This window comes from Pseudomonas resinovorans NBRC 106553, from assembly GCF_000412695.1.
GTDB lineage: Bacteria > Pseudomonadota > Gammaproteobacteria > Pseudomonadales > Pseudomonadaceae > Metapseudomonas > Metapseudomonas resinovorans_A.
In genome coordinates this window covers 3398343-3624758 of sequence record NC_021499.1, presented here as the reverse complement: position 1 = coordinate 3624758, position 226416 = coordinate 3398343, and the positions used below count along the sequence as shown (strand labels likewise).

Here is a 226416-nt window from a genome sequence, read left to right as displayed (position 1 = left end):
GCCAGGCGTATTCGCCGGAAAGGAACAGGTTCTCCACCCCGGCGTTGCCCTGGCCGCGCAGGCTGTAGGTCTTCATGTCTTCACGCTCGGCCTGGAAGGGCGAGGCGTACTTCTCGTCGATGTCGCGGACGTCGATGGCGGTGAGGCCCAGGGTGCCGGCTTCCGACACGTGCTCCAGGGTGCCCACCACCAGTTCCGTCTTGGCCTGGGCGCGGTTGTCGGACTTCAGCCACATCAGGTCGCCGCGCAGGCCATCTTTGCCGCCCAGGCGCAGCACGGCGGTCTTGTCGAAGGCCTTGCGCGCCGCCAGCCAGTAGGCGCCGCCACGGTTGAACTCGCCGTCGGCCAGGCCCTTGCCCAGGTTCAGCGCGTCGCCATTGATCAGGAAGCCGTCGCCGACCATGAGGTTCTGGCGGCCGAAAGACAGGTCCACGCCGTCTTCGCCGAGGACCTCGAAGGCCTGGCCGGAGCGCCAGCCGAGGTACGCGTCCTCGATCTTGGTGGTGCGCTCGGAACCATCGGTGAAGCCCGCCGCGTCGCCATCGCCCCAGGTGCCGGAGCTCAGCATGTTGAAGGCGCCATAGCTGGTGCCGGCACCCGCCAGGCCCTGGTCGAAGCTGATGCCGTACTTGGCGTAACCCTCGCGCCAGGACGACGAGCCTTCGCTCTTCGAACCTGCGGTGGCGTAGTTCTCCTGGCTGTGGAAGACGCCGAACACGGCTTCCAGGGTAGCGTTCAGGTGGGTGTCGTCGTCGGCGTACAGCTCGTAGGCGCCGACCTGGGTAGCGGCACCCACCAGCAGCGCCAGGGTGGAAAGTCGGAACAGGTTCGACCGGATCATGGCAAGGCTTCCTTCTTCTTGATATTGGCAGCGGAGCGTTTCGTCGACCGGATACTAAGGAGTTGAGGGCCGCTGGCCTTGTGCCTGCTTGCCAAGGGCTTGAGCCTGCCTGCCAGATTCGGCGAGGCAGCAGGTTGGCTTTTGTTGTGGGGGCGAATTCATTCGCCAACGGCGGCGTAGCTGCCCCCAATGCGGTAAGGGCGAACCTGCGGTTCGCTTGGCGATTGAAATCGCCCCCACAGGTGCGGCCACCGTCATCGGTAGCCCGGATGAAATCCGGGGACGATCCCGCCACCGCTCCCGGATTTCATCCGGGCTACGCCTTGTGTGTCGCAGGGAGGGGTAGGAGCGAATTCATTCGCGAATGGACGGCGTAGCCGTCCCCGGGTTGGGGAGGGCAGGTCTTCGACCTACATCGCGATTGAAATCGCTCCTACAGGGGCGTGATCGAAGTGGGTTCGCGGGCCAAAAAAAGACCGGCCCTAAGGCCGGTCATAAACTCACGCAGCGACTCGGTTCACTCGGCTTCCGGGCGTTTCAGCACCAGGGTCAGGATGTCGTAGCTGGCCACCAGCTCGCCGAGCTGGTTGGTGACTTCCACGTCCCAGGCCACCACGCCTTGCGGCTCGCCCTTCGGGCTCTTCTTGCCCTGGTCGATCTTGCGCTTGCAGGTCAGGCGCGCCTGGATGGTGTCGCCGATGCCCACCGGGGTGATGAAGCGCAGGGTGTCCAGGCCGTAGTTGGCCAGTACCGGGCCCACGCCGGGGGAGACGAACAGGCCGGCGGCGGCGGACAGCACGAAGTAGCCGTGGGCGATGCGCTTGCCGAACTGGGACTCCTTGGCCGCCAGCTCATCGAAGTGCATGTAGAAGTGGTCGCCCGACAGGCAGCCGAAGTTGACGATGTCGGCTTCGGTGACGGTGCGGCGGTGGGTCAGCAGGGATTCGCCGATCTGCAGCTCGTCGAAGTAGCGGCGGAACGGGTGAACCTCGGTCTCGATCACCTTGGCGCCGCGCACGTATTCGCCGGTCACGGCGGCCAGCATGGTGGGCGAACCCTGGACGGCGGCGCGCTGCAGGTAGTGCTTCACCGCGCGCAGGCCGCCCAGCTCTTCACCACCACCGGCGCGGCCGGGGCCGCCGTGCTTGAGTACCGGCAGCGGCGAGCCGTGGCCGGTGGACTCGGCGGCGGATTCGCGGTCGAGGATGTGCAGGCGGCCGTGCAGGGCGGCGGCTTGCGGCACCACGCGGGCGGCAATCATCGGGTCCTTGGTGACCAGGCTGGCCACCAGGCTGCCCTTGCCGCGGGCGGCCAGGGCGATGGCCTCGTCGATGTCGTCGTAGGCCATCAGGGTGCTCACCGGGCCGAAGGCCTCGATGTCGTGGGCGCCGCCTTCGGCGTGCGGGTCACGGGCGCGCAGTAGGGTCGGGGCGAAGAAGGCGCCTTCGTTCACGCCATCACCGCGCGGGGCGAAGCCGTCCTTCGCGCCGAACAGCAGGTCGCTGCTCTGCAGCAGGGCATCCAGGCGCTCGGCCACGTCGGTCTGTTGGGCGTGGGACGCCAGGGCGCCCATCTTCACGCCTTCCACCGCTGGGTCACCGACCACCACCTTGGACAGGCGCTCGCGCAGGCGCTCGGCCACGGCGTCGATGTGCTTGGCCGGGACGATGGCGCGGCGGATGGCGGTGCATTTCTGCCCGGCCTTCACCGTCATCTCGCGGGCCACTTCCTTGACGAAGAGGTCGAACTCCGGGTCGTCCGGGGTGATTTCCGGGGCGAGGATGGCGCAGTTCAGCGAGTCGGCTTCGGCGTTGAACGGGATGGAGTTGCGGATCAGGTTGGCGTTTACCCGCAGCTTGGCGGCGGTGTCGGCCGAACCGGTGAAGGTCACCACGTCCTGGCCCTGCAGGCGGTCCAGCAGGTCGCCGGTGCCGCCGATGATCAGCTGCAGGCTGCCTTCGGGCAGCAGGCCGGATTCATGCATCAGGCGCACGGCGGCTTCGGTCAGGTAGCTGGTGGCGGTGGCCGGTTTGACGATGCAGGGCATGCCGGCGAGGAAGCTCGGCGCGAACTTCTCCAGCATCCCCCAGATCGGGAAGTTGAAGGCGTTGATGTGCACGGCCAGGCCGCCGCGCGGCACCAGGATATGGCTGCCGGCGAACTTGCCCTGCTTGCCCAGCGGCATGGCCGGGCCTTCATGGACGATATTGCCGGAGGGCAGCTCGCGGGCGCCGACGCCGGCGTAGCTGAACAGGGTGCTGGCGCCGCCCTCGATGTCGATCCAGCTGTCGGCGCGGGTGGCGCCGCTGTGGCGGGACAGGGTGTAGAGCTGTTCCTTGTGCTCGGTCAGGTACAGCGCCAGGGCCTTGAGGCGCGCCGCGCGCTGTTGGAAATCCATCGCCATGAGGCTGGCGATGCCGCGCTTGCGGCCGAAGTCGACGGCTTCGGCGAAGTCCAGGGCTTCCTCGTGGGTGCGGGTGATGGTGCTGCCGTCTATGGCGCTGCGCAGGGCCTGGGCGCCTTGCTGGCCGATCCAGCGGCCGGCGATGAAGCTTTGCAGGGTAGTGGCTTGGGTCATCGGAATGTCTCTGCGAAAAAAGTGGGTGGAAGGGCCGCGCTCAATGGCGCGCGGCCCCGGCGGCGCCGATGCCGGTCATGGAACGGATGAATTGCGCCAGGTAGCGGCCGCGTTCGGCCTTGGCGCGCTCGGTGGCGTCGGTCACCGAGAACAGCCAGGCGCTGAAGAAGGCCAGGCTCATGGAGAAGAGCGCCGGGTTGGAGTAGGGGAAGATCGCCTTGTCGTGCTGCAGCACGTTGACCCAGACCGCCGGGCTCAGTACCAGCAGGGTGATGGCGCAGAGCAGGCCGGCCACGCTGCCGGCCACGGCGCCACGGGTGGTCAGGCCTTTCCAGAACATGGAGAGGAACAGCACCGGGAAGTTGACCGAGGCGGCGATGGCCAGCACCAGGCCGGAGAGGAAGGCGATGTTCTGCGACTCGAAGAGGATGCCGAGGATCACCGCCAGCACGCCGATGCACAGGGTGGCGATGCGCGACATGCGCAGTTCCTCGCGCTCGGTGGCCTTGCCCTTGCGCACCACGCAGGCATAGAGGTCGTGGGACACCGCCGAGGCGCCGGACAGCGCCAGGCCCGCCACCACCGCGAGGATGGTGGCGAAGGCCACGGCGGAGATGAAGCCGAGGAACAGGCTGCCGCCCACCGCGTGGGACAGGTGCACCGCCACCATGTTGCCGCCACCGATGATGGCGCCGGCCGCGTCGCGGAACTCGGGGTTGGTGCCGACCATGACGATGGAACCGAAGCCCACCACTATCAGCAGCAGGTAGAAGTAGCCGATGAAGCCGGTGGCATAGAACACCGATTTACGCGCTTCCTTGGCGTCGCTGACGGTGAAGAAGCGCATCAGGATGTGCGGCAGGCCGGCGGTGCCGAACATCATGCCGATGGCCAGGGAGATGGCGTCGATGGGATTGGACAGCAGCCCGCCCGGCGCCATGATCGCGGTGCCCTTGGCATGGACCGAGGTGGCGGCGGCGAACATCGCCTCGGTGCTGAAGCCGAAGTGCTTGAGCACCATGAAGGCCATGAAGCTGGTGCCGGACAGCAGCAGGATCGCCTTGATGATCTGCACCCAGGTGGTGGCCAGCATGCCGCCGAAGGTCACGTAGCAGACCATCAGCGCGCCCACCACCAGCACGGCCTGCAGGTAGGAGAGGCCGAACAGCAGTTCGATCAGCTTGCCGGCGCCGACCATCTGCGCCACCAGGTACATCAGCGCCACGGTCAGGGTGCCGAAGGCCGCGGTGATACGGATCGGGCTCTGCTCCAGGCGGTAGGACACCACGTCGGCGAAGGTGAACTTGCCGAGGTTGCGCAGGCGCTCGGCGATCAGGAACAGGATGATCGGCCAGCCGGCGAGCACGCCCAGGGCGTAGAGCAGGCCGTCGTAGCCGTTCATGAACATCATCGCCGAGATGCCGAGGAAGGAGGCCGCGCTGATCATGTCGCCGGCGATCGCCAGGCCGTTCTGGAAGCCGGTGAGGCCACCGCCGGCAGTGTAGAAATCGGCGGTGGAGTGGGTGCGCAGGGCTGCCCAGCGGGTGATCCCGAGGGTGAAGAGGACGAACGCCAGGAACATGTAGATGGCGGTCCAGTTCAGCGGGCGCGCGGCGGCGTCGGCGGCGAAGGCGTTTTGCGAGACCAGCAGGCCGGCGCCCAGCAGCAGAGAGGTGAGCGCTTTCATTGGCCGCACTCCTGCTTGAGCTTGTCGTTGAGCGGGTCGAGCACGCTGTTGGTGCGCGTGACATAGATGCCGGTCAGGGCAAAGGAGAACAGGATGACGCCCACGCCCACCAGCATGCCCACGCTGGTGACGCCACCACTGAGGGATTGGCCGAGCACGCCGGGGGCGAAGGCCACCAGCAGCACGAAGCCGTAGTAGATCACCAGCATCGCGGCGGTCAGGGACCAGGTCAGGCGCTGCTTGCGGCGGACCAGCTGGATGAAGTCCGGGTTCTCCCGGATTCTCTCGAGGTCTTGCGGTGTCATGGCTGCTCTCTCTTATTGTGTGATTGTCGAGGCGCCCGTTCGACGGCCGACGGCAAGGCTTGCTAGTAGCGAACGGGGTGAAGCGGGTGCTGCGTTATCTTTTTTGCTTGGTAGGAGCGAGGGGGACGCCGAGTTCTTTGCTCGCGAAAAGCATCGCGAGCAGAGCTCGCTCCTACGATGGTGCATCCGGATCAGAGTTGATCGAAGTCCAGGACTACCTTTTCGCTAATCGGGAAGGTCTGGCAGGACAGCACGTAGCCGGCCGCCACTTCGTAGTCTTCCAGGGCGAAGTTGCTGTCCATCTCCACTTCGCCTTCGATCACCTTGCACTTGCAGGTCGAGCACACGCCGGCCTTGCAGGAGTAGGGCAGTTCCAGGCCCTGGGCGTTGCCGGCGTCCAGTACGCTGGCGCTGTTGCGTGCCAGTTCGAAGGTCAGCTCGCGGCCATCGCTGATCAGGGTGACCTGGCTCATGGCGGCGTCGATGCTGCGGGCGGCTTCGCGGGCTTCACGCTTGGCGCTGCTGCCGGCGGCGGCGAACAGCTCGAAGTGGATGCGCTCGGCGGGCATGCCGTTGGCCTTCAGCTGGTCGCGCACGGTCTCGGTCATGGCCTGGGGGCCGCAGATGAACGCGGCGTCCAGGGCCTTGGTGTCGATCCAGCGGGAGAACAGCTGGCCGCACTTGTCGGCGTCGATACGGCCGTTGTACAGGTCCACGTCCTGCTGCTCGCGGCTGAACACGAAGATCAGGTTGAGGCGGTCGAGGTAGACGTTCTTCAGGTCTTCCAGCTGCTCGCGGAACAGCGCCGAGGCACTGGAACGGTTGCCGTAGAGCAGGGTGAAGCGGCTCTTGGGCTCGGCTTCCAGGGTGGTCTTGATGATCGACAGGATCGGCGTGATGCCGCTGCCAGCGGCCACCGCCAGGTAGTTGCCCTGGCGCGCGGCATCCAGGTCCACGTAGAAGTGGCCGGACGGCGGCATGACTTCCAGGGTCTGGCCGGCTTTCAGGCTGTCGTTGGCAAAGGCGGAGAAACGGCCGCCGGCCACGCGCTTGATCGCCACCCGCAGCTCGCCGTCGTTGACGCCGGTGCAGATGGAATAGGAACGGCGCACTTCCTCACCGTCCATCTGGGTGCGCATCACCAGGTGCTGGCCCTGGGTGAAGTGGAAGGTATCGGCCAGGTCCTGGGGAATGTCGAAGGCGATGGACACCGCATCACGGGTTTCCGGGCGCACTTCCTTGATTGTCAGGCTATGGAACTTGCTCATTGTTCTTCTCCGACGGCGGCGCCGTTCAGATGCACTTGAAGTAGTCGAAGGGTTCGCGGCAATCGATGCAGCGGTACAGCGCCTTGCAGGCTGTGGAGCCGAACTGGCTGAGCAACTCGGTGTGGGCACTGCCGCACTGCGGGCAGCACACATCACCGCTGTCGCCCATGAGGCTGCGCTTGCTGGTGCTGCCGGCCGGCGGGGCGATGCCGTAGGCGCGCAGGCGCTCGCGGCCGTCATTGCTGATCCAGTCGGTGGTCCAGGCCGGGTTCAGGCGGCGCTCCAGTTTCGGCGCGGCGAAGCCGGCACCTTCCAGGGCCTGCTCGATGTCCTGCTCGATCACCTCGGTGGCCGGGCAGCCGGAGTAGGTGGGGGTGACCACCACGTGCAGATGGCCGTCCTGCCAGTCGAGGCCCCGGACGATGCCGAGGTCGACCACGCTGACCACCGGCACTTCCGGGTCCATCACCGCGCCCAGCACCGACCAGGCGCGCGCCAGGTCATCCGGCGCGCCGGACCTGGCGCCGCGGTCGCTGGCGATCAACTCACCAGGACGCATCGGGGTAGCTCCGCTGGAGCGATTGCATTTCGGCCAGCAACAGCCCGAGGTGCTCGGTGTGCAGGCCCTTGCGGCCGGACAGGTAGAAGTAGCTGGCCGGTTCCGGCAGCGGCAGGGTGGCGCTGGCGAAGATGTCGGCGACCTTGGACTTCCAGGCGGCGGCGACTTCTTCCGGGTTCGGCGCGATACCTGCCTCGAACAGGCGCTGCTCCACGTCGTCGCCGTTCACCAGCTCGCCGGTGAAGCGCCAGACGTCGCGGATCGCCGCCAGCATGCGCCGGTGGCTCTCTTCGGTGCCGTCGCCCAGGCGCTCCACCCACTCGCCGGAGCGGCGCAGGTGGTAGGTGACTTCCTTCAGGGCCTTGGCGGCGATGCCGGCCACGCGCTCGTCGCTGGACTGGCTCAGGCCGTGCAGCACCTGGAAGTGCCAGGCGTCATAGAGGAACTGCTTGGTGATGGTCACGGCGTAGTCGCCGTTGGGCTGCTCCACCAGCAACAGGTTGCGGTAGGCGCGCTCGTCGCGGCGGAAGGCCAGGTGGTCGGCGTCACGGCCATCGGCCAGCAGCTCGGCGGCGTAGTCCAGCCAGTTGCGGGCCTGGCCCACCAGGTCGAGGCCGACGTTCATCAGCGCCAGTTCTTCTTCCAGCGCGGGGGCGTGGCCGCACCATTCGCACAGGCGCTGGCCCTGGATCAGGGCGCTGTCGCCGAGGCGCAGCAGGTATTGGATGAGGTCTTCACGTTGGCTCATGGCAGCGGCCTCACATGTGTCCGACTTCGGCCGGCAGCTCGTAGAAGCTGGCGTGGCGATAGACCTTGTCCTGGGACGGGTCGAACAGCGGCTCCTTCTCGTCCGGGGAGGAGGCGGTGATCAGCGCGGAGGGCACTACCCAAAGGCTCACGCCTTCGTTGCGGCGGGTGTACAGCTCGCGGGCGTTCTCGATGGCCATGCGCGCATCGGCGGCATGCACGCTGCCGACATGCTTGTGGTTCAGGCCGTGCTTGCTGCGCACGAAGACTTCGAAAAGGGTCCACTCGGACATGGTTGCAATCTCCTCACAATGGCCTGCTGGTCAGGCCATTTTCTTGTTGTTCAGGCGGCGTCGCGTTTCTGCTGTTGCTTGCGGGCATGGGCGACCGCGGCTTCGCGGACCCAGGCGCCGTCTTCGATGGCTTTGCGGCGGGTGGCGACGCGCTCGACGTTGCACGGGCCGTTGCCCTTGAGCACTTCGTAGAACTCGCTCCAGTCGATCGCGCCGAAGTCGTAGTGACCGCGCGCCTCGTTCCACTTCAGGTCCGGGTCCGGCGCGGTGCAGCCGAGCAGCTCCAGTTGCGGCACGGTCTGGTCGATGAAGCGCTGGCGCAGTTCGTCGTTGCCCTGGCGCTTGATCTTCCAGGCCATGGACTGGGCGCTGTTGGGGGAGTCGGCGTCGCTTGGGCCGAACATCATCAGCGACGGCCACCAGAGGCGGTTGATGGCGTCCTGGACCATGTCCTTCTGGGCCTGGGTGCCATGACGCATCATGTGCAGGAGGATTTCGTAGCCCTGGCGCTGGTGGAAGCTCTCTTCCTTGCAGATGCGGATCATCGCGCGGGAGTAGGGGCCGTAGGAGGTACGCTGCAGCACCACCTGGTTGACGATGGCGGCGCCATCCACCAGCCAGCCCACCGCGCCCATGTCGGCCCAGCTCAGGGTCGGGTAGTTGAAGATGCTCGAGTACTTCGCCTTGCCGCTGTGCAGCTTGGCGATCTCGGTGTCGCGGTCGGCGCCCAGGGTTTCCATGGCGCTGTAGAGGTACAGGCCGTGGCCGGCCTCGTCCTGGATCTTGGCCATCAGCTGCAGCTTGCGCTTGAGGGTCGGAGCGCGGGTCACCCAGTTGCCTTCGGGCAGCATGCCGACGATCTCGGAGTGGGCGTGCTGGGAAATCTGGCGGATCAGGGTCTGCCGGTAAGCGTCCGGCATCCAGTTCTTCGCCTCGATCTTGATTTCGGCGTCGATCTTTTCCTGGAAGGCGCGTTCTTCGGGGGACATCTCCTCCAGCGCCTTCACGCGCTTCACGCCGGTCTCAACCAATTGTGCGTACATGCCGTTCTCCAGCCATGCAGGGTTTTTGTGGGTGTGGCTTGGCCATGGCGCTATTTTTAAATGATACGGAATCAAATATCAAACACTAAAGAGAGTATCAAATATGATTTTTGTATCGCTTTGACGAGTGGCAAGGGCGCGTTGTGGGCATAAGCCACGGGTTGGCGGTTCGTCGCGCAACGGGTTCGTTGGGAGGTCAGGATGGCGCTGGATTGGCTGGATGTGGCGTGCCAGAGGGGTTTCGCCTGATTTGGGTGAAGGGTTTCGTGGGGTGAGGGGGAGGTGGGAGGTTCTGTATCGGGTTATCTGATACGGAAAATTTCGTGATGCTGGTTGTGTTGTGGTTTTTTGCGTGGGGATGGGTGCTGCGCCGCGCGGTGGAGTGGGGCAGCCAGCCCCTGAGCAACCCGCTGGATCTATTGAGGTAGGAGCGAATTCATTCGCGAAGGGTGGCGAAGCTGCCCCGATGGTGCTGGCAGGGCAGGTCTTCGACCTGCATCGCGATTGAAATCGCTCCTACAGGACCTGCACGGGGCGTGTCCGTGGATGTAGGAGCGAATTCATTCGCGAAAGGACGGCGCAGCCGTCCCGCCGATCACGCACTCACCAGCACCTCGAAGCCGCCATAGATCATGCGCTGGCCATCGAAGGGCATGGTATTCGGGTCGGGCTTCATCCGTGGGTCTTCCATGGCGCGTTTCATGCCCTGGTCGCGGGCCTGCTTCGAGGGCCAGGTGATCCAGGAGAACACCACGGTCTCGTTGGGGCGGCGCTGCACGGCCATGGGGAAGGAGGTCACCTTGCCATCGGGCACCTCGTCGCCCCAGCACTCGACGACGCTGAGGGCGCCGTACTCCTTGAAGACGCCGGCGGCCATTTCGGCCACCTTGCGGTAGGCCTCGCAGTTGGCGGTGGGGACGGGAACTACAAAGCCGTCTACATAGGTCATGATCGATCTCCTGTCTGGATTCCATTCTGTGGATGGGAAGCGGCCGGATGGTTCGGTCCGTCTGATCAAGAGTCGTTGCAGGTGCCGGAGATTCGACAGCCGCCCCCTGTGGCAAGTCCTGTGAACCGACCGGCGGTCGACGCTGTTAGAGTGCTCCGGTCATTCCGGACTGCGACGCATCAAGCGTAGGTGAAGGACCATGTCGATCACGTCATACGAGGGCGGTTGCCTGTGCGGCCATATCCGCTTTCTCGCCCGGGGCACGCCCGCCAATCCCCATGCCTGTTCCTGTGATTTCTGCCAACGGCACTCGGGGGCGCCGGTGTTGTGCTGGGTGGAGTTCCCGCGCGAGGCGCTGCAGTGGACCGGGGAGGGTGGGGCGCCGGCGTTGTTTCGTTCGTCGGACTATTCCAGCCGCGCCTTCTGCCCGCGCTGCGGCAGCACCCTGGGGGCAGTGGACGACGAACCGGTCGTCGCGCTGGTGACGGGGGTGTTCGATCGGCGTGAAGCGGAGGAGCTGCGCCCCTTGTCCCATTCATTCGAGGATGGTTGCCCGGCTTGGTGCGGGGTGGCTGGGGGCTGAAGCACCGTAGGGTGGACCACGCTTCACCGGTCCACCGTTCGAGGTTCGGCCGGGCGCCGATGGTGGATGTGAAAAGCGACATCCACCCTTGGCTGCGGCAGAGCTGGGCTGACCGGCGGTCGGAGGGAGGTGGCTCACGTCGGCACAGACCAGTTTCGTAGGATGGGTCGGGCGGCGTTCCGTTGAGCTTGCGATACCCATCAGTCTTGTCCGCATGGGTATCGCTCCGCTCAACCCATCCTACGGTCTGTGCCAGGGCGCGGCGCGAGTCACCCCTCGCTCTCCGGGCTACAGACTGCTCAATACGAATCGACCAGCCATTCCGAACCCGAAAAAAAGGGTTCATCGCGCTTTCCCGGGGAAGGCGGCCTTGATTTTCAGGAAGAAGTAGGCCGAGTCGCGGAAGCCATAGGCCATGCGCTTGATCACTTTGATGCGGTTGTTCACCCCTTCCAGCTGGCTGGTGTGCAAGGGGAAACGGGCGCTGGCGAGGATGCCGCGCGCGTAACGCTTGAGGTTCCTGGCAAAGCGTTGGAGCGGCGCCAAGCCGCTGTCCCGGGCGTGCCGCAGCCAGGTTCGCCAGCGCCGCCAGCCGTCCTGCACACTGGGGGCGTACCAGATTTCCTTTAATGCATCCTTGAGCACGTAGGCCGTGGCCAGTGGCTGGTTGGCCGCGAGCAATTCCTGCAACTGCACGGCCTGTCCGCCCTTGAGGTTTTCGCGATTGCGCAGCAGCAGCCAGCGGCTCTGCTTGACCACCTTGCGCGCCGGTTTGTCTTCGCGCAGGCGGTTGGCCTGGTCGACCCGGATCCGGTCGATCACGTCCCGGCCGTAGCGCGCCACCACGTGGAACAGGTCGTACACCACCTCGGCCTGCGGGCAATGCCGTTTCACCTCGAGGTCGAAGGCGGTGTTCATGTCCATGGCCACCGCCTCGATCTGCCGGCAGTGCTCGCCGAGCAATTCGAAGAACGGACGGATCGCCTCACGGCTGTTGCCATGCCCGACCCACAGCACCCGCGTGCGCTCGGCATCCATGATCACCGTGGCGTAACGATGCCCCTTGTGCAGGGCGAACTCGTCCATCACCAGCCGCCGCACCTCACCGGGCTCAAAGGTCCCCACGGCCGCCTCGAGGCGGCGCTTGTCGAGCGTCTTGAGGGTGTGCCAGTGCAGGCCAGTGAGGCGGCTGACATGGCTGATCGGCAACAGTTGCAGCAAGCCCTCGAGCCAGAGGCGCAGCCGCTGGGTCAAGCGGGAGGCCGGCTCCAGCCAGTCAATCCGCTCGGTCACCCGCCCACAATCCAGGCAATCGACGCGACGCACCGGCAGTTGGAGCAGCACGCGCTGATCCAGCAGGTCACGGTCACGCACCTGGCGGATTCGCCGCTCGTGGATCAGCGGGCAGTCTTGGTGACAGCGGCCACATTTGGGGAGGGAGCCGGCTTGAGGTTCGAGCTCAATCAGCAGGGTGTCGTGAGTGGCTTGGCGACAGGCGACGACCTCGTAGCCTGGCCAGAACTGGGCAAGATCAATAGGATTCACGGCGGCAGCAGGGAGTGGGGGTTGGTTCGTTTGGCGACTGCCAATCTACCCACTTCCCTGACTGTCAACTCGCTCTTCCCCCTGAATCCGCGAAGAACCAAAAAAAGCCCCGCATACGCGGGGCTTTTCTTCAGGCTCGGAGCTTACTTGCCGCGATTGTCGTGCACGTGGCAGGCCTTGCCTTCGGAGCGCTTCAGCGAGTAGCAGGGGCGCAGGACGATGCGCGAGCTGATGCCGATGTAGGTCTTGATGTACTTCGACAGCTCGTTGCACAGCGCCTGTTGCTGCGAGTCGCCGAGGTTCTCGTGCTCGTGCTTGAGCTCCACGTGGACTTCGATGCTGTCCAGGTTGCCGTTGCGGAACAGGTGGATCTCGTAGTTCTCCGACAGCTGGCGGACCTTGAGGACCTGCTCTTCGATCTGCGTCGGGAATACGTTCACGCCACGGATGATCAGCATGTCGTCGCTGCGGCCGGTGATCTTGTCCATGCGCCGCATCGGTCGCGCGGTGCCCGGCAGCAGGCGGGTCAGGTCGCGGGTGCGGTAGCGGATCATCGGCAGGGCTTCCTTGGACAGCGAGGTGAACACCAGCTCGCCCATCTGGCCGTCCGGCAGCACTTCGCCGGTCACCGGGTCGATGATCTCGGGGTAGAAGTGGTCTTCCCAGATGGTCGGGCCGTCCTTGGTATCAAAGCATTCCATGGCGACCCCGGGGCCCATGATTTCCGACAGGCCGTAGATGTCCAGGGCGGTGATGCCCAGGCGCTCCTCGATGGCGCGGCGCAGCTCGGCGGTCCAGGGCTCGGCGCCGAAGATGCCCAGGCGCAGGGCCAGCTTGTGCGGGTCGATGCCCTGGCGCTCGATCTCGTCGGCCAGGTTCAGCATGTAGGACGGGGTGACCATGATGATGTCCGGCTGGAAGTCGCGGATCAGCTGGACCTGCTTCTCGGTCTGGCCGCCGGACATCGGGATCACTGTGCAGCCCAGGCGCTCGGCGCCGTAGTGGGCGCCCAGGCCGCCGGTGAACAGGCCGTAGCCGTAGGAGATGTGCACCTTGTCGCCCTTGCGGCCGCCGGCTGCGCGGATCGAGCGCGCCACCACGTTGGCCCAGGTGTCGATGTCGTTCTGGGTGTAGCCGACCACGGTGGGCTTGCCGGTGGTGCCGCTGGAGGCGTGGATGCGCACGATCTCGCTCTGCGGCACGGCGAACATGCCGTAGGGGTAGTTGTCACGCAGGTCGTTCTTGCCGGTGAAGGGGAACTTGGCGAGGTCGTCCAGGGACTTGAGGTCGTCCGGGTGCATGCCGGCTTCGTCGAAGCGCTTGCGGTACAGCGGGACGTTCTCGTAGGCGTGCTTCAGGCTCCAGCGCAGGCGCTCCAGCTGGTGCTGGCGCAGTTGGTCGACACTGGCGGTTTCCATCGGGTCCAGCAAGGCGGTATTGGCAATCATGTTCATGGTTTCACTCAAATTGTTTTTATACGGAGGCCCGTGGGCCCCTGAGTGCCGGGGAAGAGGATACTCCTCCCCGGTTTTCTCGATCTCGGTTCTTGCGATTCAGAGCCGCTCGATGATCAGGGCGATGCCCTGACCCACGCCGATGCACATGGTGCAGAGGGCGTAGCGGCCCTGGCGTTCTTCCAGTTCGTGCAGGGCGGTGGTCACCAGGCGCGCGCCGCTCATGCCCAGCGGGTGGCCGAGGGCGATGGCGCCGCCGTTGGGGTTCACCCGGGCGTCGTCGTCGGCCAGGCCCAGCTCGCGCAGCACGGCCAGGCCCTGGGCGGCGAAGGCTTCGTTGAGTTCGATCACGTCCATGTCGGCCAGGGACAGGCCGGTCAGTTCCAGCACCTTGCGGGTCGCCGGTACCGGGCCGATGCCCATGATGCGCGGCTCGACGCCGGCGGTGGCCATGCCGACCACCCGGCCGCGGGCCTTCAGGCCGTGGCGCTTGGCGGCTTCCGGGCTGGCCAGGAGCAGGGCGCAGGCGCCGTCGTTGACGCCCGAGGCGTTGCCGGCGGTGACGCTGCCGCCCTGGCGGAACGGCGTGCCGAGCTTGGCCAGCTGTTCCAGGGTGGTGTCGCCGCGCGGGTGTTCATCCTGCTCGACCACCTTGGCCGGGCCCTTGCGCTGGGGGATCTCCACCGGGACGATTTCCTTCGCCAGGCGGCCGTTGGCCTGGGCCGCGGCGGCGCGCTGCTGGCTGCGCAGGGCGAAGGCGTCCTGGTCGGCGCGGGAGATGTTGAACTGCTCGGCGACGTTCTCGGCGGTTTCCGGCATGGAGTCGATGCCGTACTCGGCCCTCAGCAGCGGGTTGACGAAGCGCCAGCCGATGGTGGTGTCGAAGATTTCCGCCTGGCGGGAGAAGGCGCTGTCGGCCTTGCCCATGACGAAGGGCGCGCGGGACATGGATTCCACGCCGCCGGCCAGCATCAGGCCAGCCTCGCCGCAGCGCAGGGCGCGGGCGGCGTTGCCGATAGCGTCCAGGCCGGAGCCGCAAAGACGGTTCAGGGTGGTGCCGGGCACGGTTACCGGCAGGCCTGCCAGCAGGGACGACATGCGCGCGACGTTGCGGTTGTCTTCGCCGGCCTGGTTGGCGCAGCCGTAGATCACGTCGTCGATGGCGCTCCAGTCCAGTTCCGGGTGGCGGGCGATCAGGGCGCGCAGGGGCACGGCGCCGAGGTCGTCGGCGCGCACGCCGGACAGCGCACCGGCGTAGCGGCCGATGGGCGTACGCACGGCGTCGATAATCAGGGCGTCATTCATTCGGGGTCTCCTGCGCGAGTACCGAGCCGCGCACTTTGTAGGACTTGCCATGGAAGAGGGCGATCAGTTGCCCGTTCTGGTTTTCGATGCGCACGTCGTAGTTGCCGGTGCGGCCGCTGCGGCTCTGCTCGATGGCCTGGGCGGTGAGGGTGTCGCCCAGGCGCGCCGGCGCCACGTAGTCGATGCTGCAGCCGATGGCCACGGTGGCGTCGTTGTAGGAGTTGCAGGCGAAGGCGAAGGCCGAGTCGGCCAGGGCGAACAGGTAGCCGCCGTGGCAGGTGCCGTGGCCCTGCAGCATGTCTTCGCGCACGGTCATGCCGATCCGCGCGGCGCCGGGGGCCATCGAGAGCAGGCGCATGCCCATGGCCTGGCTGGCGGTGTCGCGCTCGAACAGCGCGGTGCCGCAGGCCTCGGCCAGGGACAGGGCTTCGTGGTTAGTCATGGAATTTTCTCCCTTCGGCGACGCGACGGCGCAGCAGCAGGGAAGGGCGGTAGCGCTCCTCGCCATAGGCGGCCTGGAGGTTCTCCAGGGTGCGCAGTATGGCCGGCAGGCCAATGGTGTCGGCCCAGGCCAGCGGACCTTGCGGGTAGTTCACCCCGGCGCGCATGGCGAGATCGATGTCGCCGACGGTGCCGACGCCCTGGAGCACGGCGTCACTGCCTTCGTTGGCCAGCATGGCCAGGGTGCGCAGCACCGCCAGGCCGGGGATGTCGGCAAGCGGGCTGACCTTGAGGCCGGCGCGTTGCAGCAGGGCCACGGCCTGGTCGCGGGCCGTCTGGCTGGTGCCGGCGGCGAAGCTGACACCCAGGCGGCTGGCTTTGGCGTAGTCCAGGGCGAGGTCGATCAGCACCAGGTTGCTGATGCCGTCTTCGTTGGCGCGTTGGCTGGCCAGGCGGCCGTCGGACAGGGCGATCACCGCCTCGCCGACCCGCAGCAGGCCCTGGCCGTCGCGGCGCACCAGTTGCACGCCGGCCTCGGCCAGGCGCTGGATCAGCGGTTCGGCCACGCCCAGCCCGCCTTCCACCACGCAGGTGTCGATGCTGGCGGCGCTGGTCAGTTCGGCCGCTTGCGGGCGCTCGGCGCCTTCGGCGTAGTCGTAGAAACCATGGCCGCTCTTGCGGCCGAGGCGGCCGGCGTCCACCAGCTCCTTCTGGATCAGCGAGGGCTGGAAGCGGAAGTCGCCGTAGTAGGCGTCGAACACCGAGCAGGTCACGGCGTAGTTGACGTCATGGCCGATCAGGTCGGTGAGTTCGAAGGCGCCCATGCGGAAACCGCCCGCGTCACGCATCAGTGCGTCGAGGGTGGCGCAGTCGGCGGCGCCTTCCTGCAGCAGGCGCAGGCTTTCGGCGTAGAAGGGGCGCGCCACGCGGTTGACGATGAAGCCGGGGGTGGAGCGGGTGTGTACCGGCTTCTTGCCCCAGGCCTTGGCGGTTTCGTACAGGCATTCGGCCAGGGCCGGATCGCTGGCCAGGCCCGAGACGACTTCCACCAGGGCCATCAGCGGCGCCGGGTTGAAGAAGTGCATGCCGAGCACCCGGCCCGGATGGGCGAGGCCCGCCGCCAGGCTGGTGATGGACAGGGACGAGGTGTTGCTGGCGAGGATGCAGTCGGCGCTGCACAGGCTTTCCAGCTGGCGCAGCAGGCCGCGCTTGACCTCCAGGTTCTCGACGATGGCCTCGATCACCAGGCTGGCATCGGCCAGGGCCTCGATGGCTTCCACCGGCTGCAGGCGAGCGACGGTGGCGGCGCGGGCTTCGGCGGCGAGCTTGCCTTTTTCCACCAGGCGGCCGAGTTGGCGATCGATACCATCGATGGCCTGGGCGGAGGCGCCGGGGCGGTTGTCATAGAGCTTGACCGGGTGGCCGGCCTGGGCGGCCACCTGGGCGATGCCGGCACCCATGGCGCCGGCACCGATCACGGCGATTGTTGCGGAGTTGTTCAGGGCGGGCATGGGATCAGCGTCCTTTGAAGGCCGGGGTGCGCTTTTCCATGAAGGCGCTGACGCCCTCGCGGTAGTCCTCGCTGCGGCCGGCGAGGCGCTGCAGGTCGCGTTCGAGGTCCAGCTGCTCGTCGAAGCTGTTGTTCAGGCTGGCGTTGAGGCTGCGCTTGATCAGGGCCAGGCCGTAGGTGGGCTGGGTGGCCAGGTGGCGGGCGAGCTTGAGGGCTTCCTCGCGCAGGGCGGCGTCGTCCACCACGCGGTAGATCAGGCCCCATTGTTCGGCCTGCTCGGCGCTCAGGCGCTCGCCCAGCAGGGCCAGTGCCTTGGCGCGGGCCGTGCCGATCAGGCGCGGCAGGGTCCAGGTGCCGCCGGAATCCGGGATCAGGCCGATCTTGCAGAAGGCCTGGATGAAGCTGGCGGAGCGGGCGGCCAGGACCAGGTCGCAGGCCAGCGGGATGTTGGCGCCGGCACCGGCGGCCACGCCGTTGACCGCGCAGATCACCGGCAGCGGCAGGTCGCGCAGGCTGCGGATCAGCGGGTTGTAGAACTTCTCGATGGATTCGCCCAGATCAGGGGCGTCGGCGCCGGGGGCGACGTTGCGGTCGGCCAGGTCCTGGCCCGCGCAGAAGCCACGGCCTTCGCCGGTCAGCAGCAGGACGCGCACTTCCGGGTTCTGGCGCACCTGCTTGAGGGCCTCGCGGACCTCGCCGTGCATCTTGGCGTTGAAGCTGTTCAGCTGCTCGGGGCGGTTCAGGCTGAGGGTGGCGACGCCAGCCTCGATGGAAAACAGGATGTGCTCGAAGTTCATGGCTCTGGGCGCTCTATGGAGTTCGAAGGAGTGGATGGGCCAGTGATCACTGGCCGATGAATTCGGGGCGGCGCTTTTCCTGGAAGGCGCGGATGCCTTCCTCGCGGTCGCGGGTGCCGGCCAGCAGGGTGAAGGCGTGGCGCTCGAAGCGCAGGCCGCTGGCAAGGTCCGTGTCCTCGGCTTTCAGCAGGGCTTCCTTGGCCAGGCGTACGGCCAGGGGCGCCTTCTGGGCGATCACGCGGGCGATGGCGATGGCGCGTTCGACGGTGAATTCCGGCTGGGTCACTTCGCTGATGAGGCCGGCGCGCTGGGCGTGGCGGGCGTCGATGGCTTCACCGGTGAGCACCATCTGCATGGCCAGGGACTTGCCTACCGCGCGCAGCAGGCGTTGGGTGCCGCCGGCGCCGGGCATGATTCCGAGATTGATTTCCGGCTGGCCGAAGCGGGCGTCTTCGCCGGCGATGAGGATGTCGGCGTGCATCGCCAGTTCGCAGCCGCCGCCGAGGCAGACGCCGTTCACCGCGGCGATCAGCGGCTTGCTGAAGCGCGTGATGCGCTGCCAGTGGGCCAGGCGCGGGTCGTTGAGGATGCCCACCAGGTCGCGCTCGGCCATTTCCTTGATATCGGCGCCGGCGGCGAAGGCCTTGCGGCTGCCGGTGATGACCACCACGCGGGTCTCGGCATCCTGCTCGGCGGCGTCCAGTTCGGCGGCCAGCTCGCCCAGCAATTCGGTATTGAGGGCGTTGAGCGCTTCCGGGCGCTGCAGGGTGATCAGGCGGACGCCCTGCTCGGGCGGCAGGACGGCAAGGGTACGAGGCATGTCGACTGTCCTCAGGTGCACGCGCGGCCTTGAGTCAGCCGCTCTTATTAGTGGGTTCGGGGCCATCCCCTTCCTGTGTCGGCCGCGCTGAGGGCGGGGCGACTTTGGCCGGAGTATAACCACAAAGCGATACAAAACAATAAGTGTAGATATGATTTATGTGTCTCATAAGCTCTGTTTTTGCTACCAAAGGACGAAGTGAGGGGCGTGGCGTTCAGCGTTAGTGCCCCGTAATTACTGGTTTGTGGCGTGTTCTATGCGGTGGGTCTAAGCCCCCATGACCGGTCGTCATCTGATACAGCAGCTGGTGCTTTTATGTTTCTCATTGATGTGATACAAAATTCGACATCAAGCGAATCGCTTTGCGCCACCTTGTGGCTCTACCTGCCCTGTTGAGGAGTTCTTCCATGTCGACCACCGCCCGCGCCGCCGCCCTCGAGTTGTTCGAGCACCATCGCGGCACCCTCGAACGCGCTGTCCAGGCGATCGCCGAGCGTGGCTACTGGTCGCCCTTCCCGGAAAGCCTCAAGCAGTACCCGGAAGAGGCCGTGAAGGGGGCCCAGGCCGCCTTCGAGGCGCTGCTCGGCAAGCATTTCGACCTGGCCGGGCCGCAAGCGGTGGGCCGCGCCGGCGCCGAGCGCTCCCCCTATGGTTTCGACCTGAACGTGAGCTACGACCAGTACGACGCCGACACGCTGCTGGCGCGCATGCAGGCGGCCCTGCCTGCCTGGCGTGACGCTGGCGCGAATGCACGGGTGGGGGCCTGCCTGGAGATCCTCCAGCGCCTCAATGCCCTGAGCCCGACCCTGGCCCATGCGGTGATGCACACCAGTGGCCAGGCCTACATGATGGCCTTCCAGGCCGGCGGCCCCCACGCCCAGGACCGTGGTCTGGAAGTGCTGGCCTACGCCTGGCGCGCCATGGCCGAGGTGCCGGAGTCGGCACTCTGGACCAAGCCCCAGGGCAAGCAGGACCCGCTGGTGCTGGACAAGCGCTGGCACGTCGTCCCGCGCGGCCTGTCCCTGGTGATCGCCTGCTCCACCTTCCCCACCTGGAACACCTACCCGGGCCTGTTCGCCAGCCTGGCCACCGGTAACCCGGTGCTGGTCAAGGCGCACCCCGGCGCGATCCTGCCGGTGGCCATGAGCGTCAAGGTGGCCCAGGACGTGCTGGCCGAGCTGGGCTTCGACCCGGCCCTGGTGAGCCTGGTGGTGGATACCCCGGAAGCCCCGGTGAGCCAGCAGCTGGCCCTGGACCCGCGCGTCAAGCTGGTGGACTTCACCGGTTCCAACGCCTTCGGCAACTGGCTGGAAGACAACGCCCGCCAGGCCCAGGTCTTCACCGAGAAGGCCGGCATCAACAGCGTGATCATCGACAGCGTGCGCGACCTCAAGGCCGTGGCGCGCAACCTGGCGTTCTCCCTCAGCCTCTATTCCGGGCAGATGTGCACCACCACCCAGGCCATCTACGTACCCCGCGGCGGCATTCGCAATGGCGATGAGCTGGTGAGCTTCGATGAGGTGGCCCAGGCCCTGGCCGGCGGCGTGAAGAGCTTCCTCGCCGACAACGAGCGCGCTTGCGCTGTGATCGGCGCCATCCAGTCCGAGGCCACCGTCCAGCGCATCCAGGCCTGCCGCGAGCTCGGCGAGGTGCTGCTGGACAGCGAAGCCCGCGAGCACCCGCAGTTCCCCGGCGCGCGCGTGCATACCCCGTTGCTGCTGAAGGTGGACGCCGCCGATCGTGACGCCTACTCCGAGGAGCGCTTCGGCCCCATCGCCTTCGTCATCGCCACCGACGACACCGAGCACAGCCTGCGCCTGGCCGGCGAGGTGATCGCCGAGAAGGGCGCCCTGACCCTGGGCGTCTATTCCACCGACGACGCCGTGCTGGACCGTGCCGAGCTGCTGTCCCAGGACGTGGCCGTGGCCCTGTCGATCAACTTCGACGGCGGCGTGTTCGTCAACCAGTCCGCGGCCTTCAGCGATTTCCACGCCAGCGGCGGCAACCCTGCGGCCAACGCTTCCATCACCGATGGTGCCTTCGTCGCCCGGCGCTTCGTCACCGTGCAGAGCCGCCGCCACGGCGCCGCCTGAGCCTTATAAGAAGAAGGAACCCCGCGATGACCTGCTACAGCCTCGACGGCCTGACCCCGGTGGTGCACCCCACCGCCTACGTACACCCCACTGCGGTGCTGATCGGTGACGTGATCATCGGCCCGGGTTGCTACGTCGGCCCGCTGGCTAGCCTGCGCGGCGACTTCGGCCGGATCGTCCTGGAGGAGGGCGCCAATATCCAGGACACCTGCGTGATGCACGGCTTCCCCGACAGCGACACGGTGGTGGAGCGCAATGGCCATATCGGCCATGGCGCCGTGCTCCATGGCTGCCACATCGGCGAAGACGTCCTGGTGGGGATGAACGCGGTGGTGATGGACGGCGCGCGGATCGGCGCGCGCTCCTTCGTTTCCGCCACCGCTTTCGTCAAGGCCGGCTTCAGCTGCGATCCGCAATCCCTGGTGATGGGTGCGCCGGCCCAGGTCAAGCGCCAGCTCAGCGACCAGGAAGTGGCCTGGAAGCAGGCCGGCACTCGCGAATACCAGCTGCTGGCCCAGCGCTGCCTGGAAAGCCTGGTGGCCTGCGAGCCCCTGGCCGAGGTGGAATCCGACCGGCGGCGTATCGCCGACCGTGGCCTGCGCCCCAAAGGCAGTTCGTCGCAATGAGTGCGGTCTTCGCACAGCGGGGTTGCGCCCCGATGGTCATGCCGATCCGCCTGCGGGTATATTCGGCATCCTTTTTGTTTCCCGTATGCCCATGACTTCGCTCGTGCCCCTGGACCAACTCGTCACCCGCTTCCAACAGCAGACGCCCATTCGCGCCAGCTCGCTGATCATCACCCTCTATGGTGATGCCATCGAGCCCCATGGCGGCACCGTCTGGCTGGGCAGTCTCATCCAGTTGCTCGAGCCCATGGGCATCAACGAACGGCTGATCCGCACGTCCATCTTCCGCCTCACCAAGGAAGGCTGGCTGAGCGCCGAGAAAGTCGGGCGTCGCAGCTACTACAGCCTGACCGGCACCGGTCGGCGGCGGTTCGAGAAGGCCTTCAAGCGGGTCTACAGCTCCAGCGTCCCGGCCTGGGACGGCTCCTGGTGCCTGGTGGTGCTTTCCCAGCTGCCCCAGGACAAGCGCAAACAAGTGCGCGAAGAGCTGGAATGGCAAGGTTTTGGTGCAATTTCGCCGACGGTGCTGGCCAACCCCCGATGCGAGCGCGCGGACGTGACCGCCACCCTGCAGGAACTGGATGCCCTGGAAGACAGCATCGTCTTCGAGACCGGTTCCCAGGACGTGCTGGCCTCCAAGGCGCTGCGCATGCAGGTTCGCGAGAGCTGGCACATCGACGAACTGGGCGAGCACTACAGCGAGTTCATCAAGCTGTTCCGGCCGCTCTGGCAGGCGCTGCGCGAGCAGGAGAACCTGCAGCCGGCCGACTGCTTCCTGGCCCGAACCTTGCTCATCCACGAATACCGCAAATTGCTGCTGCGTGATCCGCAACTGCCCGACGAGCTGCTGCCGGGGGATTGGGAAGGTCGCGCGGCGCGCCAGCTGTGTCGCAATATCTACCGACTCATCTATGCCAAGGCAGAGGAATGGCTCAACGCGGCGCTGGAAACCGCGGATGGTCCGTTGCCCGATGCCGGCGAGAATTTCTATCAGCGATTCGGTGGACTGAAGTAAGACAGCCCCACCCGTGGGGTAGTGATCACGGACGAGGTACCCCGGCCTGGCCGGATAACAAGAACAACGCCTAGCGTGAGGCTGAGAAAGCCATGACGACTGCACAAGCGATGAGAGCGGACCACTTCGACGAGTGGCTGCAAGGTATCAACCAGGTTTGCGGGCGCTTCGGCGCCAAGCTGCTGGGCTCGGAGTTCTCCGGGGCCATTCGCGAACACAAGGCCGGCGCCATCAAGCTGAGCTTCGTGGACGTGGCCCAGGCGCGCCTGTTCCGCACCCCGCGGGAGGTGGCGCAGAGCGACGGCAAGCACTTCTACCTGGCGTTCCAGCTGGCCGGCCGTGCCGGCATGGAGCAGGCCGGCAACAGCATCGAGCTGTGCCAGGGTGACATCACCCTGATCGACTCCACCCTGCCCAGCGACTTCGTCTATCACGAGAACTCCCGCCAGCTCTCGTTGATCGTGCCGCGTCATCTGGTGGAGCAGAGCCTGCGTTTTTCCGGCGTGCGCTGCGCCCAACGCATTCCGGCGAGCTCGCCGGTGGCGGTGCTGGCCAACCGGCTGATCCTCGATTCCACCCTCCAGGCCGGCCTCAGCATGCCCGAGAGCGAGGCGACCCTGGAGGCGCTGGTGAGCCTGCTGCGCCCGGCCCTGGGCGGCGCGGAAGCGGAGCTGGACGCCCATGAGCGGCTGTTCCGCAAGACCCTGCGCTTCATCGACGAGAATCTCTGCGCCGAGGAACTCTGCCCGGAGACTATCGCCCGCGAAGTGGGTGTATCGGTGCGCGGCCTCTACCGCATGTTCGCCAAGAAAGGCCTGGTGGTGGCCCAGTACATCAAGAACCGCCGCCTGGACTTCTGCGCCGAGAGCCTGCGCCACGCCACCGGCGAGCAGAAGCTCTCCGCCCTTGGCTACGCCTGGGGCTTCACCGATTCCAGCTACTTCTCCACCGCCTTCAAGGCGCGTTTCGGCGTCTCCCCCAGCGAGTACCGCAAGCAGTACAGCCAGGGCTGATTGCCCGGGGCAGGCCTGCGGCCTGCTTTCGCGAATGAATTCGCTCCTACGAGGGTGTAGGAGCGGTTTCAACCGCGAAGGGCGGCGCGGCCGCCCCTGAGGTTCCCCTGGCAGGCCGGCGGCCTGCATCGCGAATGAATTCGCTCCTGCTGGTCACCCGCCCGTCTTTCACACGTCCGGTCTGGCAGCCCTGCCAATACGACTGGCACAGATAAAAAAACCTCGATCCCCGTCAGCGCAGAGAATCCGGACATCGGCTCAGCTTCCTTTCGCGCCATCGCGACTGCATGAAGCGGCCCCGTGATTGATCGAGGTGATGAGATGCTGCACGTACGAAAGACCGGCATGGCGCTGTTGCTGACCCTGCTGACCAGCCAGGCCGCACTGGCGGCCGATTGCGCACCGGAACAGGTGCAGAAGGGCGAGGCGCTGTTCGCCACCGACTGCGGCGTGTGCCATTCGGCCAAGGCCGACGGCCCCACCATGATGGGCCCCAACCTGCACGGCCTGTACGGCCGCAAGTCCGGCAGCCTCGCCGGTTTCAGCTACTCCCAGGCGATGAAGACCAAGGGCGTTGAATGGCAGCTGGACAGCCTGGAGCAGTTCATCACCCAGCCCCAGTCCTTTGTCGCCGGCACCTACATGCCCTATGTCGGTATGGCCGACGCTGACGGCCGTCGCGCGGTCGGCTGCTTCCTGAGCGCACAGAAATAACGGCGCCGGGCGGCTGCCCGGCCAACGAATGAAGAGGACAGACAATGAGCAAGGTTGAAATCCTGCCGCAGGTGGCGGCATTCCTGGAGCGTCGCCACGGCTGCTTCATCGATGGCCAGTGGGTGCTGCCCGAAGGTCCGACCACCCCTGTACTGAACCCGGCCACCGGCGAAGCCATCGCCCAGGTGCCGGACGTGCCGCTGGAGTACCTGGACCGCGCGGTGCAGTCCGCCCACGCGGCCTTCAAGTCCCGCGTCTGGTCCGGCCTGCGCCCGGCCGACCGCGAGCGCATTCTGCTGCGCTTCGCCGCCCTGGTTGAAGAGAACGCCGAAGAACTGGCCCAGCTGGAAACCCTGAGCCAGGGCAAGTCCATCAACATGTCGCGCATGCTGGATGTCGGCGCCACCGTCGAGTTCATGCGCTACATGGCCGGTTGGGCCACCAAGATCGAAGGCACCACCATGGATGTGTCGATCCCGATCCCGCCGGGCTCGCGCTTCACCGCCTTCGCCCGCCGTGAGCCGGTAGGCGTGGTGGCCGGCATCGTGCCGTGGAACTTCCCGCTGATGATCACCACCTGGAAAGCCATGCCGGCGCTCGCCACCGGCTGCACCGTGGTCATCAAGCCTGCCAGCGAAACCCCGCTGACCGCCCTGCGCCTGGCCGAGCTGGCCTTCGAGGCGGGCATCCCGGCCGGCGTGTTCAACGTCGTCACCGGCGGCGGCAGCACCGTGGGCAACGCCCTCGCCTCCCACCCGCTGGTGAGCAAGGTGTCCTTCACCGGCTCCACCGCCGTGGGCAAGAGCGTCGGCGTGGCCTGCATGGAGAACATGACCCGCTTCGCCCTGGAGCTGGGCGGCAAGAACCCGATGATCCTGCTGGCAGACGCCGACGTGGAGAAGGCGGTGCAGGGCGCGCTGCTCGGCGGCCTGCTGAACAACGGCCAGGTCTGTGCCGCGGCCTCGCGCTTCTACGTGCACCAGTCCATCTACGAACAGTTCGTCGAGGGCCTGGCCGCTGCGGTGAAGGGCCTGCCCATCGGCCCGGGCATGGACCAGGAAGCGGCGATCAACCCGCTGGTGTCCTTCAAGCAGCAGCAGAACGTGCTCAAGCACATCGACCTGGCCCGCGAGGAAGGCGCCCGTGTGGTGGCCGGCGGCGAGCGCCTGGAAGGCAAGGGCTTCTTCGTCCAGCCCACCGTGCTGGCGGATGTGAACCACGAGATGACCGTGTCCCGCGAAGAGGTCTTCGGCCCGGTGCTCTCGGTGATCCCCTTCACCGATGAAGACGCCATGATCGAGCTGGCCAACGACAGCGTGTACGGCCTGGCGGCGAGCCTCTGGACCAACGACCTGAACAAGGCGATGAACCTGGTTCCGCGCATCGAAGCCGGCACCGTCTGGGTCAACGCCCACGTGCTGCTGGACCCGAACATGCCCTTCGGTGGCGTGAAGCAGTCCGGCATGGGCCGCGAGTTCGGCCGCGCAGTGATCGAGGCGTACACCGAGCTGAAGTCGGTCTGCATCTCCCACTGAGTTAGAACCCTCGATTTGCCGGCAGGCGCCTTCACGCCTGCCGGCTTTTTTTGGGGTCTGCTACAGGGCGCTTTTGCTTCTGTTATAGGGGCGAATTCATTCGCCAAGGGCGGCGAAGCTGCCCCCTTCGAGATCGCAGGGCAGACCTTCGGCCTGCTTGGCGAATGAATTCGCCCCTACGGGTAAAGCACTTCGGTGCAAGCTGAAAATGCCGCAAATTCCCCGATCTCCACCGTTCGCACCGCCCTGGTGCAGGAAAACCTTGCAGTTTCCGGCGCTGGGCTAAGCTTTCGGCAGTCCCCCGAATGAAGGACCGCCCGATGAGCGCACCTCTCCTCAGCTTCGACGAACTCAAGAAAGCCGTAGCCAGCGGCGAGATCGATACGGTGCTGGCCTGCATGGTGGACATGCAGGGACGATTGGTCGGCAAGCGCTTCCAGGCCGAGTTCTTCATCGACAGCGCCCATGAGGAAACCCATTGCTGCAACTACCTGCTGGCCGACGACATCGACATGGAGCCGGTGCCGGGCTACGCCGCGGCGAGCTGGAGCAAGGGCTACGGCGACTTCGTGCTCAAGCCGGACATGGCCACCCTGCGCCGGGTGCCCTGGCTGGACTGCACCGCCCTGGTATTGTGCGATGTGCTCGACCACCATCACCGCGAAGACCTGCCCCACAGCCCGCGGGCCATCCTCAAGAAGCAGGTGGCGCGGCTGGCCGAACGGGGTTACGCCGGCATGTTCGCCTCGGAGCTGGAGTTCTACCTCTTCGACGAAAGCTACGACGCCATCCACCGCCGTAACTACAGCCATCCGAAGACCGCCTCGCACTACATCGAGGACTACAGCATCCTCCAGACCACCCGCGAGGAGCCGGTGTTGCGCGCCATCCGCAAGCACCTGCAGGCCTGCGGGGTGCCGGTGGAGAACTCGAAAGGAGAGTGGGGCCCGGGCCAGGAAGAGATCAACGTCCGCTACGCCGACGCCCTGACCATGGCCGACCGCCACGCCATCATCAAGCACGCCTGCAAGGAAATCGCCCACCTGCAGGGCAAGTCCATCACCTTCATGGCCAAGTGGCGCTACGATCTGGCCGGTTCCAGCTGCCACATCCACAGCTCGCTCTGGGACAAGAAGGGCAAGAAGGCGCTGTTCTTCGACGGCAAGGACCCCTATGGCATGTCCAAGCTCATGCGCGCCTGGGTGGCCGGTCAGGTCAAGTACGCCAGTGAGGTCACCTATTTCCTCGCGCCCTACATCAACTCCTACAAGCGCTTCCAGGCCGGCACCTTCGCCCCGACCCGCGCGGTGTGGAGCCGTGACAACCGCACCGCGGGTTTCCGCCTCTGTGCCGAGGGCAGCAAGTCGGTGCGCATCGAGTGCCGCATCGGCGGCGCCGACCTCAATCCTTACCTGGCGTTCGCCGCGCTGATCGCCGCGGGCCTGGCGGGCATCGATGAGAAGCTCGAACTGGCTGCGCCCTTCGAGGGCGACGCCTACGCCAACGACCAGCTTCCGGAAGTGGACAAGACCCTGCGCGAGGCCACTGCCGCGCTCAAGGGCTCGGCCATGCTGCGCACCGCTTTCGGCGACGAGGTGGTCGACCACTACGTGCACACCGCCGAGTGGGAGCAGAAAGAGTACGACCGACGCATCACCGACTGGGAGCTGCAGCGCGGCTTCGAGCGTTACTGAAGGTTTAGCGGTCCGGCCAGCGGCGGGTTCGGGCACGTCCGCCGGCCGGTTTGTACGGGGTTGGGAGCAGTACGACAGGCTGTCGCAATGCTGGCGGGGAAGGTGCCCGAACCGCCGCATGGAGCAATCCATAGCCATTCCCAACAAAAAGGGCACCGATATGAATCCTGCAGGCCAGCACGGCTCCACGCATCAGGATGACGACGTCAAGCTGTTGCACAGCATGGGCTATGCCCAGGAGCTGTCACGGCGGATGGGCGGCTTCTCCAACTTCGCCATTTCCTTTTCCATCATCTGCATCCTCTCCGGCGGTATCAACTCGCTGGCCCAGGGCACCTCGGGAGCCGGCGGCGCCGCCATCGGCATCGGCTGGCCGCTGGGTTGCCTGGTGTCCCTGGTGTTCGCCGTGGCCATGGCGCAGATCGCCTCGGCCTATCCCACTGCCGGCGGGCTGTACCACTGGGGTTCGATCCTCGGCAACCGCTTCACCGGCTGGCTCACCGCCTGGTTCAACCTGCTGGGCCTGGTGACGGTGCTGGGGGCGATCAACGTCGGCACCTACTACTTCTTCTTCGGTGCCTTCGGGCCGATGCTGGGCATGGAGGACAGCATCACCACGCGCATCGTCTTCCTCAGTATCCTCACGGGTGGCCAGGCGCTCTGTAACCACTTCGGCATCGGACTCACGGCCAAACTGACGGACTTTTCCGGCTACCTGATCTTCGCCACGTCCATCGCGCTGACCATCGTCTGCCTGTTGGCCGCGCCGAGCTTCGAGTTCTCCCGACTGTGGACCTTCGGCAACTTCTCCGGCGCGGCCGGCGGCAATGTCTGGCCGGAAGTATCCGGCGGCTGGGTCTTCCTCCTCGGCCTGCTGCTGCCCATCTACACCATCACTGGCTACGACGCCTCGGCCCACACCTCGGAAGAGACCGTGCAGGCGGCCCACTCGGTGCCGCGCGGCATGGTCATGTCGGTGGTCTGGTCGATGCTGTTCGGCTGGCTGATGCTGAGCGCCTTCGTGCTGATGCTGCCGAGCATGCAGGAGGCCGCCGCCCAGGGCTGGAACGTGTTCTTCTGGGCCATGGACACCCAGGTCAATTCCACGGTCAAGCTGCTGCTCTACCTGGCCATCTTCATCTCGCAGATTCTCTGCGGCCTGGCCACGGTGACCTCGGTTTCGCGGATGATCTTCGCCTTCGCCCGTGACGGCGGCCTGCCGGCGTCCAAGGCGCTGGCCTCGGTCTCGCCGGCCCACCGCACCCCGGTGGCGGCCATCTGGACCGGTTCGATCCTGGCGGTGCTGTTCGTCTGGGGCTCGTCCCTGGTGTCCATTGGCGAGACCCCGGTCTACACCATCGTGGTGTCCTGCACCGTGATCTTCCTGTTCTTCTCCTTCGCCATCCCGATCTTCCTCGGGCTGTTCACCTACGGCACCTCCAAGTGGCCGCGCATGGGGCCGTGGAACCTGGGGCGTGGGATGTTTTCGCTGGTGGCGGTGCTCTCGGTGCTGTCCATGGCGCTGATCTTCGTCATCGGCATCCAGCCGCCCAACGACTGGGCGCTGTACATCACCATCGGCTTCCTGGTGATCACCGCGATCGTCTGGTTCGCCTTCGAGGCGCGGCGCTTCCAGGGGCCGCCCATCGGCGACATGATCGCCAAGCGCCAGGCCGAGATCGCCGCGGCGGAAGAGGCGCTGAACAAGTAGCCCCTGCCGGCGCCCCGTTCCCGTCGGGAGCGGGGCGCCGCGTCTTCACTGGGCGGCTTCGATACGGATGCCGTTCACCCGTACCTGGTCGCCCGGCTTGAAGCGTTGGCCAGGGGAGCGGAAGCGCTGAACCGAGCCGTCGTCGGTCTTCACCAGGTAGGCCGGCTCGGCCAGGCCGCTGGATTGCTGGGCGGCGCCACCACCGAAGTAACCGACCGCCGCACCGGCAACCGCGCCGATGGGGCCGCCGAGGGCACCGAGCATCATGCCGGTCATGCCGCCGCCGGCCTTGCCGACGGTGGTGTCAGGGACTTCGGAGATGACTTCCGCCGAGAAGGCGGCGGGGGAGGCGAGGAGGGCAAGGCACAGGGTGACGCTTGGCATTTTCATGGAGGTTCCCTTCGAGTGGGGTTTATGTCGAAGGGAGTGAGTCATTTTCTGTGCCAGGCATGCAGCCATTGCGAATCAATGGCTTAAGCGGCGAGATGTCATTCTGACTGTGGTTCTAATGACAGCAAGGGGTGTCTGAATGACACTCGTCATGGCGCGCATGGCCTACGGGCTGTAGGGTGCGCCGCGCGCACCGGACCGGTCAGAGTTCCGTAGGATGGGTAGAGCTCGCGAAACCCATCGACCCGGCGATGGGTATCGCTTCGCTCCACCCATCCTACAAGAGCTGTTATCTGTGGCTCGGTCAGAGCTTGATCAGCACGGATTTCAGCTCGGTGTAGTGCTCGATGGCCGCCGCGCCCATTTCGCGGCCGACGCCGGAGAGCTTGTAGCCGCCGAAGGGCAGGGCCGGGTCCAGCGCGCTGTGGCAGTTGACCCAGACCGAACCGGACTTGATGCGCGGAATCATCCGGTGCACCGCCGAGAGGTCGTTGGACCAGACGCTGGCGCCCAGGCCGTAGGGGTTGTCGTTGGCCAGGCGCACGGCCTCGTCGAGGTCGTCGAAGGGCATGGCCACCAGCACCGGGCCGAAGATTTCTTCCTGCACCAGGCGGTGCTTCTGGTCCACATCGACTATCACCGTCGGCTTGACGAAGTAGCCGGGGCCGAAGCCCTCGCCGCCGCAGGCGATGGTGGCGCCCAGTTCGCGGCCCAGGTTGATGTAGCCGGTCACGCGGTCCTGTTGCTTGGCGGAGATCAGCGGGCCCATCTGCACGCTCGGGTCCAGGCCGTTGCCCAGCTTCATGCCGTTGGCGATGCCGGCGATGTCGGCCACCACGTTGTCGAAATGCTTGCGGTGCACATAGAGGCGCGAGCCGGCGCAGCACACCTGGCCCTGGTTGAAGAAGATCGCGCTGGCGGCGCCGGCGGCGGCTTCGGCGAGGTTGGCGTCGGGCATGACGATGGTGGGCGACTTGCCGCCCAGTTCCAGGGTCACGCGGGTCATGTTGTCCATGGCCGCCTTGCCGATCTGCTTGCCCACTTCGGTGGAGCCGGTGAAGGTCAGCTTGTCCACGCCCGGATGGCGGGTGAGGGCGACGCCGGCGTTGAGGCCGGTGCCGGTGACCACGTTGAACACCCCGGCCGGGTAGCCGGCTTCCAGCACCAGCTCGGCCAGCTTGAGGGCGGTCAGCGGGGTTTCGTCGGCGGGCTTCAGCACCACGGTGCAGCCGGTGGCGAGCGCCGGGCCGAGCTTCCAGCAGGCCAGCAGCAGGGGGAAGTTCCAGGCGACGATGGCGCCCACCACGCCCACCGCTTCGCGGCGGATATAGCCGTGGAACTGGTCGTTGGGCATCAGCGGCAGGGACGGGTCGACCGTGGTGCCTTCGATCTTGGTGGCCCAGCCGGCCATGTAGCGGAGGAAGTCGATGGCCAGCTGCACGTCCATGACCTGGGCCACGGCGGCGCTCTTGCCGTTGTTCAGGCATTCCAGCTCGGCCAGTTCCTGGGCGTCGCGCTCCATCAGGTCGGCCAGGCGCCACAGCAGGTTCTGCCGCTCGCGCGGACGCATGCGGCTCCAGGGCGAATCGTCGAAGGCCTGGCGGGCGGCCTGCACGGCACGGTCGACGTCCTCGGCGCTGGCGGAGGGCACGTCACCCAGGACTTCGCCACTGGCGGGGTTGCGGAAGCTCATGGTGTTGCCGCTCGTGGCGTCCTGCCATTGCGCGCCGATCAACATCTTCAGCTTGCGGTTGAGGAAGGCTTGGGTCTGGGGCAGGACGGGCAGGTCGACGAACATGATGGGAGCCTCGTTTCATTGAAGTTGTACCCGGCTTTCGCAACCCCCATGCCAAGGCCGGAATAATCCTCTAACACGATGATATTCAAGGGTTTTCTCGGTGATATCGGCGGGGCGTTCCAACCCCGGCTGTTGCACTTTGAGACTGCCTGAGACAGGCCTGGAACAGTCCTGGCGTCTACCTTTACAGGGTGCTGCGCAATCGCCGTCTCAGGCTGGAACAGTCTGTCGCGAAATTAGACGCCGGAGCCCATGGCCAGCACCCCCGCCAGGCCCGATATTTTTTAGTAACGCGTTGTAATAAAAGGACTTTCACAGGCATGGCACACATTATGTATTTGCCGTGACAACTGCACCTGCTGCGCTGGTGCAAATCATAAGAACAACACCGTGGAGGTCTGACCTTGAAGACGACTCGACTCCGGCAGCACGCAGGCACCCTGGCAGTAGCCATGGCATCCCTGTTGTTCGCCCAGGCCCATGCAGCGGAGGAGGGCCCAGCCCTCCTCAAGTCCAAGTGCGTGGGTTGCCATATCCCCGAAGGCAACGATTCTTTCAGTCGCATCAGTCACCAGCGCAAGACCCCCGAGGGTTGGCTGATGAGCATCGCGCGCATGCAGGTGATGCACGGCCTGCAAATCAGCGATGACGACCGCCGCACCCTGGTCAAGTACCTGGCCGACAAGCAGGGCCTGGCCCCCAGCGAGACCGATGGCGTGCGCTACGCCATGGAGCGTCGCCTGAACACCGTCGAGCAATTCGACGACCAGTTGAGCCAGATGTGCGGCCGCTGCCACTCGGGCGCCCGTGTCGCCCTGCAGCGTCGTCCCGCCAAGGAGTGGGAACACCTGGTCAACTTCCACCTCGGCCAGTGGCCGTCCCTCGAATACCAGGCCCAGTCCCGCGATCGCGACTGGCTGGAACTCGCCCTCAAGGACGTGGTGCCCGACCTCGCCAAGCGCTTCCCCCTGGAGAACCAGGCCTGGGCCGACTGGCAGAAGGATCGGCCCAAGGCCGACGCACTGCCGGGGCAGTGGAGCTTCAGCGGCCACATGCTCACCAAGGGTGACGTGCGTGGCGTGATGACCGTAACCGCCGATGCCGGCGACACCTTCAAGCTCGACGTGAAAGGCCAGTACGCCGACGGCACGCCCTTCAGCGGCAGCGGTTCGGCCATCCTCTACAACGGCTATGAATGGCGCGGCAACGTGAAGGTCGGCGAGACCAACATGCGCCAGGTCTTCGCCGCCCTCAATGGCGAGATGAAAGGCCGCATGTTCGAGGCCGAGCACGACGAGCGCGGTCTCGACTTCAGTGCCGCCAAAGCCGGCGGCGCCAAGCTGCTGGCCGTGCAGCCGGCGCACATCAAGGCCGGCACCCAGGCCGAGCTGACCCTGGTGGGCAGCGGCCTGTCCGGCGCGCCGGACTTCGGCCCCGGGGTCGAGGTGGTCAAGGTCCTGGAAGCCACGCCGAATCTGGTGCGAGTGCAGGTCAAGGCCACCGCGGATGCGGCGCCGGGCGTGCGCGGCGTAGCCCTGGGCGAGCTCAAGGGCGTCGACCTGGCCGTCTACAAGGACATCGCCGAGGTGAAAGTGGTGCCCGAGTTCTCCATCGCCCGTGTCGGTGAGAACGGCGGCTCGACGCCCAAGGTGCAGGGCCGCTTCGAGGCCGAGGCCTGGGGCAAGGGCGCCGACGGCAAGCCGTACCGCATCGGCTACCTGCCGGCGAAATGGTCGGTGGAGCCCTTCGACGAGCGTGCCAAGGAAGACGAGGACGTGAAGTTCGCCGGCGTGATGAATGCCGACGGCGTCTTCGTCCCCGGCCTCGCCGGCCCGAACCCGGAACGCAAGATGATGACCAACAACGCCGGCAACCTGAAGGTGATCGCCGAGTTGGAGGAGGGCGGCCACAAGGGTGAAGGCCACCTGATCGTCACCGTGCAACGCTGGAACAACCCGCCGATTCCATAAGCGGCATCGGCTCGGGCGGGGCTGTCCCCGCCCGGATTCGCAACGACGATTGGGTACGAATTCCGGGAGGTCGCCATGGGCGCAATCTTGAATCTGGTCGAACGCAACCTGCACGAAGTGCGGGTGGATGCCGACCGCATGCTGTTCCACATCCCGAGCAGCTCGCTGTTCGCCACCGATGAAGTCACCGGCGGCATCATCGACGCCCTGCGCCAGCAGGGCTGCTCGTCCGAGGAGCTGGTGCAACGCCTGGGTGGGCGTTTCGCCGACCAGGACGTCAACGAAACCCTGCGCGAGCTGATCGCGCTGGAAGTGGTCAGCGACGGCTCGCCGCTGACGCCGGAGATCGGCATCAGCAAGGTGGAGCGCACGGCGCTCAACACCGTGGTGCTGAACGTCAACACCGGCTGCAACCTGAGCTGCACCTACTGCTACAAGGAAGACCTGGACAAGCCCTCGGCGGGCAAGAAGATGGGCGCGGAAACCGCCGAAGCCTCGGTGGAGATGCTGCTCAAGGAGTCGCCGGACGAGGAGCGCTACAGTGTGGTCTTCTTCGGCGGCGAGCCGCTGTCCAACCGCCCGCTGATCGAGCACATGGTGGACTACTGCGAGCGACGCTTCGCCGAGGCGGGCAAGCAGGTGGAGTTCATCATGACCACCAACGCCACCCTGCTCACCGAAGAGATCATCGACTACCTCAACGCCCACCGCTTCGGGCTGTCGGTGAGCATCGACGGGCCGAAGACGGTGCACGACCGCAACCGCATCACCGTGGGCGGCCAGGGCACCTACGACGTGGTCCGGCGCAAGGTGGACCTGCTGCTGTCGCGCTACCGCAGCCGCCCGGTGGGCGCGCGGGTGACCCTGACCCGTGGCGTCACCGACGTCGAGACCATCTGGAACCATCTGTTCAACGAGCTGGGGTTCGCCGAAGTCGGCTTCGCCCCGGTCACCTCCGGCGACATGGCCGACTACAACCTCACCAGCGAGGAGCTGGTGGAAGTCTTCGCCAACATGAAGGCCCTCGGCCGGCGTTACCTGGAGGCGGCGCTGGAGCACCGCAACATCGGTTTCTCCAACCTGCACCAGCTGATCACCGACATCCACGAAGGCCACAAGAAGGCGCTGCCCTGCGGTGCCGGCCTGAAGATGCTGGCGGTTGACCACAAGGGCGAGCTGAACCTCTGCCACCGCTTCACCGGCTCCAGCATGCCCACCTTCGGCAACGTGCACAGCGGGGTGAAACAGGTCGAGCTCAACGACTTCCTCTCCCAGCGCCTGGACCGTTCCGGCACCGGCTGCGACACCTGCCGCATCCGCAACCTCTGCTCCGGCGGCTGCTACCACGAGAGCTACGCCCGCTACGGCGACCCCACTCACCCGACCTATCACTACTGCGAGCTGATGCGCGACTGGGTGGACTTCGGTATCGAGGTCTACAGCCGCATCATGGCCGCCAACCCGGCCTTCATCAGCAGCTACATCACCCCGCGGAAGGCGCACTGACATGAAACATCTGAAGCCGCTCAACAACAAAGCGCAAATGCTCGAAAAAGCCGCAGCCGAAGATCGCATCGAGGAAGTCATGGCCATGAGCGCGGTGGCTGGTTGCACCGCCACCACCGACCCGGGCTGGGAAGTGGACGCCTTCGGCGGGGTGAGCTCCCTCTGCCAGCCGATGGAAGCGGACCTCTACGGCTGCTCCGACCCTTGCTGGTGGCCGGCCCAGGTGCCCGACATGATGAGCACCTACCAGGACTGGAACGCCCAGGCGACCAACTCCCAAGAGGATTGGCGCAACCTCGGCACCGTATTCCCGAAAGACAAATGACCGGCGACCAGAACAAGAGGGGAAGACCTATGAAACTCAAAGCCATCGCCAGCCTGGCGACCGCCGTCGCCGGCCTCGCCCTGGGCGCCCAGGCCTGGGCCGCGGATGAAGCGGGCCCGGCCCTGAAGGCCGGTCATGAATACATGATCGCCACCAACTACCCGAACAACCTGCACGTGGTCGACCTGGCCAGCGACAGCGTCTACAAGACCTGCAAGCTGCCCGACGCCTTCGGGCCCGGCACCGCAATGATGGCGCCGGACAACAAGACCGCCTTCCTGCTGAACAACCACTTCGGCGACCTGTATGGCGTGAACCTGGACGACTGCAAGACGGTGTTCCACGCCAAGCTGTCGCGCAATCCGGGGGAGAAGGTGCGCTCGATGTTCTCCTTCGCCCTGAGCCCGGACGGCAAGGAGCTCTACACCACGGTCAACCCGACCCAGATGATGAGCGACCACTACGAGGTCAAGCAGCCGCGCCTGGAAGTCTTCGACACCAGCGCCGGCCTGGACGCCAAGCCGGTGCGCAGCTTCCCGATGCCGCGCCAGGTCTACCTGATGCGCGCCGCGGATGATGGCTCGCTGTTCGTCGCCGGCCCGGACATCTACAAGATGGATGTGAAGACCGGCAAGTACGAGGTGGCGGTTCCCGGTCGCAACTGGCAGCGGCCGCTCTACAGTGCGCCGGATGTTCTCTACTTCTGGCCGCACCAGACGCCGTACCACGAGTTCTCCATGCTCTACACCACGGCCAAGTTCAAGGATGAGAAGCAGGACCTGGCCACCGCCGACTTCATCTATGGCTATGTCAGCATCGACCTGAAGACCGGCAAGAGCACCGTCCAGGACTTCGCGCCGCTGACCGAGCTGTACTTCACCGGCCTGCGCTCGCCGAAGGACCCGAACCAGATGTTCGGCGTGCTCAACCGCCTGGCCAAGTACGACATCAAGGAGCAGAAGCTGATCAAGGCGGCCAACCTGGATCACTCCTACTACTGCGTGGCCTTCAACACCAAGGGCAGCAAGCTGTACCTGGCCGGCACCTTCAACGACATCGCGGTGTTCGATCCCGATAGCCTGGAGAAGATCAAGAACATCAAGCTGCCGGGTGGCGACATGGCGATCACCACCACCCAGGTGTTCATCCGCTAAGGCCCGGTAGGCGCGAATGTTCCTTGTAGGGGCGAATTCATTCGCCAGGCAGACCAAAGGTCTGCTCATGGATGCCGATGGGGCAGCGGTGCTGCCCTTGGCGAATGAATTCACCCCCACAACCAGTACCCGCCGACCATCGGCCATCCATTGAGCGAACCCGGATTCGACCAATGGGTCACTAGACAGGAAAACAGGCTTTATTTACCTTTACGTTTACGTAAAGGTAAATAAAGCCGAACACGTACCGGCCTCCCTGCCCAAGGTGGAGGCCAGATGATCAGCGTCGATCCCAGTACAAAGACAAGAAGGGAAAGCCATGAATCACCAGAGCTACACCCGGGGGCGGCAGGACAAGGACCTGCTCGCCATGACCATCGGCACGGCGTTCGACGCCACGGTTGCCAAGTTCCCCGAGCGCGAGGCGCTGGTGGTCAGGCACCAGGGCCTGCGCTACAGCTGGAAGGAACTGGCCGAGGCGGTCAATGCCACGGCCCGCGCCTTGCTCGCCTTGGGGCTGGAGAGTGGCGACCGCCTCGGTATCTGGGCGCCCAACTGCGCCGAGTGGTGCATCACCCAGTTCGCCAGCGCCAAGATCGGCGCCATCCTGGTCAACATCAATCCGGCCTACCGCAGCAGCGAGCTGGAATACGCGCTCAAGCAATCCGGCTGCCGCTGGGTGATCTGCGCCGACGCCTTCAAGACCTCCGACTACCACGCCATGTTCCTCGGCCTGGTGCCCGAACTGGCGAGCGCCGCGCCGGGCAGCCTGAATTGCGAGCGCCTGCCGGAGTTGCGCGGCGTGGTCAGCCTGGCCGCCAACCCGCCAGCCGGCTTCCTCGCCTGGGCCGCCCTGCAGGAGCGGGCAGGGGAGGTGAACAGCAATGCCCTGGCCGAGCGCCAGGCCGGCCTGCAGTTCGACGACCCGATCAACATCCAGTACACCTCCGGCACCACCGGCTTCCCCAAGGGCGCCACCCTCAGCCACTACAACATCCTCAACAACGGCTACATGGTCGGCGAGAGCCTCGGCCTCACCGAGCAGGACCGCCTGGTGATCCCGGTGCCGCTCTACCACTGCTTCGGCATGGTGATGGGCAACCTCGGCTGCGTGACCCATGGCTCCACCATGATCTACCCCGGCGACGCCTTCGACCCGCTGACCACCCTGCGGGCCGTGGCCGAGGAAAAGGCCACCGCGCTCTATGGCGTGCCCACCATGTTCATCGCCGAGCTGGACCATCCGCAGCGGGGCGAGTTCGACCTCACCAGCCTGCGCACCGGGATCATGGCCGGCGCCACCTGCCCGATCGAAGTGATGCGCCGGGTGATCAAGGAAATGCACATGAGCGAGGTGCAGATCGCCTACGGCATGACCGAGACCAGCCCGGTGTCCTTGCAGACCGGTCCGGACGATGAGCTGGAACTGCGCGTGACCACCGTCGGCCGCACCCAGCCGCACCTGGAAAGCAAGATCGTCGACCCCGAGGGCCGGATCGTCCCCCGTGGGCAGATCGGCGAACTCTGCACCCGTGGCTACAGCGTGATGCTGGGCTACTGGGGCAACCCCCAGGCCACCGCCGACAGCATCGATCCGGGCCGCTGGATGCACACCGGCGACCTGGCCTCCATGGACGACAACGGCTACGTCTGCATCGTCGGCCGCAGCAAGGACATGATCATCCGTGGCGGCGAGAACGTTTACCCGCGCGAGCTGGAGGAGTTCTTCTTCACCCACCCGGCGGTGGCCGACGTGCAGGTGATCGGCATCCCGTGCAGCAAGTACGGCGAGGAGATAGTCGCCTGGATCAAGTTCCACCCCGGCCACACCGCCACCGAGGACGAGCTGCGCGCCTGGGCCAAGGAACGCATCGCCCACTTCAAGGTGCCGCGCTTCTTCCGCTTCGTGGACGCCTTCCCGATGACGGTGACCGGCAAGATCCAGAAATTCCGCATGCGCGAGATCAGCATCGAGGAGCTGACCCCGCCCAAGGGCGACAAGGTGACGGCGATTCGGTAGGGCTGGCAGAGGGGGGGATGGATTCCTGTAGGGGCGATTTCAATCGCCAAGGGCAGCGTAGCTGCCCTCTCGGGAGATAGCAGGGCAGGACTGCGTCCTGCTTGGCGAATGAATTCGCCCCCACAGGCAGAGCCCCTACAATGGCCGGTTCAGTGGAAGTCGTTACCCAAGGGAGATCATGACAGGTCCATCCGCCGAGAAAGGCACCATCTCCGTCCGCCTGGTCCTTGAGGCCCTGCTGGAACTGCGCCAGCGGGGCTTCGACGATTCCGGCTTGCTGCAACAGGCGGGCATTCCCCCCGAGCTGCTGGCCAAGCCCTACGGGCGGGTGTCGTCGCAGCACTTCGCCCAGCTCTGGCTGCTGATCGCGCAGACCATGGACGACGAGTTCTTCGGCATGAACCCGCGCCGGATGAAAGGTGGCAGCTTCGGCTACATGACCCGCGCGGCGGTGAAGGAGCCCACCGTGGGGGCGGCCCTGGAACTGTCGCTGCGTTTCCTCGACCTGGTGTTCGACGGCCTTTCGCCGCGCCTGGAAACCCGTGGCGGGCTGGCGGAAATCACCCTGGTCGAACCCGAGGGCCAGCAATGCCGGGCCTTCAGCTACTTCACCCTGTGGCTGATGATCCACGGGTTGCTGTGCTGGCTGGCCGGACGGCGGATTCCCATCCTCGGTGTCGACCTGCGCTGCGCGGTGCCGGACTACATCGAGGACTACCGGGTGATGTTCAGCACCAACCTGCGCTTTTCCCGGCCGCAGACCCGGCTGCTGCTCAATGCCGACTGCCTGGAACTGCCGGTGCGGCGCAGCACCCGCGACCTCAAGCGCTTCCTCGGCGGCATGCCGGCGAACATCCTGGTGCGCTACCGCGACCCGCAGAGCCTGGCGGCGCGCATCCGCGCCTACCTGCGCAGCATCAAGCCCGAACGCTGGCCGGACCTGGAGGCGCTCTCCAGCCACTTCTACATGGCGCCGTCCACCCTGCGCCGCAAGCTGTCCCTGGAAGGCCAGTCCTACCAGGGGCTGAAAGACCAGGTCCGGCGCGACCTGGCCATCGCCCGGCTGGACAACGGCGAAGGCAACTTCACCGAGCTGGCCTTCGAGCTGGGCTTCGCCGACACCAGCGCCTTCTACAAGGCCTTCAAGAAATGGACCGGTTCGACGCCGGGACAGTACCGAACTTTGATTCATCCCGACTCAAGTTGAGCGGGGTTTGCGCCGTTATATAGACAGGCGCGCAACGAACGCGCCCCTCTGCCGACCCGACGTACACAGGACCCTTTCCCATGCCCCTCAACCGACTTTCCATCCAGTGGAAGATCACCCTGTTGGCGGGCCTCTGCCTGCTGGCCATCGTTGCCGTGCTGATCGGCATCTCGCTCTACCGCATGGGCGCCGGCACCGCGCTGGTCAAGACCAACAGTGCGCAGATGCTCGAAGCCTCGGCCCGCGAGCGCATGGAGGGGGAGGGCAAGGTGCAGGCGCTGACCATCCAGCGCTACTTCCTGTCGGCCTACCAGGACGGTCTCAACTTCTCCCGCCAGGTGCTGCTGCAACGTCGCCAGGCGCAGACGCTGCAACTGGACAGCCAGACCCTGCGCGCGGACCTGCACCAGCAGGTGAAGGAAGCGCTGCAAGCCAATCCGCAGCTGCTCAGCCTCTACCTGGTGTTCGAGCCGAATGCCCTGGACGGCAGCGATGGGCTGTACGTGAATCGTGCCGAACTCGGCAGCAACGAGGTGGGACGCTTCTCCACCTACTGGGCCCAGCGCGGTGGCGAGCTGACCAGTCTGGCGCCGACCGAGGCGATGATCAGCGATGCCACCCCCATGCTCGACGGCAGCCCCTTCAACACCTGGTTCAACTGCCCGAAGCAGACCCGCAAGCCCTGCCTGCTGGACCCGTACTTCGATGACGCCTCGGGGCAGAAGACCCTGATCACCACGCTCACCTACCCGGTCATCGAGAACGGCCAGGTGATCGGCGTAGTGGGCATGGACATCAGCCTGAGCAACCTCCAGCAACTGGCCAGCGGCGGCAGCGCCGGCCTCTATGACGGCCAGGGCGCCATTAGCATCCTCAGCCCGGCGGGCCTGCTCGCCGGCCACAGCCCGGACGCCGGCCAGCTCGGCCAGGGCCTGGCCAAGGTGCAGCCGGCGGCGGCCAGCGAGCTGTTGCAGCTGCAACGCCAGGGCCAGGCCCATGAGCGCCAGGCCGATGGCAACCTGCAGGTGCTGGCGCCGCTGCAACCGATCCCGGAGTCCAAGCCCTGGGCGGTGCTGCTGGAAGTGCCGCTGCAGGTCCTGCTCAAGCCGGCCCTCGAACTGCAGCAGGACCTGGACGCGCGCAACGCCCAGGGCACCTGGCTGGAACTGCTGTTCGGGGTGGCCGCCGCCGTCGCCGGCCTGCTGCTGGTGTGGCTCACCGCCCGTGGCGTGACCCGGCCGATCCTCGGCGTGGCGAGCATGCTCAAGGACATCGCCAGCGGCGAAGGCGACCTGACCCGGCGCCTGGACTACGCCCGCCAGGACGAACTCGGCGAGCTGGCCGGCTGGTTCAACCGCTTCCTCGACAAGCTGCAACCGATCATCGCCGACGTGAAACGCTCGGTGCAGGACGCCCGGGGCACCGCCGACCAGTCCGCCGCCATCGCCAGCCAGACCAGCGCCGGCATGCAGCAGCAGTACCGCGAAGTCGACCAGGTGGCCACCGCCTCCCACGAGATGAGCGCCACCGCCCAGGACGTGGCCCGCAGCGCCGCCCAGGCCGCCGAAGCCGCCCGCGGCGCCGACCATGCCACCCGCGAGGGCCTTGGCGTGATCGGCCGCACCACCAGCGCCATCGAGCAACTGGCCAGCGAGATGAGCGCGGCCATGGAAGAAGTGCAGAACCTCTCCGTCAGCAGCGACCAGATCGGTTCGGTGCTGGAAGTGATCCGCGCCATCGCCGAACAGACCAACCTGCTGGCGCTCAACGCCGCCATCGAGGCGGCCCGTGCCGGTGAGGCCGGGCGTGGCTTCGCCGTGGTGGCCGACGAAGTGCGCAACCTGGCCAAGCGTACCCAGGACTCGGTGGAAGAAATCCGCCAGGTGATCGAGGGCCTGCAACACGGCACCCGCGAAGTGGTGGGCTCGATGCACAGCAGCCATCGCCAGGCCCAGGGCAGCGTGGAGCGGGTGGAGCAGGCGGTGGCCGCGCTGCAACGCATCGGCGATGCGGTGACGGTGATCACCGACATGAACCTGCAGATCGCCAGCGCCGCCGAGGAACAGAGCGCGGTGGCCGAGGAGATCAACCGCAACGTGGCGGCGATCCGCGATGTCACCGAGTCCCTCTCCGGCCAGGCCCAGGAATCCGCCCAGGTCAGCCAGGCCCTGAACCGCCTGGCCAACCACCAGCAGGGCCTGATGGACCAGTTCCGCGCCTAAGGCGCGGAACCTAGAAGTCCGTAGGATGGGTTGAGCTTGCGATACCCATCACTCGGATTCGATGGGTATCGCTTCGCTCAACCCATCCTACGTGGTCTCCCGCTAACCCCCTCCCTGTCAAATCCGCTCACTCAGGTTGATGTCTTTCGACATTGCCGCCTCCCGCCCTCGGCGCGACCATCCCGGTCATTCAACAAAAACAATCCGGGAGATCACCCGATGCGCGACTACTTCACCGCTGCCCGCGAGTTCGATTACGCCGCTGCCGCTGCCAGCACCCTGGCCGGCGATCTCGAGGCCCTCAACGCCTGTATCGAATGCTGCGACCGCCATGCCGGTTCGGGGCGTGTCGCGCTGGTTTGGGAGGGGCGCAATGGCGAGCGCGCCGACTGGACCTTCGAGCAGCTCAAGGAAGCCTCCGCGCGCTTCGCCAACCTGCTGCAGGCCCGCGGCGTGCGCCCCGGCGATTGCGTCTCGGGTATGTTGCCGCGCACCCCGGAGCTGCTCATCACCATCCTCGGCACCTGGCGTGCCGGCGCCATCTACCAGCCACTGTTCACCGCCTTCGGGCCCAAGGCCATCGAACATCGGGTGCAAGGCGCCGGTTCGAAGCTCGTGGTCACTGACCTCGCCAACCGTTCCAAGCTGGACGAGGTGGACGGCGCGCCGCAGGTCCTGACCGTCGGCGACGACTTCTGGGCCGAGCTGGAACGCCAGTCGGACAGCTTCGAGCCGGTGCTGCGCAAGGCCTCCGATCCCTTCCTGCTGATGTTCACCTCGGGCACCACGGGCCTGGCCAAACCGCTGACGGTGCCGTTGAAAGCCATAGTCGCCTTCGTCAGCTACATGCGCGACGCGGTGGACCTGCGCCCGGACGACCGCTTCTGGAACCTCGCCGACCCGGGCTGGGCCTATGGCCTCTACTACGCCGTCACCGGCCCGCTGGCCATGGGGCACGCCACCACCTTCTACGAGGGTGGTTTCACGGTGGAGAGCACCTGCCGGATCATCCGCGAGTACGGCATCACCAACCTGGCCGGTTCGCCCACTGCCTACCGCCTGCTGCTGGCCGCCCGCGACGAGGTGCAGGCCGCGCTCAAGGGCTGCCTGCGCGCCGTCAGCAGCGCCGGCGAACCGCTGACTCCCGAAGTGATCCGCTGGTTCGGCGAGGGCCTGGGCTGCACCATCCACGACCACTATGGACAGACCGAGCTGGGCATGGTGCTGTGCAACCACCACGCCCTGGAACACCCGGTGCGCCTGGGCGCCGCCGGCTTCGCCATGCCCGGACACCGGGTGGTGGTACTGGACGAGCAGCAGCGCGAACTGCCCGTCGGCCAACCGGGCATCCTCGCCCTGGACATGCCGCGTTCGCCGCTCTTCTGGTTCCCCGGCTACCAGGGCATGAACACCAAGGCGTTCGTCGGTGACTACTATCTCAGTGGAGACACCGTGGAGCTGAACGACGACGGCAGCATCAGCTTCGTCGGCCGCGCCGACGACGTGATCACCACCTCCGGCTACCGGGTCGGCCCCTTCGACGTGGAGAGCGCGCTAATCGAACACCCGGCGGTGATCGAGGCGGCGGTAATCGGCAAGCCCGATCCGGAGCGCACCGAACTGGTCAAGGCCTTCGTCGTCCTGCACGCCGGCCAAGAGCCCTGCGCCGAACTGGCCGAGGCGCTGCAGCAGTACGTGCGCAAGCGCCTCTCCGCCCATTCCTATCCGCGCGAAATCGAGTTCGTCGCGGAGCTACCCAAGACCCCGAGCGGCAAGATCCAGCGTTTCCTCCTGCGCAACCAGGAGATCGCCAAGGCCCAAGCGGCCGCCGCCCATTGATTCCGAGGAGTAACCAACGTGCGTATCGAGAATTCCGTTTTCCTGGTGACCGGCGGCAGTTCCGGCCTGGGCCTGGCCACCGCCCGTGAGCTGGTGGGGCAGGGCGGCAAGGTGGTGCTGGTGGACATCAACGCTGACGCCGGTGCGGCCCGCGCCGAGGAACTGGGCGCCAACGCCCGCTTCATCAAGGCCGACATCACCCGCGAGGAGGACGCCCGCGCCGCCGTGGCCCTGGCCAAGGACGCCTTCGGCGGCCTGCACGGACTGGTCAACTGCGCGGGCATCGCGCCGGCCGAGAAGGTCCTGGGTCGTAACGGCGTCCATGGCCTGGACAGCTTCCGCCGGGCGATCGAAGTGAACCTGATCGGCAGCTTCAACATGCTGCGCCTGGCCGCCGAGGTCATGGCCGCTGGCGAGCCGAACGGCGAGGGCGAGCGTGGCGTGATCATCAACACCGCCTCGGTGGCCGCCTTCGACGGCCAGATGGGCCAGGCCGCGTACGCCGCGTCCAAGGGCGGCGTGGCCGCCATGACCCTGCCGGTGGCCCGTGACCTGGCGCGCTCCGGCATCCGCGTGATGTGCATCGCCCCCGGTATCTTCGAGACGCCGATGATGGCCGGCATGCCCCAGGAGGTTCAGGACTCCCTGGGCGCCTCCGTGCCCTTCCCGCCGCGCCTGGGCCGCCCGGCCGAGTACGCCGCGCTGGTGCGGCATATCGTCGAGAACGTGATGCTCAACGGCGAAGTGATCCGCCTCGATGGCGCCATCCGCATGGCCGCTAAGTAGGTTGGGTCGGGCGGCGCTCCGCGAGCGTAGCGAAGCCCAACGTAAGGCCCCCGGATTTCATCCGGGCTACCGAATGAGGAACCCTGCAATGAATGTTTCCGATCCCATCGTCATCGTCAGCGCCGTCCGTACTCCCATGGGCGGCTTCCTCGGCGACTTCAAGGACATGACCGCCGCCCAACTGGGCGCCGCCGCCAACCGTGCCGCCCTGGAGCGTGCCGGGGTAGCGGGCGACGCCGTGGACGAGGTCATCATGGGCTGCGTGCTGCAGGCCGGCCAGGGCCAGGCCCCGGCGCGCCAGGCCGCCCTCGGCGCGGGCCTGCCCCAGGGCGTGGTCTGCTCCACGGTGAACAAGATGTGCGGCTCCGGCATGAAGGCCGTGATGCTCGGCCACGACCTGCTCGTTGCCGGCAGCGCCGGCCTGGTGCTGGCCGGCGGCATGGAGAGCATGTCCAACGCCCCCTACCTGCTGGAACGCGCCCGCACCGGCTACCGCATGGGCCATGGCAAGGTGCTCGACCACATGTTCCTCGACGGCCTGGAGGACGCCTACGACAAGGGCCGCCTGATGGGCACCTTCGCCGAGGATTGCGCGCAGAGCTACGGCTTCACCCGCGAGCAGCAGGATGCCTTCGCCATCGCCTCCCTGACCCGTGCGCAGAAGGCCATGGCCGACGGCCGCTTCGCCGCCGAGATCGTCGCGGTGGAAGCCAAGTCCGGTCGCGAGACGGTGACCGTCAGCCAGGACGAGCAGCCGCCGAAGGCGCGCCTGGACAAGATCCCCACCCTGAAGCCGGCGTTCCGCGAGGGCGGTACCGTCACCGCGGCCAACGCCAGTTCGATTTCCGATGGCGCCGCATCCCTGCTGCTGATGCGCCTCTCCGAGGCCGAGAAGCGCGGCCTGACCCCGCTGGCGCGGATCGCGGGGCATGCGTCCTTCGCCCAGGCACCGAATCTCTTCACCACCGCGCCGGTGGGCTCGATACAGCGCGTGCTGGCGCGCACCGGCTGGAACCTGAACGAGGTGGACCTGTTCGAGCTGAACGAAGCCTTCGCCGTGGTGCCCATGGTGGCCATGCGTGACCTCGACATCCCCCACGACAAGCTCAACGTGCACGGCGGCGCCTGCGCCCTGGGCCACCCCATCGGCGCCTCCGGCGCGCGGGTGCTGGTGACCCTGCTGAGCGCGCTGCGCCAGTACGATCTCAAACGCGGGGTCGCCTCGGTGTGCATCGGTGGCGGCGAAGCCACGGCCGTTGCCATCGAGCTGATCCGCTGAAGGAGGCGAGCATGATTCCCACAGAAGACGAGATCCAGATCCGCGACATGGCCCGGCAGTTCGCCCAGGAGCGGCTGAAGCCCTTCGCCGCCGACTGGGACCGCGAGCACCGCTTCCCGGCCGAGGCCATCCGCGAGATGGCCGAGCTGGGCTTCCTCGGCATGCTGGTGCCGGAGGAGTGGGGTGGCGCCGCCACCGGCCACCTGGCCTACGCCATGGCCCTGGAAGAGATCGCCGCCGGTGACGGCGCCTGCTCCACCATCATGAGCGTGCACAACTCGGTGGGCTGCATGCCCATCCTCAAGTACGGCAGCGAGGAGCAGAAGCAGCGCTTCCTGCGCCCCCTGGCCGAAGGCAGCATGATCGGCGCCTTCGCCCTCACCGAGCCCCAGGCCGGTTCCGATGCCAGCGACCTGCGCACCCGCGCCCGCCGCGACGGCGACCACTACGTGCTGAACGGCGCCAAGCAGTTCATCACCTCGGGCAACCAGGCGGGGATGGTGATCGTCTTCGCCATCACCGACCCGCAAGCCGGCAAGAAGGGCATCAGTGCCTTCATCGTCCCCACCGACACCCCCGGCTACCAGGTGGTGCGGGTGGAGGACAAGCTCGGCCAGCACGCCTCGGACACCTGCCAGATCCAGCTCGATGACGTGCGCATCCCGGCGTCCCTGCGCCTGGGCGAGGAGGGCGAGGGCTACCGCATCGCGCTGTCCAACCTGGAGGGCGGGCGCATCGGCATCGCCGCGCAGTCCGTCGGCATGGCCCGCGCGGCCTTCGAGGTGGCGCGGGACTACGCCCACGAGCGCAAGACCTTCGGCAAGCCGATCATCGAGCACCAGGCGGTGGCCTTCCGCCTGGCCGACATGGCCACCCAGATCGCCGTGGCCCGGCAGATGGTGCATCACGCCGCCAGCCTGCGGGAAGCCGGCATGCCCTGTCTGACCGAGGCCTCCATGGCCAAGCTGTTCGCCTCGGAAATGGCCGAAAAGGTCTGCTCGGCGGCCATCCAGACCCTGGGCGGCTACGGCTACCTCAAGGACTTCCCGGTGGAACGCATCTACCGCGACGTGCGCGTGTGCCAGATCTACGAAGGCACCTCGGACGTGCAGCGCATGGTGATCGCGCGCAGCCTCTGAGCCCCCCTGGGGCAGCTGTGCTGCCCTTGGCGAATGAATTCGCCCCTACACCGGCCCGCTCTCCCTGTAGGGGCGATTTCAATCGCCAAGCAGGCCACGGGCCTGCCAATTCTCCTGTAAGGAACCCCATATGACCTACCAGACCCTGCTGGTGGAGCAGGCCGGCGCCGTCGGCCTGGTCACCCTGAACCGCCCCGAGGCGCTGAACGCCATCAACACCCAGCTCATCGACGAGCTGAACCAGGCACTCGACGGCTTCGAGCGCGACCCCGCCATCGGCTGCGTGCTGGTCACCGGCTCGGCCAAGGCCTTCGCCGCCGGCGCCGATGTCAAGGAAATGGCCACGCTGTGCTTCCCCGGCACCTACCTCGACGACTTCCTCGGCCGCTGGGACCGGGTGGCGCAACGGCGCAAGCCGATCATCGCCGCGGTGGCCGGCCACGCCCTGGGCGGTGGTTTCGAGCTGGCGCTGATGTGCGACTTCATCATTGCCGCCGACAGTGCCCGCTTCGGCCTGCCGGAAGTGAAGCTGGGGGTGATTCCCGGTGCCGGCGGCGTGCAGCGCCTGACCCGTCTGGTGGGCCGCGCCAAGGCCATGGACATGCTGCTCTCCGGGCGCAGCATGGATGCCTTTGAGGCCGAACGCTGCGGCGTGGTGGCGCGGGTGGTGCCGGCGGACGAGCTGCTGGAAGAAGCCATGGACAGCGCCCAGCGCATCGCCGCGCAATCGCGCACGGCGGTGATGATGCTCAAGGAGTGCGTGAACCGGGTGGACGAAGGCTCCCTGGCGGAAGGCCTGCGCTTCGAGCGGCGGATGTTCCAGGCGGTGTTCGCCACCCCGGACCAGAAGGAAGGCATGGGCGCCTTCATCGACAAGCGCAAGGCGGAGTTCGGGAAAGCCTGAACCGCTGTTGGCCTCTGTAGGGTGCGCTGCGCGCACCGATCCCGACCTCAACACCGTGTCGATCCGATGTGGGTATTGCTCTTGTAGGGGCGAATTCATTCGCCAAGGGCAGCGCAGCTGCCCCCTGAGACATCCCAGGGCAGGCCTTCGGCCTGCTTGGCGAATGAATTCGCCCTCACAGGGTGTCCGTCCCAGCGACGATCAGGCCCTTTCCTTCTGCTCCTGGGCCGTGACCTGCTGGCAGATCTCGATGATCTGCTCGCGCATCCAGCGGTTGGCCGGGTCCTGGTCGGTGCTTTCGTGCCAGTACAGGTGGGTTTCCAGGGAGGGCACATCGTTCACCGGCAGGTTGACGTAGTGCAGGTCCTGGCGTCGGGCGAAGCGTTCCGGGACGGTGATGGCGAGGTCGGTGCCGTGCAACACGGTGGACGCCATCAGGTAGTGCTGCGAGCGCAGGATGACCTTGCGCTGGATGCCCATCTTGCCCAGGGACAGGTCCACGTAGCCCAGGCCACTGCGGCGGCTGGAAATGTGGATGTGGGACAGCGACAGGTACTCGTCCAGGGTGATCTTGTCCTTGGCCAGCGGGTGGCCGCGGCGCATGGCGCAGACGTAGCGGTCTTCCATCAGCTTGACGTGGCGCACCTGCGGGTCGGTGTTGAGCGGGGCGTCCACGGCGAAGTCCAGGCGGCCGGCGGCCAGTTCCTTGGTGGTTTCCCGGCGCTTGGCGAGGAAACTCTCGATCTGCACCGTGGGCGCCAGGCGGCGCAGGCGCTGGAACAGCGGCGGCAGGATCACCGTCTCGGTGAGGTCGGTCATGCTGATGCGGTAGGTCTTGTTCGCCTGGGCCGGGTTGAAGGTGCGGCTTTCCTGCACCGAGATGCGCAGCTGCTGCAGGGCGTTGCGCACCGGGCCGATGATGTTCTGCGCCATGGGCGTGGGCACCATGCCCTGGGCGGTACGGACGAACAGCGGGTCGTTGAAGGTTTCCCGCAGGCGGGCGAGGGCGTTGGATACGGCGGGCTGGGTGATGCCGACGATCTGGCCGGCACGGGTCAGGTTGGCCTCGGTGTAGATGGCGTCGAAGACGATGAAGAGGTTGAGGTCGACCTTGTTCAGATTCATGCCGGGCGTGCTCCTTGACGTTGTTTTTATCAGTGGATCATATATCGGTGATGAATGTTCATACATGGTGAAAATAGGCTGGGGAAATCTTACGCCCTGTTCTAGCATTCTTACCAGACCTCACCACCCGCCCCGTCAGAAGGTAGCCCCACATGGATTTCGCCTATTCCCCGAAGGTTCAGGAACTGCGTGAACGCGTCACCGCATTCATGGACGCTTACGTCTATCCGGCCGAACCGGTGTTCGAGCAGCAGGTTGCCGAGGGCGACCGCTGGCAGCCCACCGCGATCATGGAAGAGCTGAAAGCCAAGGCCAAGGCCGAGGGGCTGTGGAACCTGTTCCTGCCCGAGTCCGAACTGGGCGCCGGGCTGACCAACATGGAATACGCGCCCCTGGCCGAGATCATGGGCCGCTCCCTGCTGGGCCCGGAGCCGTTCAACTGCTCCGCGCCGGATACCGGCAACATGGAAGTGCTGGTGCGCTACGCCAACGAGGCGCAAAAGAAACAATGGCTGGAGCCGCTGCTGCGCGGCGAGATCCGCTCCGCCTTCGCCATGACCGAGCCGGGCGTGGCCTCGTCCGATGCCACCAATATGGAAGCCCGCGCCGTGCGCCAGGGCGACGAGTGGGTCATCAATGGCCGCAAGTGGTGGACCTCCGGCGCCTGCGACCCGCGTTGCAAGGTGATGATCTTCATGGGCCTGTCCAACCCGGATGCGCCGCGCCACCAGCAGCACTCGATGATCCTGGTGCCCACCGATACCCCCGGCGTGAAGATCCTCCGTCCGCTGCCGGTGTTCGGCTATGACGACGCGCCCCATGGCCACGCCGAAGTGCTCTTCGAGAACGTCCGCGTGCCCTACGAGAACGTGCTGCTGGGCGAGGGGCGTGGCTTCGAGATCGCCCAGGGTCGCCTCGGCCCGGGCCGCATCCACCACTGCATGCGCTCCATCGGCATGGCCGAGCGCGCCCTGGAACTGATGTGCAAGCGCGCCGTCAGCCGTACCGCCTTCGGCAAGCCGCTGGCGCGCCTGGGTGGCAACGTCGACAAGATCGCCGACTCGCGGATGGAGATCGACATGGCCCGCCTGTTGACCCTGAAGGCCGCCTACATGATGGACACCGTCGGCAACAAGGTGGCCAAGAGCGAGATCGCCCAGATCAAGGTCGTGGCACCCAACGTCGCCCTGCGGGTGATCGACCGCGCCATCCAGATGCATGGCGGTGCCGGTGTCTCCAACGACTTCCCGCTGGCCTACATGTACGCCATGCAGCGCACCCTGCGCCTGGCCGACGGCCCGGACGAAGTGCACCGCGCGGCCATCGGCAAGTTCGAGATCGGCAAGTACGTACCCAAGGAAATGCTGCGCAGCGGTCACTGACCGCCCGCCCATGAAAAAGGCCCGCACTGTGCGGGCCTTTTTCGTTTCCGTGTCCCGTAGGTCGGGTTGGGGTAGCCCGGATGCAATCCGGGAAGCGCGGCGCTTGGGGCGCCCCGGATTCCATCCGGGCTAGGGGCTCTCGTGGGGGCAGGACCACGCGGGCCTGTGGCCCGCTTCGCGAATGAACTCGCTCCTACGATTCGTCCGGCTCCGTGCTGCGGGCCTTCAGCCAGCCCATCCGCAGATGCAGTTGGGCGGCGAAGGCGCGGGCGGCCAGTTCCTCCTGGAAGGTCAGGCCGCGTTGCCCCAGGCGCACGCGCCAGTAGGTACGGCCCGCCTTCTCGAAGGGTTCGATACGCACATCAACCATGCTTCTCCACGTCTCCCGTGCTCTGGGCCGGGCGGTCGCGGGTCTTCAACAGGGAGAGGAGCACACCGCCGGCAAGGAGACCGAAGGTTACGCCAAGGGACAGCAGCGGGGGAATCTTGCCGATGAAGCCGTGCAGGAAAATCTTGCCGCCGATGAAGATCAATACCAGGGCCAGGGCGTACTTCAGGTAGACGAAGCGGTGCATCAGGGCCGCCAGGGCGAAGTACAGGGCACGCAGGCCGAGGATCGCGAAGATGTTCGAGGTGTAGACGATGAAGGGGTCCTGGGTGATGGCGAAGATCGCCGGGACGCTGTCCACCGCGAACACCAGGTCGGCCAGTTCGATCAGCACCAGGGCCAGGAACAGCGGGGTGGCGTAGAGCATGGCCTTGCTGTCGCCAGCCTTCTTCAGACGGACGAAGAAGTGCGAGCCGTGCAGGTCGTCGGTGACGCGCATATGGCGGCGGACGAACTTGAGCACAGGGTTGTTGGCCAGGTCCGGATGGGCTTCCTCCTTCGAGAACATCATCTTCACACCGGTGAACAGCAGGAAGGCGCCGAAGATGTAGAGGATCCAGTCGAATTCCTTCACCAGGGCGCTGCCCACGCCGATCATGATGGCGCGCAGCACCACCACGCCGAGGATGCCCCAGAACAGCACGCGGTGCTGGTAGCGGCGGGGGATGGCGAAGAAGCCGAAGATCATGGCCATGACGAACACGTTGTCCATGGACAACGACTGTTCCACCAGGAAGCCGGTGTAGAACTCGATGGCGCTCTGGGCGCCCAGCTCGAACCACACCCAGACACCGAACAGCACGCCAACGCCGAAGTAGCCGCCGTAGAGCAGCAGGCTTTCGCGCATCTCGATTTCGTGTTGGTCACGGTGGAGCACCCCGAGATCGAAGATCAGCAGGGCGAGGACTATTGCGAGGAAGACGAGCCACAACCAGGTGGCGGTGCCGAGAAAGTCGGCGGTGAGAAATGCAGATAGAGCTGCCATGAGCCCCTCCTTACTGTCGTTGATAAAACGTGACTCCGACATGGCGGCTGGCAAGCCGTCAGAGGGGCCCGGCGTCACAAGGAGAAGCCTATCCGTTGGTCGGGAAATGGAGAATGCGGCCGCTGTAACAAATCGTTGCCCCTGTAGGAAATAGCCTTGGCGCAGTTGAGAATATTCCGTATTTACAATTGTAAATACTTCTTATTGGATGTTATTTTCGCACCCGCTTGCGGACGCAGATCACCTCTGCGTAGCGCGCGGCGCCATGAGGGCGCCAGAAAACGAGAACAACAACGTCAGTGGTTAGCCAGCCATCAAGCAGACAGACCATCCAAGGGGTTCGAGAGTGCAACAGCGAAATGCGTTCAACGCGGTACAGACGGCTGGGGATGCCATGACCGCGCGGCTCAAGCGACATCCGTTGTCCGTGGCGATCCTGGGCGTGACCCTGGCATTGCAGGCCGGCGCGGTGCTGGCCGAAGAGCAGGAGAGCGGCAATGGAACGCTGGAACTGACGGCTACGGCCATCGTCGATAACCGCCTGGGCGAAACCACCGAAGGCACCGGGTCCTACACCACCGGCGCCACTCGCACCGCCACCCGGCTGTCGCTGTCGCCTCGCGAAACCCCGCAATCGGTCAGCGTCATCACCCGCCAGCAGATGGACGACCAGGGCCTCACCAGCCTCGGTGACGTGCTCTCGAGAACCCCGGGCATCACGGTCAACAAGCTCGACAGCAGCCGCGCCAGCTTCAAGGCCCGTGGCTTCGAGATCGACAACTTCCAGATCGACGGCATCCCCGCGGCCTTCCGCTTCGGCAACGGCATCGACCAGGCCGACATGGTGATCTACGACCGCGTGGAAGTCCTGCGCGGCGCCACCGGCCTGCTCAGCGGCTTCGGCAGCCCGGCGGCCACCGTCAACCTGGTGCGCAAGCGTCCGACCAAGGAACTCTCCGGCTATATCTCCGCCGGTGCCGGCAGCTGGGATACCTACCGCAGCGAATTCGACATCGGCGGTTCGCTGACCCCGGAAGGCAATGTGCGTGGCCGCTTCGTCACCGCCTACGAGGACGGCCAGTCCTTCATGGACCACCTCTCCGAAACCAAGCAGGTGTTCTACGGCATCCTGGAAACCGACATCACCGAGGACACCCTGCTGAGCGCCGGCCTGAGCCGCCAGACCAACCGTCCCGACGGTTCCTCCTGGGGCCCGTCGACCCCGCTGTTCGACAGCAACGGCAACAAGTTCCTTCTGTCCCGCTCGTTCAACCCGGGCACCAAGTGGAGCCAGTGGGACAACACCACCGACAACGCCTTCGTGACCCTGGAACAGCGCCTGGCCAACGACTGGACGGTGAAGGGCTCGATCAACCACACCAAGACCGATTCCCCCATCACCCTGGGTTCGGCCGCCAGCGGCAACCCGAACCCGGTGGATGGCAGCGGCATGTTCATCTGGCGCGGCAAGTACCGCTACGAAACCACCCAGAACGCCTACGACCTCTATGCCAGCGGCCCCTTCCAGATGCTCGGCCGCGAGCATGAACTGGTGGTGGGTGTGTCCCATCGCGATGTCGAGGCGGACGAAACCAACTGGCCGTTCTTCTTCGATCCGGTGCCGACCATCAATGGCTGGACCGGCGATTTCCCCGAGCCCGACTGGGGCGCTCCGCAATCCAAGGTGAAGACCGAGGTGAAGGAATCCGCGGCCTACCTGACCGGCCGCTTCAAGCCCACCGACGACCTGTCGATCATCCTCGGCAGCCGCGTCTCCAACTGGGACCTGGACAGCACCGGCACCAACGTCGCCAGCGGGCAGCGCGCCAAGCTCCAGGACATGCAGGAAAACGGCGTGGTGGTGCCCTACGCTGGCGTGGTCTACGACCTGAACGACACCTACTCGGTCTATGCCAGCTACACCAGCATCTTCAAGCCCCACGAGAGCGAGCAGGATGCCAGCGGCAAGGCCATCGAGCCGGAAGAGGGCGATGCCTACGAACTGGGCCTGAAGGGCGAGTTCTTCGACGGCCGCCTGAACGCCAGCGCGGCGCTGTTCGAGGTGCGCCAGGACAACCTGGCAGTGGACACCGGCATCATCGATCCGGTCACCAACAGGAGCGTGTTCCGCGCGGTACAGGGCGCCAAGACCAAGGGCTTCGAACTGGAAGTCGCCGGCGAGCTGATGCCGGACTGGCAGGTGCAGGGTGGCTACACCCATCGCATTACCCGCGATGGTGACGACAACAAGATCTCCACCACCGAGCCGGAAGACATGTTCCGCCTGTCCACCAGCTACCGCCTGCCGGGGCAGTTCAACAAGCTGACCGTCGGCGGCTCCTCCAGCTGGCAGAGCAAGATCTGGACCGACACCAATCCCCAGCGCTACACCCAGGGCAGCTACTGGGTGCTGGATGCCATGGCCAGGTACCAGGTCACCGAGCAGGTATCGGTCACCCTCAACGGCAACAACCTCACCGACGAGAAATACTTCAGCAACCTGGGCTTCTACAACGGTGGTTTCTACGGCGATCCGCGCAACTTCATGCTGACCACGCGCTTCGACTTCTGATGCGGCAAGGCCCCGCTCCGGAAGGGAGCGGGGCCTTGATGCCGTAGGATGGGTTGAGCGCAGCGAAACCCATCCTACAGGCTTCTCAATACACCCAGACTTCCACCCGCCGATTGCGGATGCGGCCTTCCTCGGCCGTGTTGGCCGCCACCGGCAGTTCATCGCCAAGCCCTGTGACCTCGCGCAGGCTCACCCCGCCCTTGGCCAGTTCCCGGCGCACGGCCATGGCCCGCAGCTTGGACAGCAACGCGGCGCGTTGCGGGTCCGCCTTGGGGTCGCCGAAGCCCACCAGCACCACCTTCTGCTCCAGCTTGTCGGACTGCTTCAGGTAGTCCAGCACGCGTTGCACATCGCGCAGGGCCTTGTTGTCGAGGTTGGCGCTGCCTTCCTGGAAGCGGAAATTCACCGACAGGCGCTGGGCGCCGGTGGCCAGGTTGCGGTAGCTCTGGGGCATGTCCCGCTGGGCCTCGACCGTGATCGCCTGCACCTGCTGGGCAACGAAGCCGCTCTGGGCGACCAGCGCCTGGCCACGAGGGCTCTGGGCGAAATGCACCAGGGCCTTGGCCCAGCGGTTCTGTTCGCCCGGCTTCATATAGAAGAACAGCCGCCGCGACAGGGGATAGTCCTCGGTGGCGATCAGTTCGGCGCTGGGCGGCATGGCCTGGGAGTCGCCGTCGGCGATGGTCAGGGCGCGCGCCTGGTTGATCGACCCCAGGCCGACGAAGCCGATGCCCTGCGGGTCGGCGCTGACCGAGGCGGAGAGCTTGTCGTTGGACTCGAACCTCTGGGCGCCGGCGGCCAGGCTCTTGCCCTGGCGGGCCAGAACGAGTTCCTTGAAGGTGTCGTAGGTGCCGGACTGGTCATCCCGGGCGTAGAGGTGGATGGCGCCACCCGTGCCGCCGAGCGCTTCCCAGGTGGTCACTTCGCCGGCGAACACCGCGGCGAGCTGAGCGGTGGTGAGGGAGCGCAGCGGGTTGTCCGGATGCAGGATGATGGCCAGGCCATCGATGGCGATCACCTGTTCGGCGTACTGGCTGCGCAGGTCGCCGAAGGTCGCCAGCTCCTGGACTTCGGCGTCCTTGATCGGCCGGGAGGAAGCGGCCAGGTCGGCGCTGCCGTCCTTGAGCGCGGCGAAGCCGGTGGAGGAACCATGGGCCGCCAGTTCCACGCGGATCTCCTTGCCCTGGGCATCACGGGCCCAGAGGTGCACTTCGTTCTCCCGGTCGCCCGGGGTCTGCGCGATGGCGCGCAGGCCTTCTTCTTCCAGCATGCCCTTGACCAGGGCCGGGCCCAGCTTCGCACCTATGGTGTTGGAGCCCTGGATGCGCAGGACGGTCTCGGGCTGGGCGGCGAACACCGACCAGGGGAGGGCATAGCAGACGAAACCGAGCAGCAACATGCTGAGGGCGTGACCCCACAGGTCCTTGTCGCTGACGGTCAGGGCGCGCGGCATGGGCAGACACCTTGTTCCGGGGAGAGGTAAGGAGCCGCGAGATTAAGTCAGCAGCGTGACGGGGAAATGACAGGGTCTGCCTTTCGGCTGTGGATGAGGTTTTCGATCTTATAAGGCTGTTCCTGCGGCTCCATCAGATTCGTCTGATAGTCCGGGCAAGGTCGAAGGGCTAGGGTAGCCCGCTTCTGAAGAGGGGGCACGCGCTGCCTGGGCCATAGACGCCCCAAGAGGCGCTGGCGGCCCTTACCCGAGCTGAGTTTAGGAGTGTTGAAATGAGTGGTTGGTTTGAACTGAAGAAATCGAGCAGCGGCACCTGGCGTGTACGTCTCAAGACAGCGGAAGCCACCCTGCTGGACAAGGGCCAGTTCGATGACCGCGCCGCCGCGGAGGCGAGCATCGCCCTGTTCCGCGAGAACTGCGTCCATCCAGAGCGCTACGTGCGCCGCATCGATTCGAGCGGCAAGAACTACTTCAAGCTGCGCTCGGCCAACAGGGACATCATCACCAAGAGTCACCTGTACGATTCCGAGCCGACGCTGGATAAGGCGATCGAGACCATCATGCGAGTGGGCACCACTCAGTTGATCAAGGAAGCCTGAGGCAGGCAAACCGATGAAAAAAGGCCCAGATGATGGGCCTTTTTTATGCGTCGCGATTGGCCGGGGAGGGTGTTGGCTCAGGCCAGTTCCAGCCAGATCGGCGCATGGTCGGAGGGCTTTTCCATCCCGCGCAGGTCGTAGTCGATCCCGGCGTCCTTGATCCGTGCCTGCAACGGGCTGCTGGCCAGGATCACGTCGATGCGCAGGCCGCGCTTGGGGGCGTCCTCGAAGCCGCGGCTGCGATAGTCGAACCAGCTGAAGCGGTCGTTAACCTCGGGGTTGAGCTGGCGGAAGCTGTCCACCAGGCCCCAGCTCTTGAGGCGGGCCAGCCACTCGCGCTCTTCCGGCAGGAAGCTGCACTTGCCGGTCTTCAGCCAGCGCTTGCGGTTCTCTTCGCCGATGCCGATGTCGCAGTCTTCCGGCGAGATGTTGATGTCGCCCATCACCACCAGCGGCTGGCTCGGCTGGAACTGCTGTTCGAGCAGTACCTGCAGGTCGGCGTAGAAGCGCTCCTTGGCGGGGAACTTCACCGGATGGTCGCGGCTTTCGCCCTGGGGGAAGTAGCCGTTCATCACCGTCACCGGGTTGCCCTGGGCATCGGCGAAGGTGCCGTAGATGAAGCGGCGCTGGGCGTCTTCGGCGTCGCCGGGGAAGCCCTTGCACAGGGACAGCGGTTCCTGGCGGGAGAGCAGGGCGACGCCGTAGTGGCCTTTCTGCCCGTGGTAATGCACGTGGTAGCCGAGTTGGCGGATCTCGGCCTCCGGGAACTGCTCGTCGGAGACCTTGGTTTCCTGCAGGCCGATCACGTCCGGCTGGTGCTTGGCGATCAGCGCTTCGAGCTGGTGCGGGCGAGCGCGCAGGCCATTGATATTGAAAGAAACGATCTTCATCGCGACGGCATCCTGGGAAAAAGGCGATGCTAGCCCATGGCGGCGGGGTGAGCCAGTCGCATGGCCGGGCCGGCGAACTGGTGCTAATTTCCAGCTTGGCCCGATAGTCCATAAGAAGAGGTGCTTTGAATGCCCGGCTACATCCCGACCGCACCGGTGGAGGTGCGCATGCTGGACCGCGGTTACGCCCGCGAGGCCCGTTCCCTGCTTTACCACGCCTACCGCCACGAACCGACTTTCGCTTACCTGTTCGAGGCCGAGCGCGCGGGCTACGACCAGCGGGTGCGGGCAACCGTGCGGGAGCTGGTGCAGCAGCATTTCCTGGAAGACCTGCCGGCCATCGGCCTGTTGATCGAGGAGCGCCTGGTGGGGATCGCCCTGATCGCGCCGCCGGTGCGCCGCCTGGGCATCACCGAAAGCTGGGGCTGGCGCCTGCGCATGCTGCTCACCACCGGCTTGCGCTGCACCCGCCGTTACCTCGACTACCACGACGCCGTGCTCGCCTGCCTGCCACCCGGCCCTTGCCATGTGCTGCCGCTGCTGGGCATTCACCCGGAGTTCCAGGGGCGCCACCTGGGCGAAAAGTTGCTGGAGTCCCTGCACAACTGGTGCGCCGAGGACGACAGTTCCCAGGGCGTGGTGCTGGATACCGGCAACGTGCGTTATCTGGACTTCTACAAACGCCAGGGCTACGCGGAGGTGGGGGAGGTCGCGCTGGGGCCCGTGGTGGAACACGTGTTCTTCCATCCCAACCCGCGACCCTTGATGCAAGCAAGCGGCTGAGTCGCGTTCTTGAGGGGGAAGAGCACTTGCCGTGTTAGCATCTCGCGCATGAATTTCTGCCATGGATTGCGCGGGCTGCTGTTGCTGGCCCTGCTTTGTACAAGCACCCTGGCGTTGGCCGAGGCCACGCTGGAGGTACGGATCAAACCCTCCAACCGCGCACTGCGGGCCAATATCGAGGCCCATATCGGTACGCTTGGCGACCGTGACGAGGAAGCCCTGCGGCGTTTCCGGCGTTCGGCCGAGAACCAGGCGCGGCGGGCGGCCGAGGCGCTGGGTTACTACCAGGCCGAAATCACCAGCCGCGTCGAAGGCGGCAACAAGCCTTCGCTGCACCTGCTGGTGGTACCCGGCGAACCGGTGCGCCTGCGCCATGTGGTGGTGCGAATCGACGGTGAGGCCAGCAAGCTCCGGGCGTTTCGCCTCCCCGAGGGCGGGGTGCTGATGGTACCCGGTGCCCAGCTCAATCACGGCGTCTACGACGACGCCAGACGGCTGATCCAGAACCAGGCACTGCGCTTCGGCTTCTTCGATGGCAAGTTCACCAGCCAGCGCCTGGATATCGACCCGCAAGCCGGATTCGCCGATATCTCGCTGATCTATGAAAGCGGCCCGCGCTACTACCTTGGCGACGTCACGTTCGAGGGCCGGACCCCCTTCGACCTGGACCTGTTGGAGCGCTTTGTGCCCTTCAAGCCCAATACGCCCTACGACTCGGGCGAGGTCGCCCGGCTCAGCCAGAACCTCCAGGCCAGTCGCTACTTCGAGGATGTGCGGGTCACCGCCGTCCCGGTGAAGGGCAAGGGCCTGACCATTCCAGTGACGGTCCAGCTGAGTCCCTCCAGGCCGCGTACCGTCGGCCTCGGTCTCGGCTACTCCACCGACGTCGGCCCGCGCGCCCGTGCCAACTGGACCCGTCACTGGATCAACTCCCGCGGACATCGCCTGGGTGCCGAGACCTCGGTGTCCGAGCCACGGCAGACCGTCGGCACCTGGTACGAGATTCCCCTGGACCCGCCGACCACCGACACCCTGCGCTTCACCACCGGTTACCAGCGCGAGCAACTGGTGGATGTCGACAGCCGCCTGTTCACCGTCGGCACCGAGTGGCAATCCAGGCTGCCCAGCGATTGGTTGCGGGTGGTTTCCCTGAACTGGGAGCAGGAACGCTTCGACTTCGGCGATGGCAGCGACGATGGCCGCAGCAACTTCCTCATTCCTGGCGTCCGCTACAGCGTCACCCGCAGCGACAACAACCTCGACCCCAGTGTCGGCTATTCGCTGCAGTTCGATGTGCGTGGCGCCAAGGAGGGCATCGTCTCGGACACCGACTTCACCTATGCCAGTGTCCTGGCCCGGGGCCTCTACACCTTGCCCGGCGGGCACCGGCTGCTGGCCCGGGTGCAGACCGGCGGCATCGCCACCACCGATTTCGACTCCATCCCGCCGTCGCTGCGTTTCTTCGCTGGTGGCGACCAGAGCGTGCGCGGCTACGAGTACCAGACCCTGTCGCCGAGGGACTCCGCCGGCAACCGGGTGGGGGGGCGCTACCTGCTGGTGGGCAGCCTCGAATACCAATACCCCATCACCGAACGGTGGCGCGTGGCGACCTTCGTCGATCGCGGCAACGCGGTGGATTCCCTGAGCGCCGCCATGAAGACCGGCGCCGGCATGGGGGTACGCTGGGTCTCGCCGGTGGGGCCGATCCGCCTCGACCTGGCCAAGGCCCTGGATGATCCGGGCGGCTGGCGCATTCACTTCTCCATGGGGCCGGAACTGTGAGGCGCGCGGTGAAGTTCAGCCTCGCGGGGCTGCTCGCCGTGCTGGTCGCGCTGGTGGCGAGCCTGGCCATTCTGCTGTTCACCGAGGCTGGTGGCCGCTGGCTGCTCGACAAAGTGCCCGGGATGCAGGTGGACGACTTCCAGGGCACCCTCGGTGGTCGCTGGAGCGCCACGCGCCTGACCTGGCAACAGGACGGCACCACGCTGAAGCTGGAGGCCCCGCTGCTGGAGTGGTCGCCGGCCTGCCTGATGCGGCGCACGCTCTGTATCAAGGAGCTGGCCAGCGACAGCATCTACCTGGACCTGCCGCCGTCCCCGCCCGATGCGGCGGTCAGCCCCCTCAGCCTGCCAGAGCTGCGCCTGCCCCTGGCCCTGGAAATCGGCCAGGTGCGCATCGGCCGCTTCCTGCTCGATGGCAACGACCAGTTCCAGCAGCTGGAACTGGTGGCCCACTGGCAGACCGATGGCCTGCGTCTGGATCGCCTGAGCCTGCGCCGCGACGAACTGGCCCTGGACCTGCAAGGCTCCTTGCTTCCGGAGGGCGGCTGGCCGCTTACCCTGGAGGGCAACCTGCAGTTGCCGGCGCCAGGGGAGGGGCCTTGGTCGTTGGCGCTGAAGGCGCAAGGCGATCTGCAGGGTGTGCTCAAGGTGCAGGCCGACAGCAAGGGCTACCTCAACGGTCGTCTGGAAGGGGACGTGCGCCCGCTGGCGGAGAATCTGCCGGCCAACGCCAGGCTGTGGGCCGATGGCTTCAAGGCCACCGCCGAGCTGCCGGACACCCTGACCCTCAACCAGGTGGACCTGACCGCCGGCGGCGACCTCAAGCAGGGCTTCGCCGTGCGGGGCAAGGCCAGCCTGCCGGGCCAGGGCGGCCCCGTGGCACTGGAGCTGCGCGGCCGGGTCGACACCAAGGGGGCGGACATCGAGCAGCTGCTGCTGACCGGCGACCCCAAACAAAGCCTGGCCGTGCAGGGGCGGGTGGATTGGCAGAAGCAACTGGCCGTGGACAGTCGCCTGCAATGGCGCGACTTCCCCTGGCAACGGCTGTTCCCCCAGGAGCAACCGCCGCCGGTGGAGCTGCAGCGGATGGACGCCGAGCTGCGCTACGGGGATTCGCGCTACGAAGGCAAGTTCGACGCCCGGCTCAAAGGGCCGGCCGGTGAATTCAGCCTGGCCAGTCCGGTGGCCGGCGACATGGCCAGCGTGACCCTGGCGGACCTGCGGCTGACGGCCGGGCAGGGCCGGGCCCAGGGCCGGGTGAAGATCGATTTCGCCGACGGCGTCGGCTGGGACGGTCAACTGGCCCTGAGCCAGCTCGATCCGTCCTTCTGGCTGGCCGAGTTGCCGGGCACCCTGGCCGGACGCCTGGAATCCAAGGGGACCTGGCGCGAGCAGCGCCTGGAACTGAACGCCAACCTCGACCTCAACGGTCGGCTACGCGGCCAGCCGGCGGTGCTCCAGGGCCGGGTGGCGGGAGCGGGCGAGCTTTGGTCGGTCAATGGGTTGCAGCTGCGTCTGGGGGACAACCGCGTGAGCGGCCAGGCGCAACTGGATCGGCGCCTCAGCGGCCGTCTCGATCTTGCCCTGAACCAACTCGGCCAACTCTGGCCCGGCCTGTTCGGCCAGGCCCAGGGGCGCCTCGACCTGGCCGGCAGCCTGCAGAACCCGCAAGGCAACCTGACCCTCAGTGGCCAGCGCCTGGGCCAGGGCGATCGGCGCATCGAGCGCCTGAGCCTGGACGCCCGGCTCGACGCCGGCCAGCGCGGCCGCTTGCAGTTGAGCGCCGAGGGCCTGGCCTCGGGCGACAGCAAGCTCGGCAACCTCAAGGTGGAAGGTTCCGGCGACCGCCAGCGGCAACAGTTGCAGCTGGACCTGGAAGGGCCGCCGCTGGACCTGCTGCTGGCCTTCGACGGCCGGCTCGACCGGGGCAACTGGCGCGGTCGCCTGGCCCGTGGCGAGCTCAAGGCCATCGGCCAGGACTGGCGCCTGGACGCCCCGGCGCGGCTGGAGCGGCTGGCCAACGGTCGGCTGGAACTCGGCGCCCACTGCTGGCGCTACGCCTCGGCCAGCCTCTGCGGCGGCGAGCAGCGCCTGATGCCCGACCCCAGGCTGGATATGCGCCTGCGTGACTTCCCCCTCGAGAGCCTGGCCCGTTGGCTGCCGGACGACCTGGTCTGGAAGGGTGAATTGAACGGCGACCTGCGCCTCGACCTGCCGGCCAGCGGCCCCAATGGCCGGATCACCCTGGACGCCGGCAGCGGTGTGGTGCGGGTGAAGAAGGAGGACGCGGAAGAATGGGTCGACTTCCCCTACCAGCGGCTGTTGCTGGACAGCACCCTGCGCCCGCAAAGCATCGACACCCAGCTGAGCTACCGCAGCGAAGGCCTCGGCTCGCTGCAAGTGGACGCGCGCATCGACCCGCGTCCGGCGCGCAAGCCGCTCTCCGGGCAGTTCCGCCTGGATGGTCTGGATCTCGCCGTGCTGCGCCCCTTCGTGCCGATGGTGGATCAGTTCGAAGGCCGCCTGCAGGGCTCCGGCACCCTCGGTGGCAACCTGATGGCGCCCTATGTGCTGGGCAATCTGCGCCTCAGCGACGGCCATATCAGCGGCGGCGAGTTGCCGGTGAGCTTCGAGGACCTGAACCTGGACGCGCGCATCGCCGGCGAGAGCCTGGTCCTGAACGGCCAGTGGCGCAGCGGCAATCGCGGGCAGGGGACGATCTCCGGTCACCTGGACTGGTCCGGGGCCACGGACCTCGACATGCGCGTGACAGGAAGACGGCTGCCCCTGGTGGTCGAGCCCTTCGCCAACATGGAAATGGAACCGGACCTGCGCCTGGGCCTGGCGGGCGAAAACCTCTCGGTGACCGGGCGGGTGGCGGTGCCCCGTGGGCGCATCGTCATCCGCCAGCTGCCGCCCCAGGCGGTCAGGGTGTCGCCGGATGCTCGCATCATCGGCGAGCAGGAAACCGAACAGCGGCGCCTGAACCTGAGCATGGATGTGGCCGTGGAGGTGGGGCAGGACCGCCTGCAGTTCTCCGGCTTCGGCCTGACGGCGGACGTCCGGGGCCATCTCCGGGTGGGCGACAACCTCACCACCCGTGGCGAACTGGTGCTGCGCAACGGCCGCTTCAACGCCTACGGCCAGCGCCTCGAACTGCGGCGGGCGCGCCTGCTGTTCGCAGGGGCGCTGGAGCAGCCCTTCATCGATGTGGAAGCGATACGCACCGTTGGCGTGGTCACCGCAGGCCTGCGCCTGAGCGGCCCCGCCGACGAGCCGACCACCGAAGTCTTCTCCAACCCGGCCATGGGCCAGGAGCAGGCGCTCTCCTACCTGATCCTCGGCCGCCTGAACAGCGGCGGGGATCGCAACGCCCTGGGCCAGGCCGCCCTTTCCCTGGGCCTGGCCGGCGGTGCACCGATCACCCGCGAACTGGGCCAGCGCCTCGGCCTGCAGGACCTGCAGCTGGATTCGGACGGCGCCACCGGGGAGGTCAACGATCGCCTGAGCATCCGCTACGGGCTGGGCATGGTGGACTCCACCAGCCTGGTGGCCGTGCGCTACCGCCTGACCCGGCGCCTTTACCTGGAGGCCGCCAGCGGCCTGGCCAGTTCGCTGGATCTTTTCTATCAGCGCGACTTCTGAGAGCCTGTCCACGATCAGCGGAGCAATGGCCCTGCGGCGTTAGAAACAGGCTCGGCCTGCTCATTTACAGCTCGTAAACTCCGCGTCCTCGCCTGTTTCTGCCTTGCATGGCTCTAGCTCGCTAGATCGTGAACAGGCTCTGAGGCGGCGCCGGCACTGACTCAAGGGTCAGGACTTTTGCCGCGCGTCGTGCTTAACTTGGCGTTCTCATGCAACCCCACAAGAAACAAGGACCATCGCAATGGCTCAAGTAACCCTCAAGGGCAACCCGATCAACGTCGACGGCCAACTGCCGCAGAAGGGCCAGCAAGCCCCGGCCTTCAGCCTGGTCGGCGGCGACCTCTCCGACGTGACCCTGGCCAGCCTGGCCGGCAAGCGCAAGGTGCTGAACATCTTCCCGAGCATCGACACTCCCACCTGCGCCACCTCCGTGCGCAAGTTCAACGTCGAAGCCAGCAAGCTGCCCAACACCGTGGTGCTGTGCATCTCCGCCGACCTGCCGTTCGCCCAGAAGCGCTTCTGCGGCGCCGAAGGCCTGGAGAACGTGGTCAACCTGTCCACCATGCGTGGTGCGAACTTCCTCAAGGACTACGGCGTGGCCATCGCCAGTGGCCCGCTGGCCGGCGTATCGGCCCGCGCCGTAGTGGTGCTGGACGAGAACGACAAGGTGCTGCACAGCGAGCTGGTGGGCGAGATCGCCGACGAGCCGAACTATGCGGCGGCCATCGCTGCCCTGTAAGGGGTGGTGCAATGAAGAAGGGAGGCCATTGGCCTCCCTTTTTGTGTTCTTCGGTTTGTTGTCCAGCTCATTGTCGAGTGGGCTGAAGGTTTCTATTTCGCCCTCCCGGGCGAGTCACTTCTGGCAGTCGTCGGGAACCAGGAAGGCTTGCCCCTGCATCCGGAACTCGGCGTCCCCGTTTGCCTGCGCCAAACTTCCCTCGCTACATCGTCGCTCCGGGGCACGGCGAGAAGGGCCATCCATGGCCCTGCGCGCCTCTCGCGGCATCCATGCCGCTCGGCCTCCTGAAGGGGCGCTTGGCGCGGGGTCATCTTCCCTGTTTCGTTTGGGCATCAGGACTGCTTCGCGCCTGCCGGCGCGTGTCACCCCTCGCCCGCTTGCGGGAGAGGGGCGGGGGGGAGGGCGGTACCGAACCCTTTCGGTGTGTTCCTGAGCACGTTGGCGTTGATGCTGTAGCCCTGGCTGATCGGGACTCTGGTTCCTATTCCTTCCGATGGGCGCGGGAGGTAGGAAAACTCGAGCTCGACTCCCTCGACCCCGCTCAGGTAGCGACCGGGTGTAGCGGCAGGCGTCAGGGTGGTTGAAGCCTCCTTGTGCAGGTCGCTCGGTAAGCCCTGGGTAAATAGCCGGTAAATTGGCTTTGCCTTCTGCTTTCAAGTGCTTATCGTTCACGCTCTCGCAGATTCCGACCTCAATCATGTCCCCGACTCTTTCGAACTCCCCGAATTCCCGTTCCCTCCGTAACTGGCTGGCCATCGCGGTCGCCTTGCTGGCGCTCGTGCTGCTGATCTGGTGGTTCTGGCCGGAATCCGCCGCCAAGCCCCAGCAGCAGGGCAGGGGCGGCGCTGGCCGACCTGGCTTCGGCGCCTTCGCCGGGCCGGTGCCGGTGCGCGTGGCCACCATCACCCAGGGAGATTTCCCGGTGTACCTCAAGGCGCTCGGCACGGTCACCGCGCTGAACACGGTGAACGTGCGCGGCCGGGTCGACGGCGAGCTGGTCAAGCTGCAGTTCGAGGAAGGCCAGCAGGTCAAGGCCGGCGACCTGCTGGCGGTGATCGACCCGCGTCCCTTCCAGGTGGCCCTGCAACAGGCCGAAGGCACCCTGGCGCAGAACCGCGCCCAGTTGAAGAACGCCGAGATCGACCTGGCGCGCTACCGCGGCTTGTATGCCGAGGACAGCATCGCCAAGCAGACCCTGGACACCCAGGAAGCCCTGGTGAACCAGTATCGCGGCACCCTCAAGACCGACGAGGCGGCGGTGGCCGAGGCCAAGCTGAATCTCGGCTTCACCCAGGTACGCGCGCCCATCGCCGGCCGTCTCGGCCTGCGCCAGGTGGACGTGGGCAACCTGGTCAGCAGCGGCGACACCACGCCGCTGGTGGTCATCACCCAGACCCAGCCCATCAGCGTCGCCTTCACCCTGCCCGAAGGCCAACTGCCGGCGGTGGTCGGTCCCTTCCGCGCAGGCCAGCCCCTGGTAGTGGAAGCCTGGGATCGCGACGACAAGCGCCTGCAAGCCCAGGGCGTGCTGCAAAGCCTGGACAACCAGATCGACACCGCCACCGGCACCCTCAAGCTGAAGGCGCGCTTCGCCAACGACGACGAGTCGCTGTTCCCCAACCAGTTCGTCAACGTGCGCCTGCGCGCCGAGCTGCTGCCCCAGGCCGTGCTGATCCCCTCGGCGGCCGTGCAGTTCGGCAGCCAGGGCACCTTCGCCTACGTGATGGACGGCGAGAAGAAGGTGAAGGTGCGCAAGCTCGAAACCGGCCCGGACGACGGCGAGCGCACCGTGGTCAAGAGTGGCCTGAAGCCCGGCGAGCGGGTGGTGCTGGAAGGCACCGACCGCCTGCGCGACGGCAGCGAGGTGGAAGTGGTGCACGACGCCGACGAGGTTCCCGTGCAGCCCACCGAGCAACTCCAGGGCACCAAGCCTGAAGGCCAGGGCGCGAAAGGCGGCGTATGAACCTCTCCCGTCTGTTCATTCTCAGGCCAGTCGCCACCACCCTGAGCATGCTGGCGATCCTGCTCGCCGGCCTGATCGCCTACCGCCTGCTGCCGGTTTCCGCGCTGCCCGAGGTGGACTACCCGACCATCCGCGTCCTCACCCTGTACCCGGGCGCCAGCCCGGAGGTGATGGCCAGTGCCGTCACCGCGCCCCTGGAGCGCCAGTTCGGACAGATGCCGGGCCTGACCCAGATGTCGTCCACCAGTTCCGGCGGCGCCTCGGTGATCACCCTGCGCTTCAGCCTGGAAGTGAAGCTGGACGTGGCCGAGCAGGAGGTCCAGGCGGCCATCAACGCGGCCAGCAACCTGCTGCCCAACGACCTGCCGGCGCCACCGGTGTACAACAAGGTCAACCCCGCCGACACCCCGGTGCTGACCCTGGCCATCAGCAGCAAGACCATGCCGCTGCCCAAGCTGCATAACCTGGTGGACACGCGCATGGCGCAGAAGCTGGCGCAGATCAATGGCGTCGGCATGGTCAGCATCGCCGGCGGCCAGCGCCAGGCCGTGCGCATTCGCGTCAACCCGGAGGCCCTGGCGGCCAACGGCCTGAGCCTGTCCGACGTGCGCAGCCTGGTGGGCGCTTCCAACGTCAACCAGCCCAAGGGCAACTTCGACGGCCCGACCCGCGTGTCCATGCTGGACGCCAACGACCAGCTGAAATCCGCCGAGGAATACGCCAACCTCATCCTCGCCTACAACAATGGCGCCGCCCTGCGCCTGAAGGACGTCGCCGAGATAGTCGACGGCGCCGAGAACGAACGCCTGGCCGCCTGGGCCAACCAGAACGAAGCGGTACTGGTGAATATCCAGCGCCAGCCCGGCGCCAACGTGATCGAGGTGGTGGACCGCATCCAGGCGATGTTGCCGGCGCTCAACGCCAACCTGCCGGCCGGTATCGAAGTGGTGGTGCTCACCGACCGCACCCAGACCATCCGCGCCGCCATCACCGATGTGCAGTACGAACTGTTCCTCGCCATCGCCCTGGTGGTGATGGTGACCTTCCTGTTCCTGCGCCGCCTGAGCGCCACCATCATTCCGTCCATCGCCGTGCCGCTGTCCCTGGTGGGCACCTTCGCGGTGATGTACCTGGCGGGCTTCTCCATCAACAACCTGACCCTGATGGCCCTGACCATCGCCACCGGCTTCGTGGTGGACGACGCCATCGTCATGCTGGAGAACATCGCCCGCCACCTGGAGGAGGGCGAGACGCCGCTGAATGCCGCGCTCAAGGGCGCCCGGCAGATCGGCTTCACCCTGATCTCGCTGACCTTCTCGCTGATCGCGGTGCTGATCCCGCTGCTGTTCATGGCCGATGTGGTGGGCCGGCTGTTCCGCGAGTTCGCCATCACCCTGGCGGTGGCCATCCTGATTTCCCTGGTGGTGTCCCTGACCCTGACGCCGATGATGTGCGCGCGCCTGCTCAAGCGGGAAAAGCCGGAAGAGCAGGGCGGTTTCTACAAGGCCAGCGGTGCCTTCATCGACGGCATGATCGCCCGCTACGGCCAGGGCCTGACCTGGGTACTCAAACACCAGGGCCTGACCCTGCTGGTGGCCGTGGGCACCCTGGCGCTCACCGTGGTGCTCTACCTCGCCGTACCCAAGGGCTTCTTCCCGGTACAGGACACCGGTGTCATCCAGGGCATCACCGAGGCGCCGCAATCGGTGTCCTTCCGCGCCATGAGCGAGCGCCAGCAGAAGGTCGCCGCGCTGATCCTCCAGGACCCGGCCGTGGCCAGCCTGACCTCCTACATAGGCGTGGACGGCGACAACGTCACCCTCAACAGCGGCCGCATGCTGATCAACCTCAAGCCCCACGGCGAGCGTGACGTCACCGCCAGCGAGGTGATCCAGCGCCTGCAGCCCGAGCTGGACAAGCAGACCGACATCCGCCTCTACCTGCAACCGGTGCAGGACCTGACCATCGAGGACCGGGTCAGCCGCACCCAGTTCCAGTTCAGCATGGAGTCCCCCGACGCCGACCTGCTCAACGGGTGGACCGGCAAGCTGGTGACCGCCCTGCGCCAGCGGCCGGAGCTGTCCGACGTGGCCAGCGACCTGCAGGACAAAGGCCTGCAGGTGTACCTGAACATCGACCGCGACATGGCCGGGCGCCTCGGCGTGGAGATTTCCACCATCACCGACGCCCTCTACGACGCCTTCGGCCAGCGGCAGATCTCCACCATCTTCACCCAGGCCAGCCAGTACCGCGTGGTGCTGGAGTCCGCCCCCGGCGAGCGTATCGGCCCGCAGGCGCTGGAGCAGATCCACGTCGCCACCAGCGCCGGCACCCAGGTGCGCCTCTCGGCCCTGGCCAAGGTGGAGGAGCGCCAGGCGCAACTGGCGATCAACCATATCGGCCAGTTCCCGGCGGTAACCCTGTCGTTCAACCTGGCCCCCGGCGTCGCCCTGGGCGAGGCGGTGGCGGTGATCGAGCGGGTGCAGCAGGAGATCGGCATGCCCGAGGGCATCCAGACCCGCTTCCAGGGTGCGGCGGCGGCCTTCGAGGCCTCGCTGTCGAGCACCCTGCTGCTGATCCTCGCCGCGGTGGTGACCATGTACATCGTGCTGGGCGTGCTCTACGAGAGCTACATCCACCCGATCACCATCCTCTCCACCTTGCCCTCGGCGGGCGTCGGCGCCTTGCTGGCGCTGCTGCTCACCGGCAACGACCTGGGCCTGATCGCCATCATCGGCATCATCCTGCTGATCGGCATCGTGAAGAAGAACGCGATCATGATGATCGACTTCGCCCTGGACGCCGAACGCAACCAGGGCATGAGCCCGGAGGCGGCCATCTACCAGGCCGCGCTGCTGCGCTTCCGGCCGATCCTGATGACTACCTTGGCGGCCCTGTTCGGCGCGGTGCCGCTGATGCTCGCCAGCGGTTCCGGTGCCGAGCTGCGCCAGCCCCTGGGCCTGGTGATGGTCGGCGGCTTGCTGCTGTCCCAGGTGCTGACCCTGTTCACCACCCCGGTGATCTACCTGGCCTTCGATCGCCTGTCGCGGCGCTTCACCGGCCGCAGTGCGGCGGGGGTGGCGGTATGAGCCACTGCCTCGCACCGACAGGCTCCCCTCTCCCGTTTACGGGAGAGGGGCTGGGGGAGAGGGGATAGACCATGAACCTCTCCGCCCCCTTCATCCACCGCCCGGTGGCCACCATGTTGCTGAGCCTGGCGATCCTGCTGATGGGCATCGTCAGCTTCGGCCTGCTGCCGGTGTCGCCGCTGCCGCAGATGGACTTCCCGGTGATCACCGTGCAGGCCAGCCTGCCCGGCGCCAGCCCGGAGATCATGGCCTCCAGCGTCACCACGCCGCTGGAGCGGTCCCTCGGCACCATCGCCGGCATCAACCAGATGACCAGCCGCACCAGCCAGGGCTCGACGCGGATCATCGTGCAGTTCGACCTGGACCGTGACATCAATGGCGCCGCCCGCGACGTGCAGGCGGCCATCAACGCCTCGCGCAACCTGTTGCCCAGCGGCATGCGCAGCATGCCCACCTACAAGAAGGTCAACCCGTCCCAGGCGCCGATCATGGTGCTGTCGCTGACCTCCGACGTGCTGGAGAAGGGCCAGCTCTACGACCTGGCCTCCACCATCCTGGCCCAGAGCCTGTCCCAGGTGCGCGGCGTGGGCGAGGTGCAGATCGGCGGCAGCTCGCTGCCGGCGGTGCGTGTTGAGCTGGAACCGCAATTGCTGACCCAGTACGGCCTGGCCCTGGACGACGTGCGCAACGCCATCTCGGCCGCCAACCAGCGCCGCCCCATGGGCGCCGTGGAAGACGCCGGCCGCCATTGGCAGGTGGGCGCCAACGACCAGCTGGAGAAGGCCGCCGACTACGCGCCGCTGATCATCCGCCACCAGGACGGCGCGTCCCTGCGCCTGGGCGATGTGGCCAAGGTCCGCGATGCGGTGGAAGACCGCTACAACAGCGGCTTCTTCAACGACGACTCGGCCGTGCTGCTGGTGATCAACCGCCAGGCCGGCGCCAACATCATCGAGACCATCGAAAGCATCAAGCAGCAACTGCCCGCTTTGCAGGCGGTGCTGCCGGCCAGCGTCAAGCTGGACCTGGCCATGGACCGCTCGCCGGTGATCCGCGCCACCCTGCACGAGGCCGAGCGCACCCTGCTGATCGCCGTGGCCCTGGTGATACTGGTGGTCTACCTGTTCCTCGGCAACCTGCGTGCCTCGCTGATCCCGGCGCTGGCGGTGCCGGTGTCCCTGGTGGGCACCTTCGCCGTGATGTACCTGATGGGCTTCTCCCTCAACGTGCTCTCGCTGATGGCGCTGATCCTCGCCGCCGGCCTGGTGGTGGACGACGCCATCGTGGTGCTGGAGAACATCTCGCGGCACATCAACAACGGCATGGCGCCCTTCAAGGCGGCCCTGCAGGGCACCCGCGAGGTGGGCTTCACCCTGCTGTCGATGAACCTCTCGCTGGTGGCGGTGTTCGTCTCCATCCTGTTCATGGGCGGCATCATCGACCGGTTGTTCCGCGAGTTCTCCCTGACCCTGGCGGTGGCCATCCTGGTGTCGCTGCTGGTGTCCCTGACCCTCACGCCCATGCTCTGCGCGCGCTGGCTGAAGCCCCATGTGCCGGACCAGGACAGCCGCCTGCAGCGCTGGAGCGAGGCGCTGCACACGCGCATGGTCGGCGCCTACGACCGCACCCTCGGCATCGCCCTGCGCCATCCGCGCCTGACGCTCCTGAGCCTGCTGCTGACCATCGGCTGCAACGTCGCCCTCTATGTGCTGGTGCCCAAGACCTTCCTGCCCCAGCAGGACACCGGCCAGCTGATCGGTTTCATCCGGGGCGACGACGGACTGTCCTTCTCGGTGATGCAGCCGAAGATGGAAATCTTCCGCCGCGCGGTGCTGAAAGACCCGGCGGTGGAAAGCGTGGCCGGCTTCATCGGTGGCGGCGGTGGCATCAACAACGCCTTCATGATCGTGCGCCTGAAGCCCATCAAGGATCGCGGCATCTCGGCGCAGAAGGTCATCGAGCGCCTGCGCGCCAACCTGCCCAAGGTCCCCGGCGGCCGGCTGATGCTGATGGCCGACCAGGACCTGCAGTTCGGTGGCGGCCGCGAGCAGCGCAGCTCCCAGTACGAATACGTGTTGCAGAGCGGCGAACTGGCGGACCTGCGCACCTGGGCGCCGAAAGTCACCGCCGCGCTCAAGGCCCTGCCGGAGCTCACCGCCATCGACGCCAACGAAGGCGAGGGCGCCCAGCAGGTCACCCTGCAGGTGAACCGCGACACCGCCAAGCGCCTGGGCGTGGACATGGCCATGGTCAGCTCGGCACTGAACAACGCCTACAGCCAGCGGCAGATTTCCACCATCTACGACAGCCTGAACCAGTACCAGGTGGTGATGGAGGTCAACCCGAAATACGCCCGGGACCCGGAAACCCTCAAGCAGGTCCAGCTGATCACCGCTGATGGCCAGCGGGTGCCGCTGTCCAGCTTCGCCAGTTACGAGCGCAGCCTGGAGGAAGACCGGGTCAACCACGAGGGCCAGTTCGCCTCCGAGAGCATCGCCTTCGACCTGGCGCCCGGCGTGAGCCTGGACAAGGCCACGGTGGCCATCGAGCACGCGGTGGCCGCCATCGGCCTGCCCAGCTCGGTGATCGCCCGCATGGGCGGCAGCGCCGACGCCTTCCAGAGCACCCAGCAGAACCAGCCGTGGATGATCCTCGCCGCCCTGGTGCTGGTGTACCTGGTGCTGGGGATTCTCTACGAGAGCTACATCCACCCGCTGACCATCCTCTCGACGCTGCCGTCGGCCGGTGTTGGCGCGCTGCTGGCGATCCTGCTCACCGGCGGGGAGTTCAGCCTTATCTCGCTGCTGGGGTTGTTCCTGCTGATCGGCGTGGTGAAGAAGAACGCCATCATGATGATCGACCTGGCCCTGCAGCTGGAACGCCATGACGGGCTGTCCCCGGACGAATCCATTCGCCAGGCCTGCCTGCTGCGCCTGCGGCCGATCCTGATGACCACCATCGCGGCCATCCTCGGCGCCGTACCGCTGCTCATTGGCGGCACCGAGGGCGCGGAAATGCGCCAGCCGCTGGGCATCGCCATCATTGGCGGCCTGGTGCTGAGCCAGTTGCTGACCCTCTACACCACCCCCGTGGTCTACCTCTACCTCGACCGCCTGCGCCATCGCTTCAACCGCTGGCGCGGCGTGCGTACCGACGCCGCTCTGGAAACATCCCTATGATCACCGCCGCCCACTCCCTGAATCCCCTGCGTCGCGCACTGGCCCTGGCGCTCGCCGGCCTGCTGCTCGGTGGCTGCGCCATAGGCCCGGACTACCAGCGTCCGGAGCAGAGCGTGCCCGTCCAGTTCAAGCATGCCGAAGGCTGGTCCCTGGCCAGCCCGGCGGACCTGGGGCACCGTGGCCGCTGGTGGGAGCTCTACGACGACGCCACCCTCAACGAGCTGCAGCAGCGCCTGGAAACCTCCAACCAGACCCTGGCCCAGTCGGTGGCCCAGTACCGCCAGGCCCAGGCCCTGGCCCGTGGCGCCCGCGCGTCGTTCTTCCCCTCGGTGGGCCTCTCCACCGGCAAGACCCGTTCCGGCCAGGGCGGCGGCGACAGCACCGTGCGCCTGGCCGACGGCTCCACCGTCACCAGCTCCGGAGGCGGCGGCGTGTCCAAGAGCTACGACGCCAACCTCGGGGTGAACTGGGAGGTCGACCTCTGGGGCAAGCTGCGCCGGCAGCTGGAGTCCGACACCGCAGGCATGGAAGCCAGCGCCGCGGACCTCGCCGCCGCGCGCCTCAGCCTGCAATCGGAACTGGCGCAGAACTACCTGCAGTTGCGGGTGCTGGATGCCCAGAAGCGCCTGCTGGAAGAAACCATCGCCGCCTACCAGCGCTCCCTGACCCTCACCCAGAACCAGTACCGCGCCGGGATAGTCACCAAGGCCGATGTGGCCCAGGCCACCACCCAGCTGAAGACCACCCAGGCCCAGGCCATCGACCTCAAGTACCAGCGCGCCCAGCTGGAAAACGCCATCGCCGTGCTGATCGGGGTGCCCCCGGCCGAGTTCAGCCTGGCCGAGGTGGACAGCGTGCCGGCCTTGCCGACCATACCGACCCTGCTGCCTTCGCAGTTGCTGGAGCGCCGTCCGGATGTCGCCTCGGCCGAACGCCAGGTGATGTCGGCCAACGCCCAGATCGGCGTGGCCAAGTCCGCCTACTTCCCCAGCCTCAACCTGAGCGCCGCCGGCGGTTACCGCAGCGGCAGCCTGAGCGACTGGATCACCACGCCGAACCGCTTCTGGTCCATCGGCCCCGAGTTCGCCATGACCCTGTTCGACGGCGGCCTGATCCGTTCCCAGGTGGCCCAGGCCGAAGCCAGCTACGACCAGACCGTGGCCGCCTACCGGCAGACCGTGCTCGACAGCTTCCGCGAAGCCGAGGACTACATGGTCCAGCTCGATGTGCTGGAGGAAGAGAGCGGGGTGCAGCTGGAAGCCCTGGAAGCCGCCCGCGAAGCCCTGCGCCTGGTGACCAACCAGTACAAGGCCGGCACCCTCGACTTCAACAGCGTGGTCAACAACCAGGCGACCGCCCTCAACAGCGAACGCACCGTCCTGACCCTGGCCGGCAGCCGCCTGACCACCAGCGTCCAGCTCATCGCCGCCCTGGGCGGCGGCTGGGACCAGGCGCAGCTGGAGCAGGTGGATTCGGATTCGGAGCAGTTGCCCTGACAGCCCGTGGTTGGTGCGGGCTGGATCGTAGGATGGGTTGAGGTACGAAACCCATCGGACGGGGTTGATGGGTTTCGCAGGCTCGCGGATCGCCGCCCGACCCATCCTACGAAATACGGGGCTCGTTTGTAGGATGTGGTTGAGCGCAGCGATACCCATCGGCTTCGACGAACATCATGGGTATCGCAAGCTCAGCGGATCGCCGCCCGACCCATCCTACGAAGGTTGCACCGGCACCTCGCAGAGCGCCTTCAGGCGCTCCGCCAGTTCATCCGCCGCCTTGCCCAACCCCGGCCTGCCATACAGCGCCAGGCGCAATCCCTGGATTTCCGGCAACCCCGCATCGGTGAGCAGCCGGTGCTCCGGCCCCAGCACCCGCAGGGGCAGCAGGCTGACGCCGAGGCCCGCCGACACCGCCGCGCGTACGCTGGCCAGGCTGGCGCTGGAGTAGGCGATGCGCCAGCGTCGCCCCTGCACGTCGAGGCCATGGAGCATCTCGTTGCGGTACAGGCCGCCGCTGGGAAACACCACCAGGGGCAAGGGTTCGCGACCGTAGGCCGGGCGGCTGGCGCTATCGACCCAGCCCAGGGGCTCCGGCCAGGACGCCAGGCTGTCGCCGTCTTCGCCCATGCGCTTGATCAGCAGAAGGTCGAACTCCCCACCCTGATACAGCCGCAGCAGCTCGGGGCTGAGCCCGCTGGTCACCTCCAGGCGCACGCCGGGGTGCGCGGCGGAAAATTCCGCCAGTACTGGCATCAACCGCTCGGCGGCGAAGTCCTCCGGTACGCCGAGACGCAACACGCCGCTGCCCGGCTGATGGCGCAAGACCTCGGCGGCTTCGTCCTGCAGGGCGAGGATGCGCCGGGCGTAGCCCAGCAACTGCTCGCCCTCGGCGGTCGCCACCACCTGGCGCTGGCTGCGGTCCAGCAGGCGGCAACCGAGGCTTTCCTCCAGCCGGCGCAGTTGCTGGCTGACGGTGGACTGGGTGAGGTGCAGGCGCTCGGCCGCGCGGGTGAAGTTGCCGCAGTCGGCCACGGCCACGAAGCTGCGGAGGAGGAGGGGATCGAACATGTAAGTATTCCGATGTCCACTGGTATGCATGGTTATATTTAATTTCATAATACCTGACCAGATGGACATAATTTCGCCCATTCCACCCAACCTGGAGGCGAGCCATGAAAACCCGACTCATCCCCGTACTTTTCCTCGCTGGCGGCCTGTTGGCTGGCCAGGCCAAGGCTGCCGACGACGCGCCCCAACGCCTGCTGCAGGCGGCCGGCGCAGGTGACCTGGGCACGGTCGAACGGCTCTTGCAGCAGGGCGTGGCGGTGGATGTGCGTGACGGCCAGGGCAATACGCCGCTGCTGCTGGCCACCGCCGGGAACCGGGTCGAGGTGGCGCGCCGGCTGATCGACGCCGGGGCCGACGTCAACCTGCAGAACCGTATCCAGGACAGCGCCTACCTGCTGGCCGGTGCCAGCGGCCACCAGGAGATCCTCGAACTGACCCTCGCCCATGGCGCCGACCTGCGCAGCACCAACCGCTACGGCGGCACCGCGCTGATCCCGGCCTGCGAGCGCGGCCATGTGGACACCGTGCGCAGCCTGATCGCCGCCGGCGTCGACGTCGACCACGTCAACCGGCTCGGCTGGACCTGCCTGATCGAGGCCGTGGTGCTGGGCGACGGCAGCCTGCCGTTCCAGCGCATCGTCGACCTGCTGATCGCCGCCGATGCCGACCTCGACCTGCCCGACAAGAACGGCGTCACTTCCCTGCAACATGCCGAGCAACGCGGCCAGCGGGATGTCGCCGCCAAGCTGCGCGCCGCCGGCGCCCGCTGAATGATGGAGCACAACATGTCTGATGATCTGGACTACCTGGAACAGGCCGTGGATCTCGCGCGGCAGAACGTGGAGCAGGGTGGCCGCCCCTTCGGCGCCGTGCTCGTGAAGGACGGCCGGGTGCTGGCCCGAGGGGTGAACGAGATCCACCTCAATGGCGACCCCAGCGCCCACGCCGAACTCCAGGCGATCCGCCTCGCCAGCCGCGAACTCGGCCCGCGCCTGGACGGCTGCGTGATCTATGCCAGCGGCCAGCCGTGCCCCATGTGCCTGGCGGCCATGCATATGTGCGGCGTGACGCGGGTGGTGTTCGCCGCGGCCAACGCCCAGGGCGAGCCCTTCGGCCTTTCCACCGCAGCCGTCTACCAGCAGATGACGCTGCCCCTGGACCAGCAGGCACTGGAGATCCGTCACCTGCCGCAAGCGGCCATGGGCGACATCTATTCCCGTTGGAAAGCCCTGAATGCCGCGCGCTGAACCGCAGCCGAACCTCGGCGCCTGGGCGCTGCTGGTGGTCCTGGGGCTGAACCTGCGGCCCATCCTCGCCTCCGTCAGCCCATTGCTGGCGGATATCCGCGAGGCCACCGGCATGGGCTTCCAGACCGCCGCCTTGCTGACCACGCTGCCGGTGATCTGCATGGGCCTGGTGGCGCTGTTGAGCAATCGCCTGAACGCGCTGGGCGAGCATCGTGGCATCGGCCTCGGCCTGGGGCTGATCGCCTCGGCCTGCCTGGCGCGGCTGCTCTGCGGCCAGGCCGGGCCGCTGCTCGCCACCGCTTTGCTGGGGGGCGCAGGCGTGGCACTGATCCAGGTGTTGCTACCGGGGGTGATCAAACGTCGCTTCGAGGGCCGCGTGGCCCTGGCCATGGGCGTCTATTCGGCCTCCCTGATGGGCGGTGGCGGCCTGGCGGCGCTGTTCAGCCCGTTGCTGGCGCACCACTTCCAGCATTGGCAGGTAGGCCTGGGCCTGTGGCTGGTGCCGGCGCTGCTGGCCCTGCTGCTCTGGCTGGCGCGTCCGCTGCCGAGCCCGGCCCCGGCCGTTCCCGGACGGGCCACCGGCTTGCTCCGCCAACGCCGCGCCTGGTTGCTGGCGGTGTATTTCGGCCTGGTGAACTGCGGCTACATGAGCATGGTCGCCTGGCTGCCGGCCTACTACCAGCAGCTGGGCTGGAGCCCCACCCGCAGTGGTTCGTTGCTGGCCTTCATGACCATTTTCCAGGTGCTCGCGGCGTTGACCATGCCCGCCTTGGCGCAGCGCAGCATCGACCGACGACCACTGCTGTCGGTGAGCCTGATCGCCCAGGCGCTGGGCTTCGCCGGCCTGATCTGGGCGCCGGTGGAGCTGTTCGCGCTCTGGGTGGCGCTGATCGGCTTCGGCCTGGGCGCCTGCTTCGCCCTGAGCCTGATCCTCACCCTCGACCACCGCGCCGACCCGCGCGAGGCCGGCCAACTGGCGGCCTTCGTGCAGGGCGTGGGCTTCCTGATCAACGCCGTGTCGCCCTGGCTCAGCGGCTGGCTGCGGGAGCTGACCGGCGGCTTCGCGGCCTCCTGGCTGGTGCTGCTGGTGGGCGTGCTGCTGATGCTCGGCCTGACCCGGGTGTTCAGCCCCGTCAGCTATCGGCCGCTGGCGAAGTCGATGGTGAAACAGGCTACGAACTGGTAGGAGCCCACCTCGGGCTCCCGGCCCCCGGATAACCGGTCCCGCACGGCGCGCCAACTGCGGCTATACCCACTGAAAGGTCCCACACGCGGCACCAGCCGTGGCTTCGAGGGCCTGTCCGGGAGAGCCGCATGTCAGAAACTGCCAAAACCGCAATAGTCACGGGTGCGTCCCGGGGTATCGGCGCCGCCATTGCCAGGCGCCTGGCCGCCGAGGGCATCCAGGTAGTGGTCAATTACGCGTCGCGGCCGGAAGCCGCGGAGCAGGTGGTGGATGACATACGTCGAGCCGGGGGCAAGGCCTACCCCGTGCTGGCCGACGTCAGCGACCCGGTGGCGGTCGCGGTGCTCTTCGACCAGACGGAGATGGAGTTCGGCGACATCGATATCCTGGTGAACAATGCCGGGGTGATCCAGCCCGGCCTGGTGCCCCTGGCCGATACCGACATCGCGCTCTACGACCGCTTGTTCGCGATCAATACGCGCGGCACCTTCAACACCCTGAAACTGGCGGCCACCCGCCTGCGCAGCGGTGGGCGCATCGTCAACCTCTCGAGCAGCGTGGTGGATATGCGCCTGCCGGGCTACGCCGCCTACGCCGCGTCCAAGGCGGCGGTGGAAACCATGAGCGCGATCTTCGCCCGCGAACTGCGCGGGCGGAACATCTCGGTGAACTGCGTGGCGCCGGGACCGACGGCCACCAATCTGTTTCTCGAAGGCAAGCCCCAGGGACTGGTGGAGCGCCTGACCCGCCAGGCCCCGCTGGAGCGCCTGGGCAACCCCGAGGACATCGCCAACCTGGTGGCCTTCCTGGTGGGGCCGGAAGGCTCCTGGGTCAATGGCCAGACGATTCGCGCCAACGGCGGCATCATCTGAGTGATCGGGAGGCCGTCATGAAGGGCTACCAGCTCACCCTCTACACCCAGCAGAACCGCCGGCACCAGGGGCGGATGCTGGCCGACTGGATAGTCGGCGTGGCCATGGAAATGGGCCTGCGTGGCGCCACCCTGGTCTCCGGTATCGAGGGCTTCGGCCACACCGGGCAGTTGCATTCCCGTCACTTCTTCGAGATGGCCGACCAGCCGATGCTGATCCTGCTGGCCCTCACCGAGGCTGAATGCGACGCCCTGCTCAAGCGCCTGGAGGAGGAAGGCGTGACGCTGTTCTACGTTCGCGTGCCCGCCGAGTTCGGCCTGCTGGGCGCGCCGCTGGATACCTGAGCCGGGGCTCTGCGACAATCGGCGCCTTTCCCAGGCCAAGACCCCGCCATGAACCCCGAAGACCTGCTGCTCCTGGTCACCCGCGAAATGCCCTACGGCAAGTACAAGGGCCGCCTGCTCGCCGACCTGCCCGGGCACTACCTCAACTGGTTCGCCCGTGAGGGTTTCCCCAAGGGGGAGATCGGCCGCTTGCTGATGCTGATGCAGGAGATCGACCACAACGGCCTCAAGCCGCTGCTGGAGCCGCTGCGCAAGAAGCGCTGAGGCCGTAGGTTGTGGCTGAGCGACGCGAAGCCCAACACCCTGCCTTCCCCTCGTTGGGCCGCGCTGCGCTTGGCCGCAACCTACAGGTATGGTCCTACGAGCGCCGGCCCGCCAGCGACGGTTGCTCGCCATAGAGGCGCTTGAACAGCGAGGAGAAATGGCTGGAGCTGGCAAAGCCCAGGTCCAGCGCCAGGGTGGTGATGCTCTGTTGCGGGTCCTGCTTGAGCCGGCGCCGCGCCTCGGCCAGGCGCAGGGAGAGGAAGAACTGCTGGGGCGTGGCCTGGGCGATCTGCCGGAAGCAGTACTGCAGGGTGCGGTGGCTGGTGTTGAGCGCCTGGCACAGCTCCAGCATGGACAGCGGCAGGTCGAGGTTGGCCTGCATGATCTCCACCGCCGCCAGCACCAGGCGCCGGCGTTGCTCCAGGGAGCGGGGCAGGGTGGCGCCGCTGTGGCCGGGGCCGCGCAGCACTTCGTCCAGTCCTTGCAGGGTGTAGTCCAGCGCCGACATCACGGTGCGCACGCTCTGTTCGGCGGAGCGCGGGTCGCACTCGGCGCGCTCGAAGGCGCCGATGGAGGCGCAGAGGTCCTGGCGCAGGCCCTGGGCGGCCAGGGGCGAGATGTCCAGGCGGCTGCGGCCGAGGGCCTGTTCCAGGCGTTCCTGTTCTTCCGCGCCAAGCAGTCGGGCCAGCAATTCACGGTCCACCGTCAGTCCGAGCATGCCGATCTCGCCGGAGGCGCAGATCTCCATTTCCCGACCGCCTTCCAGCACCAGCAGGGTGTCGTGGCGCAGCGCGCCGCCGTTGAACAGCGAGTCGTCGCCCACTTGCAGCGGCAGGCCGAACACCACCTGGCCCGTCGGCGGCGTCATGTTCTCGTGCAGGTGCAGGTTGGAGTGCTCGTAGATCAGCGAGGCGCCCGCCAACTGGATATGCACCAGTTCGGCGTGCAGCCGGCCACGGCCCAGTTGGGTGTAGTCCTGGCTCCAGCCGGCCAGGGCGCCGGCCAGCTCGTCGGAGTCGGATGCCTGGTGTCGGGCAATGCCTGTCATGGTGGTTCACCTGTGGATCGCGGCCGGTGGACGCTCCGCACCATCATGGCGGAGCGTCGCGCGGTTGGCTTTGACCTGCGCGCCAGGCCCTTGTGCGTCCCTGCCAGGCGCTGGCGCGGCGATCAACGGCGCTGGTCGAGGTAGGCCCGCGCCAGGCGGCAAGCCCGTTCCACCAGCAGGGGGCCCAGTTCCTCGGCTGTGCGGCTCTCCCGCCGGGTGTGGATCCAGCCCAGGTAGGTGAGGCCCCGCAGGGCGAGGAACAACGGCAGGGTGGCGCGGTCGTCCGCGCCCAGCGGTTTCACCGAATGGTAGCCGGCCAGCAGCGCCGCCTGGATTTCGGTGTAGCGCGGATCGTCCAGGCAGAAGTACAGCGCCGTGGCCAACTCGAACATGTGCCAGCCGAAGCCGGCGTCGTCGAAGTCGATCAGGTGCAGCTGGGCGTCGTCCAGCAACAGGTTCTCCGGGACCAGGTCGGCGTGGATCATGCCGAAGTTGTCCAGGCTGCGGCCGTAGCGGCGCAGGTCGACACGGGCGGCCTGGCGGGTGGCCTGCAGCAGGTCGCGCTGGGCGTCGTCGAGCAGGTCGAGTTCCCAGTACGGCCCCCAGAAGGGCCGTTGGCCCACCAGGCCTTCTTCGTCCCAGGCGTGGCGACTGAATGCGTTGGGCTGCTCCCAGCGGGCGGAACTCTGGTGGATGCGTGCGGCCACCGCGCCGGTGTCGAAGAACAGCCCGGCCACGTCGGTCTCCACCTCCAGGCCGTGCTCGGCCGAACCGATGCTGGCGCCGCCCAGCCAGCCGAGCATGTCGACATAGCGGGCTTCGTCCAGCTCGTCGCTGTGCACCCGGGTCAGGTGCTCGCCGTCGCGGGTACGGATGATCTGCGGCACGCGGATGCCGTCGGCGGCCAGGGCTTCCATCCACTGCAGCTCGGAGCGCAGGGCCTCTTCCGAGTGGTAGCCGTCGCGGTGCACGCGCAGGGCGCAACGTCCGCCGTCGCTGCGGGTGGCGCAGAACACTGCGTTCTCGCGGTACTTGATCAGGTCGAGGCCGACGAAGTCGCCGTCCCACTGGCGCAGCGCGGCCAGGGCCAGGCGTTGCAGGCTGGCCACCTGCTGCTCGTGGTCGAGGGTATTGAAATGACTCATGGCACTGACCTCAGAGTTCGCCCAGGACGCTGTCCAGGGTGTCGATGAACAGGTCCGCGTCGCTGCGGGAGAACACCAGCGGCGGACGGATCTTCAGCAGGTTGTCGTCGGGGCCGATCTTGCTGATCAGCACGCCGCGCTCGCGCATCTGGTTGACCAGGCGCCGCGCTTCGGGACCGGCCGCTGCCTTGGTATTGCGGTCGCGCACCAGTTCCACGGCGTAGAACAGGCCGGTGCCGCGCACGTCGCCGATGATCGAGTGCCGGCCGGCCAGGCGCTCCAGGCCGGCCGCCAGGTGCGCGCCCACCTCGCGGGCGTTGCGCAGCAGCTGCTCGTCCTCGATCACCGAGAGCACCGCGTCGCCCACGGCGGCGGCCACCGGCGAACCGCCGAAGGTGTTGAAGTAGAGGTTGCGTCCGCCGAAGGCCTCGACCCGCTCGCGGCTGGCCACCAGCCCGGCCAGGGGGAAACCGTTGCCCATGGGCTTGCCCAGGGTGACGATGTCCGGCACCACGGCGTGGGCCTGGTGGCCCCACATGTGCTTGCCGGTGCGGCCGAAGCCGGCCTGCACTTCGTCGACGATCAGCAGGCCGCCGGCCTCGTGCACCAGCGCGGCGATGCGCTCGACGTAGCCGGCGGGCAGGCGCGGCAGCCCTTCGTTGGCGAACAGGGTGTCGATCAGCATTGCCGCCAGCTGCACGCCCTGGGCCTGGAGCGACTCGATGGCCTCGGCCACGCGGGCGACGTACTGGTCGGCCAGCTCGCTGGCCGAGGTGCCGGCCGGCGCCCGGTACAGGCAGGGGATGGGCACCGCCCGGGCGAACGGCGAAAAGGGCTCGGAACTGGGCAGGGCGGTGGTCACTTCGGCCAGGCAAGTGGTGTTGCCGTGGTAGTTGTAGTTGCTGACGATCACCCCCTTGCCGCCGGTGCAGAAGCGCGCCATGCGCAGGGCCAGTTCGTTGGCCTCGCTGCCGGTGCAGGTGAACATCGCGCAGTCCAGCGCGGGGGCGAACGTGGCGGTCAGGCGCTCGGCATAACCGACGATGCGTTCGTTCAGGTAGCGGGTATGGATGTTCAGGGTCGCCGCCTGGCTTGCCATGGCCTCCACCACGCGGGGGTGGCAGTGGCCGACGCAGGGCACGTTGTTGTAGACGTCCAGGTAGCGCTTGCCGGCGTCGTCATGGAGCCACACACCCTGGCCGCTCACCAGGTTCAGTGGCTGGTCGTAGAACAGCGGCGACTGGTCGCCCATGGCGCGGTGGCGACGTTGCAGCAGGGTCTGTTCAGACATGGTCGGGGTTCTCCGAAACGATGGGTTTGGCGACGCGCGCGGCGCGCACCAGGTAGTTGATGACCAGGGCCACCGCGAGCAGGCCGAGGGCGCTGAGCATTTCGATCTCGAGCTGGAAGCAGGCGGCGATCACCACCAGGGTCAGCAGCATGCCCAGGCCTGCGATCAGCGGGCCGCCGGGCAGGCGGAAGGGGCGCGGCAGGTGCGCATGGCTGCGACGCATGCGGATGTAGGCGGCGAACAGGAACAGGTGGCAGCTGCACAGCAGCAGGACCACGCAGAGCAGGAGCTTTTCCGGGCTGACCAGGGTCAGCGGCAGGCCGATGGCGGCCAGGCTCTGCAGGGCCACATGGGGCGAGCCACGGCGGTTGGTGCGCGCCAGGGCGGCGGGGAGATAACCGTCGCGGGCCAGGGCGAAGAGCTGGCGGGACGCGGAATAGACCACCGAGAAGAAGGTCGCCAGCAGGCCGCAGATGGCGCCGATGCCGACCAGGCGCGCCAGCCAGCTGGAGGCGTCGTAGCCACCGCTGTGGGTCATGGCGGCGTACAGCGGGTCCGCTGCCGTGCCCACCACCTGCACACCGGCGGCGCCGGGAGCGCAGATCAGCACGGTGATGGCGGTGAGCAGCAGGGTGGCGACCGCCGCCAGGATGCCGCGGGACATGGCCCGGCCCGGATCGGCCGCTTCCTCGGCGGCGGAGCTGACCTGCTCGATGCAGATGAACATCCAGATGGCGAAGGGCACGCAGGCGAAGACGCCGTGCAGGCTGACCGATTCACTGAAGCCACCGGCGCCCAGCAGGTTGGCGGTGTCCAGTTGCGGCAGCATGGCGCCGCCGAACACCAGCAGGGTCACGGCGGCGACGGCCCCGGCCAGCAGGGTGACGCCGAGGGCCTCGCCCACGCCGCGGATATGGATGCCGATGATCAGGGCGAACAGCGCCACCTTCACCGGCCAGCCACCGAAGCCGAACACCGACTCCATATAGGACGCCACGAAGGTGGCGGCGGCGCCGGTGCCGATGGTCAGCGCCAGGGCGCAGGCCGAGCCCACCAGGTAGCCGACGAAGGGGCCGAAGGCGCTTTGTGCATAGGCGAACACACCGCCGGCATGGGGCATGGCCGTGGACAGTTCGCTGATGCACAGCGCCAGTCCGCAGCTCAGCGCCGCCATCAGCAGGGTGGCCAGGAGCATGTTGGCCCAGCCGTTGTCGGCGAGGCCGAAGTTCCAACCGGAGAATTGGCCGGCGATTACCAGGGAGATGCCGAGCCCCGCGATCTGGGGCCAGCCGAGTACAGCTTTCTTGAGCATGGCGGTATGTCCTTCTTGTTTTTGTGTAGGCGGCACAGGCGCGGGCGGTCGGTGCCGGGTGCGCTGACGTTAAGGCGGGGACGGAGGGGGCGATATAAGGAATGCGCAAAGTGCGCGGGGGAGCGCAATCCGGTGCGGATCAGTTCAGGCGACGACGCCTGACCGCCAGCAACACCAGGGCCGCCACGCAGAAGGCCGCGCCGGCAAGGAAGGTGCTGGCCGCCCCCTGGCTCTGCCACAGCCAGCCCGCCAGGACGCTCGCCACCAGCAGGGCGGCGCCGCTGGCGAGGTTGAACAGGCCGAAGGCGGTGCCCTTGAGGTGCCCGGGCGTGGTTGCGGCCACCAGGGCGGCGAGGATGCCCTGGCTGAAGCCCATGTGCAGACCCCAGAACGCCACCCCGAGCAAGAGCGGGAGCGGCGAGTCGGCCCGGGCCAGCAGCAGGTCGGCGATGATCAGCAGGACCAGGGAGAAAGCCAGCAGCCGAGTTGGCGCGATGCGGTCGGCGTACTTGCCGGCGGGGTAGGCCGAGAGCATGTAGACGCCGGCCATCACCACCATCACCAGGGGCACCCAGGTGGCGGGCAAGCCCGCGTCCTGGGCGCGCAACACCAGGAACGCCTCGCTGAAACGGGCCAGGCTGAACAGGGCGCCCAGGCCCACCACCCACCAGTAGGCCGCCGGGAAGTCACGCCAGGCCCGCCAAGTGATGGGCGATCGCAGGCGCTGGGAGGCTTGCGTACCGGCCGGCTCCTGCACGCCGAACAGGATCAGGCCCACCGACAGCAGCGCCGGCAGCACGGCGAACCAGAGCACCAGGGCGATATCGCCGGCCAGGGCGATCATCAGCAGGATGGCCAGCAAGGGGCCGAGAAAGGCGCCCACGCTGTCCATGGCCTGGCGCAGGCCGAAGCAGGCTCCGCGAATCCGCGCCGGGGCCACGTCGGCCACCAGCGCATCACGGGGCGCGCCACGGATTCCCTTGCCGACCCGGTCCAGCAGGCGCGCGAACAGCACCTGATCGGCCGAGGCGGCGAGGGGGAACAGCGGCTTGGTCAGCGCCGCCAGGCCATAGCCGAACAGCACCAGGCCCTTGCGCTTGCCCAGGTAGTCGCTGATGGCGCCGGAGAACACCTTGACGATCATCGCGGTGGCCTCGGCCAGGCCTTCGATCAGGCCGACCGCGAGCATGCTGGCACCGAGGCTGCCCACCAGGAACAGCGGCAACAGGCTGTGCACCAGCTCGGAGGACAGGTCCATGAACAGGCTGACGAAGCCCAGGGCCCAGACCGTACGCGGGATGCGTGATGCGAGGGTGGTAGCGGGCATGTCCCTGTCCTGTGACGGCCTCTGGATTCAGTAGGATGGGTTGAGCCTGCGATACCCATCGACCGATGTGATGGGTATCGCTCCGCTCAACCCATCCTACGGTCCTACGTTCTGGATTCAGGTTAGGCGCGAATTGGTCGGGGACGCGATGAGCATTCGTGGATGGGAGTCGATGGGTATCGCTCCGCTCAGCGGAACGCCGCCCGCCCCATCTCCTGCGAACTCGGGGCTTCTCGTCCGGATCGGTAGCCCGGATGCAATCCGGGAGCGGTATGCACCCTTGTCCCCGGATTTCATCCGGGCTACGAACCTGCGATCTACGCGGGGCTGCCATCCCGCTCGGCGAGGCGGTAGCCGACGCCGTGGATGGTGTGCAGCAGGGGCCGGGCAAAGGGCTTGTCGAGCACCTGGCGCAACTGGTGGATATGGCTGCGCAGGCTGTCGCTGTCCGGGCAGTTGTCGCCCCAGAGCGCCTCTTCCAGCACTTCCCGGCGCACCACCGCAGGGCTCTTGCGCATCAGGATGCCCAGCAGCTTGTGGCCGATGGGGTTGAGCTTGAGCGCCTGGCTCGAGCGCGTGGCTTCCAGGGTGTCGAGGTCGTAGCTGAGGTCGGAGACCTGCAGCCTGGACTTGCGCCCGCCATGGCTGCGGCGCACCACGGCCTCGATGCGGGCGACCAGTTCGGAGAGGGCGAAGGGCTTGACCAGGTAGTCGTCGGCGCCGGATTTCAGCCCGGCCAGGCGGTCGTCCAGGGTGTCGCGGGCGGTGAGCATGATGATCGGCGTGTCCTTGCGCGCCTCCTGGCGCAGGCGGCTGCACAGTTGCAGGCCGTCCATGCCGGGCAGCATCAGGTCGAGCACGATCAGGTCGTAGTGCTGGGTGGTGGCCAGGTGCAGGCCGGTCAGCCCGTCCTGGGCGCAGTCCACGCCGTAGCCCTTGAGCTGGAGGTAGTCCAGTACGTTGGCCAGGATGTCCCGGTTGTCTTCGATGACCAAGATGCGCAAATCGATTCCCCTGTCCGGCGCCTGCGCGCCGTTGATGATTTTTTCACGAAGCCTTTACCAGATGCTCACGGGTGCCTGTTCAGACTGCCGCGGTCCCCTCTGACCAAGGTCCTCCGATGTCCACTTCACGTCCCTTCAATTTCCTGCTCTGGAGCGCCTTGCCGCTGGCGGCCATGGCGCTCCTGCTGGTGGTCGACGTGCCCCACCTCGATTTCGCCCTGGCACGTTTGTTCTACGACCCGCAGGGCGGCTTCATCGGCCGCCACAGCGCCTTCCTCGAAGACGTGCTGCACGACCGCGCCAAGCAGGCGGTGATCGGCCTTGGCGTGCTGGCCGTGGCGGGCCTCCTGATCAGCCTGCTGCCCACCCGACTGCGCCAGTGGCGCCGGCCGCTGGGCTACCTGGTCCTGGCCCTGGGCCTGTCCACCGCCATCGTCACGCCGCTGAAGGCGGTGACCGCGGTGCAATGCCCCTGGAGCCTCACCGAGTTCGGCGGCGTGGAGCCCTACTCGCCGTTGCTCGGCCACCATCCCTATGTCGACAAGCCCGGTCGTTGCTGGCCCGGTGGCCATGCCTCGGCGGGCTTCAGCCTGCTGGCCCTGTACTTCGCCCTGCGTGATCGCCGTCCGCGCCTGGCGCGGGTTGCCCTGGTGGCGGCACTGGCCCTGGGCAGCCTGTTTTCCCTGGGGCGCATGATGCAGGGCGCGCATTTCCTCTCCCATAACCTCTGGACCTTGCTCTTCGACTGGATGATCAGCCTGGTCTGCTACCGCCTGGTGCTCTATCGCCCGGCGCCGGTGGCCTTGCCATCGCCTGGGCCTGAGCTGGCCGATCCTTCCTGAGTTGACTACTGCGGGCGCCGCCGGAGTTCCAGAATCCGGTTGCGGCCCTGCTCGGCGACCAGGTAGCGGCCCGCCGCGGTCTCGACGATGGTCTGCGGCGAGCGCAGGTGGGAAAGCACCACCTCGAGCCGGCCATTGCTGTCCAGGCGCAGCACCCGCGCCATGTGGGTGGCGTCTTCGGTGATCCACAGGCCGTCGTGGTTGCAGAGCATGAAACCGGGTTCGCGCAGGCCATCGAGCACCACCGGGTCGCGCCCGTTGGCCGCCAGCAGGCGGACCTGGCCACGCCCCTTCTCGCTGTAATACAGCCGGCCGTCCGGGCAGGAGGCCACCGCCTCGGCTTCGTGCAGGCCGCGGCGCAATGTGGTCACGCTGTCGGTCTGCGGGTCGTAGCGCAGCAGGCGGCCGTTGCCGTGGAGGTCTTCCACCGCGTACAGGTAATGGCCGTCGCTGGTGAGGCCCTCGACGCTATCGGCGCTGAACAGTTGCCGGGTGCCCTGCGGGTTCATCCAGTTCACCGGGTGCCGGCCCTGTTCCTGGCTGAACGCCACGCCGCCCATGTAGCTCGCCATGCCGTCGGGGTTGGACAGGCCGGACTCCACCGCGCCGAGATGGCCGGTGGGGCTGTAGCGGAGGATTCGTCCCTTGCCGTCCTGATGCTCCTGGCTGATGTAGAGGTTGCCCTGGTCGTCGGGCAGCAGTGCGCTGACCCGTTCGATATCGCCCAGGTACAGGCTGTAGTGCCAACCTTCCCCGGCGCTGGCCGGGTACAGGTGACGCCAGGCGGGAACCCCTGCGCTCACCAGCAGGGCCAGGGCGAAGGCTGCCAGCAGCCATCTCGCGGCATGGCGGTCGAGGAGCAGCATCAGCCAGTCGACAGGCTGTCGCGGCCGCTTGCCGAAGGGCGAGCGGCGGACGGGAAGGGAAGTGGTCTCTGCGGTCATGGGACGCTCCGTCGCTCAGGGCGTCTGCTGCCATGGCGGGAATGGGGAGGCGCCCAATCTAGGGGAGAGGCTGTAGTGGCAGGATCAAAAGACTGTGAAAAAAACGTCAAATGACGTCTTTTTCGCGTACCCGCGTGCCTGCCACGGCTAGCCCTGGCGGCGACAGCCTGCGAACAGGTCCAGGCCGCCCTTGTACTCCTCAGTTTGCACCTGCAGCAGGCCCAGCATCGAGTGGAACAGGTTGTCCTGGCTCAGCGGTTTGTCCCGCGCCTGCTCCAGGCACTGGGTGTCCAGGGCGAAGTCCTCGCGGTAGCTGTCGGAGAACCAGGTGAGCAGGGGCACGTGCTTCTGCTGGTCGGGTGCCAGCAGGTAGGGCGTACCGTGGAGATACAGGTTGTATTCCCCCAGGGACTCGCCGTGGTCGGCGATGTAGAGCATGGCGGTATCGAGCTTGTCCTGGTTGCTGCGCAGCAGGTCGATCAGGCCGGACAGCAGGTAGTCGGTGTAGACCAGGGTGTTGTCGTAGGCATTGACGATGCTCTGCTGGCTGCAGTCGTTCAGGGCGTTGCTGGTGCACACCGGGGTGAACTTCTCGAAGCGCGAGGGATAGCGCTTGTGGTACTCCGGGCCGTGGCTGCCCATCTGGTGCAGGACCAGCACGGCGTCGTCCTTGAGCTGGTCGATGTAGGCCTGCAGGTCCTTGAGGAGGATTTCGTCGTGGCATTCGCCACCGCTACAGAAGGCCGGGTCCTTGCGGTGGCTGAGGTTTTCCCCGGCGACCCGGTCGCAGGTGCCCTTGCAGCCGGACTGGTTGTCGCGCCAGGTGACCGCAAGGCCGGCATGGCCGAGCACATCCAGCAGGCCCTCCTGGCTGCGCGCCTTGGCGGCGTCGTAACCGCCACGGCCCATGTTGGAGAACATGCAGGGCACGGACACGGCGGTTTCGGTGCCGCATGAGCGAACGTTGCCGAAGGCGATGAGCCCCTCCTGACCCTTGAGCAGGGGGGTGGTGTCACGCCCGTAGCCGAGGACGCCGAAGTTCTCCGCCCGCGCGCTTTCGCCGATCACCAGCACGGTGAGCGACTTGCGCTGGTGGGCCTGCCAGGCCGGTGCCTTGCGCGCATCGGTGCCGATCTGCCGCAGGGGTTCCTTGGCCACCACCAGTTGCTCGCGCAGGTAGCCGTAGGAGGCGTGCAGGTAGTTGCTGGGCACCACCAGCAGGCGCAGTTCGTGGTGATTGCGAAACAGGGAGGCCAGGCCCTGGTAGTTGAGCAGTGCCACGCCCGCCAGCACCACCATCGAGCCCAGCGCCAGGCCCAGCTTGCCGAGGAGTTCGCGACGCAGCGGCTGGCGGCGGACGGGCAGCTTCCACAGCAGCCAGCTGGGCAGCACGCCGAGGATGAGGATGAACAGCGCCATCTTGACCGAGAGCAGGTCGCGTACTTCGTTGACGTCGGTTTCCGCGACGTTGCGCAGCATGTTGGCGTCCACCAGCACGCCGTACTGGCTCATGAAGTAGGCCACGCCGGAGCTTGCGAGGAACAGGGCGATCAGCACCGGCTTGAACAGCCAGCGGAACGACACCAGCGCCAGGACGAAGTTGAACACCGCCAGCACCATGACGCCGAACGCCACGCGCATGCCGAGGCCATCGGCATCCGCCGGGACGATGGAGAAGATGTGTTTCCACAGGGGGACGTTGTAGAGGGAGAGCAGCAGCAGGCTGGCAAGGAAGGTGAGGCTTTCGGGGCGAAGTGAAATGCGCTGGAACATGGGATTGCCGCTCGCTGTGGGACTGCGTATCCGTCATGGACACGGCGCGGAGCTTAGGTAGGCGGCTATCAATAATTCGTTAAGAAAACCTCGGGAAAATGTTGGGTTTGTGAAGAGGTTGTCGGGGGGCTGTAGCGCAGGCTGCGGCGTCCTCCTCTCCCATCGGGAGAGGAGGATCGGGCGGAGGGCTTACTGGGCGGCCACTTCCGGCAGTACCGGCACGAAGTCCAGTTGCAGGCGTTCGCTGCTCCAGGCGCGGACCTGGTTGGTCAGCTCCAGGTCGTTGTTCAGCTTGCGGCCGTAGGAGGGAATGATCTCCTGCAGTCGGGCCTGCCACTCGGGGCTGCGTACCTGCTCCTTGAAGGTCTTCTCCAGCACGCTGAGCATGATCGGCGCGGCGGTGGAGGCGCCCGGCGAGGCACCCAGCAGGGCGGCGATGCTGCCGTCGGCGGAGCTGACCACTTCGGTGCCGAACTGCAGCACGCCACCTTTCTCGGCGTCCTTCTTGATCACCTGCACGCGCTGGCCGGCGGTGAGCAGTTCCCAGTCCTGGTCGCGAGCGCCTGGGAAGTACTCGCGCAGTTCATCCATGCGGTCGGCCTGGCTGAGCATCAGCTGGCCGATCAGGTAGGTGCTCAGCGGCAGGTTGTCCAGGCCGGCATGGGTCATGGGCCCGATGTTGTGGGTGGTCAGGGCGCTGAACATGTCCAGCAGCGAGCCGTGCTTGAGGAACTTGGTGGAGAAGGTGGCGAAGGGTCCGAACAGCAGCACTTTCTGGCCATCGATCACGCGGGTATCCAGGTGCGGCACGGACATGGGCGGCGAGCCGACCGACGCCTTGCCGTACAGCTTGGCCTGATGCTGGGCCACCACCTCGGGATTGCGGGTGACGAGGAACTGGCCGCCCACCGGGAAACCGGCGTAGCCGTCGGCTTCCGGGATGCCGGATTTCTGCAGCAGCTTGAGGGCGCCGCCACCGGCGCCGATGAAGACGAACTTGGCATTCACGCGGGTTTCGGCCGCGCCGTTGGCGAGGTCTGCCACGGTGACGCTCCAGGAGCCGTCGTCGTTGCGCTCGATGTCACGCACTTCGTGTTGCAGCTTCAGCGCCACCTTGTCGCTTTTGGTCAGGGAGCCGATGAGCTGGCGGGTGATCTCGCCGAAGTTCACGTCGGTGCCGATGGCCATGCGGGTGGCGGCCACCTTCTGCTCGGCCGAACGGCCTTGCATCGCCAGCGGGACCCACTTGCGGATCTGCTCGTGGTCCTCGGAGTACTCCATGCCACGGAACAGCGAGGAGTGCTGCAGGGCTTCATGGCGTTTCTTGAGGAAGGCGATGTTGTCGTCACCCCAGACGAAGCTCATGTGCGGCACGGCGTTGATGAAGGACTTGGGGTTGGCGAGCACGTTGCGCTCGACCTGGTAGGCCCAGAACTGCTTGGAGATCTCGAAGGATTCGTTGATCGCCACGGCCTTGCTGATGTCGATGCCGCCATCGGCGGTTTCCGGGGTGTAGTTCAGCTCGCAGAAGGCGGAGTGGCCGGTGCCCGCGTTGTTCCAGGGGTTGGAGCTTTCCGCGGCGACCTGGTCCAGGCGCTCAACGATGTCGATGGTCCAGCCCGGTTCCAGTTCGTGGAGGTAGGTGCCGAGGCTGGCGCTCATGATGCCGGCGCCGATCAGCAGCACGTCGACCGACTTCTCCGGCTCGGGTTGCTTGGCACAGCCGAGCACCGTGAGGCAGAGGAGGCCTAGGAGGAGTTTTTTCATGGGACTGTCCCTTTGCGGTTTCTCGAAAAGGGCGGTGCAAGGGCAAAAGTCGTGCCGGAATCAGGAGAAGGCCGTGAAACGATTCATCTGGCGGCTTTATTGGGCTTCAGTGGGGTGCTGGGTGGCGGGAATCCGCCCGGTCGGGGTGATTCGAGGGACTGGCAGGGCGGATTTCCGCCAGGCGATGGAGTCATGCGCATCGGCGGTGGATCACCCCCGATCGATCCGGAAGCGGCAGACCTGGCCCTGGCGCACCATGCATTCGAGGTGCGCTACCTCGCCGCCACCCAGGGCGCCGATCAGCGCCAGGTCGAGTTCGCAGACTTCCGGGTGGGCGGCCGCCAGGTGATGGAACACGCAGTTGTGGGCGACTATCTCCGGTTCGCCCCTGGAGCGCAGGATGATCTCTGCCTCGTATCCGGCCTGGTTCATGTGCTCGGCAATGCGCGTCTCGTCCACCACCTTGGTTTCCATCCCGGCGGCCAGCTTGCGGCCCAGTCCGCGCATCAGGCGCAGCAGGGCGTCGTGGCCGATGAGGCCGGCCACTTCGCCGATCAGCAGGTCGGCCAGCAGTTGGTATTGGCGCGGAAACAGCTCCCGGCCGTGCGCGCTGAGCTGATAGAGCTGCTCGGGGCGGCGGCCGGTGGGTCGGGTTTCGCCCCGCAGGACCAGCCCGTCACGCTCCAGCGCGGCCAGGTGCTGGCGGATCGCCGTGCGGGTCACCGCCAGGTGGTTGGCCAGTTCGTCGATGCTCATGCCGCCCGGCTGGTAGAGCAGGGCGCCGAGCAGGTCCTGTTGGGTGCGTCCCATTCCCTGAAGCATCGATTACCTCGTCAGAACTTGTCGGGGAACTGTTTGACCAGCGCGGCACCGAGGGTGTCCGCCAGGACCAGCATATGCTTGCGCATCGCTTGCCAGGTCATGGCTTCGCCGGCGAAGCCGCCTTTGGCGAGCTGGTCGATCTGCGCCACATGATGCCCGCCATGGGCGCCGAGCATGCTCACCAGGGCGTCTTCGGGCAGGTTGGGGTTGGCGTCGGAAAGGAACTTGGCGATGGCCTTGGCATTGCTGGTCAGCTCAGCCACGGCAGCCTTCTTGCCGGCGTCGTTCTTCGCCAGCGTGGCGTCGCTGTAGCCCTTGATGGCGCCCCAGTGCCCGGCCAGCAGTTTCAGCAGCTGGTCCGCCGCCGGTTGGCCGTAGAGCGGGGCGATGCTGCCCGCGATGGCCTTGGCGTTGTCCACCACCTGGGTGGCGGCGACTTCCGCCTGCTGGCGCTGGCCGGTCTGGTTGGCGACGGCGTAGTTCCTGACCCAGAAAATGTGTTCCACCCAGAGGTCGCGCAGCGCCAGGCGCGTGGTCAGCGCGGGGCTCTCGGCGCTGGCGCCGGTTTGCTGGGCGGCCGGGCTCCAGCTGGGTTGAACGAGTGCGACAAGCAGGAGTAAAGCCAGTGTCCCGAGTTTCATGACGGAATCCTCGCGTGGTGGATTGTCCTACAAAATCAATTAAAGCATAAAAAAATGCCATTAGTGGTTTTGTAGAAGAATCCGCCAGACGGCAGGCCTCAGGGCTTCTTGTGCAGCCAGCTGAGAAAGCCGCCTTTCTTGATCGCCTGGGGCTTTTGCAGCAGCAGGTTGCGGCTGGCCTGCTCGCGGAAGCCGCGCAGGCGGCCGAGGGCGGCGCGGACTTCGACCCGGGCGTCCAGGCAGCTGCGGATGGCTTCCTTGTCGATGCGGTAGAGCACGCAGGAGGAGAGGGCGGTGAAGCGCGCCTGGGATGGCGCGTCGCCGCCGATGCCTTCCTCGCCGAGGATTTCCCCGGGGCCCATGCGCCCGGCTTCCAGCATGTCGGCGCCATCGGGCACCGCCGCCGAGATCACCCCGGTGCCGATCACCAGCAGGCCGTCGGCCACTTCGCCGACCTCCAGCACCACCTGCCCGGCGGAGAAGGCCAGCGGCGCCATGACCTGGGCCAGTTCGTCCTTCTCGGTGGCGCTCAGGGCGCGGAACACCTTCACCTCCTCCAGCAGCAGGCGCGGCCGCGACCAGGGCTGGGGCGGGGCGCCGTCGCCGGTGGCGATGCCGGCCGCTTCCAGGTGGCGGTGGGCGAGGTCGAACATCAGGTTGCGCACCTCGGTCTTGTTCTCGCCGGTGCGGATGAATCCGCTGATCTCGTACTCCACGGCACTCAGGTCCGAGCCCTTGATCGCCACCTTGGGCTTGGGGTTGGCCAGCAGTGCGCTGACGCCCTGCAGCGTCCTGTCCAGGGCATCGAGCACCCGGCGTGGGCGAATCTGCGAGGAAACCTTGAGGCTGATGGAGACGCCGGTGAGCTCGTAGGGGCGGCTGAAGTTGTGCACCTTGGTCTTGGCCGCCACCGAGTTGGGGATCACCACGGTACTGCCCTGGCCGGTGAGCAGGTGGGTGGCGCGCCAGTCGATTTCCACCACCTTGCCTTCGGTGCCGTCGATGGAGATCCAGTCATCGAGCTGGTAGGGCTTGGTGGTGTTGAGGATGATCCCGGAGAACACGTCGCTCAGGGTGCTCTGCAGCGCGAGGCCGATGACGATGGCCATGACCCCGGAGGTGGCCAGCAGGCCCTTCACCGGCAACTGCAGGACATAGGCCGCCGCGGCGACCACCGCCACCAGGAAGATCATGGCCCCCAGCACGTCCTGCAACAGCCGGCCGGCATGGCCGATGCGCGGCATCAGCAGGCCCAGCGCCACGGTGACGGTGCGCGCGCCGAACAGCCACCAGCCGATTTCCAGCGCGGTGGCCACCAGGTTGAGGGTGGCATCCGGCCAGGGCGGCGGCTGCATGGGGTTCATGCCGGCGTTGATGATCAGTGTGCTGAACAGCACGAAGAAGCCCACGCGGCACAGCACCCGCAAGGTGCGTTGCTCCGAGGGAATGATGCGCCACACCGTCAGGTCGAGCAGGATCAGCACGCCGCTGAAAACCAGGGGGTGGTTCTGGATGAATGTGAGCATGAATTCCCTTCCGCGAATGCGCCGGTGTCACGTTAGCAGAGCTACCCACCGGGCCGATACGGGACCACTGGGCGGATCGCTGGCGCCATCGGCCAGGGCCCGTTGTCTGATGCTGACGAGTCCGTACTTGCAGGGGAGGGCCGGATGGCCAACCGGCTTGCCAGTGGTGCGTTGGCGTTGCTCACGGGTTGCCTGGGACTGCCCGCCCATGGCTGCCCGTCGGGGCAGTACGAGGTCTGCGTGAGCGGCTGCATCTGCCTGCCTGATGCGCGGGAGGTGCTAGGCCCGTTACCCGGGGAAGTGAGCCAGGTGGCCGCCGGGGCCTTGCAGCAATGGATAGTCCAGGCCCGCACGGATGCCCTGGCCAGCGGCGTGGAAGCGATCCCGACGGCCATCCGCGACCAGCTCGCGCCTTACTACGACGCCAGCCTGCTGGACGAAGTGCACTACCGGATCGGCGACAGCAGCGAGCTGGGCACCGCCAGTGCGATGCTCAACGACCCGGACGTCAAGGCCGTGACCCTGGTGGACGTGATCTTGTTCCGAGACCGCGAAGGGGCGTTGCGGGACGTGGCGCTCTGGGCCCACGAGTTGAAGCACGTGCAGCAGTACCGGGAATGGGGTGTGGAAGGTTTCGCGGCGCGCTATGCCGAGGACCCTGACAGCGTGGAAGCGCCGGCCTACGAGGTGCAGACGAAGGTGACCAAGGCGTTGCGGGCAAAGGGGGAGTTGTAGGGGCGAATTAATTCGCCAAGCAGGCCGAAGGCCTGCCCCAGGGGGGCTGCTGCGCAGCCCTTTGGCGATTGAAATCGCCCCTAAAGACAAGCGCGGGCTCAGTCGCGCTTGGGAATGCCCAGGCCACGTTCCACGGCAGGACGCGCCAGGAAGGCGTCCAGCACCCGCCGCACATTGGGGAAGCGCTCGAACCGCACCAGGTCGCCGGCTTCGTAGAAACCCACGAGGTTGCGGATCCAGGGGAAGGTGGCGATGTCGGCGATGCTGTACTGCTCGCCCATGATCCAGGCCCGACCTTCCAGGCGCTGCTCGAGGACGGCCAGCAGACGCGCCGATTCCTGCACGTAGCGGTCCAGCGGGCGCTTGTCCTCGTAGTCCTTGCCGGCGAATTTGTTGAAGAAGCCGATCTGGCCGAACATCGGGCCGATCCCGCCCATCTGGAACATCAGCCACTGGATGCATTCGTAGCGTCCGGCGGCGTCCTGCGGGATCAACTGGCCGGTCTTGTCCGCCAGGTAGATGAGGATCGCGCCGGACTCGAACAACGCCAGCGGGCGGCCATCCGGCCCGTTGGGGTCGAGGATGGCGGGGATCTTGTTGTTCGGGTTGAGGGAGAGGAACTCCGGCGACAGCTGGTCGTTGCGCTCGAAGCTCACCAGGTGCGGCTCGTAGGGCAGGCCGGTCTCCTCCAGCATGATGGAGACCTTGACCCCATTGGGCGTGGGCAGGGAATAGAGCTGCAGCCGGTCGGGCTGGGTCGCGGGCCATTTGCGGGTGATGGTGAAAGCCGACAGGTCTGTCATGGGAACTCCCAGTTGGATAGGGGGATGGTCAACCGTGCCCGTTGCCGGACGGATAGCTCAATCGTCGCGGGTCAGGACTTCCAGCAGTTCGATCTCGAACAGCAGGTTGGAATTGGGGGTGATATGCGCACCGACCTGGCGCTCGCCATAGGCCAGGTGGGCGGGGACGAAGAGTGTGCGCTTGCCGCCGACCTTCATGCCCATGAGGCCGATGTCCCAGCCCTTGATCACCCGGCCGGTGCCGATCACGCACTGGAAGGGCTTGCCGCGGCTGTAGGACGAGTCGAACTCGGTGCCGTCCTCCAGGGTGCCACGGTACTGGGTGGTGATCAGGGCGCCCTTGACCACTTCCTTGCCGTCGCCCAGCTGGATATCGGTTATCTGCAGTTCGTCACTCACGGGGTGTACTCCTAGGTTCGTTGGCCGGGCCCGGCCATTTGCGGGCAGCCTTTTCTCAGGAATCGTCGGTCCTGGCAAGCAAGGCGTTGGCCAGGGGCGCGCCGGCTCCTGGGTATGTCGTGCAACTTGCATGGCGGCCGGATGGGGGATCGTGCAGGACGCCCGCTCCCGACACCTGAAAATGCACGCCATGTTGCTGATTAACAAGAACTTTGCCCGATCCGTCGATTCAGGCACGGCAGCTGCTAGATACAGGGACCCGACCACGCTCACAGGAGTGTCCCTGATGAAGCTGCCCTTTACTGCCTTCTACGACGCATTTCCCAACCTCCAGGTTATGGTCCGGCCGCGGCCCGATGGCTCGTTGCTGCTGAGCCTGATCGGCGCCAACGGTGCGTCATTCTGCAAGGCCATCGACCGTGAGGCCCTTTACAGCGATGAACGTGTGCGCCAGGTGATCCGCGAGCTGCAGCGTGACATGAAGCTGGACGCGGGCGAGGTGCAGTGGCACGCCAAGGGCGTCGACTGGGTGACCCGCGAGTTGCCGACCTATGGTGGCGGTCCGTTGCAGGAGACGGCGGCCAAGACGCTGGTGGCGCGCCGCAAGCTGGAGCACAAGCAACAGGCTCGTCGGATTCCCGTGGTCTGAGCCGGCGCGGGACAGGGCAGGCGGCCCGCCCTGTCCCCGTGGCTCAGCCGCGTTTCGCTTTCTCGGCGAGTTCCTTCTGGGCGACGGCTTCATTTGCCTCGCGTTTCTGCTGTTCGATCTGGGCAAGGCGCTTTTCGTAGCGGTTGATGGTGCGATCGCCGCCGCCTGAGGCCATGGCCGAACCAGCGGAAAGGGCTACGGCCAGCAGGGTTGCGGTAGTGATAAGGTTTTTCATGGGATGTCTCCGTTTGAGATCAAGGGGTGGGTATCCAGAGCTTTGTCCGAATGCGGTACGGCCATCCTTGACGTGGTCCGTTGGCTGCCGTGGCAACCAGCGGGCCTGAATAAAAGACCCCGCGGCGAGGGGCTCGTGCCGGCCGGGGGGAGGCCGGGTCAGGGAGGAGCCGATCAGGCCTGGGGCTGCCAACCGCCACCCAGTGCCTTGTAAATGGCCACGATGCCGCGATAGACCTCGACTTCGGCCTGGGCCTGGGAGTCTTCGGCGGCCAGGCGTTCGCGTTCAGCGTCCAGCAGCACGAGGAAGTCCACGGTGCCCTCGCGGTAGCGCACGGCGGCCTGTTCAGCGGCGGCGCGGGTGGCTTCCGATTGGCGCACCAGCGAGACGAGGCGCTGCTGGCGCTTGCCGTAGTCGCTGAAGGCGTTTTCCGATTCCTCCAGGGCCAGTAGCACCTGCTGTTCGTAGTTGGCCAGGGCGCCCTCGGCGTCGGCTTCCGAGGCGCGAATCTGCGCGCGAACGCTGCCCAGGTCGAAGGCCGCCCAGGAAATGACCGGTGCCACGCCCCAGGCCCGCGCTTCGCTGGAACCGATCTGCGACCCGCGCCCGGCGGTGAAGCCGAGGAAGCCAGAGAGGCTGACTCGGGGGAACAGGTCGGCGGTGGCGACGCCCACGTCGGCGGTGGCGGCGGCCAGCTGGCGCTCGGCGGAGTGCACATCCGGACGCCGGCGCAACAGGTCGGCGGGGTCGCCGATGGGCAATGCCTTGGCGATTACCGGCAGCGGCCGGGGGGACAGGTCCACGGACAGCTGTTCCGGGCGTTGGCCGAGGAGGGTGGCGATACGGTTGCGTGCTCGCGCTTCCTCGGCCTGCAGTTGCGGCAGGCTGGCCTCGGTGGCGGCCAGGCGGCCGTCGGCGCGCAGCACGTCCAGTTCACTGCCGACTCCGGCTTCACGCAGTTGTTCGGTAAGGCCGCGGGACTCCTGCTGGTTCTTCAGGTTGTCGCGGGCGATGCGCTCGCGCAGCTGGGCGCCGCGCAGGTTGCCATAGGCGTCCACCAGCTCGGCGATCAGGCTGACCTGAAGCTGTTGCAGGTCGGCTTGGGCGGCGTCGGCCTGGGCCTCGCTGGACTCGATCTGGCGCTGGATGCGGCCGAACAGGTCCAGTTCCCAGGCCATGTTCAGGCCCAGGTCGTAGCGCTCGGCATTCACGCGGTCCTCGGTGACGCCCGGCTGCTGGCCCTTGCCGATTTCGGCGCTGGCGCCGGCGGTGACCACCGGCAACTGGTCGTTGCCCACGTCGTCGCGGATGGCACGGGCCGCCTTGAGGCGGGCGAAAGCGATGCGCAGCTCGCGGTTTTCCTGGAGGGACTGCTGCACCAGCTGGTTCAGGGTCGGGTCATCGAACTGCTGCCACCAGAGGCTCTCGAAGCGGGCGCGGTCTACCTGGGCGGCGTCCGCCGAGGCGAGCCGCGCGGGCTCGCTCTCGGGGGCCTTGTAGTCCGGGCCCACGGCGCAGGCGGAGAGGGCCAGGGCCAGCAGGGCGGGGGCGAAAGCCTTGTGCATCATGCGTGAACTTCCTTCAGTTGCTGGGCGCGAGCGGCCTTGCGTGCTTCGCGCTTCTCGACGAAACCGCGGATCAGGACATAGAACAACGGGGTCAGCAGCAGGCCGAAGAAGGTCACACCGATCATCCCGCTGAACACCGCGACACCCATGGCGTGGCGCATTTCCGCGCCGGCGCCGGAGGACAGCACCAGGGGCACCACGCCCATGATGAAGGCGATGGAGGTCATCAGGATCGGGCGCAGACGCAGGCGGCAGGCTTCCAGTACGGCGGCGACGCGGTCCAGGCCTTCTTCCTGTTTCTCCTTGGCGAACTCGACGATGAGGATGGCGTTCTTGCACGCCAGGCCCACCAGCACGATCAAGCCGATCTGGGTGAAGATGTTGTTGTCGCCGCCGGCCAGGATCACCCCGGTGATGGCGGAGAACAGCACGGTCGGCACGATCAGGATCACCGCCAGCGGCAGGCTCCAGCTCTCGTACTGGGCGGCCAGTACCAGGAAGGCCAGGAGCACGCAGAGCGGGAAGATGAACACTGCGGTATTGCCGGCGAGGATCTGCTGGAAGGTCAGGTCCGTCCATTCGTAGGTCATGCCGTTGGGCAGTTCCTCGTCCAGCAGCTTGGAGATCGCCGCCTCGGCCTGGCCGGAGCTGTAGCCGGGAGCTGCAGCGCCGTTGATCTCGGCGGTGATGAAGCCGTTGTAGTGCATCACGCGGTCGGGACCTGCGCTGTTCTCCACCTTGACGAAGGTGGACAGCGGGATCATCTCGCCACGGTTGTTGCGGACCTTCAGCTGGCCGATCTGCTCGGGCTCCAGGCGGAACTGCTGGTCAGCCTGGACGTTGACCTGGTAGGTGCGGCCGAAGCGGTTGAAGTCGTTGGCATACAGCGAACCCAGGTACACCTGCATGGTGTCGAAGATGTCACTGATGGCCACGCCGTGGGTCTTGGCCTTCTCGCGGTCGATGGCGGCATCCACCTGGGGCACGTTGACCTGGTAGCTGGTGAACACCGACATCGGGTTCAGCTCCGGCAGCTGGCGCGCCTTGGCGATGATGTTCTGGGTCTGCTTGTAGAGCTCCTCGTAGCCCAGGTTGCCACGGTCCTCGACCTGCAGGCGGAAGCCGCCGATGGTGCCGAGACCCTGTACCGGGGGCGGCGGGAAGATCGCGATGTAGGCGTCCTGGATGTCCGCGAACTGCGCGTTCAGCTCGGCGGCGATGGCGTTGGCGGACATCGACGGGTCCTTGCGCTCATCGAAGGGCTTGAGCGGGGTGAAGACGATGCCGCTGTTCGGGCTGTTGGTGAAACCGTTGATGGACAGGCCCGGGAAGGCCACGGTGTTCTCGACGCCCGGATGCTTGGAGGCGATCTCGGACATGCGCTTGATCACCGCTTCCGTGCGGTCCAGGGTGGCGGCGTCGGGCAGTTGCGCGAAGGCCACCAGGTATTGCTTGTCCTGTTGCGGCACGAAACCGGTGGGCGTGCTGGAGAAGCCCAGGTAGCCGAGGACCAGCAGGCCGACGTAGACCAGCAGGGCCACCGAACTGCCGCGCAGCACGCGGCGCACGGCACCGACGTAGCCTTTGCCGGCGCGTTCGAACATGCGGTTGAAGGGGCCGAACAGCCAGCCGCCGAACAGCTTGTCGAGCACGCGGGAGAAGCGGTCCTTGGGTGCGTGGTGGTCCTTCAGCAGCACGGCGGCCAGGGCCGGCGACAGGGTCAGGGAGTTGAAGGCCGAGATCACCGTGGAGATGGCGATGGTCAGCGCGAACTGCTGGTAGAACTGCCCGGTGAGACCGGAGATGAACGCGGTGGGCACGAACACGGCGCACAGCACCAGGGCGGTGGCGACGATCGGGCCGGTCACTTCCTTCATGGCCTGGCGGGTGGCGTCGATGGGCGACTTGCCGAGGCCGATGTTGCGCTCGACGTTCTCCACCACCACGATCGCGTCGTCCACCACGATGCCGATGGCCAGCACCAGGCCGAACAGCGACAGGGCGTTCAACGAGAAACCGAGCATGTGCATGACCGCGAAGGTGCCGATCAGCGACACCGGCACGGCGGCCAGCGGGATGATCGAGGCGCGCCAGGTCTGCAGGAACAGGATCACCACCAGCACCACCAGCACTATGGCTTCGAGCAGGGTATGGACCACCGCCTCGATGGAGCCGCGCACGAAGATGGTCGGGTCATAGACGATTTCGTAGTCCATGCCCTGGGGGAAGCCCTGCTTCAGCTCGGCCATGCGCTCACGCACGGCGTCGGAGATCTCGATGGCATTGGAACCGGGGCGCTGGAACACCGGGATGGCTACCGCCGGCTGGTTGTTCAGCAGCGAGCGCAGGGCGTACTGGCTGGAACCCAGCTCGACCCGTGCGATGTCCTTCAGGCGGGTGATCTCGCCGTCTTCGCCGGCACGGATGACGATGTTCTCGAACTCTTCTTCGGTGACCAGGCGACCCTGGGTGTTGATCGAGAGCTGGAAGCTGTTGCCGGCGTTCGACGGCGGGGCGCCGAGGGCACCGGCCGCCACCTGGCGGTTCTGCTCGCGGATGGCGTTGACCACGTCGGTGGCGGTGAGGTTGCGCGAGGCCACCTTGTTCGGATCGAGCCAGACCCGCAGGGAGTAGTCGCCCATGCCGAACAGCTGCACATCGCCCACGCCGTCCAGGCGCGCCAGCTCGTCCTTGACGTTGAGCGCGGCGTAGTTGGACAGGTAGAGCATGTCGTAGCGGTTATCCGGCGAGGTCAGGTGGACCACCATGGTCAGGTCGGGGGAGGCCTTGTCCACGGTGATGCCGATCCGGGTCACCTCTTCCGGCAGCTTGGGCTCGGTGCGGGTCACGCGGTTCTGCACCTGCACCTGGGCGTTGTCGAGGTCAGTGCCCAGGGCGAAGGTGATGGTCAGGGTCAGCCGGCCGTCGTTGGTGGCCTGGGAGGACATGTAGAGCATGCCTTCCACGCCGACGATGGCCTGTTCCAGCGGCGAGGCGACGGTTTCACCGATCACCTTGGGGTTGGCGCCGGGGAAGTTGGCGCGTACGACCACGGTGGGCGGTACCACTTCCGGGTATTCGCTGATGGGCAGCTGGAACAGCGAGATGGCACCGCCGATCAGGATCAGCAGCGACAGCACGGCGGCGAAGATCGGCCGCAGGATGAAGAATTGCGAGAAGTTCATGGCGTGCTACCTCAGCCGCGCGGGCCGACGGACGTTTTTTCGTTCCGCTCGGCTACGCGCGGGGCGTCGCGGCCTTCTACGGATTGGCGCAGGCGGGCGAGCTGGGCGAGGGTTGCCTCGTCGGCCATGGGGACCGCTTGCGGGTCGACCGGGGCGCCGGGCATGGCGCGCTGCAGGCCGTTGACCACGATCTTCTCGCCCTTGGAGAGGCCGTTGCGGATGATGCGCAGGCCTTCCAGCTTGGGTCCGAGCTCGATGCTGCGGTAGGCCACGGTGTTGTCCGCACCCAGGACCAGGACGAACTTCTTGCCGAGGTCGGTGCCGATGGCGTCGTCCTTGATCAGAGCGGCTGCGTAGGTGGCGCTGCCCACCAGCTTGATGCGGGCATAGAGGCCGGGGGTGAAGCGGCCGTCCTTGTTGTCGAACACGGCGCGACCACGGATGGTGCCGGTGCGCGGGTTGACCTGGTTGTCGAGGAAGTCCAGCTGGCCCAGGTGCGGGTTGCCGGTCTCGCTGGACAGGCCCATGTAGACCGGGCTGGCGGCTCGGGTGTCGGAGCCGGCCTTGCGGGCCAGTTCGACGTACTTGAGGAAGGCGCGCTCGTCAGCGTCGAAGTAGGCGTAGACCTTGTCGGTGGACACCACCGAGGTCAGCAGCGACTGACCGGCGTTGACCAGGTTGCCTTCGGTGATCTCGGCACGGCTGACGCGGCCGTCGATGGGCGCGGTGACACGGGTGAAGCTGAGGTTGAGCTTGGCGTTGTCCAGTTCGGCCTGGCTGGCGGCGACCGCGGCCTGGGCCTCGGCGGCGGCGCTGGTGCGGGCGTCGGCCAGCTCGGCGGAGATGGCGTTGCTCTGGCGCAGGCGCTCGCCACGGCGGGCTTCGTTGACGGTGCGGGTCTGGTTGGCGCGGGCCTGTTGCACCTGGGCTTCCAGGCGTTTGACTTCGGCCACGAAGGGGCGCGGGTCGATCTGGAACAGCAGGTCGCCTTTCTTCACGAGGCTGCCTTCGACGAAGGCCACCTGGTCGATGTAGCCGGAGACGCGCGGGCGGATTTCGACGGACTCCGGCGCTTCCAGGCGGCCGGTGAACTCGTCCCACTCGTTGAGGGGTTGTTCGATGACTTCGGCGACGCTGACCTTGGGGGCCGCGTGGGTGGAACCGGCATCCGGTGCCTTGCCGCAAGCTACCAGCACCACCGCCGCCGCGAGGGTCAGGGGGTAACGCCAGAGATTCTTATGAGTTGCTTCCATGGGACAGCTCCGCCAATTGGATTTATGAATGGGCGGAGTCTGCGTGCGGAGGCTGGACCAGACGAATCGAACACCCTGAAGGTGACTATCACTGGAAGTGATTGATCCGGGTGGATTTCGGGCAGGGTTCGCAGGAGCGAATGAGTTCGCTCCTGCGAAGAGCATGGAGCAGGCAATGGCTATTCCAGGCTGTCCGGGTCGCCGCAATACATCTGGATGCGCGAGCGCAGCCAGCGCTCGGCGGGGTCGTTGTCCTGGGCGCCGCGCCAGGCCATGGACAGCTCGAAGGGCTGGGTCGGCAGGGGCGGGTCCTCAGAGCGCAGGCCGCCGGCGGCGGTCAGGGCGGCGGCGGTGTAGTCCGGCACCATGGCGACCAGGTCGGTGCCCGAGAGCAGGGTGCCGAGGCCGTTGAACTGGGGCACGGCAAGCACCACCCGGCGCTTGCGACCGAGCTTGGCCAGTTCCTCGTCGACGAAGCCGCCCAGGTCACCGGCGAAGGACACCAGGGCGTGTGGGCGGTCGCAGTAGTCGTCCAGGCTCAGGGCGCCGGGCACCGTGTCGGCACGCAGCAGCCTGGGCCTGGAGCGGCGCAGGGTCTTGCGCTTGGCGTTGGCCGGCAGTTCCTCGGTGTAGGCCACGCCCACGGAAATCTCGCCGGAGGCCAGCAGGTTGGGCATCAATAGATAGTTGGTGCGGCGCACCACCAGCACCACGCCGGGCGCTTCGGCCCGCAGGCGGCGGAGCAGGGCGGGCAGCAGGGCGAATTCGACGTCGTCCGAGAAGCCGACGCGGAACACCGCGTTGCTGGTGGCCGGATCGAAATCGGCGGCGCGGCTGACGGCGGTGGAAATGGAGTCCAGGGCCGGGGAGAGCAGGGCGAAGATTTCCATCGCCCTGGCGGACGGCTCCATGCTGCGGCCGGTACGGACGAACAGTGGGTCGTCGAACAGGGTGCGCAGGCGTGCCAGCGCCGCGCTGATGGCCGGCTGCCCAAGGAACAGCTTCTCTGCCGCGCGCGTTACGCTGCGCTCGTGCATGAGCGTCTCAAAAACGATTAGAAGGTTGAGGTCAACCCTTCGCAGGTCGTTCCGGTTCATGGAATCATCCGTAATTAATGTGTGAAAGGTGCAATTCCCGCGACTGGTCGTCAAGGCTCACATCATCGCCGTTTATGACAACTATCAATAGCCACGGGTGGTTTTGTAGATAAAGCCCGGATAGAGTCCGTGGCTATGAAGATCCACAGGCGAGGTATGTGATGTCCCGCATGATCCGTTTTCACCAGTTCGGCGGCCCTGAGGTCCTGAAACTGGAAGAGTTGCCAACCCCCGTTCCGGGCCCGGGCGAAGTCCTGGTGCGCACCCAGGCACTGGGTGTGGGCTGGAGGGACGTGCTCTGGCGGCAGAACCTGGCTGCCGAGCAGGCTACCCAACTACCTTCCGGGCTCGGCTCCGAGATGGCCGGCATCGTGGAAGCCGTGGGCGCAGGCGTTGACGACCTGACCCCTGGCACCCCCGTTGCCAGCTTCCCGGCCAGCAGCCCGAGCCATCATCCGGCCTGGGGCGACCTGGTGCTGATGCCGCGCAACGGCCTGGTCGCCTATCCCGACGCCCTGACGCCGGAGGAAGCCAGCATCCATTACACGCCGCTGCTGATGGCCTATTTCGCCCTGGTCGACCTGGGTGGCCTGAAGCAGGGCCAGCATGTGCTGGTCACCGAGGCCGGGCATTGCCTGGCGCCGCAGACGGTGCAACTGGCCAAGGCGCTGGGCGCCACGGTCATCGCGTCCACCAGCTACCCGGAAAGTCGTGCTTTCATCAAATCGCTGGGTGCCGACAAGATCATCGTCACCGAAGAGCAGGACCTGGTCCTGGAGGTCGAGCGCTTCACCCAGGGCAAGGGTGTGGAAGTGGTGCTGGACCAGTGCGCCGGCCAGCAGATGAAGCTGCTGGGCGACGTCGCCGCCCAGCGCGGCAAGTTGGTGGTCTACGGCTGCAACGGTGGCAACGACACCGCGTTCCCGGCCTGCGCCGCGTTCAAGAAGCATCTGCAGTTCTATCGCCATTGCGTACTCGACTTCACCGGTTCTCCGGAGCTGGGCATCGAGACCAATGAGGCTTCGGTCAAGCGGGCGCTGGACCATATCAACCAGATGACCCGTGATCATCTGCTGAAGCCTCCGGTCGATCGCGTCTTCGCGTTCGAGGATTTCGTCGAGGCCAACCGTCACATGGAAACCTGCCCGGCCGGTGGCAGGGTGGTGATGAAGGTCGCCGACTGAGGCAGGCGGGGTGGACCCTAGGGTCCGCCCCGTTTTTGTCTTGTTTTCGAATGTTGGGCAGTGTGCCGCGCGAGGCGGTCGGGTCGATAGCCGGATCCTGCTGGATTATTGCCTGATTCTCCTTAACCGCTTCCTGGCACGAGACGAGTGGGCAACCCATGGGTAGAGTTGACCCATCTCCATGAAGGGTCAGAACCATGAATGCACAGGCCTTCCTTGCCACGCAGGAATCCGCTGTCGCCGCGCGCCAGCAGCAGGAGCTGGTGCACCTCATTGAACGATTCACCCGCGAGGATGGCCTGCTGACCAGCGCCATCCCCGGCCTCAGCCTGTACCGCACCAGCCAGCCCACCGAACCCGTGCATTGTCTCTACGAGCCGGCCATCGGCCTGGTGGTGCAGGGCCGCAAGAAGGTCCTGCTGGGCGAGGACACCTACTATTACGGCCCCTCCGAGTTCATCGTGGTGTCGGTGGACTTGCCGGTGATCGGCCAGGTCATCGAGGCCAGCCCCGAGGTGCCCTACCTCGGCCTGCGCCTGGACATCGACCCCAAGGAAATCAGCGCCCTGCTGATGGACCTGCCGATTCCCGCGGCCACACCCCAGTCGTGCCCGCGCTGCCTCTCGGTGAGCGGGGTGGGTGAGCCGCTGCAGGACGCCGTGCTGCGCATGCTGCGACTGCTGGACAGCCCCGAGGACATCCCCGCCCTGGCGCCCCTGGTGCGCCGTGAGATCCTCTACCGCCTGTTGCGCGGCGAGCAGTGCGCCCAGCTGCGGCAGATCGCCAGCAGCGGCACCCAGGGCCATCGCATCGGCCGGGCGGTGAACTGGCTGCGGCAGAACTTCCACCAGCCGTTGCAGATCGAGCGGCTGGCCAATGAGGTGAACATGAGCACCTCGGCCCTGCACCACCACTTCAAGGCCATGACGGCCATGAGCCCGCTGCAGTTCCAGAAGCAGCTGCGCCTGCAGGAAGCCCGCCGGCTGATGCTGGTGGAGGCCATGGACGCCGCCAGCGCCGGCGGCCGGGTGGGCTACGAGAGTCCATCGCAGTTTTCCCGCGAATACAGCCGCTTGTTCGGCGCGCCGCCACTGCGCGACATCGCGCGCTTGCGCCAGTCGGCGTGAGTCGGCCCCACCCGGGGCGGCCTGAACCACGCTTACTGCTTACCTGAGTGCCGGCCCGGTGTGCCCGGTCGGTTTCCCTTGAACCATCCAGATAGAGGTGGTGTGCCTGATGATTACCCTGAACCTGAACGGCAAGGACGTTGAACTCGACGTGCCTGCGGACATGCCCCTGCTGTGGGCCCTGCGCGACGTCGCCAACCTCACTGGCACCAAATACGGCTGCGGCATGGCGCTCTGCGGCGCCTGCACCGTGCACATCGACGGCCAGGCAACCCGCTCCTGCGTCACCCCGGTTTCAACGGTGGTGGGCAAGAAGGTCACCACGGTCGAGGCCGTGGCCGACGACCCGGTGGGCAAGGCCGTGCAGCGCGCCTGGCGCAAGCTCGATGTGGTGCAGTGCGGCTACTGCCAGTCCGGCCAGATGATGTCCGCCACCGCGCTGCTGCAAGCCAACCGCAAGCCGAGCGACGCCGACATCGACGCCGCCATGAGCGGCAACATCTGCCGCTGCGCTACCTACGTGCGGATTCGCGCGGCCATTCACGAAGCCGCCGGCAACCTGGCCTGAGGAGCATCGACATGGGCATTTTCGAGAAAGAAACACGGGCTTCCAGTGGCCTCCTCAATGTCAGCCGGCGCGGCTTCCTCAAGGGCAGCGGCGGCCTCGCGCTGGGCATCGCCTTCGCACCGCTGCTGCGCGGTGGCGAAGCCCTGGCCGCGCCAGTCGGCCCCTTCATGCCCAACGCCTTCGTGCGCATTGCCGAAGATGGCAGCGTGACCGTTTTGGCCAAGCATGTGGAGATGGGGCAGGGCAGCTACACCGGCCTCGCCACCCTGCTGGCCGAGGAGCTGGACGCCGACTGGAGCCAGGTACGGGTCGAGGGCGCGCCGGCCGACGCCGCGCTCTACAACAACCTGGCCTTCGGCCCCATGCAGGGCACCGGCGGCAGCTCGGCCATCGCCAACTCCTTTGAACAGATGCGCAAGGCCGGGGCTGGCGCCCGGGCGATGCTGGTGGCGGCCGCCGCCGAGCAGTGGAAGGTGCCTGCTGCGGAGATCAATGTCAGCAAGGGCGTGGTCAGCCATGCCGGCTCCGGACGCAGCGCCGGGTTCGGCGAGCTGGCCGACGCCGCGGCGCGCCAGCCGCTGCCGGCCGAGGTGAAGCTGAAGTCGCCCGCCGAGTTCACCCTGATTGGCAAGGAGCGCCTCTCGCGCAAGGACAGCGCCGACAAGACCGATGGCAGCGCCACCTTCACCCAGGATTTCAAGCTGCCCGGCATGCTGGTGGCGGTGGTGGCCTATCCGCCGCGTTTCGGCGGCGTGCCGAAGACCGTGGACGCGAGCAAGGCCAAGGCCGTGCCCGGGGTGGTGGAGGTGGTGGAGTTCAAGGACACGCCCCATGGCCGATCCGGCGTCGCGGTGCTGGCGAAGAACACCTGGGCGGCACGCCAGGGTCGTGATGCCCTGGTGGTGGAGTGGGACGAGAGCCGGGCCTTCAAGCTCGGGAGCGACGAGATTTTCGCCCGCTACCGCGAGGCGGCTGGCAAACAAGGTCGGATCGCTGCCACGCAAGGCGATATCGCCCAGGCCATGGCCCAGCCGGCGAAGCTGATCGAGGCGGATTACGAGTTCCCCTACCTGGCCCACGCCGCCATGGAGCCGATGAACTGCCTGGTGAAGCTGTCCGCCGGCCAGTGCGAGGTATGGAATGGCGAGCAGTTCCAGACCGTCGACCAGATGGCCATCGCCAAGTACCTGGGCATCCCGGTGGAGCGGGTCAGCCTGACCCAGCTCTACGCGGGCGGCAGTTTCGGCCGTCGGGCCAACCCGCAGTCGGATTACCTGCTGGAAGCCGTGGCGATCGCCAAGGCGGCCCGCGCCAAGGGGCAGGATGTGCCGGTGAAGCTGGTCTGGACCCGCGAGGACGATACTCATGCCGGCTTCTTCCGCCCGGCCTACCTGCACCGCGCGCGCCTGGCACTGGATGCCGAGGGGCGGTTGCAGGGCTGGCACCAACGGGTGGTGGGGCAGTCCATTCTCAAGGGCACCGCGTTCGAGGCGGCGATGGTGAAGGAAGGCGTCGACCACACGTCGGTGGAGGGCGTTTCCAACCTGTCCTACCAGGTGCCCAACCTGCAGGTGGAGTTGCATACGCCGGACGACATAGGCGTACCTGTGCAGTGGTGGCGCTCGGTCGGACACACCCATACCGCCTACGCGGTGGAAACCCTGGTCGACCAGGCGGCCAGTACCGCCGGCAAGGACCCGTACGAGTACCGCCGCGCCCTGCTCGCGGCCAAGCCACGTCATCTGGGCGCACTGGAGCTGGTAGCGCAGAAGGCTGGCTGGAGCGAACCGCTGAAGGCCGGCGCCGAGGGTGAGAAGCGCGGGCGGGGCATCGCCGTGCACGAATCCTTCGGGTCCTTCGTCGCCCAGGTGGCGGAGGTCACGGTGAAGGCCGATGGAAGCTACAAGGTGGATCGCGTGGTCTGTGCGGTGGACTGTGGACTGGCGGTCAATCCGGATGTGATCCGGGCGCAGATGGAAGGCGGGATCGGCTATGGCCTGGCGGCGGCACTGCACGGCGCCATTACCCTGAAGGACGGCGTGGTTGAGCAGTCCAATTTCCACGACTTCCAGGTGCTGCGGATGAACGAGATGCCGGTGGTGGAGGTGCACATAGTGCCGTCGGCGCAGGCGCCTACCGGTGTTGGCGAGCCGGGTGTGCCGCCGATTGCGCCGGCGGTGGCCAACGCGCTGCATGCGGCGGTGGGGCAGCGCCTCTACAAGCTGCCGCTACCCCGGCAGGTGCAGCCGGCCTGATGGGCTGGTGCTGATGGGGCGCGTCTGTCGGGGTAGTCAGGCTGCCTCGGCGCGGATCAGCTCACGCAGGGCCTTGCGCTCGGCCGCCGGAGTAGGGGTCTTGCGCACGGCCAGGCTGCCGTCTTCCAGGCTGACCACCACCTCGGTTTCGAAGTGCAGGCGGAGTTCGTCCAGGGTCACGTGCGTGACCTGATAGAGGTTGTCGCTGATACGAGGGTCGGCAGACATGGCGTTGATCTCGCTCCGTTGGCCGCAGGGCCGATGGAGCGATAGTGCAGCCGGGCAGTCCCGCGCGGAATTGAAAGGACGTGATGGTGAACATCATTCCCATCGATGCCTTCTCGCCGAACGCGCGTCAGGCCTGGGGCACGAAAGACGGGTCGGACAGATGCTGCACCAGCAGGTCGTGGACCAATCGTACCCGGGGCGATACCGGACCTTGCTGGGGACGGTAGATGAACATTTCCCAGGGCGGTGGCGCCTGGTCCTGCAATACGGGCACCAGGCGACCCGCGCGCACATGGGGGTCGGTCAGGTAGCTAGGCAGCTGACCGAAGCCGAGCCCCGCCAGTACAGCCGCCAATTCGTTCTCCTGGTCGTCGGTGCAGAAGGCCGCGTTCGCCGGCTGGATCTGCACTCCGTCGCTGAACATCCAGGGCCAGACGCGGCCGGTGTTGTTGTCGATCAGGGCGGTGGTCGGGACCTGGTGCAACGCCTCCACCGTTGGTGGCGTGCCATGGCGTTGCAGCAGCTCCGGGGTGCCCACCACCAGCAGCGGAATCTGTGCCACCGCACGGGCGATGTAGCGTCGGTCGCGGATGAAGCCGATGCGCACGCCGAGATCGATCTGCTGTTCCACCGAGTCGGTGAGGTGGTCGGACAGGCGCATGTCGAAATGGATGCGCGGGTGTTCCTGGGCGATTTTCGCCAGCACGGGAAGCAGGTAGCGCCGTCCTATCGATCGCGCCGCGGTGATGCCGATGCGCCCGGCCAGTTCTTCCTCTCGCTTGCTGCCATGGTCGTGGAACAGTTGATCCAGCCCCGCCAGGGCTTCGCGGGCCTGGCTGACGAGGCGTTCGCCGAAGGCGGTGATCTGCACATGGCGGGTGCTGCGATGGAACAGCGGCTCGCCGAACTGATCCTCCAGGTCCTTGATGGCGCGCGTCACCGTTTGCGGCGAGGCGCCCAGGCGCGTGGCGGCTTCTCGGAAGCTCGTGGTCTCGGCGGCAACGCACAGGATTCGCAGCAGTTCGATGCGATTGAACATGGCTTTAGTTCCATTTAGTGGAATTTCTAAATCCTAACTATTCCATTCTATGGCTTTAATGTCTTGCCGATACTGGCGCCCAGTTACCGGAATCGTACTGAGTCCGGGCTTCTCGGGAGTGCCATCATGAGCAACAACATTTCCACCAAAGTCGTTGTCATCACCGGTGCCAGCAGCGGTCTGGGCGAAGCCACCGCCCGCCATCTGGCATCCCAGGGCGCCAAGGTCGTGCTCGGTGCGCGCCGGGTCGAGCGTCTGCGGAGCCTGGTCGATGAAATCGAATCCGCCGGCGGCGAAGCCCTGGCGATCGCCACTGACGTCACCTCCGCCGAGCAAGTGGCCGCGCTGATCGACGGCGCGGTACAACGCTTCGGTCGTGTCGACGTCCTGGTGAACAATGCCGGGCTGATGGCCATCGCGCCCATGGATGAGGTCAAGGTGGACGAATGGTCGCGCATGTTCGACATCAACGTCATGGGCGTACTCCATGGAGTCGCGGCGGCGCTGCCGTTGTTCCGCAAGCAGGGCGGCGGGCATTTCATCAACGTCGCTTCGGTAGCCGGGATCAAGGTGTTCAGCCCGGGCGGCACCGTCTACAGCGCCACCAAGTTCGCGGTGCGCGCCATCAGTGAAGGTCTGCGCCATGAAGTCGGCGGCTCGATCCGCACCACGGTGATCTCCCCTGGCGCCGTGGATTCGGAACTCAAGCACGGCAGCTCCCACCAGGAAAGCACCCAGGCCCTGGGTGAGTTCTACAAGATGGCCATACCGGCGGAATCCGTGGCGCGGGCCATCGCCTACGCCATCGAGCAGCCGGCCGACGTAGACATCAGCGAGGTGGTGTTGCGTCCCACGCTTCAGGACTTCTGATCCCCGTGACCCGAAAAGGCGGCCCAAGTGGCCGCCTTTTTGCGTTTAGCGACTCAGGAGCACCGCCAGTTCGTCGGCTTCTTCTGCCCAGTCGGAGTCTTCCAGCAGGGCGTCGCGCAGGAAGGTGGCCTGGGCGCGGTTCCAGAAGGGCGCGTCGGCCAGGGATTGGCCCACAGCCAGCTTGTGGCCAGTGACGAAGCTGTCTATCCCGGCCCTGTCGGAAGGCAGGCCAAGCTGGTCGAAAAGGGCGCTGAGCGAGTGACGGCTGGTGTCCATGGTGGGCCTCCGCTGGGATCTTCGATGAGGGAAAAGACCTCCATCGACTATAGACCCTGCGCCGGCTGGGGCCCTGGGAAGGCAGCATATCGGCTACTCGTGGCGCGGGCTTGCGCCACCGGCCGACTTGGCTAGCCTCACTGAAAGTGAGCGGCCGGCGAGCCGCGGGCCACCTGCACGGGGGGCGAAATGAGCATCCGAAGCGAGCAGAAGCATTCCATGTGGGACCCGGTTGAGGCCACCCTGTTGGTTGCCCCGGTCTGGTCGCCGGTACTGTTCATCTTCCTTGCCCAACTGCTCCACGAGTTCTTCCAGATCAACTGGTTGTTCAATTCCAGCCTGAGCACCTTCGGCATGTTCCTGATCCCGGCCATCTCGGCGCTTCCCCTGATCCATGATTCGCCGCGTCCGCTGGTTGTCAGGCTTCTGTTGGCGGGCGGCTATTACCTGGTCGGCCTGGCGGCGATCTTCCTCATGTCCTGGGGAATGCTGCTCTATACCGGCTATAACTGACCCTGCCGTGGAACCTGGCACGAGGCCATGAATCAAAGGCTCAGGTCCGCACATCTGGCGGATCGTGCCAATACGGAGCTATCCATGACCCCTTTGAAAAAACTCGCGCTCTTCGGCCTCCTGGCCCTGCCGCTGGCTGGTTGCATGAAAGAGGAATCCATCGACCAGTCGGTGCTCTGCACCTACAGCACCGATGCCGAGGCGAAGCTGTGCAAGCCGGGCCAGATGTCCTGGTTCAAGGCGGGCAAGGCGGTCAGCCAGACACTGCCGCTGAGCGTGGCGGCGGCCTACTGCGACTTCAATCACCAGATCATGTACAACGAGGCCGGGGTGATCTGCGTGTTCACCGACAAGCGCCTGAGCCTGGTGAAGTAGGAGCGGGTTCATTCGCGATAAGGGCCTGAGGCCCGTTATCTCCCAGGCGCGATTCCGCTGCCGGGTCAGTTCGCTATCGTAGGCTGGCAGGTCTACGACCGGCTTTCGCGATTGAAATCGCTCCTACATTGATCCGGCTTGCAGGGAACCCCGCAAATGAAAGAAGGCGCCACAAGTGGCGCCTTCTGCCTTTCGAGGAATTGCAAACATCGTGATTGCTGCCTCTGTGGTCCGACGAATCAGCTGATGCGGTTGGCACCAGTGCGGTCGGCACCGCCTTCGGCGACGTCGAAGCCTTTGGTGCGGTCGGAACCGCCTTCGGCTACGTCGAAAGCCTTGGTGCGGTCGGAACCGCCTTCGGCGACATCGAAGGCCTTGGTGCGGTCGGAACCGCCTTCAGCTACATCGAAGCCTTTGGTGCGGTCGGAACCACCTTCGGCTACATCGAAGGCCTTGGTGCGGTCAGAGCCGCCTTCGGCTACGTCGAAGGCCTTGGTGCGGTCAGAACCACCTTCGGCTACGTCGAAAGCCTTGGTGCGATCGGAACCGCCTTCAGCGACACGCAGCGATTGGGAGCGCTCGGCGCCATTTTCAGCGATGCGGTTGGCACCGGTGCGATCGGCACCGCCTTCGGCGACGCGGTGGATGCTGGTGCGGTCGGAACCACCTTCAGCAACGGTGCCTTGGGGCAGAGCAAAAGCAGTGGCGGACAGGCTGGCGATGAACAGGCTGGCGAGGATTTGCTTTTTCATTTTTGGGCACCTTGGTGAAGAGAGGGTTGGAATTCGTCTACGGGGCCCATGTTACTGATGTGATTTCGATGAAGAAGTGATGCTCGATGATGGTTGCCATCGACGTTAATGATAGTTGTTGCATGTCTATATAAAACAATACGTTAGGTGATTTTTAGAGGCGTCATTACCTCAAGTGGAATAGCCTTTTCCTTGGATTGGTATAATCGATACAGTCGATCAATCTGCGCGATAGACTTTCTCCATCACGGCCAGCGACATAGGTCTTGCCTGGCAGGTGCATCTCTGAAGTCAGCTGTAAGTGCCGGAATAGAGCGGTCCTGGCACTGTTCGTGTTTTGCAAACACTGTTGTCGCCCGGCCTGGAATTGTTGCTTGCAGGTGCCCCTCGTAAGGTTCACTCACCACTACAACAACAAACGGTGAATGAGATGAGCACTGCCGCGTTCCGTACCGTCTTCGGCTCGCTCGACGACCATCGCATGGGGTCGATCGAGATCATCCAGGGCCAAGCCCGCCATTACGCGTTCTCCAACATCTTCGACGTCGCCAGCCGCTCCGCCCCCTATGAGAAGGTGGTGGTCGGCCTGAACCTCGGCTACGTGATCGAAACCCTGCGCGCCGAGGGCACCTCGCCCTGGTACACCGCCGCCCACGACGAATTCGCCATTTCCGTGGACAGCGAAGTGCGGGTGGATTTCCTCAAGCTCGACGAACCCCTGGTCGACGGTGAAGGCACCCGCCTGGCGGGCGAGCAGCCCAAGGGCCGGCCGATGGGCTACGTGCTGCTCAAGCGCGGTCACCAGGCCCTGTTGCCGGCCGGCTGCGCCTACCGCTTCGAAAGCGCACGCCCTGGCGTCCTGCTGCTGCAGACCATCAAGGGACCGCTGTCGGTGGAGAAGTGGGCAGACATCTGCCTGAAGTGACCGCCCCCGACCCACAACCAGAACAAGAGGACATCCACCATGGCCATGCTCGAAACCCTCGATACCTCCGCCAGCTTCGCCGCCGATGAGGTCGAGGCCAGCCTGCCCGACGCCGTCACCGGCTACCGCGCCTTCAAGCTCGGCGCCTTCACCCTGTCCCGCGACGAATACTTCGTGCGCATCCAGTGGCCGGCCAAGGGCCAGGAGCGCTCCCACCTGATCCCCGCCGACGCCTTCCTGCGCGCCACCATGCGTGACGTGGCCTGGGGCTTCTTCTATGGCTGGGTGAACTTCGACGAAGTCATCGGCACCCGCAACCACTACGGCAAGGTCGACCTCTACGCCGGCACCTTCAACGGCGTGCTCAAGGCCGCCGGGGTGGACTACACCGAGCAGTTCGAGACGCCGAAGATCATGGCCACCTTCAAGGCCATCCTGCACGACTGGACCAACGCCGGCTTCGACCCCTTCGCCGCACCTGAGGAAACCGGCAGCGCCTTCGGCCGCAAGAACGGCGACAACGTCGAGGCCATCGAACGCTTCCGCGTGGCCACCCGGCGCATGCCCGGCCTGCCGGACGACTCGCCGCTGCGCAACGACCTGCCGGTGAATCGCCAGTTCCTCGATGTGCCCCAGGACGAGCCGGAGATCCACGCCGCCGAAGGCTTCGAGGGCCAGCTGCATGCCTTCAACCTCTACAAGTACCTGTCCCGCTCGGACGTGACCTGGAACCCCTCGGTCAGCTCGGTGTGCAAGGCCAGCCTGTTCTGCCCGACCACCGAGGAGTTCATCCTCCCCGTGTTCCACGGCAACGACCGCGTGGAGTGGTTCCTGCAGCTCTCCGACGAAATCATCTGGGATGTCGCCGACAAGGACGACGGCGCCCCGCGTGCCCGCATCACCATGCGCCCGGGCGATATCTGCGCCATGCCCGCCGACATCCGCCACCAGGGCTATTCCACCAAGCGCTCCATGCTGCTGGTGTGGGAGAACGCCACGCCGAACCTGCCGCAGCGCTACGAAAGCGGCGAACTGCCGCCGTACCCGGTGGAGTTCTGATGTCCAGCGCCCCCTCTCCCTCCGGGAGAGGGCCGGGGTGAGGGTAGCCTGATCCCACTCCCTCTCCCCGCCAGCGCGCAGAGGGGGCACTTCATGTCATACACAGGCGTCGCGCATTGCCGGCGGCGCCCGGAGAGCTTTTTCCATGCAGAACCAACTCTTCATCGACGGCCGCTTCGTTCCGGCCGTGAAGGGCGGCACCATCGAAGTCCTGTCGCCCCACGACGGCTCGCTGATCACCCATATCGCCGCCGCCGAAGCCGAGGACGTCGACCTGGCGGTGGCCGCCGCCAAGCGTGCCTTCCCGGCCTGGGCGGCGCTGTCCGGCGCCGAGCGCGGCCGCCTGCTGCTCAAGCTCGCGGACAAGATCGAAGAGCACCAGGAAGAGCTGGCCCAGCTGGAGTCCCTGGACACCGGCCATCCGCTGCGCGATTCCCGTAGCCTCGACGTGCCGCGCACCGCCGCCTGCTTCCGCTACTTCGGCGGCATGGCGGACAAGATCGAAGGCGCGGTGATCCCGGTGGAAACCGGTTTCCTCAACTACGTACAGCGCAAGCCCATCGGCGTGGTCGGGCAGATCGTGCCGTGGAACTTCCCGCTGATGTTCACCAGCTGGAAGATGGGTCCGGCGCTGGCCGCCGGCAACACGGTGGTGATCAAGCCGTCGGAGATCACGCCGCTGTCCACCCTGCGTATCGCCGAACTGATGAAGGAAGTCGGCTTCCCCGATGGCGTGGTCAACGTGGTGCCGGGCTATGGCCACAGCGCCGGCCAGCGCCTGGCCGAGCACGAGGACGTGGGCAAGATCTGCTTCACCGGTTCCACTGCCACCGGCCGTCGCATCGTCGAAGCGTCCCAGGGCAACCTGAAGCGGGTGCAGCTGGAGCTGGGCGGGAAGGGCGCCAACATCGTCTTCGAGGACGCCAACCTGGAGGCCGCCGTGAACGGTGCCGCCTGGGCGATCTTCCATAACCAGGGCCAGGCCTGCATCGCCGGCTCGCGGTTGATCCTCCACGAGCGCATCGCCGACGAGTTCCTCGAACGCTTCATCGGCCTGGCCCGTTCCATCCGCCTGGGCAGCCCCCTGGATGCGGACACCGAAATGGGCCCGCTGACCTCCGCCCAGCACCGCGACCGCGTGCTGGCCTACGTGGACATCGCCCGCGCCCAGGGTGGCCGCGTCCTCAGCGGCGGCAAGGTCCCCAGCGACCCGGCCCTCGCCCACGGCTACTACGTCGAACCGACGGTGGTCGAAGCCCAACCGGACCACCGGGTGGCCCAGGAGGAGGTGTTCGGCCCCTTCGTGACCGTGCTGCGCTTCTCCACCGACGAAGAGGCCCTGGCGATCGCCAATGGCACCCAGTACGGCCTCGGCAGCGGCCTCTGGACCCGCGACCTGCAGCGCGCCCACCGCATGGCGGCGAACATCCATGCCGGCATGTGCTGGATCAACTGCTACAAGCGCGTGAGCCCCGGCAGCCCCTTCGGCGGCGTCGGCCAGTCCGGCTACGGCCGCGAGATGGGCTTCGAGGCCATCCACGACTACACCGAGGCCCGCTCGGTGTGGGTCAACGTGGACGCGAAGATCGCGCCCCACTTCAAACGCTGAGGACGACCATGAATCCCTTCATCTACCAAGGCCTGGCTTCCCGCGTGGTGTTCGGCGCGGGCAAGCTGGAATCCCTGGCCGAGGAACTGGACAAGCTCGGCGCCCGCCGTGCGCTCATCCTCACCACCCCGGAACAACGCCACCTCGGCGAACGGGTGGCGGCCATCCTCGGCGAGCGTGCCGCCGGGGTTTACCCCCAGGCGGTGATGCATGTGCCGGTGGAGGTGGCCCGTGCCGCCCGCGTGGAGGCGAGCCGGCTCGATGCCGACTGCTGCGTCGCCATCGGCGGAGGCTCCACCATTGGACTGGGCAAGGCCATCGCCCTGGAGTCCGGCCTGCCGATCCTGGCGGTGCCGACCACCTATGCCGGCTCCGAGATGACCCCCATCTACGGTCTCACCGAGAACCGCCTGAAGAAGACCGGGCGCGACTTCCGCGTGTTGCCGAAGACCGTGGTCTACGACCCGCTGCTGACCCTCAGCCTGCCGGCGGCGATCTCCGCCTGCTCGGGCATGAACGCCATGGCCCATGCGGTGGAAGCGCTCTACGCACAGGACGCCAACCCGATCATCGGCCTGATGGCGGAGGAGTCCATCCGCGCCCTGGCCGGGTCCCTGCCGGCCGTGGTGGCCAATCCGGCGGACGTCGAAGCCCACGGCCGCGCGCTCTATGGCGCCTGGCTGGCCGGCATCTGCCTGGGCTCGGTGGGCATGGCCATCCACCACAAGCTCTGCCACACCCTGGGCGGCACCTTCAACCTGCCCCATGCCCAGGCCCACGCGGTGGTGCTGCCCCATGCCGCGCACTACAACCGCGAGGCCGCCGCCGAGCCGCTGCGCCGTGCCGCGCGCGCCTTGGGTGGCCAGGAGGCGGAGGAGGTGGGGCCGCTGCTGTTCGCCCTCAACCAGAAGCTGGGCATCCCGGCGTCCCTGGCCGAGATCGGCCTGCCCGAGGAAGGGCCGGCGGAAGCCGCCGCCATCGCCTGTTCCAGCCCCTACTACAACCCACGCCCCTTCGAGCGGGACGCCATCGAAGCCATGCTGCTCCGCGCCTGGAAGGGCCTTCCCCCTGCGTAGAACAATTCCCCTCTCCCTCCGGGAGAGGGGTTAGGGGTGAGGGATATCCCACTTCGCTCGCACTAACCGACCCACGGGACCACAAGATGAACAACATCCCGGCCAATGAAGCCCGCATTTCCGCGCAGGCCGTCGCCGCCTTCGCCAATACCCCCAATCCGCGCCTGCGCCAGCTGGTGCAAGGCCTGGTGAGCCATCTCCACGCTTTTGCCAGCGAAGTGGAACTGACCGAGGAAGAATGGCTGCAGGGCATCCGCTTCCTCACCGACACCGGCAAGACCTGCGATGGCACGGTGCGCCAGGAATTCATCCTGCTCTCGGATGTGATCGGCCTGTCCATGCTGGTGGATGCCATCAATCATCGCGCCAGTGAAGCGGCCACCGAAACCACGGTGTTCGGCCCCTTCTACATCGCCGGCATGCCCGAGCGTGGCCATGGCGAGAACATGGCCTGTACCCCGGGCGAGCCTGCCCTGGTGCTGGGCCGAGTGCTGGACGCAGCCGGCGAGCTCATCGCCAACGCCGTACTGGATGTCTGGCAGACCGCCGAGAACGGCATGTACTCCGGGCAGGACCCGCAGCAGCCGCTGGCCAACCTGCGCGGCCGCTATCGCACCGATGCCGAAGGCCGCTTTGCGATCCGCACCATAGTCCCGGTGAGCTACCCGATTCCCACCGACGGCCCGGTGGGCCGGCTGCTGCAGGCCAGCGACCGCCATCCCTGGCGTCCGGCGCACCTGCATTTCATGGTCATGGCCGAGGGGCATCGCACCCTGGTCACCCACCTGTTCAACCATGACGACCCCTACCTCGAGTCGGACGTGGTGTTCGGCGTCAAGGATTCCCTCAAGGTGGTCTACCAGCAGTGCCAGGCGGGCCATCCGCTGGCGGCCGGCCACGGCATCGAGGGCGCCTTCCGCCTGGCCACCTACGACTTCGTGCTGGAGCGCGCCACGCCATGAGCCAGTACTTCGCCGTCTTCGCCACCGACAAGCCAGGCCAACTGACCCTGCGCAACCAGGTGCGTCCGGCCCATCGCGAGCACCTGCGCAACCCCTATCCGCATCGGGTGGTGGTGCGCCTGGGCGGCCCCACCCTGGACAGCGACGATGGCCGCATGAATGGCACCCTGCTGGTGGTGGAAGCCATGAGCCTGGGCGATGTGCAGGCATTTCTCGGTGATGATCCCTATGTGCGCGCCGGGCTGTTCGCCCATGTCGAGATCCGCCCCTGGCACTGGGGCCTGGGCAATCCGGAGCTGCGCGGATGACCGCGCTCTGCGCACTGGAGGCCATCGCCGACGGCGGCGCCCTGGCGGTAGAGGGCGCTGATGCGCCGCTGGTGCTGGTGCGCCGAGGCGAGGAGGTATGGGCCTACCGTAATCGCTGCCCGCATTTCTCGGTGCCACTGGACTACCGGCCCGGCGAGTTCTCCACCTATCGCGGCCAGGTACTGATGTGCGCCCACCACAGCGCCTTGTTCCGCTTTGAAGACGGCCACTGCATCGAAGGCCCCTGTGCCGGCAGCCGGTTGGAGGCGGTGCCGGTGCGGGTGCTGGAGCGGAGGGTGATGCTGTTGTAGGGCTCCTGTCGTAGGGGCGATTTCAATCGCCAAGCGGACCGAAGGTTCGCCCTGAGTGCGACCAGGGGCAGCTACGCTGCCCTTGGCGAATGAATGCGCCCCTACAAGGAACGGCCCCTCCATAACAAATGCCAATGCCCAAATCCGCTAAACCTGTGATAACGGCTCCTCGTTCCCCACAGGCAACAAGCGATGAACCTGTTCGAAGACATGCGGGTATTCGTGGTCGTGGTCGAGACCGGTGGCTTCTCGGCGGCGGCGCAGCGGCTGAACATCGTCAAATCGGTGGTCAGCCGGCGCATGAGCGCGCTGGAGCGGCACCTGGAGTGCCGGCTGTTCAACCGCACCACCCGGCGCCTCAGCCTGACCGAAACCGGCCTGGACTACTTCGAGCGCGCCCAGCGCATCCTGGGTGACCTGGCCGAGGCCGAAGAAGCCACCCGCAGCCTGCAGACCGAGCTGCGTGGCCGTTTGCGCCTCGCCGCACCCATGTCCTTCGGGCTGAAACACCTGTCTCCGGCGCTCAACGAGTTCATGCGCGCCCATCCCGGCCTCGACGTGGAGCTGGACCTCAGCGACCGCTACGTGGACCTGGTCAACGAAGGCTACGACCTCACCCTGCGCATCGGCCGCCTGCCCGACTCCACGCTGGTGGCCCGCGAGTTGGGCCCCTGTCCCCACGCCGTCTGCGCCAGTCCCGACTACCTCGCCGCCCATGGCACCCCCGAGGTGCCGGACGACCTGCGCGAGCACCAGTGCCTGGGCTACAAGAACCGCGCCAATAGCAACCAGTGGCAGTTCCGCATGGGCCAGGAATGGCGCTCGGTGGCGGTGCGACCGCGATTGATCGCCAACAACGGCGAGGTACTGGTGCTGGCGGCGGTGGATGGCCTGGGGCTGGTGTCGCTGCCGCGCTTCCTGCTGGAAGAAAGCCTCGCCAGCGGCCGGCTGGTGGAGGTGCTGCGGGACTATCCGCTGCCCAGCTCGCAGATCTACGCCGTTTGCCCGCCGGGGCGCCGCCTGCCGGCCAAGGTACGGGCCCTGATCGACTTCCTGGTGCAGCGCTTCTCCACTTGATGGGGGCGACCCGGCATGGCGCCTGGCAAATCCTGGCCCGAATGAAATCCGCGCTACTGGCCTCGACGTAGGTTGGGCCAAGCGCAGCGCGGCCCAACGTTGGGTGGCGGGGTGCGGATGTTGGGCTTCGCTTCGCTCAGCCACAACCTACGTGTGGCGGCATACCACTGCCACGCCACAATTCCGTCCGATAACCGCCCATCCCGTATCCCGCCATTCCCGCGCCGACCGCTCTAGCACCGGGTGCGCGGCATTGTTCGCGAAGCACGAACACTCATATCGCCGAAACCGGAATTGTTGCCGGGGAGGGGCGCTTGTAGCTTGCGATCCAGCCGGACAGCCAGGCCCGCTCTGCCAGTGGGAAGCGTCCGCATCAGGCTGACTAATAACAACAAGGTAGCTGCCATGATTCCTCGCAAGCATCTTTCCGCGTCCACCCTGTTCGCTCCGGTCCTGGCGGCCGCCGCGCTGTTCCCCGCATTCACCCAGGCCGCCGAGCCGGGTCCTTCCGGCTCGCTGTTTCGCAGCGCCTTCGGCGATGGCCTGGAGCGCGACTACGGCATCAAGGTCCATGGCTGGGCCCAGGCCGGCTGGACCTACAACGACAACGGCAGCGACGACGTGAGCAAGCAGGCCTTCTTCAACAACGACGAAGGCTTCAACCTCAACCAGTTCGCTCTGTCCATCCAGAAGGAACCCAAGGGCAACGTGGTCGGTCGTGTCGGCCCGTTCCCGGGCCCGATGCCCGAGCAGGCAGACTGGGGTTTCAACGTCACCGCCCTGTACGGCAAGGATGCGCGCTTCTTCAAGACCTACGGCTTCGACGAAGACCTGGGGGTGAACCGCAGCGCCGGCCCCAACGACGAGAACTTCAACATCGCCCAGGCCTATCTGGACTTCTACTTCCCGGTGCTCGGCGGTTCCAACCTGATGCTCGGGGTGTTCCACGCCCCGCTGGAAAACGAGATCGGCTTCGCCCTGGGTAGCCCGGCGCCGGCGGACTTCTACAGCCACACCTACTCCTTCATGCACGGCCCGGCCAAGCACACCGGCGCGCTGTACTCCTTCAAGCTGCCGCAGGAAGAGGGCGGCAGCATGACCGGCTTCGAGCTGGGCCTGGTACAGGGCTGGAACAACATGCAGGACCCCAACGGCGACCTGGATGTCATCGCCAACCTGCGCTGGCGCTCGGCGGATTTCCGCACCTGGGTCGACTGGGAAAACATCTATGGCAATGGCGCCGGCGACAGCTTCGCCGAGTGCGCCTGTGGCTCGCCGATCCCGGCCGGCACGAAAGGCGACAACCTGACCCGCTATGCCAGCTACCTGACGGTTTCCCATGTGCTGGACGAGCGCAACCGCGTCGCCGTGGAGTTCAACTACGGCCAGCAGGAAGACGCCGCTTTCGCCGCCTTCGCCGACAAGGGCAACGCCCACTGGTACGGCACCGACGTCAACTGGTACCACCGCTTGGGCAACAACCTGATGTGGAAAAGCCGTGCCGAGTGGTTCTACACCGACGCACCGGTGCATGTGGTGATGGCCAACATCGACCCGCAGACCGGTATCCCCGACCCGAGCTGGGGCAGCTTCTACGGCTTCACCACCAACCTGGCCTGGACCCCGGTGCCCAATGTCCGCCTGCGCCCCGAGCTGCGCTACGACATCCACAGCGGCAATGGTCGTGACGCCTTCGGCGACGGCAACGAAGACCGCCAGCTGATCGGTTCCTTCGACATCACCGTCTTCTTCTGATCCCTAGCAACTGCCGACCCGGCCGGGCCCTCGCGTGCCCGCGCCGGGCCTCATCCTCCCTTCGAGGTATCCGTCATGGACAACAACAAGAAACTCCTCGGTGCCGGGCTTTCCCGGCGTGATTTCCTGCGGGCGAGCGGCGTCGTGGCTGGCGGCTCGCTGCTCGCAGGCTTTTCTTCAGGGCCGCTGCTGGCGGCGGAGAAGGTCATCCGCATCGGCTACGTCAGCCCGCAGACCGGCCCGCTGGCACCCTTCGCCGCCGCCGATGGCTACATCATCGAGAGCCTCGCCTCGGTACTGAAGAACAGCATCACCGTCGGCGGCCAGCGCTGCCGCCTGGAGGTGATAGTCAAGGACAGCCAGTCCAACCCCAACCGCGCCGCCGAAGTGGCCAACGAGCTGATCCTGGAAGACGGCGTCGACCTGATGCTGGTGTCCTCCACGCCGGAAACCACCAACCCGGTGTCGGACCAGTGCGAGATCAACGAGATCCCTTGCATCTCCACCGTGGCGCCCTGGCAGCCCTGGTTCTTCACCCGTGGCGGCAAGCCGGACGAGGGCTTCCAGTGGACCTACCACTTCTTCTGGGGCCTGGAGGACGTGATCGGCGCCTACACCGCCATGTGGGGCGACATGGGCGGCAACAAGGTGATCGGCGGCCTGTTCCCCAACGACGGCGACGGCAACGCCTGGGGCGACGGCAAGCTGGGCTTCCCGCCGGTGCTGGCACAGAAGGGCTTCCAGCTGGTGGACCCGGGGCGCTTCCAGAGCCTGACCGACGATTTCTCCGCACAGATTTCCGCCTTCAAGAAGGCCGAGGCGGAGATCGTCACAGGCGTGGTCATCCCGCCGGACCTCACCACCTTCTGGACCCAGGCGCGCCAGCAGGGCTTCCAGCCCAAGGCCCTGTCGGTGGGCAAGGCGCTGCTGTTCCCCTCGGCGGTGGAGGCCCTGGGCAAGGCCGGGCACAACCTCTCCACGGAAATCTGGTGGAGCCCGAGCCACCCCTTCAGCTCGTCCCTCAACGGCTTGTCCGCCGGCCAGCTCGCCGCGCGCTACACCCAGGCCACCGGCAAGCAGTGGACCCAACCGCTGGGCTTCGTCCATGCGCTGTTCGAGCTGGCGGTGGACATTCTCCAGCGCACCGAGGAGGTGGGTAATCCCGAGGCCACCCGCGACGCGTTGCTGAAGACCGAGCTGAACACCGTGGTCGGTCCGGTGAGCTGGAAGAACGGCCCGGTGAAGAACGTCGCCAAGACCCCGCTGGTGTCCGGCCAGTGGCGCCTGGGCGGGCCCTTCACCTACGACCTGGTTATCACCGGCAACCAGACCGCGCCGCAGATTCCCCTGGGCGGGGAGATGCAGGCGATCACCTACGGCGGCTAGCGCGTAGCCCGGATGAAATCCGGGAGCCTGCGCACGGTTTCCCCGGATTGCATCCGGGCTACGGCTTCATACAGGTAATGACACATGCAACAACTCCTCGTACTGGAGCAGGTGCACAAGAGCTACGGCTCGGTGAAGGTGACCGACGACCTCAGCCTGGCCCTGGCGCCCGGCGAAGCGCTGGGCATCATCGGGCCCAACGGCGCCGGCAAGAGCACCCTGTTCAACCTCATCGCCGGCGGTGTGGCCGCCGACAGCGGACGCATCCACTTCCAGGGTGAAGACGTCACCCGCGAGCCGGTGTTCAAACGTTGCCGGCGCGGCATCGGCCGTTCCCACCAGATCCCGCACCCCTTCGTGAAGATGACGGTGTTCGAGAACCTGCTGGTGGGCGCCACCTTCGGTGCCGGCCAGGCGGAGAAGGACGGCCATGCCTGGTGCGCCCACGTGCTGGAGCTCACCGGCCTGATGAAGAAGGCCAATGTCCTGGCTGGCTCCCTGACCCTGCTGGAGCGCAAGCGCCTGGAAATGGCCCGCGCCTTGGCTACCCGGCCGCAACTGCTGCTGCTCGACGAGATCGCCGGCGGCCTCACCGAGCCGGAATGCCACGCGCTGGTGGGCACCATCCAGGGCATCCATCGTTCCGGCACGGCGATCATCTGGATCGAGCACATCGTCCACGCCCTGCTGGCGGTGGTCGGTCGCCTGGCGGTGATCAACTTCGGCCGCAAGCTGGACGAAGGCGAGCCCGGCGCGGTGATGGCCAACCCCAGGGTGCAGGAAATCTACATGGGCATCGGGAGCTGAGGGCATGCTTGAGATCCGCAAGTTGCGCGCCGGCTACGGCGACTTCCAGGCGTTGTTCGACATCGACCTGGACCTGGCCGAGGTCGAGACCCTGGCCATCATCGGCTCCAACGGCGCCGGCAAATCCACCTTCATGCGCTCGTTGGCCGGGCTGATCCGCAATGACGCGGGCGCCATCCGCTACAAGGGCGAGGCCATCGGCAACCTGCCGGCCAACCGGGTGCTGGAGCGCGGCATCGCCCTGGTGCCGGAGGGCCGCAAGCTGTTCCCCTCGCTGAGCGTCGAGGAAAACCTGCTGATCGGCGCCTACAGCAAGCGCGAGGGCGCCTGGAACCTGGAGCGCATCTACAGCCTGTTCCCGGTGCTGGCCAACCTGCGCAAGCGCCCCGGCACAGCGCTTTCCGGCGGCCAGCAGCAGATGGTCGCCATCGGCCGCGCGCTGATGTCGAGCCCGGGTCTGCTGCTCTGCGACGAAATCAGCCTGGGCCTGGCGCCCACCACCATCAAGGACATCTATGCCGCGCTGCCATCGATCAAGGCCGACGGCACGGCGGTGATACTGGTCGAGCAGGACATCAACCAGGCCCTGGCGGTGGCCGACCGCTTCTACTGCTTCCAGGAAGGCCGGGTTTCCCTCTCCGGCACACCGGCCGAGGCGAGCAAGGAACAGATCAAGGCGGCCTATTTCGGCCTGGCGGAGGCATGACGATGGAATGGCTCGATACCCTGGCCCAGGGCGTGTTGCTCGGCGGCCTCTATGCCCTGTTCGCGGTGGGCCTGTCGCTGATGTTCGGCATCATGCGCCTGGTCAACATCGCCCACGGCGACTTCATCGTGCTGGCCTCCTACCTGGCCCTGGTGGTGGTGGAGACCCTCGGCATCTCGCCGCTCGCCAGCCTGGTGCTGGTGGTGCCGCTGATGTTCGCGCTGGGCTACGCCCTGCAGCGCAACGTACTCAACCGCACCCTCGGCAGTGACATCCTGCCGCCGCTGCTGGTGACCTTCGGCCTGTCAATCATCCTGCAGAACATCCTGCTGGAGTTCTTCAGCGCCGACAGCCGCAAGCTCTCCCAGGGCGAGCTTGAGGTGGCCAGTGTCGCCGTTGGCGGACTCAATCTCGGCGTCATGCCGTTGATGGTGTTCGGCAGCGCGCTGCTGGTGATCGGCGGCCTGCAGCTGCTGTTCTACAAGACCAGCCTGGGCCGCGCCTTCCGCGCCACCTCGGATGACCAGCACACCGCCCAGCTGATGGGCATCGACAACCGCCACATCTTCGGCCTGGCCATGGCCCTGGCGATGGCGGTGGTGTCCATCGCCGGGGTGTTCCTCGCGCTGCGCACCAGCTTCGATCCCAGCGTCGGCCCGGCGCGGCTGCTCTATGGCTTCGAGGCGGTGATCATCGGCGGCCTCGGCAGCCTCTGGGGCACCCTGGCCGGCGGCGTGATCCTCGGCGTCGCCCAGGCTATCGGTGCGCGCATCGACCCGGGTTGGCAGATCCTCGCCGGCCACCTGGTGTTCCTGCTGATCCTGGTATTCCGCCCACGCGGCCTGTTCCCCCGGAGTGTCGACTGATGAATGCGATGAACAATGCCTACCTCGTCCAGCGCGCCACCCGCAGCAGCCAGGTCGGCCTGGTGCTGCTGGGCGTGCTGGTGCTGGTCCTGGCGTCCCTGCCGTTCTGGGCCGACCGCGCGGTACTGCGCCAGGTAGTGGAGTTCGCCTACTACCTGGCCCTGGCGCAGATGTGGAACCTGCTGGCGGGCTACGCCGGCATGGTCTCGGTAGGGCAGCAGGCCTTCGTCGGCCTCGGTGGCTACCTGCTGTTCGTGCTGGCCTCGCAATTGGGCGTGCCACCGCTGGCGGCGGTGTTCCTGGCAGGATTGGTAGTGGCGCTGCTGGCGGTGCCGACGGCGCTGGTGCTGTTCCGCCTGCGCGGCGCCTACTTCGCCATCGGCACCTGGGTGGTGGCCGAGGTGTTCCGCCTGGGATTGGCCCAGGTCGGCAGCCTCGGCGGCGGTTCCGGGCAGAGCCTGCCGGCGTCCATCGTGCGGCAGATCGGTGGCAGCCGCGACGGCCGCGAGATGCTGATGTACTTCAGCGCCCTGGCTATCGCCGTCGGTGCGGTGCTGGTGGTGTACCTGCTGCTGCGCTCGCGCCAGGGCCTGGCGCTGACCGCCATCCGCGATTCCGAGCCGGCCTCGGGGAGCCTCGGCATCAACGTGTTCCGCACCAAGCTGCTGGTCTACGTGCTGGCGGCCGGCTGCACCGGGGTGGTTGGCGCGCTGATATTCCTGCAGAAGCTGCGCATCTCGCCGGATGCCGCCTTCAGCGTGCAGGACTGGACCGCGGCGGTGATCTTCATCGTCATCATCGGCGGCATCGGCACCCTGGAAGGGCCGCTGATCGGCACCCTGATCTACTTCATCCTGCGCAGCTGCTTCGCCGAGTTCGGCGCGCTGTACATGATCATCCTCGGCGCCGTGGCGGTATTGATGATGCTCAAGGCGCCCCAGGGCGTCTGGGGGCTGGTGAGCGAACGGTTCGGCTGGCAGCTGTTCCCGATGCAGCGGAGGTTGACCTCGTTGTAGGAGCGAATTCATTCGCGATAGGCGTCAGAGGGCTGCGTTGCAGCCCATTCGCGAATAAATTCGCTCCTACCAGGACAACGGACACCGGATACCCATATGGACCGCCTGCTCAGCATCGAAGCCTTCGTCCGCGTCGCGGAAACCGGCAACTTCGCCCGCGCCGCCCAGCAACTGGGGGTGACCCGCTCGGTGGTCAGCCATCGCATCCAGCAACTGGAGGACTACATCAGCGCGCCGCTGTTCCACCGCAGCACTCGCCATGTGCGGCTGTCGGAAGTGGGGGAGACCTACTACAAGGAATGCGCCGACATGGTGGCGAGCTTCAACAGCCTCACCGAGCAGATGCGCGACCTACGCGCCAAGCCCACCGGCAAGCTGCGGGTGCAGATGCTGCCGGGCTTCGCCATCGGCCATTTCGGCGCCCTGCTGGCGGAGTTCACCGGGCTGTACCCGGACATAGAAGTGGACGTGATCGTGAACGACCGGGTGGTGGACCCGATCGAGGAAGGTTTCGATGTGGCCTTCCAGATGTTCCCGCCGCTGGCCGAATCGCTCATCGAGCGCAAGCTGTTCTCCGTTCGGCGGCTGTTCTGTGCGTCGCCCGAGTACCTGGAACGGCATGGTGCGCCCAGTGTTCCGGCGGACCTGCAGGGGCACAAGGTGGCACTGTACGAGGGCTATCCGTCGCGCAACAAGTGGCTGTTCAACGGCATTGAGCAGGTGGAGCTCAACCTCGCCGGCCAGGTGCGTTCCAACTCCGTGCACCTGCTCCGGGATTACGCCCTGACCGGCGCCTGCGTGGTCTGCCTGCCGACCCTGGCGGCCAGCGACGACCTGCTGGCCGGCCGACTGGTGCCGGTGCTGGGCGATTATTCCCTGACGTCGTTCAACTTCTCGGCGGTCTACCCGGCGACCCAGCGCAGGGCGCTGAAGGTGCGCACCCTGATCGACTTCCTGGTGGAGCGCATCAGCGATGAACCGGCCTGGGACCGGCCGTTGTTGGAGCGGGGGTGGGTGCAGCCTTGATCAGGCAGGTAAGCGAAGCGGTGCGCGCGGCGCACCCTACGGGGCGAGTTGGGTAGGGTGCGCCATGCGCACCGAGCAGACTCCGGAAATGAAAGAAGGCGCCACAGTGGGCGCCTTCTGCCTTTCAGGGAATGCATACATCGTGATTGCCTGCCTCTGAAGTGCTCCGGGATCAGCTGATACGGTTGGCACCAGTGCGGTCGGCACCACCTTCAGCTACATCGAAAGCCTTGGTGCGGTCGGAACCACCTTCGGCGACATCGAAGGCCTTGGTGCGGTCAGAACCACCTTCGGCTACGTCGAAGGCTTTGGTGCGGTCAGAACCACCTTCGGCGACATCGAAGGCCTTGGTGCGGTCGGAACCACCTTCGGCTACGTCGAAGGCCTTGGTGCGGTCGGAACCACCTTCGGCGACATCGAAAGCCTTGGTGCGGTCGGAACCACCTTCGGCGACGTCGAAGGCCTTGGTGCGGTCGGAACCACCTTCGGCGACATCGAAGGCCTTGGTGCGATCGGAGCCGCCTTCAGCGACACGCAGCGACTGGGAGCGGTCGGCGCCATTTTCGGCGATGCGGTGGATGGCGCGATCGGAACCGCCTTCAGCGACGCGGTGGATGCTGGTGCGGTCGGAACCACCCTCGGCAACGGACAGGGCGAAAGCCGAGGCGGACAGGCTGGCGAAGATCAGGCTGGCAAGGATTTGCTTTTTCATTTTGGACACCTCGGCGAAGAAGGGGGGTTGGAATTCGTCTACGGGGCCCATGTTACTGATGTGATTTCGATGAAGAAGTGATCAACGATGATGGTTGCCATCGACGTTAATGATAGTTGCATTAGATCTATATAAAACAAGCAGTTATGTAACTTTCTAGAGAGTAATTACCTAAAGTGGAAAGGCCTTTTCTCTAGAATGGAATAATCAATTTAGTAGATGTATAGGCTGGCTTTGTCTGAGCAGACTGGTCGTTGCCGGCCTGAAAGGCTTGATCTAGAGGGGAAGCGGATGCTGAGGGCCAGCAGGGCGGGCCTGGGGACAGGCGAGGAGGAGGAGGGTGCCTGGAATGGCAGGCCGGGCCTATGGCCCGGCTGGCGCTGGATGTTGGCGGATGCCTGGGTCAGCGCTTGCCCATGGAGCGGCGCGAGCCACGCGGCGCCGGACCGGGGCGTTGGCCGCGATCATGGCCCTTGAGAGTCTGGTGCCATGGGATGTTCTGTTTTTTTGGCTTGGCGGTCGCTTCTTCCGCTGCCGGGGTTTCCTGGGGCTGGGCTTCGGCCTGATCGAGGTCTTGGCTGGTCATGCTGTTTCTGCTCTGTGCGGGGCTGGCCCGCGAGCGGGCCGGAGGCGCGCATCATACACCAACTGCTGCGGGCCGACCTCCCGGGCGGCCCGCAGGTCGACGGTCAGGCGCGCTGGCTTTCCATGCCATGGCCCACCAGTTCGATACGCGGGTCCACATGATTGATCGCCGAGAAGATGTGCTCCGGATCGGTCAGCGCCGGAGCCATGGTCCAGCGGCCAATGGGCTCGTAGCCGATGCGCAGCATGCCGGTATGGGTCAGCTGGTTGCCGTCGATCAAGGGGTCCACGTCATAGAAGCCCAGCGCATAGCGCAGGTCGAGGATGTCCTGCGGGTCGCCGGTGAGGTACTCCCAGCCGGGGCCGATGTGGAACTTGTCGACGTACTCCTGCAGGTGGTGGGGCTGGTCCAGCTCCGGTTGCAGGGTGATGGAGTACATGAAGACGTCACGGCCAACGCGCTCGCCGAGCATCTGCTGGACCTTGCGCAGGTTGGCGGTGGCGGTGGGGCAGTTACGGCCGCAACTGGCGTACATCATGTTGAGCACCACCACCTTGCCGCCGATCAGGTCATCCATGAAGCGGACCTTGCGGCCCTGGTGGGTGACGAGGGTCGGGTTGGGGAATCGGGCGTTGCCCTCGCGGGGTTTCACCTGGCGTTCGGCGGCAACGCCGAGCCCGCCGAGGGCGGTCAGGCCGAGCAGGCCGACACCAAGACCGCCAATGAGGTTTCTTCGTGTGTTCATGGAAAGTCCTCCCGCGGCCTCTATTCGATGTCGAAGCGCAGCATCATCGCGTGGTCTTCGTGGATCAGGTTGTGGCAGTGCATCACGTACTTGCCGACGTAGTCCCGGAAGCGGATGAACACGCGAATCGTCTCGTTCTTGTTGATCACGTAGACGTCCTTGCGTCCGACTTCATGGGCCGGGATGGGCAGCTGCACGCCATTGCGCATTCGCGAAATGATTCGACCTTCCTCGAAGTGGATATGGATGGGGTGTGACCAGCCATTGTCGATGTTGACCAGCTCCCAGATCTCCCCGCGCCCCTTGGGAACCTTGAAGCGCGGGGCGGTGACGTTGACGAACTGGCCGTTGATGGCCCACATGTTGTTGCTGCGCTCGAACACGAAGCGCCGCACCGGCGCGGCCGCCACTTCGGCCGGGTCCAGTGGTGGCAGGGGGCGCAGGTTGGCCGGCACCTGGCTGAGGTCCTGGGCGGTCGGCCAGCGATCGACCACTATCTTCAGCACCCGTACGCCGGGTTCCTTGATGTCCTTGGGCCCGCGCGTTTCCTCCTGGCGCATGCGGTTGACCAGGTAAAGGGTGGTGCCGATCACGTACTTGGAAAAGTCCACGACTATGTCGGCGCGCTCGGCCACGCCCAGGGTGATCGACTGCTGGTTGAGCAGCGGCTTGGGCAGCAGGTTGCCGTCGTTGCCGATGTAGGTGAAGTTCTGCTTCACGTTGTTCGGGTTCACCAGGGAGAACGCATAGAACAGGCTCGGCCCGGCATTCAGCAGGCGGAAGCGGTAGCGCCGCGCGGCCACCTTGAGCACCGGCTCGATCATGCCGTTGACCGTCACCTTGTCGCCCAGCACCCCTTCGGGGTTGATCTCGTCGTAGTACAGCTTGCCGGCGGCATCGAAGCGGCGATCGGCGAATGACAGGGGGTAGTCGTACGGGTGGCTGGGCAGGCGCAGCGCACCCGGGGTCGGGTCAGCCTCGTTGCCGGAGTCGATGTGGTCGTAGAGCAGATAGAAGCCCACCAGTCCCCGGTAGAGGTTGGGTGATGTGAAGTCGAGGGTGTGGTCGTGATAGAAGAGCGTGCCCAGCGCTTCGCGGTAGTCGCCGATATTGTTCTGGAGATTCTCGAAGCCCGCGTAGACATTGGGGTAGAGGTGGTCCTTGAACCTGCCCTTGGCGGTCAGGGTGGGGCCGGCCTTGGTGGCGCTGTAGTAGTCGCCGGGGAAGCCGTCGCTTTCCGAGCCACAGTGAAGGTTGTGCAGGTGGGTGGAAATCTCCGGGGTGCCGAAGCCAGTGTGGTTGGCCGGCAGGTCGTTGTGGATGCGGCAGATCACCGGGTGGCCGTAGTGCGACATCACCGTGGCGTTGAATTCGTTAGCCGGGGTGTTGGCGGCGCGATAGGTCCAGACCTTTTGTGGTGGATAGGCCGGGTTGAACACCCAGCTCGGGCTCTCCGTGGCGCGCAGTTCGTAGTACTCGGCGTTGGGGCGGAAGGTGGCCCAGCGCTGGTGGGCGGGCCTGCCGGCTTCGCCGCCCGCGACGTTGGCCAGCTCGGTGGGGGCGGGGGTCAGGGTCGCCACGCTGGCCGCGGGAACGATCTGGTTGGGCAGTTGCATCACCCAGGGCACCGTTGCCGGGCTGGGCGGAAGGATAGGTGCAGCCGCCTCGCTTTCCGGGGCTCTTAGAAGGGCAGGTGCGGCCACCGCGGCAGCGGAAAGCTTGAGGAAGTCGCGCCGGGTTTCATCTGCCAACCTGTCTTTCTTGTTTTTGGTTTTCTCCGGGTTCTTGCCTTTCATGGACATGCTCCACCTCCCCACCACGAATTCGCGCAACGGCCCGCCATGGATGCAATGCTCCAAGGCTCGTTTTTCCCCATCCGTTTGCACGAGGGTGCTGACCGCCAATGAATCTGCTCGCGCGGCCAAAGCGCCAATAAGCCGACTAAAGACTTCTCATTTAGTGAGTGCAATCAGGGGGAAGCCAAAAAAACGACAGTAATGCTGGCCAGTGGCTTCTGGCTCTAGGCATGGCGGTGAGTGTTACAAGATGTGTCTCAAAGACCGGCGGCAGGGATTGGAGGGCAGGCGGTAGAGCGGTTCTGGCGGGAGTGGAGACGGCCGGGGGCCGTCTCCCGAAACATCACTTGTACTTGTCGTGGAACAGGGCGATCTGGGCGACCGGCTTGGGCTCTTCCTTGGTCAGGACGTAGACCACGCGCTGGCCGTCGGGGCCGCCACCGATGTCGACGTAGCTGAAGGTCGGCTCGCCGATCTTGTACATGTCCATCATGTCGCCGTAGCGGCTGAACACGTAGATGATCCCCTCTTCGTCGCGCAGTTCGCCGTAGAACGGCTGGGCAGGCGGCAGGCTGACGTCGATGAAGCGCTGGGCGGAGAGAGTCTTGCTGTCCTTGCCCTGGTCGGCGGCCTTGAGTACCAGGACGATTTCGCGACCGAAGCCGTCCTGCTTGCCGGTCTTCTGCGTCACCGGGGCGGCGCCGCTTTTGAGGAATTCACGGTAGGTGGCGTAGTCGTCGAAGACGAACAGCTCTTTCTCGGTACGGATCTGGTACCAGTCCTCGTTATCCAGCGAAACCGCCTTGGCGGGCGCCGGAGCTTGCACGGCGCAGGCACCGAGGGTAGCGGCCAGCAAGGCTGCGGCCAGGGGTTTGATCAGGTTCTTCTTGTGGTTCATCGGAGGTCCTCCCCAGGAATGTGAAGCAGAGAATCTGCCTGGGGACGATGACCGGTTGATGACGGGATTGTGTCGCGATGATTAAGGCGAAGGGCTTTGTTTTTCAGGAGCTTAGGGAACTTTCCCAAGAAACTGCTGGAAAGCGGCCGCCCATGGGCCAGGGGCTGGAGATGAGCTCTTGTAGGTTGGCGCAGAGCGAAGCGAAGCCCAACATTCCTGGCTTCGCCTCCGCGTGTTGGGCCTCGCAGGCTCGGCGCCAACCTACGTTCGCGAACGTAGGCCCCGCCGCAGATCAGCCGCGGTAGTAGCGTTGCGGCACGAAGGGGGTCTTGGCGACTTTCATGGCCACGCGCTTGCCGCGCACCAGGGCCCAGACTTCGCTGTCCAGGGCCGCGTGTTCGGCGGCGACGTAACCCATGGCGACCGGGGCGCCCAGGCTGGGGCCGAAGCCGCCGCTGGACACGCGGCCGATGATGGCGCCATCGGCGTCGACGATTTCCGCGCCTTCACGCACCGGGACGCGCTCCTGGGGCAGCAGGCCGACGCGCTTGGCCGGCACGCCGTCGCGCTGCTGGGCGAAGACCTTGCCCGCGCCGGGGAAGTTGCCGGCGCGCAGGCCGTCGGCGCGGCGGGCCTTGGAGATGGCCCAGGCCAGGCCGGCTTCGATGGGGGTGGTGGCCTGGCTCATGTCGTGGCCGTAGAGGCACAGGCCGGCTTCCAGGCGCAGCGAGTCGCGGGCGCCGAGGCCGATGGGCTGGACTTCCGGCTGGGCCAGCAGGGTGCGGGCCAGGGCTTCGGCCTGGGCCACGGGCACGGAAATCTCGTAGCCGTCCTCGCCGGTGTAGCCGGAGCGGCTGACGAAGCACTCCACGCCTTCCAGGCGCACGCTGCCGAACTGCATGAAGGTCATCTTCCTCACTTCCGGCGCCAGACGGCCGAGCACCTCGGCGGCGGCCGGGCCCTGCAGGGCCAGCAGGGCGCGGGATTCGAACAGCGGCTCGATCTCGCATTGCTCGCCGATTTGCTGCTTGAGGTGGGCCAGGTCCTGGTCCTTGCAGGCGGCGTTGACCACCAGGAACAGTTCGTCGTCCGCAAGGCGGGCCACCATCAGGTCGTCGAGGATGCCGCCGTTCTCGTCGGTGAACATCGCGTAGCGCTGGGTGCCCGCCGGCAGGTCGAGGATGTCCACCGGCACCAGGCTTTCCAGGGCGCGACCGGCGTTGGCGCCGCGCAGGATGATCTGACCCATGTGGGAGACATCGAACAGGCCAGCCTGCGCACGGGTGTGCAGGTGCTCCTTGAGCACGCCCAGGGGGTATTGCACCGGCATGTCGTAGCCGGCGAAGGGCACCATGCGCGCGCCGAGTTCGAGGTGCAGGGCGTGCAGCGGGGTCTTGGCGAGGGTTTCGTTGGTCATTCCGGTTTCCTGTAGGTGCGCCGCGCGCACCGATTGATGTTCCGTGGTGCCGGGTACGCACTCAGCATTCGATGATGTTCACGGCGAGGCCGCCGCGAGCGGTTTCCTTGTACTTGCTCTTCATGTCGGCGCCGGTCTGGCGCATGGTGCGGATCACCTTGTCGAGCGAGATGAAGTGCTGGCCGTCGCCGCGCAGGGCCATGCGCGCGGCGTTGATGGCCTTCACCGAGCCCATGGCGTTGCGCTCGATGCAGGGCACCTGGACCAGTCCGCCCACCGGGTCGCAGGTCAGGCCGAGGTTGTGTTCCATGCCGATCTCGGCGGCGTTCTCCACCTGCTGCGGGGTGCCGCCGAGGACTTCGCAGAGGGCGCCGGCAGCCATCGAGCAGGCCACGCCCACCTCGCCCTGGCAGCCCACTTCGGCGCCGGAGATGGAGGCGTTCTCCTTGTAGAGGATGCCGATGGCGGCGGCGGTGAGCAGGAAGCGCTCGACGCCGTCGTCGTTGGCGCCCGGCACGAAGCGGCTGTAGTAGTGCAGCACCGCCGGGACGATGCCCGCCGCGCCGTTGGTGGGCGCGGTGACCACGCGGCCGCCGGTGGCGTTTTCCTCGTTCACCGCCAGGGCGTAGAGGTTGACCCAGTCGAGCACCGAGAGGCTGTCCTTGAGGTTGGCTTCGGGGCTCTCGCTGAGCTGGCGGTAGAGCGCGGCGGCGCGGCGCTTGACCTTCAGCCCGCCGGGCATGATGCCTTCCTTGCGGCAGCCGACCTTCACGCAGTCCTGCATCACCTGCCAGATTTTCATCAGGCCGGCGCTGGTCTCCTCGGGGCTGCGCCAGGCCTTTTCGTTCTCGCGCATCAGGGCGCTGACCGGGAGTCCGGTGGCGACGCAGTGGGCGAGCAGGTCGCGGGCGGTCTTGAAGGGGTAGGGCAGCGACGTGCGGTCTTCGACGATGCGGTCCAGGCCGGCGGCTTCCTCGTCCACCACGAAGCCGCCGCCCACCGAGTAGTACTCGCGGGAGCGGATCTGGATGCCGGCCTCGTCGAAGGCGCGGAAGATCATGCCGTTGGGGTGGTAGGGCAGCGGCTTGCGGATCATCGCCAGGTGCTCCCTTTCCACGAAGGGAATGGTCTTCTCGCCACCCAGGCAGAGTTCGCCGCGCTGGCGGATGCCGGCCAGGCGTTCGTCCACGCGTTCGGTGTCGACGGTGTCGGGTTGCTCGCCTTCCAGGCCGAGCAGCACGGCCTTGTCACTGCCGTGGCCTTTGCCAGTGGCGCCGAGGGAGCCGTACAGCTCGACTTTCAGACTCTGGGTGTCAGGCAGCAGGGATTCCCGGCGCAGACCCTCGACGAAGCGTGCGGCAGCGCGCATCGGCCCAACGGTGTGGGAGCTGGAGGGGCCAATACCGATCTTGAACAGGTCGAAGACACTGAGGGCCATGTCGCACTCCTGAGCGGATGCTCGGCTCTTTCTTATTAATCAGCGTAGACAGCCCGGCGAATCGAGCCCAAAGGCCCGACCGCCGTCCTGGAAACAAACGCCTGTAGGAGCGAATTCATTCGCGAATGAACCCGCTCCCACAGGAAGGACGCCATCAGGCGTCCTGGTAGGCCTCGATGGACGGGCAGGCGCAGACCAGGTTGCGGTCGCCGTAGACGTTGTCCACGCGGCCCACCGGCGGCCAGTACTTGCCGTCGATCAGGCTGGCGCTGGGGTACACGGCCAGTTCGCGGCTGTAGCGGTGGGTCCACTCGCCCACCAGTTCGGCGGCGGTGTGCGGCGCGTTCTTCAGTGGGTTGTCGTCCTTGTCCAGCTCGCCGTCCTCCACCGCGCGGATTTCCTCGCGGATGCGGATCATGGCGTCGCAGAAGCGGTCCAGCTCTTCCTTCGACTCGCTCTCGGTGGGCTCGATCATCAGGGTGCCGGGTACCGGGAAGGACATGGTCGGGGCGTGGAAGCCGTAGTCGATCAGGCGCTTGGCCACGTCGTCGACGCTGATGCCGCTGCTCTCCTTGAGCGGGCGCACGTCGAGGATGCACTCGTGGGCCACCAGGCCGTTGCTGCCGGTGTAGAGCACCGGGTAGTGCTCTTCCAGGCGGCGGGCGATGTAGTTGGCGTTGAGGATCGCCATCTGGGTGGCGCGGCGCAGGCCTTCGCCGCCCATCATGCGGATGTACATCCAGGTGATCGGCAGGATGCTGGCGCTGCCGAAGGGCGCGGCGCTGACCGCGCCTTGCTTGCGCTCCAACTGGCCGTGGCCCGGCAGGAAGGGCGCCAGGTGGGCCTTCACGCCGATCGGGCCGACGCCCGGGCCGCCGCCGCCGTGGGGGATGCAGAAGGTCTTGTGCAGGTTCAGGTGGGACACGTCGCCGCCGAACTGGCCCGGGGCGCAGAGGCCGACCATGGCGTTCATGTTGGCGCCGTCGATGTACACCTGGCCGCCGTTGGCGTGGATGATCTCGCAGATCTCGCGGATGCCTTCCTCGAACACGCCGTGGGTGGACGGGTAGGTGATCATGATCGCGGCGAGGCGGTCCTTGTGCTCCTCGGCCTTGGCCTTGAGGTCGGCGATGTCGACGTTGCCGCGGGCGTCGCAGGCGGTCACCACCACGCGCATGCCGACCATGCTGGCGGTGGCCGGGTTGGTGCCATGGGCCGATTGCGGGATCAGGCAGATGTCGCGCTGGTCGTCGCCGCGGCTCTGGTGGTAGGCGCGGATGGCCAGCAGGCCGGCGTACTCGCCCTGGGAGCCGGCGTTGGGCTGCAGGGACACGGCGTCATAGCCGGTGGCCTGGCAGAGCATGGCTTCCAGCTCGCGGGTCAGCTCCAGGTAGCCCTGGGACTGCTCGGCCGGCGCGAAGGGGTGCAGGGCGCCGAACTCGGCCCAGGTCACCGGGATCATCTCGCTGGCGGCGTTCAGCTTCATGGTGCAGGAGCCCAGCGGGATCATGCTGCGGTCCAGCGCCAGGTCCTTGTCGGCGAGCTTGCGCAGGTAGCGCATCAGCTCGGTTTCCGAGTGGTAGCGGTTGAACACCGGGTGCTCGAGGATCGCCGACTGGCGCAGCAGGGCGGCCGGCAGGCGGCTGGCGACGCGGGCGGCGAGTGTGGCGAAGGCCGGCAGGGCCTGGCCGTCGGCGAAGATCGCCCAGAGTTGCTCGACGTCGGCCTGGGTGGTGGTCTCGTCGAGGGACAGGCCGAGGCGCTCGGCGTCCACTTCCCGCAGGTTGATGCGTGCGGCGCGGGCCTGGGCGTGCAGGTCGGCGGTCTTGCTGCCGGTGGCCAGGGTCAGGGTGTCGAAGAAGCTTTCCTGCTCCACGGCGAGGCCCAGCTGGGTCAGGCCGGCAGCCAGGATGGCGGTCAGCTGGTGCACGCGGTTGGCGATGCGGGTCAGGCCCTGGGGGCCGTGGTAGACGGCGTACATGCTGGCGATGTTGGCCAGCAGCACCTGGGCGGTGCAGATGTTGCTGGTGGCCTTCTCGCGGCGGATGTGCTGTTCGCGGGTCTGCATGGCCAGGCGCAGGGCCGGCTTGCCGTGGCGGTCGATGGACACGCCGACCAGACGGCCGGGCATGTCGCGCTTGAAGGTGTCGCGAGTGGCGAAGTAGGCCGCGTGCGGGCCGCCGAAGCCCAGCGGCACGCCGAAGCGCTGGGCGCTGCCCAGGGCGACGTCGGCGCCGAACTCGCCGGGCGGGGTCAGCAGGGGCAGGGCCAGCAGGTCGGCGGCCACGGCCACCAGGGCGCCTGCGGCGTGGAAGCGCTCCACCAGCGCGCGGTAGTCGAAGATGTCGCCGTTGGCGGCCGGGTATTGCAGCAAGGCGCCGAAGTAGGCGCCGGCGTCGCTGATCTCGCGCTCGTCACCGATCACCACCTCGATCCCCAGGGGCTCGGCGCGGGTCACCAGCACGTCGAGGGTCTGCGGGTGGCAGTGCTGGGAGGCGAAGAAGGTGTTGCTGGCCTTGTTCTTCGACAGGCGTTTGCAGAAGGTCATGGCTTCGGCGGCGGCGGTGCCTTCGTCGAGCAGGGAGGCGTTGGCCACCGGCAGGCCGGCGAGGTCGCTGACCAGGGTCTGGAAGTTCAGCAGGGCTTCGAGGCGGCCCTGGGAGATTTCCGGCTGGTAGGGGGTGTAGGCGGTGTACCAGGCCGGGTTTTCCAGCAGGTTGCGCAGGATCGGGCTGGGGGTGTGGCAGGGGTAGTAGCCCTGGCCGATGTGGCTCTTGAACAGCTGGTTCTTCGCGGCGATGGCCTTGATGTCGGCCAGGGCCTGGGCCTCGCCCTGGCCAGCCGGCAGGTCGAGCACGCTGGTGCCCTTGATGCTGTCGGGGATGACGGCGGCGCTCAGGGCTTCGATGTCGTCGAAGCCGAGCAGCTGCAGCATGGCCTGGGTGTCGACTGCGCGCGGGCCGATGTGGCGGGCGATGAATTCATTGGTGGTGGCCAGGGCCGGGGTTTCGATGCTCATGGGCGTTCCTCAGCCGTTGGCTTTCAGCAGGTTTTCGTAGCCGGCACGGTCGAGCAGGCTGTCGAGGATGCCGGCGTCGGCCAGCTGCATGCGGAAGAACCAGCCCTTGCCCAGGGGTTCTTCGTTGACCAGCTCGGGGCTGTCGGCCAGGGCCTGGTTCACTTCGAGCACTTCGCCATCCAGCGGCATGACGATGTTGCTGGCGGCCTTCACCGATTCCAGCACGGCGACTTCTTCGCCCTTGGCGTAGGTCTGCAGTTCCGGGAGTTGAACGAAGACCACATCACCCAGCGCGTCCTGCGCGTACTCGGTAATGCCGACGGTGACGGAACCGTCTTGTTCAAGGCGCAGCCATTCGTGGTCGGCGGTGAAACGCAATTCGCTCATCTTCAGTCCTCAACTCGTATTTCGCGCCTGTTTCTTCTGCCAGGCGCTTAGCCCCGCACGTGGTCATTGCCGCGCGCTGTTGCCCGCCTTTTAGCAAGGGCAGTGCCAGAACGCTGAAATCCTTGTTATTCAAGGTTTTGAGCGATCTTTATGATGACTTGGATAATGTTTTCTGTAGCGATATCGCTACGGGGCGATGGCCGCTTTGCCGGCGAATTGCTCCGGGGCCCATCGTGGTGCGGGTTCTGGGGGATTGTTGCGGAATCGTTACGCTGTAGCGAAATCGATACGGATGTACTCTGGCTTATCTTTTAATAGTTATAAAACAACAAGATAAATAGATTTTAGAGAAATTACGTTAATTTTGACTGGTCGGGCGGCGACCCGCGAGCCGTTCGTAGGATGTGGCGGGCGGCGTTCCGCTTGAGCGAAGCGATACCCATCACCTCGACCGATGGGTATCGCAGGCTCGCGGAACGCCGGCCGACCCATCCTACGATTTCACATGCTTTTTATAATATCGTTAATATTCAAGTGGATATGAAAGATATCTAGAAGAAATATCAGCTTTGAATGAAGCGGGTACGGCTCAGGATTTTCCCGGAATGCCGTACTTGCGCAGTCGATGGGCGATGGCGGTATGGGAGGTCTGCAGGCGCGCGGCCAACTGACGGGTCGAGGGGTAGGTGGCGAAGAGCTTTTCCAGCAGGGCGCGCTCGAAGTTCTCCACGGCCTCTTCCAGGCTGTTCACCTCGCCGTCGCTTTCCCGTGCCACGGCCGTGCCGGCGATATCCAGGTCACCGATCTCCACCAGGCTGCTCTCGCAGATGGCGGCGGCGCGGAAGATCACGTTCTGCAGCTGGCGCACGTTGCCCGGCCAGCGGTTGCCCAGCAGTGCCTGGAAGGTGCCGGGTGCCAGGCGGCAGGCGGGGCGCTGGATCTGGGTGCAGGCTTGCTGCATGAAGAAGCGGGCCAGCAGCAGGATGTCCTGGCCGCGCTCGCGCAGGGGCGGCACTTCAAGGTTGAGCACGTTGAGGCGGTAGAAGAGGTCTTCGCGGAAGGTGCCTTCGCTGACCATCTTGTCCAGGTTGCGGTGGGTGGCGCTGAGGATGCGCACGTCCACCTTGATCTCGCGGTCGCCGCCCACCCGGCGGAAGCTGCCGTCGCTGAGGAAACGCAGCAGCTTGGCCTGCAGGTAGGGCGACATCTCGCCAATCTCGTCGAGGAACACCGTGCCCTGGTGGGCCAGCTCCAGCAGGCCCGGCTTGCCGCCGCGCTGGGCGCCGGTAAAGGCGCCGGGGGCGTAGCCGAACAGTTCGCTCTCGGCGAGGTTTTCCGGCAGCGCCGCGCAGTTCAGGGCCAGGAACGGCTGGTTGCGGCGGGTGCTTGCGGCATGGCAGGCACGGGCCACCAGTTCCTTGCCGGTGCCGGTCTCGCCACGGATCAGCAGCGGCGCATCCAGGGATGCCACGCGTTGGGCGCGGCCCTTGAGGGTCGCCATGGCCGCCGAGTCGCCCAGCAAGGCGTCGAAGCCTTCGGCGGCATGGTCGTGGTGCATGGCCGAGAGGCGTTCGCCGATACGGTTGGGCGGGTAAAGGGTCAGCAAGGCGCCGGTCAGGTGGTCGCCCTCGGTGATGGGCGCGGCGTCCAGCAGCAGGGCCTGGCCCTTGAGGGTGATTTCCCGCAGGGGAAGGCGGAAGCCTTGTGCCAGCAGCGCCTTGTGCAGGCTGTCGTCGCCGAACAGCTGGGCCAAGGGGCGGCCTTCGGGCTCGGCGCCGTAGAGGGCGATCAGCGCCGGGTTGGCCAGCAGGATGCGGCCCTCGCCATCCACCGCCAGCACCGGATCGCTCATGGCGGCCAGCAGCGCGTCCAGCTGCAGGCGCCGACGCTGGCCGGGAAGGATGTCGACCACCGTCACTTCCTGCACGCCATGCACGGCGTGCAAGGCTTCGCGCAGTTCATCGAGCACGTCCGGGCTGAGGGTGGGCGCGTCGATGTAGACGTTGGGCGGCACCATTTCCACCGCGTCCAGGTTGAGGTTGCGGCCGCCGAGCAGGGCCAGGACCTCCTGGGTGATGCCGACGCGGTCGATGAAGGTGACGTGAATTCGCATGGAAACGCTGGGCTGGCGATGTGAAGGGGCGAATTATGCCCGGTCTGTCGTCTTTGGGTAACAGTCCGTCGCTGATGCAGTCGGGCCTGCTGCGCCAGGGCGAGTGCCAAGGAGGGGGAATGGGGCCAAATCGGCCAGGCGCGTTTTCCGTCGTCCATGAAAAAGCCCCGCATTGGCGGGGCTCTTCGTTTGCGACCGCATCAGCAGGTCAGGGCTTTTTGTGCCCGGTCGATCACATTCTTCAGATGATCGGCGTCGCCATAGTGTTCCGGGTACAAGCGCTCGCTGTGACGGGCTACACCAAATTCGTTGACGATGGTGAAGCTGAAGTTGCCGTTGCGAGCGGCGGTGATATGGCAGGTGAACGGCGCAAATGCGCGGGTCAGGGTGCTGATTGCAGCTTGGGCTTGATGATGGATGGTCATCGTATTGCTTCCTTCGTTTTGCGGTCATGGACCGCCAGACAATGGCTCCGAATCCGCCGAGCAATGGGCTCTGGTCGGATGATCCTTATCGGAGCTAGGGTGCCGGCATGAAGTTCCCCAATCGGGATCAAGCTCTGGCAGCTGGTACATGGGATGCCAGGTGCTGCGCCGGGCAAGGGTCTGGGCCTGGCTGGCAGTCCTGGTCAATCTACCGTGCGTTCATGACAGCTTTGCTGCATCGCTCTTCAGGGGCGGGAGCTGCTGTCTTCTAGGCGGCGGGGGTGGCCATGTCCCTTTGGCGTGGCTCGTTCGGAGTCGAATGAGCGAGGGATCGGAGGGCCGGATTGACTTACAACTTGGTACTAACGGAGGCGACCCTAATGGATCGCCTGGCAAAGATCAAGCCATTTCAGTGGCTTTGTGGCAACTGGCTGATGTTTATCTCGGTGACCAGGGAAGTCCTGGCCGGTGGTGTGCGGGCGAGCAGGGGGCAGAATCGGTCCAGGGACTGGATCAGATCCCACTGCAGTTCGAGGTCGTGGCTGAGGTCCGTCACCCGGTCCAGCAGGCCGGCCGAGGCGGTCTGCAGCTTGCTGTCGGTGGTGGTGGCCAGGTTGGCGGTGACCTGCGCCAGCAGGGTGGTGATGGTCGTCATGTTGCGGGTAGTGAGGGCCAGGATATTGGCCAGCAGGGCGATTTCGCTTTGCGGCATTTGTTGTTGTGGGGGCTGATCCATGAGTGCTCCGGTTGGGCCATCAGTCCATGTGGCATTGAGCCATTATCGGGTTGAGATGCCTTCGGCCACGATGGAGTCACGCCCATGCCTGGTGCTGGCAAATCTCTGATTGGCTTGTAGGAAATTAGCCATGCTGCCGAAGAACAGCACCCAGGTACCTATGGATTAAGCCCAAAGAAGCATTGCCTGTGCTTTGGTCGAGCCTGAAGCTACCCGTGACTTCCCTTGTGTCCGACCGCCATGTCCAGCCCCATCGCGCTACCCGAGCCGCAGTCGCCGGACCTGCAGCTGGCCAACGGCCTGCGGCTGCGCTTGCTGTGCCGCCCGAACTCGAACCTGGGGGCAGCCTTGGTGGAGGTGGCTGGCGGCAGCCACGACGAACCGGTCGATTTTCCGGGACTCGCGCACTTCCTCGAGCACCTGGTTTTCCTTGGCAGCCGTGACTTCTCCCCCGAGCAGGGCCTGATCCCCTTCGTCCAGCGCCTGGGCGGCCGGGTCAATGCCAGTACGCGGGCCCGCAGCACGCGGTTCTTCTGCGAAGTCCCGGCCCCCGAACTGGCGGCGGCCCTGGCGCGGCTCATGGACATGCTCGCCAACCCCTTGCTGGAAACAGCCGCCTTGTGGCGCGAGCGTGAGGTGCTGCAAGCCGAATACAGCGCCCGTGCTCGGGACCCACAGACCCTCTGCGAAGCCGCCCTGGCCTGGGCCCTGGCGCCGGGGCACCCACTGGCGGACTTCCATGCCGGCAATGCCGCCAGCCTGGCGCTGGAATCGTCGGCGCTGGAGCCGGCGTTGCGGCGCTTTCACCGCGAGCACTACCAGCCGGGCCGGATGTGTCTGACCCTGGTGGCGCCGCAGTCCGAACAGGCCCTGCTGGAAATGGCGCGGCGCTTCGGCGAAGCGGGCGTGGCAGGCCCACGGCGGACCCAAACGCCACCACCGGCCATGTTGCCTCTGCGGGCGAGGCGGTTGCGGCTGGGCCTGCCGGCAGGCGCCGCAAGGGTCCAGTTGGCCTTCGTCCTCGATGGGCAGGGCGAGGGGCTGGAGGCGGCGGTGCATTTGCTCGACAGCCTGATGGCCGACCCGGCGCCCGGCGGCCTGCAGTCGCGCCTGGGTTACCTCGACCTCAGTGATGGACTGCGGCTGCGCCTGAACTACGCCCATGCGGGTCAGGCCCTGGTAGTGGTGGACTGTGAACGGGTGGCCGGAGCGGATGGCGCGCAGCTGGAGACGGAGGTGCTGGCCTGGCTGGCGTTCATGCGGCGCGGTGCGCCCTGGCAGGATGCCTGGGATGGGCGATTGGCGTTGCTGCAGCGCCAGTTCGCCGCGCTGGAACCCCTGGAGCTCGCACAAGCGCCGGGCCTGTCGACTCCCGACGATCTGCTGGCGCTGTTGGAACAATTGCGTCCCGAACGGTTGATTCGCCTGGAAACCGGCCCGGCCGACGGCGCCGCCAACCTGGAGTCAGCGGGCTTTCCCCTGCATCTGGCGGTCCTGAAGGATTCCCCGGTTGCCACGTCCGTTGCGAGCTGGCGGTTGCCGCCGGCCAATCGTTACCTGGATCCTTTGCCTGTGCCCGCACCCCAGGCCTCTCTGGTGCCGCTGCGGCCGGGGTTGGCGGATGCGCCGCAACAGGGCGCGCTGTTCCTGCACTGGAGCCCCGGAGCCAATGGGTTGCCCCTTGGGCTGGCCGACGGTCTGCAGCGGGCGTTGCGCCCCACGCTGGGAGCTGCGGCCCAGGCCGGAGTGGCGGGCAGGATCGAGGCGCAGCAGGGCTCCCTGGCGCTGGAACTGCTGGGACCGAGCGGGGCGCTGCGTCAGGTCTTTGCCGATCTGCTGCCCATTCTTCAGACGCCGCCGCTCCGGGCGCTGGCCCAGGGGCCACGGCTGAGACAGGACGCACTGTTGCGCGAAGCGGGCGAGCTGCCCATCCGCCAACTGCTGGCGCGCCTGCCCGACTCATGGGGGGGCGATCCCCAGGCGCCGGCGGTGCTGGACCCGGAAGCCCTGGCGCGCTTCTGGTGGCAATCGCGCTGGCACGGCCTGGGCGTCGGCGATGTGGGGCTGGATCTCGAACTACCGGGCCTGCCGGCGGCCAGTCGGGCGCCGGCTGGGCAGGGCGGGCGTAGCTGGCGGCATCTGCCTGTAGAGGGCGAGGCGGCGCTGCTGCTGTTTTATCCGCTGGATGCCATCAGCGCCGACACCGAGGCCGCCATGCGGCTGCTGGCCGCGTGGCTGGAGCCGGCCTTCCACCTGCGTCTGCGTGGGGAGCTGCAATTGGGCTACGCCCTGGCCTGCGGCTTTCGCCAGGTGGGTGCTCGGCGCGGCCTGCTGTTCGCCGTGCAGTCGCCCCGTGAATCCGTGGCCGGCCTGCTTGGCCATCTGCAGGACTTCCTGCAGATCCAGCAGCGGCGGCTGATGGGGCAAGCGCCACAACAGGCGCTGGTGCGGTCGCTCGACGCGCAACTGGCGCGGCAAGGCGCAAGCTTCGCTACCTATGCCCGGCAATGCTGGTTCGACCGGCAAGCCGGCCTGCCAGCCGACTATCAAGGACAATTGCGCCAGGCCTTGGCCGGCGCGTCGCCTGAAGCCCTGCGGCAGCTACTCGGCCAACTGATCGGTGGTGCCTCCTGCCTGGCACTGGCCACTGCCTGCGCACCCACGCCGGACTGGCAGACACACGCCTGATTCCCCTCGTTCCCTGGTAGCAGGACGGGCCCGAAAGGGTCTCGTCCTTTCGTGCCTGCGCGTCGCTCCGCCGGCGCAAGACCTTGGGCCAACCCGGTCGTACGCCTTGCCGGCGCGGCTGCCGAGACCCGGCCAAAGCAGCACGAAACCCCTGCCAAGGCGGCCTATGGAGGGGCAGAGGGCATTTCGATAATCGCCTCCGACACGACCGGCCCGCCCGTTCGTCAACCCACAGCGGAGAGCGTCATGCACAACAACAAGATCGACCAAGCCCGTATGTCCCGCCTCGCCCTCGCGGCGGCGGTAGCCCTGGCCAGCCAGCAGGCCGCCGCCGAGATCGTCCTCTACGACAAGGACCAGACCACCTTCTCCACCGATGGCTACGTCAACGCCTTCTACGTCAACAGCGACGTGGACCGCGACGGCGAACAGTTCGATCGCCGCCAGTCGCGGGTGAAGATGGGTTTCCTGCCGAACTGGATCGGCTTCAACATGGGCAAGCAGGTGGATGACATCAAGCTCGGCGCGCGCTCGTCCTTCTGGGTCACCATCAACGACAGCGAGACCAACGGCACCGCCACCGCCATCGACGTCCGCCAGTTCTACGGCACCGCCGGCGGCGACTGGGGCGAGGTGCTGGTGGGCAAGGACTTCGGCCTGTTCGCCCGTTCCAACATCCTCCTCGACGAATTGCTGGCCGGCTACGGTCAGGTCAGCGACACCCTGGGCCTGGTGGATGGCGGCGGCGTGTCCTTCGGCAACATCGGCAGCGGCTATCCCTATCCGTTCCCCACCTCGCAGATCACCTACCGCAGCCCGAAGAGCGACGGCCTGCGCGCCGCCGTGGGCATCATGGACCCGGTGGACACCAACGACGACAGCCCCACCGGCAAGGCCTACCAGGAAAACCCGCGCTTCGAGTCGGAGATCACCTACGAATTCGACCTGGGCGGGGCGCAGATCTACTCCTGGGTCAACGGCGCCTACCAGACCTCGGAAAACACCGATCCCAACGTCGACACCGTCACCTCCAAGGGCCTGGGCTACGGCGTGCAGGCCAGGATGGGCGCCGTTACCCTGGTGGGCTCGGGCTTCCAGGCCAAGGGCATCAACCCCTTCTTCACCAACAACGCCGGCGAACCCACCCTGCGCGAGGTGGACAGCGACGGCTACCTGCTGCAGGGCTCCTACCGTTTCGGCAAGAACCGCGTGGCGCTGTCCTACGGCAAGACCAAGGATGACGGCAACGGCGTGGTCAACACCGGCGCCGACTACGAGACCCGTGGCGTGGCCCTGTTCCACGACATCAACGACAACCTCAAGCTGGTGGCCGAGTACAACCAGTTCGAGATCGACGGCCACGAGGGCGATGCCCAGAACGAAGACACCGACACCTTCGCCGTGGGCGCCGTGCTGAGCTGGTAAGTCGCAACTCCGATTGCTCCGTGTTTGGCGGGAGCGGCCCAGGCCCTCCCGCCTTTTTTGCGTTGCTCGGTCCTGCACAATTCTTTCTTGTGTAGGAGCGATTTCAATCGCGAAGCAGGACGAAGTCCTGCCCATGGGGGCCTGGGCCGGCTGTGCCGTCCTATCGCGAATGAATTCGCTCCTACAAGTGTTCCCGCACGGACTCCTACCTTCGGACTAGCCCGCCCGCTACCCAAGAAGGATGGGGAGCGCCCCACACCCTCCGTAGAATTTCCCCATCGAATCCATGGCTTTTACGTGAGGTGGGGGATGCTCGAAGAACCGGCAGAGGGCGTCGTCACCGCCATGTCCCTGGCCAGCGAGGCCGAAGCCGTGGCCCAGGACCTGGCGCGCCAGCTCATCCATCCGCACCTGGGCTTCGTCTTGTTCTTCTGCTCGGCGGAATACGACCTCCAGGCCCTGGGCCAGGCCCTGGAACAGTACTTCGGCGGCGTACGCCTGGTGGGCTGCACCAGCGCCGGCGAGATCACCCCCCAGGGCTACGGGCGCAATTGCGTCAGCGCGGTGGGCTTCGACCACCGCAGCTTCTCCATCGCCAGCGCCCTGGTGGACGAGATGGACCGCTTCGGCCTGATCGACGCCCAGCAGCTGGTGGAGCGCCTGGTGCAGGACTGCCGGGCCAACTCCCTGGCGCCGATCAAGGGCCACAGCTTCGCCCTGACCCTGCTGGACGGCCTCTCCAGCCGCGAGGAGGTGGTGCTGGCCGCCCTGGGCGCGGCATTCGGCAGCATCCCGCACTTCGGTGGCTCGGCCGCCGACGACCATCACCTCAAGCACACCCACGTCTACTGCGAGGGGCGCTTCCATGCCGGTGCGGCGGTGGTGGTGCTGGTCAACACGGCGCTGGACTTCGAGGTGTTCAGCACCCACCACATCGTCCCCGGCAGCGAGAAACTGGTGGTCACCCGCGCCGACAACACCAGTCGGCGCGTGCTGGAACTCAACGCCGAGCCGGCGGCGGACGTCTACGCGCGGCTGATCGGCGTGACCCCGGCCGAGCTGGACCTGCGCCTGTTCGCCGCCCACCCGCTGGCTGTGCGCCTGGGGGATTCCTACTACGTGCGCTCCGTGCAGCGGGTCAACGCCGACCGCAGCCTCAGCTTCTACTGCGCGGTGGAGAACGGCATCGTCCTCACCGCCATGCGCACCGGCCCCTTGTTGCCCAACCTCGACGCCCTGTTCCAGCGCCTGGAAGCGCGCCTTGGCCCGCCCCTGCTGACCATCGGCTGCGACTGCTTCCTGCGCCGCCTGGAGATCGAGGGCGACGCCCAGGTGCTGGGCCGCACCTCGGAGATCCTGCGCACGCAGCGGGTCATCGGCTTCAACTCCTACGGAGAGCAGTTCAATGGCATGCACATCAACCAGACCTTCACCGGAGTCGCCATCGGCCGCCGGGGTGGCAATGGCGGCCGCTGAACAGCAGGACCGCCTGGCGGCCCTGGAGGAAGAGAACCGCAAGCTCAGGCGGATCAACGCCGCGCTGATCGAGCGGGTGGAGTCCAGCGCCTCGCGCCGCGACGACAGCTACGCGGCCTTCCAGCATTCGGTGGTGCTGGCCGAGCAGGTGCGCGAACGCACCGACGCCCTGAACGAAGCCATGGCCGAGCTCAAGGCCAGCAACCGCCTCTTGAGCGACGCCCGGCTGCGGGCGGAAACCGCCCACCAGCACCTGATCGACGCCATCGAGAGCATCTCCGACGCCTTCGTGCTGTTCGACCGTGACCAGCGCATCGTGCTGTTCAACAGCCGCTTCAAGTCCTTCTGGGCGCGTACCCGCGCGCGCATCTGCGCCGGCACCCGACTCACGGAAATCCGCCGCCTGGCCGAGAGCACCGGGCTGATAGTCGAAGAACACCGGGGCAGCGACGGCAACGTCCTCTATCGCCTGCACGACGGACACTGGGTGCAGGTCAGCGAGCGGCCCACCCGCGAAGGCGGGCTGGTGATCCTCTACACCGACATCACCGAGGTGAAGCAGAGCGAGACCGCGCGTCGCGAGCAGGCCCTGGCGCAGAAGTCGCGGTTGCTGCAACGGGCCGTGGACAACCTCTCCCAGGGCGTGGCCATGGTCAGCGCCGAGGGCATCCTGGAGCTCTGGAACCATCGCTTCCTGGAACTCTGCGACCTGGCCCCGGTGGAGGCGCACCGCAGCTTCGCCAGTGTCATGGCCGACAGCGCACTGCCCCTGCTCACCCCCGCCAGCCGCGATGCCGGGGACCGGCCGCTGCTGGAGATGGAGCAGCGCCTGTACAACGGCCGGGTGCTGGAAGTGCGCACCCATCCGCTGCCCACCGGCGGCTTCGTCAACACCTTCACCGACATCACCGAGCGCTACCGCCATGCCGAGGCCCTGGCCGAGAGCGAGCGCTGGATCCGCCTGATCACCGACCATGTGCCGGCACTGATCGCCTACCTCAGCGCGGACCTGGTCTACGAGTTCACCAACAAGGTCTACGAGGAGTGGTACCGCTGGCCGCGCGGCGCGATGCTCGGCCAGAACCTGCGCGAGGTGCACAGCGAGGAACACTGGCGGCGCCTGGAGCCTTACGTGGAGCGGGCGCTGGCGGGCGAGAGCCTGTCCTTCGAGGTCAGCGAGACCAATCACAACGGCCAGGAGCGCTGCATGCTGCGCTCGTACGTGCCCAACCGCCTGGCCAATGGCGACGTGGTGGGCATCTTCGTGTTGATCCGCGACATCACCGAGCGCCGCCGCACCGCCGAGGCCCTGCACCAGGCCTACCAGAACCTCGAACAGCGGGTGCGCGAGCGCACCACCGAACTCACCGCGCTGAACACCCAGCTGCGCCGCGAAATCGACGAGCGCAGCCAGGTGGAACTGCGCCTGCGCGAAGCCAAGGCCGAGGCCGAGCGGGCCAACCTGTCCAAGACCAAGTTCCTCGCCGCCGTCAGCCACGACCTGCTGCAGCCGCTCAATGCCGCGCGGCTGTTCACCAGCGCCTTGCTGGAGCAGCGCGAGGCGCGCTGCAACCTGGCCCTGGTGCGCAACGTCAGCAACTCCCTGGAAGACGTGGAGAACCTGCTGGGCACCCTGGTGGACATCTCCAAGCTGGACGCCGGGGTGATCAAGCCCGACATCGCCCCCTTCGCCGTAAGTGAACTGCTGGACAACCTGGCGGTGGAGTACCGCCAGATCGCCGCCAGCGAAGGCCTGCGCCTGGACTTCGTGGCGAGTTCCGCGTTGGTGCGCAGCGACCTGCAACTGCTGGCGCGGATCCTCCGCAACCTGCTCAGCAATGCCATCCGCTATACGCCCGAAGGACGCATCCTGCTGGGCTGCCGGCGGCGCCGACGGAGCCTGTGGATCGAGGTGCGGGACACCGGCGTGGGCATTGCCGAGGACAAGCTCGGCGAGATCTTCCAGGAGTTCAAGCGCGGCGACATCGTCCGCGAAAAGCAGGATCGGGGCCTGGGGCTGGGCCTGGCCATCGTGGAGAAGATCGCCCGCATGCTCGGTCACCGCATCCACGTGGCCTCGGTGCCGGGCAAGGGCTCGCTGTTCGCCGTGGAAGTGCCCCTGGCGCGGCGGGTGCCGCGGCAGAAACAGGCGCCGGACGAGCCCCGGGCCGTGTTGGAACGGCTGCACGGCGCGCGGGTCTGGGTGCTGGATAACGACGCCGCCATCTGCGCCGGCATGCGCACCCTGCTGGAGGGCTGGGGCTGCCGGGTGATCACCGCACTGTCCGAGGAAGACCTGGCCCGCCAGGTGGACAACTTCCACGCCGAGGCCGACCTCCTGATCGCCGACTACCACCTGGACAACGACTGCAACGGCGTCGATGCCGTGGCCACCATCAACGCCCGCCGCAGCACCCCGCTACCGGCGCTGATGATCACCGCCAACTACAGCAACGAACTCAAGCAGCAACTGCGCGACCTCGGCCACACCCTGATGCACAAGCCCGTGCGGCCCATGAAGCTGAAGACCGCCATGAGCCACCTCTTGGGGCAGTAGGTTGGCTAGAGGAACAGCAGGATAAAGGTCTCGTGCGAGGTTGGCGTCTGCTGAGATCGTAGGATGGGTTGAGCGAAGCGATACCCATCAATGCGGTGATGGGTATCGCAGGCTCAACCCATCCTACGGAGCTATGTGATCCTATGGGCTTATGCCTTCTGCACCACCGGTTGGAACTTCGCGCGCAGCACCAGGGCGATGCCGCCCAGCACCGCCACCGACACCAGTGCCAGGCGCAGGCTGATGGCTTCGCCCAGCAGCAGGGCGCCGCCGAGGGCGGCGAGCACCGGGACGCTCAGTTGCACGCTGGCGGCCTGCAAGGCACCGAGGCCGGGCAGGGCGCTGTACCAGATGGCGTAGCCGATGCCCGAGGTCAGGGCGCCGGACAGCACGGCGTAGATCAGCCCCGGCACATCCCAGCTCAACTGGCCCATGAACGGCAGCAGGAACAGCGCGGCCAGCGGCAAGGCGCGGATGAAGTTGCCCGCGGTGGCCGCCAGCGGCACACCGGCCTGGCGCCCGAGCAGGGTATAGGCGCCCCAGGCAAGACCCGCCAACAGCATCAGCAGGCCGGCGGTCAGCGGCGGCGCGCTGGCCCCAGGCAACAGCAGGACCACCAGGCCGCCGCTGGCCAGGGCGAAGCCCAGTGCCTGCTGCAGGTTGAGGCGTTCCCCGCGCAGCAATCCGAACACCACCATGCACAGTTGCACCGCGCCGAACAGCAGCAGCGCCCCGGCGCCGGCGTCCAGTTGCAGGTAGGCGTAGGAGAAGGCCGCGGCGTAGACGAACAGCGCGGCGGCCGCGCGCCAGTTGCCGGTGGCCGCCAGGGGTTGGCGGCGCAGGCGCAGCAGCAGCCAGAGCATCAGCGCGCCGGAGGCGATGCGGATGGCGGTGAAACTCACCGCATCCAGTGCGGTTTCCTTGAGGGCGAGGCGGCAGAGCAGGGAATTGCCGGCGAAGGCCAGCATGGCCAGGGCGGTGAGCAGCAGCACGCGAGCGGCGGGCATGGTGGTCCTTAGGGGCGTGCCCCGGTTTTCAGCGACGCAGGTAGGCGGCGAAGTCGATATCGCCGGCCGAGAGGATGGCCTGCACCCGGTTGTGCACGTTGAGCTTGCGCAGGATGGCCGAGACGTGGGCCTTCACCGTGGTCTCGGCGATGTCCAGGTTGTAGGCGATCTGCTTGTTGGATTCGCCCTTGGTCATGCGTTCCAGCACCAGCAGCTGCTTGCGGGTCAGGGCCTGCAGCAGTTCCGGCGCAATGACCGATTCGTCGTGGTGGCGGCGGGGCGAGGACTTCTGGGTGCGGATGATGTCGGAGGGCAGGTAGACGTTGCCGTTGAGGATCTGCTCGATGGCGTCGGTCATCTGCGCCCGTGGCGAGGACTTGGTGATGAAGCCCACCGCCCCGTAGGTGATGGCCTGCAGCACCACCTGCTTGTCCTGTTCGGCCGAGACGATCACCACCGGCACGGTGGGCGCCTCGTTGCGCAGGTTGATCAGGCCGTTCAGGCCGTGCATGCCGGGCATGTTCAGGTCCAGCAGGATCAGATCCAGGTCGTCGTGTTCCTGGGTCAGCAGCAGGGCGCTGTCCAGGTCGGCGGTTTCCATCACTTCGCTTTCCGGGAAGCCGTCGCTGATGACGTTGTGGATGGCCTCGCGGAACAGCGGGTGGTCGTCGGCAATCAGAATCTTGTACACGGCCTTTCACCTCGTTTTTTTCATTATGGTGCGGCTTGCCCGGTGGCGCCGGGTCAGGGGAGGGGAGCGGGACGGGCGGGCACCAGCGGCAGGCCGGCCTGTTCCCAGGCGTCGATGCCGTCACGGTACCAGTAGAGGTTGCGGTAGCCCAGTGCGGCGGCGCGCTTGACCGCATTCCAGCTCGCCCAGCAGTCGGAGCGGCAGTAGAACACCAGGGGGCGGTCCAGGCTGCCTTCGCTGGCCTCGCGCAGGTTGCGGCTGAAGTAGTCCTGCCACTGGGGGCTCAGCTCGCCGTCGCCGGCGTTGGCCAGCCACAGGCTGCCCGGCAGGTTGGCGTGGGGTTCGTCCTCGATGAAGCGGCCGTGCAGCCACTGGCGGCGGTAGACGTCGATCAGCCGGGTGTCGGGCTGCGCCGCCAGCAGGGCCTGGAGCTGCGCGGTATCCAGGGTGCGGCCGGCGTCGGCCTGGGCGGGTGTCGGGCTGCGGTAGCGCGTCAGGCGGTAGCCGTCGGCGGAGAACAACGGAGTGTCGGGCACCTCGCCGGCGACGGCGGGCAGTGCCAGGAGCAGGCAGGTGAGGCAGGCGACCAGGCGCTTCATGGCGTTCGCTCGGTTTTTGTTATGGGGCCATTACAGGCCAGCGCCGCTGCTTTTGGAATTCGACGTTGAGAGGGGTAAACCGCTACCAAAGTAGTAATTCGCCCCCGGCGGATAACACCGGGAGCACTCAACCGGCCTTGCGCAGGGCCGCGTGCTGGGGGTTGAAGCTCAGCACCGCGGCCAGGGCGAAGAGCGCGGTAAGCCCCAGGCACACGCCCACCGCCAGGGCGTTGAAGCGTCCGTAGAGGGCGAAGCGCACCATCTCCACCGCATGAGTGAAGGGGTTCAGCGCACAGAGCCAATAGAGCCACTGGCTGGCCTCCTGCATCTTCCACAACGGGTAGAGCGCCGAGGAAAGGAAGAACAGCGGGAAGATCACGAAATTCATCACCCCGGCGAAGTTCTCCAACTGGCGGATGCCATTGGACAACAGCAGCCCCAGGGCACTCAGCAGCAGGGCCGCCAGCAGCAGGGCGGGGAAGGCCGCCACCAGGCCGAAGGCCGGCGGCTGCACGCCGTAGAGCCAGGCGATGGCGAGGAAGGCGTAGACCTGCAGCAACGACACCAGCGCCGTGGCCAGCAGCTTGGCCGCCAGCAGGAAGGGTCGGGGCAGGGGGCTGGTGAGCAAGAGGCGCATGCTGCCCATCTCGCGGTCGTAGACCATCGACAGCGAGCCCTGCATGCCGTTGAACAGCAGGATCATGCAGGCCAGGCCGGGGACGATGTAGGTCTCGTAGGGGATGTAGGTGTCGTAGGGCTCGATGATGGAAATCCCCAGGGCCGCGCGAAAACCGGCGGCGAACACCAGCAGCCACAGCAGCGGGCGCACCAGGGCGCTGAGGAAACGGGTGCGCTGCAGCACGAAGCGCAGCCATTCGCGCAGCAGGATGCCGCGCAGGCAGTGCCAGTAGGCGGTCATGTTCGGGGTCTCCGCAAGGGCCGGGTGTGACGTTCTGTAGGAGCGATTTCAATCGCGATGCGGGCCGAAGGACCGCCATTGGATGTCCATGGGGACGGCTGCGCCGTCCTTTCGCGAATGAATTCGCTCCTACAGGTTTGGTTCTGCTGGTACTGGTTCACGCCGTCAACCGCTCGAAGGCCGCCGCCACGCCGCCTTCGCCCAGGCTGGCGGCCGCGCCATCGGCCGCCAGGCGGCCATTCTGCAGCACCAGCAGGTGGTCGGTGGGTTGCAGCTCGTCCAGCAGGTGGGTGGTCCAGAGCACCGTCACGCCCTGTTCGCGGCAAAGCTGGCGCACGTGGCGATTGAGGCCGTTGCGGCTGGCCGGGTCGAGGCCGGCGCTGGCTTCGTCGAGCAGCAGCAGGCGCGGTTCGTGGAGCAGGGCGCGGGCGATTTCCACCCGGCGACGGTGGCCGCCGTTGAGCAGGCGCACCTTGTCGCGGCGGCGCGGGGTCAGTTGCTGGCGTTCCAGCTCACGCTCGATGCGCAGTGTCGCCAGCTTGCCGGGCAGGCCGTGCAGCGCCGCGTGGTAGCGCAGGTTCTGTTCCACCGACAGGTCGAGGTCCAGGGTGCTCTGCTGGAACACTACCCCCAGCTGGGCCAGGGCCTTGCGCGGTTCGCGCCGCAGGGAATGGCCGAATACGGCGATCTCACCCCGTTGCAGGTCGTAGAGCCGGGTGAGCAGGGCGATCAGGGTGGACTTGCCGGCGCCATTGGGCCCGAGCAGGGCGTTGAAGCTGCCCGGCGCCAGGGCGAAGCCGACCCCATCCAGGGCCGGACGAGGGCCGTAGGTGAAGCCCACGTCGGTCAGTTCCAGGGCGTTCACGGGGTCACCGCCACACCCCAGGGGTAGCGGCCGACCTTGATCGACTTGGTGACCTTGAGGTCGTCCACGTCTATCACCGACACGTCGCCGCTGATGCCGTTGGTGGCCAGCAGGCGCTTCTCATCGGGAGTGAACGCCAGGTGCCAGACGCGCCGGCCCACCAGCAGGTAGTCCAGCACCTCGTAGGTTTTCGCATCCACCACCGCCACATGGTTGGCCGGGCCCAGGGCGACGAAGGCGTACTTGCCGTCGCGGGTCAGCTTGACCCCCACCGGCTGCACCTTGTCCGGGTGCACACCCTTGATCTGGAACTTCAGCACCTTCTGCACCTGGCGGCTGGGCACATCCACCACCGTGACCGTGCCGCCGATTTCCGCCGAGGCCCAGAGCTGCTTGCCGTCGTGGCTGAACTCCACGTGGCGCGGGCGCTGGTCCACCAGGGTGTTGTCCACCAGCTGCTGGGTGGAGGTGTCGATCCAGTGCAGCATGTTGGTGGTTTCGCTGGTGTTGATCGCCCACTTGCCGTCCGGGCTCACCGCCATCCCCTCGGGTTCAACCCCCACGTCTATCTGCGCCAGCACCTGGTCGCTCTGGGTGTCCACCACCGTCACCAGCGCATCGTCCTCGTTGGAGATGTACAGCCAGCGGTCGTTGGGGTGCAGGGCGAACTGCTCGGGGTCGGCGCCGGAGGGCAGCTCCTTGATGATCTTGCGGGTGGCCAGGTCCATCACCTGCACCGTGTCCGAGTCGCTGGCGCAGATGTACAGCAGCTTGTTGTCGCTGGACAGCAGCAGGCCGCGCGGGCGCTTGCCCACCTCCAGGCTGCCGGTGACCTCCAGGGTGTCGAGGTCGATCACGCTGATACTGTTGTCCTTTTCGTTGGACACATAGGCGGTGGCGGCCAGGGCCTGGCCGGCGAACAGCAGCAGGGCGGAGCCGAGGGTGAGGGCGGGGGACATGGCGAAATTCCTTCTTGTAGTTGTTGGGGGGAGGCTCGGTTGTCAGGAGCCGGCGAAGGCCTTGCAGGCGGTTTCCGGGCGGTCGAAGCCGAGGCTGTCGAGTTCGCTGGTGGGGTGCAGGAAGCCTTCCTGGGGCGAGGTGCTCACCAGGGCGCGGGGGTGGACCAGGGGAATGGGTTGGCGCAACTGGCCGTCCCAGTCGCGGTAGCTCAGCTTGCGGCCCTTGAAGCCGTCCAGCGGCAGGTCGGCTGACAACGCCAGTTTGCGAATGGCCTGGGCGTCGGCCGTTTTCAGGCGGGTGACGGCGCTGGCGATGCTGCGCACGGCGATCCAGGCGGCGAAGTCGCGGTCGTTCATCCAGCGCCCGGCCAGTTCCTCGAAGCGCTTCTGCAACTGGGCGGCGCCGTAGGTCTCCACCGTCTTGTGCCAGCCGGTGGGCGTCAGGCCCTGGGTGCCGGCCACCGGGCGCGGGTACCAAGTGTTGTAGGGCAGGTATTCGCCGAAGTCGCCGCGCTCGTCCGCCACCAGCACCACGTCGTACTCGCTGGCCTGGGTGAACAGCGGTATGTCGGCCTGGGCGCTGCGGCGCTGGTCGTTGTCGAAGGTCCAGGGCTTCTCGCCGACTATCTTGCCACCGAAGCGTGCGGCGGCGCGGCGCAGTGCGGCGGCGTAGGCCTGGTCGTCGGCGGTGCTGCCGGTCACCAGCAGCCAGCGCTGCCAGCGGCGCACGGCGAGAAACTGGGCCAGGGCGTCGGCCAGCATGGCGCGGTTGGGCAGGCTGTGCAGCAGGTTGGCGCGGCATTGGGCGCCGCGCAGCTCGTCGCTGGCGCTGCCGGCGTTGAACAGCAGGCTGTCGGGCAGGGCGTCGGCCAGTTGCAGCAGTTGCTCGGCCGGGGCGTTGACCACGAACAGGCGCAGGCCCTGGTCATGCAGGGCGCGGGCGCGGGCCAACAGCGCCTCCGGGGTGGCGCTGGGCGCGGCGTCCAGGTTGTAGCGCTGCTTGAGGAAGCGCCCGGTGCTGTTGCTGTCGATGATCGCCAGCTCGGCGCCGCGCAGGCCGGCATCAAGGGGCTCTGGGATGACATTGGACAGCAGCGGGCCGCGCTCCGGCTCCCAGGCCAGGTAGCCGATGCGCACCTCCAGGCCTTCATCGGCGTGGACTTCGATGGCGATCAGGGCGGCGCTGGTGAGGGCCAGCAGGTAGGCCAGGCCGTGGAGCAGGTAATGACGCATGGGGTGGCTCCTTGGAACGTGGAGCCAGCATAGGAAGGGGGGGAGCCGCGGAAAATATGCAGAAAGTACCGGTTGGGGCAGTACCAAGGTAGTAGAAGGCCGGGCGTCGTTCGGCCCTAGCATGGCAACACAATAATCTGAGGGAGTCATCGCCATGCGCATCCTCAAGCATCTGTTGCTGCCTGTACTGCTCATCCTCAGCCTGCTGGGCTTCGACGGCGCGCGGCCGGCTCCCGGCCACTGGCAGGCGGGCGGTCAGTCCGCCTCGGGGCAATGAAACCGGCCATGTCCGCACTCTGGCGGATCAACCTCCTCGTGACCCTGTTCTTCCTGCTGGTGGGCGCTGCCTGCCTGGCCCTGATGCTGCGTCAGGCCGGCCAGGACGTGCGCCGCGAACTGGCCGCCGCCGAGGCGGTGGCCGACTACCTGCGTGGCGCCGCCCTGCGCGACCCGGCGGCGCTGCAGGGGCACCTCAGCGGCAACCTGCGCCATGTGCGGGTGCACCGTCTCGACCAGCCGACCTCGGAGCCTGAACCCGGCCCGCTGCAGCGGGCCCTGGGCCACTGGCTGTATCCGGCAGGGGACACCGAGGGCGAGACGCTGCTGCTGGCGGATGGCAGCCGGGTGCGGATCAGCGTCGACCCCCGCGACGAAGTGGACGAAATCCGCGACTCCCTGCAGCAACTGCTGCTGCTCTTCGCAATGGCCCTGGGCCTCAGCCTGCTGGTGATCCACTGGGCGGTGCGGCGCGGCCTGCGGGTGCTCGACGAACTGCTGGCCGCCCTGCAGCAGGTGTCCCATGGCGACCTGCAAGCGCGCCTGCCGCCGCATTCCTCGGCCGAGTCCCAGCGGCTGGCCGGGCACTTCAACCGCATGGCCGCCTCCCTGGAACGGGTCAAGGCGGAGAACGCCGAACTCACCCAGGCCCTGCTGGCGTTGCAGGAGCGCGAGCGCCGGCAACTGGCCCAGGCCCTGCACGACGACCTGGGCCAATACCTGGCGGGCATCCGCGCGCAGCTGTTCCTGCTGCGCAGCATGAGTGGCCAGTTGCCCCTGGTGCAGCGCACCGCCCAGGCCCTGGAGAGCAATTGCCAGCACCTGCAGGAGGGCTTCCGCACCCTGGTGCGCGACCTTTATCCGGTGGTACTGGAGCGCCTGGAACTGACCGATGCCATCCGCCTGCTCGGCCAGCAGTGGCAGCAGGCCCACGGCATCGCCTGTCGCATGCAGCTGGACGAAGCGTTGCCGGCGCTTTCCGGGGAGGCCAAGGCCCATCTCTACCGTCTGCTGCAGGAGGCCCTGACCAACGTGGCCCGCCACGCCGGTGCCGGCGAGGTGCGCATTCGCCTGCGGGCCGGCCGGCATCGCCTGCGCCTGGTGGTGCGCGATAACGGCCGTGGCGCCGAACACCTGGGCACTGGCGGCATCGGTCTGCGCTCGATGCGCGAGCGGGCGCGCTGCCTGGGCGGCGAGCTGCGCCTGCTGACCCGTCCTGGCGCGGGCCTGGTCGTGCAGCTCAATGTGCCCCTGGAAGGAGACCGAGCATGAGAATCCTGTTGGTGGACGACCATGCCGTGGTGCGCCAGGGCTACGCGGCGCTGCTCTGTGCGCTGTTGCCCGAGGTGCGGGTGAGCGAGGCGGGCAGCGGCGAGGAGGCCCTGCACAAGGTGCAGGAGGAGATTCCCAACCTGGTGATAGTCGATGTAGGCCTGCCCGGCATCAGCGGCCTGGAGGTCACCCGCCGGCTGCGCCAGCGTCTGCCGCAGCTGCGGGTGCTGTTCTTCAGCATGCACGACGAACTGCCGCTGGTGCGCCAGGCCCTGGACGCCGGCGCCGCCGGCTACATCACCAAGAGCTCGCCGCCGGAAGTGCTGCTGGAAGCGGTGCGGCGCATACTTGCCGGCCACCCCTACATCGAACAGCCCCTGGCCACCCAACTGGCCTGCCAGCAACGGGACGACCCGCGCCTGCGCGGCATCACCCAGCGGGAATTCGAGATCTTCGTCATGCTCGCCCGTGGCCTGCCACCCCGGGAAATCGCCGAGCGGCTGTGCATCAGTAGCAAGACCGTGTCCAACTACCTGACCTTGCTCAAAAGCAAGCTGCAGGTGGAGTCCCAGGCCGAGCTGGTGCACCTGGCCATCGACACCGGCGTGCTGCGGGTGGCGGCGGTGTAGCGTCCCCTCACCCCGATCGGTGCGGAGCCGTGAAAACGTGGATCACGCCTCACCGATCCACCAGCGCAAGCTCCCGGCGAGCGCCGAATGGTGGAAATGAACAGCGATTTCCACCCTACGCGGGATCAACCACACCCGGCGCCGTCACGACAGCGCCTTGCGCTCCGGCACCTCGCCGCGCAGGCGCGGCATGTCTTCAAAGCGAATCCACAACGAACCCTGCCACTCCATCAGGTTCAGCGGCTGGCCCTGCCAGCTCAAAAGCCGGCGGCGCGGTTGCTGGGCTGGGCTGGATTGGCGGCCGAGGGCCGGCACCACCTCGTCGCTGATCCAGCGGCGCAGGCTGCGGTGTTCCGGGTGGAAGTAGTGCACCAGCAGCAACTGGTGCAGGCCGCTCTCGTTCACCAGCCGCTCCAGGCTGAAGCCGCCGTCTTCCAGGCGGATCAGCTCGTCGCGCAGCTGGTCATCGTCCAGCTTGCGGGTGAAGTCGGTATCGGTGCGAATGCTGGCGAGCCTGGCCAGGTCGCGGCTGACGAACCAGGGGCGGTCGTCGATGAGCAGGGCGCGCAGGGGCAGGCGAAAGCGCTGGAAGCGGGTGGGGATGCGGTAGTCAGTCATGGCGCACCTCCGAAGGGAGGTGGGACGGCAGGGCGTGGGCTCTCATGTTCGAACTCCTTGTTGGAACCGAGTAGCCGCCACCGAGGGAAGGGTGGCGGACCGTGCAGGGTTAGAACCCCGGTCAATAAACGCAAAAACCCGGTGGGCAAAAGCCCACCCCGCACGGTCCGCCATAGACAGCCGAGATGCGACGAACTGACGGGCAGTACACCGGTCTCGCTTATGGCGTGTGCGTTTATCGAATTTGACGGGGGTTCTAAGCCCGGTTGCCACCGAAGCGGCAACGGAGCGAGAAGCTATCGGCGGGAAATGTAGGAAGGCAAGTCGGTTGATAAGTAAGAAAGTTCGGATTGACCACTATCGAGATGGCGAAGTGATCAGGCTTTCTTGTTGTCGAAAGTTTTAATTATTTTCAGAAAATTCTGATTAAGCAGCTGGCGTAGACTGCTGGATTGGAAGTTATCAAAGGGTAGGTTTGTCATTATTTTCTGTAGTTCCTGTCAGGCATTTCGTACAGGCAAGAAGGGTAATTCTTCATTCCATTTCAATCAGATAAGTGGGCGCCCCTGAAGGGAGTCAGCCGCTAAGATTCGTGCCGAATTTTCCTTATAGGCGGTTTTCGGAGTACTCCGACTATCTACCTGCCTGGAATCAGGAATTGAATTAACTGAAGGTTGAACAGTGAGCAGCACAACACCCTCTTTCAAAGTCGGTATTTCATCCATCGGCGCCCATCTAACGGACCCGCTGACCAATACCAAAGTCACCGAACAAGCACGCATCCGCCAATTGATCGATATGGCGGTACAGGCCGAAGCCGGCGGCCTGGATAGTTATGCGCTGGGGGAGAGCCATGAACGTGGTTTCGTCAGCGCCGCCCACACCGTGATTCTCGGAGCCATCGCCCAGGCCACCCGGCGCATCACGCTGAAGAGCTCGGTCACGGTGGTCAGCACCCTGGACCCGGTGCGGGTATTCGAGGACTTCGCAACCCTGGACCTGATCTCCAACGGCCGCGCGCAGATCGTTGCCGGGCGCGGTTCGCGCATTGGCGGTTTCGGCCTGCTGGGTTATTCGCCGGAGGACTACGAGGCGCTGTTCGACGAGAAGCTCGACCTGCTCACGGCCATCAACCGCGCCTGCGAGGCCGGCGAGTCGCTGAACTGGCAAGGCAAGTTCCGCGCACCCTTGCGCAACGCCCATTTCTATCCGCGCCCAGCCAATGGAAAACTCCCGATCTGGCACGCCGTGGGCGGCCATAGCAGCAGCGCCATCGCCGCCGCCAAGCGTGGCCTGCCCATGGTGCTGACCACCCTGGCGGGGGACTCCCGCAGCTTCAAGCAACCCATCGATGCCTACCGGAAGACCGCCGAAGCCGCCGGGCACGCGGCCCTCGATATGCCCATCGTCACCACCAGCTGGTTCCACACGGCGAACACGGACGAGCAGGCGGTGCAGGAGTTTTATCCGTACTTCAACGGCATGATGAAAGAGCTGCGCGCCAACTCCGTGCCCATCGAGTTCCTGCGCGAGTCCCTGGACGTCAGCAACGCCATGATGATCGGCTCGGCGCAAACCATCATCGACAAGCTCAAGTACCAATACCGGCTCTACCGTCAGCAGCAGTTCCTCGCCCACGTGGACACCGGCGCGCTGCCGGCCGAGCTGGTGAGCAACAACATCGATGTGCTGGCCAAGGTCATCGCCCCGGAAATCCGTGCATTCGTTACCAAGGAGTCGAGCTAATGGCCAAGGCCCTCAGCAACGCCTTCCAGCGTCGTATCCAGCTGGACAACGCCGTGGTCTGGACCCCGGAGGGGCTCGCCCAGGTCATCGATCGAAGCCTGGTAACCATGGCCTTCGACAACCTCAGCATCTTCGACGCCCGCGACACGCCGCTGACGCCGCGGTACATCGTCGAGAAGATCCTGATCAAGGGGCAGGGCGGGCTCTGCTACGAGCTCAACTACCTGCTGAATCGGGTCCTGCGCGAGAACGGCGTGGCCACCACGTTGGTCACCGGCACCATCTTCGATGACGAGGCGAAGGACTGGTTCACCTTCACCGATACCCACGTGCTGAACATCGTCGAGCTCAACGGTGAGCGCTACCTGGCCGATATCGGTTTCGGCCTGAGAAGCCCGCGCACCCTGGTGCCCCTGGATGGCAGCGTGGTGGGGTTCGACGAAACCCAGTACCTGGTGACCCGCGATGACAAGTTCAACTACCTGAACTTCAAGAAGCGCGGTGAGGCGGAGTGGACCCTCGGCTACCGCTTCGCCATCGATTACCGGGAGGCGTCCATGGATGCGCTGGAGCGCAGTCGGCGGATCATGACCTTCGAAGAGGCATCGCCCTTCAACAAGAACCCGCTCATCGCCCTCTTCACCGCCGAGGGCAGCCAGGTGCTGACGGCCACGAGCTGCACCGTCGTCGATGGCAAGGGCAAGACCAAGCGGGCGATCACCCGGGAGGAGTTCGACGCCATGACGCGGGAGATGGCCCGCCCGGGCCGTTGAGCAATTCGGGTCAGGGCCGGGTTGTAGGATGTGGTTGAGCGTAGCGATACCCATCGGTTCCTGCGAACGGCATGGGTATCGCTGCGCTCAGCGGAACGCCGCCCGACCCATCCTACGGTCTGCGCGCACCACGAGCCGGTGCGCTCAATCCCACCCACTCGGGCAGCCCTTGCAGCCGTCCATATAGGTGGCCTGGAAGGTGGCGTAGTGCTTGCGGGCGCCTGAGAGGTCGGCGTTCTGCAGGTTGGCTTCGCCGATCTTGGCTTCCTGCAGGTTGGCGTCCTTGAGGTCGGCATCCTTCAGGTCGGCCTTGCTCAGCCAGGCCATTTCCAGGTCGGCGGCTTCCAGCTTCGCGTTGTGCATCTTGGCCCCTGAAAGCCGCGAGAACTCCAGGTACGCCCCCGACAGGTCGGCGCCACGGAACTGCGCGCCCTGGGCGAACAGGCCCCAGCCTTGTACGGCCACCAGGCGTGCGCCTTCGAGGTCGGCTACCCGCAGGTTGGCCTGTTGCAGGCTGGCGCGGGTGAGGTTGGCGCCAGCGAGATTGGCCTTTTCCAGGTTGGCCAGGTCGAGGTTGGCGTGGCGCAGGTCGGCACCGGCCAGGTTGGCGCCGGCGAGGTCCATCTTGCTCATGTCCTGGTTGGCGAGGTCCGCGCCGCGCAGGTCGGCGCCGGGGCAGCGGGATTCGGGTGCGATGCGGCAGCCGTTGATGACCCGGTCGCCGTCGTCGGCCAGGGCCAGGCTGCCGGCCAGCAGCAGCGCCAGCGGCAGGTAGAGGTGCAGGTTGTTCATGGCGGATTCCACAGGGCAGGCTTGAAAGGAGACCGGGGCGCAGGGCGCCCCGGTCGTTCACTCAACGCTGGGCGGTCTTGTCCCAGCTGGGCAGTTTGAACACCCAGAAGGAGCCGCCCTGGGCCACCGGCTTGGTCAGCTCGGCCATGTCGCCGCCCCACAGGGGCACCGCGCCGCCGTAGCCCACGGTCACGCCGATGTACTGCTCGCCGTCCTGCTCCCAGGTGATGGGCGGGGAGACGATGCCGCTGCCGGTCTGGAACTTCCACAGCTCCTTGCCGCTCTTGGCGTCGAAGGCCTTGAAGAAGCCGTCGCCGGTGCCGGTGAACACCAGGTTGCCCTTGGTGGCCAGTACGCCGGCCCAGAGCGGCAGGCGCTCCTTGTGCTCCCAGACGATCTTGCCGGTGGTGGGGTTCATGGCCCGCAGCACGCCCACGTGGTCGTCATACATGCGCTTGATGCGGAAGCCCTGGCCGAGGTAGGCCGAGCCCTTCTTGTAGGCCACCTCTTCGGTCCAGTAGTCCTCCTTCCAGTGGTTGGCCGGCACGTAGAACAGCCCGGTGTCCTGGCTGTAGGCCATGGGGTTCCAGTTCTTGCCGCCGAGGAAGGGCGGCGAGACTTCCACCGACTTGCCGTGCTTCTGGCCGGGCTCGGGCAGCGGCGGACGCTGGCCGGGGTTCTCCACCGGGCGGCCGGTCTTCAGGTCGATGTGGCTGGCCCAGGTGATGTTGTCGACGAAGGGGAAGGCGTTCTGCAGCTTGCCGTTGTTGCGGTCCACCACATAGAAGAAGCCGTTGCGGTCGGCGTGGGCGGTGGCGGCCACGGTCTTGCCGTCCTTGCCCTTGTAGTCGAACAGCACCAGTTCGTTGTTGCCGGAGAAGTCCCAGGCGTCGTTGGGGGTGTGCTGGTAGAACCACTTCACTTCGCCGGTGCTGGGGTCGACGCCCACCTGGCCGGAGGTGTAGAGGCTGTCGTAGTCCTTCGGCTCGCCGCCGTCGGCGGTGCGCGCCCAACCGTTCCACGGGGCAGGGTTGCCGGCGCCGACGATGATGGTGTTGGTCTTCGGGTCGAAGCTCGCGCTCTGCCACGGGGCGCCGCCGCCCTGGCTCCAGGCTTCCTTCTTGCCGGTGGGGTGATTCTTGTCGTCGGGCCAGGAGGGCGCCTTGATGTCGCCGGTGGGGGTGCTGTCCTTGCCGTTCAGGCGGCCCATGTGGCCCTCGACGAAGGGCCGCATCCACACCTCCTCTCCGGTGTCCGGATCGCGGGCGTAGAGCTGGCCGACCACGCCGAACTCGTCGCCGGAGCTGCCGTGGATCAACAGCACCTTGCCGCTCTTCTGGTCCTTCACGATGGTGGGCGCGCCGGTCATGGTGTAGCCGGCGCCGTGGTCGCCGAATTTCTTGTTCCAGACCACCTTGCCGGTCTTCTTGTCCAGGGCCACCACGCGGGCGTCCAGGGTGCCGAAGAAGATCTTGTCGCCGTAGATGGCGGCGCCACGGTTGACCACGTCGCAGCAGGGGCGGATGTCGTCGGGCAGGCGGTGGTTGTAGGTCCACAGGCGGTGGCCGGTCTTGGCGTCCAGGGCGAACACGCGGGAATAGGAAGCGGTGACGTAGATCACGCCGTCGCTGACGATGGCCTGGGATTCCTGGCCGCGCTGCTTCTCATCGCCAAAGGAGTAGGACCAGGCCGGGGCCAGCTTGAGCACGTTGTCGGCGTTCACCTGGGCCAGCGGGCTCCAGCGCTGGGCGTTGGTGCCCAGGCCGTATTGCAGTACGTCGCCGGTGGTCTCGTGGTCGTTGGCGATGTCGTCCCAGGTGACGTTGGTGGCGAAGGCGCCGCCGGCGGCGGCCAGGCCCCCGAGCAGTAGCAGGCAGCGGATGGCGGTGGACAGCGGGTTGGCAGGAGAGGGTAGCGATCTTGTTGTCATGGTTGCGATTCCCATAGTCGATGAGTACGGGGCCATCGGCTGGCCCGGCCTGTCGAATGGTGGGATTGGCACGTGCGGCGTGATACGGAAAAGCTCCCGCCAAGGCCGGGAAAACTTCCCAGTGGGGCCATGACTTGGCACTGCTGCCAAAGCCCCTGGTGACACCTGCCGAGGCAGTACGACCATGGGGGTATGGGCGTGCATCAGCACAAGGTATTAGGCCGCAGATACCAAGGTACTAGAGCCAGGCGCGACGCCCGGCAGTAGCCTGACATGCAAGGGAAACCTGTCAGAGGACTCCGCAATGGCCATCATCAAACACCTGCTCCTGCCACTGGCACTCATCTGCTGCCTGCTCGAATTCGAAGTGGCCAGGGCAGCCGGCGAAGCGGCCGCGCATACGAGCCACCCGCACGCCCAGGGCGCTTTCCCGCAGCGGGCCGGCTGAGCATTCCTTCCAGACGCATTCCCCAGATCACCGATGTGCCGGCGAACGGTTACCTACCGTTCGCCGGCACGCTTGCGCCTGCATGCCGGCGGCGGGTGAGCAGCGGCTTTCGACCATCTCCACCCGCATTACTACCAAGGGAGTAGGGCCAGGCCACCAAAGCAGGATGGGGGTGTGGCCGGGGGCTTCTTACCATTTCCCCACAGCGCTCCCTGGCAGAGCGCGCCTTGCCCAGCAGCTCAACGAGGATGTACCTGATGAACAAGAACAGCGCACTGCGCGGCCTCACCTTCCTGGCCGGCCTGACCCTGAGTGCAACCGTCCTGGCCCATGGCGACGTGGTGCCCCAGGCCGTGAACACCGAAGGCCTGGAGCCGCTCGGCAAGGAATGGCGCGACGAGAACCCCTACCGCGCGCCGTACGCCAAGCACGACCTGGCGGTGGAGATCGGCTCCTCGGCCTATAACCAGAACTGCGCCCGCTGCCACGGCCTGGAAGCCAAGTCCGGCGGCATCGCTCCCGACCTGCGCTACCTGGAGACCGACGCCAGCGGCGATGAGTGGTTCAAGGAGCGAGTGATCAATGGCGCGGTGCGCGACGGCGCGGTGTACATGCCGAAGATGGCCGACTTCCTCAGTCAGGAAGCCCTCTGGGCCATCCGCACCTACCTGGACAGCGTGCACGTGGACGAGTGACCGCCATGCGCGCGCTGCTCCTGCTCTGCTGGCTGCTGTGCCTGCCGTTGGCGCAGGCACAGGTGCGGCCCTATGACGACATCGTCGACTCCGGCGTGCTGCGGGTGGCGGTGTACGAGAATTTCGCCCCCTACAGCTTCAAGGAAGGCGAACAGGCGCGCGGTGTGGATGTGGACCTCGCCCGCGCCCTGGCCGAGGACCTTGGCCTCAAGCTCGAGCTGCTCTGGGTCACCCCGGGCGAGAAGCTCGACGACGACCTGCGCAACTTCATCTGGAAGGGCCACTACATGCGCCCCGGCCAGCTCGCCGACCTCATGCTGCGGGTGCCCTACGATCGCGACTACGCGCAGAAGCGCAACGACGTGGGCGAACTGGCCAACGAGCAGGTGGTGATGTTCGGCCCCTACCAGCGCGAGCGCTGGCAGGTGGCCTACGACAGCCGGCGGCTGCCGGAGGTGCCGAGCATCGGCGTGTTCCAGTTCCACCCCATCGGGGTGGAGCTGGAAAGCGTGCCGTCCTTCTACCTCACCTCGGTGTTCGCCGGGCGCCTGGCACGCAACACCCATCACTACCCGGGCCCTGCGGCGGCCTTCGAGGGTATGCGCAAGGGCGAGGTGGACGCGGTGATGGCCCTGCGCGGCGAGCTGGACTGGCTGGAGCACCAGGCCCACGACCCGCAGATCCGCGATGCCGACAACACCTACCCCAACCTCGGCCAGCCCGACTGGGATATCGGCATGGCGGTGCACGAAAGCAACCGCCAGCTGGCCAATGCGGTGGAAGAGGGCGTGGACGGCATGATCCGCGACGGCCGCCTGGAGAAGCTCTACGCCGCCTACGGCCTGCGCTACGAGCTGCCGGGGTTCTATCAGGAAGTCCAATGACGGAGGTGCGGGATGCACAGGCGTTCGTTGCTGCTGTTGGGCCTGGTGGGCGCCAGCGCGCCGCTCTGGGGCGCCGGGGCCGACCCGGTGGAGTCGGTGATGTGGGACTACTTCCACCAGCGCCTCTTGGGGAGTGAGCCCTACGTCTTCGACCCCAGGGTGGTGCTGGAGGCGCCGCCGTTCGCCGAGGACGCGCGCCAGGTGCCGATCCAGGTGGACGCCCGCGCCTTCACCGGGCAGGTGGTGAAGATCATGGCCTGGGCCGAGCTCAATCCCATTCCGCGCATCTTCATCTTCGAGCCCGGCGAGCGAGTGGAGCCGCTGCTGGCCATCCGCATCCGCGTCGAGCAGGCCACGCCCATCCGCGCCGCCGTGCTCACCCGCGACGGCCTCTGGCACATCGGCTCCACCCGGGTGGACGCCGCCGGCGGCGGCTGCACCGCCCCCAGCGTGGTGCGCGCCCAGGCCGGCTGGGAGGACCGCCTGGGCCAGGTCCATGGCGGCCGCTTCCCCCTGGGTGACGGCAACCGCCTGCGCCTGCGCATCGACCACCCCATGGACAACGGCCTGGTGGGCGGCATCCCCGAGTTCTTCCTCAACCAGGCCGAGCTGCGCGATGCCAGCGGCAAGCCCCTGGCCACCCTGGAGCTGTTCCCGGCGGTGAGCGAGAACCCCACCATCAGCCTGCAGGTGCGCGGTAGCGATGACGCACGACTGTGGCTGCGGGACAACAACGGCAACGAGTTCGAAGCCAGCTTCTGAGGAGGCACCATGCGCCTGATCGCCCTGATGCTGGCTTTGCTCGCATTCAACGCCGCCGCCACCCAGGACTACGCCCTGGCGCCCCGGCAGATCGCCGACGGCACCTGGCTGCTGGAAGGCAGCACCGACAACTTCGCCAAGGACAACGGCGGCAATATCGTCAACACCGGCTTCATCGTCACCGAGGCGGGGGTGGTGGTGATCGACAGCGGGCCCTCGAAGGCCTATGGCGAGGCCATGCGCCGGGCCATCGCCAAGGTCACGGAGCAACCCATCGTTCTCGTGCTCCTCACCCACCACCATCCCGACCATGTGCTGGGCAACCAGGCCTTCGCCGACGTGCCCATCGCCGCCCTGGCCGGCACCGGCACGCTGCTGGAAGAGCAGGGCAACGCCATGGCGGAGAACATGTACCGCCTGGTCGGTGACTGGATGCGCGGCACCGAGGTGGTGTTGCCGAACCAGACGGTGGAGCCCGGTGTGCGCGAGATCGGCGGCCACCGCCTGCGTCTGCTGGGCCTGACCGGCCACACCGGGGCCGACCTGGCGGTGCTGGACGAGACTACCGGCGTGCTCTTCGCCGGCGACCTGGTGTTCTACCAGCGCGCCCTGACCACCCCTAACAGCCCCGGCCTGGATGCCTGGCAGGCGGACATCGACACCCTGGAACAACTCCCCTGGAAGACCCTGGTGCCCGGCCACGGCCCCGTCAGCCAGGACCACGCGCCGTTCGCGCAGATGCGCGACTACCTGGGCTGGCTCGATGGCCTGCTGAGGGATGCGGCGGCCAAGGGCGAAGAGATGAACGAGGTGATCCGCGCTCCCATCCCCGAGCGTTTCGCCAAGGTCAACCTCAGCCGCTACGAGCTGATCCGCAGCGTCAGCCACCTCTATCCGAAGTACGAACTGGCGCGGATGCCAAGGGTGGATGTGCCGGCGCAGTGACGCCCCGATCGGTGCGCGCGGCGCACCCTACCGCAGGGACCCGTAGAGTGCGCCGCGCGCACCACCGCATTACTGCACCACCCACTGCCCGCCAAGGGCGCCGGTATTGCTACCAACGGAGGAGGAAAATCCGCACTGCGTCCAATTGTTGGGCGACACCCGCGAACCAAGAATTTGCGGCAGACCGGGAAAATTTCCCGGATCACAACAACAAGCCCGCAGAGGTAGCCGCAATGAAGCTCGCCACACCCCACCAGCCTTTCGCCCGGACGCTGCTGTGCGTCGCCGTCATGCTGTCCAGCAGCCTGGCCCTGGCCGGTGTCACCGATCAGGACATCCTCGACGACGCCACCACCACCGACCAGGTGGTGACCAATGGCCTGGGCCTCAAGGGCCAGCGCTACAGCACCCTCGAGGCGCTCAACAGCGACAACGTGCAGCAGCTGCGCCCGGTGTGGGCGCTGTCCTTCGGTGGTGAGAAGCAGCGCGGCCAGCAGGCCCAGCCGCTGGTGAAGGACGGCGTGATGTACGTCACCGGTTCCTATTCGCGGGTGTTCGCCGTGGACGCGCGCACCGGCAAGAAACTCTGGCAGTACGACGCGCGCCTGCCCGACGGCATCATGCCCTGCTGCGACGTGATCAACCGGGGTGTGGCCCTGTACGACGACCTGGTGATCTTCGGCACCCTGGACGCCAAGCTGGTGGCCCTGAACAAGGACACCGGCAAGGTGGTGTGGCGCAAGACCGTGGCCGACTACAAGGCCGGCTACTCGATCTCCGCCGCGCCCCTGGTGGTCAAGGGCAAGCTGATCACCGGCGTGGCCGGCGGCGAGTTCGGCGTGGTGGGCAAGGTCGAGGCCTACAACCCGAAAAACGGCGAGCTGCTCTGGTCCCGTCCCACCGTGGAAGGCCACATGGGCTACGTCTTCAAGGACGGCAAGAAGGTGGAGAGCGGCATCTCCGGCGGCGAAGCCGGCAAGACCTGGCCAGGCGACCTGTGGAAGACCGGCGGCGCGGCGCCCTGGCTGGGCGGCTACTACGACGCCGACACCGACACCCTGCTGATCGGCACCGGCAACCCCTCGCCGTGGAACTCCCACCTGCGCCCCGGCGACAACCTCTACTCCTCCTCGCGTCTGGCGCTGAACCCGGAGGACGGCTCGATCAAATGGCACTTCCAGACCACGCCCCACGACGGCTGGGACTTCGACGGCGTGAACGAACTGGTGTCCTTCGACTACAAGGATGGCGGCAAGACCGTGAAAGCCGCCGCCACCGCCGACCGCAACGGCTTCTTCTACGTACTGGACCGCACCAACGGCAAGTTCATCCGGGGCTTCCCCTTCGTCGACACCGTGACCTGGGCCAAGGGCCTGGACAAGGACGGCCGGCCGATCTATGACGACGCCAAGCGCCCCGGTGTCCCGGGTGCCGACGGCAAGCACGGCAGCTCGGTGTTCGTGGCGCCGTCCTTCCTCGGCGGCAAGAACTGGATGCCCATGGCCTACAGCCAGGACACCGGCCTGTTCTACGTGCCCTCCAACGAGTGGGGCATGGACATGTGGAACGAGAACATCGCCTACAAGAAGGGCGCGGCGTACCTCGGCGCAGGCTTCACCATCAAGCCGCTGAACGAGGACTACATCGGCGTGCTGCGCGCCATCGACCCGAAGAGCGGCAAGGAAGTCTGGCGCTACAAGAACTACGCACCGCTCTGGGGCGGTGTGCTGGCCACCAAGGGCAACCTGGTGTTCACCGGCAACCCCGAGGGCTACCTGATGGCCTTCGACGCCAAGACCGGCAAGAAGCTCTATGAGTTCAACACCGGCTCCGGCGTGATCGGCTCGCCCATCACCTGGGAAATGGACGGCGAACAGTACGTCTCGGTGCTCTCCGGCTGGGGCGGCGCGGTGCCGCTGTGGGGCGGCGAGGTGGCCAAGCGCATTCAGGACCTGAACCAGGGCGGCATGCTCTGGACCTTCAAGCTGCCCAAGGCCGAGGCGCTGGCCAAGCGTTGATACCCGCAAGGCCCGCTCCGGCGGGCCTTGTCGTTTCTGCGCGGTGCGCACGGCGCACCCTACCTGTGCCGACCGCATCCTTCGATCTACGACCAAGGAACCATGTCCACTGCTGGCGATTCGCCGCTTAATAGCCCCAAACAATGACAACAAAAGGGACGAGCGATGCGTCACTGCCTGATCCACAGCCTTCTGATCCTTCTCGCGGCCGCCGCCACCTTCGCCGGCCTGCCGCCCTGGCTGGCCATCCTGGCGCTGCTGCCCTTGCCCTGGCTGCTGCGGGCGCGGCCGCAGCCGGCGCAAAGGCGGGAGGAGGGCGCCGACCTCGCGCGGCTGACCCGCGACCTGTCCCGCAGCACCAGCCACAACGCACTGTCCGCCGCCGGGGTGGCCTGGTCGGTGGACCGTCTGGCCGAACGCCTGAAGTCCCAGCTGCAATCCGCCGAGCGCATCGTCGGCGGCGCCGAGGTGATGATCGAAACCGAAGCCGCCACCTCCAACCTCAGCCAGCAGGCCCTGGCCGCCGCCGCGGATGCCCGGCAGAGCAGCGACGAGGGCCGCGAGGTGCTGCGCCAGGCCATCGACCTCATGTACCAGCTCAGCCAGCGCGCCGGCGCCAGTCGCGAGCTGATCGCCGGGCTCAGCCAGCGCGGCGAGGAAATCCAGCAGGTGGCCCAGGTGATCCAGTCCATCGCCAGCCAGACCAACCTGCTGGCGTTGAACGCCGCCATCGAGGCGGCGCGGGCCGGCGAGCACGGCCGTGGCTTCGCCGTGGTGGCGGACGAAGTGCGCGGCCTGGCCGGACGCACCGCCAGCGCCACCGGCGAGGTGGGGCAGATGGTGGCCGATATCCAGCGCCAGACCGCCCTGGTGGTGGAGCAGATCCGCCAGCTGTCGGAGGACCTGGAAGCCGGCGTCGGCCAGGTGGAACTCACCGGTCGCCAGCTGGAAAAGATCGCCGGGCTGGCGGCGGCGGTGGAAGGGCAGGTGGACGAGATCGCCCAGGGCGCCCGCACCAACCGCGACCAGTTGACCGATCTGTTCGAGGCGGTGGGGCAGATGCGCGGCGACCTCGGCGAGAGCGACGCGCAAACCCGGCGCCTGGCCGAAGCCGCCAGCCAGCTGGAGGGCCAGGCCGAAACCATCAGCGAACGCCTGGCCGAAGTAGGGCTGGATGACTACCACCAGCGCGTCTACGACCTGGCCCGGCGTGGCGCGGCGGCCATCGCCGAGCGCTTCGAGGCGGACGTGGGCGCCGGCCGCATCGGCCTGGAGGACCTCTTCGACCGGCGCTTCCAGGTGGTGCCCGGCACCTACCCGCAGAAGTACGGCTCGCGCTTCGACCGCTACACCGACCAGGTCCTGCCGGAGATCCAGGAGCCCCTGCTCAAGGAACACGAGGGCCTGGTGTTCGCCATCGCCTGCACCCAGGAGGGCTTTGTGCCGACCCACAACCTGGCCTTCAGCCAGGCGCCCACGGGCGATCGCGAGCACGACACGGCGCGCAGCCGCAGCAAGCGCATGTTCAACGACCGCACCGGCGTCCGCTGCGGCAGCCACCAGCAGCCGTTGTTGCTGCAGACCTATACCCGCGACACCGGCGAGCTGATGCATGACCTGTCGGTGCCCATCGTCGTGCAGGGCCGCCACTGGGGCGGCCTGCGCCTGGGCTACCGGCCCGAGCAGGCCGCCGCCAGCGCTTCGGCCAAGCCGCGCAAGGCTCTGCAACGGGCCCGGCCAACTACTACTAAATAACGAAGGCGTCGCGCCCATGGGCGCATACCGGGGGCGGGTGGCGGCTGACTAAGATCGGTCCACAGCCTGCCCAACCGGGCCGGTACCGACCAGAGAGAACAACGCCATGATCTACGCGCAACCAGGCACTCCCGGCGCCGTCGTCAGCTTCAAGCCCCGTTACGGCAACTACATCGGCGGCGAGTTCGTCGCCCCGCTGGGTGGCCAGTACTTCACCAATACCTCGCCGGTGAACGGTGAGGTGATCGCCGAGTTCCCCCGTTCCGGCGCCGAAGACGTGGAGAGGGCCCTGGACGCCGCCCACGCCATCGCCGATGCCTGGGGCAAGACCTCGGTGCAGGACCGCGCGCTGATCCTGCTGAAGATCGCCGACCGCATCGAGCAGAACCTCGAAGTCCTGGCCGTCGCCGAAACCTGGGACAACGGCAAGGCCGTGCGCGAGACCCTGAACGCCGACGTGCCTCTGGCCGCCGATCACTTCCGCTACTTCGCCGGCTGCATCCGCGCCCAGGAGGGCTCCGCCGCCGAGATCAACGAGCACACCGCCGCCTACCACTTCCACGAGCCCCTGGGTGTGGTGGGGCAAATCATCCCGTGGAACTTCCCGCTGCTGATGGCCGCCTGGAAGCTGGCCCCGGCCCTGGCCGCCGGCAACTGCGTGGTGCTCAAGCCGGCCGAGCAGACCCCGCTGTCGATCATGGTGCTGGCCGAAATCATCGGCGACCTGCTGCCGCCCGGCGTGCTGAACATCGTCCAGGGCTTCGGCAAGGAAGCGGGCCAGGCCCTGGCCACCAGCAAGCGCATCGCCAAGATCGCCTTCACCGGCTCCACCCCGGTGGGCTCGCACATCCTCCATTGCGCGGCGGAGAACATCATCCCCTCCACCGTGGAACTGGGCGGCAAGAGCCCGAACATCTTCTTCGAGGACATCATGGCCGCTGAGCCGGCGTTCATCGAGAAAGCCGCCGAGGGCCTGGTGCTGGCCTTCTTCAACCAGGGCGAGGTGTGCACTTGCCCGTCCCGCGCGCTGGTGCAGGAATCGATCTTCGAGCCGTTCATGGTGGAGGTGATGAAGAAGATCAAGGCGATCAAGCGCGGCAACCCGCTGGACACCGACACCATGGTCGGCGCCCAGGCGTCCGAGCAGCAATACGACAAGATCCTCAGCTACCTCGACATCGCCCAGCAGGAAGGCGCCGAGCTGCTCGCCGGTGGCGCGTCCGAACGACTGCCGGGCGACCTCGCCAGCGGCTTCTACATCCAGCCGACCCTGCTCAAGGGCCACAACAAGATGCGCGTGTTCCAGGAGGAAATCTTCGGCCCGGTGGTGGGCGTCACCACCTTCAAGGATGAGGCCGAGGCCCTGGCGATCGCCAACGACACCGAGTTCGGCCTCGGCGCCGGCGTGTGGACCCGCGACATCAACCGCGCCTACCGCATGGGCCGTGGCATCAAGGCCGGCCGCGTGTGGACCAACTGCTACCACCTGTACCCGGCCCACGCCGCGTTCGGTGGCTACAAGAAGTCCGGCGTCGGCCGCGAGACCCACAAGATGATGCTCGACCACTACCAGCAGACCAAGAACCTGCTGGTGAGCTACGACATCAATCCGCTGGGCTTCTTCTGATCCCCAGCCTGCAATGAAAGAACGCGGCCTTCGGGCCGCGTTTTTGTTTTCCCGAAGTGATGGGTATCGCTCCGCTCGCGGAACGCCGCCCGACCCATCCTACGAAGCGCGTCCAAGGGGATCGAATACGTAGGATGTGGTTGAGCAGCGCGAAACCCATCAGCGATGTTCGACGGGGCGCAAAGACCCCTACCAAATCAGGAGCGAATCTCCTCCGAAAGTACCATTCGGACCCCTCCGCGCCGGTGTTTAACTGGACTTGCCGGAATCCTCCGGCGGAATAACAAGAGGATTGCTCCATGTGGACTAAACCCGCCTTTACCGATCTGCGCATTGGTTTCGAAGTGACCCTGTACTTCGCCAACCGCTGATCTGCATCGCCCCGGCCCTGCCGGGGCCCCCGCCAGGGCTTATCCCATGCACATCCAGATTCTCGGCTCCGCCGCTGGCGGTGGTTTTCCCCAGTGGAACTGCAACTGCCGCAATTGCCGGGGCGTGCGCAGCGGCAAGCTGCGCGCCCAGCCGCGCACCCAGTCGTCCATCGCCCTCAGCGCCAACGGCATCGACTGGGTGCTGTGCAACGCCTCGCCGGACATCCGCGCCCAGCTCGACGCCTATCCGCCACTGCAGCCGGCCCGGCGCGTGCGGGATACCGGTATAGCCGCGATCATCCTGATGGACAGCCAGATCGACCACGTCACCGGCCTCCTGAGCCTGCGCGAGGGCTGCCCGCACCAGGTCTGGTGCACCGACATGGTCCACCAGGACCTTTCCAGCGGATTCCCGCTGTTCCCCATGCTCCGGCACTGGAACGGCGGCCTCGTCTGGAACCCGATCGAGCTCGCCAACCCGAGCTTCGAGATTCCCGCCTGCACGGGCCTGCGCTTCACCGCCATCCCCCTGCGTAGCAGCGCGCCGCCGTACTCGCCGCACCGGGGCAACCCGCACCCCGGCGACAACATCGGCCTGTTTATCGAGGACCTGAACACCGGAGGCAACCTCTTCTACGCCCCGGGCCTGGGCCAGGTGGACGAGGCGCTGACGGGCTGGATGGCCCGCGCCGATTGCCTGCTGGTGGACGGCACGCTCTGGCGCGACGACGAGATGCGCCACTGCGAGGTGGGCGACAAGCTCGGCAGCGCGATGGGCCATCTGCCGCAAAGTGGTCCGGGCGGGATGATCGAGGTGCTGGACGGCATACCCGGCCCGCGCAAGGTGCTCATCCACATCAACAACACCAATCCGATCCTCGATGTCGATTCCGCCGAGCGCGCCCAACTGGAGCGCCATGGCATCGAAGTGGCCTGGGATGGCATGGGCATCGAGCTGTGAACCATATCCGGTGCGCGCGGCGCACCCTACGAGGGACCAGAACATGAGCCAGAGAGCCATGACCCCGGCGGAATTCGAGCAGGCCCTGCGCGCCAAGGGCGCTTGCTACCACATCCACCACCCCTACCACCGCGCGATGTACGAAGGCCGCGCCAGCCGTGAGCAGATCCAGGGCTGGGTGGCCAACCGCTTCTACTACCAGGTGTGCATCCCGTTGAAGGACGCCGCCATCCTCGCCAACTGCCCGGACCGCGACACCCGCCGCGACTGGATCCAGCGCATCCAGGACCACGACGGCGCGCCGGGTGAGGAGGGCGGCATCGAGGCCTGGCTGCGCCTGGCCGAGGCGGTGGGCCTGGACCGCGAGCAGGTGCTGTCCCAGGAGCTGGTGCTGCCCGGGGTGCGCTTCGCGGTGGACGCCTACGTCAACTTCGCCCGTCGCGCCAGCTGGCAGGAGGCGGCCAGCAGCTCGCTGACCGAACTGTTCGCCCCGCAGATCCACCAGTCGCGGCTGGACAGTTGGCCGCAGCACTACCCCTGGATCGACCCGGCCGGCTACGACTATTTCCGCAAGCGCCTGAAGGAGGCGCGACGCGACGTGGAGCACGGCCTTCGCATCACCCTCGACCACTACCGCACGGTCGAGGCCCAGCAGCGCATGCTGGAGATCCTGCAGTTCAAGCTGGACGTGCTCTGGAGCATGCTCGACGCCATGAGCATGGCCTACGAGCTGGAGCGTCCGCCCTACCACACGGTGACCCGCGAGCGGGTCTGGCACCGGGGGATTGCGCTATGAGCGATTTCGACCTGTATCAGGTACCCAACCTGCGCCGGGGCTTCCGCCTGCAATGGGAGCCGGCCCAGGGCTGCCATGTGCTGCTCTACCCGGAGGGCATGGTGCGGCTGAACGAGAGCGCGGGGGAAATCCTCCGGCTGGTGGACGGCCAGCGCTCGGTGGCGCAGATCATCGTCGACCTGCGCCGACGCTTCCCCGACGTGCAGGGGCTGGACGAAGACATCCTGGCTTTCATCGAGGTGGCCCATGCGCAATTCTGGCTCCAGCTCCAAGCCTGACCACCAGCCGGGGCCGCCGTTCTGGCTGCTGGCCGAGCTGACCTACCGCTGCCCGCTGCAGTGCCCGTACTGCTCCAACCCCCTGGACTTCGCCCAGCAGGGCGAGGAACTGACCACGGCGCAGTGGATCGAGGTGTTCCGCCAGGCCCGCGAACTGGGCGCCGCGCAGCTGGGTTTCTCCGGCGGCGAGCCGCTGGTGCGCCAGGACCTGGAGGAGCTGATCCGCGCCGCGCGGGAACTGGGCTACTACACCAACCTGATCACCTCCGGCATAGGCCTGACCGAGGCGCGCCTCACCGCGTTCAAGGACGCCGGGCTGGACCATATCCAGGTCAGCTTCCAGGCCGCCGACGAGGAGGTGAACAACCTCCTGGCCGGCTCGCGCAAGGCCTTCGCCCAGAAGCTGGCCATGGCCCGGGCGGTGAAAGCCCAGGGCTACCCCATGGTGCTGAACTTCGTCACCCACCGACACAACATCGACAGCATCGAGCGGATCATCGAACTGTGCATCGAACTGGAGGCGGACTTCGTCGAACTCGCCACCTGCCAGTTCTATGGCTGGGCCGAACTCAATCGCGCCGGGTTGCTGCCCACCCGCGCGCAACTGGAACGCGCCGAGCGCATCACCAATGAGTACCGGGAAAAGCTCGCCGCGGAGAAGCACCCGTGCAAGCTGATCTTCGTCACCCCGGACTACTACGAGGAGCGTCCCAAGGCCTGCATGAACGGCTGGGGCAACCTGTTCCTCGACATCACCCCGGACGGCACCGCCTTGCCGTGCCACAGCGCCCGCCAACTGCCGGTGCAGTTCCCCAACGTGAAGGAGCATGACGTCCGCCACATCTGGTACGAGTCGTTCGGCTTCAACCGCTTCCGTGGCTACGACTGGATGCCCGAACCCTGCCGCTCCTGCGACGAGAAGGAGAAGGACTTCGGCGGCTGCCGCTGCCAGGCCTTCATGCTCACCGGCAAGGCCGAGAACGCCGACCCGGTGTGCGCCAAGTCGGCCCACCACGGCAAGATCCTGGTGGCCCGTGAGGAGGCGGAGCGGGCGCCCCTTGAACTGTCGGACCTTACCTATCGCAATGAGCGCGCCTCGCGGATCATCTGCCGCGCCTGAGGTGCGGCCCTTCGGCTTCTGGGAAAGCGACTGGAGCGCCGAGCGCGCGGTGGCCGCCAGCCGCGACTTCGCCGAACTGCGCGTGGGGGTGGCCGGCCTGTTCTGGAGCCTGTTCGACCCCGCCGACGGCCGCACCACCCTGTGGCGCTGGCAGGCGGGAATCGCGCGTTGCCTGACGCCGACCGGCTTCTCTCTGCGCAGCCGGGTGTACGAGTACGGCGGCGGTGCCTTCTGTCTGTTCGAGGAGGCCCTGGCCTTCGTCAACGAGGCCGACCAGCAGCTCTACCTGCAGCCCCTGGCCGGGCCGCCTCGGGCGCTCACGGATGTACCTGGCCGCCGCCATGGCGACCTCTGGCCGGGCGGGGGCCGGGTGCTGGCGGTGGAGGAGGAGGGTGCGCGGCACCGGCTGGTGGCCATCGCCCTGGCGGACGGCGAGCGCCAGGTGCTGGCCGAAGGCGCGGACTTCTACGCCGCGCCGCGCCTGGCGCCCGATGGCCGGACCATCGCCTGGATCGAGTGGAGCCGCCCGGCGCAGCCCTGGACCGAGACGCGCCTGTGCCTGCGCCGGCGTCAGGCCGATGGCTGGGGCCCGGTGGAGGTGGTGGCCGGTGGCGAGGGCGGCGAGTCCCTGCAACAACCATGCTTCGACGGAGCGGGGCGCCTGCATGCACTCAGCGACCGCAACGGCTGGTGGCAGCCCTGGCGCCTGGATGCCCGGGGCCTGCGGGCGCTGCCGGCGGCCCTGGCCGACCACGCTGCCGCACCCTGGCAATTGGGGGCCTGCAATCAGCTGCCGGATATCGGCCTGCGCACCTGGTTCGCCGAGGGGCAGGCCTACCTGGCCATAGACGGCGGCAGGCCGCTGGCGGCCGACTACAGCCGCTTTCGCCAGTTGGCGGCGGACAGGTCCCATTGCTACTGCATCGCCGCCGGGCCGGAAAGCGCCAGTGCCGTACTGGCCATCGAGCGAGAGGGCGGCGCGGTGCGGGTGTTGGCGGGAGGTGGTTGCCCCTTGCCCAGACGGCATCGCGCCCGGCCACGACCGCTGCGTTTTCCGGTAGGCCATGGCGAGTGGGCCCACGCCTTCTTCTATCCGCCGACCCATGGCGACTTCCAAGGCCCGGACGGCCAACTGCCGCCACTGCTGCTGTGCTGCCATGGCGGGCCCACCTCGGCCTGCCAGCCGGTGTTCGACCCGCGCATCCAGTTCTGGACCCAGCGCGGCTTCGCCGTGGCCGACCTCGATTACCGCGGCAGCAGCGGTTACGGCCGTGCCTACCGGCAGCGCCTGGCCGGTAGCTGGGGCGAGCTGGAGGTGGAAGACGCCAAGGCGCTGTTGGAACACCTGGCGGCCCTGGGCCTGGTGGAGCGCACACGGGCCTTCATCCGGGGCGCCAGCGCTGGCGGCTACACCGGCCTGATGGCGCTGCTGGGGGATACGCCGTTCCGTGGCGGCGCCAGCTACTACGGGGTCAGCGACCCCCTGGTGCTGCGGGAGAGGACCCACAAGTTCGAGGCGGACTACCTGGACTGGCTGATCGGTGACCCCTTGCGGGACGCCCAGCTTTATCGCCAGCGCTCGCCGGTGCTGCGTTCCGCCGAGATCGGCGCCCCATTGATCTTCTTCCAGGGCGGGCGCGATGCGGTGGTGGTGCCGCAGCAGACCGCCGCCATGGTGGCCGCCCTGGAGGCGGCCGGCCAGCGGGTGGAATGCCATGTCTACCCCGAGGAGCGCCACGGTTTCCGCCAGGCCGCCAACCTGGCCCATGCCCTGGAGGCGGAGTTGGGCTTCTACCGGAGCCTGCTGTGAATGCGCAGACGTAGGATGGGTCGGGCGGCGTTCCGCGAGCGAAGCGATACCCATCGGCTGGGAATGATGGGTATCGCAAGCTCAACCCATCCTACGGACTGCCGTAGGGGCGGCGCCCAAGGTCTGATTGAAATGCCCTACGAATCCAGTAGGCTGGGTCCTACTCACCACATAACTACAAGAAAGAGCTGTCTGATGCGGCACGATATCAGCCCACTTCGCAAGTTCGTTTCTCCCGAGATCATTTTCGGCGCCGGATGCCGGCACAATGTCGGCAACTACGCCAGCACCTTCGGTGCGCGCAAGGTCCTGGTGGTCTCCGACCCCGGCGTCCAGGCCGCCGGTTGGGTGGCCGACATCGAGGCCAGCCTGCAGGCCCAGGGCATCGATTACTGCCTCTACACCCAGGTTTCGCCCAACCCCCGCGTCGAAGAAGTGATGCAGGGCGCCGAGGTCTACCGCAGCAGCGGCTGCAACGTCATCGTCGCGGTGGGCGGTGGCAGCCCCATGGACTGCGCCAAGGGCATCGGCATCGTCGCCGCCCACGGCCGCAGCATCCTCGAGTTCGAGGGCGTGGACACCCTGACGGTGCCCAGCCCGCCGCTGATCCTCATCCCCACCACCGCCGGCACCTCGGCCGACGTGTCGCAGTTCGTGATCATCTCCAACCAGCAGGAGCGGATGAAGTTCTCCATCGTCAGCAAGGCGGTGGTGCCGGACGTGTCGCTGATCGACCCGGAAACCACCCTGAGCATGGACCCCTTCCTCTCCGCCTGTACCGGCATCGACGCCCTGGTGCACGCCATCGAGGCCTTCGTGTCCACCGGCCACGGCCCGCTCACCGACCCCCATGCCCTGGAAGCCATGCGCCTGATCAACGGCAACCTGGTGCAGATGATCGCCAACCCCGGCGACATCGCCCTGCGGGAGAAGATCATGCTCGGCAGCATGCAGGCCGGCCTGGCCTTCTCCAACGCCATCCTCGGCGCGGTGCACGCCATGTCCCACAGCCTGGGCGGTTTCCTCGACCTGCCCCATGGCCTGTGCAACGCGGCACTGGTGGAGCATGTGGTGGCCTTCAACTACAGCGCTGAGCCTGCGCGCTTCAAGGTGATCGCCGAGACCCTGGGCATCGACTGTCGCGGCATGACCCAGAACCAGGTGCGCCAACGCCTGGTGGAACACCTGGTGCAGTTCAAGCACGCCGTGGGCTTCCACGAGACCTTGCGGCTGCACGGGGTGGGCAGTTCGGATATTCCCTTCCTCTCGCGCCACGCCATGGACGACCCCTGCATCCTCACCAACCCGCGCGCATCCAGCCAGCGGGATGTCGAGGTGGTGTATGCCGAGGCCCTCTGACGAGCAGCGCGAAGCCCTGACCGGGCTGCTCGGGCTCGGCAGCCATTCCGCACGCAAGAGCCACTACCCCGAGTTGCTGGCACGCCTGGAAGAGCTGGAGACCGAGCGCAATCGCTACAAGTGGCTGTTCGAGCACGCCGTGCACGGGATCTTCCAGGCCAGCCTCAAGGACGGCCTGCGTGCCGCCAACCCGGCCCTGGCCGAGATGCTCGGTTATGACTCGCCCCAGGATTGCCTGTTCAGCCTGACGGACCTCGCCGACCACCTGTTCGCCGGTGGCGCCGAGGAGCTGGTGACCATCGGCCGGGCGCTGCAGCGCGAGGGCGGCCTGTTCGGCTACGAGACCCGGTTGCTGCGCAAGGACGGCAGCCCTGTGGACGTGCTGATGAACCTGCTGCTGAAACCGGATGAAGAGGGGCTGGTGGAAGGCTTCGTCGCCGACATCACCGAACGCATCCTCGCCCAGCAGCGCCTGCAGACCCTCAACGACGAACTGGAGCAACGGGTACTGGAACGTACCCGCGAACTCCAGGCGCTGAATGAGCAGCTGCGTGAGGCGCGGGACGCCGCCGAGGCGGCCAACCTGTCCAAGGACAAGTACCTGGCGGCCGCCAGCCACGACCTGCTGCAACCCCTGAACGCCGCGCGGCTGCTGGTGTCCACCCTGCGCGAGCGGGCGCTGCCGGCCGCCGAGCAGCAACTGGTGGAGCGCAGCCACCAGGCCCTGGAAGGGGCCGAGGACCTGCTCGCCGACCTGCTGGATATTTCCAAGCTGGACCAGAGCGCGATCAAGCCGGACCTGGACGTCTACGCCCTGGACGAGGTGCTGGGGCCGCTGGCCTCGGAGTTCGAGAGCGTCGCCGAGGCCGCCGGTCTCGGCCTGCGGGTACGCATCCCACGGGTATCGATCAGCACCGACTTCCGCCTGCTGACGCGCATCCTGCGCAACTTCCTCAGCAACGCCTGCCGCTACACCGAGCGTGGCCGCGTGCTGCTCGGCGCGCGGCGGCGCGGCGACCGCCTGCGACTGGAGGTGTGGGACAGCGGCCGGGGCATTCCGGCGGATCAACTGGAGGCGATCTTCCTCGAGTTCAACCAGCTGGACGTGGGCCGCGCCGCCGAACGCAAGGGTGTGGGCCTGGGCCTGGCCATCGTCGATCGCATCGCCAGCATGCTGGAGTACCGGGTCGAGGTGCGCTCGCAACTGGGGCGCGGCTCGGTGTTCAGCATCGAGGTGCCGCTGTCGGCGACCGCGGCACCGACAAGGCCCAATATGGAAGCCCGCCCGGTCACCGGCGATCCGCTACCGGGCCGGCGCCTGCTGGTGGTGGACAACGAACCGGGGATTCTCGCCAGCATGTCGGCGCTGCTCGGCCAGTGGGGCTGCGAGGTGCTCACCGCCAGCGACCTCGACGGCGCCCTGGCGGCGCAGCGGGAGCGCGTGCCCGAGCTGTTGCTGGTGGATTACCACCTGGACCACGGCAGGCTCGGCTGCGAGGTGATCCGCAGCCTGCGCGAACGCAGCGCCAGTGAACTACCGGCGGTGATCATCACCGCCGACCGCTCCGACCAGTGCCGACGGGAGTTGCAGCAGCTCGGCATTCCGCTGCTGAACAAGCCGGTGAAGCCCGGCAAGCTGCGGGCGGTGATCAGCCAACTGCTCGCCCAGCCGAACCGCTAGGCATTCCTGCGCCAGCCCCGCTGCCTAGAAGGTGGGGTTGGACAGGGTGGCGGTGGCCGACAGCAGCACCCCATTGCCCACGTCGAACGCCAGCTGGAAGTTCGCCTGGACCGGCAGGGCGACCTTGGTGGCGCTGGCGTTCAGCGGCGTGATGGGGAAGGTCAGTTCCAACTGGTCGGACGAGCGCAGCTCGCGCACTACCCGGTTCTCGCCATGGGCGAAGTAGGCCGTGCGGGTCTTGCGGCTGATGCCCACCACCGCGACGAAGTCGATCATCAGGATGACCCCCGGTGGTCCGCCAAGGTCCGGGTCGCTGAAGGTGGTGCTGTTGATGCGCGCCACACCCTTGAGGGGAATGTCGTCGAGGTCGGTGGACAGCGTGCCGGCGATGGGCACGAGCAACTGGGCCGCGCGGCGGGGGAACAGGGTCAGGGCGGTGGCGGCGCCGGACGCGGCCACCGCCACGAAGCCGGCGCAGGCCAGCAGGGCGGACGGGAGTTGCCTTCGAGCGATGTTCATCTGCATCTCCTCGGCCCTCAGGGGGCCGCTAGCGCGGGTTGCGCGCCGTCCTGTGCCGGAGGGGGCGCACCTGCTTGGTCGAGATAGTGGATCAGTGCTTCCACGTCCTGCTCGCCGAGGCCGAGGTTGGGCATCTGCACCTCTTTGAAGCGGGCGAAGAGTTCCAGGGCGATGGGGTCCTTCTGCTCCACCATCTGCTCCACCATCTGCTCCGGCGCGCGGATGAAGCGCCGCAGCCAGTCCCCGTTGCGGCGCTGGGTAATGCCCAGCAGGTCCGGACCCAGCCCATCGCCCTGGCCGATGCTGTGGCAGGTGGCGCAGGCCCGGGCGAACAGGTAGCGGCCGGCGTCGAGGTTCTCCAGGGTCGGCGCGCTGGCGTAGCCCAGGCCGCTCACGCCGCGTTGGCGCTGCCAGCCCAGCAGGAAGGCGCTGAGCTTGCTGGCGAGGAAGGCCGGGTTGTCCATGGTGGATTGGCGCATCCACTGGCCGGTGGGCTCGTTGCCCACCATCAGGCTGGCGAGGTGGTTGTCGGAGGCCTCGGCGTCGGTGACCGACCAGAGCCCGAGCTTTTTCTGCGCCAGGGCGATGTCGTCCGGCGCGCCGGTGAGGAACAGCCAGCCCTTTGGCGCATGGAATTTCTCGGCGTAGGCCTTGAGTACCTCCGGCGTGTCGTGGATGGGGTCCACGCTGATGGAGTAGAAGTGGATTTCCCTTCCCGCCGAATCGCCCAGCAGCGCTTGCACCCGCGCCAGGTTGGCGGTGCTGAGCGGGCAGCTTTGCGAGCACTGGGTGAAGATCATGTTCACCGCCACCGACTTGCCCTTGAGCAGGTCGCGGTACAGGTGCACGGTTTCGCCGTCCTGGGTCACCAGGGGCACGTCCGGGAAGTAGCCCGGGCCCCAGGGTTGGGCGCCCACGGCCGTGCCGCCCAGCGTCAGCCAGGCGGCCAGCCCGAGCGCCATACGCAAGGCGGTCATGCTGCCTCCTACTTGAACGCGGTCCGCAGGATCTCGGTCGGCGGCACGAAGGTCACCCCCTGGGGCGTCGGGATGGGCGTCGGCAACGGCCGCAGGAAGGCGCCGCCGAGGTTGTCGATTTCCCAGCGCATCAGCATGGCGTTGTCTTCATGGGTGGTGTTGTGACAGTGCTCCATGAACATGCCGCCGAAGTCGCGGAACTGCAGGGTGATGGTGACGCTGCCGCCCGGATGCAGGCGGTAGACGTCCTTGCGTCCACGTTCCCAGGCCGGGACGTTGCTGGCCTTGCCGTCGCGGGCGAGGATCTGGCCCTCCTCGAAGTGGATATGGATGGGGTGGTCCCAGCCACCGCCGCCATTTTTCAGCGTCCAGATCTCGCGGGTGCCGAACTTCGGCCCTGCGCTGATGCGCCCGTAGTCCGCCGCGAGCATGGCGCCGCCGTCGGTCTTGACGCCCCAGGGGCCGAAGTAGCTCGACGTCGGGTCGCTGGTGGTGGTGTTGGCGCCGCGGCCGAACTCGAAGGTCCGTTGCGCCGACACCGGCACTTTCGATAGGTCCGGGTTCGGGCAGAGCACCGCCGGCACCTGGCTCTTGTCGGGGTAGGTGGGGTTGCGAACGATGCGGAATTCGAGGAAGCGTCCGACACAGGGGTCGTCCGACTTGCCGTTGAGGGCGTCGCGCAGGGAGATGTCCTCCTTCGGGCGCCGGCCGTTCTCGTGCTCGGCAAGGTTCACCATCCAGACCTTGTCGCCGATCTTGTAGCGGGCGAAGTCGATGATGATGTCGTAGCGCTCGGCGATGCCCATTTCGTCCAGGGTGGTCAGCACCACCGGCGCCGGCAGCAGGTTGCCGTCATTGGCGATCTGGATCATCGGCGAGGCGTCGCTCAGGGAAATCTTGAAGAAGCGCGCGACGGCGGCGTTGAGGATGCGGAAGCGGTACTTGCGCCGCTCGACCTCGAAGTACGGCTTGTAGACCAGGTTCACCGTCATCACATCGCCGAGGAAGCCGTCGAAGTCGAAGATGTTCATCGCCAGCTGGCCTTCGCCGTCCCAGGCCTTGTCCGCGACCATCAGGTTCACGTCGTAGTCCAGGTTGCCGTAGGACTTGGCGTTGCCGCTGGGCAGGCGCAGGTTGGCACCGTCGTTGATCTCCTCGTTGCCCCGGTCGATGGCGCTGTAGATGTTGAACATCCCGGCGTTGCCCTTGTACACGTTCTGCGAGGTGAAGCTGAACATGTGGTCGTGGAACCAGTGGGTGCTCATGCTTTCGTGATAGTCGCCGGGCAACCGGTCCACGCCGCCGGCGTCGTTCGGGCTGCCGCAGCGTGGGTCGGTGGCCTGGGTGTTCACGCTGTAGTAGCCGCCGTGCACGATGGGGTAGTGGTAGTCGTAGAACTGCCGGGGGAAGAAGTAGGCCCCGGTGAAACCGTCGTTTTCCGCGCCATGGTGGCCGTTGTGCTCATGGGTGCTGATGGTGTGGATGCCGAAGCCGCCGTTCTGGGTCGGGTCGTCCGGCAGGCGGTTGTGGTGCCGCAGCAGGATGGACTCCTGGTAACGACCGATCAGCAGCTTGGGTGGCAGGGTGCCGTTGAAGGTCCAGAGCGCCAGTGACCCCTGCACGGGCAGGTCGGGGTGGAAGGCGGGGGGCAGGGCCTGCGTCGGGTCTATTCCCGAGTTCAGGCTCGAGGGCACTTGCGGCCGGTAGGCATAGTTGGGCTTGGCGCCTTCCTGGGTCACCTCGACGACCACCTTGGGATAGAAGGTGCTCCATTGCTGGTGCGCCCAGATCGGTCCCGGCGGGCGTCCTTCGATGGGACCAACGCCACCGCCGAGCACGGCGGGCACGGGTTGCATGGTGGTATTGGCTTGCGCCGTGGGGTCGGGGCCGGGCACGTTCGGGTAGGCCGGGATGGGGTTCATCACGCCGGTACCGGGGGTGAAGGGCTTGCGCGGCAGCACGTCGAAACGCGGCATAGGCTGGGTGAAGGCCTGCACGCCGAACAACGGGCTCGGCGGCAGCCCGGTGGGGATATCGAAGCTGTCGGCGTAGGCGCTGCTGGTGAAGGGGCTCAGTCCGTGGACCGGTACCAGCAATCCGCCGGTAGTGGTCAGGCCCCACTTGATGAAGTCGCGTCGCGTCACTTCCCCCTTGGTGAGGGCGCTGGCCAGTTCGGCAAAGTTCCTTCGGGCATTTTCCGCTTCCCTGAGTCGCGCCTTGGACGCATCTCGTGGAAGGTACATATGTCCCTCCTCATTGCTGACACCCCTGGAATAACCCCCGTGCAAACGTGACCGACGGAGGCAAGACTTGCGGCCGGTGGCGGGCCGCAAGCGCGAGAGTCCATTGCGTTGGCAGTAACTTTGATGAGGTCGCGACCAAGGGCTGGCCTTCCCGGGGAGGGCCATTCTCAAGGCGTGAACGAGCTTTATGTAACATGCTGTTACGAGCGTGATGTGCTGTCAATCAGCCATCTCGTGCTTTGTCAGGCTCTTTGGGACTAACGAAAAGCGTTTCATTCCCAGCGGAAACTAGAGTGCTTTTCCTGTTTCCAGCGCGTTACAACGCCCCCTCGCGGTGCACTCGAGCGACCCGGCGCTCCCCGCTTTGACAACCCCTCATGCCCCACTAACGTTGAGCGCAGGGCAGGCCCCGCCTGTTTTTTCCCGTTGCCGGAGCCATTCATGTACTACGCCGTCGTGGTTGCCTTCATGTTCCTGCTGCCACTGCTGTCGCTGGCCGTGGAATCCCTCGCGGCCGGCGCAGCCATCACCGCAGCGCTGGTCGCCAAGTGGTTCGTGTTCTGGTCGGTGGGCTGGCGCCTGCTCCTCGCCGGCTCCAAGCAGATCGTCCAGCCGCGCTATACGGCGAACGTGATCCTGGGCCTGAAGACGGACGAAGCGCTGATCCTGGTACGCGAACTGGGCTTCGCTAATGTGGCCATGGGCGTGCTGGGCGTCCTCAGCCTCTGGCAGCCCGCCTGGCAGCTGGCCGCCGCCCTCGCCGGGGGCCTGTTCTACGCAATGGCAGGCGTATCCCATCTGCTGCAAGGGCACAGGAATCGCCTGGAGAACGTCGCCATGGTCTCGGACTTGTTCGCCGCCGCGGTGCTGCTCGGGGCTTTCGTCCTGGCGTTCTAGGGGAGCCTCCATTCGGCTCCGTGCCAACGGATACTTCCCTCTCCCCCAGCCCCTCTCCCGGAGGGAGAGGGGGGCGGTCGTCCTGTTGCCCACACCGGACGGAAACGAAGCAGAGGAGATGAGGCCGCGCAAAGCGCCCCTTCAGGAGGCCGAGTGGAATCCTTGTGGGTGGACCACGCTTCATCGGTCCACCAAGCGAGGTTCGGGCGAGCACCGATGGTGGATGTGAAAAGCGACATCCACCCTACGTACTTGCGATACCCATCAGCTTTGTCCGCATGGGTATCGCTCCGCTCAACCCATCCTACGTCACTAAGGGCAGGGTGCTCTTACACCAGCTCGGCGTGCTTCAGCTCGCTCTTCAGGTAGGCGTAGTAGATCGGCGCCGCCACCAGACCTTGCAGGCCGAACACCGCCTCGAAGGCCAGCATCGCCAGCAGCAGCTCCCAGGCCTTGGCGCTGATCTGCCCACCAACGATACGAGCGTTGAGGAAGTACTCCATCTTGTGGATGGCGATCAGGTAGCCCAGGGCCCCCAGGGCCACCCAGAGGGATACCGAGAACCCGGCGATGAAGATCAGGGTGTTGGACATCAGGTTGCCGATCACCGGCAGCAACCCGAGGATGAAGGTCAGCAGGATCAGCACCTTGGTCAGCGGCAGGTGGATGTCCATCAGCGGCAGCACCACGGCGAGGAAGATCGCCGTCAGGCTGGTGTTGAGCAGGGAGATCTTGATCTGCGCGAAGACGATGTTGCGGAAGGCGGTGACCAGCAGCGCCAGGCGCTCCAGCAGCAGCCGGCTCAGGGGCTTGAGGGTTTCGAAATTGGGAATCGGCTGCAGGGCGATGATGGCGCCGAGGATCATGCCGATCAGCATGGTCACGAAGGTGTGCGCCGCGCCCTTGCCCAGCAGCTGCAGCTGGCCGACGTGGTCGCGCAGCCAGTCCATCAGTTCCCGGCGCAGCTCATCGGCGCTGGCCGGCAGGTAGTTCTCCACCGAGGTGGGCAACTGTGCCCGCGCCTGTTCGGTGATGACGATGAATTTCTCCAGCAACTGGCCGGGGTTGTGGATCTCCTGGCTCACCACGCCGGCGATCCACACGAAGAACAGCGTCAGCAGGCTTACCACCAGCGTCCCCAGCAGGGCCACCGCCAGCCAGCGCGCGCGTCGGCCACCGGGAATCACCGGCTGCAGGCGCGGCGCCAGGGTGATCACCAGTTCGTAGACCAGCAGTCCGGAGAGCAGGGAAGGCAGGAGCCGGAAGGGCAGCACCAGCAGCAGGCCGAAGAGGACGATGGCCCAACTGGCCAGGAGCAATTGACGTTGACTGAAGACTTGCATAGGTCCCTGGTGCGTTCGGAGGCAAAGCAGGGCGGCAGTCTGCCAGTCGGAGGCGCGGTCGCACAATCGGAAGCTGCGCGGGATGCGCGGCCGCGCATCCACGGCGATGGGCGGAGGCCCGGCATGCGGGACCCGGACCGGGGCCCGCGCGGCTGTTACTCGATCGCCTCGTAGGGCAGGCCCACGTAGTTCTCGGCGATGGTCTTGCGGCCGGCTTCGGAGCCGACGTAGTAGTCCAGCTCGGTCTGCTGCATGCGCCGGCCGAAGTCGTCGGTGTTGGGGAAGCGGTGCAGCAGCGAGGTCATCCACCAGGAAAAGCGTTCGGCCTTCCAGATGCGCCGCAGGCAGATGGCGGAGTACTGCTCCAGCAGGTCGGTGCGGCCTTCGCCATAGACCTTCACCAGGATGCGGAACAGGGTGTTCACGTCGCTGGCGGCCAGGTTCAGGCCCTTGGCGCCGGTGGGCGGCACGATGTGGGCGGCGTCGCCCAGCAGGAACAGGCGACCGTACTGCATGGGTTCCACCACGAAGCTGCGCAGCGGCGCGATGCTCTTCTCGATGGAGGGGCCAGTGACCAGCTGCGCGGCGGTCTGTGCCGGCAGGCGGCTCTTGAGCTCTTCCCAGAAGCGCTCGTCGGACCAGTCTTCCACCTTCTCCTCGGACGACACCTGCACGTAGTAACGGGTGCGGGTGGGCGAACGCATGCTGCACAGGGCGAAGCCGCGCTCGTGGTTGGCGTAGATCAGTTCGTCGGCCACCGGCGGGGTATCGGCGAGCACGCCCAGCCAGCCGAAGGGGTAGACCCGCTCGAACTCCTTGAGCACGCCGGCGGGGATGGTCTTGCGCGACACACCGTGGAAACCGTCGCACCCGGCGACATAGTCGCAGTCGATGCGGAAGGTTTCGCCGTTCTGTTCGAAGGTGACGTAGGGCGCAGCGGATTTGAGGTCATGGGGCTGGACGTTGGCGGCGCCGTAGAAGCTGCGGGCGCCGCAGGCCTGGCGGGCTTCCATGAGGTCGCGGGTGACTTCGGTCTGGCCGTAGATCATCACGGTCTTGCCGCCGGTCAGGCCCTTGAGGTCGATGTGTTCGCGGCGGCCGTCGAAGGCCAGTTCGAAGCCGTCGTGCACCAGGCCTTCACGGTCCATGCGCTCGCTGACGCCGGCTTCGCGCAGCAGGTCGACCATGCCCTGTTCCAGCACCCCGGCGCGGATGCGGCCGAGGACGTAGTCCGGGCTCTGGCGTTCGATGACGACGTTATCGATACCGGCCTTGTGCAGCAGCTGGCCGAGCAGAAGGCCGGACGGGCCGGCGCCGATGATGGCGACCTGAGTCTTCATTGTTGTTGTCCTCGTGATGAGTGGCGGTGGCCGGCGCAAGGCAGTCGCGGCTCGCCTGTCGTTGTTAGTGCCTGTATTTTTTGTGGATGGCGATTGGCTTTGAAGGCAATATCCAACGACTTTCATGGACTTTTCATGGATAGATCCTGTCGGAGGTCCCATGTCAAAACCGGCCCATGCTCCGGTTCCGGTGTTCAAGCTCTATGGCGAAACCACGGCCTGGCCGACGCCGGACCTGATCCACTGGGAGTCCATCGAGTCCCGCAGCCGCCTGCACGAGTGGGAGATCAAGCCGCACCAGCACGGCGACCTGGTGCAGCTGCTCTATGTGCGCTCCGGCCGCGCGGAGCTGGAAGTGGAAGGCCTGGTGAACCGCGTCGAGCGGGCATCGTTGCAGGTGGTGCCGGCCCTCTGCGTGCACGGCTTCCGTTTTTCCGATGATGTCGATGGCCACGTGCTGACCCTGGCCCTGCCGTTGGTGGAACAGGTGACGGGGTTGCTGGACAGCCAGGCGCTGCTCGCGCCGGCCTGCTTCGCCGCTGGTGACAGCCAGCCCTACCTGGACACCCTGTTCGAGGCCATCAGCCGCGAGTACGCGCGCCAGGAACCGGGCCGCGAGCTGATGCTGCAATCCCTGATCAGCGTCCTGCTGGTATGGATCGGCCGCCGCGCCCTGGAACGGACCCGTTCGGACACCCAGCAGCAGGACCGTGGCCGCCTGCACCTGCAGGAGTTCACCCGCCTGCTGGAGCAGCATTTCCGCGAGCACCTGCCCATCGAGCACTACGCCCAGCGCCTGGGCATCAGTGCGGCGCACCTCAACGCGCTGTGCCGGCGCCTGGCCGGGCAGTCGGCCTTGCAGATGATCAACCAGCGCCTGCTGCTGGAGGCCAAGCGCTGCCTGGTCTACACGGCGATGACCATCAACCAGGTCTCCGACAGCCTGGGCTTCTCCGAGCCGGCGTACTTCTCGCGCTTCTTCAAACGTGGCACCGGGCAGTCGCCTAAGGCGTTCCGCATCGCCCGCTGAGTTGGGCGCGACGCGGTCCAGTGCAGTCGGGTGGACCTCGCTTCACCGGTCCACCATCGGAGATCCGGCATGGCGTCGCTGGTGGATGGAAGAGCGCCATCCACCCGGAATACGCGTTCTGCACTTTGATGTGGAATCTCCCTCCGATGCAACACCTGGGGATCGGCTGCAGGAGCGAGCTTCGGTTTTGAAATGGAGCTCCGCGGCTATTGGTAGTGCCGGGCGATCAGGTGATCGATGGACAGCCGTCCCGGTCCCTGGCTGACCAGCAGCAGGAGGCAGGCCGCCCAGACGCCATGGGTAGGGTAGGCGTCGGGGTAGACGAAAATCTCGATCACCAGGGTCATGGCCAGCAGGGCCAGGGCGGAGAAGCGGGTCGCCAGGCCGAGCAGAATCAGCAGCGGGAACAGATGCTCGGCGAAGGCCGCGCCGTGGGCCGCCAGTTCCGGCGAGAGCAGGGGCAGCTTGTATTCATCGGTGAACAGCGGAATGGCCGAGGCGGACAGGTGCGGCACGCCCAGCTGGAAGGTGCCGTCCACCAGGTCGATGGCCAGGCCTTCCACCTTGGTCTGCCCGGACTTCCAGAACACCGCGGCGATCGAAAAGCGCGCGACGAAGGCCACCAGGCTGTAGGGAATTCGCTTGCACAGCTCGATGGCCTGGGCCACCAGCTTGGCCGGCAGGTGGCTGTAGTGGATCTGGACGGTGGCATTCATGGCATCTGACTCCCGCTGTGAAGGGTGAATCGGGTGATGGCGCCGCCCGCGAGCAGGCGCGCCAGGGTGGAGGCGAGGTTGAAATCGTTGTCGATGGCCAACGCGGCGCCCACCGCCGACCCGAGTGGGCTGCCGGCGGCCAGGGCCTGGATGAAGGCGCAGTCGCTGGGGCCGATGCGGCTGACTTCCACCTCCAGGCCGTTGCGCAGCACCAGCGCGCATTCGGCCTGGCGGGTGTCGACCTCGGCCAGTTCCAGCAGGCCCTGGTGGGCGGCCCAGAGCGAGGCGATGGCATGGTCGGAGCTCACCACCGCCATTGACGGATGCAGCTGGAAGCACATGCCGGGCAGCAGCTCCGGGTCGGCCAGGGCGGTGGCCAGGCTGGCGCTCTCCAGGGGCGGCAGGTCGGCGGCGTGATAGGCGTGCACCTGGGCCAGCTCCAGCCGCGCCACATCCGCCAGGTAGGGCAGGCTCGCGGCCGCCGGAAAGGCGGCGATGAACTTGGCGAAGCCCTCGCCATAGAAGGCCAGCACCGGCGAGCGTGGTGGCGACGCCTGCAGGAACAGGCGCGCCATGCTGGCGAAGAAGTCCTCGCCCACCAGTTGCCGGACCACCGGGAAGGTCTCGCCGAGGGCGTTGCCCAGCGACGCCAGCACATTGTTGCGGTACACCGCGAAGCGCCGTGCCGGGTCCGAGCCGTTCCAGGCACGCAGGCCGGGCGGGCAGGGCATTTGCGGGTCGAGCAGGGCCTTGGCGAAGGTGGCGTTCATCGTGCCGCCGCCTTGCGCAGCAGCCCTTCGGCGCGCTCGGCCTCGCGCGACAGCACCGCCAGCGGGGGTATCTCGTTGTCCCGTTCGATCAGGGTGGGCACAGGGCCAAGGCGTTGCAGGGTCTCGCGGTAGAGGGTCCAGACCGCGTCATCCACCGCCGAACCGTGATGGTCGATCAGCAGGCGTGCGCCAGCGGCGTCCTGGTCTTCGGCGAAGCCCGCCAGGTGGATTTCGCCCACCGCCTGCAGCGGCAGGGCGTCCAGGTAGGCGCGCAGGTCACGGTTGTGGTTGATGCACGAGAGGTAGGCGTTGCTCAGGTCCAGCAGCAGGCCGCACCCGGTGCGCTTGACCACTTCGCTGATGAACTCGGCCTCCGCCAGGCTGGAGTCGTCGAACTCCAGGTAGGTGGCCGGGTTCTCCAGCAGCATCTGCCGTTGCAGATGGCTCTGTACCTGGTCGATGTGCTGGCAGACCCGCATGAGGTTCGCCTGGTCGTAGGCCAGCGGCAGCAGGTCGTTGAGAAAGACCTCGCCATGGGTGGACCAGGCGAGATGCTCTGAGAAGGACGCCGGCTCGTAGCGCCGAATCAGCGCGGCCAGGCGCTGCAGGTGTGCCTGGTCCAGCGGCTGCTCGGCGCCGATGGACAGGCCGACACCGTGGAGCGAGAGGGGGTAGTCCGCGCGGATCAGCCCCAGGTAGTGGTGGAAGGGGCCGCCCGCCACCATGTAGTTCTCGGCGTGGATCTCGAAGAACCCGAGGTCCGGCCGGCCATCGAGCACGTCCCGGTGGTGCTGGGACTTGAGCCCGATGCCGGCCCGCGCCGGCAGGCGGCCGGCGGGAGCGCGGGGCAGGGTGGAGTGGGTCATGGCCTGTGCGCCTGCCGGTGCCGGTCAGCCCTTCTTCTCTTCCTTGAAGGCCTGCATCTGGCCATGGCCGGTGGGCGAGGTGGGGGAAGCGGTCTTTTCACAGGTGCCGGCCGGGACGTACTTCCAGGAGTTGCCCTGGTAATCCATTTTCGCGGTGCCCGCGCAGGAGGTGCCGGCGCCGGCGGCGCAGTCGTTCTTGCCTTTCATGGCCACGCCGAAACACTTCTCGTTGTCGGCGGCCTGGGCGCCCATGGGGGTCATGGCGAGGCCGATGGCGGTGCTCAGGGCCAGGGCCAGACCGGTTGCGGATACGACACTGGCAGTCGGGGTTTTCATGCTTGTTATCTCCGTTTCTGATGGGTCGAACAGGGCGGGGTGCCCAAGGGCGGCGGGTGATTGCCGCGGCGGTTCTTGCCGCCTTCGAAACAGGAGACTTGGCTGGCGGCGAGCTGTTACACAGGACAAGGAAATATTTTGAAAAGTCTAGCTCCCGGCGTTTCCCGACCCGGTCCAGCGGCGTTTCGTCGCGTCTCTCGCCCTCCTGTCAAGGGCATCCTGGTGGCGTATTGACTCCTGATCCCCGCTCACGAAACTCTGGCGACAGGGGCCAAAAAATAACCATCTGCCAACACCCGGCCTCGCAACCAGCAATCCTGGCAACGATGACAATTGCTTCGGCTAGGGGAGGCAGTCATGTGTCATTCAGTGGAAGTCAGCGGGCTCTACACCGCAGAAGGGATCCGCCAACAGATCAACTATCCCGACGCCGATGCGGCGTTGCCCATCCATGACCCGCAGCGTGGCGTGGTGTGGATTCCATGGGGGCGCCGCAACCAGGAGCACGGCGAGCTGCCGGCCACCGGCTGGCTCGCGGACGACGGTGCCTTGCCCGAGGGCTGGGACCGCTACAGCCCGGCCAGCGTGCTGGCGCGGGTGGCGCGGTTCATGGAGGTCAACCGCGACGGCGAGCCGCGCTGGTTCGATGTGGAAGACGGCAAGTCGCTGCAATGCGTGCTGTTGCGCCATGGCCACGAACAGCGGGTCTACGTGGTGACCACCGAGGCGGCCTGCGAGGAGCATCGCAGCTGGCCGATGACCCGGGGCAACCTGGCCCGGCGCCTGGGGTGAGGTGGGGGCATTCTGTTTTTCTGAAGACTTTCTTCTCGATTATTCGTTTTACGTGAATCGGTCGCTGCCTTAATTTCGCCCCATGACTGATCGCGAGCCCTGACCGGCTCTCACGTACAACGAGGACGCCATGACCCAGCCCGCCGCCATTTCCCGTAACCCCGCCACCGGCGCGGAAATCGCCCGCTATCCCTACCAGGACGCCGCCGCCCTGGAGGCCAGCCTGGCCTCCACCCAGCGTGGCTTCGAGACCTGGAGCCAGTTCAGCGTCGAACAACGCGGCGCCGTGTTGCTGTCCATGGCCAAGGCCCTGCGCGCCAACGCCGAGACCATGGCACGGATGACCACCAATGAAATGGGCATGCCCATCAGCCAGTCCCGTGGCGAGATCGAGAAGTGCGCCAAGCTCTGCGAGTGGTACGCCGAGCACGGCCCGGCCATGGTCGCCGACGAGCCGACCCTGGTGGAAGACGACAAGGCCGTGGTCGCCTACATGCCGCTCGGCCCCGTACTGGCCGTGATGCCCTGGAATTTCCCGGTGTGGCAGGTGATGCGCGGCGCGGTGCCGATCATCTTCGGCGGCAACACCTACGTACTCAAGCACGCCCCCAACGTCATGGGCGGTGCCCACCTGCTGGCCGCCACCTGGGCCGAGGCCGGCCTGCCGGAAGGCGTGTTCGAGGTGATCAACGTGGAGCCGCCGCTGGTTTCCGTGGCCATCGCCGATCCGCGCATCGCCATGGTGGCGGTGACCGGCAGCGTCGGCGCGGGTGCCGCCATTGCCGCCCAGGCCGGTGCGGCGCTGAAGAAGTGCGTGCTGGAGCTGGGTGGTTCCGACCCCTTCATCGTGCTGGCCGACGCCGACCTGGATGCCGCAGTCAAAGCCGCTGTCACCAGCCGCTTCAACAACGCCGGTCAGGTCTGCATCGCGGCCAAGCGCATCATTCTCGAAGCGCCCATCGCCGAGGCCTTCACCGAGCGCTTCGTGGCGGCGGTGCAAGCCCTGAAGATCGGTGATCCGCAGGCCGATTCCACCTTCATCGGCCCCATGGCCCGCTTCGACCTGCGCGACGAGCTGGATGGCCAGGTGCAAGCCACCCTGGCCGAAGGCGCGACCCTGCTGCTGGGCGGCCACAAGCTGGAAGGCGAGGGCAACTTCTACGCCCCCACCGTACTGGCTGACGTGACCCCGGACATGACCGCCTTCCGCAAGGAAATCTTCGGCCCGGTGGCCTCCCTGATCGTCGCCCGTGATGCCGAGCACGCGGTGGAGCTGGCCAACGACAGCGAGTTCGGCCTGGGTGGCGCGCTCTGGACCACCGACGCGGCCAAAGGCCAGAAACTGGCCCGTCGCATCGTCAGCGGCGCGGTGTTCATCAACGGCTTCACCGCCTCCGACCCGCGCGTGCCGATCGGCGGCGTGAAGAAGAGCGGTTACGGCCGTGAGCTGTCGCACTTCGGCCTGCGCGAGTTCCTCAACGTGCAGACCATCTGGCGCGACCGCGGCTGATCGTTCCGACCGCAATGAAGAAGGGGCTGCCAGGTGCAGCCCCTTTGCATTTCAGGACCTGGCACGTGATGGGTTTCGCTTCGCTCTACCCATCCTGCGAGAGTGATGACCAACCGCGACGTAGGATGGGTAGAGCCTGCGAAACCCATCGATCAAAAGCCACGACGGGTCTAGGTAATCTGCTCGAGGATATCCCGCACCCGGTCCAGCGCCGGGTCTATGTCCAGGGTTTCGATGGCGCCGTAGCCGAAGGTCAGGCCATTGCGCGGAGGCGTCTGGTAGGAGAAGTCCGCCAGGGGGTAGAGCCCCACGTCCACCTTGCGCGCCAGGTCCACCAGCAGCGGGATGTCCACCGGCACCCTGGTCTGCACGGCGAGGTGGAAGCCGGCCACCGAGGGCACCACCTCGAACCAGCGCGCCAGGTCGCCGTTGAAGCGCGCCAGCAGGCGTTCGCGGCGGCTGCTGTAGAGCGCGTGGCAACGGCGGATGTGTTTCAGCAGGCAGCCTTCGTCGATGAACTTGGCCAGGGTCCACTGGGGCAGGGTGGCGCAGTGGCAGTCGGTGATCTGCTTGGCGGCGGTGACCGCCGACACCAGTGCCGGCGGCAGGATGCAGTAGCCCAGGCGCAGCTCGGGCTGCAGGGATTTGGAAAAGGTCCCGACATAGACCACCGCACCCTGGCGGTCGAGGCTCTGCAGGGTTTCGCTGGGGCGGCCCTCATAGCGGAATTCGCAGTCGTAGTCGTCCTCGATGATCACCGCGCCGATGCGCAGGGCCTTTTCCAGCAGGGCTTCGCGGCGCGCCTGGCTCATCGGCATGCCGAGGGGAAATTGGTGCGAGGGGGTCACGTAGATCAGCCGCACGTGCTCGGGAATGGCGGCGACGCAGATGCCTTCGGCGTCCACCGGTACGCCGATCACTTCGGCGCCCTGGGCGGCGAAGAGTTGCCGCGCCGGCGGGTAGCCCGGGTCTTCCACGGCAACCGTGCAGCCGGGCTCGATCAGCACCCGGGCGAGCAGGTCCAGGGCCTGCTGGGCGCCATGGCAGACCAGCACATCCAGGGCGCTGCAATGCACCCCGCGGGAAAACGCCACATGCCGGGCGATGGCGTCGCGCAGGGCGGGCAGGCCGGCGGCCTGGCTGTAGAGCCCACGGGATTTCGCCGTCTGCCGCAGGGCGTGCTGGGCGCAGCGGCGCCAGTCGTCCTGGGGGAACTGGCTGCGGGTGGTGGCGCCGCCGATGAAGTCGTAGCGCAACATCGCGTCCATGGGCGGATGGCCCATGGTGGTGGCGAGGTTGCGCCACTTGTCGATGATCGCGGCGCTGGCCAGGGATTCGTGACCTTGCTTGCGCTCCTGGCCGACGGCCTGGGCGTTGACGAAGGTGCCCGAGCCGACCTTGCCGGTGAGCAGGTTGTCGTAGGTCAGCAGGCTGTAGGTGTCGGACACCGTCTTGCGGGAGATGCCCAACTGCTCGGCCAGCAGGCGGCTCGGCGGCAGCCGGGTGCCGGCCTTGAGGCGGCCGGACTCGATGGCTTCGCGCAATTGGCGGTAGAGCTGTCCGGACAGGTCCTTGCTGCCCTGGATGACGATGTGCAGTTCCATGCATGGCTCCAGCGGGAAAGACTAAAAATACTCCAAGTCGCGAACGACTTCCGTGGTCAGGGGCACCTTTGCCCAATGCCATCGCCAAGGCCAAAGAAAAGGGCCGCTGGAGGCGGCCCCTGGTACGGCGGCGAGGGCCTCAGGGCACCATCGCGAAGCCGACGCCGAAGCGGTTCCAGGCGTTGATGGTGGCGATGGCCAGGGTCAGGTTGACGATCTCGGTCTCGCTGAAGTGCTCGCGCAGGGCGTCGAACTGGTGCTGCGGGGCGTGGCTCTCCGGCAGCCGGGTGAGGCTCTCCACCCAGTCCAGGGCGGCGCGCTCGCGTTCGCTGAAGAAGCGGGTCTCCTGCCACACGCTCAAGGTCTGCAGGCGGGCTTCGGTCTCGCCTGCCTTGCGTGCGTCATTGGCGTGCATGTTGACGCAGTAGGCGCAGCCGTTGATCTGCGAGGCGCGCAGGCGGATCAGTTCCAGCAGGGAGGTCTCCAGGCCGGATTTGGCCAGGGCCTGTTCCAGACCGATCATCGCCTTGTAGGCCTCGGGGGCCTGTTTGGCCCATTCGATTCTTGTGCTCATCTGCATTCTCCAAGTGGACCCGCAGGCAGCGGGGGATGGCGCTACGTTAGCCCTTCGCCCGGCGGGGCCGAATAGCCAATTCGGCACAAATCCGGCAGGCCAATGACACGACCCCCGGTCAGGTGAAACGCCCCGGAAAGGTCCCTGTGCTATATCCGGAAGTGAGCAAGGCATGCGCCGACCTTCTGTTGAGCTTCCCTGTCACGCCCGCCCGGCTGTTCGACCCCGTGGCCCGGGCCTTCAACAAAGAGGAAGACCCCATGAGCACCCTGCAATGCGTTCATCGCAACCACACCGTAGTCGCCGACGTTTTCGAGCATCCGGGGATTCCCACGCCCTGGGCGGCCGGCTGTCACATCATTGCGCCCGATGGCCAGACCACCCGCCGCATCGCGCTGCCGGTGCGGTATTCCTTCCTCGCGGAACTGGGCAAGGCCCAGCAGGCCTCCCTCGCCCATGGCAAGTGGCTGGTGGACCAGAGCCTGGACCAGGGACGCGAACTGTTCGAGAAGAGCGCCTGACGGGCTCTGGACGTTGCGCCCCGGACGGGTGGGGCGCAACCCCTGATCAGGCCGCCTCGGCCGGGGGCTGATGCTCGCGGCAGATCAGCTCGATGGCCGGACGGTCCAGGGGCTCCTGGGTCAGCCCGCAGAAGGGCTCGCCGTCCCGTTGCTGGTGGAAGCGGCAGGTCTTGCACAGGCCGAAGCCGGGCACGTCCACCTGCTGCTGCACGGTACGCAACAGGTCGCCCAGCAGCCGCTCCAGTTCCCGCGCATCACCGCCCATGGCCTCGGTCGCGTTCGCCAGGAATTCCGGTGGCGTCACCGCCGCCAGCAGCTCCCGCGCGGCGGGCGTCAGGGCCAGATGCACGCTGCGCTTGTCCCGCTGGTCCTGGCGCTTCTCGATAAGGCCCTTGGCTTCCAGGGCCTTCAGCGATTGCGACACCGTCCCCTTGGTCAGCCCCAGGTACTCGGTCACCGCCAGCGGCGTGTCCGAGTAGTGGTTGCAGCGCGCCAGGTATTGCAGGGCGCTGAGCTGCACCGGCTGCAGGTCGGCCAGCAACGGGTGCTCCCGATGCCAGATGCGCATCAGGCTGGTCAGGCGTTCGAACAGGTCGAAGAGCTGGGTCATGGTTCACCTCCGCCGATAAATAGTATCGAGTAAAAACTATATTGACAAAGGGCTTTGTGCGGGTAACCTGAATAACGTATCGAATCGATACTAAACAATTCAGGAGACCCGAAAATGACCACCGCTCGCTACTACCACGCCGGCTGCCCGGTTTGCGTTTCCGCCGAACAGACCCTGCTGAACCTGCTCGCCCCCGACGTGAAGGTCGAAGTCGTGCACCTGGGCGAAGCCCCTTCCCGCGTCGCCGAGGCCGAAGCCGCCGGTGTGGAGTCGGTACCCGCCCTGGTGGTGGACGGCAATGTCCTGCACATCAACTTCGGCGCCGCCATCGCCGACCTGAAGTGAGGGCCGGGACCATGAAAGCTCCCTTCGTATTCGCCCTCGGCGCCTTGCTCGTCGGCCAGGCCTGGGCCCATGGCCCGGGCGGCATCCACAGTGAGAAGAGCGCGGACGGCAAGGTAGAGGCCGCCTTCGACCTGGTGCATACCCGGGTCTTCAAGGACGGTGACAACCTGGTGTTCGAGCAACTGGTGGACGGCGAGGCCGGTAGCCGGGTGCCCACGGCCAAGGGCAGTTTCGCCGGTGCCGAGGTCTACAGCTATGTCTGGCCCACCAGCCTGGACAGCGGTTCGGTGGGCTTCGAGCAGGGTTCGGGCATCCTCGCCCTGGCGCTGACCTCCCATCCGGATTTCGACGACACCCCGCAGCTGGACGAAAACCGTGACGGCAAGAAGGACAACGACGGTGGCCTCTGGCACTCCCACTGGGTGGTGCTGACCAAGGACGCCAGCTGCGGCCCGTCGGGCCTCAAGGTGCGCGACATCCCCGAGGGCGCCAAGCCGAAACTGCCGGCCACCTGGCCCGGCGCGCCGATCTACATCGATTCCCCCGGTTATGACCTCAGCGTGAAGAAGGATGCCGCGCAGATCCGCGTGCCCCTGTCCGCCGTGGGCTTCCCGGAAAGCTTCAACTACGACGGCGTGACCGCTGCCCTGCAGGTGAACGCCGACCTGCACGACCCGCTGCTGTGCGTCTCCAGCGTGTGGGACGTCGCCTCGGGCGACCTGTCGCTGCCGGCCACCTTCAAGCTCAAGGAGCAATGACCATGCACGTCAAAGTCTTCGATACCCATGTCCGTACCCGCGATGGCCGCTACCTGCACTTCGATGTGCTGACCAACGGCGGCGACCAGGCCCAGGCCAGCCGCTTCGCCGGCGAATGGCTGACCAGCCAGGGCGTGCAAGGCGCCGATATCGCCGCCAGCGAGTGCCTGTTCTGTCACAGCGAGATCGCCAATGCGCAAGTGGAGGCCAACATTGCCCGCCAGGGCTACTCCATCATCCCGCTGCAAGGTTGCTGAGGAGGTCGCCATGTACCAGCCCCTGGATTGCGACCTGCATGACCTGCTGGAAATCGCCTGCATGTACCGCTACCTGCTGCGGGTGGACCTGGTGGACGGTGGCGGCTTCGAAGCCAGGGCGCTGACCACCCACACCAGCGCGGAGAAGGAAGAGTTCTTCGTGCTGGAGGTGGAGGATGGCCCTTGCTCGGTGCGCATGGACCGCCTGCTGGCGATCACCCCGCTGGAACCCGGCGCACGTTTTGGCCGGACGGAGCTGGCGGGAAAGGTCTGTGCGATCTGAGCGGAGCGATTTCCATGCGGACAGGGCTGATGGGTATCGCAAGCTCAGCGGAGCGCCGCCCGACCCATCCTACGACTGGGATCTGACGGCCGACCCGTAGGAGCGAGCTTCCTTGCGATGGCGTTCGCGAGCAGAGCTCGCTCCTACGACCTTCCTTGCGCTAGCCTTTCCGGGCCAGCCGCCATGGGACCCGCCGTTGAACATCGACACCCGCATCAAATTCCGCCACCTGCTGTGTTTCCTCGAGGTGGCCCGCCAGGGCAGCCTGGCCCGTGCCGCAGACCAGTTGGCGGTAAGCCAGCCGGCCATCTCCAAGACCCTCAAGGAGCTGGAGGAGGTACTTGAGGCCAGCCTGTTCGATCGCAGCAAGAGCGGCGTGAGCCTGACCGAGGCCGGGCTGGCCTTCATGCGCTACGCCGGCCCCTGCGTGCAGGCCCTGCGCGACGGGGTGAACAGCCTGCGGGAAGGCGAGTACGCGGCCGGCAGCGTACGGCTCGGCGTGCTGTCCACCGTGGAAGGCCTGCTGGTACCGGAAGTGGTGCAGCGCCTGCACCAGCGCCATCCCTCCCTGGTGGTCAGCGTGCTCACCGGCCCCGGTGCCTTCCTGCTTTCCCAGCTGCGGGTGGGGGAACTGGACCTGGTGGTCGGGCGCATGACCGACAGCCCGGAAATCCACGGCCTGACCTTCGAGCACCTGTACAGCGAATCCATGACCCTGGTGGTGCGCGCCGGCCATCCGTTGCTGGAGGAGGGCGCCGACCGCCGCTCCCTGGACGGCTTCCCGCTGGTGCTGCCGCTGGCCGGCACCACCATCCGCAAGCATGCCGACGGCTTTTTCGTGCAGAGCGGCATCAGCCCACCGCGCCAGCGCCTGGAAACCCTCTCGCTCGCCCTCAGCCGGCGCTACGTGCTGAGCGGCAACGCGGTCTGGATCGCGCCCCTGGACGCCGTACGCCTGGACCTGGGCAAGGGCGAGCTGGTGGAGCTGGACCTCGGTTTCAAGGAACCGGGCGGTTCGGTGGGCATCTGCAGCAATGCGTCCCTGCCGCTGTCCCTGGCGGCGCACTGGGCGGTGGAGACCCTGCGCGAGGCGGCGCTGGACTATCGTGAAGGGCGTCTGACATAACCATTTGGTTATGGATGTCGGGCAGGATTTCAGTTTTCGGCAGGGCGCCAGTGGACGACACTGCGCCTTACGGCCCGCTGCCACCTATCCATGGGTCGCCCGACAACTCCAATAAATGAGGAAACCGTGATGTCCGATGCGGAAAACAGCCGCTTCGTCATTCGTGACAGAAACTGGCACCCGAAAGCCTTCACCCCCGACTACAAGACGTCCGTCGCCCGCTCCCCGCGCCAGGCGCTGGTGAGCATCCCGCAATCGGTTTCCGAAACCAGCGGCCCGGACTTCTCCCACCTGAAGATGGGCCAGCACGACAACGACCTGCTGCTCAACTTCAACAACGGCGGGCTGCCCATCGGCGAGCGCATCATCGTTTCCGGCCGGGTCATGGACCAGTACGGCAAGCCGGTTCCCCACACCCTGGTGGAAATGTGGCAGGCCAACGCCGGCGGCCGCTACCGCCACAAGAACGACCGCTACCTGGCTCCGCTGGACCCGAACTTCGGCGGCGTCGGCCGCGCCCTGACCGACAGCGAAGGCTATTACTACTTCCGCACCGTCAAACCGGGCCCGTATCCCTGGCGCAACGGCCCGAACGACTGGCGTCCGGCGCATATCCATTTCTCGGTCAGCGGGCCGTCCATCTCCACCCGCCTGATCACCCAGCTGTATTTCGAAGGCGACCCGATGATCCCGATGTGCCCCATCGTCAAGAGCATCGCCAACCCCGACGCGATCCAGACCCTGATCGCCCGGCTCGACATGAGCAACGCCATCCCCATGGACAGCCTGGCCTATCGCTTCGACATCGTCCTGCGCGGCCAGCGCAAGACCCACTTCGAGAACCGCTGAGGAGCGACCCGCATGCCTATCGAACTGCTGCCGGAAACCGCCTCGCAGACCGCCGGCCCCTACGTGCACATCGGCCTGGCCCTGGAAGCGGCCGGCAACCCGACCCGCGACCAGGAAATCTGGAACCAGATGGCCAAGCCGGGCGCTCCCGGCGAGCACATCCTGCTCTTCGGCAACGTCTATGACGGCAATGGCCACCTGGTGCGCGACTCCTTCCTGGAGTTCTGGCAGGCCAACCACGAAGGCGTCTACGACAGCGCCTTCGACCTGGAGAAGCCGTTCAACAGTTTCGGCCGTACCGCCACCACCTTCGACGCCGGCGAATGGACCCTCAACACCATCAAGCCGGGCGTGGTGAAGAACGCCGCCGGCGTGCCCATGGCGCCGCACATCAACCTGTCGCTGTTCGCCCGTGGCATCAACATCCACCTGCAGACCCGCCTGTATTTCGATGACGAAGCCGCCGCCAACGCCGTGGACCCGGTGCTCAACCTGATCGAGCAGCCCCAGCGCCGCGAGACCCTGGTGGCGCAGCGTTGCGAAGTGGACGGCAAGCTGGCCTACCGCTTCGACATCCGTATCCAGGGAGAAGGGGAAACGGTGTTCTTTGACTTCTAGGGAACCCGCTCTCGCTGCACCGGCCGAACCCATCGGCCGGCGCATCGAAAGGCACTTCGACGCGCTGCTGGAGGCCCGGGGCTACCGGGCCGACACGGCGCAACGCACAGCCATTGTCCAGCTCGGGCAATGGCTGGAGTCGTTTCTGGGCGGCAAGAGTGGCTGGCTGCGGCGTTTGCCCGCCGGCATCTACCTCTGGGGCGGCGTAGGGCGGGGCAAGAGCTTCGTCATGGACGCCTTCTTCGCCGCCGCACCGGTCGCGGCCAAGCGCCGCGTGCATTTCCACGCCTTCCTGCAGGAACTGCAGGAGCGCATGCGCGAATTCGCCGGCCAACCCGATCCCCTGGCCCTGGCCGCCAAGGCCCTGGCGGGCGAGGCGCGATTGCTCTGCTTCGACGAATTCCATGTGCACGACATCGGCGACGCCGTGCTCCTCGGCCGCCTGCTCAAGGTGCTGGTGGAGGAGGGCGTGGGCCTGGTCTGCACCTCCAACTACGACCCCGACGGCCTTTGCCCGAACCCGCTGTACCGCGAGCGCTTCAAGCCGGCCATCGCGCTGATCGAGAAGCGCTTCCTGGTGCTGCAGCTGGACGCTGGCGAGGACTACCGCCTGCGCCGTGGCGACCAGGAAACCTGGGGCCGCTACTGCTGGCCGCAGTCGGGTTTCGCCGAGGGCTGGATCGAGGCTCGCCTGGGCCTCGGCGCCGCCGCCGAGCGTGACGCGGTGGTGTCGGTCAACCACCATCCCCTGCGCCTGCTCGCCATGGGCGGCGAGAGCGCCTGGCTGGATTTCGACGAGCTCTGCCGGCGTCCCCACTCCAGCGCCGACTTCCTCTGGCTCTGCCGGCGCTTCCGCCAACTGGCCATCAGCAATGTGCCGTGCCTGGGGGAAGAGGCCATCGACGTGCAGCAGCGCATGGTCAACCTGATCGACATCGCCTACGACGCCGGCACCGAGCTGCTGCTTGCCAGCCAAGCCAGCCTCGACGACCTGTGCCGGGGCAAACCCCACATGGACTTCTCCCGTACCCGCAGTCGCCTGCAGCAGCTCAGGCCGGTGCGGCCGGGCGAGCCAACGGATTGCTGAAGAGCCTCCAATGCTTGAAATACTCGGTATCACCGCGCCCATCTTCATCCTGATCGGCATTGGCTACCTGTCGGCCCGTGGCCGATTGGTGAGCCCCGAACAGGTGCTGGGGATGGGCAAGTTCGTCATCACCTTCGCGCTGCCGGCGCTGGTCATTCGCGCCTTGCTGGAAAAGCCCCTGGCCGAGGTGTTCGACGCCACCTACCTGTTGGCCTATGGCATCGGCTCCCAGCTGGTGTTCTGGGCCGGCTTCCTGTTTTCCCGCTTCGTGCGCAAGGACAGCCTCAGCGGCAGCGCCCTCGCCGGCATGGGCATGTCGGTGTCCAACAGCGGCTTCATCGGCTACCCCATAGTCGCCATGGTGCTGGGCTCGCCGGCGGCGGTGGCCCTGGCGCTCGGCATGCTGGTGGAGAACCTGCTGATGATCCCCCTGGCCCTGGCCATCGCCGAACTGGGGCGGCAGAACGGCGGCGGTGCGCGCGCGGCCCTGCTGGATACCTTCAAGCGCCTGTTGCGCAACCCGATCATCATCTCCATCAGCATCGGCCTTGCGCTGGCCCTGCTCGGGGTTCGCCTGCCGAGCGTGCCGGCCAAGGTGGTGGACATGCTGGCCAGCGCCTCGGCGCCGGTGGCGCTGTTCGTCATCGGCGCCAGCCTGGCCGGGCTGCGCGCCGGTGGCCTGGTCAAGGATGTGGCCCAGCTCAGCATCGGCAAGCTGCTGCTGCACCCCCTGGCGGTGATGCTCTGCTTCGCGCTGCTGCCGCCGGTGGACCCGGTACTGCGGGTGGCCGGCGTGCTCTTCGCCTGCTCGCCGATGATGAGCATCTACCCCATCCTCGGCCAGCGCTTCGGCCTGGAAGGCCGCTGCGCCGCGGCCCTGGTGGTGTGCACCGTGCTGGCCTTCGTCAGCATCAGCGGCTTCATCGGGCTGCTGACCTGACCGCTGTCTATCCTCATGGGGTCATGCGCACGACCGTGCGCGCCAACCCGGGAGGAGGCAGCGATGAGCAAACGACTGAGCGAGGAGGGCATGGACCTGCTGTTCCGCGAGGCACGCACCTACAGTGCCTGGCAGGAGAAGCCCGTGAGCGACTACACCCTGCGCGGGCTCTACGACCTGATGAAGTGGGGCCCCACCAGCGCCAACTGCTGTCCGGCGCGCATCCTCTTCCTGCGTACGCCCGAGGCCAAGCGTCGCCTGCTGCCGGCCCTGGCGCCGGGCAACGTGGACAAGACCATGGCGGCGCCGGTCACCGCGATCATCGCCTACGACCTGAAGTTCTACGAGCAATTGCCCAAGCTCTTCCCCCACACCGATGCCCGTGCCTGGTTCGCCGACACCCCGGAGCTGGCCGGCCTCACGGCGCGGCGCAACAGCTCGCTGCAGGGTGCCTACTTCATGCTGGCGGCAAGGGCCATGGGGCTGGACTGCGGGCCGATGTCAGGCTTCGACAACGCCATGGTGGACCATGAATTCTTCCCCGCCGACGGCAGCGCCACGGCCTTCCAGCTGGAGCACTTCGCGGACAGCCAGGTGAAATCCAGCTTCCTCTGCAACCTGGGCTACGGCGATGCCTCGAAACTGCACCCGCGTGCGCCGCGCCTGGAGTTCGACGAGGCGTGCAAGCTGCTCTAGAGGGGAAAGCCAGCCCCGAACGCGCGGGTAGCGCGCCGGGGTGATGGCGTCTGCGTGGGGGAGTGCGGCCGCGCCTCTTGAGCGAGGCCGTTGCCGGGCGCCGAGGTACCTGATCAAACCGGGGCGCCGGTTGGCGGGGCGCAAAGTAAGATCGGAAGCCCTCAGGGTCAATTGCGATTATCGAACTTTGGTTCGATAATCGGCCGAACTTGCCGTGACCGCGATCCCCCAAGGACAACAAGAATGACCGAAGAACTGCGTGTTCCCCTGCAGCCCCTGGCGCCGCCGATCATCGCTTCGCCGGCCAAACGCATCGAAGCCTTCACCGGCGATCCGAACTTCATGACCTCCCTGGCCCGTGGCCTGGCGGTGATCCATGCGTTCCAGGAGCGCAAGCGCCACCTGACCATCGCCCAGATCAGCCACCGCACGGAGATTCCCCGCGCCGCCGTGCGCCGCTGCCTGCACACCCTGATGAAGCTCGGTTACGTGACCACCGACGGGCGCACCTATTCGCTGCTGCCCAAGGTACTGACCCTGGGGCATGCCTACCTGTCCTCGACGCCGCTGGCGGTCACCGCCCAGCCGATCCTCGACCGCTTGAGCGACCAGCTCCACGAGGCCTGCTCCATGGCCACCCTGGAAGGCGACGAGATCCTCTACCTCGCCCGTTCGGCCACGCCCAACCGCCTGATCTCGGTGGACCTCAGCGTCGGCAGCCGCTTGCCGGCCTACTGCACCTCCATGGGCCGCATCCTCCTGGCGGCGCTGGATGACGCGGCGCTTGACGACTACCTCGAACACGCCGACCTGCAGATCAAGACCAGCCGCACGGTGCACACGGTGGATGGCCTGCGCGCCAGCATCGCGGAAATCCGTCGCCAGGGCTGGGTGATCATCGACCAGGAACTGGAAATGGGCCTGCGCTCGGTGGCCGTGCCGGTGCGCGATTCTGCCGGCCAGGTACTGGCCGCGCTGAACGTGGGCACCCACGTCGGCCGGGTCAGCCGCCAGGAACTGGAAACCCGCTTCCTGCCGGCGCTGCTGGAAGCGAGCAAGGAACTGAGCACGCGGTTGTTCCACTGATTCCCGGTTCCTTGTCGGCGGTGTTCGCGAACGTGTTCGGTATCCGAACGCTTTGCCGATTATCGAATTGATTGGCCCTCGGACTCTTCGTAAGGTCTGCACAGCCGCGCTACCAGCCAGCGCGGCCAATAAAAACAATGAGAGTCAGCACCGGCCTCAGCCTGTCAGGCCGGGCAAGCTCTCATTCCTGTCCAGCCCGAGTTCTCCCCGCAAGAGGCCGCATAGAACGGCCCACAATCGGAGGAGGGCCAATCGCAGGAATAACTTTGCATGACCAGCCCAGCCCATCTGCCCGCCACGGGCAGCCTCGATGTTCAATCCTTCATCAACAAGCAACCGCTTTCGACCTACCAGTGGCGCATCGTGCTGCTGTGCTTCCTCATCGTCTTCCTCGACGGCCTGGATACCGCGGCCATGGGCTTCATCGCCCCGGCGCTGACCCAGGACTGGGGTATCGATCGCGCCAGCCTCGGCCCGGTGATGAGCGCCGCGCTGATCGGCATGGTGTTCGGCGCCCTCGGCTCCGGCCCGCTGGCCGACCGTTTCGGGCGCAAGATCGTGCTGGTGACGGCGGTGTTCCTGTTCGGCTTGTTCAGCCTGCTGTCGGCCTTCAGCAGCAACATCGACCAGCTGCTCGCCCTGCGCCTGCTCACCGGCCTTGGCCTGGGCGCCGCGATGCCCAACGCCACCACGCTGCTGTCCGAATACACCCCGGAGCGCCTCAAGTCGCTGCTGGTCACCAGCATGTTCTGCGGCTTCAACCTGGGCATGGCCTCCGGTGGCTTCGTCTCCGCGAAGATGATCCCCGCCTATGGCTGGCACAGCCTGCTGCTGCTCGGCGGCATCCTGCCCCTGGTGCTGGCCGTGGTGCTGCTGGTGTGGCTGCCGGAGTCGGCACGCTTCCTGGTTGTGCGCGGCAAGGGAGACGACAAGGTACGCAAGACCCTGGCGCCCATCGCCCCCGGCGAAGTCGCGGCGGCCAGCGGCTTCAGCGTGCCGGAACAGAAGACCGTGCAGAGCCGAAACGTGTTCAAGGTGATCTTCTCCGGCACCTACAGCGCCGGCACCTTGTTGCTTTGGCTGACCTATTTCATGGGCCTGGTGATCGTCTACCTGCTCACCAGCTGGCTGCCCACCCTGATGCGCGACAGCGGCGCCAGCATGGAGCAGGCCGCCTTCATCGGCGCGTTGTTCCAGTTCGGCGGGGTGCTCAGCGCCGTGGGCGCGGGCTGGGCCATGGACCGCTTCAACCCGCACAAGGTGATCGGCATCTTCTACCTGATGGCTGGCGTCTTCGCCTATTGCGTGGGCCAGAGCCTGGGCGAGGTGACCCTGCTGGCGACCCTGGTGCTGCTGGCCGGCATGTGCGTCAACGGCGCGCAATCGGCCATGCCGTCCCTGGCGGCGCGCTTCTACCCGACCCAGGGCCGCGCCACCGGCGTGTCCTGGATGCTCGGCATCGGCCGCTTCGGGGCTATCCTGGGTGCCTGGATCGGCGCGACCCTGCTGGGTCTTGGCTGGAATTTCGAGCAAGTGCTGACGGCGCTGGTGGTGCCTGCCGCCATCGCCACCACGGCGGTGATTATCAAGGGGCTGGTCAGCCACGCTGACGCCACCTGAGGCGGTCATTCATTCGTAACCGTTTATCTCCGCCCAAGGCACGGGAGAAAAGGCTCACATAGAATCGCGGTAATACAGATCGCGGGCGCTTGCCTACAGGCAAGACGTCCGCGACTTACAACAACTAGAGAGTGCCTGAGCCATGGATAGTCGCCTGCTGAGTGAACGCAGTAGGGTGTTCGAGCGTGCGGACCCCTATGCCGTGTCCGGATATGTGAACCAGCATGTGGGTTCGCATTGCATCCGACTGCCCGCGGCCGGCCATCCGGAAGCCAGCCTCAACCATCGCAAGTTCGCCAACCTCGACCTCTGCCGCATCAGCTACGGCGGTGCCGTGCGCGTCACCTCGCCGGCCCTCGAAACCATCTACCACCTGCAGATTCTTATCAGCGGCCATTGCCTCTGGCGCGGCCACAAGCAGGAACACTACCTGGCGCCGGGCGAGCTGCTGCTGATCAACCCCGACGACCCGGTGGACCTGACCTACTCGGATGACTGCGAGAAGTTCATCCTGAAGATGCCCACCACCCTGATGGAATCCATCTGCGACGAACAGCGCTGGCAGCGCCCCAGCCCCGGCGTGCGCTTCGTGCAGAACAACTACCGGCTCGACGAGCTGGAAGGCTTCGTCAACCTGCTGGCCATGGTCTGCCAGGAGGCCGAGGCGACCGATGCGCTGCCACGGGTGCAGGAGCACTACGCGCAGATAGTCGCGAGCAAGATGCTCAGCCTGATGAAGACCAACGTCAGCCGCGAGAGCCTGGGCTGCCAGGAAGCCTCCTTCGAGCGGATCCTGGCCTACATCGAGCACAACCTGAAGCAGGATATCAGCGGTGAGTTCCTCGCCCGCCAGGCCAGTATGAGCCTGCGTTCCCTCTATGGGCTGTTCGAGCGTCACCTGGGCACCACGCCGAAGCACTACATCCGCCAGAAGAAGCTGGAGCGCATCCGCGCGGCCCTGGCCGACCCCAGCTGCAATGTCCGCAGCGTCACCGAGCTGGCCCTGGACTACGGCTTCCTCCACCTGGGCCGCTTCTCCGAGAGCTACAAGAGCCTGTTCGGCGAACTGCCGTCCGATACGCTGAAGCGTCGCAGCCTGTAACGCGTCCACCGAGCTTCCTGTAGGGGCGAATTCATTCGCCAAGGGCGGCAACGCCGCCCCCTGTGATTCCCTGGGGCAGAGCTGCGCTCTGCTTGGCGAATGAATTCGCCCCCACCAGGCAGCCCCCTGTAACACCTCCTCGCTACAACCACCACCGCCCTGCACAAAACGGATAGCGATCTGCACAAAGCGGATATTGCCGCCTTCTCCCCATCCCTAATCTGACCTGGCCTGAACAAAAACAACGGAGGCCCTGGCCATGTCCCTGGGATTCGACTACCTGAATTCGCTGCTTGAAGACGACCACGAGAAGGGCATCTACCGCTGCAAGCGTGAGATGTTCACCGACCCTCGCCTGTTCGAGCTGGAGATGAAGCACATCTTCGAAGGCAACTGGATCTATCTCGCCCACGAGAGCCAGATTCCCGAGAAGAACGACTACCTCACCCTCAACATGGGTCGCCAGCCGATCTTCATCGCGCGCAACAAGGATGGCCAGCTCAACGCCTTCCTCAATGCCTGCAGCCACCGCGGTGCCCAGCTGTGCCGGCACAAGAGCGGTAACAAGTCCTCTTATACCTGCCCCTTCCACGGCTGGACGTTCAACAACTCCGGCAAGCTGCTGAAGGTCAAGGACCCGGCCGAGGCCGGCTATCCCTCCAGCTTCAACTGCGAAGGCTCCCACGACCTGACCCGCGTTGCCCGTTTCGAGTCCTATCGCGGTTTCCTCTTCGGCAGCCTGAACGCCGATGTGAAGCCCCTGGTCGAGCACCTGGGCGAGTCCGCCAAGATCATCGACATGATCGTCGACCAGTCCCCCGAGGGCCTGGAAGTCCTGCGCGGCTCCTCCAGCTACATCTACGAAGGCAACTGGAAGCTGACCGCCGAGAACGGCGCCGACGGCTACCACGTGAGCTCCGTGCACTGGAACTACGCCGCCACCCAGAACCAGCGCAAGCAGCGCGAGGCGGGTGAAGAGATCAAGACCATGAGTGCCGGCGCCTGGGCCAAGAACGGCGGTGGCTTCTACTCCTTCGATCACGGTCACCTGCTGCTCTGGACCCGTTGGGCCAACCCCGAGGATCGCCCCCTCTACGAGCGCCGCGACGAGCTCGCCCAGGACTTCGGCAAGGCTCGCGCCGACTGGATGATCGAGAACTCGCGCAACCTCTGCCTGTACCCGAACGTGTACCTGATGGACCAGTTCAGCTCGCAGATCCGCATCGCCCGGCCGATCTCTGTCAACCAGACGGAAATCACCATCTACTGCATCGCTCCCAAAGGCGAAAGCGCGGAAGCCCGCAGCAAACGCATCCGCCAGTACGAAGACTTCTTCAACGTCAGCGGCATGGCCACCCCGGACGACCTGGAAGAGTTCCGCTCCTGCCAGCTGGGTTACGCGGGCAGCCGTGGCTGGAACGACATGTCCCGTGGCGCCGCCCACTGGGTGGAAGGCGCCGACGAGGCGGCCAAGGAAATCGAATTGCACCCGCTGCTGTCCGGCGTGCGCACCGAGGACGAAGGCCTGTTCGTGCTGCAGCACAAGTACTGGCAGGAAACCATGCTCAAGGCGGCCGCCGCCGAGCAGCAACTGATCCCCGTGGAGGCCGTGCAATGAGCATCTCTTATGAGGCCGTGCGCGACTTCCTCTACCGCGAAGCGCGCTACCTGGACGACAAGGACTGGGACAACTGGCTGGAGCTGTACGCCAGCGACGCCACCTTCTGGATGCCGTCCTGGGACGACCGCGACGAGCTGACCGAAGACCCGCAGACCGAAATCTCGCTGATCTGGTACGGCAACCGTGGTGGCCTCGAAGACCGTGTCTTCCGCATCAAGACCGACCGTTCCAGCGCGACCATGCCGGACACCCGTACCTCGCACAACATCAGCAACCTCGAGCTTCTCGAAGTGGCCGACGGCCTGTGCAAGGTGCGCTTCAACTGGCACACCCTGAGCTTCCGCTACAAGACCGTGGACAGCTACTTCGGCACCAGCTTCTACACCCTCGACGTGCGTGGCGAGAGCCCGCTGATCAAGGAGAAGAAGGTGGTCCTGAAGAATGACTACGTGCGGCAAGTGATCGATATCTATCACATCTAGGGTGAGCGCCATGTCCCATAAAATTGCACTGACTTTCGAAGACGGCGTCACCCGTTTCATTGACGCCACCCCCAGCGAAACCGTCGCCGACGCGGCCTATCGCCAGGGCATCAACATCCCGCTGGACTGCCGCGACGGCGCCTGCGGCACCTGCAAGTGCTTCGCCGAGGCCGGTCGCTACGACCTGGGCCAGGAATACATCGAAGACGCCCTGAGCGAAGACGAAGCCGCGCAAGGCTACGTGCTCACCTGCCAGATGCGCGCCGAGAGCGACTGCGTGGTACGGGTGCCGGCGTCTTCCGACGTCTGCAAGACCGCGCAGGCGAGCTTCGAGGCCTGCATCAGCGACGTCCGCCAGCTGTCCGACAGCACCATCTCGCTGTCCATCCAGGGCGAGTCCCTGAGCAAGCTGGCCTTCCTGCCGGGCCAGTACGTCAACCTCACCGTGCCGGGCAGCGACCAGACCCGTGCCTACTCCTTCAGCTCGCTGCAGAAGGACGGCCAGGTCAGCTTCCTGATCCGCAACGTGCCGGGCGGCCTGATGAGCAGCTTCCTCACCAGCCTGGCCAAGGCCGGCGACAGCATGTCCCTGGCCGGCCCCCTGGGCAGCTTCTACCTGCGCGACATCCGCCGGCCGCTGTTGCTGCTGGCCGGTGGCACGGGGCTGGCACCCTTCACCGCGATGCTGGAGAAGATCGCCCAGGACGGTAGCGAGCACCCGCTGCACCTGATCTACGGCGTGACCAACGACTTCGATCTGGTGGAGATGGACCGTCTGCAGGACTTCGCCGCGCGCATCCCCAACTTCACCTACAGCGCCTGCGTGGCCAACCCGGACAGCAGCTACCCGCAGAAGGGCTACGTGACCCAGCACATCGAGCCCAAGCACCTCAACGACGGCGACGTGGACGTCTACCTGTGCGGCCCGCCGCCCATGGTGGAGGCGGTCAGCCAGTTCATCCGCGAGCAGGGCATCCAGCCGGCCAACTTCTATTACGAGAAGTTCGCCGCCAGCGCCGCCTGACGGTACTGCGGACGTAGGTTGGCGCAGAGCGCAGCGAAGCCCAACGCCTGGATCGTTGGGCCTCGCGTAGCTCGGCCCAACCTGCGAATCGCCATTGCCTAGCCGTAGCCCGGATGAAATCCGGGGAAAAGGTGCCTGTAGCTCCCGGATTGCATCCGGGCTACGAACTTTGGGGTGTATTGCCATGAACAAGAGATTCCAGGACAAGGTCGCGCTGGTCACCGGCGCCGCCCAGGGTATCGGCCGCCGGGTGGTCGAGCGGCTGGTGGAGGAGGGCGCGCAGGTCGTCGCCGTGGACCGTTCCGAGCTGGTCTTCGAGCTGCAGGAGCAGTTCGGCGGCGCGCTGCTGGCCCAGACCGCCGACCTCGAACAGTTCGCCGAATGCCACCGTGTGGCCGACGCCGCGGTGGAGCGCTTCGGCCGGTTGGACATCCTCATCAACAATGTGGGCGGGACCATCTGGGCCAAGCCCTACGAGCATTACCAGGAGCACGAAATCGAGGCCGAAGTGCGTCGCTCGCTGTTCCCCACCCTCTGGTGCTGCCACGCCGCGCTGCCGCACATGCTGGCGCAGGGCGCCGGCGCCATCGTCAACGTGTCCTCCATCGCCACCCGCAGTCTCAACCGCGTGCCCTACGGCGCGGCCAAGGGGGGGGTCAACGCCCTGACCGCGTGCCTGGCCTTCGAGAACGCCGAGCGTGGCATCCGCGTCAACGCCACCGCACCGGGCGGCACCGAAGCCCCGCCACGGCGCATCCCGCGTAACGCAGCCGAACAGAGCGAAGCGGAGAAGGGCTGGTACCAGCAGATCGTCGACCAGACCATCGATAGCAGCCTGATGAAGCGCTACGGAACCATCGACGAACAAGTGGGCGCCATCCTCTTCCTGGCCTCCGACGACGCTTCCTACATCACCGGCGTGACCCTGCCGGTAGGCGGTGGCGACCTGGGTTGAAGATCGACTCTGCGGTGATGGGTATCGCAGGCTCAACCCATCCTACGGCTCCCCGGTGCGTTTGTAGGATGGGTTGAGCGAAGCGATGCCCATCAGGTCGACAGCAAAAAACGACTGGACGAGCACCGTCACGCGCCCGTCCTGCGGTTTCTAAACAAAAACAAAAAGAGACCCATGCCATGCGAAAACTCGACGTACACGAGATCATCGACAACGCGCGCTTCACGCCCTTCCACTGGATGGTGATGTGCTGGTGCGCACTCCTGCTCATCTTCGACGGCTATGACCTGTTCATCTACGGCGTGGTCCTGCCCGTACTCATGAAGGAATGGGGCCTGACCCCGCTGGAAGCCGGTGCCCTGGGCAGCTACGCGCTGTTCGGGATGATGTTCGGCGCGCTGTTCTTCGGCCCCCTGGCCGACAAGATCGGCCGCAAGAAGGGCATCGCCATCTGCTTCGTGCTGTTCTCCGGCTTCACCGTGCTCAACGGCTTTGCCAGCAACCCCACCGAGTTCGGCGTCTGCCGCTTCATGGCGGGCCTGGGCATCGGCGGGTTGATGCCCAACGTCGTGGCGCTGATGAACGAATACGCGCCGAAGAAACTGCGCAGCACCCTGGTGGCCATCATGTTCAGCGGCTACTCCCTGGGCGGCATGCTGTCGGCCGGCGTCGGCATCTACATGCTCCCGCGCTTTGGCTGGGAGGCCATGTTCTTCGCCGCCATCCTGCCGCTCCTGCTGCTGCCGCTGATCCTCTGGTACCTGCCCGAATCGGTTGGCTTCCTGCTGCGCCAGGGTCGCACCGAACAGGCCCGCGCCATCCTCAAGCGCGTGGCGCCCGAGCGTGCGCTGCTGGACGACGACGAACTGATCCTGGCGGAAACCAAGACCCGTGGCGCGCCGGTACTGGAGCTGTTCCGCGAAGGTCGTGCGCTGCGCACGGTGATGATCTGGATCGCCTTCTTCTGCTGCCTGCTGATGGTCTACGCGCTGAGCTCCTGGCTGCCCAAGCTCATGGCCAACGCCGGCTACAGCCTGGGTTCGAGCCTGTCCTTCCTGCTCGCGCTGAACTTCGGCGGCATGTTCGGCGCCATCGCCGGCGGCTTCCTCGGTGACCGCTTCAACCTGCCGAAGGTGGTGGCGGTGTTCTTCATCGTCGCGGCGGTGTCCATCAGCCTGCTGGGCTTCAAGAGCCCGACGCCCTTGCTCTACCTGCTGATCGCCATCGCCGGCGCCAGCACCATCGGCACGCAGATCCTGCTGTATGCCACCGCCGCGCAGTTCTACGGCCTGGAAATCCGCTCCACCGGCCTCGGCTGGGCCTCGGGCATCGGCCGCAACGGCGCCATCGTCGGCCCGCTGCTGGGCGGCATGCTGCTGGGCATCAACCTGCCGCTGCAGCTGAACTTCATGGCCTTCGCCATCCCGGGCGCCATCGCCGCCCTGGCCATGTGCTTCGTCTCCCTGCGCCAGCCCAAGGCTGCGCCGCTGGTAGCCGCGGCCCAGGGCTGAGGTCGATCCGCACACGCAGTACTGGCCCGGAGGCAGCATGCGTACCCTGTTCAAGGACTGTTCCCTGTCCGCCGTGGTGGCGGGATTCATCGCCACCCTGATTTCCTATGCCGGTCCCCTGGTGATCGTGTTCCAGGCGGCGGAGAGCGGCGGCATGCCGGCTGCACTGCTGTCGTCCTGGGTCTGGGCCATTTCCATCGGTAGCGGCGTGCTGGGCATCGTCCTCAGCATCCGCTACCGGGTGCCGGTGATCATCGCCTGGTCGGCGCCGGGCTCGGCGCTGCTGGTGTCCATGCTGCCGGGCATCAGCGCCGGCGAGGCGGTGGGGGCCTACGTGATGGCCAACGCCATCATCCTGCTGGTGGGCCTCTCCGGCGCCTTCGACCGCATCGTCGGCAAGCTGCCGGCGGCCATCTCGGCCGCCATGCTGGCGGGCATCCTGTTCAGCTTCGGCACGCGGCTGTTCACCTCGCTGAAGGACGAACCGCTGATGGTGATGGCGATGTTCGTCACCTACCTGCTGGTGCGTCGGTTGGCGGCGCGCTATGCGGTGATGGCGGTGCTGCTGGTGGGCTGTGTCATCGCCGCCGGCAGTGGCCAGTTGAACGCCTCGGCGCTGGTGATCGGTTTCGCCACGCCGGAATGGGTGACCCCGGAGTTCAGCTGGCATGGCCTGTTCAACATCGCCCTGCCGCTGGTGATGGTGGCCCTGACCGGGCAGTTCGTGCCGGGCGTGGCGGTGCTGCGCAATGCCGGCTACCCCACGCCGGCCAGCCCGATCATCTCCGCCAGCGGCCTGGGCAGCCTGCTGCTGGCGCCCTTCGGTTGCCACGGCCTGACCCTGGCGGCCATCACCGCCGCCATCTGCACCGGCCGCGAGGCCCATGAAGACCCGGGCCGGCGCTACGTCTCCGGCGTGGTCGGCGGGGTGTTCTACCTGCTGCTGGGTATCTTCGGCGCCACCCTGGTGTCGATCTTCACCGCGCTGCCCAAGGAACTGATCGCGGCACTGGCGGGGCTGGCGCTGTTCGGCGCCATCGCCGGCGCCCTGGCCGGTTCCATGGCGGTGCCGGAGGACCGCGAGGCGGCCCTGATCACCTTCCTGGTCACCGCCTCGGGGATGAGTTTCCTCGGCCTGTCGGCGGCGTTCTGGGGGCTGATCTTCGGCATCTTCGCCCACCTGCTGCTGACGGCCCGCAAGGCGTCCGAGGCAAGCCCGCAAAGGGAGGCGGTTCCCGAACCCAATCCCTGACTGCAACAGGCGCTGGAACCACCCCGGGAGCTGTCCGGGGCCGGCGTCGAACCTCCCCCTTGCGTGCACGGCCCCGATAGAGGGTCCGGGGGAGTCTTTGTCCCTATAAAAACAAGAGCGACGAAATGACCCAACACACGAGCAAGCTTTCCGTAATGCTGTGCACCGGCCTGGCCACCGGTATCGCCCAGGCCGCCGAGACCGGCTTCATCGAGGATTCGACGGCCACCCTGCAGGCGCGCAACTACTACTTCAGCCGTGATTACTCCGACATCGTCGGACCGAACAAGCAGTCCAAGGCCGAAGAATGGGCACAGGGCTTCATCCTCAACTTCAAATCCGGCTACACGCCTGGCCCGCTGGGCTTCGGCCTCGACGCCATCGGCACCCTCGGCATCAAGCTCGACAGCAGCCCCGACCGGGTCAACACCGGCCTGCTGCCGGTGCAGGAAGACGGCCGCGCCGCCGATGAATACAGCCGTCTCGGCGTGGCCGGGAAGATGCGCTTCTCCAGGACCGAGCTGAAAGTGGGCGAGCTGCAGCCCAACCTGCCGGTGCTGGTGTTCAGCGATATCCGCCTGCTGCCGCCCAGCTACCAGGGCGCCAGCGTCACCTCCGCCGAGATCGATGGCCTGACCCTGCAGGGCGGCCACCTGACCTCCACCAGCCTGCGCAACGAATCCGGCGACGACAAGATGCAGGCCATGCTCGGCCACGTGCCGCAGCGCCAGGCCTCCAGCGACGCCTTCAACTACGCCGGCGCCGACTACGCCTTCAACACCAACCGCACCACGGCGAGCGCCTGGTACGCCCAGCTGGAAGACATCTACAACCAGCGCTACTTCGGCCTCAAGCACAGCGAGCCGATGGGCGCCTGGGTACTGGGCGCCAACACCGGCTACTTCGATTCCAGCGAAGACGGCAAGGCCCTGATCGGCCCCATCGACAACCAGGCCTTCTACACGCTGTTGTCGGCCAAGCGCGGCGGCCACACCTTCTTCCTCGGCTACCAGGCAATGTTCGGCGATAGCCCCTTCCCAAGGGTCTTCGCCAACGTCAGCCCGCTGGGCAACGAAGTGCCCACCTTCGAGTTCGCCTACACCGACGAACGCTCCTGGCAGGTGCGCTACGACTACGACTTCGCCGCCCTCGGCGTGCCCGGCCTGGTGGCCAGCACCCGCTACATCACCGGCGACAACGTCGACACCGGGCTGGGCTTTGAGGGCAAGGACTGGGAGCGCGACCTGGACATCAGCTACGTGGTCCAGAGCGGCACCTTCAAGGGGCTCGGCGCACGGGTGCGCAATGTCACCGCACGCTCCAACTACCGCACCGACATCGACGAGAACCGTCTGATCCTGAGTTACACCTGGACGCTGTTCTGAGGTCGAGTGCTGTTGCCCGGCATGGGCACGGCCTTCTTTCTGTAGGAGCGAATTCATTCGCGATTCGGCCCACAAGGCCGAAATTGTTCAGGCCCCGGGTCGGCTATGCCGCCCTTCGCGAATGAATTCGCTCCTACATTTTTCTTCAAGGAGTTTCCTTTCATGTCCCGCAAACCCCTGGCCGCACTGCTGCTTGGCAGTGGCGGCCTGTTGTGCCTGATGACCCTGGCCGGCAGCGCCTGGTGGCTGGCCCCCGCGCTGCTGGCCATCGCCGCCGGCGGACTGCTGTATCACCGGGAACCGCCGCGCGTGGTGGAAGTGCGGGTGGAGGTGCCCGGGGTGGAGCGGGTGGTCGCCGTGGCCGAACCCGCGCCTTCGACAGCGCTGTCGCGCAACGCCCCGGCCGAGCACCTGCAACGCCCGCTGCACGAGTTGCTGGACGCCATCGCCCACTGCGAGGCGGACATGCAGTACGCCAACTCCCTGGCCCGCGCGGCCGGCGAGAAGGTGCAGCTGGGCGCCGAGAGCATGCAAGCCACCGCCGCCGCCATCGGCGAGCTGGATGCTTACCTCGCGCATATCGGCCAGGTGTTCAACGAGCTGGGCAGTCAGTCGATGCGCATCGGCGCCATTGTCGGCAGCATCCAGGACATCGCCCGGCAGACCAACCTGCTGGCGCTCAACGCCGCCATCGAGGCCGCGCGGGCGGGTGCCCACGGACGTGGCTTCGCCGTGGTGGCGGACGAGGTGCGCAACCTGTCGCTGCGGGCCAACGAATCCAGCGGGCAGATCCGCCTGATCGCCGAGGGCCTGCAGAAGGCGGCGGAAGAGGCGAGGGCGGGCATGGAGCATGTCGGCGAATCCACCCGCACCGGCCTGGCGAAATCCACCGCGGCCCTGCAGGCCATGGGGGAGATGCGCGCGGGCGCGGCGGCGCGGGTGGAGATCGTCGAGCGGATCGTCCAGCGGCTCGCTGGCCAGCGGGGCCTGGCGCAGCGGATGGAGCAGTTGCTGGAAGAGGGCGCCTGAGGAGCGCCCTGTGCATCAAAGACTCAAGCGTCCAGGTTGACCACCACCCGGCCACGCACCTTGCCGGCCAGCAGGTCATGGGCGGTGGCGATGGCGTCGCCCAGGCCGATCTCGCGGGTGATGGCGTCCAGCTGGGCGATGTCCAGGTCGCGGACCAGGCGATCCCAGGCTTCGATCCGCTCGGCGCGGGGGCGGGTGACGCTGTTGATGCCGAGCAAGCTCACGCCACGCAGGATGAAGGGCGCCACGCTGGCCGGCAGGTCCATGCCCTGGGCCAGGCCGCAGGCGGCTACGGCGCCGTCGGCCTTGAGGCCCGCGCAGACGTTGGCCAGGGTATGGCTGCCCACCGAGTCGATGGCGGCTACCCAGCGCTCCTTGCCCAGCGGTCGGCCCGGTTCGGAGAGTTCCTGCCGGGCGATGATCTCGGCGGCCCCCAGGCCCTTGAGGTAGTCGGCTTCTTCGGGACGGCCGGTGGCGGCCACCACGCGGTAGCCCAGGCCAGCCAGCAGGGCGATGGCGAAGCTGCCGACGCCGCCGTTGGCGCCGGTCACCAGCACGTCGCCCTGGCCGGGCTTCAGGCCGTGGCGCTCCAGGGCCAGCAGGCAGAGCATGGCGGTGTAGCCGGCGGTGCCGATGGCCATCGCCTGGCGCGCGCTGAAGCCGGCGGGCAGGGGGATCAGCCAGTCGCCCTTGAGCCGCGCCTTCTGCGCCAGGCCGCCCCAGTGGGTCTCGCCCACGCCCCAGCCGTTGAGCAGCACCGCGTCGCCTACCTGGTAATCCGGGTGGCTGCTGGCTTCCACCGTGCCGGCCAGGTCGATGCCCGGCACTATGGGGAACTGCCGCACCACCGGACTCTTGCCGGTGATCGCCAGGCCGTCCTTGTAGTTCAGGGTGCTGTAGGCAACCTTGATGGTGACGTCGCCTTCCGGCAACGCGGCCTCGTCCAGTCGGGTGTTGCTGGCGCGGTAACCGGCCTCGTCTTTCTCGATCAGGATTGCGTTGAACATGCTTGCACCTCCAATTAGACCAGTCGTCTATTAATAGGCCTGAAAAACCGCGCGGCCTTGCGGCTAGCGCGGCAGTCCGGCCATGAAACCCTTGAAGAAGATATCCAGCGGCGCCGTGTCGCGGGCCAGCCGGCTGCGCAGTACCGCACCTTCCCAGCCGATCCAGAAGAACGCCGCCAGCCATCGGCAGTCGGCATTCGCCGCCAACTCTCCGGCCGTTTTCGCCGTCTCCAGGCAACGGGCCAGGCGGGCCTGCCAGTCGCACAGGGTGGCTTCCAGTTGTTCGCGGAAACTTTCCGGCAGGATGCCCACCTCCTGGCCCAGGTTGCCCACCAGGCAGCCCCGGCAATAGTCGTGGCGGAGCATGCCGGCCTTGGCGTCCTCGACGAAGTTCGCCAGGCGCTGCAGGGGGGCTACGTCGTCTTCCAGCAGCCAGCGGTCCAGCTTGCGCGCGAAGTAGCCGGCATAGGCATCCAGCAGCGCCTGGCCGAAGGCTTCCTTGCTCTCGAAGTAGTGGTAGAACGAGCCCTTGGGCACACCCACGCACTTGAGCACGGCATCGATGCCGGTGGCGGTGAAGCCCTGCTCGGTGAGCAGCTCCATGCCGCAGCGCAGCAGGGCGGCACGGGTGTCTTCGAAGCTGCGTTCCACCTTGGGCGGGCGGCCGCGACGGGGTCTGGTAGGGGCGTCGGTCATGGGGAAGGGATTTTAGACCGATCGTCTAGAAGATCAACCTCCACCAAAGTTGCAGACGCGAATCCCTTAGGAGCGAGCTCTGCTCGCGAGCAGATTCGTAGGATGGGGCGGGCGGCGTTCCGCTGAGCGGAGCGATACCCATCACATCGCCCGATGGGTATCGCAAGCTCAACCCATCCTACGGACTGTGTGTCCGTCGCTGGGCGCGGCCCCTAATTTCCCGGCTGCACGCTACGTCTTCTGGCTAATGGTCCCAGTCGTAGCGAGAAAACTCATGAGCCACCCCGAAGGACTCCACCGCCTGCCCCTGCCAGGCACCGAATCGCTCAGTATCCAGGTCAGCCCCGGTCGCCTGACGCTGTTGCGCAGTGGCCAGCCCCTGGCCCAGGTCGCCACTGTGGAGGAGGGCGGAACCACGCTGTTCCACTTGCAGGAAGCACGGGACGGTGAAGCCGAAGCGGCGATCCGCGCCTTCTGCTATTGGCATTTCGCGGCCAACCCCGAACAACAGCGCCTGGCCTGGCGCCTGGAGTCGCCGGCAGTGGGCGCCGTGCAACAGGGGCTGCTGCTGCCCGGCGCCAACGGCCTGCTGCAGGCCGAGCGCAGCCTGTTCTGGCAGCTACCGGCCCCCTGGCTGCGCGCCGCCCAGGGCAACAACTATCCGCAGCTCATGGTGATGAGCCCCGATGGCCGCCGTCATCCGCTGCGCGCCCCCAAGGCCAGCGGTGAGGTCTACCGCCGCTTCGATGCGCGCCTGGGCAGCTGGATTTCCCTGCGCACCCTGGACATCGACCTGGACCTGGAGCGCTTCAACCGCTGGCAGAACAACCCGCGCGTACTGGAGTTCTGGCAGGAGGGCGGGAGCCTGGAGCAGCATCGCGACTACCTGCAGAAGCTCGCCGACGATCCCCATACCCTTACCCTGATCGGCTGCTTCGACGACCAGCCCTTCGCCTACTTCGAGGCCTACTGGGCCAAGGAAGACCGCATCGCTCCCTTCTATGCCGTGGACGACTACGACCGGGGCATCCACATGCTGGTGGGCGAGGAGAGCCATCGCGGCCCGCACAAGGTGGCGAGCTGGCTATCGGCGCTGGTGCACTACCTGTTCCTCGACGACAGCCGCACCCGCAAGGTGGTGGCCGAGCCCCGCGCCGATAACGCACGGATGATCGCCCACATGCAGGGCCAGGGGTTCTACCGCGAGAAGGAGTTCGACTTCCCCCACAAGCGCGCCGCGCTCATGGCGGTGGAGCGGGAGTGGTTCTTCGATCGTTGCGAGCTGTGCTGAGGGAAGGTGTTTTCGATTGATGGGTTTCGCGGGCTCTACCCATCCTACGGACTGATGCCCAACCCGATCCGACATCGGGCAGAGAAGTTGAAGCCGCGCCGACCGCCCCTTCAGGAGGCCGAGCGGAATCGTTGTGGAGGGGGATGAGCGGCATGGATGCCGCGAGAGGCGCGCAGGGCCATGGATGGCCCTTCGCGCCGTGCCCCCCGGAGCAATGATGAAGGGAGGGAACCCCGGCGCAGCCGGGGCCGGATGTCGGGGCAAGCCTTTTGCTTCCTTTGGGGCGACTGCCAAAGGGAGTCGCCCGGGAGGGCGAAATAGAAACCTAAAGCCCGCTCACCAGCCAGCTTGGCTCAACACTCAATGCAGACATAGCCATTGAAATCGCCACCCATCGCACATTGATGTGGAGCATCGAGCGGAGAGATCAGGCGCTCTTGCGCAGTTCGCGTTCCGCGCTGACCGACTTGCGGCAGTGGATCAGGGCATCGCGGATCATGAAGTTCACCAGGGTCGGCGACACGCCGAGCTCCACGGCGATCTCTTTCTGCGGCTTGCCGTGGATGCGGTACATCTCGAACGCGTAGCGGGTGCGTTCGGGCAGTTGGCCGAGGGCGACGGCGACCATTTCCAGGGTTTCCTGGTGCAGGTGCAGGGTTTCCGGGGAAGCGCTGTCGTGCTGCTCCACATTCAGGCCCTCCTCTTCACTGCTGGAGTGGCGGAGTTCCAGGGCCTGCTTGCGGTAATGGTCGATGGCCAGATTGCGCACGGTCTGGAACATGTAGCTCAGCTGAGCCTTGAACGAGAGCTTGATCAGCGGGGCCGATTGCAGCCGGAAGAACGCGTCCTGCACAACGTCTTCGGCGCGGGAATGGCAGCCGGTGATACGAGCGGCGATCTTCACCATCATCGAGCGGTGGTCGATGAAGGTCTGCAAGGAAGTGGGGGTGGGATGACCGGCGGCAAGGCAGTCAACAGTTCCTTGTTCTGGCATTGGATTCACCTGTGCGCTTCTGGTGGAGCTTTTTTTGGTTTGGGGGTGAGGCGGTGGCACAAATTAGTGCGAACGATGTGCACTGTCAAATAAGAATCGTTATCATTTTTGGAAATTGTGTCGGAATCTTTCGTTCTAGATATTGTCGCGCTGCGAGTGAGAATCTTTCTTGACAAGCAGGTGAATTTGCCAATTCAGACGTGAGATGCGCCTTTCCGCCCGGTGGGAAGGAGGCAACATCCCGAAGTAATTTCTTCTCATCCTCATCCGTTCTTCTCAGTGAAAGCGCTGGAGGCAGTCGCCCCAGACAGGTTTCAACAGAGGAGAGCGACACCGTGTTCGACCGAGACGACGTGATTTTCCAGGTGGTGGTGAACCACGAAGAGCAGTACTCCATCTGGCCGGAGTACAAGGCCATCCCCGCTGGCTGGCGCGCCGCCGGCAAGAGCGGCCTGAAGCAGGAATGCCTCGAGTTCATCGAGCAGGTCTGGACCGACATGCGTCCGCTCAGCCTGCGTCAGCAGATGGATGGCGTGACGGCCTGAGGGGGCGGACATGGTCGCACTGCGTCTGTTCTGCATGCCGTACTCCGGCGCCAGCGCCATGGCCTATGCCCGCTGGCGCCGCAAGGTGCCGCAATGGCTGGCCATCCGCCCGGTGGAGCTACCGGGGCGGGGTGCTCGTCATGGCGAGCCGTTCGCGACCGATGTCCTCGCGCTTGCGCGCGGGCTGGCCGTCGAGCTCCGTGGCGAGGCGCAGCAGCCCTATGCGCTGTTCGGCCACAGCCTCGGTGGCCTGCTGGCCTTCGAGATGGCCCACGCCCTGAATGAACTGGGCCTGCCGCGACCGGTGGCCCTATTCGTGTCCGGCACCGCCGCCCCGGCGAAGCGGGATTTCTCCGAGTTCGCCACGGCCAAGAGCGATGCCGAGCTGATCGCCAAACTGCGCGGCCTTGGCGGCACCCCGGAAGCGGTGCTGGCCAACCGCGAACTGCTCGACCTGCTGCTGCCGGTGCTGCGCGCCGACTTCCTGCTCTGCGGCCAGTACCGCTATCGCGAGCGTTCACCGCTGCCGCTGCCGATCCATGTGTTCGGTGGCCGTGAAGACAGCATCAGTGTCGACGACCTGCTGGCCTGGCAGGGGGAAACCGCTTCCAGCTTCTCCCTCGACATGCATGCCGGGCACCACTTCTTCATCCACGACAACGAGGCCAGGGTGCTGCGAACCCTCAAGGCCCATCTGGGGCGGCACCTGCGTTACCGCTCCTCCTGGGGCTGGACCCCGGACGTCCGCCCGGCGGACAGGCTTTCCCAAGCGGGTGGCTGAGCCGCCCGCGCTCCCCGATCAAACCGATTCACGCCGTACTCAGGCAGGACAGAAAAATGATGGAAGTGTTCGATCTCCCAGGCACCCTGGTGGAGGCGCTGCAGCGTCGCGCTGCGGCGGAGCCGGAACGTATCGCGCTGCGGTTCCTTACCGAGGACCAGGGCACGGGTGAGGTGCTCGACTACCGCCAGCTCGACCAGCGCGCCCGCAGCATCGCCGCCGCGCTGCAACAGCGGACCGTGGCCGGGGATCGTGCCGTGCTGCTGTTCAACAGCGGCACGGACTACGTCGCCAGCTTCTTCGCCTGCCTGTATGCCGGCGTGATCGCGGTGCCGGCCTATCCGCCGGAATCCAACCGCCACCATCACCTGCAACGCCTGCATTCCATCCTCGACGACGCGCAGCCGCGCCTGGTGCTCACCTCCAGCGGCCTGGAAATCCAGTTGCAGACCGCTCTCGGCGAGCAGTCCGCCAGCCTGCTCTGCGTCGATCGCCTGGACCGGCAACTGGCCGAGGGCTTCCAGCCGGTGGCGCTGGCCGCCGACGACATCGCCTTCCTGCAGTACACCTCCGGTTCCACCTCGCTGCCCAAGGGTGTCGAGGTCAGCCACGGCAACCTGGTGGCCAACGAGAAGCTCATTCGCCACGGCTTTGGCATCGGCGCCGACGACGTGATCGTCAGCTGGCTGCCGCTCTACCACGACATGGGCCTGATCGGCGGCCTGCTGCAGGGCATCTGGAGCGGCGTGCCGGTGGTGCTGATGGCGCCGCAGTATTTCCTCGAGCGTCCGCTGCGTTGGCTGGAAGCCATCAGCCGGTACGGCGGCACCGTCAGCGGCGGCCCGGACTTCGCCTATCGCCTGTGCTGCGAGCGCATCAGCGAATCGGCCATGGCGCGCCTCGACCTGTCCGGCTGGCGCCTGGCCTTCTCCGGCTCCGAACCGATCCGCCAGGACAGCCTCGACGCCTTCGCCGCGCGCTTCACCGCCGCCGGGTTCGACCGTGGCGCCTGGTACGCCTGCTACGGCCTGGCCGAGGCCACCCTGTTCGTCAGCGGCGCGCGCCGTGGCCAGGGCATCAATATTCGTGAACTGGACGCTGAGGCGCTGGCCGCCAATCGCGCCGAACGCGGCAACGGCGCCACTGCCATCAGCTGCGGCTTCCCCCAACCCGAGCACCCGCTGCTGCTGGTGGACCCGCAGCAGGGCAATGTCCTGGAAGAAGGGCAGGTGGGCGAGATCTGGGTGAGCGGGGCGAGCATCGCCAAGGGCTACTGGCGCAACCCGGAGGCCAGCGCGCGTACCTTCGTCCAGCGTGACGGCCGCACCTGGCTGCGCACCGGCGACCTGGGCTTCGTGCTGGAGGGCGAGCTGCACGTCACCGGCCGCCTGAAGGACATGCTCATCGTCCGCGGCCACAACCTCTACCCGCAGGACATCGAACGCACCGTCGAAACCGAGGTGGAGATGGTGCGCAAGGGCCGGGTGGCCGCTTTCGCCGTGCAACACCAGGGCCGCGAAGCCATCGGCATCGCCGCCGAGATCGGTCGCCGTGTGCAGAAGATGGTGCCCCCGGACATCCTCGTGCGCATGGTTCGCCAGGCCGTGGCCGAAGCCCATCAGGAAAGCCCCGCCGTGGTGGTGTTGCTCAACCCCGGCGCGCTGCCCAAGACCTCCAGCGGCAAGCTGCAACGCTCCGCCTGCCGCACCCAGCTGGACGACGCCAGCCTCGACCACTACGCGCTGTTCCGTGACGGCGAGGCCATTCGGCAACCAGGCAGCGAGCCGGCGCCGGCCGCCGATGGCCGGGTGGCGCAGCTCTGGCGCGAACAGCTGGACGTGACCGAGCTCAGTGCCGGCGACAACTTCTTCGCCCTGGGCGGCAACTCCATTCGCGCGGTGCAGGTCATCGCCCGCCTGCGGGAAGAGTTGGGTGTGGCCCTGGACATGCGCCAGCTGTTCGAGGCACCGACCCTGGGCGAGTTCTCCGCCCTGGTGGAGCGCCTGGTGGCCGAAGGCGGCCAGGCCCGGG

Annotated in this window: 203 protein-coding genes (2 of these 203 running past the window's edge); 118 read left to right on the top strand and 85 right to left on the bottom strand. The window is 66.5% G+C overall.

Translation table 11 applies throughout. The annotated features are described in order from the left end of the window. The 10 genes from PCA10_RS16240 to PCA10_RS16195 all read right to left on the bottom strand — a co-directional run. On the bottom strand, window positions 1-841 hold the 5' portion of the coding sequence (locus tag PCA10_RS16240; protein ID WP_016493157.1) for an alginate export family protein. It extends 482 nt beyond the left edge of the window; the window shows 841 of its 1323 coding nt (coding positions 1-841); the start codon lies at window positions 839-841; its stop codon lies off the left edge, out of view. 517 nt (window positions 842-1358) lie between these two features. After that, a complete protein-coding gene (gene paaZ / locus PCA10_RS16235; protein ID WP_016493156.1) occupies window positions 1359-3419 on the bottom strand; it encodes a phenylacetic acid degradation bifunctional protein PaaZ in 2061 nt (686 codons plus the stop codon). A 40-nt stretch (window positions 3420-3459) separates the two neighbouring features. Further along, a complete protein-coding gene (locus PCA10_RS16230) occupies window positions 3460-5106 on the bottom strand; it encodes a cation acetate symporter (protein WP_016493155.1) in 1647 nt (548 codons plus the stop codon). Next, window positions 5103-5411, bottom strand: a complete 309-nt coding sequence (locus PCA10_RS16225) for a DUF485 domain-containing protein (RefSeq protein ID WP_016493154.1) — start codon at window positions 5409-5411, stop codon at window positions 5103-5105. The genes PCA10_RS16230 and PCA10_RS16225 overlap by 4 nt, the downstream gene beginning before the upstream one ends. A 191-nt stretch (window positions 5412-5602) precedes the next feature. Then, window positions 5603-6679, bottom strand: coding sequence for a 1,2-phenylacetyl-CoA epoxidase subunit PaaE (gene paaE, locus PCA10_RS16220; RefSeq protein WP_016493153.1), 1077 nt, complete (start codon window positions 6677-6679; stop codon window positions 5603-5605). 25 nt (window positions 6680-6704) lie between these two features. Continuing rightward, window positions 6705-7238, bottom strand: a complete 534-nt coding sequence (gene paaD, locus PCA10_RS16215) for a 1,2-phenylacetyl-CoA epoxidase subunit PaaD (RefSeq protein WP_016493152.1) — start codon at window positions 7236-7238, stop codon at window positions 6705-6707. After that, window positions 7225-7986, bottom strand: coding sequence for a 1,2-phenylacetyl-CoA epoxidase subunit PaaC (paaC, locus tag PCA10_RS16210; protein WP_016493151.1), 762 nt, complete (start codon window positions 7984-7986; stop codon window positions 7225-7227). Before paaC ends, paaD begins: the two co-directional genes overlap by 14 nt. A 10-nt stretch (window positions 7987-7996) precedes the next feature. Then, complete coding sequence (gene paaB, locus PCA10_RS16205) at window positions 7997-8278, bottom strand: 1,2-phenylacetyl-CoA epoxidase subunit PaaB (protein WP_016493150.1); 282 nt, start codon at window positions 8276-8278, stop codon at window positions 7997-7999. Between the two features lie 50 nt (window positions 8279-8328). Continuing rightward, entirely contained in the window at window positions 8329-9321 is a 993-nt protein-coding gene (paaA, locus tag PCA10_RS16200) for a 1,2-phenylacetyl-CoA epoxidase subunit PaaA (RefSeq protein ID WP_016493149.1), read from the bottom strand. Between the two features lie 595 nt (window positions 9322-9916). Next, window positions 9917-10270 carry a DUF1428 domain-containing protein gene (locus tag PCA10_RS16195; RefSeq protein ID WP_016493148.1) on the bottom strand — a complete coding sequence of 118 codons (354 nt, stop codon included), beginning with the start codon at window positions 10268-10270 and terminating at the stop codon, window positions 9917-9919. Between the two features lie 199 nt (window positions 10271-10469). Here PCA10_RS16195 and PCA10_RS16190 point away from each other — a divergent pair, with 199 nt between their 5' ends. After that, complete coding sequence (locus PCA10_RS16190) at window positions 10470-10853, top strand: GFA family protein (protein WP_016493147.1); 384 nt, start codon at window positions 10470-10472, stop codon at window positions 10851-10853. Window positions 10854-11195: 342 nt separating this feature from the next. Here the strand turns inward: PCA10_RS16190 and PCA10_RS16185 are convergent, their stop codons facing one another. The 7 genes from PCA10_RS16185 to paaF form a co-directional block, all read right to left on the bottom strand. Continuing rightward, on the bottom strand, window positions 11196-12398 hold the full coding sequence (locus tag PCA10_RS16185) for an ISL3 family transposase (protein ID WP_016493146.1): 1203 nt from the start codon (window positions 12396-12398) through the stop codon (window positions 11196-11198). Window positions 12399-12541: 143 nt separating this feature from the next. Next, on the bottom strand, window positions 12542-13852 hold the full coding sequence (gene paaK, locus PCA10_RS16180) for a phenylacetate--CoA ligase PaaK (protein WP_016493145.1): 1311 nt from the start codon (window positions 13850-13852) through the stop codon (window positions 12542-12544). 99 nt (window positions 13853-13951) lie between these two features. After that, entirely contained in the window at window positions 13952-15157 is a 1206-nt protein-coding gene (pcaF, locus tag PCA10_RS16175) for a 3-oxoadipyl-CoA thiolase (protein ID WP_016493144.1), read from the bottom strand. After that, window positions 15150-15599 (bottom strand): hydroxyphenylacetyl-CoA thioesterase PaaI, encoded by a 450-nt coding sequence (paaI, locus tag PCA10_RS16170; RefSeq protein WP_016493143.1) that lies wholly within the window; start codon window positions 15597-15599, stop codon window positions 15150-15152. The genes pcaF and paaI overlap by 8 nt, the downstream gene beginning before the upstream one ends. After that, the gene (paaH, locus tag PCA10_RS16165) at window positions 15592-17109 is read right to left on the bottom strand and encodes a 3-hydroxyacyl-CoA dehydrogenase PaaH (RefSeq protein ID WP_016493142.1); all 1518 of its coding nucleotides are present in this window, start codon (window positions 17107-17109) and stop codon (window positions 15592-15594) included. Before paaH ends, paaI begins: the two co-directional genes overlap by 8 nt. 4 nt (window positions 17110-17113) lie before the next feature. Continuing rightward, the gene (paaG, locus tag PCA10_RS16160; RefSeq protein WP_016493141.1) at window positions 17114-17905 is read right to left on the bottom strand and encodes a 2-(1,2-epoxy-1,2-dihydrophenyl)acetyl-CoA isomerase PaaG; all 792 of its coding nucleotides are present in this window, start codon (window positions 17903-17905) and stop codon (window positions 17114-17116) included. Between the two features lie 46 nt (window positions 17906-17951). Beyond that, complete coding sequence (gene paaF / locus PCA10_RS16155) at window positions 17952-18725, bottom strand: 2,3-dehydroadipyl-CoA hydratase PaaF (protein ID WP_016493140.1); 774 nt, start codon at window positions 18723-18725, stop codon at window positions 17952-17954. 407 nt (window positions 18726-19132) lie between these two features. Between paaF and paaN the strand changes: the two genes are divergently transcribed. From paaN to PCA10_RS16115, 8 genes are all read left to right on the top strand, one after another. After that, window positions 19133-20818: a phenylacetic acid degradation protein PaaN gene (paaN, locus tag PCA10_RS16150; RefSeq protein WP_016493139.1), complete on the top strand. Its 1686-nt coding sequence runs from the start codon at window positions 19133-19135 to the stop codon at window positions 20816-20818. Window positions 20819-20844: 26 nt separating this feature from the next. Further along, a complete protein-coding gene (paaY, locus tag PCA10_RS16145) occupies window positions 20845-21444 on the top strand; it encodes a phenylacetic acid degradation protein PaaY (protein WP_016493138.1) in 600 nt (199 codons plus the stop codon). Between the two features lie 91 nt (window positions 21445-21535). After that, window positions 21536-22459, top strand: a complete 924-nt coding sequence (paaX, locus tag PCA10_RS16140; protein ID WP_041770310.1) for a phenylacetic acid degradation operon negative regulatory protein PaaX — start codon at window positions 21536-21538, stop codon at window positions 22457-22459. A 92-nt stretch (window positions 22460-22551) separates the two neighbouring features. Beyond that, window positions 22552-23472, top strand: coding sequence for a transcriptional regulator FeaR (feaR, locus tag PCA10_RS16135; protein WP_016493136.1), 921 nt, complete (start codon window positions 22552-22554; stop codon window positions 23470-23472). 321 nt (window positions 23473-23793) lie between these two features. After that, window positions 23794-24186, top strand: coding sequence for a c-type cytochrome (locus tag PCA10_RS16130; RefSeq protein WP_016493135.1), 393 nt, complete (start codon window positions 23794-23796; stop codon window positions 24184-24186). 44 nt (window positions 24187-24230) lie between these two features. Continuing rightward, window positions 24231-25721: an aldehyde dehydrogenase family protein gene (locus PCA10_RS16125; protein WP_016493134.1), complete on the top strand. Its 1491-nt coding sequence runs from the start codon at window positions 24231-24233 to the stop codon at window positions 25719-25721. 320 nt (window positions 25722-26041) lie between these two features. Further along, entirely contained in the window at window positions 26042-27415 is a 1374-nt protein-coding gene (locus PCA10_RS16120; RefSeq protein ID WP_016493133.1) for a glutamine synthetase family protein, read from the top strand. A gap of 160 nt (window positions 27416-27575) precedes the next feature. After that, the gene (locus tag PCA10_RS16115) at window positions 27576-29126 is read left to right on the top strand and encodes an amino acid permease (protein WP_041770797.1); all 1551 of its coding nucleotides are present in this window, start codon (window positions 27576-27578) and stop codon (window positions 29124-29126) included. A gap of 45 nt (window positions 29127-29171) precedes the next feature. On the opposite strand, the gene PCA10_RS16110 is transcribed toward PCA10_RS16115, so the two are convergent. Then, entirely contained in the window at window positions 29172-29516 is a 345-nt protein-coding gene (locus tag PCA10_RS16110; protein WP_016493131.1) for a hypothetical protein, read from the bottom strand. A 304-nt stretch (window positions 29517-29820) separates the two neighbouring features. Next, window positions 29821-31314: an aldehyde dehydrogenase family protein gene (locus PCA10_RS16105; RefSeq protein WP_016493130.1), complete on the bottom strand. Its 1494-nt coding sequence runs from the start codon at window positions 31312-31314 to the stop codon at window positions 29821-29823. A 452-nt stretch (window positions 31315-31766) separates the two neighbouring features. On the opposite strand from PCA10_RS16105, the gene peaA reads away from it, so the two are divergent. The 12 genes from peaA (at window position 31767) to PCA10_RS16045 (ending at window position 47665) form a co-directional block, all read left to right on the top strand. Continuing rightward, the gene (peaA, locus tag PCA10_RS16100; protein ID WP_016493129.1) at window positions 31767-33284 is read left to right on the top strand and encodes a quinohemoprotein amine dehydrogenase subunit alpha; all 1518 of its coding nucleotides are present in this window, start codon (window positions 31767-31769) and stop codon (window positions 33282-33284) included. Window positions 33285-33359: 75 nt separating this feature from the next. Beyond that, entirely contained in the window at window positions 33360-34790 is a 1431-nt protein-coding gene (gene peaB, locus PCA10_RS16095) for a quinohemoprotein amine dehydrogenase maturation protein (protein ID WP_016493128.1), read from the top strand. Between the two features lies 1 nt (window position 34791). After that, entirely contained in the window at window positions 34792-35115 is a 324-nt protein-coding gene (qhpC, locus tag PCA10_RS16090; protein WP_016493127.1) for a quinohemoprotein amine dehydrogenase subunit gamma, read from the top strand. Window positions 35116-35144: 29 nt separating this feature from the next. Beyond that, the gene (gene peaD, locus PCA10_RS16085; protein ID WP_016493126.1) at window positions 35145-36269 is read left to right on the top strand and encodes a quinohemoprotein amine dehydrogenase subunit beta; all 1125 of its coding nucleotides are present in this window, start codon (window positions 35145-35147) and stop codon (window positions 36267-36269) included. Window positions 36270-36588: 319 nt separating this feature from the next. Beyond that, window positions 36589-38289 carry an AMP-binding protein gene (locus PCA10_RS16080; protein WP_016493125.1) on the top strand — a complete coding sequence of 567 codons (1701 nt, stop codon included), beginning with the start codon at window positions 36589-36591 and terminating at the stop codon, window positions 38287-38289. Window positions 38290-38467: 178 nt separating this feature from the next. Beyond that, complete coding sequence (locus PCA10_RS16075; protein WP_016493124.1) at window positions 38468-39496, top strand: AraC family transcriptional regulator; 1029 nt, start codon at window positions 38468-38470, stop codon at window positions 39494-39496. An 80-nt stretch (window positions 39497-39576) separates the two neighbouring features. Next, complete coding sequence (locus PCA10_RS16070) at window positions 39577-41718, top strand: methyl-accepting chemotaxis protein (RefSeq protein ID WP_016493123.1); 2142 nt, start codon at window positions 39577-39579, stop codon at window positions 41716-41718. A 219-nt stretch (window positions 41719-41937) separates the two neighbouring features. Next, window positions 41938-43557, top strand: a complete 1620-nt coding sequence (locus tag PCA10_RS16065; RefSeq protein WP_016493122.1) for an acyl-CoA synthetase — start codon at window positions 41938-41940, stop codon at window positions 43555-43557. A gap of 18 nt (window positions 43558-43575) precedes the next feature. Further along, on the top strand, window positions 43576-44343 hold the full coding sequence (locus PCA10_RS16060) for a 3-hydroxyacyl-CoA dehydrogenase (RefSeq protein WP_016493121.1): 768 nt from the start codon (window positions 43576-43578) through the stop codon (window positions 44341-44343). Between the two features lie 88 nt (window positions 44344-44431). After that, on the top strand, window positions 44432-45622 hold the full coding sequence (locus tag PCA10_RS16055; RefSeq protein ID WP_016493120.1) for an acetyl-CoA C-acyltransferase: 1191 nt from the start codon (window positions 44432-44434) through the stop codon (window positions 45620-45622). A gap of 11 nt (window positions 45623-45633) precedes the next feature. Beyond that, window positions 45634-46761 carry an acyl-CoA dehydrogenase family protein gene (locus PCA10_RS16050; RefSeq protein ID WP_016493119.1) on the top strand — a complete coding sequence of 376 codons (1128 nt, stop codon included), beginning with the start codon at window positions 45634-45636 and terminating at the stop codon, window positions 46759-46761. Between the two features lie 130 nt (window positions 46762-46891). Next, window positions 46892-47665 (top strand): enoyl-CoA hydratase, encoded by a 774-nt coding sequence (locus tag PCA10_RS16045; RefSeq protein WP_016493118.1) that lies wholly within the window; start codon window positions 46892-46894, stop codon window positions 47663-47665. Between the two features lie 201 nt (window positions 47666-47866). Here the strand turns inward: PCA10_RS16045 and PCA10_RS16040 are convergent, their stop codons facing one another. Beyond that, the gene (locus tag PCA10_RS16040; protein ID WP_016493117.1) at window positions 47867-48790 is read right to left on the bottom strand and encodes a LysR family transcriptional regulator; all 924 of its coding nucleotides are present in this window, start codon (window positions 48788-48790) and stop codon (window positions 47867-47869) included. Between the two features lie 152 nt (window positions 48791-48942). Here PCA10_RS16040 and PCA10_RS16035 point away from each other — a divergent pair, with 152 nt between their 5' ends. Beyond that, the gene (locus PCA10_RS16035) at window positions 48943-50172 is read left to right on the top strand and encodes an acyl-CoA dehydrogenase (protein ID WP_016493116.1); all 1230 of its coding nucleotides are present in this window, start codon (window positions 48943-48945) and stop codon (window positions 50170-50172) included. 193 nt (window positions 50173-50365) lie between these two features. Here PCA10_RS16035 and PCA10_RS30730 read toward each other — a convergent pair whose 3' ends face one another. Both PCA10_RS30730 and PCA10_RS16030 read right to left on the bottom strand, forming a co-directional pair. Continuing rightward, window positions 50366-50542, bottom strand: a complete 177-nt coding sequence (locus PCA10_RS30730; protein ID WP_016493115.1) for a hypothetical protein — start codon at window positions 50540-50542, stop codon at window positions 50366-50368. Then, window positions 50535-51545: a TerC family protein gene (locus PCA10_RS16030; RefSeq protein ID WP_016493114.1), complete on the bottom strand. Its 1011-nt coding sequence runs from the start codon at window positions 51543-51545 to the stop codon at window positions 50535-50537. The genes PCA10_RS30730 and PCA10_RS16030 overlap by 8 nt, the downstream gene beginning before the upstream one ends. 346 nt (window positions 51546-51891) lie before the next feature. Here PCA10_RS16030 and PCA10_RS16025 point away from each other — a divergent pair, with 346 nt between their 5' ends. Further along, a complete protein-coding gene (locus tag PCA10_RS16025) occupies window positions 51892-54117 on the top strand; it encodes a TonB-dependent siderophore receptor (RefSeq protein WP_231866591.1) in 2226 nt (741 codons plus the stop codon). A gap of 85 nt (window positions 54118-54202) precedes the next feature. Here PCA10_RS16025 and PCA10_RS16020 read toward each other — a convergent pair whose 3' ends face one another. Further along, window positions 54203-55570, bottom strand: a complete 1368-nt coding sequence (locus PCA10_RS16020) for a substrate-binding domain-containing protein (RefSeq protein WP_016493112.1) — start codon at window positions 55568-55570, stop codon at window positions 54203-54205. Window positions 55571-55842: 272 nt separating this feature from the next. Between PCA10_RS16020 and PCA10_RS16015 the strand changes: the two genes are divergently transcribed. Beyond that, window positions 55843-56169 (top strand): YegP family protein, encoded by a 327-nt coding sequence (locus PCA10_RS16015; RefSeq protein ID WP_016493111.1) that lies wholly within the window; start codon window positions 55843-55845, stop codon window positions 56167-56169. A gap of 77 nt (window positions 56170-56246) precedes the next feature. Here PCA10_RS16015 and xthA read toward each other — a convergent pair whose 3' ends face one another. After that, window positions 56247-57059 carry an exodeoxyribonuclease III gene (gene xthA / locus PCA10_RS16010; RefSeq protein ID WP_016493110.1) on the bottom strand — a complete coding sequence of 271 codons (813 nt, stop codon included), beginning with the start codon at window positions 57057-57059 and terminating at the stop codon, window positions 56247-56249. A gap of 129 nt (window positions 57060-57188) precedes the next feature. On the opposite strand from xthA, the gene PCA10_RS16005 reads away from it, so the two are divergent. The 8 genes from PCA10_RS16005 to PCA10_RS15970 all read left to right on the top strand — a co-directional run bounded on the left by PCA10_RS16005 (window position 57189) and on the right by PCA10_RS15970 (window position 73734). Then, window positions 57189-57842: a GNAT family N-acetyltransferase gene (locus tag PCA10_RS16005; protein WP_016493109.1), complete on the top strand. Its 654-nt coding sequence runs from the start codon at window positions 57189-57191 to the stop codon at window positions 57840-57842. Window positions 57843-57890: 48 nt separating this feature from the next. Beyond that, complete coding sequence (locus PCA10_RS16000; protein WP_016493108.1) at window positions 57891-59624, top strand: autotransporter assembly complex protein TamA; 1734 nt, start codon at window positions 57891-57893, stop codon at window positions 59622-59624. Between the two features lie 8 nt (window positions 59625-59632). Beyond that, window positions 59633-63268, top strand: coding sequence for a translocation/assembly module TamB domain-containing protein (locus PCA10_RS15995; protein WP_016493107.1), 3636 nt, complete (start codon window positions 59633-59635; stop codon window positions 63266-63268). A 241-nt stretch (window positions 63269-63509) separates the two neighbouring features. Next, on the top strand, window positions 63510-64007 hold the full coding sequence (gene tpx, locus PCA10_RS15990; RefSeq protein WP_016493106.1) for a thiol peroxidase: 498 nt from the start codon (window positions 63510-63512) through the stop codon (window positions 64005-64007). Window positions 64008-64704: 697 nt separating this feature from the next. Beyond that, a complete protein-coding gene (locus PCA10_RS15985; protein ID WP_016493105.1) occupies window positions 64705-65970 on the top strand; it encodes an MdtA/MuxA family multidrug efflux RND transporter periplasmic adaptor subunit in 1266 nt (421 codons plus the stop codon). Then, window positions 65967-69059, top strand: a complete 3093-nt coding sequence (locus tag PCA10_RS15980; RefSeq protein ID WP_016493104.1) for an MdtB/MuxB family multidrug efflux RND transporter permease subunit — start codon at window positions 65967-65969, stop codon at window positions 69057-69059. Before PCA10_RS15985 ends, PCA10_RS15980 begins: the two co-directional genes overlap by 4 nt. Before the next feature lie 71 nt (window positions 69060-69130). After that, window positions 69131-72238 carry a multidrug efflux RND transporter permease subunit gene (locus PCA10_RS15975; RefSeq protein WP_016493103.1) on the top strand — a complete coding sequence of 1036 codons (3108 nt, stop codon included), beginning with the start codon at window positions 69131-69133 and terminating at the stop codon, window positions 72236-72238. Then, window positions 72235-73734, top strand: coding sequence for an efflux transporter outer membrane subunit (locus PCA10_RS15970; RefSeq protein WP_016493102.1), 1500 nt, complete (start codon window positions 72235-72237; stop codon window positions 73732-73734). Before PCA10_RS15975 ends, PCA10_RS15970 begins: the two co-directional genes overlap by 4 nt. Before the next feature lie 216 nt (window positions 73735-73950). Here PCA10_RS15970 and PCA10_RS15965 read toward each other — a convergent pair whose 3' ends face one another. Then, entirely contained in the window at window positions 73951-74805 is an 855-nt protein-coding gene (locus tag PCA10_RS15965) for a LysR substrate-binding domain-containing protein (RefSeq protein WP_016493101.1), read from the bottom strand. A 104-nt stretch (window positions 74806-74909) separates the two neighbouring features. Here PCA10_RS15965 and PCA10_RS15960 point away from each other — a divergent pair, with 104 nt between their 5' ends. The 6 genes from PCA10_RS15960 (at window position 74910) to PCA10_RS15935 (ending at window position 78718) form a co-directional block, all read left to right on the top strand. Then, window positions 74910-75575, top strand: a complete 666-nt coding sequence (locus PCA10_RS15960) for an ankyrin repeat domain-containing protein (RefSeq protein ID WP_016493100.1) — start codon at window positions 74910-74912, stop codon at window positions 75573-75575. Window positions 75576-75590: 15 nt separating this feature from the next. Next, window positions 75591-76052 carry a nucleoside deaminase gene (locus PCA10_RS15955; RefSeq protein ID WP_016493099.1) on the top strand — a complete coding sequence of 154 codons (462 nt, stop codon included), beginning with the start codon at window positions 75591-75593 and terminating at the stop codon, window positions 76050-76052. Beyond that, window positions 76039-77238, top strand: coding sequence for a CynX/NimT family MFS transporter (locus PCA10_RS15950; protein ID WP_016493098.1), 1200 nt, complete (start codon window positions 76039-76041; stop codon window positions 77236-77238). The genes PCA10_RS15955 and PCA10_RS15950 overlap by 14 nt, the downstream gene beginning before the upstream one ends. A 128-nt stretch (window positions 77239-77366) precedes the next feature. Further along, complete coding sequence (locus PCA10_RS15945; protein WP_016493097.1) at window positions 77367-78110, top strand: SDR family oxidoreductase; 744 nt, start codon at window positions 77367-77369, stop codon at window positions 78108-78110. 17 nt (window positions 78111-78127) lie between these two features. Beyond that, the gene (locus tag PCA10_RS15940) at window positions 78128-78454 is read left to right on the top strand and encodes a DUF190 domain-containing protein (protein WP_016493096.1); all 327 of its coding nucleotides are present in this window, start codon (window positions 78128-78130) and stop codon (window positions 78452-78454) included. A 48-nt stretch (window positions 78455-78502) separates the two neighbouring features. Next, window positions 78503-78718, top strand: coding sequence for a DUF3820 family protein (locus tag PCA10_RS15935; protein ID WP_016493095.1), 216 nt, complete (start codon window positions 78503-78505; stop codon window positions 78716-78718). A 94-nt stretch (window positions 78719-78812) separates the two neighbouring features. Here the strand turns inward: PCA10_RS15935 and PCA10_RS15930 are convergent, their stop codons facing one another. From PCA10_RS15930 to PCA10_RS15905, 6 genes are all read right to left on the bottom strand, one after another. After that, complete coding sequence (locus PCA10_RS15930) at window positions 78813-79766, bottom strand: helix-turn-helix domain-containing protein (RefSeq protein ID WP_016493094.1); 954 nt, start codon at window positions 79764-79766, stop codon at window positions 78813-78815. A 122-nt stretch (window positions 79767-79888) separates the two neighbouring features. Then, window positions 79889-80911 (bottom strand): phosphotransferase enzyme family protein, encoded by a 1023-nt coding sequence (locus tag PCA10_RS15925; RefSeq protein ID WP_016493093.1) that lies wholly within the window; start codon window positions 80909-80911, stop codon window positions 79889-79891. A 10-nt stretch (window positions 80912-80921) separates the two neighbouring features. After that, window positions 80922-82202 (bottom strand): aspartate aminotransferase family protein, encoded by a 1281-nt coding sequence (locus tag PCA10_RS15920; protein ID WP_016493092.1) that lies wholly within the window; start codon window positions 82200-82202, stop codon window positions 80922-80924. Beyond that, entirely contained in the window at window positions 82195-83514 is a 1320-nt protein-coding gene (locus PCA10_RS15915) for an amino acid permease (protein WP_016493091.1), read from the bottom strand. The genes PCA10_RS15920 and PCA10_RS15915 overlap by 8 nt, the downstream gene beginning before the upstream one ends. A gap of 139 nt (window positions 83515-83653) precedes the next feature. Next, complete coding sequence (locus tag PCA10_RS15910) at window positions 83654-84841, bottom strand: MFS transporter (RefSeq protein WP_016493090.1); 1188 nt, start codon at window positions 84839-84841, stop codon at window positions 83654-83656. 317 nt (window positions 84842-85158) lie between these two features. Next, window positions 85159-85845, bottom strand: coding sequence for a response regulator transcription factor (locus tag PCA10_RS15905; protein WP_016493089.1), 687 nt, complete (start codon window positions 85843-85845; stop codon window positions 85159-85161). Window positions 85846-85961: 116 nt separating this feature from the next. Between PCA10_RS15905 and PCA10_RS15900 the strand changes: the two genes are divergently transcribed. Beyond that, the gene (locus tag PCA10_RS15900) at window positions 85962-86687 is read left to right on the top strand and encodes a phosphatase PAP2 family protein (RefSeq protein ID WP_016493088.1); all 726 of its coding nucleotides are present in this window, start codon (window positions 85962-85964) and stop codon (window positions 86685-86687) included. A 5-nt stretch (window positions 86688-86692) separates the two neighbouring features. Here the strand turns inward: PCA10_RS15900 and PCA10_RS15895 are convergent, their stop codons facing one another. The 6 genes from PCA10_RS15895 to PCA10_RS15870 form a co-directional block, all read right to left on the bottom strand. Further along, on the bottom strand, window positions 86693-87631 hold the full coding sequence (locus PCA10_RS15895) for an NHL repeat-containing protein (protein ID WP_016493087.1): 939 nt from the start codon (window positions 87629-87631) through the stop codon (window positions 86693-86695). 147 nt (window positions 87632-87778) lie between these two features. Beyond that, on the bottom strand, window positions 87779-89404 hold the full coding sequence (locus tag PCA10_RS15890) for a phosphoethanolamine transferase (RefSeq protein WP_016493086.1): 1626 nt from the start codon (window positions 89402-89404) through the stop codon (window positions 87779-87781). A gap of 189 nt (window positions 89405-89593) precedes the next feature. Next, window positions 89594-91171, bottom strand: a complete 1578-nt coding sequence (locus PCA10_RS15885) for a malate:quinone oxidoreductase (protein ID WP_016493085.1) — start codon at window positions 91169-91171, stop codon at window positions 89594-89596. Between the two features lie 210 nt (window positions 91172-91381). After that, window positions 91382-91993, bottom strand: a complete 612-nt coding sequence (locus PCA10_RS15880; RefSeq protein WP_016493084.1) for a helix-turn-helix transcriptional regulator — start codon at window positions 91991-91993, stop codon at window positions 91382-91384. Between the two features lie 11 nt (window positions 91994-92004). Continuing rightward, entirely contained in the window at window positions 92005-92634 is a 630-nt protein-coding gene (locus PCA10_RS15875) for a hypothetical protein (RefSeq protein WP_016493083.1), read from the bottom strand. 98 nt (window positions 92635-92732) lie between these two features. Then, window positions 92733-94160 (bottom strand): mechanosensitive ion channel family protein, encoded by a 1428-nt coding sequence (locus PCA10_RS15870; protein ID WP_016493082.1) that lies wholly within the window; start codon window positions 94158-94160, stop codon window positions 92733-92735. Between the two features lie 144 nt (window positions 94161-94304). Between PCA10_RS15870 and PCA10_RS15865 the strand changes: the two genes are divergently transcribed. After that, complete coding sequence (locus PCA10_RS15865) at window positions 94305-94895, top strand: eCIS core domain-containing protein (protein ID WP_016493081.1); 591 nt, start codon at window positions 94305-94307, stop codon at window positions 94893-94895. Window positions 94896-94993: 98 nt separating this feature from the next. On the opposite strand, the gene PCA10_RS15860 is transcribed toward PCA10_RS15865, so the two are convergent. Then, the gene (locus tag PCA10_RS15860) at window positions 94994-95698 is read right to left on the bottom strand and encodes a glutathione S-transferase N-terminal domain-containing protein (RefSeq protein ID WP_016493080.1); all 705 of its coding nucleotides are present in this window, start codon (window positions 95696-95698) and stop codon (window positions 94994-94996) included. 57 nt (window positions 95699-95755) lie between these two features. Next, window positions 95756-96097 (bottom strand): FKBP-type peptidyl-prolyl cis-trans isomerase, encoded by a 342-nt coding sequence (locus PCA10_RS15855; protein ID WP_016493079.1) that lies wholly within the window; start codon window positions 96095-96097, stop codon window positions 95756-95758. Window positions 96098-96383: 286 nt separating this feature from the next. On the opposite strand from PCA10_RS15855, the gene PCA10_RS15850 reads away from it, so the two are divergent. Continuing rightward, complete coding sequence (locus tag PCA10_RS15850; RefSeq protein ID WP_016493078.1) at window positions 96384-96746, top strand: DUF3509 domain-containing protein; 363 nt, start codon at window positions 96384-96386, stop codon at window positions 96744-96746. Window positions 96747-96789: 43 nt separating this feature from the next. Here the strand turns inward: PCA10_RS15850 and PCA10_RS15845 are convergent, their stop codons facing one another. The 5 genes from PCA10_RS15845 to PCA10_RS15825 form a co-directional block, all read right to left on the bottom strand. Continuing rightward, window positions 96790-96981 (bottom strand): hypothetical protein, encoded by a 192-nt coding sequence (locus PCA10_RS15845; RefSeq protein WP_016493077.1) that lies wholly within the window; start codon window positions 96979-96981, stop codon window positions 96790-96792. Between the two features lie 173 nt (window positions 96982-97154). Further along, window positions 97155-98549, bottom strand: coding sequence for an efflux transporter outer membrane subunit (locus PCA10_RS15840; RefSeq protein WP_016493076.1), 1395 nt, complete (start codon window positions 98547-98549; stop codon window positions 97155-97157). Then, window positions 98546-101734 carry an efflux RND transporter permease subunit gene (locus PCA10_RS15835; protein ID WP_016493075.1) on the bottom strand — a complete coding sequence of 1063 codons (3189 nt, stop codon included), beginning with the start codon at window positions 101732-101734 and terminating at the stop codon, window positions 98546-98548. Before PCA10_RS15835 ends, PCA10_RS15840 begins: the two co-directional genes overlap by 4 nt. Before the next feature lie 11 nt (window positions 101735-101745). Next, window positions 101746-102987, bottom strand: coding sequence for a multidrug efflux RND transporter periplasmic adaptor subunit MexE (mexE, locus tag PCA10_RS15830; RefSeq protein ID WP_016493074.1), 1242 nt, complete (start codon window positions 102985-102987; stop codon window positions 101746-101748). Between the two features lie 179 nt (window positions 102988-103166). Then, window positions 103167-104084, bottom strand: coding sequence for a LysR substrate-binding domain-containing protein (locus tag PCA10_RS15825; RefSeq protein WP_041770305.1), 918 nt, complete (start codon window positions 104082-104084; stop codon window positions 103167-103169). 161 nt (window positions 104085-104245) lie between these two features. Here PCA10_RS15825 and PCA10_RS15820 point away from each other — a divergent pair, with 161 nt between their 5' ends. The 4 genes from PCA10_RS15820 (at window position 104246) to PCA10_RS15805 (ending at window position 109218) form a co-directional block, all read left to right on the top strand. Then, on the top strand, window positions 104246-105268 hold the full coding sequence (locus PCA10_RS15820; RefSeq protein WP_016493072.1) for a zinc-dependent alcohol dehydrogenase family protein: 1023 nt from the start codon (window positions 104246-104248) through the stop codon (window positions 105266-105268). Window positions 105269-105465: 197 nt separating this feature from the next. After that, a complete protein-coding gene (locus PCA10_RS15815; RefSeq protein WP_016493071.1) occupies window positions 105466-106395 on the top strand; it encodes an AraC family transcriptional regulator in 930 nt (309 codons plus the stop codon). Window positions 106396-106504: 109 nt separating this feature from the next. Then, window positions 106505-106963, top strand: coding sequence for a (2Fe-2S)-binding protein (locus PCA10_RS15810; protein ID WP_016493070.1), 459 nt, complete (start codon window positions 106505-106507; stop codon window positions 106961-106963). A gap of 11 nt (window positions 106964-106974) precedes the next feature. Further along, complete coding sequence (locus PCA10_RS15805; RefSeq protein WP_016493069.1) at window positions 106975-109218, top strand: xanthine dehydrogenase family protein molybdopterin-binding subunit; 2244 nt, start codon at window positions 106975-106977, stop codon at window positions 109216-109218. Window positions 109219-109254: 36 nt separating this feature from the next. Here the strand turns inward: PCA10_RS15805 and ptrC are convergent, their stop codons facing one another. Together ptrC and PCA10_RS15795 are read right to left on the bottom strand one after the other, a co-directional pair. Continuing rightward, window positions 109255-109446 (bottom strand): type III secretion system co-regulatory protein PtrC, encoded by a 192-nt coding sequence (ptrC, locus tag PCA10_RS15800; protein WP_016493068.1) that lies wholly within the window; start codon window positions 109444-109446, stop codon window positions 109255-109257. A gap of 127 nt (window positions 109447-109573) precedes the next feature. Continuing rightward, complete coding sequence (locus PCA10_RS15795; RefSeq protein ID WP_016493067.1) at window positions 109574-110485, bottom strand: LysR family transcriptional regulator; 912 nt, start codon at window positions 110483-110485, stop codon at window positions 109574-109576. 126 nt (window positions 110486-110611) lie between these two features. Here PCA10_RS15795 and PCA10_RS15790 point away from each other — a divergent pair, with 126 nt between their 5' ends. Beyond that, window positions 110612-111355 carry an SDR family oxidoreductase gene (locus PCA10_RS15790; protein ID WP_016493066.1) on the top strand — a complete coding sequence of 248 codons (744 nt, stop codon included), beginning with the start codon at window positions 110612-110614 and terminating at the stop codon, window positions 111353-111355. A gap of 45 nt (window positions 111356-111400) precedes the next feature. Here the strand turns inward: PCA10_RS15790 and PCA10_RS15785 are convergent, their stop codons facing one another. After that, a complete protein-coding gene (locus PCA10_RS15785; protein WP_016493065.1) occupies window positions 111401-111631 on the bottom strand; it encodes a DUF2789 domain-containing protein in 231 nt (76 codons plus the stop codon). A 189-nt stretch (window positions 111632-111820) separates the two neighbouring features. On the opposite strand from PCA10_RS15785, the gene PCA10_RS15780 reads away from it, so the two are divergent. Both PCA10_RS15780 and PCA10_RS15775 read left to right on the top strand, forming a co-directional pair. Beyond that, window positions 111821-112144 (top strand): hypothetical protein, encoded by a 324-nt coding sequence (locus PCA10_RS15780; protein WP_016493064.1) that lies wholly within the window; start codon window positions 111821-111823, stop codon window positions 112142-112144. A gap of 84 nt (window positions 112145-112228) precedes the next feature. Then, the gene (locus PCA10_RS15775) at window positions 112229-112519 is read left to right on the top strand and encodes a hypothetical protein (protein ID WP_016493063.1); all 291 of its coding nucleotides are present in this window, start codon (window positions 112229-112231) and stop codon (window positions 112517-112519) included. 239 nt (window positions 112520-112758) lie between these two features. Here PCA10_RS15775 and PCA10_RS15770 read toward each other — a convergent pair whose 3' ends face one another. Beyond that, a complete protein-coding gene (locus PCA10_RS15770; protein WP_016493062.1) occupies window positions 112759-113271 on the bottom strand; it encodes a hypothetical protein in 513 nt (170 codons plus the stop codon). 430 nt (window positions 113272-113701) lie between these two features. On the opposite strand from PCA10_RS15770, the gene PCA10_RS15765 reads away from it, so the two are divergent. From PCA10_RS15765 to PCA10_RS15695, 15 genes are all read left to right on the top strand, one after another. After that, window positions 113702-114196, top strand: coding sequence for a cupin domain-containing protein (locus PCA10_RS15765; RefSeq protein ID WP_016493061.1), 495 nt, complete (start codon window positions 113702-113704; stop codon window positions 114194-114196). 39 nt (window positions 114197-114235) lie between these two features. Further along, the gene (locus PCA10_RS15760) at window positions 114236-115255 is read left to right on the top strand and encodes a hypothetical protein (protein ID WP_016493060.1); all 1020 of its coding nucleotides are present in this window, start codon (window positions 114236-114238) and stop codon (window positions 115253-115255) included. 145 nt (window positions 115256-115400) lie between these two features. Further along, on the top strand, window positions 115401-116864 hold the full coding sequence (locus tag PCA10_RS15755) for an aldehyde dehydrogenase family protein (RefSeq protein WP_016493059.1): 1464 nt from the start codon (window positions 115401-115403) through the stop codon (window positions 116862-116864). Between the two features lie 8 nt (window positions 116865-116872). Continuing rightward, on the top strand, window positions 116873-117940 hold the full coding sequence (locus tag PCA10_RS15750) for a maleylacetate reductase (RefSeq protein WP_016493058.1): 1068 nt from the start codon (window positions 116873-116875) through the stop codon (window positions 117938-117940). Window positions 117941-118026: 86 nt separating this feature from the next. After that, complete coding sequence (locus tag PCA10_RS15745; RefSeq protein WP_016493057.1) at window positions 118027-118902, top strand: intradiol ring-cleavage dioxygenase; 876 nt, start codon at window positions 118027-118029, stop codon at window positions 118900-118902. After that, window positions 118899-119210, top strand: a complete 312-nt coding sequence (locus PCA10_RS15740; protein ID WP_016493056.1) for a YciI family protein — start codon at window positions 118899-118901, stop codon at window positions 119208-119210. Before PCA10_RS15745 ends, PCA10_RS15740 begins: the two co-directional genes overlap by 4 nt. Next, the gene (locus tag PCA10_RS15735; protein WP_016493055.1) at window positions 119207-119521 is read left to right on the top strand and encodes a Rieske (2Fe-2S) protein; all 315 of its coding nucleotides are present in this window, start codon (window positions 119207-119209) and stop codon (window positions 119519-119521) included. The genes PCA10_RS15740 and PCA10_RS15735 overlap by 4 nt, the downstream gene beginning before the upstream one ends. A 192-nt stretch (window positions 119522-119713) precedes the next feature. Beyond that, window positions 119714-120598: a LysR family transcriptional regulator gene (locus PCA10_RS15730; protein ID WP_016493054.1), complete on the top strand. Its 885-nt coding sequence runs from the start codon at window positions 119714-119716 to the stop codon at window positions 120596-120598. A gap of 405 nt (window positions 120599-121003) precedes the next feature. Next, on the top strand, window positions 121004-122353 hold the full coding sequence (locus PCA10_RS15725) for an outer membrane beta-barrel protein (RefSeq protein ID WP_016493053.1): 1350 nt from the start codon (window positions 121004-121006) through the stop codon (window positions 122351-122353). 75 nt (window positions 122354-122428) lie between these two features. Next, window positions 122429-123739 (top strand): ABC transporter substrate-binding protein, encoded by a 1311-nt coding sequence (locus PCA10_RS15720; RefSeq protein WP_016493052.1) that lies wholly within the window; start codon window positions 122429-122431, stop codon window positions 123737-123739. 84 nt (window positions 123740-123823) lie between these two features. After that, window positions 123824-124546, top strand: coding sequence for an ABC transporter ATP-binding protein (locus PCA10_RS15715; RefSeq protein ID WP_016493051.1), 723 nt, complete (start codon window positions 123824-123826; stop codon window positions 124544-124546). Between the two features lie 4 nt (window positions 124547-124550). Further along, window positions 124551-125252 carry an ABC transporter ATP-binding protein gene (locus tag PCA10_RS15710; protein WP_016493050.1) on the top strand — a complete coding sequence of 234 codons (702 nt, stop codon included), beginning with the start codon at window positions 124551-124553 and terminating at the stop codon, window positions 125250-125252. Window positions 125253-125254: 2 nt separating this feature from the next. After that, a complete protein-coding gene (locus tag PCA10_RS15705; RefSeq protein WP_016493049.1) occupies window positions 125255-126118 on the top strand; it encodes a branched-chain amino acid ABC transporter permease in 864 nt (287 codons plus the stop codon). Further along, window positions 126118-127134 (top strand): branched-chain amino acid ABC transporter permease, encoded by a 1017-nt coding sequence (locus PCA10_RS15700; RefSeq protein WP_016493048.1) that lies wholly within the window; start codon window positions 126118-126120, stop codon window positions 127132-127134. The genes PCA10_RS15705 and PCA10_RS15700 overlap by 1 nt, the downstream gene beginning before the upstream one ends. Window positions 127135-127230: 96 nt before the next feature. Beyond that, window positions 127231-128160 carry a LysR family transcriptional regulator gene (locus PCA10_RS15695; protein WP_016493047.1) on the top strand — a complete coding sequence of 310 codons (930 nt, stop codon included), beginning with the start codon at window positions 127231-127233 and terminating at the stop codon, window positions 128158-128160. 172 nt (window positions 128161-128332) lie between these two features. Here PCA10_RS15695 and PCA10_RS15690 read toward each other — a convergent pair whose 3' ends face one another. The 12 genes from PCA10_RS15690 to PCA10_RS15630 form a co-directional block, all read right to left on the bottom strand. Then, entirely contained in the window at window positions 128333-128872 is a 540-nt protein-coding gene (locus tag PCA10_RS15690; RefSeq protein WP_041770789.1) for a hypothetical protein, read from the bottom strand. Window positions 128873-129275: 403 nt separating this feature from the next. Continuing rightward, window positions 129276-129458 carry a hypothetical protein gene (locus PCA10_RS15685; RefSeq protein WP_016493045.1) on the bottom strand — a complete coding sequence of 61 codons (183 nt, stop codon included), beginning with the start codon at window positions 129456-129458 and terminating at the stop codon, window positions 129276-129278. A 103-nt stretch (window positions 129459-129561) separates the two neighbouring features. After that, window positions 129562-130203 carry an SCO family protein gene (locus tag PCA10_RS15680; protein WP_016493044.1) on the bottom strand — a complete coding sequence of 214 codons (642 nt, stop codon included), beginning with the start codon at window positions 130201-130203 and terminating at the stop codon, window positions 129562-129564. A 20-nt stretch (window positions 130204-130223) separates the two neighbouring features. Further along, a complete protein-coding gene (locus PCA10_RS15675; protein WP_016493043.1) occupies window positions 130224-132005 on the bottom strand; it encodes a multicopper oxidase family protein in 1782 nt (593 codons plus the stop codon). Between the two features lie 337 nt (window positions 132006-132342). Continuing rightward, window positions 132343-132897 (bottom strand): hypothetical protein, encoded by a 555-nt coding sequence (locus tag PCA10_RS15670; RefSeq protein ID WP_016493042.1) that lies wholly within the window; start codon window positions 132895-132897, stop codon window positions 132343-132345. A gap of 292 nt (window positions 132898-133189) precedes the next feature. Continuing rightward, window positions 133190-134314 (bottom strand): glycine cleavage system aminomethyltransferase GcvT, encoded by a 1125-nt coding sequence (gene gcvT, locus PCA10_RS15660; protein WP_016493041.1) that lies wholly within the window; start codon window positions 134312-134314, stop codon window positions 133190-133192. Between the two features lie 61 nt (window positions 134315-134375). After that, entirely contained in the window at window positions 134376-135752 is a 1377-nt protein-coding gene (locus tag PCA10_RS15655) for an L-serine ammonia-lyase (RefSeq protein ID WP_016493040.1), read from the bottom strand. A 154-nt stretch (window positions 135753-135906) separates the two neighbouring features. Further along, the gene (gcvP, locus tag PCA10_RS15650; protein ID WP_016493039.1) at window positions 135907-138771 is read right to left on the bottom strand and encodes an aminomethyl-transferring glycine dehydrogenase; all 2865 of its coding nucleotides are present in this window, start codon (window positions 138769-138771) and stop codon (window positions 135907-135909) included. 9 nt (window positions 138772-138780) lie between these two features. Then, window positions 138781-139158, bottom strand: a complete 378-nt coding sequence (gcvH, locus tag PCA10_RS15645) for a glycine cleavage system protein GcvH (RefSeq protein WP_016493038.1) — start codon at window positions 139156-139158, stop codon at window positions 138781-138783. A gap of 589 nt (window positions 139159-139747) precedes the next feature. Then, window positions 139748-141271: a sigma-54-dependent transcriptional regulator gene (locus tag PCA10_RS15640; RefSeq protein ID WP_016493037.1), complete on the bottom strand. Its 1524-nt coding sequence runs from the start codon at window positions 141269-141271 to the stop codon at window positions 139748-139750. Window positions 141272-141471: 200 nt separating this feature from the next. After that, window positions 141472-141696, bottom strand: a complete 225-nt coding sequence (locus PCA10_RS15635) for a hypothetical protein (RefSeq protein WP_016493036.1) — start codon at window positions 141694-141696, stop codon at window positions 141472-141474. Between the two features lie 409 nt (window positions 141697-142105). Beyond that, complete coding sequence (locus PCA10_RS15630; protein WP_041770299.1) at window positions 142106-142432, bottom strand: hypothetical protein; 327 nt, start codon at window positions 142430-142432, stop codon at window positions 142106-142108. Window positions 142433-142672: 240 nt separating this feature from the next. Here PCA10_RS15630 and pqqF point away from each other — a divergent pair, with 240 nt between their 5' ends. The 4 genes from pqqF to nahK all read left to right on the top strand — a co-directional run bounded on the left by pqqF (window position 142673) and on the right by nahK (window position 150578). After that, window positions 142673-145120, top strand: a complete 2448-nt coding sequence (gene pqqF / locus PCA10_RS15625; RefSeq protein ID WP_016493034.1) for a pyrroloquinoline quinone biosynthesis protein PqqF — start codon at window positions 142673-142675, stop codon at window positions 145118-145120. A gap of 246 nt (window positions 145121-145366) precedes the next feature. Further along, on the top strand, window positions 145367-146545 hold the full coding sequence (locus PCA10_RS15620; RefSeq protein ID WP_016493033.1) for a porin: 1179 nt from the start codon (window positions 145367-145369) through the stop codon (window positions 146543-146545). 309 nt (window positions 146546-146854) lie between these two features. Next, window positions 146855-148021 (top strand): nitric oxide-sensing protein NosP, encoded by a 1167-nt coding sequence (gene nosP / locus PCA10_RS15615; protein WP_016493032.1) that lies wholly within the window; start codon window positions 146855-146857, stop codon window positions 148019-148021. Further along, window positions 148008-150578, top strand: a complete 2571-nt coding sequence (gene nahK / locus PCA10_RS15610) for a hybrid sensor histidine kinase/response regulator NahK/ErcS' (protein ID WP_016493031.1) — start codon at window positions 148008-148010, stop codon at window positions 150576-150578. The genes nosP and nahK overlap by 14 nt, the downstream gene beginning before the upstream one ends. A gap of 149 nt (window positions 150579-150727) precedes the next feature. Here the strand turns inward: nahK and PCA10_RS15605 are convergent, their stop codons facing one another. The 7 genes from PCA10_RS15605 to PCA10_RS15575 all read right to left on the bottom strand — a co-directional run bounded on the left by PCA10_RS15605 (window position 150728) and on the right by PCA10_RS15575 (window position 156851). Continuing rightward, the gene (locus PCA10_RS15605; protein WP_016493030.1) at window positions 150728-151585 is read right to left on the bottom strand and encodes an EamA family transporter; all 858 of its coding nucleotides are present in this window, start codon (window positions 151583-151585) and stop codon (window positions 150728-150730) included. Between the two features lie 28 nt (window positions 151586-151613). Beyond that, the gene (locus PCA10_RS15600) at window positions 151614-152276 is read right to left on the bottom strand and encodes a response regulator transcription factor (RefSeq protein WP_016493029.1); all 663 of its coding nucleotides are present in this window, start codon (window positions 152274-152276) and stop codon (window positions 151614-151616) included. A gap of 53 nt (window positions 152277-152329) precedes the next feature. Further along, entirely contained in the window at window positions 152330-152875 is a 546-nt protein-coding gene (locus tag PCA10_RS15595) for a PQQ-dependent catabolism-associated CXXCW motif protein (RefSeq protein WP_016493028.1), read from the bottom strand. Window positions 152876-153002: 127 nt separating this feature from the next. After that, window positions 153003-153794 (bottom strand): ABC transporter permease, encoded by a 792-nt coding sequence (locus tag PCA10_RS15590; RefSeq protein ID WP_016493027.1) that lies wholly within the window; start codon window positions 153792-153794, stop codon window positions 153003-153005. 157 nt (window positions 153795-153951) lie between these two features. Next, window positions 153952-154659, bottom strand: a complete 708-nt coding sequence (locus PCA10_RS15585; protein WP_016493026.1) for an ABC transporter ATP-binding protein — start codon at window positions 154657-154659, stop codon at window positions 153952-153954. Next, complete coding sequence (locus tag PCA10_RS15580) at window positions 154656-155618, bottom strand: YVTN family beta-propeller repeat protein (RefSeq protein ID WP_016493025.1); 963 nt, start codon at window positions 155616-155618, stop codon at window positions 154656-154658. Before PCA10_RS15580 ends, PCA10_RS15585 begins: the two co-directional genes overlap by 4 nt. Window positions 155619-155660: 42 nt before the next feature. Further along, entirely contained in the window at window positions 155661-156851 is a 1191-nt protein-coding gene (locus tag PCA10_RS15575; RefSeq protein ID WP_016493024.1) for an ABC transporter substrate-binding protein, read from the bottom strand. 154 nt (window positions 156852-157005) lie between these two features. Here PCA10_RS15575 and PCA10_RS31170 point away from each other — a divergent pair, with 154 nt between their 5' ends. Genes PCA10_RS31170 through PCA10_RS15565 form a run of 3 tightly spaced genes read left to right on the top strand, consistent with a single transcriptional unit; the run spans window position 157006 to window position 159028 of the window. Further along, window positions 157006-157128 (top strand): hypothetical protein, encoded by a 123-nt coding sequence (locus tag PCA10_RS31170; protein ID WP_269451112.1) that lies wholly within the window; start codon window positions 157006-157008, stop codon window positions 157126-157128. 8 nt (window positions 157129-157136) lie between these two features. Further along, entirely contained in the window at window positions 157137-158399 is a 1263-nt protein-coding gene (locus tag PCA10_RS15570) for a HAMP domain-containing sensor histidine kinase (protein WP_016493023.1), read from the top strand. Next, window positions 158396-159028, top strand: a complete 633-nt coding sequence (locus PCA10_RS15565; protein WP_016493022.1) for a response regulator transcription factor — start codon at window positions 158396-158398, stop codon at window positions 159026-159028. Before PCA10_RS15570 ends, PCA10_RS15565 begins: the two co-directional genes overlap by 4 nt. Before the next feature lie 144 nt (window positions 159029-159172). Here PCA10_RS15565 and PCA10_RS15560 read toward each other — a convergent pair whose 3' ends face one another. Further along, window positions 159173-159646, bottom strand: a complete 474-nt coding sequence (locus tag PCA10_RS15560; RefSeq protein WP_016493021.1) for a BRO-N domain-containing protein — start codon at window positions 159644-159646, stop codon at window positions 159173-159175. A 681-nt stretch (window positions 159647-160327) separates the two neighbouring features. Here PCA10_RS15560 and PCA10_RS15555 point away from each other — a divergent pair. Together PCA10_RS15555 and PCA10_RS15550 are read left to right on the top strand one after the other, a co-directional pair. After that, window positions 160328-161392 (top strand): LLM class flavin-dependent oxidoreductase, encoded by a 1065-nt coding sequence (locus PCA10_RS15555; protein WP_016493020.1) that lies wholly within the window; start codon window positions 160328-160330, stop codon window positions 161390-161392. Beyond that, window positions 161392-162165, top strand: a complete 774-nt coding sequence (locus tag PCA10_RS15550; protein WP_016493019.1) for an arylamine N-acetyltransferase family protein — start codon at window positions 161392-161394, stop codon at window positions 162163-162165. The genes PCA10_RS15555 and PCA10_RS15550 overlap by 1 nt, the downstream gene beginning before the upstream one ends. A gap of 144 nt (window positions 162166-162309) precedes the next feature. Here PCA10_RS15550 and PCA10_RS15545 read toward each other — a convergent pair whose 3' ends face one another. Both PCA10_RS15545 and exaA read right to left on the bottom strand, forming a co-directional pair. Continuing rightward, window positions 162310-162957: a pentapeptide repeat-containing protein gene (locus PCA10_RS15545; RefSeq protein ID WP_016493018.1), complete on the bottom strand. Its 648-nt coding sequence runs from the start codon at window positions 162955-162957 to the stop codon at window positions 162310-162312. A 61-nt stretch (window positions 162958-163018) separates the two neighbouring features. Continuing rightward, complete coding sequence (gene exaA, locus PCA10_RS15540) at window positions 163019-164887, bottom strand: quinoprotein ethanol dehydrogenase (RefSeq protein WP_016493017.1); 1869 nt, start codon at window positions 164885-164887, stop codon at window positions 163019-163021. A gap of 304 nt (window positions 164888-165191) precedes the next feature. Between exaA and PCA10_RS30645 the strand changes: the two genes are divergently transcribed. From PCA10_RS30645 to PCA10_RS15470, 16 genes are all read left to right on the top strand, one after another. Further along, on the top strand, window positions 165192-165335 hold the full coding sequence (locus PCA10_RS30645; protein ID WP_158491048.1) for a hypothetical protein: 144 nt from the start codon (window positions 165192-165194) through the stop codon (window positions 165333-165335). A 257-nt stretch (window positions 165336-165592) separates the two neighbouring features. Beyond that, window positions 165593-166030, top strand: a complete 438-nt coding sequence (pedF, locus tag PCA10_RS15535; RefSeq protein ID WP_016493016.1) for a cytochrome c-550 PedF — start codon at window positions 165593-165595, stop codon at window positions 166028-166030. 5 nt (window positions 166031-166035) lie between these two features. Next, the gene (locus tag PCA10_RS15530; RefSeq protein ID WP_016493015.1) at window positions 166036-166914 is read left to right on the top strand and encodes a substrate-binding periplasmic protein; all 879 of its coding nucleotides are present in this window, start codon (window positions 166036-166038) and stop codon (window positions 166912-166914) included. Window positions 166915-166926: 12 nt separating this feature from the next. Then, window positions 166927-167676 carry a quinoprotein dehydrogenase-associated SoxYZ-like carrier gene (locus PCA10_RS30375; RefSeq protein ID WP_016493014.1) on the top strand — a complete coding sequence of 250 codons (750 nt, stop codon included), beginning with the start codon at window positions 166927-166929 and terminating at the stop codon, window positions 167674-167676. Between the two features lie 9 nt (window positions 167677-167685). Continuing rightward, the gene (locus tag PCA10_RS30370; RefSeq protein ID WP_016493013.1) at window positions 167686-168621 is read left to right on the top strand and encodes a quinoprotein relay system zinc metallohydrolase 1; all 936 of its coding nucleotides are present in this window, start codon (window positions 167686-167688) and stop codon (window positions 168619-168621) included. Between the two features lie 233 nt (window positions 168622-168854). Further along, entirely contained in the window at window positions 168855-170639 is a 1785-nt protein-coding gene (locus PCA10_RS15515) for a methanol/ethanol family PQQ-dependent dehydrogenase (protein WP_016493012.1), read from the top strand. A gap of 165 nt (window positions 170640-170804) precedes the next feature. Beyond that, window positions 170805-172394, top strand: coding sequence for a methyl-accepting chemotaxis protein (locus PCA10_RS15510; RefSeq protein WP_016493011.1), 1590 nt, complete (start codon window positions 170805-170807; stop codon window positions 172392-172394). A 106-nt stretch (window positions 172395-172500) separates the two neighbouring features. Next, the gene (gene exaC, locus PCA10_RS15505; RefSeq protein ID WP_016493010.1) at window positions 172501-174021 is read left to right on the top strand and encodes an acetaldehyde dehydrogenase ExaC; all 1521 of its coding nucleotides are present in this window, start codon (window positions 172501-172503) and stop codon (window positions 174019-174021) included. Between the two features lie 299 nt (window positions 174022-174320). Next, window positions 174321-174392: a pyrroloquinoline quinone precursor peptide PqqA gene (gene pqqA, locus PCA10_RS29650; protein WP_072432761.1), complete on the top strand. Its 72-nt coding sequence runs from the start codon at window positions 174321-174323 to the stop codon at window positions 174390-174392. Window positions 174393-174438: 46 nt separating this feature from the next. After that, the gene (gene pqqB, locus PCA10_RS15500; protein WP_016493009.1) at window positions 174439-175353 is read left to right on the top strand and encodes a pyrroloquinoline quinone biosynthesis protein PqqB; all 915 of its coding nucleotides are present in this window, start codon (window positions 174439-174441) and stop codon (window positions 175351-175353) included. A 43-nt stretch (window positions 175354-175396) separates the two neighbouring features. Then, complete coding sequence (gene pqqC / locus PCA10_RS15495) at window positions 175397-176149, top strand: pyrroloquinoline-quinone synthase PqqC (protein ID WP_016493008.1); 753 nt, start codon at window positions 175397-175399, stop codon at window positions 176147-176149. Then, a complete protein-coding gene (gene pqqD, locus PCA10_RS15490) occupies window positions 176146-176427 on the top strand; it encodes a pyrroloquinoline quinone biosynthesis peptide chaperone PqqD (protein ID WP_016493007.1) in 282 nt (93 codons plus the stop codon). Before pqqC ends, pqqD begins: the two co-directional genes overlap by 4 nt. Further along, a complete protein-coding gene (pqqE, locus tag PCA10_RS15485) occupies window positions 176396-177547 on the top strand; it encodes a pyrroloquinoline quinone biosynthesis protein PqqE (RefSeq protein WP_016493006.1) in 1152 nt (383 codons plus the stop codon). The genes pqqD and pqqE overlap by 32 nt, the downstream gene beginning before the upstream one ends. Next, a complete protein-coding gene (locus PCA10_RS15480; RefSeq protein ID WP_051148041.1) occupies window positions 177513-179357 on the top strand; it encodes a S9 family peptidase in 1845 nt (614 codons plus the stop codon). The genes pqqE and PCA10_RS15480 overlap by 35 nt, the downstream gene beginning before the upstream one ends. A gap of 195 nt (window positions 179358-179552) precedes the next feature. After that, window positions 179553-180716: an alcohol dehydrogenase-like regulatory protein ErcA gene (gene ercA, locus PCA10_RS15475; RefSeq protein ID WP_016493004.1), complete on the top strand. Its 1164-nt coding sequence runs from the start codon at window positions 179553-179555 to the stop codon at window positions 180714-180716. Continuing rightward, the gene (locus PCA10_RS15470; protein ID WP_016493003.1) at window positions 180700-182397 is read left to right on the top strand and encodes a PAS domain-containing hybrid sensor histidine kinase/response regulator; all 1698 of its coding nucleotides are present in this window, start codon (window positions 180700-180702) and stop codon (window positions 182395-182397) included. The genes ercA and PCA10_RS15470 overlap by 17 nt, the downstream gene beginning before the upstream one ends. A gap of 24 nt (window positions 182398-182421) precedes the next feature. On the opposite strand, the gene PCA10_RS15465 is transcribed toward PCA10_RS15470, so the two are convergent. The 3 genes from PCA10_RS15465 to PCA10_RS15455 are packed head-to-tail and all read right to left on the bottom strand — an operon-like array spanning window position 182422 to window position 186136. Further along, window positions 182422-182916 (bottom strand): hypothetical protein, encoded by a 495-nt coding sequence (locus PCA10_RS15465; RefSeq protein ID WP_016493002.1) that lies wholly within the window; start codon window positions 182914-182916, stop codon window positions 182422-182424. A 17-nt stretch (window positions 182917-182933) separates the two neighbouring features. Continuing rightward, window positions 182934-183893 (bottom strand): SCO family protein, encoded by a 960-nt coding sequence (locus PCA10_RS15460; RefSeq protein WP_016493001.1) that lies wholly within the window; start codon window positions 183891-183893, stop codon window positions 182934-182936. 8 nt (window positions 183894-183901) lie between these two features. Then, the gene (locus tag PCA10_RS15455) at window positions 183902-186136 is read right to left on the bottom strand and encodes a multicopper oxidase family protein (protein WP_016493000.1); all 2235 of its coding nucleotides are present in this window, start codon (window positions 186134-186136) and stop codon (window positions 183902-183904) included. A gap of 441 nt (window positions 186137-186577) precedes the next feature. On the opposite strand from PCA10_RS15455, the gene PCA10_RS15450 reads away from it, so the two are divergent. Beyond that, a complete protein-coding gene (locus tag PCA10_RS15450) occupies window positions 186578-187033 on the top strand; it encodes a DUF6790 family protein (protein ID WP_016492999.1) in 456 nt (151 codons plus the stop codon). A gap of 329 nt (window positions 187034-187362) precedes the next feature. Here the strand turns inward: PCA10_RS15450 and PCA10_RS15445 are convergent, their stop codons facing one another. Together PCA10_RS15445 and pobA are read right to left on the bottom strand one after the other, a co-directional pair. Beyond that, on the bottom strand, window positions 187363-188376 hold the full coding sequence (locus tag PCA10_RS15445; protein ID WP_016492998.1) for an AI-2E family transporter: 1014 nt from the start codon (window positions 188374-188376) through the stop codon (window positions 187363-187365). A gap of 155 nt (window positions 188377-188531) precedes the next feature. Next, window positions 188532-189716, bottom strand: a complete 1185-nt coding sequence (gene pobA, locus PCA10_RS15440) for a 4-hydroxybenzoate 3-monooxygenase (protein WP_016492997.1) — start codon at window positions 189714-189716, stop codon at window positions 188532-188534. 160 nt (window positions 189717-189876) lie between these two features. Between pobA and PCA10_RS15435 the strand changes: the two genes are divergently transcribed. After that, the gene (locus tag PCA10_RS15435) at window positions 189877-190746 is read left to right on the top strand and encodes a helix-turn-helix domain-containing protein (RefSeq protein WP_016492996.1); all 870 of its coding nucleotides are present in this window, start codon (window positions 189877-189879) and stop codon (window positions 190744-190746) included. Between the two features lie 206 nt (window positions 190747-190952). On the opposite strand, the gene PCA10_RS15430 is transcribed toward PCA10_RS15435, so the two are convergent. The 4 genes from PCA10_RS15430 to PCA10_RS15415 are packed head-to-tail and all read right to left on the bottom strand — an operon-like array spanning window position 190953 to window position 193434. Continuing rightward, window positions 190953-191462 (bottom strand): DoxX family protein, encoded by a 510-nt coding sequence (locus PCA10_RS15430; protein ID WP_051148040.1) that lies wholly within the window; start codon window positions 191460-191462, stop codon window positions 190953-190955. Beyond that, window positions 191459-192232 (bottom strand): HvfC/BufC N-terminal domain-containing protein, encoded by a 774-nt coding sequence (locus PCA10_RS15425; RefSeq protein WP_016492994.1) that lies wholly within the window; start codon window positions 192230-192232, stop codon window positions 191459-191461. The genes PCA10_RS15430 and PCA10_RS15425 overlap by 4 nt, the downstream gene beginning before the upstream one ends. Next, entirely contained in the window at window positions 192229-193098 is an 870-nt protein-coding gene (bufB, locus tag PCA10_RS15420; RefSeq protein WP_016492993.1) for an MNIO family bufferin maturase, read from the bottom strand. The genes PCA10_RS15425 and bufB overlap by 4 nt, the downstream gene beginning before the upstream one ends. Window positions 193099-193122: 24 nt before the next feature. Next, complete coding sequence (locus PCA10_RS15415) at window positions 193123-193434, bottom strand: BufA1 family periplasmic bufferin-type metallophore (RefSeq protein ID WP_016492992.1); 312 nt, start codon at window positions 193432-193434, stop codon at window positions 193123-193125. A 357-nt stretch (window positions 193435-193791) separates the two neighbouring features. Between PCA10_RS15415 and PCA10_RS15410 the strand changes: the two genes are divergently transcribed. Next, window positions 193792-194226, top strand: a complete 435-nt coding sequence (locus PCA10_RS15410) for a hypothetical protein (RefSeq protein ID WP_016492991.1) — start codon at window positions 193792-193794, stop codon at window positions 194224-194226. A gap of 130 nt (window positions 194227-194356) precedes the next feature. After that, the gene (locus tag PCA10_RS15405; RefSeq protein WP_016492990.1) at window positions 194357-195736 is read left to right on the top strand and encodes an aldehyde dehydrogenase family protein; all 1380 of its coding nucleotides are present in this window, start codon (window positions 194357-194359) and stop codon (window positions 195734-195736) included. A gap of 170 nt (window positions 195737-195906) precedes the next feature. Here PCA10_RS15405 and pdxR read toward each other — a convergent pair whose 3' ends face one another. Then, window positions 195907-197340: a MocR-like pyridoxine biosynthesis transcription factor PdxR gene (gene pdxR / locus PCA10_RS15400; RefSeq protein WP_016492989.1), complete on the bottom strand. Its 1434-nt coding sequence runs from the start codon at window positions 197338-197340 to the stop codon at window positions 195907-195909. Between the two features lie 139 nt (window positions 197341-197479). Continuing rightward, on the bottom strand, window positions 197480-197914 hold the full coding sequence (locus PCA10_RS15395; protein WP_016492988.1) for a carboxymuconolactone decarboxylase family protein: 435 nt from the start codon (window positions 197912-197914) through the stop codon (window positions 197480-197482). Between the two features lie 260 nt (window positions 197915-198174). On the opposite strand from PCA10_RS15395, the gene PCA10_RS15390 reads away from it, so the two are divergent. Beyond that, window positions 198175-198435 (top strand): hypothetical protein, encoded by a 261-nt coding sequence (locus PCA10_RS15390; protein ID WP_041770779.1) that lies wholly within the window; start codon window positions 198175-198177, stop codon window positions 198433-198435. 46 nt (window positions 198436-198481) lie between these two features. On the opposite strand, the gene PCA10_RS15385 is transcribed toward PCA10_RS15390, so the two are convergent. Next, window positions 198482-199045: a MarR family winged helix-turn-helix transcriptional regulator gene (locus PCA10_RS15385; protein WP_016492986.1), complete on the bottom strand. Its 564-nt coding sequence runs from the start codon at window positions 199043-199045 to the stop codon at window positions 198482-198484. A gap of 114 nt (window positions 199046-199159) precedes the next feature. Between PCA10_RS15385 and PCA10_RS15380 the strand changes: the two genes are divergently transcribed. The 21 genes from PCA10_RS15380 to PCA10_RS15280 all read left to right on the top strand — a co-directional run bounded on the left by PCA10_RS15380 (window position 199160) and on the right by PCA10_RS15280 (window position 219071). Continuing rightward, the gene (locus PCA10_RS15380; RefSeq protein ID WP_016492985.1) at window positions 199160-199390 is read left to right on the top strand and encodes a glutaredoxin domain-containing protein; all 231 of its coding nucleotides are present in this window, start codon (window positions 199160-199162) and stop codon (window positions 199388-199390) included. 11 nt (window positions 199391-199401) lie between these two features. After that, on the top strand, window positions 199402-200148 hold the full coding sequence (locus tag PCA10_RS15375; protein ID WP_016492984.1) for a hypothetical protein: 747 nt from the start codon (window positions 199402-199404) through the stop codon (window positions 200146-200148). 2 nt (window positions 200149-200150) lie between these two features. Continuing rightward, on the top strand, window positions 200151-200405 hold the full coding sequence (locus PCA10_RS15370; RefSeq protein ID WP_016492983.1) for a DUF2024 family protein: 255 nt from the start codon (window positions 200151-200153) through the stop codon (window positions 200403-200405). Window positions 200406-200415: 10 nt separating this feature from the next. After that, window positions 200416-200688, top strand: coding sequence for a Rho-binding antiterminator (locus tag PCA10_RS15365; RefSeq protein WP_016492982.1), 273 nt, complete (start codon window positions 200416-200418; stop codon window positions 200686-200688). Between the two features lie 196 nt (window positions 200689-200884). Further along, window positions 200885-201814, top strand: a complete 930-nt coding sequence (gene pcaQ / locus PCA10_RS15360; RefSeq protein WP_016492981.1) for a pca operon transcription factor PcaQ — start codon at window positions 200885-200887, stop codon at window positions 201812-201814. Between the two features lie 129 nt (window positions 201815-201943). Continuing rightward, window positions 201944-202663 (top strand): protocatechuate 3,4-dioxygenase subunit beta, encoded by a 720-nt coding sequence (gene pcaH / locus PCA10_RS15355; RefSeq protein WP_016492980.1) that lies wholly within the window; start codon window positions 201944-201946, stop codon window positions 202661-202663. Window positions 202664-202675: 12 nt separating this feature from the next. Continuing rightward, a complete protein-coding gene (pcaG, locus tag PCA10_RS15350; protein WP_016492979.1) occupies window positions 202676-203281 on the top strand; it encodes a protocatechuate 3,4-dioxygenase subunit alpha in 606 nt (201 codons plus the stop codon). Then, on the top strand, window positions 203271-204368 hold the full coding sequence (gene zapE / locus PCA10_RS15345) for a cell division protein ZapE (protein WP_016492978.1): 1098 nt from the start codon (window positions 203271-203273) through the stop codon (window positions 204366-204368). Before pcaG ends, zapE begins: the two co-directional genes overlap by 11 nt. Window positions 204369-204378: 10 nt before the next feature. Continuing rightward, window positions 204379-205308 (top strand): AEC family transporter, encoded by a 930-nt coding sequence (locus PCA10_RS15340; protein ID WP_016492977.1) that lies wholly within the window; start codon window positions 204379-204381, stop codon window positions 205306-205308. A 63-nt stretch (window positions 205309-205371) separates the two neighbouring features. Continuing rightward, on the top strand, window positions 205372-206004 hold the full coding sequence (locus tag PCA10_RS15335; protein ID WP_016492976.1) for a malonic semialdehyde reductase: 633 nt from the start codon (window positions 205372-205374) through the stop codon (window positions 206002-206004). Between the two features lie 243 nt (window positions 206005-206247). Next, window positions 206248-207090: an IclR family transcriptional regulator domain-containing protein gene (locus tag PCA10_RS15330; protein ID WP_016492975.1), complete on the top strand. Its 843-nt coding sequence runs from the start codon at window positions 206248-206250 to the stop codon at window positions 207088-207090. Between the two features lie 270 nt (window positions 207091-207360). Then, window positions 207361-208710 (top strand): 4-hydroxybenzoate transporter PcaK, encoded by a 1350-nt coding sequence (gene pcaK / locus PCA10_RS15325; RefSeq protein WP_016492974.1) that lies wholly within the window; start codon window positions 207361-207363, stop codon window positions 208708-208710. Between the two features lie 142 nt (window positions 208711-208852). Then, entirely contained in the window at window positions 208853-209812 is a 960-nt protein-coding gene (locus PCA10_RS15320; protein ID WP_016492973.1) for an AraC family transcriptional regulator, read from the top strand. Between the two features lie 259 nt (window positions 209813-210071). Then, complete coding sequence (gene benA, locus PCA10_RS15315; RefSeq protein ID WP_016492972.1) at window positions 210072-211430, top strand: benzoate 1,2-dioxygenase large subunit; 1359 nt, start codon at window positions 210072-210074, stop codon at window positions 211428-211430. Then, a complete protein-coding gene (gene benB, locus PCA10_RS15310) occupies window positions 211427-211915 on the top strand; it encodes a benzoate 1,2-dioxygenase small subunit (protein WP_016492971.1) in 489 nt (162 codons plus the stop codon). The genes benA and benB overlap by 4 nt, the downstream gene beginning before the upstream one ends. 10 nt (window positions 211916-211925) lie before the next feature. Next, window positions 211926-212939: a benzoate 1,2-dioxygenase electron transfer component BenC gene (gene benC / locus PCA10_RS15305; protein WP_016492970.1), complete on the top strand. Its 1014-nt coding sequence runs from the start codon at window positions 211926-211928 to the stop codon at window positions 212937-212939. Between the two features lie 184 nt (window positions 212940-213123). Further along, a complete protein-coding gene (locus tag PCA10_RS15300; protein ID WP_016492969.1) occupies window positions 213124-213894 on the top strand; it encodes a 1,6-dihydroxycyclohexa-2,4-diene-1-carboxylate dehydrogenase in 771 nt (256 codons plus the stop codon). A 179-nt stretch (window positions 213895-214073) separates the two neighbouring features. Continuing rightward, window positions 214074-215405 carry an MFS transporter gene (locus PCA10_RS15295; RefSeq protein WP_016492968.1) on the top strand — a complete coding sequence of 444 codons (1332 nt, stop codon included), beginning with the start codon at window positions 214074-214076 and terminating at the stop codon, window positions 215403-215405. Between the two features lie 37 nt (window positions 215406-215442). Next, window positions 215443-216657, top strand: coding sequence for a benzoate/H(+) symporter BenE family transporter (locus tag PCA10_RS15290; protein ID WP_016492967.1), 1215 nt, complete (start codon window positions 215443-215445; stop codon window positions 216655-216657). Window positions 216658-216782: 125 nt separating this feature from the next. Continuing rightward, the gene (locus tag PCA10_RS15285; protein WP_016492966.1) at window positions 216783-218042 is read left to right on the top strand and encodes an OprD family porin; all 1260 of its coding nucleotides are present in this window, start codon (window positions 216783-216785) and stop codon (window positions 218040-218042) included. Window positions 218043-218204: 162 nt separating this feature from the next. Then, window positions 218205-219071 carry a methyl-accepting chemotaxis protein gene (locus tag PCA10_RS15280; protein ID WP_016492965.1) on the top strand — a complete coding sequence of 289 codons (867 nt, stop codon included), beginning with the start codon at window positions 218205-218207 and terminating at the stop codon, window positions 219069-219071. Between the two features lie 23 nt (window positions 219072-219094). Here PCA10_RS15280 and acuI read toward each other — a convergent pair whose 3' ends face one another. Both acuI and acuR read right to left on the bottom strand, forming a co-directional pair. Further along, window positions 219095-220078, bottom strand: a complete 984-nt coding sequence (gene acuI, locus PCA10_RS15275) for an acrylyl-CoA reductase (NADPH) (RefSeq protein WP_016492964.1) — start codon at window positions 220076-220078, stop codon at window positions 219095-219097. Window positions 220079-220141: 63 nt separating this feature from the next. After that, window positions 220142-220774 carry an acrylate utilization transcriptional regulator AcuR gene (acuR, locus tag PCA10_RS15270; protein ID WP_016492963.1) on the bottom strand — a complete coding sequence of 211 codons (633 nt, stop codon included), beginning with the start codon at window positions 220772-220774 and terminating at the stop codon, window positions 220142-220144. A gap of 274 nt (window positions 220775-221048) precedes the next feature. On the opposite strand from acuR, the gene PCA10_RS15265 reads away from it, so the two are divergent. Next, on the top strand, window positions 221049-222065 hold the full coding sequence (locus PCA10_RS15265; RefSeq protein WP_016492962.1) for a GNAT family N-acetyltransferase: 1017 nt from the start codon (window positions 221049-221051) through the stop codon (window positions 222063-222065). Window positions 222066-222492: 427 nt separating this feature from the next. Here PCA10_RS15265 and PCA10_RS15260 read toward each other — a convergent pair whose 3' ends face one another. Continuing rightward, window positions 222493-223059: an RNA polymerase factor sigma-70 gene (locus tag PCA10_RS15260; protein WP_041770297.1), complete on the bottom strand. Its 567-nt coding sequence runs from the start codon at window positions 223057-223059 to the stop codon at window positions 222493-222495. 335 nt (window positions 223060-223394) lie between these two features. Between PCA10_RS15260 and PCA10_RS15255 the strand changes: the two genes are divergently transcribed. The 3 genes in view from PCA10_RS15255 to PCA10_RS15245 are tightly spaced (at most 56 nt apart) and all read left to right on the top strand, a layout consistent with a single transcriptional unit that may run on beyond the window. Next, the gene (locus PCA10_RS15255) at window positions 223395-223604 is read left to right on the top strand and encodes an MbtH family protein (protein WP_016492960.1); all 210 of its coding nucleotides are present in this window, start codon (window positions 223395-223397) and stop codon (window positions 223602-223604) included. Window positions 223605-223614: 10 nt separating this feature from the next. Continuing rightward, window positions 223615-224385 (top strand): thioesterase II family protein, encoded by a 771-nt coding sequence (locus PCA10_RS15250; protein WP_016492959.1) that lies wholly within the window; start codon window positions 223615-223617, stop codon window positions 224383-224385. 56 nt (window positions 224386-224441) lie between these two features. Further along, window positions 224442-226416, top strand: the start of a protein-coding gene (locus PCA10_RS15245) for a non-ribosomal peptide synthase/polyketide synthase (RefSeq protein ID WP_016492958.1). The gene runs 10997 nt beyond the window's last position; 1975 of the gene's 12972 nt are visible here — the first part of the coding sequence; it begins with the start codon at window positions 224442-224444; its stop codon lies beyond the right edge, outside the window.

What these genes read in the sequence shown, in the direction of transcription:
- PCA10_RS16115 (WP_041770797.1), top strand. Translation starts at nt 27,576, where the DNA reads ATGAATCCTGCAGGCCAGCACGGCTCCACGCATCAGGATGACGACGTC.
- PCA10_RS15445 (WP_016492998.1), bottom strand. Translation starts at nt 188,376, where the DNA reads ATGCAAGTCTTCAGTCAACGTCAATTGCTCCTGGCCAGTTGGGCCATC.
- PCA10_RS15875 (WP_016493083.1), bottom strand. Translation starts at nt 92,634, where the DNA reads ATGAAACTCGGGACACTGGCTTTACTCCTGCTTGTCGCACTCGTTCAA.
- PCA10_RS15980 (WP_016493104.1), top strand. Translation starts at nt 65,967, where the DNA reads ATGAACCTCTCCCGTCTGTTCATTCTCAGGCCAGTCGCCACCACCCTG.
- PCA10_RS15745 (WP_016493057.1), top strand. Translation starts at nt 118,027, where the DNA reads ATGAACAACATCCCGGCCAATGAAGCCCGCATTTCCGCGCAGGCCGTC.
- PCA10_RS15930 (WP_016493094.1), bottom strand. Translation starts at nt 79,766, where the DNA reads ATGACAGGCATTGCCCGACACCAGGCATCCGACTCCGACGAGCTGGCC.
- PCA10_RS15670 (WP_016493042.1), bottom strand. Translation starts at nt 132,897, where the DNA reads ATGAACCACAAGAAGAACCTGATCAAACCCCTGGCCGCAGCCTTGCTG.
- PCA10_RS15860 (WP_016493080.1), bottom strand. Translation starts at nt 95,698, where the DNA reads ATGACAGACCTGTCGGCTTTCACCATCACCCGCAAATGGCCCGCGACC.
- PCA10_RS16225 (WP_016493154.1), bottom strand. Translation starts at nt 5,411, where the DNA reads ATGACACCGCAAGACCTCGAGAGAATCCGGGAGAACCCGGACTTCATC.
- PCA10_RS16110 (WP_016493131.1), bottom strand. Translation starts at nt 29,516, where the DNA reads ATGAAAATGCCAAGCGTCACCCTGTGCCTTGCCCTCCTCGCCTCCCCC.
- PCA10_RS15435 (WP_016492996.1), top strand. Translation starts at nt 189,877, where the DNA reads ATGTCAAAACCGGCCCATGCTCCGGTTCCGGTGTTCAAGCTCTATGGC.
- pedF (WP_016493016.1), top strand. Translation starts at nt 165,593, where the DNA reads ATGAACAAGAACAGCGCACTGCGCGGCCTCACCTTCCTGGCCGGCCTG.
- pqqD (WP_016493007.1), top strand. Translation starts at nt 176,146, where the DNA reads ATGAGCGATTTCGACCTGTATCAGGTACCCAACCTGCGCCGGGGCTTC.
- PCA10_RS16015 (WP_016493111.1), top strand. Translation starts at nt 55,843, where the DNA reads ATGAGTGGTTGGTTTGAACTGAAGAAATCGAGCAGCGGCACCTGGCGT.
- PCA10_RS15690 (WP_041770789.1), bottom strand. Translation starts at nt 128,872, where the DNA reads ATGAAAAAGCAAATCCTTGCCAGCCTGATCTTCGCCAGCCTGTCCGCC.
- PCA10_RS15620 (WP_016493033.1), top strand. Translation starts at nt 145,367, where the DNA reads ATGCACAACAACAAGATCGACCAAGCCCGTATGTCCCGCCTCGCCCTC.
- gcvH (WP_016493038.1), bottom strand. Translation starts at nt 139,158, where the DNA reads ATGAGCGAATTGCGTTTCACCGCCGACCACGAATGGCTGCGCCTTGAA.
- gcvP (WP_016493039.1), bottom strand. Translation starts at nt 138,771, where the DNA reads ATGAGCATCGAAACCCCGGCCCTGGCCACCACCAATGAATTCATCGCC.
- PCA10_RS15710 (WP_016493050.1), top strand. Translation starts at nt 124,551, where the DNA reads ATGCTTGAGATCCGCAAGTTGCGCGCCGGCTACGGCGACTTCCAGGCG.
- PCA10_RS15640 (WP_016493037.1), bottom strand. Translation starts at nt 141,271, where the DNA reads ATGCGAATTCACGTCACCTTCATCGACCGCGTCGGCATCACCCAGGAG.
- PCA10_RS16065 (WP_016493122.1), top strand. Translation starts at nt 41,938, where the DNA reads ATGCGCGACTACTTCACCGCTGCCCGCGAGTTCGATTACGCCGCTGCC.
- acuI (WP_016492964.1), bottom strand. Translation starts at nt 220,078, where the DNA reads ATGTTCAACGCAATCCTGATCGAGAAAGACGAGGCCGGTTACCGCGCC.
- PCA10_RS15465 (WP_016493002.1), bottom strand. Translation starts at nt 182,916, where the DNA reads ATGAACATCGCTCGAAGGCAACTCCCGTCCGCCCTGCTGGCCTGCGCC.
- PCA10_RS15760 (WP_016493060.1), top strand. Translation starts at nt 114,236, where the DNA reads ATGGCCATGCTCGAAACCCTCGATACCTCCGCCAGCTTCGCCGCCGAT.
- PCA10_RS15375 (WP_016492984.1), top strand. Translation starts at nt 199,402, where the DNA reads ATGAAAGCTCCCTTCGTATTCGCCCTCGGCGCCTTGCTCGTCGGCCAG.
- pqqF (WP_016493034.1), top strand. Translation starts at nt 142,673, where the DNA reads ATGTCCAGCCCCATCGCGCTACCCGAGCCGCAGTCGCCGGACCTGCAG.
- PCA10_RS15790 (WP_016493066.1), top strand. Translation starts at nt 110,612, where the DNA reads ATGAGCAACAACATTTCCACCAAAGTCGTTGTCATCACCGGTGCCAGC.
- paaI (WP_016493143.1), bottom strand. Translation starts at nt 15,599, where the DNA reads ATGACTAACCACGAAGCCCTGTCCCTGGCCGAGGCCTGCGGCACCGCG.
- PCA10_RS15925 (WP_016493093.1), bottom strand. Translation starts at nt 80,911, where the DNA reads ATGAGTCATTTCAATACCCTCGACCACGAGCAGCAGGTGGCCAGCCTG.
- PCA10_RS15750 (WP_016493058.1), top strand. Translation starts at nt 116,873, where the DNA reads ATGAATCCCTTCATCTACCAAGGCCTGGCTTCCCGCGTGGTGTTCGGC.
- PCA10_RS15755 (WP_016493059.1), top strand. Translation starts at nt 115,401, where the DNA reads ATGCAGAACCAACTCTTCATCGACGGCCGCTTCGTTCCGGCCGTGAAG.
- PCA10_RS15470 (WP_016493003.1), top strand. Translation starts at nt 180,700, where the DNA reads ATGCCGAGGCCCTCTGACGAGCAGCGCGAAGCCCTGACCGGGCTGCTC.
- paaE (WP_016493153.1), bottom strand. Translation starts at nt 6,679, where the DNA reads ATGAGCAAGTTCCATAGCCTGACAATCAAGGAAGTGCGCCCGGAAACC.
- PCA10_RS16125 (WP_016493134.1), top strand. Translation starts at nt 24,231, where the DNA reads ATGAGCAAGGTTGAAATCCTGCCGCAGGTGGCGGCATTCCTGGAGCGT.
- PCA10_RS15865 (WP_016493081.1), top strand. Translation starts at nt 94,305, where the DNA reads ATGGCCAACCGGCTTGCCAGTGGTGCGTTGGCGTTGCTCACGGGTTGC.
- PCA10_RS15415 (WP_016492992.1), bottom strand. Translation starts at nt 193,434, where the DNA reads ATGAAAACCCCGACTGCCAGTGTCGTATCCGCAACCGGTCTGGCCCTG.
- PCA10_RS15795 (WP_016493067.1), bottom strand. Translation starts at nt 110,485, where the DNA reads ATGTTCAATCGCATCGAACTGCTGCGAATCCTGTGCGTTGCCGCCGAG.
- PCA10_RS15880 (WP_016493084.1), bottom strand. Translation starts at nt 91,993, where the DNA reads ATGCTTCAGGGAATGGGACGCACCCAACAGGACCTGCTCGGCGCCCTG.
- PCA10_RS30375 (WP_016493014.1), top strand. Translation starts at nt 166,927, where the DNA reads ATGCACAGGCGTTCGTTGCTGCTGTTGGGCCTGGTGGGCGCCAGCGCG.
- PCA10_RS16130 (WP_016493135.1), top strand. Translation starts at nt 23,794, where the DNA reads ATGCTGCACGTACGAAAGACCGGCATGGCGCTGTTGCTGACCCTGCTG.
- PCA10_RS15700 (WP_016493048.1), top strand. Translation starts at nt 126,118, where the DNA reads ATGAATGCGATGAACAATGCCTACCTCGTCCAGCGCGCCACCCGCAGC.
- PCA10_RS15530 (WP_016493015.1), top strand. Translation starts at nt 166,036, where the DNA reads ATGCGCGCGCTGCTCCTGCTCTGCTGGCTGCTGTGCCTGCCGTTGGCG.
- PCA10_RS15335 (WP_016492976.1), top strand. Translation starts at nt 205,372, where the DNA reads ATGAGCAAACGACTGAGCGAGGAGGGCATGGACCTGCTGTTCCGCGAG.
- gcvT (WP_016493041.1), bottom strand. Translation starts at nt 134,314, where the DNA reads ATGACCAACGAAACCCTCGCCAAGACCCCGCTGCACGCCCTGCACCTC.
- PCA10_RS31170 (WP_269451112.1), top strand. Translation starts at nt 157,006, where the DNA reads ATGCGCATCCTCAAGCATCTGTTGCTGCCTGTACTGCTCATCCTCAGC.
- PCA10_RS15605 (WP_016493030.1), bottom strand. Translation starts at nt 151,585, where the DNA reads ATGCCCGCCGCTCGCGTGCTGCTGCTCACCGCCCTGGCCATGCTGGCC.
- paaZ (WP_016493156.1), bottom strand. Translation starts at nt 3,419, where the DNA reads ATGACCCAAGCCACTACCCTGCAAAGCTTCATCGCCGGCCGCTGGATC.
- peaD (WP_016493126.1), top strand. Translation starts at nt 35,145, where the DNA reads ATGAAACTCAAAGCCATCGCCAGCCTGGCGACCGCCGTCGCCGGCCTC.
- PCA10_RS15395 (WP_016492988.1), bottom strand. Translation starts at nt 197,914, where the DNA reads ATGAGCACAAGAATCGAATGGGCCAAACAGGCCCCCGAGGCCTACAAG.
- PCA10_RS15290 (WP_016492967.1), top strand. Translation starts at nt 215,443, where the DNA reads ATGCGTACCCTGTTCAAGGACTGTTCCCTGTCCGCCGTGGTGGCGGGA.
- PCA10_RS15835 (WP_016493075.1), bottom strand. Translation starts at nt 101,734, where the DNA reads ATGAACTTCTCGCAATTCTTCATCCTGCGGCCGATCTTCGCCGCCGTG.
- pdxR (WP_016492989.1), bottom strand. Translation starts at nt 197,340, where the DNA reads ATGGAACTGCACATCGTCATCCAGGGCAGCAAGGACCTGTCCGGACAG.
- PCA10_RS15770 (WP_016493062.1), bottom strand. Translation starts at nt 113,271, where the DNA reads ATGAAAAAGCAAATCCTCGCCAGCCTGTTCATCGCCAGCCTGTCCGCC.
- paaA (WP_016493149.1), bottom strand. Translation starts at nt 9,321, where the DNA reads ATGTACGCACAATTGGTTGAGACCGGCGTGAAGCGCGTGAAGGCGCTG.
- paaH (WP_016493142.1), bottom strand. Translation starts at nt 17,109, where the DNA reads ATGCCCGCCCTGAACAACTCCGCAACAATCGCCGTGATCGGTGCCGGC.
- PCA10_RS15715 (WP_016493051.1), top strand. Translation starts at nt 123,824, where the DNA reads ATGCAACAACTCCTCGTACTGGAGCAGGTGCACAAGAGCTACGGCTCG.
- pqqB (WP_016493009.1), top strand. Translation starts at nt 174,439, where the DNA reads ATGCACATCCAGATTCTCGGCTCCGCCGCTGGCGGTGGTTTTCCCCAG.
- PCA10_RS16120 (WP_016493133.1), top strand. Translation starts at nt 26,042, where the DNA reads ATGAGCGCACCTCTCCTCAGCTTCGACGAACTCAAGAAAGCCGTAGCC.
- pcaK (WP_016492974.1), top strand. Translation starts at nt 207,361, where the DNA reads ATGACCAGCCCAGCCCATCTGCCCGCCACGGGCAGCCTCGATGTTCAA.
- PCA10_RS15720 (WP_016493052.1), top strand. Translation starts at nt 122,429, where the DNA reads ATGGACAACAACAAGAAACTCCTCGGTGCCGGGCTTTCCCGGCGTGAT.
- PCA10_RS16080 (WP_016493125.1), top strand. Translation starts at nt 36,589, where the DNA reads ATGAATCACCAGAGCTACACCCGGGGGCGGCAGGACAAGGACCTGCTC.
- PCA10_RS15385 (WP_016492986.1), bottom strand. Translation starts at nt 199,045, where the DNA reads ATGACCCAGCTCTTCGACCTGTTCGAACGCCTGACCAGCCTGATGCGC.
- PCA10_RS16040 (WP_016493117.1), bottom strand. Translation starts at nt 48,790, where the DNA reads ATGAATCTGAACAAGGTCGACCTCAACCTCTTCATCGTCTTCGACGCC.
- paaB (WP_016493150.1), bottom strand. Translation starts at nt 8,278, where the DNA reads ATGTCCGAGTGGACCCTTTTCGAAGTCTTCGTGCGCAGCAAGCACGGC.
- PCA10_RS16005 (WP_016493109.1), top strand. Translation starts at nt 57,189, where the DNA reads ATGCCCGGCTACATCCCGACCGCACCGGTGGAGGTGCGCATGCTGGAC.
- PCA10_RS15630 (WP_041770299.1), bottom strand. Translation starts at nt 142,432, where the DNA reads ATGGATCAGCCCCCACAACAACAAATGCCGCAAAGCGAAATCGCCCTG.
- qhpC (WP_016493127.1), top strand. Translation starts at nt 34,792, where the DNA reads ATGAAACATCTGAAGCCGCTCAACAACAAAGCGCAAATGCTCGAAAAA.
- PCA10_RS15815 (WP_016493071.1), top strand. Translation starts at nt 105,466, where the DNA reads ATGAATGCACAGGCCTTCCTTGCCACGCAGGAATCCGCTGTCGCCGCG.
- PCA10_RS15825 (WP_041770305.1), bottom strand. Translation starts at nt 104,084, where the DNA reads ATGAACCGGAACGACCTGCGAAGGGTTGACCTCAACCTTCTAATCGTT.
- PCA10_RS15320 (WP_016492973.1), top strand. Translation starts at nt 208,853, where the DNA reads ATGGATAGTCGCCTGCTGAGTGAACGCAGTAGGGTGTTCGAGCGTGCG.
- paaC (WP_016493151.1), bottom strand. Translation starts at nt 7,986, where the DNA reads ATGAGCCAACGTGAAGACCTCATCCAATACCTGCTGCGCCTCGGCGAC.
- PCA10_RS15895 (WP_016493087.1), bottom strand. Translation starts at nt 87,631, where the DNA reads ATGACCGCAGAGACCACTTCCCTTCCCGTCCGCCGCTCGCCCTTCGGC.
- PCA10_RS30370 (WP_016493013.1), top strand. Translation starts at nt 167,686, where the DNA reads ATGCGCCTGATCGCCCTGATGCTGGCTTTGCTCGCATTCAACGCCGCC.
- PCA10_RS15985 (WP_016493105.1), top strand. Translation starts at nt 64,705, where the DNA reads ATGTCCCCGACTCTTTCGAACTCCCCGAATTCCCGTTCCCTCCGTAAC.
- nosP (WP_016493032.1), top strand. Translation starts at nt 146,855, where the DNA reads ATGCTCGAAGAACCGGCAGAGGGCGTCGTCACCGCCATGTCCCTGGCC.
- PCA10_RS15510 (WP_016493011.1), top strand. Translation starts at nt 170,805, where the DNA reads ATGCGTCACTGCCTGATCCACAGCCTTCTGATCCTTCTCGCGGCCGCC.
- PCA10_RS15740 (WP_016493056.1), top strand. Translation starts at nt 118,899, where the DNA reads ATGAGCCAGTACTTCGCCGTCTTCGCCACCGACAAGCCAGGCCAACTG.
- PCA10_RS15250 (WP_016492959.1), top strand. Translation starts at nt 223,615, where the DNA reads ATGGTCGCACTGCGTCTGTTCTGCATGCCGTACTCCGGCGCCAGCGCC.
- PCA10_RS15260 (WP_041770297.1), bottom strand. Translation starts at nt 223,059, where the DNA reads ATGCCAGAACAAGGAACTGTTGACTGCCTTGCCGCCGGTCATCCCACC.
- PCA10_RS15975 (WP_016493103.1), top strand. Translation starts at nt 69,131, where the DNA reads ATGAACCTCTCCGCCCCCTTCATCCACCGCCCGGTGGCCACCATGTTG.
- PCA10_RS15910 (WP_016493090.1), bottom strand. Translation starts at nt 84,841, where the DNA reads ATGCCCGCTACCACCCTCGCATCACGCATCCCGCGTACGGTCTGGGCC.
- pcaH (WP_016492980.1), top strand. Translation starts at nt 201,944, where the DNA reads ATGTCCGATGCGGAAAACAGCCGCTTCGTCATTCGTGACAGAAACTGG.
- PCA10_RS15285 (WP_016492966.1), top strand. Translation starts at nt 216,783, where the DNA reads ATGACCCAACACACGAGCAAGCTTTCCGTAATGCTGTGCACCGGCCTG.
- PCA10_RS15635 (WP_016493036.1), bottom strand. Translation starts at nt 141,696, where the DNA reads ATGACCATCCATCATCAAGCCCAAGCTGCAATCAGCACCCTGACCCGC.
- PCA10_RS16045 (WP_016493118.1), top strand. Translation starts at nt 46,892, where the DNA reads ATGACCTACCAGACCCTGCTGGTGGAGCAGGCCGGCGCCGTCGGCCTG.
- PCA10_RS15775 (WP_016493063.1), top strand. Translation starts at nt 112,229, where the DNA reads ATGACCCCTTTGAAAAAACTCGCGCTCTTCGGCCTCCTGGCCCTGCCG.
- PCA10_RS15450 (WP_016492999.1), top strand. Translation starts at nt 186,578, where the DNA reads ATGTACTACGCCGTCGTGGTTGCCTTCATGTTCCTGCTGCCACTGCTG.
- PCA10_RS15900 (WP_016493088.1), top strand. Translation starts at nt 85,962, where the DNA reads ATGTCCACTTCACGTCCCTTCAATTTCCTGCTCTGGAGCGCCTTGCCG.
- tpx (WP_016493106.1), top strand. Translation starts at nt 63,510, where the DNA reads ATGGCTCAAGTAACCCTCAAGGGCAACCCGATCAACGTCGACGGCCAA.
- PCA10_RS15300 (WP_016492969.1), top strand. Translation starts at nt 213,124, where the DNA reads ATGAACAAGAGATTCCAGGACAAGGTCGCGCTGGTCACCGGCGCCGCC.
- PCA10_RS16105 (WP_016493130.1), bottom strand. Translation starts at nt 31,314, where the DNA reads ATGTTCGTCGACCTGCCCGTCCTGCCCCAGACCCAAGCCTTCCTCAAC.
- PCA10_RS15560 (WP_016493021.1), bottom strand. Translation starts at nt 159,646, where the DNA reads ATGACTGACTACCGCATCCCCACCCGCTTCCAGCGCTTTCGCCTGCCC.
- ercA (WP_016493004.1), top strand. Translation starts at nt 179,553, where the DNA reads ATGCGGCACGATATCAGCCCACTTCGCAAGTTCGTTTCTCCCGAGATC.
- PCA10_RS16195 (WP_016493148.1), bottom strand. Translation starts at nt 10,270, where the DNA reads ATGACCTATGTAGACGGCTTTGTAGTTCCCGTCCCCACCGCCAACTGC.
- PCA10_RS15765 (WP_016493061.1), top strand. Translation starts at nt 113,702, where the DNA reads ATGAGCACTGCCGCGTTCCGTACCGTCTTCGGCTCGCTCGACGACCAT.
- PCA10_RS15515 (WP_016493012.1), top strand. Translation starts at nt 168,855, where the DNA reads ATGAAGCTCGCCACACCCCACCAGCCTTTCGCCCGGACGCTGCTGTGC.
- PCA10_RS15570 (WP_016493023.1), top strand. Translation starts at nt 157,137, where the DNA reads ATGTCCGCACTCTGGCGGATCAACCTCCTCGTGACCCTGTTCTTCCTG.
- paaD (WP_016493152.1), bottom strand. Translation starts at nt 7,238, where the DNA reads ATGCGTCCTGGTGAGTTGATCGCCAGCGACCGCGGCGCCAGGTCCGGC.
- PCA10_RS15280 (WP_016492965.1), top strand. Translation starts at nt 218,205, where the DNA reads ATGTCCCGCAAACCCCTGGCCGCACTGCTGCTTGGCAGTGGCGGCCTG.
- exaC (WP_016493010.1), top strand. Translation starts at nt 172,501, where the DNA reads ATGATCTACGCGCAACCAGGCACTCCCGGCGCCGTCGTCAGCTTCAAG.
- PCA10_RS15820 (WP_016493072.1), top strand. Translation starts at nt 104,246, where the DNA reads ATGTCCCGCATGATCCGTTTTCACCAGTTCGGCGGCCCTGAGGTCCTG.
- PCA10_RS15850 (WP_016493078.1), top strand. Translation starts at nt 96,384, where the DNA reads ATGAAGCTGCCCTTTACTGCCTTCTACGACGCATTTCCCAACCTCCAG.
- PCA10_RS15265 (WP_016492962.1), top strand. Translation starts at nt 221,049, where the DNA reads ATGAGCCACCCCGAAGGACTCCACCGCCTGCCCCTGCCAGGCACCGAA.
- PCA10_RS15425 (WP_016492994.1), bottom strand. Translation starts at nt 192,232, where the DNA reads ATGAACGCCACCTTCGCCAAGGCCCTGCTCGACCCGCAAATGCCCTGC.
- mexE (WP_016493074.1), bottom strand. Translation starts at nt 102,987, where the DNA reads ATGGAAGCAACTCATAAGAATCTCTGGCGTTACCCCCTGACCCTCGCG.
- PCA10_RS15965 (WP_016493101.1), bottom strand. Translation starts at nt 74,805, where the DNA reads ATGTTCGATCCCCTCCTCCTCCGCAGCTTCGTGGCCGTGGCCGACTGC.
- PCA10_RS15940 (WP_016493096.1), top strand. Translation starts at nt 78,128, where the DNA reads ATGAAGGGCTACCAGCTCACCCTCTACACCCAGCAGAACCGCCGGCAC.
- PCA10_RS15735 (WP_016493055.1), top strand. Translation starts at nt 119,207, where the DNA reads ATGACCGCGCTCTGCGCACTGGAGGCCATCGCCGACGGCGGCGCCCTG.
- PCA10_RS15590 (WP_016493027.1), bottom strand. Translation starts at nt 153,794, where the DNA reads ATGACCGCCTACTGGCACTGCCTGCGCGGCATCCTGCTGCGCGAATGG.
- PCA10_RS15885 (WP_016493085.1), bottom strand. Translation starts at nt 91,171, where the DNA reads ATGAAAAAACTCCTCCTAGGCCTCCTCTGCCTCACGGTGCTCGGCTGT.
- nahK (WP_016493031.1), top strand. Translation starts at nt 148,008, where the DNA reads ATGGCGGCCGCTGAACAGCAGGACCGCCTGGCGGCCCTGGAGGAAGAG.
- pcaF (WP_016493144.1), bottom strand. Translation starts at nt 15,157, where the DNA reads ATGAATGACGCCCTGATTATCGACGCCGTGCGTACGCCCATCGGCCGC.
- PCA10_RS15410 (WP_016492991.1), top strand. Translation starts at nt 193,792, where the DNA reads ATGTGTCATTCAGTGGAAGTCAGCGGGCTCTACACCGCAGAAGGGATC.
- PCA10_RS15685 (WP_016493045.1), bottom strand. Translation starts at nt 129,458, where the DNA reads ATGACCAGCCAAGACCTCGATCAGGCCGAAGCCCAGCCCCAGGAAACC.
- PCA10_RS15780 (WP_016493064.1), top strand. Translation starts at nt 111,821, where the DNA reads ATGAGCATCCGAAGCGAGCAGAAGCATTCCATGTGGGACCCGGTTGAG.
- PCA10_RS15680 (WP_016493044.1), bottom strand. Translation starts at nt 130,203, where the DNA reads ATGAACACACGAAGAAACCTCATTGGCGGTCTTGGTGTCGGCCTGCTC.
- PCA10_RS16070 (WP_016493123.1), top strand. Translation starts at nt 39,577, where the DNA reads ATGCCCCTCAACCGACTTTCCATCCAGTGGAAGATCACCCTGTTGGCG.
- paaN (WP_016493139.1), top strand. Translation starts at nt 19,133, where the DNA reads ATGTCGACCACCGCCCGCGCCGCCGCCCTCGAGTTGTTCGAGCACCAT.
- PCA10_RS15705 (WP_016493049.1), top strand. Translation starts at nt 125,255, where the DNA reads ATGGAATGGCTCGATACCCTGGCCCAGGGCGTGTTGCTCGGCGGCCTC.
- PCA10_RS15840 (WP_016493076.1), bottom strand. Translation starts at nt 98,549, where the DNA reads ATGATGCACAAGGCTTTCGCCCCCGCCCTGCTGGCCCTGGCCCTCTCC.
- pobA (WP_016492997.1), bottom strand. Translation starts at nt 189,716, where the DNA reads ATGAAGACTCAGGTCGCCATCATCGGCGCCGGCCCGTCCGGCCTTCTG.
- PCA10_RS16030 (WP_016493114.1), bottom strand. Translation starts at nt 51,545, where the DNA reads ATGGCAGCTCTATCTGCATTTCTCACCGCCGACTTTCTCGGCACCGCC.
- peaB (WP_016493128.1), top strand. Translation starts at nt 33,360, where the DNA reads ATGGGCGCAATCTTGAATCTGGTCGAACGCAACCTGCACGAAGTGCGG.
- PCA10_RS15945 (WP_016493097.1), top strand. Translation starts at nt 77,367, where the DNA reads ATGTCAGAAACTGCCAAAACCGCAATAGTCACGGGTGCGTCCCGGGGT.
- PCA10_RS16230 (WP_016493155.1), bottom strand. Translation starts at nt 5,106, where the DNA reads ATGAAAGCGCTCACCTCTCTGCTGCTGGGCGCCGGCCTGCTGGTCTCG.
- PCA10_RS30645 (WP_158491048.1), top strand. Translation starts at nt 165,192, where the DNA reads ATGGCCATCATCAAACACCTGCTCCTGCCACTGGCACTCATCTGCTGC.
- bufB (WP_016492993.1), bottom strand. Translation starts at nt 193,098, where the DNA reads ATGACCCACTCCACCCTGCCCCGCGCTCCCGCCGGCCGCCTGCCGGCG.
- PCA10_RS15970 (WP_016493102.1), top strand. Translation starts at nt 72,235, where the DNA reads ATGATCACCGCCGCCCACTCCCTGAATCCCCTGCGTCGCGCACTGGCC.
- PCA10_RS15340 (WP_016492977.1), top strand. Translation starts at nt 204,379, where the DNA reads ATGCTTGAAATACTCGGTATCACCGCGCCCATCTTCATCCTGATCGGC.
- PCA10_RS15675 (WP_016493043.1), bottom strand. Translation starts at nt 132,005, where the DNA reads ATGTCCATGAAAGGCAAGAACCCGGAGAAAACCAAAAACAAGAAAGAC.
- PCA10_RS15595 (WP_016493028.1), bottom strand. Translation starts at nt 152,875, where the DNA reads ATGAAGCGCCTGGTCGCCTGCCTCACCTGCCTGCTCCTGGCACTGCCC.
- PCA10_RS16190 (WP_016493147.1), top strand. Translation starts at nt 10,470, where the DNA reads ATGTCGATCACGTCATACGAGGGCGGTTGCCTGTGCGGCCATATCCGC.
- peaA (WP_016493129.1), top strand. Translation starts at nt 31,767, where the DNA reads ATGGCATCCCTGTTGTTCGCCCAGGCCCATGCAGCGGAGGAGGGCCCA.
- PCA10_RS15365 (WP_016492982.1), top strand. Translation starts at nt 200,416, where the DNA reads ATGTACCAGCCCCTGGATTGCGACCTGCATGACCTGCTGGAAATCGCC.
- PCA10_RS15550 (WP_016493019.1), top strand. Translation starts at nt 161,392, where the DNA reads ATGGCCAAGGCCCTCAGCAACGCCTTCCAGCGTCGTATCCAGCTGGAC.
- PCA10_RS16055 (WP_016493120.1), top strand. Translation starts at nt 44,432, where the DNA reads ATGAATGTTTCCGATCCCATCGTCATCGTCAGCGCCGTCCGTACTCCC.
- PCA10_RS15870 (WP_016493082.1), bottom strand. Translation starts at nt 94,160, where the DNA reads ATGCTCACATTCATCCAGAACCACCCCCTGGTTTTCAGCGGCGTGCTG.
- PCA10_RS15920 (WP_016493092.1), bottom strand. Translation starts at nt 82,202, where the DNA reads ATGTCTGAACAGACCCTGCTGCAACGTCGCCACCGCGCCATGGGCGAC.
- PCA10_RS15580 (WP_016493025.1), bottom strand. Translation starts at nt 155,618, where the DNA reads ATGTCCCCCGCCCTCACCCTCGGCTCCGCCCTGCTGCTGTTCGCCGGC.
- PCA10_RS15695 (WP_016493047.1), top strand. Translation starts at nt 127,231, where the DNA reads ATGGACCGCCTGCTCAGCATCGAAGCCTTCGTCCGCGTCGCGGAAACC.
- PCA10_RS15380 (WP_016492985.1), top strand. Translation starts at nt 199,160, where the DNA reads ATGACCACCGCTCGCTACTACCACGCCGGCTGCCCGGTTTGCGTTTCC.
- PCA10_RS15330 (WP_016492975.1), top strand. Translation starts at nt 206,248, where the DNA reads ATGACCGAAGAACTGCGTGTTCCCCTGCAGCCCCTGGCGCCGCCGATC.
- benA (WP_016492972.1), top strand. Translation starts at nt 210,072, where the DNA reads ATGTCCCTGGGATTCGACTACCTGAATTCGCTGCTTGAAGACGACCAC.
- PCA10_RS15655 (WP_016493040.1), bottom strand. Translation starts at nt 135,752, where the DNA reads ATGGCCCTCAGTGTCTTCGACCTGTTCAAGATCGGTATTGGCCCCTCC.
- pqqE (WP_016493006.1), top strand. Translation starts at nt 176,396, where the DNA reads ATGCGCAATTCTGGCTCCAGCTCCAAGCCTGACCACCAGCCGGGGCCG.
- PCA10_RS15935 (WP_016493095.1), top strand. Translation starts at nt 78,503, where the DNA reads ATGAACCCCGAAGACCTGCTGCTCCTGGTCACCCGCGAAATGCCCTAC.
- exaA (WP_016493017.1), bottom strand. Translation starts at nt 164,887, where the DNA reads ATGACAACAAGATCGCTACCCTCTCCTGCCAACCCGCTGTCCACCGCC.
- paaG (WP_016493141.1), bottom strand. Translation starts at nt 17,905, where the DNA reads ATGAACTTCGAGCACATCCTGTTTTCCATCGAGGCTGGCGTCGCCACC.
- PCA10_RS16000 (WP_016493108.1), top strand. Translation starts at nt 57,891, where the DNA reads ATGAATTTCTGCCATGGATTGCGCGGGCTGCTGTTGCTGGCCCTGCTT.
- paaY (WP_016493138.1), top strand. Translation starts at nt 20,845, where the DNA reads ATGACCTGCTACAGCCTCGACGGCCTGACCCCGGTGGTGCACCCCACC.
- PCA10_RS15545 (WP_016493018.1), bottom strand. Translation starts at nt 162,957, where the DNA reads ATGAACAACCTGCACCTCTACCTGCCGCTGGCGCTGCTGCTGGCCGGC.
- PCA10_RS15390 (WP_041770779.1), top strand. Translation starts at nt 198,175, where the DNA reads ATGAGCACCCTGCAATGCGTTCATCGCAACCACACCGTAGTCGCCGAC.
- PCA10_RS15725 (WP_016493053.1), top strand. Translation starts at nt 121,004, where the DNA reads ATGATTCCTCGCAAGCATCTTTCCGCGTCCACCCTGTTCGCTCCGGTC.
- benB (WP_016492971.1), top strand. Translation starts at nt 211,427, where the DNA reads ATGAGCATCTCTTATGAGGCCGTGCGCGACTTCCTCTACCGCGAAGCG.
- PCA10_RS15950 (WP_016493098.1), top strand. Translation starts at nt 76,039, where the DNA reads ATGCCGCGCGCTGAACCGCAGCCGAACCTCGGCGCCTGGGCGCTGCTG.
- PCA10_RS15430 (WP_051148040.1), bottom strand. Translation starts at nt 191,462, where the DNA reads ATGAATGCCACCGTCCAGATCCACTACAGCCACCTGCCGGCCAAGCTG.
- PCA10_RS15785 (WP_016493065.1), bottom strand. Translation starts at nt 111,631, where the DNA reads ATGGACACCAGCCGTCACTCGCTCAGCGCCCTTTTCGACCAGCTTGGC.
- PCA10_RS15460 (WP_016493001.1), bottom strand. Translation starts at nt 183,893, where the DNA reads ATGACCGCCTTGCGTATGGCGCTCGGGCTGGCCGCCTGGCTGACGCTG.
- PCA10_RS15295 (WP_016492968.1), top strand. Translation starts at nt 214,074, where the DNA reads ATGCGAAAACTCGACGTACACGAGATCATCGACAACGCGCGCTTCACG.
- ptrC (WP_016493068.1), bottom strand. Translation starts at nt 109,446, where the DNA reads ATGTCTGCCGACCCTCGTATCAGCGACAACCTCTATCAGGTCACGCAC.
- PCA10_RS15810 (WP_016493070.1), top strand. Translation starts at nt 106,505, where the DNA reads ATGATTACCCTGAACCTGAACGGCAAGGACGTTGAACTCGACGTGCCT.
- PCA10_RS15455 (WP_016493000.1), bottom strand. Translation starts at nt 186,136, where the DNA reads ATGTACCTTCCACGAGATGCGTCCAAGGCGCGACTCAGGGAAGCGGAA.
- acuR (WP_016492963.1), bottom strand. Translation starts at nt 220,774, where the DNA reads ATGACCGACGCCCCTACCAGACCCCGTCGCGGCCGCCCGCCCAAGGTG.
- PCA10_RS15805 (WP_016493069.1), top strand. Translation starts at nt 106,975, where the DNA reads ATGGGCATTTTCGAGAAAGAAACACGGGCTTCCAGTGGCCTCCTCAAT.
- PCA10_RS30730 (WP_016493115.1), bottom strand. Translation starts at nt 50,542, where the DNA reads ATGGTTGATGTGCGTATCGAACCCTTCGAGAAGGCGGGCCGTACCTAC.
- xthA (WP_016493110.1), bottom strand. Translation starts at nt 57,059, where the DNA reads ATGAAGATCGTTTCTTTCAATATCAATGGCCTGCGCGCTCGCCCGCAC.
- PCA10_RS16035 (WP_016493116.1), top strand. Translation starts at nt 48,943, where the DNA reads ATGGATTTCGCCTATTCCCCGAAGGTTCAGGAACTGCGTGAACGCGTC.
- paaF (WP_016493140.1), bottom strand. Translation starts at nt 18,725, where the DNA reads ATGCCTCGTACCCTTGCCGTCCTGCCGCCCGAGCAGGGCGTCCGCCTG.
- PCA10_RS15955 (WP_016493099.1), top strand. Translation starts at nt 75,591, where the DNA reads ATGTCTGATGATCTGGACTACCTGGAACAGGCCGTGGATCTCGCGCGG.
- PCA10_RS15730 (WP_016493054.1), top strand. Translation starts at nt 119,714, where the DNA reads ATGAACCTGTTCGAAGACATGCGGGTATTCGTGGTCGTGGTCGAGACC.
- PCA10_RS15480 (WP_051148041.1), top strand. Translation starts at nt 177,513, where the DNA reads ATGAGCGCGCCTCGCGGATCATCTGCCGCGCCTGAGGTGCGGCCCTTC.
- PCA10_RS15405 (WP_016492990.1), top strand. Translation starts at nt 194,357, where the DNA reads ATGACCCAGCCCGCCGCCATTTCCCGTAACCCCGCCACCGGCGCGGAA.
- PCA10_RS15960 (WP_016493100.1), top strand. Translation starts at nt 74,910, where the DNA reads ATGAAAACCCGACTCATCCCCGTACTTTTCCTCGCTGGCGGCCTGTTG.
- PCA10_RS16020 (WP_016493112.1), bottom strand. Translation starts at nt 55,570, where the DNA reads ATGCCGCGCGCCCTGACCGTCAGCGACAAGGACCTGTGGGGTCACGCC.
- PCA10_RS16075 (WP_016493124.1), top strand. Translation starts at nt 38,468, where the DNA reads ATGACAGGTCCATCCGCCGAGAAAGGCACCATCTCCGTCCGCCTGGTC.
- benC (WP_016492970.1), top strand. Translation starts at nt 211,926, where the DNA reads ATGTCCCATAAAATTGCACTGACTTTCGAAGACGGCGTCACCCGTTTC.
- paaK (WP_016493145.1), bottom strand. Translation starts at nt 13,852, where the DNA reads ATGAACATGATTGCCAATACCGCCTTGCTGGACCCGATGGAAACCGCC.
- PCA10_RS15845 (WP_016493077.1), bottom strand. Translation starts at nt 96,981, where the DNA reads ATGAAAAACCTTATCACTACCGCAACCCTGCTGGCCGTAGCCCTTTCC.
- pcaG (WP_016492979.1), top strand. Translation starts at nt 202,676, where the DNA reads ATGCCTATCGAACTGCTGCCGGAAACCGCCTCGCAGACCGCCGGCCCC.
- paaX (WP_041770310.1), top strand. Translation starts at nt 21,536, where the DNA reads ATGACTTCGCTCGTGCCCCTGGACCAACTCGTCACCCGCTTCCAACAG.
- pqqC (WP_016493008.1), top strand. Translation starts at nt 175,397, where the DNA reads ATGAGCCAGAGAGCCATGACCCCGGCGGAATTCGAGCAGGCCCTGCGC.
- PCA10_RS15370 (WP_016492983.1), top strand. Translation starts at nt 200,151, where the DNA reads ATGCACGTCAAAGTCTTCGATACCCATGTCCGTACCCGCGATGGCCGC.
- PCA10_RS15890 (WP_016493086.1), bottom strand. Translation starts at nt 89,404, where the DNA reads ATGTTCCAGCGCATTTCACTTCGCCCCGAAAGCCTCACCTTCCTTGCC.
- PCA10_RS15915 (WP_016493091.1), bottom strand. Translation starts at nt 83,514, where the DNA reads ATGCTCAAGAAAGCTGTACTCGGCTGGCCCCAGATCGCGGGGCTCGGC.
- feaR (WP_016493136.1), top strand. Translation starts at nt 22,552, where the DNA reads ATGACGACTGCACAAGCGATGAGAGCGGACCACTTCGACGAGTGGCTG.
- PCA10_RS16050 (WP_016493119.1), top strand. Translation starts at nt 45,634, where the DNA reads ATGATTCCCACAGAAGACGAGATCCAGATCCGCGACATGGCCCGGCAG.
- PCA10_RS15575 (WP_016493024.1), bottom strand. Translation starts at nt 156,851, where the DNA reads ATGCGTCATTACCTGCTCCACGGCCTGGCCTACCTGCTGGCCCTCACC.
- PCA10_RS15565 (WP_016493022.1), top strand. Translation starts at nt 158,396, where the DNA reads ATGAGAATCCTGTTGGTGGACGACCATGCCGTGGTGCGCCAGGGCTAC.